Genomic DNA, 230686 nt, shown 5'->3' on the forward strand with positions numbered 1-230686 from the left:
GCGTCCGGGGACGGGCCCGTAGGCCGCGGTCCGGGAGTACCGGGTGCGGGGGCGGCCCACGCAATCGGCCGGTACCGCAAGGTCCGGTACCGCAACCGCCCGGGGTCCCCGCGCGTGCGGCCCCCGTACACGGCCGGTCCCGCACCGCCCGGCCGGTACCGCACGGTCCGGTACCGCACCCGTCCGGTTCCGAGAACCGTCCGGGACCCCGCGCGTGCGGCCCCGGAGTCTCCTACCGCGCTGCGCCGTTCTCGTCCTCGGCCTCCCACGGCGCGTTCCACGCGGGGTGGCGCGGGTCGTCGGCGCGGACCACCACGTCGGCTGCGCCGGACGGCGAGACCTCGTGCTCGTAGCGCTCGAAGGCCGGCAGCGTCCACAGCTCGCCGGGGTCTGTGCGGCGACGAAGGGCACCGGGCGACAGGCGCAGATGGACGGTCAGGTCGAAGGGGAACCAGTGCCCGAGGAGGAGCGGGCCGTGGAGCACCAGCACGCCGCCGGGCGGCAGTTCGGCGCGCGGGCTACGGGTCGAGCGGTCCGTGGCCGGGTCCCGGAGGTCCGGGAGCACCCGGCCCGAGCCGCCCGGCTCCAGCGGCCCGAACACCTCGCGCCAGAGCGCCCCGGTGTCGAACCAGCCGTCGTAGTAGCTGTCGGGATCCTCGCGACCGAGCTCGAACCGCAGCGAGGCGGGCCGCAGGAACCCGCCCGTGCCCACGACCTGCACCGCCCGGCCGCGCAGCCGCAGAGCCTCGGCGAGGGCGCCGGCCGTGCCCGCCGTGCCGGCGGCGGGGGCGCCGTCGACGGCGATGCGCAGCCAGGGGCTGCCGTCGTCGGCCCGGCTCGCCGTGACGCGCTCGGCGAGGGCCTCGGTCAGCCGTTCCCAGGTGATCGGTTCCAGTCGCACCGGTCCATCATGGCCGCCGGCCGCCGTCCCGCTCCTCTCCACCCCGCGACGGCGGGCCGCAGGACGCGTCGACGAGTTCGCCCGCGTCCCGGCGCGTGCCGCGCGGCTCCCCCACCGGCCCCGGATCCCCGGCCCACGCGACCGCCAGGGGCCCGCTGCCGGAGACGCGGATGCGTCCGTCCCGTACGGCCTCCTCGAGACCGAGGTCTCCTCGGCTGACGGCGAGGCAGGTCCCGCCGTCCAGCTCCAGCCGGGCGACCGGGACACCGGCGGGCGCCGGGCCGTCCCCGTAACCGGGCGCTCCGGACCCGTCCGGCGCCAGGCGCAGATGGAACTCCCCCTCCGGAAGCCGCACGTCGACCGTGCCCGTCACACCCGCCGCCTCCAGGCGGCGCAGCAGCGGGACGGCGAACCAGTGGGCCCTGACCGCGTCCGTCGGCCGCGGCCCGTCGAGCGCGGGCGCGCCCCACTCGGCCAGGGCTCCGACCAGCGGGAGCAACGCCCTTCCACGTTCGGTCAGTTCGTACACGTACGCCGAGACCGGAGCGGGCAGCCGGCGCCGGGCCGCCAGCCCGTCGCGTTCCATGTCCTTGAGCCGGGAGGCGAGGACGTCCGTGCTGACGCCGGGCAGATCGGCGTGGAGATCGGTGTACCGGCGGGGGCCTGCGAGCAGTTCCCGCACGATCAGCAGCGTCCAGCGGTCGCCGACGGAGTCGAGGGCGCGGGCGACGGCGCAGTACTGGTCGTAGCTTCGGCGGCGTGGAGGACGGGGCATGCGGGGCAGTCTAGACCGGTTGTTGGACTTTCCAAGCTCCTACTTGGTAAAACCAAGTGCCATCGCGTTCCACCGTCGCGCCAGTCCTGGGGAGGCCTCCGCATGGAGTTCCGGCAGTCGAGCAAGCTCAACGAGGTCTGCTACGAGATCCGCGGACCGGTGATCGAGCACGCCAACGCGCTGGAGGAGGCTGGCCACAGCGTGCTGCGGCTCAACACCGGCAATCCCGCGCTGTTCGGCTTCGAGGCGCCGGAGGAGATCGTCCAGGACATGATCCGGATGCTGCCGAAGGCCCACGGCTACACGGACTCCCGCGGCATCCTCTCCGCCCGGCGCGCCGTTGCCCAGCGCTACCAGGCCCTCGGACTCGCGGACGTCTCCGTCGACGACGTGTTCCTCGGAAACGGCGTCTCCGAACTCGTGTCCATGGCGGTGCAGGCGCTGCTCGAGGACGGCGACGAAGTGCTCGTTCCCGCGCCCGACTTCCCGCTGTGGACCGCCGTCACGACCCTCTCCGGCGGAAAGCCCGTCCACTATCTCTGCGACGAATCGGCGGACTGGTACCCGGACCTCGACGACATGGCGGCGAAGATCACCGACCGGACCAGGGCCGTGGTGATCATCAACCCCAACAACCCCACGGGGGCGGTGTATCCGCGGGAGATCGTCGAAGGGATCCTGGACCTCGCGCGCCGCCATCAGCTGATGGTCTTCGCCGACGAGATCTACGACCAGATCGTCTACGACGACGCCGTTCACCACACCGCGGCCGCCCTCGCCCCGGACCTGGTCGTCCTCACCTTCAGCGGTCTGTCCAAGACGTACCGGGTCGCGGGCTTCCGCTCCGGCTGGCTGGTCGTCACCGGCCCCAAGCAGCACGCGCGCAGCTATCTGGAGGGGCTCACGATGCTCGCGTCGATGCGGCTGTGCCCCAACGCGCCCGCTCAGTACGCCATTCAGGCGGCGCTCGGCGGACGCCAGTCGATCCGCGAACTCACCGCACCGGGCGGACGGCTGCGCGAACAGCGCGACCGGGCGTGGGAGCGGCTGAACGAGATCCCCGGTGTGTCGTGCGTGAAGCCCAAGGGGGCGCTGTACGCCTTCCCGCGCCTCGACCCCACGGTCCACCCGATCCACGACGACGAGAAGTTCGTGCTGGACCTGCTGCTGCGGGAGAAGATCCAGGTCGTGCAGGGCACCGGTTTCAGCTGGCCGCGGCCGGACCACTTCCGCATCCTGACCCTGCCGTACGCGGACGACCTCGACGCCGCGATCAGCCGGATCGGGCGCTTCCTGAGCGGGTACCGCCAGTGAGGGGCGCGGGGCCGTGGGGCGGAGGACGCCGCCGCGGGGCCCGAGGAACCGGACGCGGGAACCGGAGCATCGCAGACCGGAGGAGCCTGCGCGGCACGGGCCGGAGAGCCGGGACGCCGCTCGCCGGAGCACGTGGATCGGGAGCTCGAGGCCGCCGGAGCGTGCCCGGAAACGGAGCGGACCCGGAGGCGTAGCCGGCCTCCGGGCCCTGTTGATGCCGCTCACATCACACGCCGGCACGCTTGAGGACCCGGGTCAGTCGTCATTGCGCCGCGTCCTTCCTTTGGACCACCGCGGACCGAGCTCCGCGGGCCGGACTTGAACCGGCATTTCGACGCACCAGGGCCCGAGCCCGGTCGATCCGGCGATGAGCGGCGAATGCTGAGTCTGGAGCGAGAGTCTGAGATTCATCACGACCGGTCTCCTGCCGGCCGCGCGTTCACGACAAGCTTCAGCTTCAGCTTTGCGCTCCTCGCGCACCCCGGCCGTGGTGCGTGGTGGCCGGGGAGTTCATGGGGGGCCGCCCGGACGGGCGGCCGAACACGGTACTACCCGAAGAGGTAGCCGAACACCGCGTCGCCGACCCGCTGGTCGGTGACCTCCGCGCCGTTCGCCTCCTCACGGGCGAACTTCACCGCCTGCTGGAGCTTCTCCACCCGGTCCAGCAGTTCGTTGACCCGCCGGGCGGGCAGGGCACCGGAGAACTTCACGGTGGTCCAGTAGCCGACGGGGATGTCCTCGTAGTACACCTCGACCTGCGCGGGGTGCTTCTCGGTCGCCTCCGCCTTGACGTGGTTGCGGGGCACCTTCTTCGTACGGACCGTCTTGACCGGCTCCGTCTTCCACGAGTCGGTGGAGGGGTCCTGGGTCCAGGACTCGGCGGCGTCCAGCACGGGGAGCTTGCGCACGAAGGTGTTGATGTCCGTGAGCTGCTTCTCCAGGAAGAGCAGGTACGCGACCGGTACGTCGGCGACCAGGACCCGTCCGTCGACGGTGACGTCCGCGCGGGCCGTGCAGTTCGCCCAGTCCTTCGTGGCGGTCACGTCGAACAGCCGGGTCAGGGTCTTCGCGGTGTCGCGCAGCACGTCCTCGCCCTTGACCTGCACCAGCGTCGACTCGGGCGGAAGCTGCTCGCCCTCCTCGTCCTTGGGCTGGTAGGTACGGGCGATGCCGGCGAGCAGGGCCGGCTTCTGGAGGCCGTGATGAGCCGACGTCAGGTCCTGGTGCGCCTTGGACTTGACGCCTTTCTCCACTGCGATGATCTGATTGAGTTTCGCCACAACCGGGAAGTTAGCAAGACCAATGTCCTTTTCTCCAACGATTATCGGACGGTCGGCAGCTGTCGGTCGTGGCCACCCGCCGCGCCTAATCCCTGAGCCGTAGCCGTGAGCCGCAGTCCGTGAGCCGTTGCCGTGAGCCGCGGGACGTGTCGGGAGGGGGCGAGGAACGGTGGATCCGCTCGTGGTCGTCGAACCGCTGAAGCGGCGGCACTGCGCGGAATGCCGGCGGGGACCGCTGGAGCGGCTGGTGCTGGAGTTCAACGCACCGCGTTGCCTGGACTGCGCGGACCTGGGGCATCTGGTCTTCCTGCCGCGCGGCAACGCGGCGCTGACCAGGCGGGCGCGCGAGGCGAGTTCGCTGTGGGCCGTCGTCGTACGGCACAACCGGCAGCGCACGCGGTACGAACGGCAGGGCCTGCTGGTGGAGGAGGCGGCGCTGGCGAGCGCGGAGGAGGCGTGCCTCGCCGATGCGGAGGCCCGGGCACGCCGACGCGAGCGGGACGCGGCGCGGCGGGCGGCCGAGGACGTGCGTTTCACCGCCCGGCTCACCGCGGAGATCCTGCGGCTCTTTCCGTCCTGTCCGCTCGACCGTGCGCTGGACGTGGCGGCGCACACCTCGGTGCGGGGCAGCGGGCGGGTGGGGCGCACCGCGGCCGGCCGCGCCCTGGACGACGGCGCCGTCACGGCGGCGGTCCGGGCCTCGGTGCGCCATCTGGACACCCCGTACGACGCGTTGCTGATGCGGGGCGTCCCCCGCCACGAGGCGCGCCGCCGTGTCGCCGCGGTCATCGAGGCGACACTCACGGCCTGGCGGACGACGCCGCCGTGAGGGGTGGCGCCGTCCGGGCCGGGTGATCAGGGAACGGGGTACCGCCGGCGCGGGGGCTTCCCCACGGGGTACCGACGCGGCGAGGGCGATCCCGACCGCACGGCTCGGGGCCGGACGGGCGGAAGCGGGATCCGGCCCCGAGCACGGCCCGGACCGTACGGTCTACGCCGCGCGCCGGGCCCGGCGGTACAGCACGGCGCCACCCAGGACCAGGGCCGCGCCGGCAGGGAGGGTGAGGCCGAGCGGGGCCGGCGTGCCGGTCTCGGCCAGGTGGACCGGGCCCTGCTGGGGCTCCAGGTCACGCGTGGCGGGACGGACTTCCGACGGCGTGACCGTCTTGGGCGGGGTGACGGGGCGGGGCCGGGCCGGCGGGTTGGCGGCGTTCGAGGAGGAGTTGCCGACCGACGCGTTGCCGACACCGACGACGTTCACGGAGTTGCCGGTGACGTTCAGGGGGACGTCGACGGGCAGCTGGACCGCGTTCCCGGAGAGAACTCCCGGGGAGTCCTCCGCGCTGGTCCGGGCGACCGCTCCGCCGGCACCTTCGCCCGTGCCGTTTCCTTCGTTCTCGCAGCTGTTGCCGATCGCCGGGTTCAGCAGACCGACCACGTTCACGGTGTTGCCGCACACGTTCACCGGCACATGGACCGGGATCTGCACCGTGTTGCCGGACAACAGACCCGGTGATCCGGCCGCGCTCCCCTGCGCGCCCGAGTCGGCGTGAGCGGCCCCGGCGGCGGCGAGCGCACCGCCCGTGACCATCGCTGCGACCAGACCTGTTCGGCGCATCTGCCTCATGGATTCCTGCCTTCCGGTGGATGAACACGGGTGCTCACCCGCACCGAAAATAACGCCACGAAGCCGATCGGGTTATGGCCACGAATCGTTTCACCCCATCGGGTGGAGGGCGGCAGAACTGTTCAGCGCCGTCCGCGCGTTCAGCCCCCGGCGTCGTACCTCCCGGGTCCGGTGCCCGTGCACACGCCGGTCGGTTCGGGGAGCTCCGGGCGAGTGCGGTCGCGATGGCGTCCACGCCGAGCGTCAGCAGCCGGGGCGGAGTGGTGGTCGGAGCCGCGAAGGGGGCGGGGCGCGGTCACCACGTGCCCGGCGGGCATGGACCCGGGGGGTTCCGCGACTCGACGGCTCCACGACTCGACGGACTCCGCGACTCGACGAGCTCGACGGGCTGCACGGCTGCACGCGCTCCGTGACTCGCCGGCCCGGCCGTCGGGCCGCGCCCCCTTCGGTGGGCGGTCGGCGCGGCAAGGGCCCGGCGACCGGCCCGCCGGTGGTCAGCGGCCCAGCAGGGTGGTGAGCGCGCCCACCGGGTCCTCGTCAGGGACGCCCCGCGGCCACCAGTCGTCGCGGCCGGGGTCCGACTCGTATCCGTACCACCGTCCGTCCCGGCCCAGCCGGAGTTGGAGGGACGGGGTGGAGAGGCGATTGCGCCACGGCCGGAAGTGCGGGAAGTCCGCGGCGGCGAGGGCCGGGCGGGCCCGGTCGAAGGGACCGGCGGGCGGATCCCAGTCCTCCTCCAGGGCAGCGAGTCCGGCGAGCCCGCCCTGGCGCCAGGCCGCCACGGCGCGCGCGAGGTCGGTGGGGGTGCGGCCACCCGCGCGGGCCAGCGCGGTGTACAGCGCACGGGTGGAGGCGGTGAGCCCCGATCCGGGGTGGGCGGCCGCGAGCCGGACGGCGTCCTGCCAGAGGCTGAGCCCGCCGACCGGGTCCCGGCCGGTGTGCAGGGTGGCATGGGCGCGTGTCGCGGCCTCGGCGGCGAGGAGGTCGAGGGCGAGCGGGTCGGGCGCGCCGGCGGCCTGCGGGTACACGGGTGGGCGCCCGGGCTGCGGTGGCACGGGCAGCGGGGGCGGGAGCGGAGGGCGCGTCCGCGGGGCGAGGGCGTCGCGCGCGCGGACCGTCGCCAGGGCGGGGGCGGCGCCGCTGGCGCCGTCGGCCGCGTCCGGTCCCGTGCGGACCGCCGTACGCTCTGCCGCGCCGCGTTCGGCCGCCGAGCGGGCGGCGTTGCGCCGGGTGAGCTCGGCGAGGATCTCCTGCTCGCCGCGGCCGCGCATCAGGAAGAGCACGAAGGGGTCCTCGTCGAGGATCCGCGCGGTCTGGTAGCAGAGCGCGGCGGCGTGCTTGCAGGGGAATCCGTCGTCGGGGCACGAGCAGTCGGGGATCAGATCACCGGGCGCGGGCAGCAGGTCGGCGGCGGCCGCGAGGGCGTGCGGGACGTCCTTGTCGAGCAGGGCCGCGATGTGGTCCGGGCGGGCGGCCGCCGTGTCCAGCAGCCGCTCCCAGTCGTCCTCGCCGAGGGTGCGCAGCCTGATCTCGGCGCGGTAGGGGCGCGGGCGGGAGCCGTGGACGTAGGCGACGACCCTGCCCGGGGTCACCGTGATCGCGTCGACGTGGCCGCGTCCGGCGTACGCCCGGCCACGGGCGAGGCGGGCCGGGTCGAGAGCGGTGTCCTCCAGGGCGTCCACCCAGGCGTTGCCCCACCAGGAGGCGGCGAAGCCGTCCTCCTCGGACCGGGGGGCGAGGGCGGGGAACGTGCGCCGCCGCTCGTCCGGCCGGCCCGGGCTGTCCGGGCCGGACCTGCCGGTGCGGCGCCGCCCGGGCGGCCCGGTGCGGCCGGGGGTGGCGGGGCTCATGACGGCCTCCTCAGGGAGACGAGATCGGCCAGTTCCCGGTCGGTGAGCTCGGTCAGCGCGGCCTCGCCGGAACCGAGGACGGCGTCGGCCAGCGCCCGCTTGGACAGCAGCAGTTCGGCGATGCGGTCCTCGACCGTGCCCTCGGCGATCAGCCGGTGGACCTGGACGGGCTGGGTCTGTCCGATGCGGTAGGCACGGTCGGTGGCCTGGTCCTCCACCGCCGGGTTCCACCAGCGGTCGTAGTGGACGACGTGGCCCGCGCGGGTCAGGTTGAGGCCGGTCCCCGCCGCCTTGAGGGAGAGGACGAAGACGGGGATCTCGCCCGACTGGAAGCGGTCGACCATCCTCTCCCGCTCCGGTACGGGGGTGGAGCCGTGCAGCAGCTGGGACGGGATCGCGCGGGAGGCCAGATGGTCGGAGATGAGCCGGGCCATCGCCACGTACTGGGTGAAGACCAGGACGGACCCGTCCTCGGTGAGGATGGTGTCGAGCAGCTCGTCCAGCAGGGCGAGCTTGCCGGAACGCGCCGTGAGGCGGGGGCGGTCCTCCTTCAGGAACTGCGCGGGATGGTTGCAGATCTGTTTGAGCGAGGTGAGCAGCTTCATGATCAGACCACGGCGGGCGATGCCCTCGGCGGTCTCGATCCGGGCCATCGTCTCCCGCACGACCGCCTCGTAGAGCGACGCCTGTTCGCGGGTGAGCGGAACGGGATGGTCGGACTCCGTCTTCGGCGGCAGCTCGGGCACGATGCCGGGGTCGCTCTTCTTCCGGCGCAGCAGGAAGGGCCGGACGAGCCGGGAGAGGCGCTCGACCGCCTCCTCGTTGCCGACGTGCTCGTCGTTCTCGACCGCGCGGGCGTGGCGGGAGCGGAAGGACTTCAGCGGGCCGAGCAGTCCCGGTGTGGTCCAGTCGAGGAGGGACCACAGTTCGGAGAGATTGTTCTCGACGGGGGTGCCGGTCAGGGCGATCCGGGCCGGGGCGGGAATGGTGCGCAGGGCCTTGGCGGTCGCGGAGAACGGGTTCTTGACGTGCTGGGCCTCGTCGGCGACGACCATGCCCCACTCCCGGGCGGCGATCTCCCCGGCGCTGGTGCGCATCGTGCCGTACGTCGTGAGGACGAAGCCGCCGGGCCCGATGCCGAGGCTGCGCTCCTGGCCGTGGAAGCGCCGCACGGGCACTCCGGGGGCGAAGCGCGTGATCTCCCGCTGCCAGTTGCCGAGCAGGGACGCCGGGCAGACGACGAGCGTCGGCGCCGTGCGGGCCCGGTGCTCGGCCCGGTGCAGATGGAGCGCGATGACGGTCACGGTCTTGCCGAGGCCCATGTCGTCGGCGAGGCAGCCGCCGAGGCCCAGTGAGGTCATCAGGTCCAGCCAGGCGAGTCCGCGCAGCTGGTAGTCGCGCAGGGTGGCGGCGAGCGCGGTGGGCTGGGCGAGGGCGGCCGGGCCGTGGGTGAGCCGGTCCCTCAGGGCGGCGAGCGCACCCTCGGGGACGGCCTCGACGGTCTCCCCGTCGACCTCGGCGGTGCCGGTGAGCGCCACGGCCAGGGCGTCCACCGGTTCGAGGAGGCCGAGTTCCCGCTTGCGGGCCTTGCGCACGAGGTCCGGGTCGATCACCACCCACTGGTCGCGCAGCCGCACGACGGGCCGGTGGGACTCGGCGAGCGCGTCCATCTCCTGCTCGGTGAGCGGGTCGCCGTCCAGGGCCAGCCGCCAGTCGAACCGCAGGAGCTGCCCGCTCTCGAAGAACGGCGTCCCGTCCGTGGCGGAACCGGGTGCGGGCGCGCGGACGACGGCCGTGGCACTGAGGGTCCTGGCGAGCTCCCTGGGCCAGTGCACGGCGATCCCGGCGTCGGCGAGGCGGCCCGCGGCCCGGCCGAGCAGCTCGTACAGCTCGTCCTCCGTGACCGGCAGGACGTCGGGTACCTCGCGCTCGAGGAGCCGGCTCAGCGGCGGCCAGACGCGGGCCGCGCGGCGCAGGGCCAGCACGGCGTCGACGCGGGCGCGCGGGCCGAAGTGCTCGTCGCCCTCGCCCGCCCACAGCCGTGCGGCGTCGACCACCAGTGTCGGGTCGGCGAGGCTGTGCACCTGGACGAGGGCCGCCGCGGCCTGCCGGTCCGCTCCGCCGCCCTCGGACACGTCGAACAGTTCGTAGGAGGACAGGTCGAGGCGCAGGGAGATCCGCACCCCCGCGTCCATCCCGGCAGCGGCCTGGGCAGCCCAGTCCCGGGCGTACGGCAGGTGCTGCGGCGCCATCGCGGCGAACGGCCCGCCCACGGCGTGCTCGGCCGCCGGAGTGCGGGGCAGGCTGTCCGCGACCGCGTCGAGGAAGGCCCTGACCAGTGCCTCGGGCTCGGGCAGCCGGAGCGGCCGGAGCCCGGGGACCGGCGTGGCGTGCGCCTCGGGCGGCATGGCCGCGGCGACGGCCCGGAGCTGGGCGATGTCGTCCGCGTCCAAAGGCCCGGCGCGCCAGGCGTCGTGGTCCGACGCCGTCAGGCCGGGCAGCAGCCTGCCGCGCGCGACGAGGTGCAGGGCGTGCAGGGCGGCGGCGCCCCAGCAGGCCGTGGCGGGGTGGGCCGCCGTGTCGTGCCGGGCGCCGGCGAGCAGCGGCACGGCGTCGGCGACGGGCAGCAGCAGAGCGGGGACGGTACGGCTGCGGATCCCGGCGCCGTGGCCGCGGACGACGGTGATCTCGCCGGGGGTGCCGTGGCGGGCGTCCCCGGCGGCGTGGGGGGAGGGCTCCCCGCCGGGGCTCCAGAAGGCGACCCGCCCGTCGCGGGGCAGCTCCGCCGGGAGGAAGACGGCGGCAAGGGTGTGCAGCATGCCGGGTCGCCTCCCTTCCCCTGGGTCGTACGGAGGCGCGCCATGGGCCGCGCCTTGGATGAACGACCCTACGGGGAGGGTCTGACATCGATACCCGTAGCGGGTTCCGGTGGTCGTCGCCCAGGGTCTGACGGACGTCCTGCTGGACTGTGCTGCGACTGTGCCGTCCGCCTGCCGGGGCCCGTTCAGCGCCCCGGCCCGCGCCACGACCGGCTCCCGGCCGAAGGCCCACCGCGCCGCGCCCCGGCCAGGGCCACTGTCTCCCCCGGGGCGGGCGGCCGGTGTCTCACCTCGCTGCGCCTCCCAGGGACTCGTGCCCCCCGTGCGCCTGGTCCTCGAGGGCCGCGGGGCTCTCGGGCACGACCGGCATCGGGGGGTTCGGAGTGGCGGGCATCGCCGTGGAGTTCGTCACCGGCGTGTGCAGCGGCGGCTTCACGTCGCGTGCCTCGCGGTGGGGCTCCGCTTCCGGGGCGGGTGCCGAACCGCGTTCGAGGAACCGCAGGAGCTCTACCGGGATGGGGAGCACCAGCGTGGAGTTCTTCTCGGCGGCGACGGCCATGACGGTCTGCAGCAGCCGCAGTTGCAGGGCCGCCGGGGTCTCCGACATCTGGTGCGCCGCCTCGGCCAGCTTCTTCGACGCCTGGAGTTCGGCGTCCGCGTTGATGACGCGGGCCCGCCGCTCCCGGTCGGCCTCCGCCTGGCGAGCCATGGAGCGCTTCATCGTCTCGGGCAGCGACACGTCCTTGATCTCCACACGGTCGACGCTCACACCCCAGCCGAGTGCCGGACTGTCGATCATGAGTTCGAGGCCCTGGTTGAGTTTCTCGCGGTTGGACAGGAGGTCGTCCAGTTCGCTCTTGCCGATGATCGAGCGCAGCGACGTCTGGGCCATCTGGGAGACGGCGAAGCGGTAGTCCTCGACCTTCACGAGGGCCTCGGACGCGTCGACCACCTTGAAGTAGACGACGGCGTCCACCCTGACCGTGACGTTGTCCCGGGTGATGCCCTCCTGCGCGGGCACGGGCATCGTCACGATCTGCATGTTGACCTTGTGCAGCCGGTCGACGAACGGAACGATCATGGTGAATCCGGGTTCGCGGACCCGGTCGCGCAGCCGACCGAGGCGGAAGACCACGCCCCGCTCGTACTGCTTGACGACCTTGGCCGCGGCCACGACGTACGCGGTGCACGCGGCACCAGCCGCGACACCGATCGCCACGAGATCCAGAACCATCACGGCACCCCCTGCTGTTTCACGCGTCCGGGAGTCGGTCTGTGATTCAACGGTATTCCTGTCCGGTGCGGCGGTCGAGCGGCGTGCGGGCGCCGGTGTCCCCTGAGCGGGTGCGCCCGGCGTGCGGACCCCCGAGGACGTCCGGCAGGGTCTGAGCAGGAGTCCGCCCCACAGACGAGGACCAGTCATGGCCGATCACCGGCGCCTCGGCATCGCCACCGGCGCAGTGCTTCTGACCGCCGCCCTCACCGGATGTTCCGGCCTGGGCCGGACCGCCGTGGGCACCGTGACCTACGAGGCCGGCGCCGACCGCGTCGTCACGGTGTCCAACCCCGTGGTGACCGGCTGCCACAAGCTCCTGCCGGCCGGCGCGGTGCGCATCGAGAACGCGACGCTGATCGACCTCATCGCGTACCGGACACCGAACTGCACGGGCGGTGACACGGCGTACATCGCGACGACGCTGTTCGACAACATCGCTCCCGGTACGCAGCCCTGGCGCAGCTACAGCTGGGTCCACTGAGCACGCGCCGGGTCGCCGGGCGCATGCCGCCGCCGACCCGGGCGGGCGCCCGACTCACCGGCGCCGGCGCAGCAGCGCGACGAGCTCGGCGTTGCGGTGCCGGCGGACGCGGGCGACGACGGCGAGCGGCAGCGCCACCAGCACGGGTGTGAGGGCGTACTGCCCGTCGAAGACGGTCACCTGGGTCACGAACGCCCCGGCCATCAGGCCGATCAGTGCCAGCGCGGAGACACCGGCGAGGACGGGGATCAGCAGCGCCACCGCCCCGGCCAGCTCGAGCGCGCCGACGGTGTACATGAACCAGTCGCCGAATCCGATCCTGTCGAAGGACTCCGCGGCCGAGGAGTGCCCGATCAGCTTGGGAAGGGCGCCGGCACCGCCGAGGAACAGGGCGAGCAGCACCTGCAGCGTCAGGGCCGTCAGATGCGCGCGGCGGCCGGGGGCGTGAGACGCGGCGGGCGCGCCGGTCGGGGCGGAGGTGCGCGGGGCGGTGGCGGACATGGAGCTCTCCTCAGGGTGTGCCGTGCCGGCGATCGGTGCGGGCGCCTCGTGGCGCTCACACCGAGTCAGACCCTGGACACCCCGCGAACTCATCGCCCTCCGTGGTCCGCTCCCGCGGTTTCCGGGGGCCACCCCCGCCGTCGTCCCGCGGACGGCCGTCTGCCCGGAATCCGCGAGGACCCGGTCCGTTCCGCGCGGTCCGTTCCGCCCGATCCGTTCCACGCGCTCCGGGTGGATCCTGGAGGGGAAGAGGCGATGACCATGCGTACGGGAAACGAGCCTGTCACGGCGCGCAGTCCGCTGCGGATGCGGTTCTGGCTGAGTGTGTGGGGACTGCTGTGGGCGGTCGCGGGGACGGCCCTCTTCGCGCTCGTCGAGCGCCCCGGGTGGGCGATCGCCTGCGGGCTGCTGGGCCTCGTCGTCATGACCGACCTGATGATCGTGGTGCACCGGCTGCACCAGGGGCCGCACTACCAGCCGGGGCCCGGCATCCCGCCGTACGAGCCGGACCACGGGGACGGCCGACGGCGTCGGTAGGGCACGGGAGCCGGCGCTCCGGCGACGGGGGCCGGGAAGCGGCGCTCAGGAATCGAAGCGTGCGGCTTCCAGGTACTCGGGCTTGGGGTCGAGCGCGGCGGCGAGGCGGAAGTGCCGCTGGGCCTGGTCGGGGCGGCCGGAGCGCTGGAAGGTCCGGGCGAGCGCGAAGTGGGCGAAGGCGTTGTCGGGCTCGTGGTCGACTATGTGCTGGAACTCGCGCTCCGCCGCGCGCAGTTGGGCGGACGCGAAATAGGCGCGCGCCCGCAGCAGTCGGGCCGCCCGGCTCTCCGGGTGGGCGGCGATGACCGAGTCGAGGAGCTTGATCGCCCCGCGCGGGTCCCGCGAGGCGAGCAGTTGCTCGGCCGCGCGGAAGTCGATGACATGGGTCTCCGGGGTGGTCTCGGGCACGCTCGCATCCTTCCCTCCCCCCTCACGTATTCAACATCTGCGGCCGCGGGGGATTCCCGGAAGCGGTCACGAAGCGGCCGCGCGGGGCCGACGGCCGTAGGGCCTCGGCCGAGCAGCCGAGCGCTAACGCCGCGCGCGCTCGCGCAGCTCCGCCCAGACCTTGCGCACCTGGGGCTCCAGTGCCTCGCGCGGCCCGTCGTTGTCGATGAGCACGTCGGCGATGGCCCTGCGCTGCTCGCGCGTGGCCTGCGTGGCCATCCGGGCACGCGCCTCCGACTCGGTCATGCCGCGCTGCCGTACGAGCCGGTCGAGCTGGGTCTCGGGGGCCGCGTCCACGACGACGACCAGGTCGTACAGCGGGGCGAGGCCGTTCTCCGTCAGCAGCGGGACGTCGTGGACGACCACCGCGTCCGGGCCGGCTGCGGCCTCCAGTTCGGCCGACCGCGCCCCGACCAGCGGGTGCACGATGGCGTTGAGCCGTGCCAGCCGTTCGGCGTCCGCGAAGACGATCGCGCCGAGCCGGGGCCGGTCGAGGGTGCCCTCCGGAGTGAGGACGTCGGGGCCGAACGCCTCGACGACGGCCGCCAGTCCCGGCGTGCCGGGCTCGACGACCTCCCTGGCGATCTTGTCCGCGTCGATCAGCACCGCGCCGTACGACGCGAGGAGCCGTGACACTTCGCTCTTGCCGGCGCCGATACCGCCGGTCAGGCCCACCTTCAGCATGGGCGGAAGCTTAGGCGCGTGCCGGGTGCGGCACTCCGCCGGGCCCCGGGACCCGTCCCGCTGCCGTGTCCGACCCATCCCATCGGACCCGGCCTAGGACTCGCCCTCACGCTCGGCCAGGAACCGCTCGAACTGCCTGCCGATCTCGTCCGCGGAGGGCAGCTCCACCGGTTCGGCGACCAGACTGCCGCGCGTGTCGGCGCCGGCGATGGCGTCGTACTGGTGCTCGAGCCCTCGCACCAGGGACGTCAGATCCTCGTCGCCTTCGCCGATCTGGCGTTCGATCTCGGTCTGGGTCCGCTGGGCCTGGGTGCGCAGGGTGTGCGCGACGGTGGGGAGCACCAGACCGGTGGCCGCGGTGATGGCCTCGAGTGCGGTCAGCGCGGCGTCCGGGTAGGAGGAGCGGGCCACGTAGTGCGGCACATGGGCGGCGACGCCGAGGACGTCGTGACCCCACTGCGCGAGCCGGTACTCGACGAGGGACTCGGCGCTTCCCGGCACCTGGGCCTCCTCGAAGGGGCTGCGGTGACCGGGCATCAGGTCCGTACGGTTGCCGTGCGGGGTGATGCCCACGGGGCGGGTGTGCGGCACGCCCATGGGAATGCCGTGGAAGTTCACGGAGAGGCGCACGCCGAGCCGCTCGACGATCTCCCGGACGGCGGCGGCGAACAGTTCCCACTCGACGTCCGGCTCGGGTCCGGACAGCAGCAGGAACGGGGCGCCGGTGGCGTCCTGGACCAGCCGGACCTCCAGGGAGGGGGTCTCGAAACCGGTCCAGCGGTCGCGCCGGAAGGTCAGCAGCGGGCGGCGGGCGCGGTAGTCGACGAGCCGGTCGTGGTCGAAGCGGGCCACCACCTGGTGGGGCAGGGACGCGAGCAGGGTGTCGACGATCTGCTCGCCCGTCTCGCCCGCGTCGATGTACCCGTCGAAGTGGTACAGCATGACGAGCCCGGCCGACTCCTGCGCCAGTGCCACGTCGACGACCGCCAGGCCCTTCGGCTCCCACTCGTAAAGACTCTGCGGATCTCGCACCCTTACCGCCCCTTCTCCGTGTCTCCGGGGTCAACCCCACGGGCCGCGCGATCATTCCCGCCGGTCGGGGGCCGCCCCGAAGCGTCCGAAGAGTGCGGGCGGCGAAGCGTTCGGGGAAACGACGGAGGCCCGCCCCCCGAAAGGGGCGGGCCTCCGTGCCAGTTGCCTGGTGGCTAACGGGGAGCCTTTCAGCTCTGACCGCCGGCCAGCTTCTCGCGGAGCGCGGCGAGGGCCTCGTCCGACGCCAGGGCGCCGGAGTTGTCGTCCGACTCCGAGGAGTACGAACCGCCCTGCGGCGCGGCGGCCGGAGCGGCCTGGCCACCCTCGGCAGCGGCGGCCTCGTCGGCCTCGCGGGACTTGATGACCTGCGCCTGGTGCTGCTCGAAGCGCTGCTGCGCCTCGGCGTACTGGCGCTCCCACTCCTCGCGCTGCTTCTCGTAGCCCTCGAGCCAGTCGTTGGTCTCGGGGTCGAAGCCCTCGGGGTAGATGTAGTTGCCCTGGTCGTCGTAGGACGCGGCCATGCCGTACAGGGTCGGGTCGAACTCGACCGACGCCGGGTCGGCACCGAAGGACTCGTTGGCCTGCTTGAGGGACAGCGAGATCCGGCGACGCTCGAGGTCGATGTCGATGACCTTGACGAAGATCTCGTCGTTGACCTGGACGACCTGCTCCGGGATCTCCACGTGGCGCTCGGCCAGCTCGGAGATGTGGACCAGACCCTCGATGCCCTCGTCCACGCGGACGAACGCACCGAACGGCACCAGCTTGGTGACCTTGCCCGGGACGACCTGGCCGATCTGGTGGGTGCGGGCGAACTGCTGCCACGGGTCCTCCTGCGTCGCCTTCAGCGACAGGGAGACACGCTCGCGGTCCATGTCCACGTCGAGAACCTCGACGGTGACCTCCTGGCCGACCTCGACGACCTCGGACGGGTGGTCGATGTGCTTCCAGGACAGCTCGGAGACGTGGACCAGACCGTCGACGCCACCCAGGTCCACGAAGGCACCGAAGTTGACGATCGAGGAGACGACGCCGGAACGGACCTGACCCTTCTGCAGGGTGGTGAGGAACGTCTGGCGGACCTCGGACTGGGTCTGCTCCAGCCAGGCACGGCGGGACAGGACCACGTTGTTGCGGTTCTTGTCCAGCTCGATGATCTTGGCCTCGAGCTCCTTGCCGACGTACGGCTGGAGGTCGCGGACGCGGCGCATCTCGACCAGGGAGGCCGGGAGGAAGCCACGGAGGCCGATGTCGAGGATGAGACCACCCTTGACGACCTCGATGACGGTACCGGTGACGATGCCGTCCTCTTCCTTGATCTTCTCGATGGTGCCCCAGGCACGCTCGTACTGGGCGCGCTTCTTCGAGAGGATCAGGCGGCCTTCCTTGTCCTCCTTCTGGAGGACCAGGGCCTCGATCTCGTCACCGACGGCGACGACCTCGTTCGGGTCGACGTCGTGCTTGATCGAGAGCTCGCGGCTCGGGATGACACCTTCGGTCTTGTAACCGATGTCGAGCAGGACCTCGTCCCGGTCGACCTTCACGATGACGCCGTCGACGATGTCGCCGTCGTTGAAGTACTTGATCGTCTCGTCGATCGCGGCGAGGAAGGCTTCCTCGTTACCGATGTCGTTGACCGCAACCTGCGGGGTGGTGGCGGTGGTCTCGGTGCTGCTCGTCATGTGGGAAAGGGCTCCGGTACGGACATTGAAGTCGTAGGTACTGCTACGCCGTGAGCCCGTATCGCAGCTGAAGAAGCCGGACAGCCAAGGAAGCGCCAACCGCGGAGGAATGGCGCCTCGACAACCGAGGGGACATACAACAGATGCGAGCGCGGCCTGCTCCGTCTGAGGCGCGCAAGCCCGCAGCGCAACCTTTAGCATACGGGGGCGGCAGGGCACGGTCAATGCGCGAAGGCCCCCACCCGGGGCGGAACGCCGCATACCCGGCACAACTAAGGTTTGCCGAGGCCATGATGGCCTCGCCTCGCCCCTCCGCGACACGGCCGCAAGGGCTCTCGCGGTGCTTCCGGGCGAGGTACCAGCAACGTACAACGACGGGCGAGATGATCCAAGAGTACGAACCGGAGGCGACCCGGCGTGACGCCGGCGGCGCGGAGAGCAGCCGGGCGAACCGCGGCTGGTGGGACCGCAACGCCGACGAGTACCAGACCGAGCACGGCGCCTTCCTCGGCGACGACCGGTTCGTCTGGGGGCCCGAGGGACTGGACGAGGAGGAGGCCCGGCTGCTCGGGCCGGCGGAGTCCCTGCGGGGTGCCGCCGTGCTCGAGATCGGCGCCGGCGCGGCCCAGTGCTCCCGCTGGCTGCTGGCCCAGGGCGCGCGCCCGGTGGCCCTGGACCTCTCGCACCGCCAGCTCCAGCACGCCCTGCGGCTCGGCACCGGCTTCCCGCTGGTCGAGGCGGACGCGGGCGCGCTGCCCTTCGCCGACGGCTCCTTCGACCTGGCCTGCTCCGCGTACGGGGCCGTGCCGTTCGTGGCCGACCCGGTGAGCGTGTTCCGGGAGGTGCGGCGGGTACTGCGGCCGGGCGGGCGGTGGGTCTTCTCGGTCACCCACCCGATCCGCTGGGCGTTCCCCGACGAGCCCGGCCCCGAGGGGCTGAGCGTCGCCGCCTCCTACTTCGACCGCACCCCTTACGTGGAGCAGGACGAGGAGGGCCGCGCCGTCTACGTGGAGCACCACAGGACGATCGGCGACCGGGTCCGCGACGTGGTCGCGGGCGGATTCCGCCTGGTGGACCTGGTCGAGCCGGAGTGGCCGGCGTGGAACGGCCAGGAGTGGGCCGGCTGGTCCCCCCTGCGCGGGAACCTGATCCCCGGGACGGCGGTCTTCGTGTGCGAGCGGAGCGGGGCGGGCCCCCGGGCGGGGGACGAGTGACGTGATCCGCGAGGACGCCCTGGCCCGGCTTCCCGTGCGCACCGCGCTGCCCGCGCTGGAACGGGCCCTGGACGCGCACGGCGCCGCCGTGCTCTGCGCCCCGCCCGGCACGGGCAAGACGACGCTGGTGCCGATCGCGCTCGCCGGGCTCCTGGACGGCGGCGGCACGGGCACCCGCGGCCGGGTGGTGGTCGCCGAGCCGCGGCGGATCGCTGCGCGCGCCGCGGCCCGGCGGATGGCGTGGCTGCTGGGCGAGAAGGTGGGCGGCCGGGTCGGCTTCACGGTGCGCGGGGAGCGCGTCGTGGGGCCGGACACCGCGATCGAGGTCGTCACCACCGGTGTCCTGCTCCAGCGGCTCCAGCGCGACCAGGAGCTCGCCGGGGTCGGCGCCGTGATCCTGGACGAGTGCCACGAGCGGCATCTGGACGCGGACACGGTGGCGGCGTTCCTCCTCGACGTGCGCGCGACGCTGCGCCCCGAACTGCGCCTGGTGGCGGCGTCGGCCACGACGGACGCGGAGGGCTGGGCGGGCCTCCTCGGCGGCGCGCCGGTGGTCGAGGCCGAGGGCGTCGCCCATCCCGTCGAGGTGGTGTGGGCGCCGGCCGGCCGCCCGGTGCGTCCCCCGCACGGCATGCGGGTCGACCCGGCGCTGCTCGCCCATGTGGCCTCGGTGGTCCGCAGGGCTCTGGCCGAGCGGGACGGGGACGTGCTCTGTTTCCTGCCGGGGGCCGGGGAGATCGGGCGGGTCGCCGGACTCCTCGGGGACACCGGGGCCGAGGTGCTGCAGGTGCACGGGCGGGCACCGGCGGCCGTGCAGGACGCGGTGCTCTCCCCCGGCCGGCGGCGCAGGGTGGTGCTGGCGACGTCGGTCGCCGAGTCGTCGCTGACGGTCCCCGGCGTACGGGTCGTCGTGGACTCGGGGCTGGCCCGGGAACCGCGCACCGACCACGCCCGGGGCCTCGGCTCGCTGACGACGGTACGGGCCTCCGGGGCCGCGGCCCGGCAGCGGGCGGGCCGGGCGGGGCGGGAGGCGCCGGGCACGGTCTACCGCTGCTGGACCGAGGCGGAGGACGCCAGGCTGCCCCGCTTCCCTGCCCCGGAGATCCGGGTGGCGGACCTGACGGCGTTCGCCCTGCAGGCCGCGTGCTGGGGCGACCCGGACGCATCCGGGCTCGCCCTGCTGGACGCGCCGCCCGCGGGCGCGATGGCCGCGGCCCGCTCCGTCCTCGCCGCCGTGGGTGCGGTCGGCCCGGGGGGCCGGGCGACGGACCGGGGACGGCGGATGGCACGGCTGGGGCTGCATCCCCGGCTCGCGCGGGCCCTGGTCGACGGCGGTCCCGAGGTCGGGTCCCGCCGGGCCGCGGAGGTCGTGGCGCTGCTGAGCGAGGAGCCCCCGCGTGAGTACGGGGACGACCTGGCGGCCGCCTGGCGCACGGCCAGGCGAGGTGGCGACGCGTACGGAGCGCGCTGGCGCGCCGAGGCGGACCGGCTGACCCGCTCGCTCGGCGGCACCGGGGACGCCCCGGCCCGCCCGGCCGCCTCCGCCTCCGCCTCCGCCTCCGCCTCCGACGACACGGTCGCCGGGTTCGTGACCGCGCTCGCCTTCCCCGAGCGGGTGGCGCGGGCGCGGGGCGGGACGTCGTACCTGATGGTGTCCGGGACCGGCGCGGAGCTCGGCGAGGGGTCGCCGCTGCGGAGCGCGCCGTGGCTCGCGGTGGCGGTGGCCGACCGGCAGGCGCAGTCCGCGTCCGCGCGGGTGCGGCTCGCCGCCGTGGTGGACGAGGGGACCGCGCGCGCCGCCGCGGCGCATCTGCACGTCCGGGGCGAGGAGGTGCGCTGGGAGGACGGCGATGTGGTCGCCCGGCGGGTGGAGCGGCTGGGGGCGGTGGAGCTGTCCGTGCGGCCGTTGCCGGGACCGGCGGCCGGCCTGGTCCGGGACGCACTGCTGGAGGGGCTCCGCCGCGAGGGGCCGGGCCTGCTCGCGTGGTCGCGGGACGCCGTGGCGCTGCGGCAGCGGCTCGGCTTTCTGCACCGGGTGCTGGGCGCGCCCTGGCCCGACGTGTCGGACGGGGCCCTGCTGGATCGTGCCGGCGAGTGGCTGGAACCCGAGCTGTCCCGGGCGCGGCGCCGGGCCGACCTGGCGAGGATCGACGCCGGGCAGTGCCTGCCGCGGATCCTCCCGTGGGCGACGGGCGAGGCGGCCCGTCTCGACGAACTGGCCCCGGAGCGGATCGCGGTGCCGAGCGGGTCGCGGATCCGCGTGGACTACACGGGCGAGCAGCCCGTGCTGGCCGTGAAGCTCCAGGAGCTGTTCGGTCTCCACGAGACGCCGCGCCTCGCCGGAGTGCCCGTACTCGTCCATCTCCTGTCCCCGGCCGGACGCCCGGCCGCGGTGACCGCCGATCTGGCGTCGTTCTGGCGCGACGGGTACCGGGCGGTGCGTGCGGAGCTGCGCGGGCGCTATCCGAAGCACCCCTGGCCCGAGGATCCGGCGACGGCGGAGCCCACACGGGGTGTGAAGCGCTGACGGGCGGGCCGGTGCCGTCCGGCGGACGGCCGGGCCGCGGTCACACCCCGGCCGGTTCGGGTTCGCGCTCGGCCACGGCTTCGACGTCCGGCCGGCGCGAGCGCGCCTCGAGGAGGAGGGAGAGCGCGAGGAGGCCCGTACCGAGGGTCAGGAACGTCCACGGCAGGTAGGAGACCAGCAGGAGCACGAGCGTGCGGTTGGACGACACCAGGGCGACGGTGTGGTCCACGTAGTCCTCGCGCATTCTGACGTGCCCGGAGAAGGCGGTCACCTTGTCGCGGCCGCCGAGGAGCGACCCCCCGCGCAGTTCCTCGGTGTGGATCTCCTCGCCGTTGACGGGCGCCCCGGTGACGGGTTCGACCCAGAACATCCGCCTGGTGGTGTACCAGCGCGTGGTGCCGGTCTGCTTCTCCAGCGTCGTCGCGTCGACGCCGGGCATCGGCATCTTCTTCGGGTAGGGCACCTTGGTCCAGGGCACCGTCTGCTCGAAGTAGTAGACCTCCAGGCCACGGAACGTGCGGGTCCCCTTGTAGTGGATCGGGGCCGAGGTCCGGGTCTGGGCGTCGAAGTACGCGTAGTCGCGCTTCTCGGTGAGGAAGGGCCACTTGAACTCGATGCCCTCGCGCCGGACCGGGTCCCCGTCGACCGACTCCCCCGTGGCGTGCACGGGTGCCTGGGTGTGGGCGTCGAAGATGTACCGCTCGGGTATCTGGGAGACCGTTTTCCCGTCCGGCCCCTGGACGTAGGAGAGCGAGTCCCAGACCACCACGTCCCTGCCGGCGTCGCGCTCGATGCGCTCCGACTCCTCCACGTTGCCCTTGAGGGTCTGCACGATGGTGACCTTCTCGACCCGCTTCGCCTGCATGGTGTCGTACTGCAGCAGGGTCGCGGGCCTCGCCTCCAGCACCATCTCCTGGTACTGGCTCGGCGGGATCTTGGCCAACCGGGGGAAGGCGTACCAGCGCAGCACCGGCGCCAGCGCCGCGAGGAGGACCGCGAAGGACAGGAGCACGAGACTGGCTCTACGGCGCACGGCTGCTGCTCCTCCCGCTACTTCTTGGGGCCGGGGACGGTGGTGAGCAGCGGTCTGGGCGAGGTCTCCCCGGGCGGTACGTCGAGTACGGCGATGAGCAGCACGACGAGCAGCACAGGGGCCAGCCCGACGGCGGCGGCGACGAGGGCGCGCATGGTCGGCCTCCCGGGGTACGCGATCTGATGGAGCGTCAGAACAGCGGGCGGGGGCACCGTAGCAACGCGGCCCCGAGATGAGAACACGTCGCACCGCGGGATGCGCGCGCTTCCCACCGCACACGGCACCGCCCCTCCACGCGATACGCGCGGAGGGGCGGTGGTCCGGCGTGCGTCGCCGGCTCGGACGGGCGGGGCCCCGGGGACGGCTCAGGCGGGCGGGGCCTCCGGGGCGGCGACCTTCAGTTCGAGGGTCAGGGTGGCTCCACCCTCGGTCGTCAGACGCAGCAGGAACGTGCCGGACTGGTCGTCGGAGAAGATCTTCGGCAGCACGAGCATGCCGTCGGCGTCGGTCCTCAGTTCCGTGAGGGTGCGGACCGGCTTGCCCTCGGCGTCCTTGAAGTACGGGCCCTTGGTGTTCTCGGCCGGGTCGTCGGCGGAGGTGACCATCGTGGCGGTGACCGCCACGCGCGCGGCCGCCTCGCCCTTGAACGTGGCCTTGACCTCGACCGCGTCGGCGAACTCCGAGGCCGGCGCGGCCGTCAGCTCCTTGTCGCCGGTCCGCGCGAGCGCGTCGGCCTGGCGGGGGGTGACGGTCGCCGTGCAGTCGAGCCGGGGCAGGGCGCGCCCGCTGACGGTGACGCGGACGGTGAAGTCACCGGTCTTCTCACCGGCCTTCAGGGCGGGGGCGACGGCGATGCCGCCCGCGCCGGTGCGGACGACCGCGGTCGTGCGGTTGCCGGAGAACCGGGCGTCGGTCGCGCCGACGATCTCGAAGACGAGGTCGGCTCCGACGACCGACTGGCCCGAGCGGCTCTTCGCCCGGACCTTCGGGAGCACGGCGAAGTCCTGGCCGGCGATGGCGGTGGGGCGTCCGCCTCCGGCGTTCTCGATGCCGAACACCGTCGCGGCGGGCGGAGGGGTCGGCGTCGGTGCCGGGGTGGTCGGCGGCGACGGGTCCGGGGCGGGCGTGCCGGTCCCCGGGTTCGACGGGGGCGGCTTGGGGCTCCCGGTGGAACCGCCGGGGTTCGAGGGGGACGGCGACGGGCCGGGCGTGGCACCCGGCACGGCCGGCGCGGTGGTGCCCGTACCGGTGGAGCCGCCGTCGCTGCGGTCGACCGGCAGCACGCCCGAGCCGTCCGGGACCTCGTGCGTGCCGCGCTTGTAGTACTCGAACCAGGACAGGACCGTCCGCAGGTACTCCCGGGAGCGGTTGTAGCTGAGGATCGCCTTGTCGAGGTCGTCCTTGACGGACAGGTCGCGGCCGCCGGCGCAGAGGTACTTCGCGGCGGCGAGCGCCGCGTCGTAGATGTTGTTCGGGTCCTTGCGGCCGTCGCTGTTGGCGTCCTGGCCCCAGGTGGCCCAGGTCGACGGGATGAACTGCATCGGGCCGACGGCACGGTCGTGCGTGCGGTCGCCGTCGTAGGCACCGTTGTCGGTGTCGGAGATGTTGGCGAACCCCACGCCGTTCAGCACCGGACCGAGGATCGGGGAGAACGTCGTGCCGTTGGCGTCGACCCGTCCGCCGCGCGCCTGGCCGGATTCCACCTTGCCTATCGCGGCGAGCAACTGCCAGGGGACGCGGCAGCCGGGGTCGCTGGCGGCGACGGTCTGCTCGGCCTGCTTGTACGCGGCCAGCACCGTGGCGGGGATGCCGGCCTCCGCCGGGCCGACCTCGGGGAGCCGGGGCGAAGCGCCCGGCTTGTTGGGGCTGTTCAGCGGCGGCAGATCCGTGTAGTACGGGGAGTTCCCGGTCGCCGAGGAGCCCGACGGAGGGGTCGCTCCGGAGGACTGCGCGTCACCGCCGCCCGCGGCGGGTGCGACACCCGGGGCCTGCGACGCGGAGAGCGCGGCCACCGCCACCGCCGCCACCGCGGTCGTGGTCGCCCCCTTGCGCAGCCGGCGGCCGAATTGCGCTGCCATACCCCTGTTCCCTCCCCATAGGCGGCTGTTCGCGCTCCCCGCGCAATGTCCCGTGCGACACTACGGCAACTCACCGCGCCGCAACACAGGCACCCCGGCCGCTCCCGCCCACTGTTCACCCCGCGCGCACAGACGGCATGCGGGCCTCCGGATCGAGTGACGCACCGCCCGTTTACCGCATACTGGGCCGCATTGCCCGATCACGGTCTCACGGGGGCGGCACCATGCCATTCACGCTCAGCCACGCCGCGGCGGTCCTGCCCGGCATCCACAGGAACGGAACGGCGCGGGGGCCGCTCGTCGCATCGGCGCTCGTCGCGGGCTCGTTCGCGCCCGACACGACCTATTTCGCGGCGAGCGTGCTGCCCGGAGGGATGCGCTTCGGGGAGGTGACCCACGGGCCGCTGGGCGTGGTCACGGTCGACATCGTCATCGCTGCGGGGCTGGTGGGCGTCTGGCTGTTGGTGCGTGAACCGCTGCTCGCGCTGCTGCCGCAGCGTCTTCAGGGACGCGCCCACGCCGTCGTGCGCGGCGCGTCCGCGAAGGAGCGCACGCGGGCGTCGCTGGCGCTGTGGTTCTCCGTATCGGCGGCGATCGGCGCGGCGACGCACGTCGTGTGGGACGCGTTCACCCACTTCGACCGCTGGGGCACGCGGGTGCTGCCGGTGCTGGCGGACTCCGTCGCCGGATTCCCCCTCTACACGTACACGCAGTACGGGAGTTCGATGCTGGCGCTGGTGGCGCTGGGCTGGTTCGCCGGATCCGCCTGGAAGCGCGCACCGTTGCTCACCGGGCCGGTGCCCGTGCCGTCGATCGGCCGGCCCGGGCGGTGGGCCGCCGCGGCGCTGCTGACGCTGTGCGTCCTCGCGGGGACGGTGCACCGCTGCGTGCGCTGGTACCAGTACTGGGGCCGGATCGACACGCCCCTCGACATCATCCCCACCGCGTGCTTCGGGGCGGGGGCGGGGCTCGCGGTGGGCGTCGTGCTGTACGGCACCGCGGTCCGGCTCTGGTCACGCCGCGGCGCGCTCCCGGACGCGGAGCCCTCGCGGGAGCGTGCGGGCGTGTCCTGACGCGGGACCCCGGGTGCCGCTTCCGCGACGGGGGCACAGGGCACGGGGAACCGGGGCACGGGGCACGGACACACCGGCCCTGCGGCGGCCGGCGCAGGGGGGATCACCTGGACCGCGAAACCCCCCTGCCGCGACGACCGCGACACGACCACCGCGCCGCGCCGCGCCGACGGCCACAACCGCCGTGCCGCAGCGGCCGCGAGACGCGCTGAGCGGGGGCGGCGCGGCGCGGGCGCGCCACGGAGCGGGCACGGCACGGAGCGGGCACGGCACGGAGCGGGCACGGCACGGAGCGGGCACGGCACGGAGCGGGCACGGCACGGAGCGGGCACGGCACGGAGCGGGCACGGCACGGAGCGGGCGCGGCACGGGCGCGGCACAGTACGCGCGACACCGAACGAACACGGCACAGTACGCGCACACCGAACGAACACGGCACAGTACGGGCGGCACCGAACGGCCGCGACGCACGCACCTCGCAGCGCGCGCGGCACGCGCGGCATCGAACGGCCGCGGCGCACGCGCGCAGACGAACGGACGCGGGGCGCCCCGGCGAACCCGTGGCGCCCCGCTGCGGGAGTCAGTGCGCGGCGGACTCCCAGTCCGGGCCCACACCCACCGAGACGTCGAGCGGTGCGCGCAGTTCAGCCGCCGCCGACATCTCACGGCGCACGAGCTCCTCGACCCGCTCGCGCTCGCCCGGGGCGATCTCGAGAACGATTTCGTCGTGGACCTGGAGCAGCATCCGCGAGGTGAGGCCCGCCTCCCGCAGCGCTGCGTCCACCCGCAGCATCGCCATCTTGACGATGTCCGCAGCCGTGCCCTGGATCGGCGCGTTCAGCGCCATGCGCTCGGCCGCCTCGCGGCGCTGGCGGTTGTCGCTGTTGAGGTCCGGGAGGTAGCGCCGGCGGCCGAACATCGTCGCCGTGTACCCCGTGGCCCGCGCCTCGTCCACGACGCGGCGCAGATAGTCGCGGACGCCGCCGAACCGCTCGAAGTAGGTGTCCATCAGGGCCCGCGCCTCGGCGGCCTCGATGTTCAGCTGCTGGCTGAGGCCGAACGCGGAGAGGCCGTAGGCCAGTCCGTACGACATCGCCTTGATCTTGCGGCGCATCTCCGCGTCGACCGCGGACCGTTCCACGCCGAAGACCTGGGAGGCCACGGTCGTGTGCAGGTCCTCGCCCGAGGTGAACGCCTCGATGAGGCCCTCGTCCTCCGAGAGGTGGGCCATGACGCGCAGTTCGATCTGGCTGTAGTCGGCCGTCATCAGCGACTCGAAGCCCTCGCCGACGACGAAGCCGCGGCGGATCGCCCGGCCCTCGTCCGTGCGCACCGGCACGTTCTGCAGGTTCGGGTCGGTGGAGGAGAGCCGTCCGGTCGCGGCGACGGTCTGGCTGAAGGTGGTGTGGATCCGGCCGTCCGCGGCGATGGTCTTGATCAGGCCCTCGACGGTGGAGCGCAGCCTGGCCTGCTCGCGGTGGCGGAGCATGATGACGGGCAGCTCGTGGTCGGTCTGGTTCGCGAGCCAGGCCAGCGCGTCGGCGTCGGTCGTGTAACCGGTCTTGGTCTTCTTGGTCTTGGGCAGGTTGAGCTCGCCGAAGAAGACCTCCTGGAGCTGCTTGGGAGAGCCGAGGTTGAACTCGTGGCCCACGGAGGCGTGGGCCTCCTTCACGGCCTGCTGCACGGCTCCCGCGAACTGCTGCTCCATGGCCTCGAGGTGGGCCCGGTCGGCGGAGATGCCGGCCCGCTCCATCCTGGCCAGCAGCAGCGACGTGGGCAGTTCCATGTCGTGCAGCAGCTCGCCGGCGCCGACCTCCCCGAGCTTCCCGCCGAAGGCCTCGCCCAGGTCGAGGACCGCCCGGGCCTGCGCCATCAGCGCGTCGGCCTCGGCCTGCTCGTCCTCGGCGCCGAAGGCCAGCTGCCCGTCGGCGGCGGCGGGCGCCAGCTCGCGGTGGAGGTACTCGACGGAGAGGGCGTCCAGCGCGAAGGACCGGCGGCCGGGCTTCACCAGGTAGGCGGCCAGGGCCGTGTCCATCGTGATGCCCCGGATGTCCCAGCCGTGCTCGGGGAACACCCGCAGTGCCTCCTTGGCGCCGTGCACGACCTTGGGACGGTCCGGGTCGGAGATCCAGGAGGCGAAGGCACGCTCGTCGGCCTCGTCGAGCTGGGTCGTGTCGAACCAGGCGGCTTCTCCCCCGGCGGCCGCCAGCGCGATCTCGCTGACGCTGCCGACGCCCAGCGCCCAGGCGGCGACCGTGGCGACACCGAGGGGCTGGGCACCGTGCCGCTCCAGCCAGGGGGCCAGTTCACCCGCGCCGAGCACGCTGCCGTCGAGTTCCACGCCGGCGGCCGGGGCCGGGGGCTCGTCCTCGGCGGCGCCCGGGTCGACGGCGAGCAGGCGCTCGCGCAGGCTCGGGTTGCGGATCTCCAGGACCTCCAGGAAGCCCTTCAGCGCGGTCCTGTCGTAGGGCGCGCGCTCGAGGTCGCCGACGGACTTCGGCAGCTCCACGTCACGGACCAGTTCCGTCAGGTGACGGTTGAGCTTGACGGCCTCCAGATGGTCCCGGAGCGCCTGGCCGACCTTGCCCTTGACCTCGTCGGCGCGCTCCACGAGCTCCGCGAACGAGCCGAACTGGTTGATCCACTTCGTGGCGGTCTTCTCGCCGACCCCGGGGATGCCCGGGAGGTTGTCGGACGGGTCGCCCCGGAGGGCGGCGAAGTCCGGGTACTGGGAGGGGGTCAGGCCGTACTTCTCCTGGACCTTCTCCGGGGTGAAGCGGGTCAGCTCGGAGACGCCCTTGGTCGGGTAGAGCACGGTGACGTGGTCGGACACCAGCTGGAAGGAGTCCCGGTCGCCGGTGACGATCAGGACCTCGAATCCGGCGGCCTCGGCCCGGGTGGCGAGGGTCGCGATGATGTCGTCCGCCTCGAAGCCGTCCACGGCGAAGCGCACCGCGTTCATCGTGTCGAGCAGTTCGCCGATCAGCTCGACCTGGCCCTTGAACTCGTCCGGGGTCGAGGAACGGTTGGCCTTGTACTCGGGGAAGTCCTGGGAGCGCCAGGTCTTGCGGGACACGTCGAAGGCCACGGCGAAGTGCGTGGGCGCCTCGTCGCGGAGCGTGTTCGCCAGCATCGACGCGAAGCCGTAGATCGCGTTCGTCGTCTGGCCGCCGGCGGTCGTGAAGTTCTCCGCCGGCAGCGCGAAGAACGCCCGGTACGCCAGCGAGTGCCCGTCCATGAGGAGCAGGCGCGGACGGGTTTCCTCTGAGGTCTTCCTCGATGCTGTCTCAGCCACGGACACGATCCTGCCACGGACCACCGACAATGCCGCCCACGGCCGCCGGGGTCCGGCCACCGCGGACGCGTGACAGGATCGGTGGTGTACAGCACATCCTCCCGTCCGCGCTCGAAGGGGAGCACGATGGCCACCAAGCCGCCCGAAGGTGATCCGGTGCAGGACGCGCCCCGGGTCGAGGCACCCGCGCACGCCGCGGCCGGCCTTCCCGCGATCGGGCACACGCTCCGGGTCGCGCAGCGGCAGATGGGGCTGGCGCGCACCGCGCGGACCCTCCTCAGGGTGAACCAGAAGGACGGCTTCGACTGCCCGGGGTGCGCCTGGCCCGAGGGTGAGCGCCGTCATGTGGCGGAGTTCTGCGAGAACGGCGCGAAGGCGGTGGCGGAGGAGGCGACGCTGCGCCGGGTCACGCCGGACTTCTTCGCCGCGCACCCGGTGTCCGACCTGGCCTCGCGCAGCGGGTACTGGCTGGGCCAGCAGGGCCGTATCACGCAGCCCGTGTACCTGCCGGAGGGCGCGGACCGCTACGAGGCGGTGACCTGGGAGCGGGCCTTCGCGATCATCGCCGAGGAACTGGAGGCGCTCGGCTCCCCCGACGAGGCCCTGTTCTACACCTCGGGCCGCACCAGCAACGAGGCCGCCTTCCTGCTGCAGCTCTTCGCCCGCGAGTTCGGCACCAACAACCTGCCGGACTGCTCCAACATGTGCCACGAGTCCTCGGGCTCGGCGCTGACCGAGACGCTGGGCGTGGGCAAGGGCAGCGTCTCGCTGGAGGATCTGCACCAGGCAGACCTGATCATCGTCGCCGGGCAGAACCCGGGGACGAACCACCCGCGGATGCTGTCGGCGCTGGAGGAGGCCAAGCGGTCCGGAGCGAAGATCATTTCGGTGAATCCGCTGCCGGAGGCCGGGCTGGAGCGGTTCAAGAACCCGCAGACGGCGCGGGGCATGATCAAGGGCACTCCCCTCACCGACCTCTTCCTCCAGATCCGCATAGGCGGCGACCAGGCCCTCTTCCGGCTCCTCAACAAGCTGGTCCTGGAGGCGCCGGGCGGGGTCGACGAGGCGTTCGTACGGGAGCACACGCACGGTTACGAGGAGTTCGCCGCCGCGGCGCGCGCGGCGGACCCCGCGGAGACGCTCGCCGCGACCGGCCTCGACGCCGAGGACATCGAGCGCGCGGCCCGCATGGTCCTCGCCTCGGAGCGGACGATCGTCTGCTGGGCGATGGGCCTCACCCAGCACAAGCACGCCGTCGCGACCATCCGCGAGGTCGTCAACCTCCTGCTGCTGCGCGGCTGCGTCGGCCGGCCCGGCGCCGGTGTGTGCCCGGTGCGCGGCCACTCCAACGTGCAGGGCGACCGCACGATGGGCATCTTCGAACGGCCCACCGACGCGTTCCTCGACGCCCTGCAGAAGGAGTTCGGCTTCGCGCCGCCGCGGCACCACGGCCTCGACACCGTCCGGGCCATCAGGGCGCTGCGCGACGGCGAGGCGAAGGTGTTCTTCGCCATGGGCGGCAACTTCGTGGGCGCCACGCCCGACACCGACGTCACCGAGGCGGCGATGCGCCGCGCCCGGCTCACGGTGCACGTGTCGACGAAGCTCAACCGCTCGCACGCGGTGACCGGCACCCGGGCGCTGATCCTGCCCACGCTCGGCCGGACCGACCGGGACGAGCAGAGGAGCGGCCGCCAGTTCGTGACGGTCGAGGACTCCATGGGCATGGTGCACGCGTCCCGGGGCAACCTGCCGCCGGCGAGCCCGCACCTGCTGTCCGAGCCGGCGATCGTGGCCCGGCTGGCCCGCGCGGTGCTCGGCCCGGGGTCGAGGACGCCGTGGGAGGAGTTCGAGAAGGACTACGCCACGATCCGGGACCGGATCTCCCGGGTGGTGCCGGGCTTCGAGGACTTCAACACGAGGATCGCCCGCCCCGGCGGTTTCACCCTGCCCCACGCGCCGCGCGACGAGCGCCGCTTCCCCACGGCGACCGGCCGCGCGAACTTCACCGCGGCGCCCGTGGAGTACCCGGAGGTCCCCGAGGGCCGGCTGCTGCTGCAGACCCTGCGCTCCCACGACCAGTACAACACCACGATCTACGGACTCGACGACCGCTACCGCGGTGTCAGGGGCGGCCGCCGCGTCGTCCTCGTCCACCCCGAGGACGCGGCGGAGCTGGGGCTCGCGGACGGCGCGTACACCGATCTCGTCAGCGAGTGGAAGGACGGTGTGGAGCGGCGGGCGCGCGGCTTCCGCGTGGTGCACTACCCGACCGCCCGGGGTTGCGCCGCCGCGTACTACCCGGAGACCAACGTCCTGGTGCCGCTCGACGCCACCGCGGACACCAGCAACACCCCCGCCAGCAAGTCCGTGATCGTACGTCTGGAACAATCACCGCCCGACTGAGCGTTCGCTCAGGCGGCGGAAGCCCCAGGACACCACAGACGCACGACGATCGGAGCCGGCCCATGGGTGAGCAGACGACGGTGAAGTTCCCGCAGGAGGTCATCGCCGAGTACGCCGCACTCGGCGTCGACCTGCCCGCGCTGTTCTCGGCGGGCACCCTCGGCAACCGGATGGGCGTGCAGATCGTCGAGGCCTCGGCGGAGCGCGTCGTCGGCACGATGCCCGTCGAGGGCAACACCCAGCCGTACGGGCTGCTGCACGGCGGGGCGTCCGCGGTGCTGGCCGAGACCCTCGGGTCGGTCGGATCCATGCTGCACGGCGGCAGCTCGAAGATCGCCGTCGGGGTGGACCTCAACTGCACGCACCACCGGGGTGTGCGCTCCGGCCAGGTCACGGGCGTGGCCACCCCCGTGCACCGGGGCCGCTCCACCGCCACCTACGAGATCGTGATCACCGACGAGCAGGACAGGCGGGTCTGCACGGCCCGGCTGACCTGTCTGCTGCGGGACGTCCGTCCCCAGGACGCGGATCTCGTCCCGGGGACGGCGGGCTGACGCGAGGCGTCGCGCTACCGGGCGACCGGCAGGGTGACGCTGCTGATCCCGGCCCGGACGGCGAGTTCCGTCCCGGCCGGGTGGCGCAGCGTGTAGTCGTGGTCGGTCGAGATCAGGACGACCCCCAGCCGGTGCCCCTTCCTGAAGACGTGGTCCTGGGGCTGCATCGCCCACTCCAGCCGGTACTCGCGGCCCTCCACGACCGTGCTCTGCCGCTCCACCGACTCCCGGTTGCGGATGTCCAGCCAGCCCCGCGAGACGATCTTGAAGTCGGCCGTCTCGGTGCGATGGCGGGTGCGGTAGGCGCATCCGGTGTCCCCGGGGATGCCCTCGCCGTAACAGACCTGCTGCGTGGTGTCCGTGACGGTGCCGGCCGTCGCCCGGGTGTCGGTGCCGTAGTCGACCAGCAGCGCGGTCACGTACGGCGACGTACCGGAGAGCGAGGCCCGTACCGACAACTCCGGCACGCCGTTGACCCGCAGATCGGCCGCGAGCGGACGGGTCGTGTACACGAGCCGGTCGGGCCGTGCCGTGCCGGGGTCGGCGACCAGCTGCTCGGCGGGCACGGTGCGGCCCTGGTCGGTCGCCTTCTGCCGCACGGGCTTCCCGGGCAGCGGCGCGAGCCCGCCCCCGGTCAGCCACAGTCTGACGTCACGCGTGCCGGGCGCGGGCCAGTCGGACTGCCGCTTCCAGCTGAAGTCCGACTGCTCGACCTCGACGGGAGGTGCGGCGAGAGCGCCGTTGTCCAACCCGTACAACCAGTGGTCGAACCACTGGTGCAGCTGGTCGAGCCACTCCTCCATGCGCAGCGGCATCGGGTTGACGTGGCCCGCCTGATGGAGCCACAGCTTCCGCGGGACGCCGTGCTTCTTCAGCGCCTCCCACAACTGCCCGAAGTGCTGCGTCTTCACGTTCCAGTCGTTGCCGCCGTGGACGAGGAACACCCCGGCCTTGATCCTGCCGACGTCGCGGAGGTAGTCCCGCTCCTTCCAGAAGCTGGTGAAGTCGCCCGTCACCCTGTCCTGTTCGGCGGTGAGCCGGTCGATGACGGGCCGGCAGACCTGCCGGTCCGCACGGGTGTGCACGTACTCGGCCAGCACGTCGGCGTCCTCGCCCTGGTAGCCGCCGGGTGCCACCACCCCGCCGCCCGCGCGGTAGTAGTCGTACCAGGAGGAGATCCCGGAGATCGGCACGATGGCCTTGAGCCCCTCGACCCCCGTCGTGGCGACGGCCGTCGGCAGGGTGCCGTTGTACGAGATGCCCATCATCGCCGTGTCGCCCGTGGACCAGGCGGCGCCCACCGGCCTGCCCTCGGGGTCCCAGCCGCGGGCGCGGCCGTTCAGCCAGTCGACGGCGGCCTTCGCGCCGAGCGTCTCGTTGCGTCCGCCGGAGGTGGGGCAGCCCGTCGAGCCGCCCGTGCCGAGGCTGTCGACCTGGGCGACCGCGTAGCCGCGCGGGAGGAAGTAGTTGTCCGTGTAGCCGGACCAGGGGACCGACGAGGCGGACAGCCCGGCGGCCCCCTGGTCCTCGTACGGGGTCACCAGCCCGGGGACCCGCTCGTCCCCGGTGGACCTGCCGTGCGCGGGCAGGCCGTCCTCGTCCACGTCGACGTCGTGGTTCCGGACGTCGTTGCCGCCCGCCCAGTACGGGCTGGCCTCGACGATGGTGGCGACCTTCAGCCCCGCGTCGGTCTCCTTGGGGCGCAGGATCCTCATCCGCACCGTGTCGCGCCGGCCGTCTCCGTCGCTGTCCACCTCGGTCTCGACGTCGACCTGCTGGTGGATCGCGTCGGCACGGGAGAAGACGGGCTGGGTCCGGTTGTCCACGACGCTCAGCGCCGGGTCGTCCGCCTGCGCCGCCGGCGCCGGCAGTGCCGACAGCAACGACACCGCCAGCGCGGCCGTGCCCCATCGGTACGCCGTGCCTGCACGCGCCCTGCGGGCCGCGCCTGTTCGGGTGGATCTCGCCATTCGTGCCCTCCAGGGCCGGGGTTGGTGACGATCACGGTTGACGATCACGCGGGTGGTGCTGACACATTCCACCGTGTGCGCCCCGGCGGCACCAGACCCAACACGGCCGCCGCCAGGCCCTCTTGCACCGCCGGCGGAACCGCCGGCCCGGCTCCGCCCGCCCCGGAGGACCCCGACGGTGCCCGCGGCACCGGGACAGGTGGCCGCGACCGCCGGCGACCGCCCCGTTGCCACGGCGGACGGAGCGGGTCTAGCGTCGGCGCATGACCGACGGCGCACCGCCCCGCGCGCGGTCCGCCCGGCTGCGCACCATCGCCCGTTGCGTCGCCCTGGCGGTGGTACTGGCGGGCTGCGCGGGCCCCGGCCCCGGGACGGCCCCCCGGCCGTCCCCGTCCCCGTCCCCGCGCACGACGTCGCCACAGGAGCTGTGCACCCGCCTGGTCACCCACTGGGCCCACCGCCTCCTCGCCGACGCGGGCGGCGGCTACGGCGACTACCAGTCCATGGGCCTGTCCAACGGCCAGTACGAGATCCTGCGCACCGTACTCGACGCCGGACGCGCCGAGGAACGGAGCAACGGGGCTGTCTCCGCAAGGGAATTGATTAACCGTCAGGTAGAGCGGAGCTGTACGGAGCGCTACCGCGGGGAAGGTCCGACCGGAGGGCCGTGGCAGTGAGCGGCGTGGGTCCGGTGGAGCCCGGTGAGCACACGTACGCGGTGGAACCGTCCGTACCGCCGCGTCGCCGTCAACCGGCCGGCAGGTGGGCCGGGTTCGCCGTCCGGCATCGACGCGCGGCGGCCGTCGCCGTGACCGCCTTCGCGGTCGCGGCGGGTTCCGTCTTCCTCTGGGCCACCCGCCCTCGCCCCGACCCGGGGCCCTGGCCCGCCCAGGCGGTTTCGGTGGCGTACGGCGGCGCCGACCCGTCACCGGGCCGCCCCGCCGGGGCGCTCCGCTTCTCGCTGAGGATCCGGGTCGACACCGGACCGCCGGTGACGGTCGAGAGCGTCCGCCAGCCGTCCCCCGCGCTGGGCCTGACGACCTCCCCGAACCCGCCCGTCACGGTCGAAACCGGGGCCACCCGCACCGTAGTGATCACCGTTGCCGTGCGCGACTGCAAAAGGGCACCCCGAAATGCCGGACTGCCTTTCCTGGATGTAACGCTCCGTAATGCCCGCGCAAAACAGGACCAGAGTTTCATCCTCGGCGACCACTACGCCCGGGACCTGGCACGGGCCGTGGCCGACTACTGCGAGCGACCACCACGGCTGTCATGACCAAAATGGGGAAACAGTCATGCACTCGATGCCGCAAATCCGTTCGGGATAACAAGAGCGTCACAGCATCAGTCAGACCAGTGCTTAATTTCCATTTAGCCGCTTAGAGTCACCGCCAGTCACCGCGCCACCGGATTCCTTGCCAGTAAGGCTCCAGCGCTCGACTCGGCGCTCCACGGAGGAGCAGCCGTGCCAGGTGAAAGGACCAGATTCGTGCGTCAACGTTCGCTCATAGCCATAACCGCTGCTCTGGCTGCGGGGGCACTCACCCTTACCGCCTGTGGCTCGCGCGACGACAAGGGCGGAGACTCGGCGGCCGGTGGCGACACCACCGTGGTCATCGGTGTCGACGCGCCGCTGACCGGCGACCTCTCCGCGCTGGGTCTCGGCATCAAGAACTCCGTGGACCTCGCCGCCAAGCAGGCCAACGAGAAGAAGTACGTCAAGGGCGTCACCTTCAAGATCGAGGCGCTCGACGACCAGGCCCAGCCGTCGTCGGGTCAGCAGAACGCCACCAAGCTCGTCGCCGACAAGAACGTCCTCGGCGTCGTCGGCCCGCTGAACTCCTCCGTCGCCGAGTCGATGCAGAAGGTCTTCGACGACGCCAAGCTCGTCCAGGTCTCGCCGGCCAACACCAACCCGGCGCTCACCCAGGGCCCCGACTGGAACGGCGGCACCAAGAAGCGCCCGTTCAACTCGTACTTCCGCACCGCCACGACGGACGCCATCCAGGGCCCGTTCGCCGCGCAGTACCTGTTCAACGACGCCAAGAAGAAGAAGGTCTTCGTCGTCGACGACAAGAAGACCTACGGCGCCGGCCTCGCGGCCACCTTCAAGGCCGAGTTCACCAAGCTGGGCGGCAAGGTCGCCGGCGAGGACCACGTCAACCCCGAGACCAAGGACTTCTCCGCGGTCGTCACCAAGATCAAGAACTCGGGTGCGGACGTCGTCTACTACGGCGGCGAGTACCCGGCCGCCGGCCCGCTGAGCAAGCAGATCAAGAAGGCCGGTGCCAAGATCCCGCTCGTCGGCGGTGACGGCATCTACAGCGCCGACTTCATCAAGCTCTCCGGCAAGGAGGGTGAGGGCGACCTCGCCACCTCCGTCGGCGCGCCCGTCGAGACCCTCCCGTCCGCCAAGGAGTTCGTCGCGAACTACAAGGCCGGCGGCTACAAGGAGGCCTACGAGGCCTACGGCGGCTACTCCTACGACTCCGCCTGGTCGATCATCGAGGCCGTCAAGAAGGTCGTCGACGACAACGGCGGCAAGCTGCCCGAGGACGCTCGCAGCAAGGTCCTCGACGCCATGAAGGGCGTCTCCTTCGACGGCGTCACCGGCAAGGTCGCCTTCGACGAGTTCGGCGACGCCACCAACAAGCAGCTGACCGTCTACCAGTACAAGGGCGGCAACTGGGCGGCAGTCAAGTCGGGCACGTTCTCCGGCTGATCCTCACCGCAACACACTCACGGCCGCGCGGGGCGCAAGCAACAAGCGCCCCGCGCGGCGTCACATCCGGCGAAAGACTTCGGAGGACCTGCGGTGAACGAACTGCCGCAACAGCTGGTCAACGGCCTGCTACTCGGATCGATGTACGGGCTCGTCGCCATCGGCTACACGATGGTCTATGGCATTGTCCAGCTCATCAACTTCGCCCACGGCGAGATCTTCATGACCGGAGGCTTCGGTGCCCTCACGGTCTGGCTCATGCTCCCGTCGGGCACGACCATGTGGGTGGCGCTGCCGCTCATGATCATCGGCGCCATCGTGGTCGCCACCACCATCGCGGTCGGGGCGGAACGCTTCGCCTACCGCCCCCTGAGGGGCGCACCACGACTCGCGCCGCTCATCACCGCCATCGGACTCTCCCTCGCCCTCCAGCAGGCCGTATGGGCGTGGTACCCGGAGGCGAAGTCGTCCCGCACCTTCCCGGAGCTCCCGGGCGGCCCGTACCACCTCGGCAGCATCACCATCCAGCCCGGTGACATCTTCCTGCTGATCGCCGCCCCCGTCTCCATGGCCATCCTCGGGTACTTCGTCATGAAGACCCGCACCGGCCGCGGCATGCAGGCCACCGCGCAGGACCCCGACACCGCCAAGCTCATGGGCGTCAACACCGACCGCATCATCGTGATCGCGTTCGCCCTCGGAGCCGCGTTCGCCGCCATCGGAGCCGTCGCCTACGGCCTCAAGTACGGCGAGATCAACTTCAAGATGGGCTTCCTCCTCGGCCTCAAGGCCTTCACCGCCGCCGTCCTCGGCGGCATCGGCAACATCTACGGCGCCATGATCGGCGGTCTGGCCCTCGGCGTCGCCGAGACCATGGCCACCGCGTACATCAGCGACATCCCCGGTATGCAGCAGCTCGGCGGCCAGTCCTGGTCCGACGTCTGGGCGTTCGTACTCCTCATCCTCGTGCTGCTCTTCAGGCCCCAGGGTCTGCTGGGCGAGCGCGTCGCGGACAGGGCGTGATCAACATGACGACTCAGACCACCACCGCGGAGACCCCGCAGACCCCCGCGGCAACGGCGCCCACCGGACTCATCGCCCTCCCGCCGAACGTCGCCCGTGCCACCGCCACCGCAGGCGGCGTGCTCACCGTGCTCTCCGCCTTCACGGCCTGGACCTGGACCGCCGCCTTCCCCGGCGACCTCACCGTCTACGGCTACCCCGGCGGACTCCAGTGGCTCGTCCTCATCGGCGGCGCCCTCACCGCCCTGTTCGGCCTCGCGTCGTACGGCGTCAAGGGCCTGCGGTGGCTCGCCCCCGCCGGCGCCGACGCGGCGATCAAGCTGTCCGCGTTCGCCGCCTTCGCCACCGCCTGGTACACGGTCATCGCGATCAGCACCACGCTCGGCGGCCTCGTCAACCTCGAGCCCGGCGGCTTCGTCGCCGCCGTCGCCACCCTGGTGGCGCTCGTCGGTGCGCTCGCGCTGCCGTTCGACCGCCCCGAACTCGACCCCGCCGACCCGCTCGACACCGGCGCGGACCAGTTCAAGCACAACGCCGGCAACCAGTGGACGGTCTTCAAGGCCGCCTTCGCCGCCGGCACCCCCGCACCCGCCCGCAAGCTGCCCGCCTACGCCGAGATCCTCGTGCTCACCGGCGTCCTGGCACTCGGACTGCTCGTCTTCACCTACGGCATCGGCACCGAGTACGACGAGCTGTTCATCGGCTTCCTCATCACCGCCGGCTTCGGCTTCGCGGCCCTCAGCAAGGCCGGGCTCGCCGCCCGGGTCTCCGCCCTGGCGGCCCGGCACCGCAACGTCGCCATGGTCGGCGCCTTCGCCGCCGCCGCGGCCTTCCCCTTCACCCAGTCCGACGACCAGTACGCGACCATCGGCGTCAACATCCTGATCTTCGCCACCGTCGCCCTGGGCCTCAACATCGTCGTCGGCCTCACCGGCCTCCTCGACCTCGGTTACGTCGCCTTCCTCGGCGTCGGCGCCTACGCCGCGGCCATGGTGTCCGGATCCCCGTCGTCCCCGTTCGACATCCACCTGCCGTTCTGGGGCGCCATCATCGTCGGCGCCGTCGCGTCCATGATCTTCGGTGTGCTCATCGGCGCACCGACCCTGCGACTGCGCGGCGACTACCTCGCCATCGTGACGCTCGGCTTCGGTGAGATCTTCCGCATCGCCGTCATGAACATGGACGGCACCTCGGGCCCCGACATCACCAACGGCTCCAACGGCATCTCGTCCATCCCGAACCTCGTGATCCTCGGCTTCGACTTCGGCGCCGAGCACACCATCGCCGGGTTCACCATCGGCCGCTTCGCCAACTACTTCCTGCTGATGCTCCTCATCACGCTGGTCGTGGTCGTCGTCTTCCGGCGCAGCGCCGAGTCCCGCATCGGACGCGCCTGGATCGCGATCCGCGAGGACGAGACCGCCGCACTCGCCATGGGCATCAACGGCTTCCGCGTCAAGCTGATCGCCTTCGCGCTCGGCGCCGCGCTCGCCGGCCTCGCCGGCACCGTCCAGGCCCACGTCACCTACACCGTGACCCCCGAGCAGTACCAGTTCGCCCACGTCGTCCCGCCGAACTCGGCGTTCCTGCTCGCCGCGGTCGTCCTCGGCGGCATGGGCACCATCAGCGGCCCGCTCGTCGGCGGCGCACTGCTCTTCCTCATCCCCAACAAGCTGCAGTTCCTCGGCGAATACCAGCTGCTCGCCTTCGGTGTCGCGCTCGTCCTGCTGATGCGCTTCCGCCCCGAGGGCCTCATCCCCAACCGCCGCCGCCAGCTCGAGTTCCACGAGAACGAGGAAGCGCCCGCCACCCTCACCAAGGCAGGTGCCTGAACATGACCACCGACACGATCACGAAGGCCACCGCCGCCACGCCGACCGGTGAGCCGGTCCTCGACGCCCGCGGCGTCACCATGCGGTTCGGCGGCCTGACCGCCGTGCGCTCCGTCGACCTCACCGTCAGGAGCGGCGAGATCGTCGGTCTCATCGGCCCCAACGGAGCCGGCAAGACCACCTTCTTCAACTGCCTCACCGGCCTCTACATCCCCACCGAGGGAGAGGTCCGGTACAAGGGCACGGTCCTGCCGCCGAAGTCCTTCAAGGTCACCGCGGCCGGCATCGCCCGTACCTTCCAGAACATCCGTCTCTTCAACAACATGACGGTGCTGGAGAACGTCCTCGTCGGCCGGCACACCCGGACCAAGGAAGGCCTCTGGTCGGCCCTCCTGCGCGGCCCCGGCTTCCACAAGGCCGAAGCCGCCTCCCGGGAACGGGCCATGGAACTCCTCGAGTTCGTCGGCCTCGCCGGCAAGGCCGAGCACCTCGCCCGCAACCTGCCCTACGGCGAGCAGCGCAAGCTGGAGATCGCCCGGGCACTCGCCAGCGAGCCCGGACTGCTCCTCCTCGACGAGCCCACCGCCGGCATGAACCCGCAGGAGACCCGGGCCACCGAGGAACTCGTCTTCGCCATCCGCGACATGGGCATCGCCGTCCTCGTCATCGAGCACGACATGCGCTTCATCATGAACCTCTGCGACCGGGTCGCCGTGCTCGTCCAGGGCGAGAAGCTCATCGAGGGCGACAGCGCGACCGTGCAGAACGACGAGCGCGTCATCGCCGCCTACCTCGGCGAGCCCTTCGAGGGCGCCCCCGGCGCGGAGGAAGCGGCGGAGGTCGCCCAGGCCGAGGCCGCCGCCGAAGCCGCCACGACCGAGCCCGAGACCGAGCCGGAGACGGCCCGGGCCGAGACGACCGCGGACGAGACGACCGCGGACGAGACGGACGAGGCCACCGACGCACCCGCCGCGGAGGCCGGTGCCGACGAGACCGGTGCCGACGAGACCGAGACCGACGACGCCGGCGACGGCACCGACGGACCCGACGACGCACCGGCCGCACCCCGGGCCGACGCGCCGGAAGCAACCGACGACGGTGACGACGACACCGCCCAGGCCTCCGGCACCCGCAAGGAGAACGACTGATGACCGCACTTCTCGAGGTCGAGGACCTGCGCATCGCCTACGGCAAGATCGAGGCCGTCAAGGGCATCTCGTTCAAGGTCGAAGCGGGCGAGGTCGTCACCCTCATCGGCACCAACGGCGCCGGCAAGACCACCACCCTGCGCACCCTCTCCGGGCTCATCAAGCCCGTCGGCGGACAGATCAAGTTCATGGGCAGGTCCCTGCGCAAGGTCCCCGCCCACCAGATCGTCTCCCTCGGACTCGCCCACTCCCCCGAGGGCCGGCACATCTTCCCGCGCATGACGATCGAGGACAACCTCCTCCTCGGCGCCTTCCTCCGCAGCGACAAGGAAGGCATCGCCAAGGACGTCCAGCGCGCCTACGACCTCTTCCCCATCCTGGGCGAACGCAGGAAGCAGGCCGCCGGCACGCTCTCCGGCGGTGAGCAGCAGATGCTCGCCATGGGACGGGCCCTCATGTCCCAGCCCAAACTGCTCATGCTCGACGAGCCCTCCATGGGCCTCTCCCCGATCATGATGCAGAAGATCATGGCGACCATCGCCGAGCTCAAGGCCCAGGGCACCACCATCCTGCTCGTCGAGCAGAACGCCCAGGCCGCGCTCTCCCTGGCCGACCACGGCCACGTCATGGAGATCGGCAAGATCGTCCTCTCCGGCAGCGGACAGGACCTGCTCCACGACGAGTCCGTCCGCAAGGCCTACCTCGGCGAGGACTGACCGCACCCGGAAACACCGGAGGCCCGCACCCTCGGGGGGTGCGGGCCTCCTCCGTCCACGGCCGCCGCCCGCCGGCGCACACGCACCGCGACCGACCGCCGCCGGACTACTTCTCGTGCTGCCCCTTGGCGGCCTTCTTCTCCTCGGCGTCCTCGATGACCGCCTCCGCCACCTGCTGCATCGACAACCGCCGGTCCATCGACGTCTTCTGGATCCACCGGAACGCCGCCGGCTCCGTCAGTCCGTACTGCGTCTGCAGAATGCTCTTCGCCCGGTCCACCAGCTTGCGCGTCTCCAGCCGCTGGGCGAGATCCGCGACCTCCTGCTCCAGCGCCCGCAACTCCGCGAACCGCGACACCGCCATCTCGATGGCCGGCACCACGTCGCTCTTGCTGAACGGCTTCACCAGGTACGCCATCGCCCCGGCGTCCCGAGCACGCTCGACGAGATCACGCTGGGAGAACGCGGTCAGCATCAGGACCGGCGCGATGGACTCCTCCGCGATCTTCTCCGCGGCGGAGATCCCGTCGAGCACCGGCATCTTCACGTCCAGGATCACCAGATCCGGCCGCTGCTCCCGGGCGAGCTCCACGGCCTGCTGGCCGTCCCCGGCCTCTCCGACGACCGTGTAGCCCTCTTCCTCGAGCATCTCTTTCAGGTCGAGGCGGATGAGGGCCTCGTCCTCTGCGATGACGACGCGGGTCGTCATCGGGGGGACGTGCGACGCGTTGCCGTCGTCGGCGACGGGCTGGGGCGACTCGGGGGCGGTCACGGGAGCTCCTCGTTGCGGACACGTACTGCTGCCCATGAGCCTACCTAGCTGCGGTATGGTGGACGCGCAGAGGGTCGGGGGAAACCTTCGATTCCGCTGGCCCCGGTAGCCCAATTGGCAGCAGGCAATGGATTCAAAACCCATACAGTGTCGGTTCGAGTCCGACCCGGGGCACTTTTCCTTCATTTCCATGGTCGCCATCTGATTCCGGAAAATCACTCGACCTCGTGAAAATGGTCTGAGCCTTCACCTCCACTCGGCCGGACAAGCCAATCTCGCCCGCATGTACGACATCGGCGTGCGCGAGCATGCACTGGCGCTGATCGCCACCGGTCGCAGCCTGAACTCCGTCAGCAAGGAAACCGGCATCTCGCGAGCAGCGATCCGGGCCTGGCAGGTGCGGATCGAACCGCTCCCCCGTCTGCTCGGCCAGGCAGCCCCTTGTCCGCGGTGCCGTCCCCAGCCGACGGATCCCGAGGACACCGCCGCCTACGCCTACCTCCTGGGGCTGTACCTCGGCGACGGATGCATCAGCGCCCATCCGAAAGGCGGCCACCAGCTGCGGATCGCGTGCGCCGACGCCTGGCCCGGATTGATCGACGCCTGCCGCACGGCGATCACTTCCGTGCGGCCGGAGGACTCGGCCTACCTCCTGCAGAAGCAGGGGTGCGTCATGGTCACGAGCTACGGACGGCACTGGACATGCCTCTTTCCGCAGCACGGCCGGGGCAGGAAACACGAACGGCCGATCGTTCTCGAGGCCTGGCAGGCACGCATCGTCCACGCCCACCCGTGGGAGTTCGTACGAGGTCTGATCCACTCCGACGGCTGCCGTGTCACCAACTGGACCACCCGCGTCGTCCGGGGAGAGCGCAGGCGCTACGAGTACCCGCGCTACTTCTTCACCAACACGTCCACCGACATCGTGAGGCTGTTCACGGACACGCTCGACCGACTCGGTGTCGAGTGGAGGACGCTCCACCAGAAGCGCGCCGCCGTGACGGTGTCCGTCGCCCGGCGCGCGTCCGTCGCCCTCATGGACGCGCACATCGGGCCCAAGTACTGAGCGGGCCGATGTGCGCGTCCGAGGGTCGGGTCAGGCGTCGAGGAGCTGGTTGAAGAAGACCCGGTAGTGCTGAAGGGCGAGGCGGAGCTCCTCGGTCTGGGTGTCCTCGCCGCGGCTCCACTGGGACTCGAGGTCCTGCTTGTGGTCGGCGAACGTCGCCGCGAGGGACTGGATCACGTCGGCGACGAGGGAGTCGGCGGCGCGGACGGAGTCGCGGGGGTCGTCGACGAAGTTCGTCTGGATCTGCTGCCAGCGGTCCCGGTAGCTCTCGGCGTCCTCACCGGCGATCAGGGGCGTGCCGTGCTCGGACGCGGGTCGCCCCTCCGTGGCTGCGGGGGCGGCGGGTTCCGCGCCGGCTTCAGCCTCCGGTGCCGCTTGCATGTCCGGTGCGGCTTCCGTGTCCGGTGTGCGTTCGGTGTCGGGTGAGGGTTCCCGGTCCGTCGCGGCCCCGCGTCCGGCCGGCGCCTCGGCGCCGGAGGGTTCTGCCGGGCGGTCCCGGCGTTCCGGGGGCCTGTTGCCGGGCAGGTCCGTCGCCTCGCCGGGGAAGGTGGGCGGCGGGCGGTCGCCGGTGTCGTTCTCCTCTGGCGCGGCGCCGGTTCGGGGGTGTGCCAGGTCATCGGTGGTGAGGCCGCTCCTGGTCGTGTCGTGCGTGGTCCTGCGGTCTCGCATGTCAACTCACCTCGTACGTCGCGGTGTCAGGCGGCGTCGTGACGTCGTCGGGTGTCGGTGGCCGGGCCCTGGCTGCTGTGCGGGTCGCCGAGCAGCTCCTGGAAGAGGGCGCGGTAGTGCACCATGGCTCCGCGCAGTTCCTCGGTGGTCGCGCGGCCTTCCCTGTTGCGCAGACCGACGTCGTGGGCGGCGCGGTAGTGCTCCAGGGTGTTCCCGTGTTCGACGGAGAGGTCCCGGAGTTGCTGCTCGTAGCCTTCCGTGGGGTAGCCGCGGTCGCCCATGAGCCGGGTGACGAGCCGGTCGGCGTCGTCGACGCACCGCGAGGGCTCGTCGACGAAGCGTTCCTGGACGCCGTTCCATTCCGCGCTGTAGCGGTCCCTGGCTTCCGCGGGCAGTTCGCGGATGTCGAGGTCGCGGTGTCGTTGTTCCCTGGAGCGCAGTTCGCGCTCGGCGGCGCGTTTGCTGTCACCGGATTCGACGGTGCGGTCGTACTCGGGGCCGAAGCGCTCTTTGAGGTGGTGGCGTCGGCGTGTGACCAGCCATGCGCCCACCGCGATGAGGAGCAGGACGACCACGATCGTGACGATGATGGCGATGAGTGTTCCTGTGGACATCCGGACCTCCGCGTGTGTCCGTTGTCGGCGGGGGCCCTGTTGTCGGGGCCTCTTGTGGGGCCGACTGCCCAGGACCTGTCCGTACAAACACTCGGTCGTTCCCGTCCCGTCCCGTGCGCGTTCGCGGGCGGGTGCGCTCTCAGGGGCGTGGGGTGTCGTCCTCGCCGATGTGGTGGACGCGTACGAGGTTGGTGGATCCGGCGACTCCGGGCGGGGATCCGGCGGTGATGACGACGGTGTCGCCGCGCTCGCAGCGGCCGATGCGGAGGAGTTCCTCGTCGACCTGGGCGACCATCGCGTCGGTGGATTCGACGCGGGGGCCGAGGAAGGTCTCGACGCCCCAGGTGAGGTTGAGCTGGGAGCGGGTGGCGGGGTCGGGGGTGAAGGCGAGGAGGGGGATGGGTGAGCGGTAGCGGGAGAGGCGCCGGACGGTGTCGCCGGACTGGGTGAAGGCGACGAGGAACCGGGCGCCGAGGAAGTCGCCGATCTCGGCGGCGGCGCGGGCGACGGAACCGCCCTGGGTGCGGGGCTTGTTGCGTTCGGTGAGCGGCGGGAGGCCCTTGGCGAGGATCTCCTGTTCGGCGGCTTCGACGATGCGGCTCATGGTGCGGACGGTTTCGACGGGGTGTTTGCCGACGCTGGTCTCGCCGGAGAGCATGACGGCGTCGGTGCCGTCGATGACGGCGTTGGCGACGTCGGAGGCCTCGGCGCGGGTGGGCCGCGAGTTCTCGATCATCGAGTCGAGCATCTGGGTGGCGACGATGACGGGTTTGGCGTTGCGCCGGGCGAGTTTGATCGCGCGTTTCTGGACGAGGGGGACGTGTTCCAGGGGCATTTCGACGCCGAGGTCTCCGCGGGCGACCATGAGGCCGTCGAAGGCGGCGACGATGTCGTCGATGTTGTCGACGGCCTGGGGCTTCTCGATCTTCGCGATGACGGGGAGGCGGCGGCCTTCCTCGTCCATGATGCGGTGGACGTCCTCGATGTCCCGGGCGGTGCGGACGAAGGAGAGGGCGATGATGTCCGCGCCGGTTCTGATGGCCCAGCGGAGGTCGTCGACGTCCTTGTCGGAGAGGGCGGGGACGGAGACGGCGACTCCGGGGAGGTTGAGTCCCTTGTGGTCGGAGATCACGCCGCCTTCGACGACGGTGGTGCGGACGCGGGGGCCGTCGACGGCGGTCACTTCGAGGGAGACGCGGCCGTCGTCCACGAGGATGCGTTCTCCGGGGGTGACGTCGGAGGCGAGTCCGGCGTGGGTGGTGCCGCAGATGTCGCGGTCGCCTTCGACGGGTTCGACGGTGATGGTGAATTCGTCGCCGCGTTCAAGGAGTACGGGGCCTTCCTGGAAGCGGCCGAGGCGGATCTTCGGGCCTTGAAGGTCGGCGAGGACGCCGACGCTGCGGCCGGTCTCGTCGGAGGCCTTGCGGACGTGGTGGTAACGCTCCTCGTGGTCGGCGTAGGTGCCGTGGCTGAGGTTGAAGCGGGCGACGTCCATTCCGGCGTCCACGAGTGCCTTGATCTGCTCGTACGAGTCGGTGGAGGGCCCAAGTGTGCAGACGATCTTTGCTCGGCGCATGGTCCGAGCCTACGTCTTACCCACCGGTAGAGAATTGGCCGTGCGTGACTACTCAACAACCTTTCGATGAAGCCTTATTGACAAGTATTGAATTGTGCATGAGGGCGCTCTTCTGAGCATTTCGGCGTTCCGGGCGGGGTCAGAGCTCGGGGGGCGTCATCGTGAAGCGGGCATTGACCTGGGCGTACACCGTCTGCCGCTGGGGCTCGAGATCAAGGGCCGGGGCGGATTCGGGTGCGGCGGCGGCGAACGCGGCGGAGCGCAGTTCTCCGGCGCCCGGCGGCATTCCGTGGGATGCGGGGGTCTCGGCGCCGAGGTCGGCGAGTTCGACCAGCGCGGTGAGGTGTGCGCCGAGGGCGCCGGCGTATTCGCGGGCCCGCTGGACGGCTCCGAGGACGGCTTGGCGGCGGGCCTCGCCGTGGGCGGGTGAGTCGGGGCGCAGGGCCCACCAGGGGCCGTCGACGCGGGTGAGGTCGAGGTCCGCGAGGCGGGTGGTGAGTTCGCCGAGGGCGGTGAAGTCGGCGAGGACGGCGGTGATGTGGACGCGGCCGTGGTAGGCGCGGACGCGTTCGCCGCGGCCGTGCCGGGCCGGTTCGGGGCTGATGGAGAACGCGCCGGTCTCGATCTTCTCGACGGCGTCGCCGTAGGACTTGGCGAGTTCCAGGACCTGGGCGTTGCGGCGGGTGAGGTCGTCGAGGGCGCTGCGGCGGTCCGTGCCGCGTGCGCTGACGGTGATGCCGATCCTGGCGATCTCCGGGTCGACCTCCAACCGGGCCTCGCCGCGTACGGCGACCCTCGGTGTCTCGGGGGTGCCGAAGGGAGGGGGGACGGGTGTCGGTGCGTCGCTGGTCATGCGGGCTCCCTGGTCGATCGGTCTCCGACACTTTCGCACGGGGCCGCCCCTGCGCCAGACTCTACGCGCGTCGTTCCACGCGCGTAGTGTCACTTGAACGAGGGAGATCGCATGCCGCTCAATCGCAGGACGTTCCTGGGCCGTTCGGCCGCCGCGGGGGCCGGGGTCGCCGTCGCGGGCGGTGCCGCGGCCCCCGCCGCGGCCCACGGCGGTCGCGGGCGGGAGAAGCGGTACTCGTTCACCGTGATGGGCACGACCGACCTGCACGGGAACGTCTTCAACTGGGACTACTTCACCGACCGGGAGTTCGACGACAAGGCCCACAACGACGTGGGACTGGCGAAGATCTCCACCCTGGTCGAGCAGGTGCGCGAGGAGAAGGGGAGGCGCAACACGCTCCTCATCGACGCCGGTGACACGATCCAGGGCACCCAGTTGTCGTACTACTACGCCAAGGTCGACCCGATCACCGCGCGCCGCGGTCCGGTGCACCCCATGGCGCAGGCGATGAACGCCATCGGCTACGACGCCGCCGCGCTCGGCAACCACGAGTTCAACTACGGCATCCCGGTGCTGCGCAAGTTCCAGGAGCAGTGCGACTTCCCGCTGCTCGGTGCCAACGCGCTGGACGCGAGGACGCTGCTGCCCGCGTTCCCGCCGTACAGCATGCACCGGCTGTGCACGCCGCACGGGCGGGATGTGCGGGTGGCGGTGCTGGGGCTGACGAACCCGGGCATCGCGATCTGGGACAAGGCCAACGTCAGCGGGAGGATGGTGTTCCCGGGTCTGGAGGAGCAGGCGGCGAAGTGGGTGCCGAAGCTGCGCTCGATGGGTGCGGACGTGGTGATCGTGTCGGCGCACTCCGGGTCCAGTGGGACGTCCTCCTACGGCGACCAGCTGCCGTACATCGAGAACGCGGCGGCGCTGGTGGCCGAGCAGGTGCCGGGGATCGACGCGATCCTCGTGGGGCACGCGCACACCGAGATCGCCGAGTACACGGTCACCAACAAGGAGACGGGCCGGCCGGTCGTGCTGTCCGAGCCGCTGAAGTGGGGCCAGCGCCTGACCCTCTTCGACTTCGACCTCGTGTGGGAGCGGGGCCGGTGGGCGGTGGCGAAGGTGGGGGCGAAGGTCCTCAACTCCAACTCGGTCGCGGAGGACCCGGGGATCACGAAGCTGCTGGGGGACGAGCACGCGAAGGTCGTGGCGTACGTCAACCAGGTCATCGGCACGTCCACGGCGGCGATGGCCACGGCGGACGCGCCGTGGAAGGACGAGCCGATCATCGACCTGATCAACCACGTCCAGGCGGAGACGGTGAAGGCGGCGCTGGCGGGCGGGCAGTGGGCGGCGCTGCCGGTCCTGTCGCAGGCGTCGTGCTTCTCGCGCACGGCTGCGATCCCGGCGGGGCAGGTGACGATCCGGGACGCGGCCGGTCTGTACCCGTTCGAGAACACGCTGGAGGCGCGGCTGATGACCGGTGCCCAGCTGAAGGACTATCTGGAGTACTCGGCGCGGTACTACGTGCAGACGCCGGCCGGGGCGCCGGTGGACACGGCGAAGCTGACGAACGCCGACGGCATTCCGGACTACAACTACGACGCGGTGTCGGGTCTGACGTACGAGATCGACATCGCGAAGCCGGCCGGTGCGCGGATCGTGAACCTGGCGTTCGACGGCACGGCGCTGGACCCGGCGGCGCAGTTCGTGCTGGCGGTGAACAACTACCGGGCCAGCGGGGGCGGTGCGTTCCCGCACGTCGCCAAGGCCAGGCAGCTGTGGTCGAACTCGGACGAGATCCGCAACACGATCATCCAGTGGGTGCAGGCGAAGGGCACGGTGGACCCGGCGGCGTTCGCGTCGGTGGGCTGGAAGCTGACCCGGGACGGTGTTCCGGTCTTCTAGGCCGGCTCAGTGCCGTGACCGGTGCCGTTCCTCGAGCGGGGTGGCACGGGGCGCCTGGCCGGGAATGCCGGGCGCCTCGTGCCGTTCGAGGCCGAAGCTGGTGAAGGCGGTGCGCCGGGGCAGGGGGTAGGGCTCCTTGCCGGTGAGGGAGTTGAGGATGGTCGCGCTGCGCCAGGCGGCCAGTCCGAGGTCGGGTGCGCCGACTCCGTGGGTGTGCCGCTCGGCGTTCTGCACGTAGACGGAGCCGGTGACGGCCGGGTCGAGGACGAGCCGGAAGTGTTCGTCGACGCGGGGCCGGTGGGAGGCGTCGCGTCGCATGTACGGGTCGAGGCCGACGAGGAGCCGGTCGAGGGGGCGTTCGCGGTAGCCGGTGGCGAGGACGACGGCGTCGGTGGTGAGCCGGGAGCGGGTGCCCTGCTGGAGGTGTTCCAGGTGGAGTTCGACCTTGGTACTGGCGACGCGGCCGGCGGTGCGGACCCGCACTCCGGGGGTGAGGACGGCGTCGGGCCAGCCGGTGCGCAGGGTGCGCCGGTACAGCTCCTCGTGGATGGCCGCGATGGTGTCGGTGTCGATGCCCTTGTGGAGCTGCCACTGGCGGGGGACGAGGTCGTCCCGCACGGTCTCGGGCAGGGCGTGGAAGTAGCGGGTGTAGTCGGGGGTGAAGTGTTCCAGGCCGAGCTTGGAGTACTCCATGGGCGCGAACGCCTCGGTGCGGGCCAGCCAGTGGACCCGCTCGGTGCCGGCGGGGCGGGCGCGCAGTACGTCGAGGAAGATCTCGGCGCCGGACTGGCCGGAGCCGATGACGGTGATGTGTCCGGCGGCGAGGAGGCGTTCGCGGTGCTCCAGGTAGTCGGCGGAGTGGATCACGGGGACGCCGGGGGCGTCGACGAGGGGTCGCAGGGATTCGGGTACGTGGGGTTCCGTACCGATGCCGACGGCGAGGTGGCGGGCGTGGGCGCGGCCCAGTGACTCCGCTCCCCCGTGCTCGTCGAGCCGGGTGAAGTCGACCTCGAACAGGGAGCGTTCCGGGTTCCAGCGGACGGCGTCGACCTGGTGCCCGAAGTGGAGGCCGGGCAGCCGGTCGCTGACCCAGCGGCAGTAGGCGTCGTACTCGGCGCGCTCGATGTGGAACTTCTCGGCGAAGTAGAAGGGGAAGAGGCGGTCGCGGTCCTTGAGGTAGCCGAGGAAGGACCAGGGGCTGGCGGGGTCGGCGAGGGTGACGAGGTCGGCGAGGAACGGCACCTGGAGGGTGGTGCCGTCGATGAGCAGGCCGGCGTGCCAGTGGAACGAGGGGCGCTGGTCGTAGAAGGCGGTGGTGAGGCCGCCCGCGGTGTCCCCGGTCCGCAGCCCGTGGGCGAGGGCGGCGAGGGAGAGGTTGAAGGGCCCGATGCCGATGCCCACGAGGTCGTGCGGCCGGTCGGTCTGGGGGGCGCCATGGGCGGGCGTGCCGGTCATCGGGTGCTGCTGCCTTCCACGAGTGCGATGAGGGTGTCGAGGGCGTGCGCGGTGGTGTGGGGGTTGAGCAGGGTGGCCTTGAGCCAGAGCCTGCCGTCCGCGTGGGCGCGGCCGAGGACGGCGAGGCCGTCGTGCAGGAGCCGGCGGCGGAGGCCGGCGACGGCTGCGTCGTCGGCGCCGCGTGGGCGGAAGAGGACCGTGGTCAGCTCGGGCCTGCGGTGGAGTTCCAGGGCGGGGTGCTTCTCGATCAGGTCGGCGCACTCCCGGGCGGCGGCGCAGGTGCGGTCGACGAGGTCCGCGAGCCCGTCGCGGCCGAGGGCCCGCAGGGTCACGGCGATCTTGAGGATGTCGGGGCGGCGGGTCGTCCGCAGGGAGCGGCCGAGGAGGTCGGGCAGTCCGGCCTCGGTGTCGTCGTCCGGGTTGAGGTAGTCGGCGGTGTGGGCGAGCGGGGTGAGCCGGGCGCCGTCGCGGACGGCGAGGATGCCGGCGGCGACCGGCTGCCAGCCCAGTTTGTGCAGGTCGAGGGTGACGGAGTGGGCGCGGTCCAGGCCGCGCAGGAGGTCCCGGTGGCGGGAGCTGAACAGCAGCGGGCCGCCGTAGGCGGCGTCGACGTGCAGTTCGGCGCCGTGGCGTTCGCAGAGGTCGGCGATGCCGGGGAGCGGGTCGACGAGTCCGGCGTCGGTGGTGCCGGCGGTGGCCGTGACGAGCGCGGGGGTGCCGTGCAGGGCGGTGAGGGCGTCGTCGAGGGCGGCGAGGTCGGTGGTGCCGTCCGGGGCGGGGACGGTCACGGGCTCGGGCAGCCCGAGGAGCCAGGCGGATCGGCGCACCGAGTGGTGGGTGCCCGCCCCGCAGACGATCCGGACGGGTCCGTGGCGCTCGCGGGCGAGGAGGACGGCGAGTTGGTTGGCCTCGGTGCCCCCGGTGGTGACGAGGGCGTCGGGGTGAGCGGCTCGGGGGTACACCTCGGCGGCGAGGGCGCGGGTCACCTCGGCCTCCAGCGCGGAGGCGGCGGGGGCCTGGTCCCAGGAGTCCAGGGACGGGTTGAGCGCGGACGCGGCCAGGTCGGCGGCGACGGCGAGCGCGAGGGGCGGGGTGTGGAGGTGGGCGGCGCACCGGGGGTCGGCGGGGTCGGCGGCTCCGTACGCGACGGCCTCGACGAGGCTGCGGAGCGCTTCCTCGGCGCCGCGGCCGTGGTCGGGGATCACGGGGGCGACGGTCTCCGCCACGGCCGCGGTCAGGAGTTCGGGCCCGCCGGGCGGCAGCGGTCCGCCCCGCGCGACGGCCCCCGCGCGGAGCGCGTCCAGCACCACGCCGAGGAGGGGCCGCAGCGCGTCGGGCCCCTCGATCCCTCCGGCGAGCGGCGGGAGCCCGCCACCGGGGTTCGGGCTCGACGTCAGGCGCGGCGGCGTCGTCATGCGGGGTCCTTCGGGGGCGTCGGCGTTGGCCCTGCGGGGGCGCGGATGGGCCTCCCGCCAGGGTGTACGGGGTCGGGGTGGACTGCCCGCAGAGCTCAACGATCCGAACCCGAAAGTGGTACGCGTTTTCTGTCGTGGGCCGTTGGGGCCGTGGTGTGCCCGCACGGGGTCACGTGCGACGTACGGCGGTGCCCGCGCGGGGAGTTGCGGGACGGGGTGCGCGGCGCGGCCGCGGGGCTTGTGCCGTGGCGGGGCGGGGGGCTGCGGGACGGGGTGCGCGGCACGGCCGCGGGGCTTGTGCAGTGGCGGGACGAGGGGCTGCGGGACGAGGGCGCCCCGGCCGTGAGGCCCGTGCCGTCCCCGCACGCGGTCACGCTCGACCGTCCGGCCGTGGCTCGGCGGGGCGCTGCGGGACGAAGGGCTGCGGGACGAGGGCGCCCCGGGCCGGGTGGGACCGGTGCCGTGCCCGCGCGGGGGCGTCGACGTACAGCGGGGCCTGCGCGGGGCACTGCGGGACCGGGTGCGCGCCCCGGCCGTGAGGCCCGTGCCGTCCCCGCACGCGGTCACGCTCGACCGTCCGGCCGTGGCTCGGCGGGGCGCTGCGGGACGAAGGGCTGCGGGACGGGGGCGCCCCCGCGCGCGGTCACGCTCGACGTGCAGCGGTGCCCCGCAGGACCCCTGCCGTGCCGCCCGAGACCACGATCAACGCCCGGCCGTCCCCGCACAGGGCACGTACCGTGCCCCGGGACCCCGACCGCCGGGCCGCCGCGTCCGCGCGGGGGCGTTACGGGGACGGGCTGCGCGCGCCGGGCCGCAGGCCCCCGTGTCCGTACGCGGACTCCCGCGACGGGCCGGCGGGCGCACCTCCCACCCACGGCCCGGGTGGGTTCGGTGCGCCCGGGCCGTGTGCGGTGGGGCGTCCTACGCGCCACGCACTCCCAGTGCCCGACGCAGGTCGTCCAGTTGGTCGACGAGCTTGCGCCGCAGCAGCGGGATCATCGTCGCCTCGCGCAGGCACTCCTCGCCGAGGCGCAGGGTCTCCGCGTCCACGGCGTGGAGCGGGAAGGCGTGACGGCCCGCCGCCTCCGCGATCGCGGGCCCTCGCCGGTCCGCGAGGGCGACGGCGGCGGGGAAGAAGCGCGGCACGTACTCGCGGACGAGTTCGGCCTGTTCGGGCTGCCAGAAGCCCTGCGCGGTCGCGGCGAAGACGTAGTTGGAGAGGTCGTCGGTCTCGAACAGCCGGGACCATGCGGCGGCCTTGGCCTCCGGGGTGGGCAGTGCGGCGCGGCAGCGGGCCGCGCCTTCCTGCCCGGTGGCGCTGGGGTCGCGGTCGAGTTCCGCGGCGATCTGGGCCTCGTCGGTGGCGCCGAGGACGGCGAGCCGGCCGAGGACGCGCCAGCGGAGCTCGGCGTCGAGGCCGGGTCCGCCGGGGACGCTGCCGTCGGCGAGCCAGTCGTGGAGCCCGTTGGGGTGCGCGGCGGAGTCGATGAAGTGGCGTACGGCGGTGAGCCGCAGGTCGGGGTGGCTGCCGTCCTCGGTGCGGCGGATGAGGTCGCGGGTGAGGTCGGTGAGCAGGGCGAGCGCGGCGGGGCGGTCCCCGGGCGCGAGGAAGCGGTCGGCGATCTGGGCGCCGGCGAAGGCGAGGACGCCCTGGACGACGGCGAGGTCGCGTTCGTGCGGGAGGTGGGCGCGGGCGGTCTCCAGGTAGGCGGCGGGTGCGAGCTGGCCGTCGCGGACCATGTCGCGGAGGCTGTTCCAGACGACGGCGCGGGTGAGGGCGTCAGGCATGCCGGAGAGGCCGCGCAGCGCCGGTTCCTCGGAGGCGGCGTCGAGGCGGATCTTGGCGTAGGTGAGGTCGCCGTCGTTGAGGACGACGAGGTCGGGTCGGCGGCCGGTGCGGACGGTGCCGCTCTCGCCCTGGGGGACGTCGATCTCGAAGCGTTCGCGCAGGACGAGCGCGCGGCCGTCGACGGGGTCGCGGTCGTAGGCGCCGACGGCGATGCGGTGGGGGCGGCTGCCGTCCTGGTCGACGTCGAGGCGCCAGGTGCCGTTGTCCGCGGTGATCCGCGGGGTGAGGGTGTCGACGCCGGTGGTGCGCAGCCAGGCGGCGGCCCAGGTGTGCACGTCGCGGTCGGTGGCCTCGGCGAGGGAGTCGATGAAGTCGGCGAGGGTGGCGTTGCCGAAGCGGTGGCGTGCGAAGTGGATGTTGATGCCGGCGAGGAAGTCCTTCTCGCCGAGCCAGGCGACGAGCTGGCGGAGCGCGGAGGCGCCCTTCGCGTAGGAGATGCCGTCGAAGTTGAGGAGCGCGGAGGCGGTGTCGGGGACCTTGTCCGGGTCGGGGGCGACGGGGTGGGTGGAGGGGCGCTGGTCGGCGTCGTAGCCCCAGGACTTGCGGCCGATGCCGAAGTCCGTCCAGGTGTCGGTGAAGCGGGTGGCCTCGGTGAGGGTCTGGTAGCCCATGTACTCGGCGAAGGACTCGTTCAGCCAGATGTCGTCCCACCAGCGGAGGGTGACGAGGTCGCCGAACCACATGTGGGCCATCTCGTGGGCGATGACCATGGCCCGGGTCTGGCGTTCGGTGTCGGTGACGGCGGAGCGGTACACGAACTCGTCGCGGAAGGTGACGAGTCCGGGGTTCTCCATGGCGCCGGCGTTGAACTCGGGGACGAAGGCCTGGTCGTAGGAGTCGAAGGGGTACGGCTCCTCGAACTTCTCGTGGTAGCGGTCGTAGCACTGCCGTGTGATGTCGAGGATCTCGTCGGCGTCCTCGTCCAGGTGGGGGGCGAGGGAGCGGCGGCAGTGGATGCCGAAGGGGAGGCCGCGGTGCTCGGTGCGTACGGAGTGCCAGGGTCCGGCGGCGACGGCGACGAGGTAGGTGGAGATGCGGGGGGTGGGGGCGGCGGTCCAGCGGCCGTCGCCGTGGTCGGTGGTGACGCCGTTGGCGAGGACGCTCCAGCCCTCGGGTGCGGTCACCGACAGTTCGAAGACCGCCTTCAGGTCGGGCTGGTCGAAGGCGGCGAAGACGCGCTGCACGTCGTCGAGGAAGAGCTGGGTGTAGACGTACGTCTCGCCGTCGGCGGGGTCGGTGAAGCGGTGCATGCCCTCGCCGGTACGGGAGTAGTGCATGGTGGCTTCGACGCGCAGCTCGTGCTCGCCCTCGGTGAGCCCGGTGAGCGGGAGCCGGTTGTCGACGAGCTTCTCCGGGTCGAGGTGCCGTCCGTCGAGGGTAGCCGTGCGCAGGGTGGCGGGCTTCAGCTCGACGAAGGTGTCGCCGGCGGCGCGGGCGGTGAACCCGATCACGGTGCGTGACGTGAAGGTCTCGCTGTCGGTGAGGTCGAGGTCGACCGAGTAGCGGCGGACGTCCAGGAGCCGGGCTCGGGTCTGCGCTTCGTCGTGCGTGAGTACGGGCATGGGGCCATGCTGCCTGATGGCCCCGGTCCCGTACACGGGGTATGTGGGTTGATCAGCCTTTTCCGGTGGTGCCGGGGGCGTCGGCGATCTGTTCGTGGTGGCGGATGACCTCGGCGATGATGAAGTTGAGGAGTTTCTCGGCGAAGCCGGGGTCGAGTTTGGCGTTCTCGGCGAGCTGCCGCAGCCGGGCGATCTGGCGGGCCTCGCGGGCCGGGTCGGCGGGCGGGAGGTGGTGCTCGGCCTTGAGGTGGCCGACCTGCTGGGTGCATTTGAAGCGCTCGGCGAGCATGTGGACGACGGCGGCGTCGATGTTGTCGATGCTTTCGCGCAGCCTGGTGAGCTCGGCCAGGACGGAGTCGTCGGTGCCGCTCGTCTTGCTGGTGGTCATGGGGTGGGAGCTTACGTCGGGCGGGCGGGGATGGTCGGGGGGTGTTCGGGATCAGGGATGCGGTTGCTCCAGCCGCCGGGGACGGTGCGGCCCTGCTGTTCGCGGAAGCGGATCGGGGCGGTGCCGACACGGCGGGTGAACAGCCGGGAGAAGTAGGCGGGGTCGTCGTAGCCGACGCGGCGGGCGACGGCGGCGACGGGGAGGTCGGTGGCGGCCAGGAGTTCCTTGGCGCGGCCGAGCCGGATGCGCAGGAGGTAGTCCTTGGGGCTGCAGCCCGCGCCGCGGCGTACGGCGGTGCGCAGTTCGGCGGGGGTCATGCCGTGGCGGGCGGCGTGCTCGGCGACGGACAGCGCCTTGAAGGCGTCGCGGGCGAGGGCCTGGAGGACGGGGTCCCCGTCGGGGCCGATGTCGGCGCGGGCGCGGCGCAGGGCGACGAGGAGTTCGTGGACGGCGGCTCCGGTCTCGACCTCGAGGAGGGGGTTGCCGCGGCGGGCGGCGCGCGCTATGCGGCCGACGGCGGCCCGGGCGGGCGCGGCGTCGGAGAGGGGGACGACGGGCCGGTCGGGTTCGATGTAGCCGAGTTCGGTGTAGGTGGCGGTCGCCGGGCCGGCGAAGTCGACGAAGCTCTCGTCCCAGCCGGTGGCGGGGTCGGGGGCGTAGTGGTGGGGGACGCCGGGGGTGAGCCAGAGCACGGCGGGTGCCGTGACGGTGAGGCGTCTGCCGTCGGTGCCGCGGTACCAGCCGCCGCCGCCGCTGATCAGTACGGCGACGTGGTGGTCGAGGGTGCGGGGGCCGACGGTGGGGAGGGCGCCGTGCTGGAGTCCGACGCCGAGGCAGACGAGGCCGAGCCGGTGGTGGACGGGGCTGGGCGTGAAGTAGCGCATCCAGGTGTGGTACATCCGCCTGGCCTCCCGGTCCGGATCCCGTTTGTGTCCAAACAGCGCCGATCTTTGTCCATGGACCGTCGTACCGCCAGGGGCCATCGTGGCCGCGCGGGGTACGGGAGAGGGCGGCCGCGGTGCCGGCGCCCGGTGGGGCCGGTCTGTCGGCCGGGCGTGTGGAAGAGGGCGGGGCGTTGGATGGGTTCGCGGTCGGTGACGGGGATTTTCTGCTGGACGGGCGGCCGGTGCGGCTGTTGTCGGGGGCCCTGCACTACTTCCGGGTGCACGAGGAACAGTGGGGGCACCGGCTGGCGATGCTGCGGGCGATGGGGCTCGGCTGTGTGGAGACGTACGTCCCGTGGAATCTGCACGAGCCGGCTCAGGGCCGGTTCGTGGACGTCGGGGCCCTGGGCCGGTTCCTGGACGAGGTCGCGGCGGCCGGGATGCGGGCGCTCGTGCGGCCGGGCCCGTACATCTGCGCGGAGTGGGAGAACGGGGGCCTTCCGCACTGGGTGACGGGTCCGCTGGGGCGGCGGGTGCGGACGGACGACGCGGAGTTCCTGGGGCATGTGGAGCGCTGGTTCCGGCGGCTGCTGCCGCAGGTGGTGGCGCGTCAGGTCGACCGGGGCGGCCCGGTGGTCATGGTGCAGGCGGAGAACGAGTACGGGAGTTACGGCTCGGACGCGGTGTATCTGCGCCGTGTGGTGGAGCTGCTGCACGCCTGCGGGGTGACGGTGCCGTTGTTCACCTCGGACGGGCCGGAGGACCACATGCTGACGGGCGGTTCGGTGCCGGGGGTGCTCGCGACGGTCAACTTCGGGTCGGATGCGCGTGAGGCGTTCGCCGCGCTGCGGCGTCACCGGCCGTCGGGTCCGCTGATGTGCATGGAGTTCTGGTGCGGCTGGTTCCAGCACTGGGGTGCGGGGCGGGCGGTGCGGGAGCCGGGCGAGGCGGCGGAGGCGCTGCGGGAGGTCCTGGAGTGCGGGGCGTCGGTCAACCTCTACATGGCGCACGGGGGTTCGAACTTCGGTGGCTGGGCGGGCGCGAACCGTTCGGGCGAGCTGCACGACGGAGCGCTGCGCGGGACGGTGACGTCGTACGACTACGACGCGCCGGTGGACGAGGCGGGGTTGCCGACGGAGAAGTTCTGGCGGTTCCGCGAGGTGCTGGCGCGGTACGCGGAGGGGCCGCTGCCGGAGGTGCCGGCGCCGCCGGTGCGGATCGGGTGCCCGGTGGCCGCGGTGGTGGACGGGTGGGTTCCGCTGGCGGAGGTGCTGGAGGTCCTCGGGGACGAGGAGGTCACCGCGCCGGTTCCGCCGACGTTCGAGGAACTGGGCGTGGACCGGGGTCTGGTGCGGTACCGGGTGGACGTGCCGGGGCCGCGCCGGCCGTACCCGCTGTCGGTGAGCGGGCTGCGGGACGTGGCGGTGGTGACGGTGGACGGGGTCCGGGCGGGGGTGCTCGCGGCGGAGGAGGCCGTGCTGGCGGAGCCGGTCGCCGGGCCCGCGGCGGTGGAGCTGTGGGTGGAGTCGCTGGGCCGGGTCAACTACGGGCCTCGGCTGGCGGAGCCGAAGGGCATCACCGGCGGCGTGCGGCACGAGCGGCAGTATCTGCACGGCTTCCGGGCGCGGGGGCTGCGGCTGGACGCGATCGGTGAGGGCGGCGCGAAGGTCGCCTTCCGCCCTGTGGGGCGGGGGGCGGCGGACGCACCGGCGGGGGCCGGGGGCGCGGGCGGGACGGGGAGCGCGGGCGCGGTCGCGGGGGCCGAAGGCGCCGGTGCGGTGGGCCGCCCCAGGAGCACGGGGACCAGGAGCGCGGGGGCCGAAGGCGCCGGCGCGGTGGGGCCCGGCTGCGGGCCGGGCTCCGGGAGCGCGGGCGGTGGTGAGCCCGGGCTGTACCGGGCGGTGGCCGAGGTCGCCGCTCCGGGGGACGCGGCGCTCGAACTGCCGGGCTGGACACGGGGGTTCGTTTGGGTGAACGGCTTCTGCCTGGGCCGCTACTGGTCGGCGGGGCCGCAGGAGTCGCTGTTCGTACCGGGTCCGGTGCTTCGCGCGGGGGTGAACGAGGTGTGGGTGCTGGAGCTGGAACGCGGCGGGGAGGACGTACGCCTGGGGTGACGGGTCTCCCCCGCCGCGCTCAGGGGTTCAGTGCGCGGCCGGTGCGGCGCAAGGGCCGCCCGGCGGGGTCAGAGCGTCGCCGCGGCGGACTTGATCGCGGAGGCGAAGGTGGAGACCTCGGTGTAGACACCGGGGTAGTCGGGCCGCGCGCAGCCCTGGCCCCAGCTGACGATGCCGACCTGGATCCAGGCGCCGGCGTTGTCGCGGCGGAACATGGGGCCGCCGGAGTCGCCCTGGCAGGTGTCGACGCCGCCCTCGGTGAAGCCCGCGCAGATCTCCTCGCCCGCGATCAGGTTCGGGTAGGACTGGAGGCAGGAGGCGTCGGAGACGAAGGGGACCTGTGCTTTGAGCAGGTAGCGCTGCTGGGCGCCGCCCTCACGGGCCGCACCCCAGCCGGCGACGGTGAAGGTGCCGTTGTTGTACGCGGTCGTCTCGGCGATCTTCAGCGTCGGCAGGTTGATCGGCTGGGCGAGCTTGATCAGCGCCCAGTCCTTGCCGTCGCCGTTGTAGCCGGGGGCCCGAAGGACCTTGGTGGACCGGACCTTGATGGCGCTGGAGCTCCGGAGGTCCACGACACCGGCGGTGGCGGTGATGCTGGTGTTGTTGCCGGAGGATCCCACGCAGTGGGCGGCGGTGAGGACGATCTGCTGGGTGAGCAGCGACCCGCCACAGCCCATGGAGAGCCGGACCATGAAGGGGAACTCGCCCTGGGCGGCGCGGGTTCCGCCGACGACGGGCGGGGCGGCGGCGGTGGCGGAGGTGGGCTGGAGGCTGACGGCCGCGAGGACGACGGCACCGACGGCCGCGCATCTCTGAAGGGCGCGAACGAACTTGTTCAAGGGTCTGCCTTCTTTCGTGGGGGGTTGACGCGTGCGCGCGAGCGGGCCCCTGCCATGGGTAGTGACATGAGCCCGTCAAGGCGTGTTCGGATTATGGGGAGCGTCACATCTGCCCCACAAGGAGCACTTTTCGGCCAGACATGACCCCCCGACAGCGCCGCGGGCAACCGTCGAGGGGCCGTCGCGCGCCGTAGAGTCGGGAGGGTCCGGCCGCCCTTCCCGGCCGGTGGCGGACCGGGCGCGGACAGCACCCACAGGGGGTTCGGGCGTGGCGAACGGCAGCGAGGTGGAACACGGCTTCCCGCATCTCGACACCGTGCGGGAGGCGATCACGGCGCTGCACAGACGGCTCTCGTACGACGGCGTGCGCGCCTACGAGAGCAGCGTCCCGCCGGCCGACGTCGCCTTCGCCGACGACGACGATCTCCATCTGGGCGCACAGCGGGTGGCCCGTGCGCTGGTCCGTCAGCTGCGGCTGCCGGAGGCCCGGATGATCGTGAGCTTCCGGGAGATGCACCACGCGGCGAGCGTGGAACTCACCGCGGGCCCCGAGTACTTCATCGAGCTCAACGACCGGTTCCGCCGCCATCGACGCGACATCGGGGCGGCCCTCGCGCACGAGATCACGCACGTGCTGCTGCACCGGCTCGGGCTGGAGTTCCAGGGGACCCGGGACAACGAGATCCTCACGGACACGGTGACGACCTACCTCGGGGCGGGCTGGCTGCTGCTCGACGCCTATCGCGAGGACGAGGTTTCCAGCCAGAAACTGGGCTATCTGACGCCGGAGGAATTCGGTTACGTCCTGGCCAAACGCGCACTGGTCTTCGGCGAGGACCCGTCGGTCTGGTTCACCAGCCCGCAGGGGTACACCGCGTACACCAAGGGCCGGGACCGGGCGCTGCGCGACGGCCGGCAACCCCCGCTCTCGGCGGCCGGGTGGAACGGGCGGCGCCGCTACGCCAAGGACCGGCGGTACGCCGCGGACCATCCGGGCCCGGGGCCGGGGCAGGGCGCCCCGTACGCCTTCGAGCACGCGCCGGGCGGCGGGCTGCGCGTGTCGTTCCCCTGCCCCACCTGCCACCAGCGGATCCGGGTGCCGGTACGGGGCCGGGTGCGGGCGCGGTGCGGCCTGTGCCGGACGATTCTCGAATGCGACACCTGAGGGTGCTTCCGTAGGGTTTTGGTATGAGCACCAGGGAGACCGAGGACACCGGCAGACGGGTCCTGGATCCGGCCGAAGAGCTCTTCGAGGGGCTGTACGGCGGCGACGACGACGCGGTGGTGCGGGCGCTGCGGGCCGGGGTGCCGGCCGAGGCCTCCGACGAGGACGGGCAGACCGCGCTGTACCTGGCCGCGGCCCAGGACCGGCCGGTCATGGTGCGGCTGCTGCTGGCCGCCGGTGCCGACCCGGACCGGGCGAGCGGCACCGACGGGGCGGAGCTGCCGCTGTGCGGGGCCGCCGTGTGGGGGCGCACGGAGGTGATGCGGGCGCTGCTGTCGGCGGGGGCCCGCCCCGATCTTGAAGAGGCTGCCGGTGTCCGGGCCCTCACCTGGGCCTGCCGCCAGGGACGCGCGGAGGCCGTGGAACTGCTGCTCGCGCACGGGGCGGACCCGGACCGGCCGGGCCCCGGTGAGGAGCCCCCGCTGGTCACCGCCGCCCGGCGCGGCTCGCCGTCGAGCGTCCGGGCCCTGCTGCGGCACGGCGCGGTGGCGAGGGAGGACGCGCTCACGGAGGCACGGCGCTGGCTCGGCGTCGATGTGGAGGAGGAGCTGCGCCGCACCCTGACCGAGCGGCACCGCGAGGAGCACGGCGACGACTGCGCGACCTACGCGGAGACCGTCTCGCGCCGGGTGGAGGAGGACGGCGGCGTCACCGTCGTCGTCGAGCTGCACCACGACGGAGGCGGGGTCACGGGTGCCGAGCAGCAGACCGGGCACGCGGCCGTGGCGACGCTCCTCGAGGAGGACCTGGGACTGCGCACTCCCGCCGACACGCTGGCCGAGCGCGCCCTGCGCCGCGGGGACCCGGACCAGGACGACTGGACCGAGGCCGTCGCCGTCCTCCAGCGCCGCGGCGACGAGGACACCTTCCGCGCGGCCGCCGCGTGGTGCGGGACGGAGGACCCGCTGCGGCAGACGTTCGCGGCCGATGTGCTGGCCGGCCTCTCGGGCGACGGGATGCGGGCTCGGGCGGTGCCACTGCTCAGGGAACTGTCGCGGGAGGCCCGGGACCCCGAGGTGATCCGGGCGGCGGTGGCGGCGCTCGGGCAGCAGGCCGACCCGGCCGGGGTGACGGAGATCCTCCGGCACGCCGGGAACCCGGACCCCGAGGTGCGCTTCGGGGTGGCCGTGGCGCTGCACGGACTGCTGCCGGCGGGCCGCGCGGACGGGGTGGAGGCGGTCGTCGCGCTCAGCCGGGACCCGGACGACGGGGTCAGGGACTGGGCGACGACGGTCCTGGCCGATGTGGACGAGGACACGCCCGCGATCCGGGACGCCCTCGCCGACCGCCTCGACGACGCCGTGCCGGACATCGAGGCGGAGGCCGCACGCGGGCTGGCGATGCGTCAGGACACCCGGGCCGTCGAGGCCCTGGCGCGCATCCTGGAGAACGCGGACCCGGACGGCTACGCCTACTCCACGGCGGACCAGGCCGTGGACTACGTGGCGGACGAGCGGGTGCGGCGGCGCCTGGAGGCGACGGTACCGAGATCGCGGTGAGGCGGGCGCGGTCGGTCGGGGCGTGCCGAGGGCAGCGCGGAGCGGGGGTGACACGGTTGCCGGCGGTGCCCTCCCGGGCCGTGCGCGAGCGTGCCGCCGGCCGAGAGGGGCCGGCGGCACGCCCGGACGAGGACAGCGCCCGGCGGGACGAGGCGGGGCGCCCGAACCGCCGCAGCGCCCGGCCACCGTGCCGCGCGGCGACGAGGCCGGCACCCGGCGCCGCACGGGCCGACTGCGGAGAGGTGACCGCACCCTGCCACGACGGGCCCGGAGCCCCGAACCGCCGCAGCGCCCAGGGCCCCCTCGTGCCGCGCCCGCCCCGCGCGGCTACCGCGCCCCGTACGCCGGCTGCGGCGGTGTCCCCTCCGCGAGGAGCTTCAGGGTCGCCTCCCCCGCCTCCGCGGGCGTCCAGCGCGCGCCGCGGTCGGCCGTGGGGCCCCGGTGCCAGCCCTCCATGACCGTGATGCGGCCCGCCTCCGCCTCGAAGACCCGGCCGGTGACACCCGCCGAGGCCGCCGAGCCCAGCCACACCACCAGCGGCGACACGTTCTCCGGCGCCATCGCGTCGAAGGCTCCCGGATCCTCCGGCGGTGCCATCGTCCCGGCGAAGGTCCGTTCCGTCATGCGCGTCCGCGCCGCCGGGGCGATGGCGTTGACCTGGACGCCGTAGCGGGACAGTTCCGCCGCCGCGACGAGGGTCAGGCCCACGATGCCGGCCTTGGCCGCGCTGTAGCCGCTCTGGCCGACCGAGCCCAGCAGGCCCGCGCCGCTGGAGGTGTTGACGACGCGGGCCGACGGCTCGCGCCCGGCCCGGCCCTCGGCCCGCCAGTGGGCCGCCGCGTACCGCAGGGGCAGGAAGTGGCCCTTCAGATGGACCCGCACCACCGCGTCCCAGTCGTCCTCGTCGAGGTTGACCAGCATCCGGTCGCGCAGGAACCCCGCGTTGTTGACGAGCGTGTCGAGCCGTCCGAAGGAACCGAGGGCCGTCTCCACCAGTGAGGCGGCGCCCTCGACCGTGGCCACGTCGCCCGAGTGGGCCACGGCTTCGCCGCCCCGCGCGCGGATCTCCTCGACGACCCGGTCGGCCGGGCCGTCCTCGCCGGGCGTGCCGTCCGGCCCGACGCCCAGGTCGTTGACCACGACTCGCGCGCCCTCCGCGGCGAAGGCCAGCGCGTGCGCCCGCCCCAGCCCCCGGCCCGCTCCCGTCACGGCCACGACCCGGTCGCGGCAGATCCCGGCAACTGCGTTCATCTCAGCCCTCCTTGTCGTCGGTGGTCCTCGTGGGGGCGCCGGCCGGCGTCCCGGCGGAGCCGCCCGCACCGGCCCCGCCGGCCACCCCGGGCCCGTGGGCCGTCGGTTCCCCCGGGCCGACCGCGGGCCCGTTGACCGTCGCAGGCCCGTTGACCGTCGCGGCGTCGTTGACCGTCGCGGGCCCGTTGACCGTCGCGGCGTCGTTGACCGTCGCGGCGTCGAGGAACGCGGGGCGTTCCCCTCCCCCGTGGACCAGCAGGGACGCCCCGCTGATGTACGCGGCCCGGCCGGACGCGAGGAACACCGCCGCATCGCCGATCTCGTCCGGTTCGGCGAGCCGGCCCAGCGGTACGGTGCGGCCCACCGCCGCGATCCCCTGCGCGTCGCCGTAGTGCAGGTGCGACAGTTCCGTGCGGACCATTCCGGGCACGATCGTGTTCACCCGTACCTCCGGCGCCCACTCCACCGCCATGGACCGGGCGAGGTTCTCCAGCCCCGCCTTGGCCGCTCCGTAGGCGGCGGTCCCCGGCGACGGCCGGGTCGCGCTCACGCTGCCGACCATCACCACGCACCCGCGTGCGGCGTGCAGCAGTCCGTGCGCGGCGAGCGAGACCGTCAGCGGTGCCACCAGGTTCAGTTCCAGCACCCGCGCGTGCCGCACCGGGGCGCCGTCCCGCAGCAGCCGGTACGGCGCCCCGCCCGCGTTGTTGACCAGGACGTCGAGCCGGCCGTGGCGGCGGGCGATCTCGGCGAAGAAGTCCTCGACGGCCGCCGGGTCCCGGAGGTCCACGGGCAGGAACCGGGCCGTGCGGCCCGCGGAGGCGACCGGTGCGTCGGGTGGTCTGCGGGCGCAGACGACGACGTCCGCCCCGGCAGCCAGGAACGCCCGTGCGATGCCCGCGCCGACCCCGCGCGTTCCGCCGGTGACGACCGCGACCCTCCCGTCCAGCTCCATCGGCTGCTACCTTCCTGACGAGCAGTCACCTAACAAACGTTTGGTGGAAAGGTAGCTGATCCGCTGATGGGTGTCTCCACCACAGGCCCGGAGAAGGGCGTTTCCGTCGTGACGGTCGACTTCCCGCCCGTCAACGCCCTCCCCGTACACGCCTGGTACGCACTCGCCGACGCCGTGCGCCGCGCCGGCCGGGACCCGGAGGTCCGCTGTGTGGTCCTGGCCGCCGAGGGCCGCGGCTTCAACGCCGGCGTCGACATCAAGGAGTTGCAGCGCGACGCCGGGCACGACGCCCTGATCGGCGCCAACCGGGGCTGCCACGAGGCCTTCGGCGCCGTCTACGAGTGCGAGGTCCCCGTCGTCGCCGCCGTGCACGGCTTCTGCCTGGGCGGCGGGATCGGCCTCGTCGGGAACGCCGACGCGATCGTGGCGTCCGACGACGCCACCTTCGGGCTGCCGGAGCTGGACCGGGGGGCGCTCGGGGCCGCCACCCACCTCTCCCGGCTCGTCCCCCAGCATCTGATGCGCACGCTGTACTACACCTCCCGCACCGTGACGGCCGCCGAACTGCACGCCCACGGCTCCGTCTGGCGGGTCGTCCCGCGCGACGGGCTCCGTGCCGCGGCACGGGACCTGGCGCGCGAGATCGCCGCCAAGGACGGCCGTCTCGTCCGGCTGGCCAAGGCGGCCATCAACGGCATCGACCCCGTGGACGTGCACCGCAGCTACCGGTACGAGCAGGGCTTCACCTTCGAGGCCGACCTCGGTGGCATCGCCGGCCGCGTCCGGGACACCTTCGGCAAGGAGGCATGACCCATGGCCGACAAGACCATGACCGCCGACGACGTCGTGGGGCGGCTGCGCAGCGGCATGACCCTCGGCATCGGCGGCTGGGGCTCGCGCCGCAAGCCGATGGCCCTGGTGCGGGCGTTGCTGCGGTCCGGGGTCACCGACCTGACCGTCGTCTCGTACGGCGGCCCGGACGTGGGGATGCTGGCCGCGGCGGGCCGGGTCCGCCGGCTCGTCGCCCCGTTCGCGACGCTCGACTCCGTGCCGCTGGAGCCCCACTTCCGGGCGGCCCGCGAGGCGGGGACGATCGCGATGACGGAGCTCGACGAGGCGATGTTCATGTGGGGGCTGCACGCCGCCGCCAACCGGCTGCCCTTCATGCCCGTGCGGGCCGGTCTCGGTTCGGACGTCATGCGCGTCAACCCGGAGCTGCGCACGGTCCGTTCGCCCTACGCCGACGGCGAGGAGTTCGTCGCCGTCCCCGCGCTGCGTCTGGACGCGGCCCTCGTCCACCTCAATCGTGCCGACCGCCTCGGCAACGGCCAGTACCTGGGACCGGACCCCTACTTCGACGACCTCTTCTGCGAGGCGGCCGACGCGGCGTACCTGTCGTGCGAGCAGCTCGTGGAGACGGCCGAGCTGACCAAGGACGCCGCCCCGCAGACCCTGCTCGTCGGGCGGCACAGCGTCACGGGCGTCGTCGAGGCCCCGGACGGGGCGCACTTCACGTCCTGCGCCCCCGACCACGGCCGCGACGAGTCCTTCCAGAAGCTGTACGCGACCACGCCCTGGGCCGAGTTCGCGGAGCGCTTCCTGTCGGGTCCCGACGAGCACGCCTACCGGTCCGCCGTGCGGGCCTGGCACGAGGAGCAGCGGTGACCGTCGCGCAGGCCCATGTCCCCCCGCCGTCCCGGTCCGAGTACTGCGTGATCGCCTGTGCCGAGGCGTGGCGCGGCGACGGCGAGGTGCTGGCGAGCCCCATGGGGCTGATCCCCTCCCTCGGCGCGCGGCTCGCCCGGCGCACCTTCTCCCCCGACCTGCTGCTCACCGACGGCGAGGCGCTGCTCGTCGGCCCGGACGGGGAGGTGGAGGGCTGGCTTCCGTACCGGCGCCATCTCACGATGGTCACCGGCGGCAAGCGGCACGTCATGATGGGCGCGAGCCAGCTCGACCGGTACGGCAACCAGAACATCTCCTGCATCGGCGACTGGTCCCGGCCGGCGCGTCAGCTGCTCGGGGTGCGCGGGGCGCCGGTGAACACGCTCAACAACCCGGTCAGTTACTGGGTGCCCCGGCACTCGCGCCGGGTCTTCGTCGAGAAGGTCGACATGGTCAGCGGCGTCGGGTACGACCGCGCGGGCGGGGCGCGCTTCCACCGGATCCCGCGCGTCGTCACGAACCTGGGGGTCTTCGACTTCGAGACGCCGGACCGCTCGATGCGGCTCGCCTCCCTGCATCCGGGCGTCACCCCGGAGGAGGTCCGGGAGGCGACCGGCTTCCCGTTCGCCGTCGCGGGCGACGGGCCCGTCCCGTACACCCGCGAACCCGGCGCCGAGGAGCTGCGTCTCGTCCGTGAGGTCCTCGATCCGGACGGCCGGCGCGATCGCGAGATCGGGGCCCGGCCCCGATGAGGACGGCGCTCACCGAGCTCACCGGAGTGCGCCACCCCGTCGTCCAGACCGGTATGGGCTGGGTGGCGGGGCCACGGCTGGTCTCGGCGGCCGCGAACGCCGGCGCCCTGGGCGTCCTGGCCTCCGCGACGATGACGCCGGCCCGGCTGCGGCAGGCGGTCCGCGAGGTGAGGGCCCGCACGGAGGCGCCGTTCGGGGTCAATCTGCGGGCCGACGCCGGGGACGCCCGGGAACGGGTGCGGATCATCGTGGACGAAGGCGTACGGGTGGCGTCGTTCGCGCTGGCCCCGTCCCGGGAGCTGATCGCGGAGCTGAGGGACGCGGGCGTGGTGGTGATCCCGTCGGTGGGCGCCCGGCGCCACGCCGAGAAGGTGGCCGCGTGGGGCGCCGACGCCGTGATCGTGCAGGGCGGCGAGGGCGGCGGGCACACGGGGGACGTGGCGACGACCGTGCTGCTGCCGCAGGTGGTGGACGCGGTGGACATCCCGGTGGTCGCGGCGGGCGGTTTCCACGACGGGCGCGGCCTCGTGGCGGCGCTCGCGTACGGGGCGGCGGGCATCGCCATGGGAACCCGCTTCCTGCTCACGTCCGACTCGACGGTGCCGGACGCGGTGAAGGCCCGCTATCTGGCGGCGTCCGTCAGGGACGTCACCGTCACCACCGCCGTCGACGGACTTCCGCACCGCATGCTCCGCTCCGACCTCGTCGAGACCCTGGAACGTTCCGGTCGCGCCCGCGCCCTGCTGCACGCGCTGCGCAGGGCGGCGGGCTTCCGGAAGCTCTCCGGTCTGTCCTGGCCGGAGGTGGTCCGCGACGGCCTCGCGCTGCGGCACGGCAAGGATCTCTCCTGGAGCCAGGTCCTGCTCGCCGCCAACACCCCGATGCTGCTGCGTGCGGCGATGGTCGAGGGCCGCACCGACCTCGGGGTGATGGCGTCCGGCCAGGTCGCGGGCGTGATCGAGGACCTGCCGAGCTGCGCGGAGCTGGTCGGCCGGGTGATGGCGGAGGCGGAGAGGGCGCTGCGGGAGCTACGGGGGCTGCCGCCGGGGCAGGACTGACCGCAGCGGCCCGGGCCGAGGGCCGTCCACCGGGCGGCGGTCCACGGCGAGGCGCTCCCGGGCGCACCGGAGAACGCGTGCGGGCGCGCCCGTGCGCCGGCCTTTCGCGTCCGCAGTCCGGGCCGCCCACCGAGGGGCCCCAAGACGGTCAACCGGGCATCACGGTGCGACACGAAGGCCTTCGTGCGGTGAAGATTCGACACCTCCACCGCACACGGAGGCCTTCGCCACGAGAGACCCCCGCGTGTCGACGACGCTCGTGATCAGAACACCTAGCGGGCGGCCGTCCTGCCGCCCCTCCTGCCGCCCTGCTGAGCGCCCGCGGCCCGCCCGCGCGCCTGGTCGGCGCCGTCCCGAGCCCGGCCCCTCGCGCGGCCGTCTTCGGCACGTCCGCCGGCACCACCCTGCCCCGCGCGGCCGCCACCGTTACGTCCGCCGGCACCACCCTGCGCGGCGCGGCCGCCACCGGCGCGTCCGGTGTCGGCGGATCCGCGCTCCTTGCGGGCGCTGTCGGCGGGCGCGCCGGTCCTGCGGGCGCCGTCAGTCCGGGCGCCGTCGCCGCGGCCGTCCCGCGGGCGCTTGCGCCTCGGCCGGGACTTCGCCGCGGACGGCTGAGGAGCCTGGGGTGCCTCGACGGTCACGGCCACACCCGACGGCTCCCGGGCTCCGGTGAGCCGGGCCAGTTCCTCGTCGCCGGACCTGACCGCGGCGGTACGCGGGGTGATCCCGGCGTCCGACATCAGCCGGGTCATCTCACGCTTCTGGTCCGGCAGGACCAGGGTCACGACGCTCCCCGACTCGCCCGCCCGCGCGGTCCGGCCGCCCCGGTGCAGGTAGTCCTTGTGGTCCGTCGGCGGATCGACGTTCACGACGAGATCCAGATCGTCCACGTGGATGCCACGGGCGGCGACGTTGGTGGCCACCAGTGCCCTGACCTGGCCGGTCTTGAACTGCTCAAGGGTGCGGTTGCGCTGGGGCTGGCTCCGGCCGCCGTGCAGACCGGCTGCCCGTACCCCGCTGGCCAGCAGCCGCTTGACCAGGCGGTCCACGGAGCGCTTGGTGTCGAGGAAGAGGATGACGCGCCCGTCACGCGCCGCTATCCGCACGGTGACGGCCTTCTTGTCCGTCTCGTCGGCGACGTGGAGCACGTGGTGCTCCATGGTGGTGACGGCGCCGGCGGACGGGTCGACCGAGTGCACCACGGGGTCGCTGAGGAACCCCCGCACCAGGTTGTCCACGTTCCGGTCCAGGGTGGCCGAGAACAGCATGCGCTGCCCGCCGGGCTCCACCTGCTTCAGCAAGGCGGTGACCTGCGGGAGGAAGCCCATGTCGGCCATCTGGTCGGCCTCGTCCAGCACCGTGATCGCCACCTCGCCGAGACGGCAGTCGCCGCGCTCGACGAGGTCCTTCAGCCGCCCCGGGGTCGCCACGAGCACCTCGGCACCGCGCCGCAGCGTGCCGGCCTGCTTGCTGATCGACAGTCCGCCGACGACCGTCGCCAGGCGGAGGTTCACGGCGGTCGCGTAGGGCGCGAGGGCGTCGGTCACCTGCTGGGCCAGCTCCCGGGTGGGCACGAGCACCAGACCGAGCGGGGCCCCCGGCTCCGCCCGGCGCCCGGCGGTGCGGGCGAGCAGCGCCAGTCCGAAGGCGAGGGTCTTGCCGGAACCGGTCCGCCCGCGTCCCAGGACGTCACGGCCGGCGAGCGAGTTCGGCAGGGTCGCCGCCTGGATGGGGAACGGCGCGGTCACCCCCTGCGCCGCGAGGGTCTTCAGCAGCGCCTCCGGCAGGTCCTGCAGCTCTTCGAAGGCCCGGACGGCGGGCAGAGCCGGGACCCGTGGCTCGGGAACGGAGAACTCCTGCGGCGGCGCCGTGCGGCGCACACCGGCGGCCCCCTTGGGGGCCCGCTTCGCGGGGCGCTCGGCCGGCCGCCTGCGGGCGGGGCGTGCGGGGCGTGCGGGGCGTGCGGAACGAGTCATGCGGATTGCCTTCCTGGTGCTGAGCACAGCACAGGCCGGGGCCCGCACCGCGTGGGTGCGGGCCCCGGCCGCGTGGTACGCGTCCCGAGGGTCAGGCGGGGACGATGTTCTCCGCCTGCGGGCCCTTCGGGCCCTGCGTGACGTCGAAGGAGACCTTCTGGCCCTCCTGGAGCTCACGGAAGCCCTGGGTGGCGATGTTCGAGTAGTGGGCGAAGACGTCGGCGCCGCCGCCGTCCTGCGCGATGAAGCCGAAGCCCTTTTCCGAGTTGAACCACTTCACGGTGCCGGTGGCCATGTCATTCTCCTGATAGGTAAGAGGCCCCATCCGGAGATGCCGGAAAAACAATAAAGCGCCTGCGGATCATTCCCGTCAGGCGCGCATAAAGTTCATGGGTACCAAACTGCAACCGTTACAACCTAGCACGCTCCCCGCGGATCCCGGTCGCCGGGCAGGGCCGCCCCGGCGTGTCCCGGGAAAGGACCGGTCCGGCACGTACGCGACCGGGCCTGCCGGACGCGTACGGCGCGGGTGACACGGCGAGGCCCCCGGCGCTACATCCTTTCGATGACCGTCACGTTCGCCTGGCCGCCGCCCTCGCACATCGTCTGGAGCCCGAACCGCCCGCCCGTGCGCTCCAGTTCGTGCAGCAGCGTGGTCATCAGCCGCACGCCCGTGGCGCCCAGCGGGTGCCCGAGCGCGATGGCGCCGCCGTTGACGTTGACGCGTGCAGGATCGGCGCCCGTCTCCTTGAGCCAGGCGAGGACGACCGGCGCGAAGGCCTCGTTGATCTCGACCAGGTCGATGTCGTCGATGGTGAGGCCGGTCTTCTTCAGCGCGTGGGCCGTCGCCGGGATGGGCGCCGACAGCATGCGGATCGGGTCCTCGCCGCGCACCGAGAGGTGGTGCACGCGGGCACGCGGGGTCAGCCCGTGCTCCCGTACGGCGCGTTCGCTCGCGAGCAGCAGCGCCGCCGCGCCGTCCGACACCTGGGAGGAGCAGGCGGCGGTGATCGTGCCGCCCTCGACCACGGGCGGGAGGGCCGCCATCCGCTCCAGGGTGGTGTCGCGGCGCGGGCCCTCGTCCGCGGTGACGTCGCCGTACGCGACGGTCTCCCGCGCGAAGCGGCCCTCGTCGGTCGCACGCACGGCCCGGCGATGGGAGGACAGGGCGAACTCCTCCATGTCGCGGCGGGTGATGCCCCACTTCCGTGCGATGAGTTCGGCGCCGTGGAACTGGTCGACGGGTGCGTCGCCGTACCGTGCGCGCCAGCCCTCGCTGCCGGCGAACGGCCCCTCGGTGAGCCCCAGGGGCTCGCCCGCTCGCCGGGAGGCGAAGGCGATGGGTATCTGCGACATGTTCTGCACACCGCCGGCGACGACGAGGTCCTGGGTGCCCGACATCACACCCTGGGCGGCGAAGTGCACGGCCTGCTGCGACGAGCCGCACTGACGGTCGACGGTGACGCCGGGCACCTCCTCGGGCAGCCCGGCGGCCAGCCAGCTCGTCCGGGCGATGTCGCCCGCCTGGGGGCCGACCGTGTCGAGACAGCCGAAGACCACGTCGTCCACGGCCGCCGGGTCGATCCCGGCCCGGTCGACCAGGGCCCTCAGGACGTGCGCGCCCAGATCGGCGGGGTGCACGGCGGCGAGGCCGCCCCTGCGCCGGCCCACCGGGGTGCGGACCGCTTCGACGATGAAGGCCTCTGCCATGACTGCTCCTCGGGGTCGGCGACGTCCGGGGGTCGGCGGACGTGCGGGGTGCTCGGTGCGCGGTGGTCAGTGCCGTACGGCGATTCCGTCCAGGACCATCGACAGGTACTGCCGGGCGATCTCCTCGGGGCTGTGGTGCCCGCCCGGCCGGTACCACGACGCCGCGACCCACACCGTGTCGCGGACGAAGCGGTAGGTGAGCCGGACGTCCAGGTCGTCCCGGAAGGCGCCCGAGGCGACCCCGCGCTCCAGCGTCCCCAGCCACGCCTCCTCGAACTTCTCCTGGGAGTCGGCGAGATAGCGGAAGCGGGGCTGGGCGGAGAGGTGCCGGGACTCCTTCTGGTAGATGGCGACGGCCGCGCGGTGCCGGTCGATCTCGCGGAAGGACTCGGTGACGAGCGCCTCGATGGTCTCCCTCGGCCCGAGCCCGGCGGCGAGGACGGCGTCGTACCCCGCCCACAGCTCGTCGAGGAAGGTGGAGAGGATCTCGTCGAGGATCGACTCCTTGGAGTCGAAGTGGTAGTAGAGGCTGCCCGCGAGCATCCCCGCCTCGTCGGCGATCCTGCGGACGGTGGTGGCGTTGTAGCCGTGGGCGGCGAACACCTCGGCCGCGGTGCCGAGCAGTTCACGGCGCCGCTCGGGCGAGGCGCTCACCTGGGTCTTCTTCTTGTTCGTGGCCACACGTCCATTCTCGTCCCGCCCGGGTGCACGCTTGCCCGGCCCTGGCACGGCGGCCGGGCTGTCCGCAGCCGGCCCCGGGCCGATCCGGTCCCTGCCTGGTCCTGGTGATGTCGGGTCCACGTGGGGCCCTACGGATGCTGGGAGCTGACGGACACGGTCTCGCCGGTCATGTACGAGGAGTAGCCGCTGGCGAGGAAGACGATCACGTTGGCGACCTCCCACGGCTCGGCGTGCCGGCCGAAGGCCTCCCGGGCGGTGAGGTCCTCCAGCAGTTCGGCGGATGTGACCTTCACCAGGTGCGGATGCATGGCGAGGCTGGGCGCGACGGCGTTGACGCGGACTCCGAACTCCGCCGCCTCGACGGCGGCGCACCGGGTCAGGGCCATGACCCCGGCCTTGGCGGCCGCGTAGTGGGCCTGTCCGGCCTGGGCCCGCCAGCCGACGACGGAGGCGTTGTTGACGACGACGCCGCCGCGGCCCGAGTCACGGAAGGCGCGCAACGCGGCGCGCGTGCAGCGGAAGGTGCCGTTCAGGGTGACGTCGAGGACGCGGGACCACTGCGCGTCGGTCATGTCGACGAGCGGGGCGGTCCCGCCGAGGCCCGCATTGTTGACGACGACGTCGAGGCCGCCGTGCAGCCGTGCCGCCTCTCCGAAGAGGGCCCGCACCTGGGTCTCGTCGGTGACGTCGCAGACCAGTGAGGCGACGGCGTCCGGGCCGAACTCGTCCGCGAGCGCCTTCCCGGTCTCCTCGAGGCGGCGCGCGTGCGCGTCGCTGACCAGGACCCGGGCGCCCTCCTCCAGGAGGCGCCGGGCGGTGGCCCCGCCGATCCCGGCCCCGGCGGCGGCGGTGACGACGGCGGTCCTGCCGTCCAGCAGGGCGTGTCCGGGGACGTACGGGGGCTTGCCGTCCGTGGCCTTGTCGCCCAGGACCCTCTTGTCCGTCGCCCTGTCGTCCGCCGCCTTGTTGTCCGTCACACGGGCACGTTAACCTACCAAACACTTGTTAGGGAACGGGGTGCGCTGATGGACCTGACGCACACGGCGGACGAGGACGCGTTCCGCGCCGAGGCCCGCGCCTGGCTGCGCGCGCACGTCCCGGACCCGCCGCTGCCCTCGCTGGAGACCCGGGAGGGCTTCGCCGCACACCGGCGGTGGGAGGCGCGGCTGGCCGCCGACCGCTGGTCGGTGGTCTCGTGGCCGGAGCGGTACGGCGGCCGCGGCGCGGACGTCTTCCACTGGCTGGTGTTCGAGGAGGAGTACTACGCCGCGGGCGCCCCGGGCCGGGTCTCCCAGAACGGCATCAGCCTGCTCGCCCCGACCCTGTTCGACCACGGCACGGAGGAGCAGCGGGCCCGGATCCTGCCGTCCATGGCGAGCGGCGAGGTGGTCTGGGCCCAGGCCTGGTCGGAGCCGGAGGCGGGCTCGGACCTCGCGTCGCTGCGCTCCCGGGCGGTCCGGACGGCGGGCGGCTGGCTGCTGACGGGCCAGAAGACGTGGTCGTCGCGGGCGGCCTTCGCGGACCGGGCGTTCGGCCTCTTCCGCTCCGACCCGGACGCCGGCCCCCCGCACCGGGGGCTCACGTACCTGATGTTCGACCTGCGGGCTCCCGGGGTCACGGTCCGGCCGGTCCGCCGGCTGGACGGGAAGCCCGCGTTCGCAGAACTGTTCCTGGACGAGGTGTTCGTCCCGGACGAGGACGTGATCGGCGGACCCGGGCAGGGCTGGCGCATCGCCATGGCGACGACGGGCAACGAGCGCGGGCTCATGCTCCGCTCCCCCGGCCGCTATCTGGCCGCGGCCCGGCGCCTGGTGCGGCTGTGGGCCGCCACCGCCGACCCGGCCGACACGGCGTTGCGCGACCGTGTCGCGGACGCGGTGATCGGCGCGCGGGCGTACCAGCTCTTCACCTGCGCGGGTGCCTCGCGCTTCGCGGCCGGTTCGGTGATCGGCGCGGAGTCGAGCCTGAACAAGGTGTTCTGGTCCGAGTACGACATCGCCCTGCACGAGACGGCGCTCGACCTGCTCGGCGCGGAGGGGGAGCAGGCGGACGGGCCCGGTGGGTGGGCGGAGGGCCACGTGTTCGCCCTCGCCGGGCCGATCTACGCGGGCACGAACGAGATCCAGCGCGACATCATCGCCGAGCGGCTGCTCGGACTGCCGAAGGGACGCCGCTGACCATGCGTTTCCTGCCGACCGACGAACAGCGGTCGTTCGTGCGCTCGTTGGACGCGCTGCTGGCCGCCGCGGACACGCCCGCGGCGGCGCGCGCCTGGGCGGCGGGAGACTCCTCGCCCGGCCGGGCGCTGTGGTCCCGGCTCGCCGGCTCCGGCGTGTTCGCCCTGGCCGTGCCGGAGGCGTACGAGGGGGCCGGGGCGCTCTCCCTCGAACTGGTCCTCGCCTTCGTCGAGCTGGGCCGCCACGCGGTGCCGGGACCCCTGGTGGAGACGGTCGCGGGCGCGGTGCTCGTGGCCGCCCTGGACGAGCCCGTACTCGGCAAGCGGCTGCTGCCCGCCATCGCGTCGGGCGACCTGCTGGTCTCCCTGCACGCGCCGGGAGCGGGGCCGTACGCCCTGGACGCGGACGCGGCTGACCGGCTGCTCGTGGTCGACGCCGGCGACCCCACGGTGCTGCGGCTCGCCGCGGGGCACGGGCCCGTGCACGCCTCCGTCGATCCGGTGCGGCGGCTCGCCGTGCCCGGCGCGGGCGGGGAGGTGGTCTCCGCCGGACCCGCCGTCGCGACGGCGGCACGGCGCGCGGCGGACTGGGCACGGCTCGCGACGGCGGCGCAGGCGCTCGGCGTCGGGCTCGCGCTGCTGGAGCGGACCGTCGCGTACGCCGGGCAGCGCACCCAGTTCGGCGCGCCGATCGGTTCCTTCCAGGCGGTCAAGCACCGGCTGGCGGACACGCTGATCGCCCTGGAGTTCGCCCGCCCGCTCGTGCACGGCGCGGCGCTCACCCTGGCCTCGGCCGATGTCGCGGCGGCGAAGACGGCCGCGGGCGAGGCCGCGTACGCCGCCGCCCGCACCGCGCTCCAACTCCACGGCGCCGTCGGCTACACCGACGAGCTGGACCTGTCCCTGTGGCTGCGCAAGGCGCGCCCGCTGCGCGACGCGTGGGGCACTCCCTCCCAGTGCAGGGCGGCGGTGCTGGAGGGCTCTGCGCATGCCGGTTCGGCGGGGGCCGGTTCGGCGGGAGGCGGGCCCGGCGGCGACCGATCGGTGCGCTTCTCCCGGCTGTAACGGCGTCGCCGGCCCCCGGGTCGTCGGACCGCGGCCGGGACGGCGGCCGCTCGCGTAGGCTTCGCTCCACATGGACGCGGCGGGGGCGGGGCGGGTGACGGCCGACATGGCACAGAGGTGGGGTTCGACCCTCGATTCGGTGGTGGTGTACGCACGGGGCGCGCTCTGCCGCCGCCTGGCCAGGGGCACCGTGCCGCCGGACGGCCGGGTGCGGGTGACGGGACTGCCCCGCACCCTGGACGCGGGTTCCGTGCGGGCCCGGGTCCTGGGCGCCTCCGGTGTACGGGTCGTCGAGGCCCGGGTCGAGGTCGAGGCGGAGCCGGCCGCCCCCGAGAACTCCGACGCACTGTGGCGCGAGGTCGAACGGATGCGCGACGAACGCGCGGCGGCGGAGGGACGCAGGGACCGCCAGCTCGGCCTGATCGAGGAGATCGGGGCGTTGCGTCCGGTGCCACCCGGCCGTAAGCGCGAGGACCCTCACCGCCGCACGCCCGTCGACGCCTGGCTGGAACTCGCCGGATTCGTCGACGAGCGGCTGACGGTTCTCCACGCCCGGCTCGTCGAACTGGAGAAGGCCCTGCGCGACGTCGACCACGAGTTCGACGTCGCCGTGGCCAAGCTCGAACGCGCCTCCACCGACGCGCCGTCAGCGCATGTGGACACCACGGTCTCCGTGGTCCTGACACTCACCGGAACCGGGGCCGGGGCCGGGGCCGATACCGGAACGGACTCCGACGCCGGCGCGCCCGCCGAGTCCGGCTCCGGTCGGCGGCAGTCGGAGTCGGAGCCGGAGACGGACGCCGCGGAGGTCGAGGTGGAGCTCGAGTACGGGGTGCCCGGCGCCGTCTGGGTGCCCGCCTACCGGCTCACCCACCGTCAGGGCGACGGCAGCGGACGGCTGGTGCTGCGCGCCTCGGTCGCCCAGCGCACCGGCGAGGACTGGACGGGCGTACGCGTCGGCCTGTCCACCGCCGACCTGCGGCGGCGCACGGATCTGCCGAGGCTCCGCTCGGTCCGGATCGGGCGCCGTCAGCCCGACCCGGCACCCTCCGGCTGGCGCGAGCCCCCGGCAGGGCTCGCCGACCTGTTCACCGGTTACGACGCCGCGGGCCCGCGCCCCGTCGCCGGGGCCGGCTCCGCGCCCGTTCCCGTGGCCGCCGGCTCCGCGCCCGTTCCCCCACCGCCACCGCCACCGCCACCGGCTCCGCAGGGCTACGGCGCCCCGCCCGCCGCGCTCCCGGTTCCCGGCGGTCCGGCCGGCCCCGCCCCGGAAGCCTTCGGCGGCGCGGCGCCCGACCTCGCACGGCCGGCCGGGGCCCGACCGGGGGCCGGGCCACGCGCGCGGAGCGCGGCCTTCGCGGCCCGCGCCCCCATGGCGCCTGCCGCTCCCGGCAGTCCCGCGCCGCCGCCACCGCCGGAACCTGCGGCCGGTCCTCCACGGCCGAGCGGTGCCGAACTCGACTACGCCGCCCTCGTCCTGAGCGGCCCGGACGAGCAGCGCAGTCGCAGGGGGCGGCTCTTCCCCGCCGCCCCCGGCGACCCGGTGGCCGCCGAGTACCGCCGCCGGGCCGAAGCGGTGGCCGCGCTGCCGCTGCCCGGGCACGCCGTCCCGCCCCGCGAGTCGGCGGGCTCCTTCGACCACCGCTACGACGCCGCCGCCCGCGCCGACATCCCCTCGGACGGCACCTGGCACACCGTCACCGTCGCCGAGATGCCCGTGGGTCTGCGCACCGAGTACCTCTGCGTGCCGTCCGTGGAGGAGACGGTGTACGCGACGCTGGTGCTCTCCAACGCCACCGACCGGGCCCTCCTGGCCGGCCCGGTGGAGGTCACCGTCGACGACCGCTTCGTGCTGACCGCCGCACTGTCCACGCTCGCTCCCGGCGGCCTCCGCCGGGTGGGCCTCGGCCCGGCGGAGGCCATCCGGGTCACCCGCCGCACCGAGCTGCGCGAGTCCGCATCGGGGCTGCGCAACAACACCACCGTGCTCGACCACCGGATCCACGTGGAGCTCGCCAACCGGCTCGGGAGCCACGTCACCGTGGAGGTCCGCGAGCGCGTCCCGGTCACCTCGGAACCCGACGTGAGGATCGAGGAACGGGCCGACTGGACGACGCCCGTGGACGGTGAGGGACCCGAGCACCACGCGCCCGGGACCCGCATCTGGCGGGTGGACCTGCCCGCCGGCGGCACCGCCGCACTCGACGGCGGCTACGAGATCCGCATCCCGGCCGGCAAGGCCCTGGCCGGCGGCAACCGGAGGAGCTGAACGCCATGCCCACGGCCCCGCTGCCGATTCCCCTGCCCGTCACCGCCGTGACCTGCCTGGAGGACCGGGCCCAGGTGGAGCGCGTCACCGTGCTGGACCTGGAGGCCGGCGTCCGGCGGCTGCGCCTCGGTCCGGTCAGTGCGCTGGCCCTCGACCGCACCCTGCACGCCGAGCTGACGACCGATCACCCGGACCTTCCCGCGACCGTGCTCGATCTGCGGATCGTCCGTGCCTGGACGCCGAAGTGCCCGCAGCCGCCCACCGACGACGACTCGGCACTCCGCCACCGCGAGCACGACCTCGAGGAAGAGCAGCGCGCGCTGGAGCAGCGGCGCGACCGCGTCCGGGCCCGCCTCGACCTGCTCGGCCGGCTCGCCGCCGATCTGCTGCGGGACATCGGCGAGGGCGCCGGGGCCGGCGAGGCCGAACCGGAGCGCTGGGTCCGCGAACTGGACCGGGTGGACGCCGAGCGCGACGCGTACGGCGAGGAGCTCCGCACCGTGGAGGCCCGGCTGACCGCCGTCGCGGCCGGCCTCGGGGAGACCCGGCGGGCCCTGGGGCTCGCCGAGGAGGAGCCCGCGGAGCTGGTCGGCCACATCGAGCTGACCGTGGACGCGGCGGCGGCAGGACCGGCCCGGCTGCGGCTGAGCCATCTGACCCCGTGTGCGCTGTGGCGGCCCGCCTACCGGGCAGTGCTCGACGGCGGCACCCTGACGCTGGAGACCGACGCGATGGTCTGGCAGCGCACCGGCGAGGACTGGTCGGACGTGCGGCTGACGTTCTCGACGGCCCGTTCGGCGCTGGCCACCGACCCGCCGAGGCTCGGCGAGGATCGGCTGTCGCTCCGGGACCGCTCCGCCGCCGAGCGCCGTACGGTCGACGTCGAACTGCGCGAGGAGGAGATCGGGGACCTCGGCCCGGCCCCGGTGGTCGGCCTGCCCGGCGTGGACGACGGCGGCGAGGTACGGGTGCTGGAGTCGCCTGCTCCGGTCTCGGTGGCCGGCGACGGCCGCGCCCACCGCGTTCCCGTCTCCGCCTTCACCTCGGCCGCGCGCAGCGAGTACGCCTGCTCACCCGAGCTGTCTCCGCTGGTCACGCAGGTCGTGCGGGGCGACAACCGGTCCGGTCACGCGCTGCTCGCCGGGCCCGTGGACCTGATCCGCGACAGCGGCTTCACCGGCCGCGGCACGCTGGGCTTCACGGCCCCCGGGGCTCCCCTCGAGCTGGCCTTCGGCAGTTCCGACGACCACCGCGTGGTGCGGGAGACGGAGGAGACCCGCGGCACCGCCGGCATCACGCAGCGGACCGTGGTCACCCGTACGGTCCGGCTGCACCTGTCCCGGTTCTCCGCACCCGGGGAGCACGGCGAACGGCTGGTCGCCCTCCGGGAACGGATCCCGGTCTCCGAGGTCTCGGCCGTGGAGGTCTCCCTGCGCAAGGAAGCCTGCTCGCCGCCGCCCGACGTGCTCGACGCCGACGGCATCGCCCGCTGGGACATCGCCCTCCCCCCGGGAGGCCACCGCACGGTGACGCTGGTCTACGAACTGTCGGCGAGCGCCAAGGTGGCCGGGCTCTGAGCTTCCGCTCGGCACGCCACTCGCCGCGCTGTCGGAGTCGTCCGAGTACGCCCGGCGGGAGGATGACCCTCCGCCTTGCGAGGGCACGCGCCGGACGCCCGCGAGCCCCGCCCTGCGGGCGGACGGCGCCCTGTGTCGCACACGGCGCTAGCGGCGCCGCACCGTCCGCAGGCCGCGACCCGGTTGCCAGCCGCTGACGACCAGTTCGTCGCCCTCGACCCCGATCCGCACGACCTCCGCCAGCTCCACCCGGAAGAGGTGGAACGGCTCCGGCGCCTCGGTCGCCGACTGGAACGGGGCCTTCGCCTCCGGATCGGTCACCTCGACGGCCCGTCCGCCGATGCGGGCGTCCCCGTCGGCCATGGAGTCGTCCGCGCCCGGGTTGGCGTGGATCGCGAACCGCGGGTCGCGCAGGAGGTCCAGCGCCTTGCGGGAGTCCGGCATCATCCCGAGCCACAGCTCCCCGGAGCGGAAGGTCACCTCCAGCCCGGTGAGCCGTGGTGATCCGTCCTTGCGCAGGGTCGCGAGGACATGGTGCCTGTACTTCTCGAAGCGCTCCCGCACCACCGTGGCGAAGTCCGGCTCCGCCGCCTGAAAGTCTGCCCAGCTGTTGCCCATGGGCCCAGGAAACCGCGAATACCGGACATCTGCTGTCGGGTATCCGGAGCGGGCCGCCGTGACGGCCACCACGTCACTCCGACGGCGGCCGCTTCGACCGCGGCCCGGTCGACGTCCGACCGGCGGCCACCTCGTACCGCCGCCCGGTCGAGGTCCGACGGAGACCCGGCGTCAGGCGCGCACGATCCCCGAGGCCCGCGCGTTCGCCAGCCACACCGGGAACTCGGACACCAGGCGGTCGTACAGTTCCTCGTCACGGAGACGCCGCGGGTCCTGCCCCGCGTGGAAGAAACCCGCGTTGTCGACGGGGCGCTTCGCGGGGACCGCCAGGTCGTCGAGTCTGCGCAGGAAGTCGAACTGCCGGCTGCCCGGGTCGCCGAAGCCGATGAACTGCCAGAACATCGGCAGCTTCGCCGCCTTGCACAGATACCGTTCCGCGGCGAGCTTGTTGATCGGTCCGCCGTCGGTCTGGAAGACGACGAGCGCGGGCGCCGTGGAACCGCTGTCCAGATAGTGGTCGATGACCGCGTCCATCGCGACGTGGTAGCTGGTCCTGCCCATGTGGCCGAGCCCGGCGACGATGCGGTCTATCCGGCCCTCGTGGTCGGCGAGTTCGATGTCGGCCTCGGCGTCGATGTCCGTGGAGAAGAAGACGACGGGCACGCGCCCGTCGTCGTCCAGATGGGCCGACAGCCCGAGGACCCGGTCCGCGAGCGCCTGGACGCTGCCGTCCCTGTAGTAGGGCTTCATGGAGCCGGAGTAGTCGACCACCAGGTACACCGCCGCGCGCCGGTCGCTCAGCCCGTGCTTCGCCAGCGACACCCCGGCGGTCTTGTAGAGGCTGACGAGGGCGGGCGCGGTCTCCTCGATCTTGCGCAGGCTGATGGCCGCCATGGGCGTGTCTCCGTTCGCTGGGCATCCGCGGGTCCTGTGCGGGCCGGCACCCGTGCCGTGAGACTACGCCGGAGGGCGGACACACGCGGACCGCGATGCTACGCACGCGTACCGTCACCCCGGAAGATGCCGCGGCGCCCGCCCATCATCCGGTCGGGGACGGGGGCAGGCGCCGCGTCTGTTCCGTACGCCTTTGTACGGGACGTATGTGAGGGACCGTCAGCACACGGTCCGGGTGGGGATGCCCGTCAGACCGTCAGGGCGCGGTCCGTCGGGCGGATCGGGGCGGGCAGTTCGCTCGCACCCGTGAGATAGCGGTCCACCCCGCGCGCCGCGGAGCGGCCCTCGGCGATGGCCCAGACGATGAGGGACTGGCCGCGGCCCGCGTCGCCGGCGACGTAGACGCCGTCGACGTTGGTGGCGAAGTCCGCGTCGCGGGCGATGTTGCCGCGCTCGTCCAGCGCCAGGCCGAACTGGGAGACCAGGCCGTTCTCGACGTCGGTGCCGGTGAAGCCCATGGCGAGGGTGACCAGCTGGGCCGGGATGGCACGCTCGGTGCCCGGCTTCCGGGTCAGCTTGCCGTCGACGAACTCGACCTCGACGAGGTGCAGGGACTGGACGTTGCCGTCCGCGTCGCCCTCGAAGTGGGTGGTGGAGACGGAGTAGACCCGCTCGCCGCCCTCCTCGTGCGCCGACGTCACCTTGTAGAGCATCGGGAACGTCGGCCAGGGCTGGTTGGCGTTCCGCTCGTCGCCCGGCCGGGGCATGATCTCCAGCTGGGTGACGGACGCCGCACCCTGGCGGTGGGCCGTGCCGACGCAGTCGGCGCCGGTGTCGCCGCCGCCGATGACGACGACGTGCTTGCCCTCCGCGGTGATCGGCGGCGCCACGAAGTCGCCCTCGACGACCTTGTTGGAGAGCGGCAGGTACTCCATCGCCTGGTGGATGCCGTTCAGTTCGCGGCCCGGCACCGGCAGCTCGCGTGCGGTGGTGGCACCGGCGGCGATGACGACCGCGTCGAACCGCTTGCGCAGGTCCGTCGCCGTCAGGTCGCGGCCGATCTCGATGCCGGTACGGAACTTGGTGCCCTCCGCGCGCATCTGCTCGATACGGCGGTTGACGTGCCGCTTCTCCATCTTGAACTCGGGGATGCCGTAGCGGAGCAGACCGCCGATGCGGTCGGCGCGCTCGTACACGACCACGGTGTGGCCGGCCCGCGTCAGCTGCTGGGCGGCGGCGAGACCCGCCGGGCCCGAGCCGATGACCGCGGCCGTCTTGCCGGACAGCCGCTCGGGCGGCTGCGGCTTGACGTCACCCGTGTCCCACGCCTTGTCGATGATCGAGACCTCGACGTTCTTGATGGTGACGGCGGGCTGGCTGATGCCGAGGACGCACGCCGACTCGCACGGGGCGGGGCACAGCCGCCCGGTGAACTCCGGGAAGTTGTTCGTGGCGTGCAGTCGCTCGCTGGCCGCCTGCCAGTTCTCGCGGTACGCGTAGTCGTTCCACTCCGGGATGAGGTTCCCGAGCGGGCAGCCGTTGTGACAGAACGGGATGCCGCAGTCCATGCAGCGCCCGGCCTGCTTGCTGATGATCGGCAGCAGGGAGCCGGGGACGTAGACCTCGTTCCAGTCCTTGACGCGCTCGGCGACGGGGCGGGTCTCCGCGACCTCGCGCCCGGTGGTCAGGAAGCCCTTGGGGTCAGCCATGGGTCGCCGCCTCCATCATCTTCTCGGTGGTCTCCCGCTCGGAGAGACCGGCGAGCTCAGCGGCGTCCTTGGCGGCGAGCACGGCCTTGTACGTGGTCGGGATGATCTTGCTGAACCGGTCCGCGGCAGCGGGCCAGTCGGCGAGGAGCTTCTCGGCCACGGTGGAACCCGTCTCCTCGTGGTGGCGGCGCACGACGTCGTGCAGCCATTCCCTGTCGGTGTCGCTCGGGGTCTCGACGGCGTCCGCGTTGCCGGCGTTGACGTTGTCCTTGTCGAGGTCGATGACGTACGCGACACCGCCGGACATGCCGGCGGCGAAGTTCCGCCCCGTCTCGCCGAGGACGACGGCGTGACCGCCGGTCATGTACTCGCAGCCGTGGTCGCCCACGCCCTCGGAGACCACCAGCGCACCGGAGTTGCGGACGCAGAAGCGCTCGCCGGTGCGGCCGCGCAGGAACAGCTCGCCGCCGGTGGCGCCGTAGGCGATGGTGTTGCCCGCGATCGTCGAGTACTCGGCGAGGTGGTCGGCGCCCCGGTCCGGGCGGACGATCACCCGGCCGCCGGAGAGGCCCTTGCCGACGTAGTCGTTGGCGTCGCCCTCCAGGCGCAGCGTGACGCCGCGCGGCACGAAGGCGCCGAAGGACTGGCCCGCGGAGCCGGTGAAGGTGATGTCGATGGTGTCGTCGGGCAGGCCCGCACCGCCGAACTTCTTGGTCACCTCGTGGCCCAGCATCGTGCCGACGGTCCGGTTGATGTTCCGGATCGCGACCCGGGCGCGGACCGGCTGGGCCTCCTCGGCGGAGGCCGCGGCCAGTGCGTCCGCGGACAGCTTGATCAGCTCGTTGTCCAGGGCCTTCTCCAGGCCGTGGTCCTGCTCGACCAGCTGGTGGCGGACGGCACCCTCGGGCAGCTCGGGCACGTGGAACAGCGGTGCCAGTTCGAGGCCCTGGGCCTTCCAGTGGTTGACGGCCCGGGTGGTGTCCAGGAGTTCGGCGTGGCCGACGGCCTCGTCCAGCGTGCGGAAGCCCAGCTCGGCGAGCAGTTCGCGGACCTCCTCGGCGATGAACTCGAAGAAGTTGACGACGAATTCGGCCTTGCCGGCGAAGCGCTCGCGCAGGACCGGGTTCTGCGTGGCGATGCCGACCGGGCAGGTGTCCAGGTGGCAGACGCGCATCATGATGCAGCCGGAGACGACGAGCGGCGCGGTCGCGAAACCGAACTCCTCGGCGCCGAGGAGCGCGGCGATGACGACGTCGCGGCCGGTCTTCAGCTGGCCGTCGGTCTGCACGACGATCCGGTCGCGGAGCCCGTTGAGCAGCAGCGTCTGCTGGGTCTCGGCGAGGCCGAGCTCCCAGGGGCCGCCCGCGTGCTTCAGCGAGGTGAGCGGCGAGGCGCCGGTGCCGCCGTCGTGGCCGGAGATGAGGACCACGTCCGCGTGGGCCTTGGAGACGCCCGCGGCGACCGTGCCGACGCCGACCTCGGACACCAGCTTGACGTGGATGCGGGCGGCCGGGTTGGCGTTCTTGAGGTCGTGGATCAGCTGAGCCAGGTCCTCGATGGAGTAGATGTCGTGGTGCGGCGGCGGGGAGATCAGACCGACGCCCGGGGTGGAGTGCCGGGTCTTGGCGACCCACGGGTACACCTTGGGGCCGGGCAGCTGGCCGCCCTCGCCGGGCTTGGCGCCCTGGGCCATCTTGATCTGGATGTCGTCCGCGTTGACCAGGTACTCGGAGGTCACACCGAAACGGCCGGAGGCGACCTGCTTGATGCTGGAGCGGCGCGCCGGGTCGTAGAGGCGGTCCGGGTCCTCGCCGCCCTCGCCGGTGTTGGACTTGCCGCCCAACTGGTTCATGGCGATGGCGAGGGTCTCGTGCGCCTCCTTGGAGATGGAGCCGTACGACATGGCGCCGGTGGAGAAGCGCTTGACGATCTCGGAGACCGGCTCGACCTCGTCGACGGGGATCGACGGGCGGTCGGACTTGAAGCCGAACAGGCCGCGGAGCGTCATCAGGCGCTCGGACTGCTCGTTCACCCGGCTCGTGTACTTCTTGAAGATGTCGTACCGCTTGGTGCGCGTGGCGTGCTGCAGGCGGAAGACGGTCTCCGGGTCGAACAGGTGCGGCTCGCCCTCGCGGCGCCACTGGTACTCGCCGCCGATGTCCAGCGCGCGGTGCGCCGGGGCGATGCCGCTGGCCGGGTACGCCTTGGCGTGCCGGGCGGCGACCTCCTTGGCGACGACGTCGAGGCCGGCACCGCCGATCTTCGTGGCGGTGCCGTCGAAGTACTTGGCGACGAAGGCGTCGTCGAGACCGACGGCCTCGAAGACCTGGGCGCCTCGGTAGGAGGCGACGGTGGAGATGCCCATCTTGGACATGACCTTGAGGACGCCCTTGCCGAGGGCCTTGATCAGGTTGCGGATCGCCTGCTCGGGCTCCATGCCCTCGATGAACGTACCGGCGCGCAGGAGGTCCTCCACGGACTCCATCGCCAGGTACGGGTTGACCGCGGCGGCGCCGTAGCCGATGAGCAGCGCGACGTGGTGCACCTCGCGGACGTCACCGGCCTCGACCAGCAGGCCCACGTGGGTGCGCTGCTTGGTGCGGATGAGGTGGTGGTGGACCGCGGCGGTGAGCAGCAGCGACGGGATCGGCGCGTGCTCGGCGTCGGAGTGCCGGTCGGACAGCACGATGAGCCTGGCGCCGCCCTCGATGGCGGCGTCGGCCTCGGCACAGATCTCGTCCAGCCGGGCGGCGAGGGCGTCGCCGCCGCCGGAGACCCGGAAGAGACCGGCCAGCGTGACGGCCTTCATGCCCGGCATGTCGCCGTCGGCGTTGATGTGGATGAGCTTGGCCAGCTCGTCGTTGTCGATCACCGGGAACGGCAGGGTGACCGAGCGGCAGGACGCCGCGGTCGGCTCCAGCAGGTTGCCCTGCGGTCCGAGCGAGGAGATCAGCGAGGTGACGAGCTCCTCGCGGATGGCGTCCAGCGGCGGGTTGGTGACCTGCGCGAACAGCTGGGTGAAGTAGTCGAACAGCAGCCGCGGACGCTCGGAGAGGGCCGCGATCGGCGAGTCGGTGCCCATGGAGCCGATCGGCTCGGCGCCGGTGCGGGCCATCGGCGCGAGCAGGACGCGCAGCTCTTCCTCGGTGTAGCCGAAGGTCTGCTGGCGGCGGGTGACCGAGGCGTGGGTGTGGACGATGTGCTCGCGCTCGGGCAGGTCGCCGAGCTCGATGATCCCGGCCTCCAGCCACTCCTGGTAGGGGTGCTCGGCGGCCAGCGCGGCCTTGATCTCGTCGTCCTCGATGATGCGGTGCTCGGCGGTGTCGACGAGGAACATCCGGCCCGGCTGGAGCCGGCCCTTGCGGACGACCTTGGCGGGGTCGATGTCCAGGACGCCGACCTCGGAGGAGAGCACGACCAGGCCGTCGTCGGTGACCCAGTAGCGGCCGGGGCGCAGGCCGTTGCGGTCGAGGACCGCGCCGACCTGGGTGCCGTCGGTGAAGGTGACGCAGGCCGGGCCGTCCCAGGGCTCCATCATCGTGGAGTGGTACTGGTAGAAGGCGCGCCGGGCCGGGTCCATGGAGTCGTGGTTCTCCCACGCCTCGGGGACCATCATCAGCACACTGTGCGGCAGCGAGCGGCCGCCGAGGTGGAGCAGCTCCAGGACCTCGTCGAAGGAGGCGGAGTCGGAGGCGTCCGGCGTGCAGAGAGGGAAGATGCGGTCCAGGTTCCCGTCCCCGAACAGCTCGCTGACCAGCTGCGACTCACGGGCCCGCATCCAGTTGCGGTTGCCCTTGACGGTGTTGATCTCACCGTTGTGCGCCACGAAGCGGTACGGGTGGGCGAGCGGCCAGCTCGGGAAGGTGTTCGTGGAGAACCGCGAGTGGACCAGGGCCACGGCGGTCGCGAGTCGGCGGTCCGAGAGGTCGGGGAAGAAGGGCTCGAGCTGGCCGGTGGTCAGCATGCCCTTGTAGACGATGGTGCGGGCCGAGAGCGACGGGAAGTACACGCCGGCCTCGCGCTCGGCGCGCTTGCGCAGCACGAACGCCTTGCGGTCGAGGGCGATGCCGCTGATCGCGCCGCCCTCGGGGCCTTCGGCCGCGGAGCCCGCGCTCACGAAGAGCTGACGGAAGGAGGGCATCGTCGAACGGGCCGTTGCGCCCAGCAGCTCGGGGGCGACGGGGACGTCGCGCCAGCCGAGGACGTCGAGGCCCTCCTCGGCGGCGATCGTCTCGATGCGTGAGACGGCCTCGTCCTCGGTGCCCTGGGGGACGAAGGCGATGCCGACGGCGTAGGAACCGGCCTCGGGGAGCTCGAATCCGGCGACGTCGCGCAGGAAGGCGTCGGGCACCTGGAGCAGGATGCCGGCCCCGTCGCCGGAGTCGGGCTCGGAGCCGGTGGCGCCGCGGTGCTCGAGGTTGCGCAGAACGGTCAACGCCTGCTCGACCAGCTCATGGCTGGCAACACCGGTGAGGGTGGCCACGAACCCGACACCGCAGGCGTCGTGTTCGTTACGGGGGTCGTACATCCCCTGCGGGGCGGGGCGACCGTCCATGGGCGACCAGGCGTCGGAACGCATCGGCTCTCCCGTCGTCGTCGTGGCATGTGGCGGTGCCGAGGGACGACGTTGGCCCTCCGCTGAAATTTCGTGCAGGTTACATGATGGAGTGGTTCTCGGGAAGCGGATACCCCATTCCAACATGCGGACACCGCGCTATGGGGATGTGATAGCGGCGCAGGTGGGGGCGGGTGCGGACAGATCGGCTTGGGATCGGCGTCCACGGACCCGGGATGCAGAGCAGGCTTCGTTGCCCACAGCGCTTGTGGCTCATGCCCGGCGGTCATGGATTCGAAACCGCCCGGTAACGGCTCTTGGTGTGAGGCCAAGAACCAGTGTCGCACCTCACGGCCGGATAGGGCAGCAGGACATAGGTCACAGCCTCCGGAAGCGGCTTCCGGAGGCTGTGACCGTGCAGGTGGCGAGGCTAGACGGCAGCCCCGACCAGGCTTCCGATCCCGTACGTCACGGCCGCCGCGGCACCGCCCAGCGCCAGCTGCCGCAGCCCGCTGAACCACCAGCCGCGCACGGTCACCTTGGACACCAGCGCGCCGCAGGCGAACAGCCCCACGAGCGCCAGCAGCACCGCGGGCCACAGCGTGGTGGCGCCCAGGAGGTACGGCAGGACCGGCAGCAGCGCGCCGAGGGCGAACGATCCGAAGGACGAGACGGCGGCGACCGTCGGCGAGGGCAGCTCGTCCGGGTCGATGCCGAGCTCCTCGCGGGCGTGGATCTCCAGCGCCTGCTCGGGGTCCCGGGAAAGCTGCATGGCCACCTCGCGGGCGAGGCGGGGCTCCACCCCGCGGGCCACGTACAGCGCGGCCAGCTCCTCCATCTCGTCGACCGGGTGCTTGCGCAGCTCACGGCGCTCGACGTCCAGTTCCGCCTGGACGAGCTCGCGCTGCGAGGCCACCGAGGTGTACTCGCCTGCGGCCATCGAGAAGGCGCCCGCGGCCAGGCCTGCGAGACCCGTGATCACGATGGTCTGCGGGGAGACGGATCCGCCCGCGACACCCGTCATCAGGGCGAGGTTGGACACGAGACCGTCCATCGCGCCGAACACCGCGGGACGCAGCCAGCCGCCGTTGACGTCGCGGTGCGTGTGGTTGTCGCGGTGCGCCTCGTGAAGCGTCGCCTCGGTCTCGATGATGGACACAGCTCTCCCCTCGTTCCCGGAGCGGTCCGCGTCCGCGTCCCGCCCCGTTTCTCGCTCTCGAAAGTACGCGCGATGTAAGGGGCGCGCTAGCAAGGCAGGCTTTACTTACCTGGTCTGGGCGCTGCGCTCCGCCCTTGAGCCGGACGTGTGAACCGGGGTTTCCCACGCCTCCACCTCGTCCCCCGCGGGGGACAGATCGAGGAACAGGCACAAGGGGGTGCGAAGGAGTGGCGCGGTGGACTGGATTGCATGCGATCGGGCCCGCGGCGCGCTCCTGGGACTGGCCGTGGGCGACGCCCTCGGCGCACCGGCGGAGAACATGCGGCCGTCCGAGATCCGCCGCCGCTGGGGCCGCATCGAGGGCTTCGTGACCGACAGCCCCGCCGGCACGGACGACACCGAGTACGCGATCTTCTCCGGGCTGCTGCTGGCCCGGCACGGGTCGGCGCTGACCGTGGCGCACGTCGAGAAGGCGTGGCACCACTGGATCGCGGACCTCGACGAGGGGCCGTTCCGGGGCGCGGGCTTCAGCGAGCGCGGCACGCTGGAGAACCTGCGCCGGGGGCTGGCGGCACCCATCACCGCGCAGCACCGGCACGCCTGGAGCGACGGGCTCGCGATGCGGGCGGCACCGTTCGGGGTGTTCGCCGCGGGCTCCCCCGACGAGGCGGCGCGGCTGGTGGCCATCGACGGCTGCGTGAGCCACGACGGCGAGGGCATCTACGGCGGGCAGGCGGTGGCTGCGGGGGTGGCAGCGGCGATGGCGGGCGCCGGCCCGGCGGGGGTGATCGGGGCGGCCCTGTCCGTCGTCCCCCTGGACTCGTGGACCTCGCGCTCCCTGCGCCGGGCGGTCGTCGCGGCGGAACGCGCCGGGACGGACCCGCTCGGCCGCGAACGGACGGTCCGCTCGGCGGTCGTCATCGGCGGCTACCCGTGGACGGACCTGGCGCCCGAGGCGGTGGGCCTCGCCTTCGGGGCGTTCGCGGCGGCCCGCGGCGACTTCCGTACGTCGGTGCTGACCGCGGTGAACATGGGCCGCGACGCCGACACCACCGCGGCGGTCGCGGGCGCGCTGGCCGGCGCGATGTCGGGCGCCTCCGCCATCCCGCCGGACTGGGCCGCCGCGATCGGCCCCGTCCGGGGCAGCTGCCTCCCCTCGATGCGCGGCTACCACGTCCTGGACATCGCCGACCTGCTCACTCCGTACGACGACACCGAGGCCCTCTCATGACCCCCCGCCCCCTCGACTCCACGACCCCGGACCAGCCCGCCCCCGGCACCCCGGACTCCCCTCCGGACCTGACGGCGGACGCGGCGGACGCGTCCGATGCGGCGGGTGCACCGGACGAGGGTCCGGGTGAACGCGCCCCGGCCCCGGACCGCGGGCCGGGGCCGGTCCGGGACGGGGAGGGCGACCGTCGGGGGGAGGCCCGGCACGGCGAGGACGGGCACGGCGAGGAGCGGGCGGACCGGCACGACGACGGCGACCGGCGGGCGGAGGCCCGGCACGGCGAGGACGGGCACGGCGAGGAGCGAAAGGCACCGGCGGCGGACACCGGTCCGGCGAGCAGCGACGCGCGGCCGCAGGAGCCGCGCCCGACGCCCGCTTCCTCGACCCGTGCCGCGAGCGCGGACCACAAGACGCGGGAGCACCCGAGGACGCCGGAACACCCGGGAAAGCCGGACCACGCCCGCCCGACAGCACGACCAGGGCACGGGACGGACCCGATGCGGCCGCACACCGCGCCGAGCAGCAGGTCGCGCGGCCCGGAACGCGAGGCATCTGCGGACACCGGTCCGACAGGCAACGCAGCGCCGCCCCACGCCCCCCGCCCGGTGCCCGCGTCCCCGCCCGGGGACGCGAGCGCAGGCCACACCAAGCGAGAGCGCCCGAGGACGCCGGAACACCCGGGAAAGCCGGACCACGCCCGCCCGACAGCACGACCAGGGCACGGGACGGACCCGATGCGGCCGCACACCGCGCCGAGCAGCAGGTCGCGCGGCCCGGAACGCGAGGCATCTGCGGACACCGGTCCGACAGGCAACGCAGCGCCGCCCCACGCCCCCCGCCCGGTGCCCGCGTCCCCGCCCGGGGACGCGAGCGCAGGCCACACCAAGCGAGAGCGCCCGAGGACGCCGGAACACCCGGGAAAGCCGGACCACGCCCGCCCGACAGCACGACCAGGGCAGGGGACGGACCGGAACGGCGAGGAAGGCGAGGCACCCGACCACGCCCGCCCGGCAGGGCGACCGGGGCACGGAACGGACCCGATGCGGCCGCACACCGCGCCGAGCAGCAGGTCGCGCGGCCCGGACGGCGGGCGGGCGCGGCCGCAGGACACCCGCGGAGCCGGGACCGGAGCAGGCGGCCCCGTCTCAGGGTGGGGCTACTCCCCCTGGCTGCACCGGACCGCGGTCCGGCCCGGCGAGGCCCCCGCCTCCCAGGGCCGCACCGTTCCCCCCGCTCCCGCTCACGGCGTGTACCGTGCGCGGATCGAGGGGCTGCTGCTCGGGCTGGCCGCCGGTGACGCCGCCGGCTGGCCCGCCGCGCGGCACCGGGCCGCGCGGATGCCGGAGTGGACCCGGCGTCTCACCCGTGAGCTCGACACGTTCGCCGAGCAGAACGCCACGACCACGCTCCCGGTCCCGATCGCCCTCAACCAGCCCCCGGAGCCGCTGCGCCTGGGCCCGTCCGACGACGCCGAGTGGGCCGCGTTCGCCGCCGAGACGGTGCTCGCCTCCGCGGGTGAGCGGTTCGACGGGCTCGACCCCGGCCGCCGTGTGCGCGCCGCCGTCGATCTCGCCTGGAACGCGCTGGCCGGGAAGATCGCCGCGGCGGAGGCCCGCGCCCCCGAGGTCGAGGCGGCCGTGCCTCCCCTCCGTGCCCGGATCTCCGTACGCGCGGGCCTCGGCAATCTCGCCACCGGGCTGCGTCCGCCCGCCACCGGCCACGACAACCCGCACTACTTCGACGACGCCGCCTGTGTGCGGGCCGCCGTGCTCGCCGTCATCCACCCGGGCGATCCGGGGGGTGCCGCCGACCTCGCCGAGTTCGACGCCCGCTACACCCAGGACGGCGACGGGGTGCACGGCGCCCGCGCCATGGCGGCCGCCGTCGCCGCGGCGCTCGGCGGTGCACGCGTGGACGCGGCCGTCGACGCCGCCCTCGCCGAACTCCCCGAGGCCACCGAGATCGGCCGCAACGCCCGGCACGCCCTGGCGCTCGCCCGCGACGCCGAGGACGCCTTCTCCCTCGTGCCCCTGCTGGAGCACCAGATCGTCGACCACGTCTACAGCTACGGCATCGCCGCCGCCGAGACCGTGCCCGTCGCCCTCGCCCTGGTCACGGCGGCACGCGGCCGGATGGGCGGGGCCCTCCCCGCCGCCGCGTGCCTGTCCCGCGTCGCCGACTCGGCGCCCGCCCTCGCCGGAGCGCTGACCGGGGCCCTCGGCGGCGGCACGACCGTGCCCGCGGCGTGGCGCGACGCCTGCCGCACCCTGGCCGGCTGCGTCCTCCCCCGCCTCGCGGGAACCGACCTCGTCGAACTCGCGGGCCAGCTCGCCCACATGATCCGACCGCCCGCGGGTTCCCCCGTGACTCCGGACGCCCCGACGAGCACCGCACAGCCGGTGGCGGCGGCTCGCCCGTCCTCCCCCGCGGCCACCCCCGCGCGGGGCGCCGGCCGCGCCACGGGCCCGTAACTCGCCTCTCCCGGGCGCGAATCCCCGACGCGGCCTGCCTCACCCGCGCCCACCCCGGGTGGACAATTCCGACATGACACTCTCAGCGCACCCGGTCGCCTCACTCGACGACCGGATCACGGGCTCCCTCGTCGGCGCCGCGGTGGGCGACGCGCTCGGCGGGCCGGTCGAGGGATACACGCCGGAGCAGATCGCGGAACGCCACGGCGGCCGCGTCCAGGGCATCGTCGGCCCCTGGCACGGCGAGGACTGGCGCACCGCCCGCCCCATCGCGCCGTACCACAAGGGCGACGGGCACGTCACCGACGACACCCTGATGACGCACGCCCTCGTCCGCGTCTACGGCACCGTCCGGGACCATCTCGACGCGTACGCCGTCGCCGACCACCTCGTACCGGACCTCGTCTCCACACCCCGCTGGATCCCCGAGCTGGAGGCCGAGGCGCTGCCCCTGCAGCGGGTGTTCCTCGCCGAGAAGTGGCTCGCCGCGCGGCTGCACTACGGCCATGTCGACCCGCGCGAGGCCGGGACCGGGAACATCGTCAACTGCGGTGCGGCCATGTACATGGCTCCCGTCGGCCTGGTCAACGCCGCCAACCCGGCCGCCGCCTACGCGGAGGCCCTGGACGTGGCGGGCGCCCACCAGTCCTCGTACGGGCGGGAGGCCGCGGGCGTCCTCGCCGCCGCGGTCGCCGCGGCCTGCTCACCCGGCGCGAGCCCGGAGTCCGTCGTCGAGACCTGCCTGTCGCTCGCCAAGGACGGCACCCGCTCGGCGATCGAGGCGGTGGCCGAAGCCGCCTCCCGGCACAGCGACTTCGAGTCCGCGCTCCGCCCCCTCCGTGAGGCGGTCGCGCCCTTCGACACCGTGGGCCCCGACTACCGCGCACCGTCACTGGCCGCCCGCCGCCCCTCACGGCTGCACTCCATCGAGGAACTCCCCATCGCGCTGGGCATGCTGCTCATCGGCGACGGCGACTACCGCAGGACCGTGCTGGGCTCCGTGAACTACGGCCGGGACTGCGACTCGATCGCCACGATGTCCGGGGCGCTCGCGGGCGCGCTGTACGGCGAGGAACCGGTGCCGACCGACTGGGTGAAGACCGTCGCCGAGGCCAGCCGTCTGGACCTGCACGCCCCTGCGCGCACCCTCACGGAGGTCGCCTACGAGGTCTTCGCCCGTGACACCCGGCGCCGGCGGGTGCACGAGGCGGCCTTCGCCCGGCTGACGGACGCCCGGTGAACCTCCGGCTGACCTGGGTCCAGCCCGAGGACCTGGTGGGCCACGAGCTCCGCCAGGCCACCGAGGACGGCCGCGACGCCTCGGCGGTCGCGCACCGCTGGCGTACGGCGGGCGGCACACCGGCCCCGACGGCCGCCGGCGCCTCGCCCCGGCCCGCCGGTCCCCGGCTGAGGACGCTGGCGATCCGGCTGCTGGACGAACTGGACGCGCTCCCCGTCCCGTTCGCCGACCGCGAGCCGACGGACCTGGCGGCCATCCGCGCGGCGTGCCCCGACTGGCCCGCCTCCCGTTCGCCGGAGGGGCCGCGGGCCAGGACGGACGGCCGGCAGGAATGGGCACCCGCCGGCGGGCCGGACGACCGGCCGGAGGGGGCATCCTCCGACGGGCACGACGAGCCGGTGCTGCGGCGGTTGCACGCCGCCTGGCTCGGCCGGGCCGCCGGATGCCTGCTCGGCAAGCCCGTGGAGAAGCTCCCCCTGCACGCCATCCGCGCACTCGCCCGCGCCACCGGCAACTGGCCGCTCTCGCACTGGTTCACCGCCAAGGGCGTGCCTCCCGGACTGCTGGCGGCCCACCCGTGGAACCGCCGGTCCGCCCCCACCTCGCTCGCCGAGAACATCGACGGCATGCCCGAGGACGACGACCTCAACTACCCGCTGCTGAACCTGCTCCTCCTCCAGCGGTACGGACGGGGCTTCGCCACCGCCGACGTCGCCCGGCTCTGGCTGGACGAACTCCCCGCGGGCCGCACCTTCACCGCCGAGCGGGTCGCCTACCGCAATCTCCTCCACGGCCTGGAACCGCCGGAGACCGCGACCCGGCACAACCCCTTCCGGGAGTGGATCGGCGCCGCGATCCGCGCCGACGTGCACGGCTGGACCCACCCGGGGGACCCGGCCGCCGCGGCCGAACAGGCCCACCGGGACGCGGTGCTCACCCACACCGCGAACGGCGTGTACGGGGCCATGTTCATCGCGGCCGCGCTCGCCGTCGCGGCCGGCGGCGGCGCCGACGTGCACATGTGCCTGCGTGAGGGGCTCCGTGTCGTACCGCCCCGGTCACGGCTCGCGGAGGCCGTGCGCCACGGTGTCGCCACGGCCGCCGCGCACGACGACTTCGACACCGTCGTGGACCGGCTGCACGACGCGCACGGCGCCTACCACTGGGTGCACGTCGTCCCCAACGCCGCCCTGCTCGCCGCCGCGCTCACCCACGCGGACGGCGACTTCACCGGCGCCGTCTGCCGTGCCGTGTCGGGCGGCTGGGACACGGACTCCAACGGCGCCACCGCCGGTTCGCTGACGGGGCTGCTCGCCGGCCGCCCCGACCGCCTGCCCGAGCGCTGGACCGCCCCGCTCAAGAACCGTCTCACCACTACGGTCGCAGGGTTCGACGGCATCGGCTTCGACTCGCTCGCCCGCCTCACGTGCGACCGCATCACTCTCCGGGAGGACCCGCACCCATGACCGGCATCGTCGTGCTCGGCAGCACCAACATGGACCTCGTCGCCTACGTCCCCAGGGCCCCGCGGCGCGGGGAGACCGTGACGGGACGGGAGTTCCGCACCGTCCCCGGCGGCAAGGGCGCCAACCAGGCCGTGGCCGCGGCACGGGCCGGCGGTGAGGTGGCGATGATCGGCGCCATCGGCACGGACGACTTCGGCGTCGTGCTGCGGGAGACGCTCGAGCACTCGGCGGTCGACACCGATCTGCTGCGCACCGCGGAGGGGCCGTCGGGAACCGCGCACATCGTGGTGGACGACGAGGGCGGCAACGCCATCGTCGTCATCCCCGGCGCCAACGGGACCGTGGACCACCTCACCCCCGGCGACGAGACCGTCATCGGCGCCGCGGACGCGCTGCTGCTCCAGCTCGAACTCCCCCTCGCCGGGGTGGTCGCCGGTGCCGAGGCCGCCCGCCGGCACGGAGTACGGACCGTCCTCACCCCCGCGCCCGCGCAGCCCCTGCCGCCCGAACTGCTCGCGGTCACCGACCTGCTGGTGCCGAACGAGCACGAGGCCGCCCTCCTCACCGGAATCACCGACCCGCGGGCGGCGGCCGAGGCGCTGCTCCGCCAGGTGCCGCAGGTGGTGATCACGCTCGGCGCGGCGGGCAGCCTGTACGTGGCCCGTGACACCGAACCGGTCGCCGTCCCGGCACCCCGGGTACGGGCCGTCGACACGACGGCCGCCGGGGACACCTTCGTCGGCGCGCTCAGCGTGGCCCTCGTCGAGGGCCGGCCGATGGCCGAGGCGATGGCCTGGGCGTCCACCGCGGCGGCGCTGTCCGTGCAGCGCCCCGGCGCCTCGTCCTCGATGCCGTACCGCCCCGAGATCGACGCCGGCCGGCTGGAGGGCGTCACGGACGGCTGAGCCCGGCGCGGTCCGTCCGCCGAGGCCCCGCACGGCCCGGTCCCCGCGGCGGGGTGCCGGCCCCGGACCCGGCGCCCCGGGCCCGCCGTCCCACACCCGGGCCAGGCGAGCGCCTTCGCGGAGGGCCGCAGCCGCACGACCCGCACACGCCTCACCCGCACACCCCCGCCGACCCCGCCCGCACGCCCACGCACCCCGACCCGAGATCACCCATCGCACGACCGCACCCCGCCCCGGGACCCGCACACGCCTCACGCGCACACCTCCCGCCGAGCGCGGCCCGACCCCCACGCACCGCACCCACCGCACGAGCCCCGACGAGCCGTACCGCACGTCCCGTCGTCGCCGCACGCACACCGCAGGAGACTCGCAAGGAGCCCCCATGCACGACCCCGACGCCGATGGTGTCGCCGCCCGCCAGACCGACCCGGCCGGCGCGCCCACCACGGGCGGACCGCTCGCCGGGCTGCGCGTCCTCGACATCGCCACCCTCTTCGCCGGGCCGCTGGCCGCGACGATGCTCGGCGACTTCGGCGCCGATGTGATCAAGGTCGAGCACCCCCGCAGACCCGACCCGTCACGCGGCCACGGCCCCGGCAAGGACGGCGTCGGGCTGTGGTGGAAGCTGCTCGGCCGCAACAAGCGGACCATCACTCTCGACCTCTCCACGCCCGGTGGCCGCGAGACCCTCCTGCGGCTCGCCGCCACCGCGGACGTCGTCGTCGAGAACTTCCGCCCCGGCACGCTGGAGCGGTGGCAGCTCGGCTGGGACGAGCTCAGCGCCGCCAATCCCCGGGTGGTGCTGGCCCGCGTCACCGGCTTCGGCCAGTTCGGCCCGTACTCCCACCGGCCCGGCTTCGGCACCCTCGCCGAGGCCATGAGCGGCTTCGCCGCGATCACCGGCGAGCCGGACGGCCCGCCCACGCTGCCGCCTTTCGGCCTCGCGGACTCCATCGCGGCGCTCGCCACCGCCTACGCCGTCATGACCGCGCTCACCGCCCGTGCCTCCACCGGCCGCGGCCAGGTCGTCGACATGGCCATCATCGAGCCCATCCTCACCGTGCTCGGGCCGCAGCCCATCTGGTACGACCAGCTCGGCTACGTCCAACCGCGCACCGGCAACCGGTCCCGCAACAACGCCCCCCGCAACACCTACCGGGCGGCCGACGGCTCCTGGCTCGCCGTCTCCACGTCCGCGCAGTCCGTGGCCGAACGCGTGATGCGGCTCGTGGGGCGTCCGGAGCTCACCTCCGAGCCGTGGTTCGCGTCGGGCAGCGGACGGGCCGAGCACGCGGACGTGCTCGACGAGGCCGTGGGCGCCTGGATCGCCCGCCACACGCGGGACGAGGTCGTCGCCGCCTTCGACAAGGCCGAGGCAGCGGTCGCCCCCGTCCACGACGTACGGGACGTCATGGAGGATCCCCAGTACCGGGCGCTGGACAGCGTCACCGAGGTCCCCGATCCGGAACTCGGCCCGATCCGTATGCAGAACATCCTCTTCCGCCTCTCCGAGACCCCTGGTGGCATCCGCTGGGCCGGTCGGCCGCACGGCGCGGACACCGACGCCGTGCTGGGCGAACTCGGGCTCACCCCCGGCAGGATCGCCGCCCTGCGCAGCGAAGGCGTGCTATGACCCCGCTCACCTGGTTGTACGCCCCCGGGGACCGCCCCGAGGTGGTCCGGAAGGCCCTCTCCTCGGGTGCAGACATCGTGATCGTCGACCTCGAGGACGCGGTCGCCCCGCACCGCAAGGCGTACGCCCTCGCCGCCACCGTCGAACTGCTGTCATCCCCCCAGCCCGTGCCGGTCCACGTCCGCATCCACGCGGAACGGGACATCGCCCCGCTGGCCCCCCTGCCGGGCCTTGCGGCGCTGCGCATCCCCAAGGTGACACACGCCACCGACATCCGGGTCCCGGCGAAGCTGGCCCCCGGGAAGGGGCTGTACGCGCTGCTGGAATCCGCGGGCGGGGTGGAGCACGCCTACGCGATCGCGACGGCCGACCCCGCGGTGCGCGGCATCGCGCTCGGCGAGGCGGACCTCCGGGCCGACCTGGGCGTGCGGAACGACACCGGACTGGACTGGCCGCGCAGCCGTGTGGTCGTCGCCGCCCGTGCGGCGGGTCTGCCCCCGCCGACGCAGTCGGTGTTCCCGGACATCCGCGACCTGGACGGACTGGCGGCGTCCTGCGCCCACGGCCGCTCCCTGGGCTTCCTCGGCCGGGCCGCCATCCATCCCCGGCAGCTCCCGGTGATCGAGCGCGCCTATCTGCCCAGCCCCGAGGAGGTGGAGGCGGCGGAGGAGATCGTCAAGGCGGCGGCGACGGACGCGGGCGCCCTGGCACTGCCCGACGGCCGCTTCGTGGACGCGGCCGTCGTCGCCGCGGCCCACCGCACGCTCTCCCTCACGGGCCGCGACGGCGCGTGACGGGCCGTCGCGGTAGAGCGGCCGGCCGGGGGCCGGGCGCGGAACGCCCTGTGCGGAGCCCCGGCTCCGGTCAGCTTCTGTTCGCGGACCCGGAGTCGGCCGGGTCGCCCTCGGCGTCCTTGTCGAGCGACGGGGCCCCGGAGGCGGAGTCCGCCGCCTTGCCCTGCTGCACCGCGGCGGGCTCGACGATCTCCTCGCGGCCCGGACGGACGCGGGCGGAGACCACGATGTAGACCACCGCCAGGACGAAGACCACGATCGCGGTCCAGACGTTCAGCCGGAGGCCGAGGACGTGGTGCGCCTCGTCGACCCGCATGTACTCGATCCAGGCCCGGCCGGCGCAGTACGCGGCGACGTACAGCGCGAAGGCGCGTCCGTGTCCGAGCCGGAAGCGGCGGTCGGCCCAGATCACCAGCAGTGCGACACCGACGCACCACAGCGACTCGTAGAGGAACGTCGGGTGGTAGAGGCCGGCCTCCCGATTCGCGCCCTCGCTGATCTCGAGGGCCCACGGAAGGTCGGTGGGCTTCCCGTACAGCTCCTGGTTGAACCAGTTGCCCCAGCGGCCGATCGCCTGCGCGAAGGCGATGCCGGGTGCGATGGCGTCCGCGTACGCGGGCAGCGGGATGCCCCGGCGGCGGCAGCCGATCCACGCGCCGACCGCGCCGAGCGCGATGGCGCCCCAGATGCCGAGGCCGCCCTCCCAGATCTTGAACGCGTCGACCCAGTTCTCACCCTCGCCGAAGTACAGCTGGTAGTCGGTGATCACGTGGTACAGACGGCCGCCGACGAGACCGAAGGGGACGGCCCACACGGCGATGTCGGCCACCGTGCCGGCTTTGCCGCCGCGGGCGATCCAGCGCTTGTTGCCGTACCAGACGGCCACGAAGACACCGATGATGATGCAGAAGGCGTAGCCGCGCAGCGGAAGCGGTCCGAGGTGGACGACACCCGTGGACGGGCTGGGAATGTAGGCAAGGTCCATGGCAGGTCCGACGCTACCTTGCCGGGCCCCGGGCACGGCAAGCGACCGCGCAACGTCTGCATAACGAGCCCCTGGTCCGCGGCCCCGGTCCGGTGGCACGTCCGCCCGGAGGGGGCCCGGCCCGTCCGCAGGGGCGACACCCCGCGCGGGGTGGGGCGGACGGCGTACGGCGCGGACACGCGGGCATGGCGGACCGGACGTACGGCGCGGACACGTACGCGCACCCACGCGGACCCGTTCCGGCACCGGGACACCCCGACACGCCGGTGGGCGTCCCCCGGCCGTGCCGCGGACCGCCCATCCGGGAGCGTCTGCCGTCAGGAAGCGGCCGGGCTCGGCTGCCCCGTGGCCGGCTTCTTGCCCTTGTTGGCCTCGGCGACCCACTTCCGCAGGTTCTCCGGGCTGATCTGCTCCTTGCCCTTCTGCGGGAAGACGGACTCGCCGTTGAGCAGCACCGTGGGGGTGCCCCGGAAGTTCTGCTCCTGGAAGGCCTGACCGGACTTGTCCACCCAGCCGTCGTGCTTGCCGGACTCCACGCAATCCGTGAAAGCGGGGGTGACGAGACCGGGCACCTTGCCCGCGAGCTCGATCAGCCGCTTGTTCTCGCCGAAGGCGTCCTCGGTCTCCGGCGGCTGGTTCTGGTAGAGCACGTCGTGGTACTCGACGAACTTCCCGGCGTCCTGCGCGCACGCGGCCGCGTTCGCCGCGCGGTGCGAGCCGTTGCCGCCCATGCCGCCGTCGATGATCGTCGCGAGGTGGTACTCGACCCTGAGCTGACCCGAGGCGGTCAGGTCGTGGATCGTGTCCCTCATCACGTTCTCGAACTGGGCGCAGGCCGGGCAGCGGAAGTCCTCCCAGACCGTGAGCGTCGACGGCGCGTCGTCGGCGCCCGCCGGGAGGGCGAGCGCGTCCTCGCCCTGTGCGCCGCTCGGGGCCACCACCGGACCGTCGGCGGCCGAGCCCTCGTCCTTGCCCCCGCCGCCCGCCGCGATCACGCCGACGACCGCGGCCAGGCCCAGGACGCCGACCACGGCGGCGGACACGATCAACAGGCGCCGTCGCTTCTCGCGGGCCTTCTGCAGCTCGCGATCGCGCATGAGCCGCTCGCGCGCGGCCCGCCTTCCGTCTTGGTTGTTCTCGCTCACGACCACAGCAACGAACCGGGGAGGCGCTCATGCGCCTCCCCGGTCCCATGTCCACCCGGACGGGTGAGCCGGTCCGATCAGATCCTTCGTTCCACGACCGGACGGCCCCCGTCGGTCACCGCTTGCGGACGCCCTCCGCGAGCTCGGCCGCCAGCGCCCGCACCGCCGCGATTCCGGCGGCGTGGTCGTCGGCGTCGAGCAGCCGCTTGACGAACGCCGAGCCGACGATCACCCCGTCGGCGAAGCCCGCGACCTCGGCGGCCTGCTCGGCGTCGGAGACGCCCAGGCCGACGCACACGGGCATGTCGGTGGTGGCGCGGGTGCGTCCCACCAGGTCCTGGGCCTGGGCGCCGACGGACGCACGAGTGCCGGTGACGCCCATCAGCGAGGCGGCGTAGACGAAGCCCGAGCCCGCGGCCGTGATCTCGGCGAGCCGCCCGTCCCTGCTGCTGGGCGCGACGACGAAGACCGTGGCGAGCCCGTGCTTCTCGGCGTGCTCGCGCCACAGGGCGGACTCCTGGACCGGCAGGTCCGGCAGGATGCAGCCCGCGCCGCCCGCCTCGGCGAGCTCGGCGGTGAAGCGCTCGACGCCGTACCGGTCGATGGGGTTCCAGTACGTCATCACCAGCACCGGCTTGCCCGTGGCCTGGTGGGCCTCGCGGACGGTGCGCATCACGTCGGCGATCCTGACGCCGCCGCGCAGGGCGATGTCGTCGGCGGTCTGGATGACCGGTCCGTCCAGCACGGGGTCGCTGTGCGGCAGGCCCACCTCGACGATGTCGGCGCCGCCGTCGAAGACGGCCTTGATCGCCTCGATGCCGCCGTCGACGGTCGGGAAGCCGGCCGGGAGGTAGGCGACGAGGGCGGCCCGGTCCTCGGACTTCGCCCGCGCCAGGGTGTCGCTCAGCAGTCGGATGTTGCCGCTCACTTGGCGTCCCCCTCGATCTCCGCGACCTCGCCCGTGGCGTCCGCCTCGACGACGGCGTCCGTGCCGGCGGCGCCGTCCTTGTCGTACAGCCCGAAGTAGCGGGCGGCGGTGTCCATGTCCTTGTCGCCCCGGCCGGACAGGTTGACCAGGACCAGTCCGTCCTTGCCGAGCTCCCTGCCGAGTTCGAGGGCGCCGGCCAGCGCGTGCGCGGACTCGATGGCCGGGATGATGCCCTCCGTGCGGGAGAGCAGCCGCAGCGCCTGCATGGCGGCGTCGTCGGTCACCGCCCGGTACTCGCCGCGGCCGGTGTCCTTGAGGTACGAGTGCTCCGGGCCGATGCCCGGGTAGTCCAGGCCGGCCGAGATCGAGTACGGCTCGGTGATCTGTCCCTCGTCGTCCTGGAGGACGTAGCTGCGCGAGCCGTGCAGGATGCCCGGCTCGCCCGCGGTCAGGGTGGCCGCGTGCTCACCGGTCTCCACGCCGTGGCCCGCGGGCTCGCAGCCCACCAGGCGCACGCCCTCGTCCGGGATGAAGGCGTGGAAGAGGCCGATGGCGTTGGAGCCTCCGCCGACACAGGCGACGGCGGCGTCCGGGAGACGGCCCGTGCGCTCCAGGATCTGGCGCCGGGCCTCGACGCCGATGACCCGGTGGAAGTCGCGGACCATCGCCGGGAAGGGGTGCGGGCCCGCGACCGTGCCGAAGAGGTAGTGGGTGCGGTCGACGTTGGCGACCCAGTCGCGGAACGCCTCGTTGATGGCGTCCTTCAGGGTGCGGCTGCCGGACTTCACCGGCACCACCTCGGCGCCGAGCATGCGCATGCGGGCGACGTTCAGGGCCTGGCGCTGTGTGTCGATCTCGCCCATGTAGATCGTGCAGTCGAGGCCGAAGAGGGCGCAGGCGGTGGCGGTGGCCACGCCGTGCTGGCCGGCGCCGGTCTCGGCGATGACCCGGGTCTTGCCCATGCGCCGGGTGAGCAGCGCCTGCCCCAGCACGTTGTTGATCTTGTGCGAGCCGGTGTGGTTGAGGTCCTCGCGCTTGAGGAAGACCCGCGCGCCGCCCGCGTGTTCGGCGAAGCGGGGCACCTCTGTCAGGGCGCTGGGGCGGCCGGTGTAGTGGACGAGCAGCTCGTCGAGTTCGGCGGCGAAGGCCGGGTCGGACTTGGCCTTGTCGTACTCGACCGCCACCTCGTCGACCGCGGCGACGAGCGCCTCGGGGATGAACTTGCCGCCGAAGTCGCCGAAGTAGCCGGCGGCGTTCGGCACCTGACCCTCGGGGTCGGGAACGAAGTATTGACTGGGCATGCCAGAACTCCTCGTGTGGGTGAGCCGAAGAGAAATGAGTGATGACGTCCGGTGCTGAGCGTTGCGCTCAGCGACGCCATCGCATGCCGTTGACCTGGCCGGGCTCGTCCCCGATGACGTACCTGACCCGTCGTCCGTGCACCCGCCGGGCCGGGGCGCGGCAGCCGCGCGGGCGGCAGCCGCGTGCCAGTGGTGCGTGCGGCACACGCGTCCCGCTCGGGCGAGGGCGACTGAGCCGAAGGGGCACGTGGGCGTCGAAAGGGAGAACGCGCGGAGACCCCGAGGCACGAGGGACCGAGCACGACCGACCGTCGAGGCACACCGAGGCGCCCCGGAGGCGAACCGAGCCCGAACAAGCCACGGGAGGTCAGTCCCTCCCCTGCCGCAGCGCCGGGTGGGCGCCCGCGGCGACCAGATCGGCCACGGCGGCCTTCGGGTCCCGGCCGGTGACCAGGGACTCCCCGACCAGCACCGCGTCAGCGCCGGCGTTGGCGTACGCGATCAGGTCGTGGGGCCCGCGGATGCCGGACTCGGCGACCTTGACGATTCCTGCGGGAACCTCGGGGACGACCCGTTCGAAGGTGGAACGGTCGACCTTGAGCGTCCTGAGGTCACGCGCGTTGACACCGATGATCTTGGCTCCGGCGTCCACGGCCCGCTCGACCTCGTCCTCGTCATGGACCTCGACGAGCGGGGTGAGCCCGATCGACTCGGCGCGCTCGATCAGGGAGACGAGGGCCTCCTGGTCGAGGGCGGCGACGATCAGCAGGGCCAGGTCGGCGCCGTACGCACGGGCCTCCCACAGCTGGTACGACGTGACGATGAAGTCCTTGCGGAGCACGGGGATGTCCACCCGGGCCCGCACGGCTTCCAGGTCCTCGAGCGAGCCGCCGAAGCGGCGCTGTTCGGTGAGGACGGAGATGACGGCCGCACCGCCCGCCTCGTAGTCGGCGGCCAGTCCGGCGGGGTCGGCGATCGCGGCGAGCGCGCCCTTGGAGGGGCTGGAGCGCTTCACCTCGCAGATGACCTTCACGCCGTCTCCGCGCAGCGCGGCGACGCCGTCCTTGGCCTGGGGCGCCTTGGCGGCACGCTCCTTGAGCTCGTCGAGGCTGACCCGCGCCTGCCGCTCTGCGAGGTCGGCGCGCACGCCTTCGATGATCTCGTCGAGCACACTCACGCGAGCGGCCCCCTTCCGGGAGGTTGGATGATGGATCACTGTCGGCAATCCCGATGGTATCCGGATGCGGGCGATGGCTCCGCATCCGGTTGACCACCCGTCCCACTACCTGGGATTTCTTCCCCGGATCAGGGCGCGAGTCCCGAGCCGAACGGCAGGTTCCGGACAACGGTGAACACGGCGAGGAGCGCGCCGAGACCCCACCACCAGGCGGGCCCGAGCGTGATCCGGACCGGTTTCGCCCCGGCCGCGCGGACGATCCACCCGGCCCAGAGCACGGCGAAGAGCAGGTACCCGGCGACGGCGAGGGCGTTGGCGCCGAAGGCGGTCCCCAGGTCTCCGTGGATGAAGGCATGGGCGCTGCGCAGCCCGCCGCAGCCCGGGCAGTAGATCCCGGTGAACCTCAGCAGGGGGCAGACGGGGTAGTGACCGGGCTCGTTCGGGTCGACGGCGCCGACGTAGGCGAAGGCCCCGGCCACGACGGCCATCGTGGCCAGAGGAGCGGCGAGGCGGCGGCGCAGCGGCGGGGGTGCCGGTGGCGGCCCCTGGCGGTGGTACGGGGGCACGGGCGCCGGTACGGGCTCGGGCCCCGGCACGACAGGCGGCCCCGACACGGCGGACGCTCCCGGTGCGGGGGTGGCGGCAGGCATGGCTTCCACTCCGCGATTGTCCCCGGTCATGCGCAGAGGCGCAGCCCGGGCTCGCCGGGCCGCGCCTCTGGCGGGGACGTCTGCGGTCAGGAGGCCGTCGCCTCGGCCGCCACCGGCTGCGCGGCCGGGGTGCGGGCCGGGACGGGCACGGCGGACTCCTTCTGTCCGAGGCCCGCGGCCTTCATCGCAACACCGACGACACCGCCGAGGAGTACCACGCCCATGCCGGCCCAGAACCCGAGCGGGTTTGCGGCCACCATGAAGACTCCCGAGATGCAGAAGCCGATGAAGGAGATGGTGACGCCGGTCCAGGCGGCCGGGGTGTGTCCGTGGCTGCTGCCCGCCATGAAGTGCTCCTCGTTGGTGTTGCGCTGGGGGGTGAGTCGGATGCTCTCGTCCCATTGTCCCGTACCCGTGGGGCTGCCGGGACGTGGGGGTCGTCACTGATCGCGGAGGGAGGTCTCAGCGGTCGCCGGTGGGGTCCTCGCCCCGGTCCAGGGCCTTCCACAGTTCCTCGGGCCGGTCCGGGTCGGCGTCCGGGCGGCCTCCGCGCGGGGCGCCGCCCTCGCGCTCGTAGCGGCCGGACATCGCCGGCCAGGAGGAGCCGTACCGCAGGGCCAGCAGCCCGGCCGCGAGGATCAGCAGTCCCGCGGCGGCGGTCACGTACGGCCAGGCCGTGTGGGTGAGGCCGTCGATGGCCGCGGCCGTGTCGCCCGTGGTCTGCCGGGCCTTCTCGTCGAGCGCCGTGGAGTCCGAGGCACCGAGGAAGGCGGCGGCCGCGGCCCCGGCCCCGCTCAGCGCGAGCAGGGCGGAGACGATCACACGGCCCGCCCGGCGGACCGCGAAGACGGCGACGAGGGCGGCCAGGCCGACGACGGCGAGGGCGGCCGGGAGCCCGGTGACGTCGCGGCCGTCCGCTTCCAGCGGCACGCTGCCGGCCCCGACCGCCGCCGTGCCCCCGGCCCAGGTCTGCCCGGAGGCGAGGAGCACCGCCGCGGCGCCGACGGCGCCGAGGAACAGGGCCGCGGCGAGGCTGCGCCGGCCGCTCGCGGCCGCACGGGCCGCCCGCTCGGGCTCGGCACCGGAATGGGGTACGGGTACAGCAGTCACGTCCCCCACTATTCCTTACGCGTCCGCCCGCCGTTCAACCGGTTCGCGGTGTGCACGGCACGCAGCACCGCGGCCGCCTTGTTGCGGCACTCGGCGTCCTCGGCGTACGGGTCCGAGTCGGCGACGATCCCCGCCCCGGCCTGGACGTGGGCGGTCCCGTCGCGGAGCAGCGCCGTGCGGATGGCGATGGCGGTGTCGGAGTCGCCCGCGAAGTCGAGATAGCCGACGGCGCCGCCGTACAGTCCCCGGCGCGAGGGCTCCAGTTCCTCGATGATCTGCATCGCGCGGGGCTTGGGGGCTCCGGAGAGGGTGCCTGCGGGGAAGCAGGCGGTGAGCACGTCGAAGGCGGTACGGCCCTCGGCGACCCGGCCCGTCACCGTCGAGACGATGTGCATGACGTGCGAGTACCGCTCGATCGACATGAAGTCGACGACCTCGACGGAGCCGGGCTCGCAGACCCGGCCCAGGTCGTTGCGGCCGAGGTCGACGAGCATGAGGTGCTCGGCGCGCTCCTTGGGGTCGGCGAGCAGTTCGTCGGCGAGCGCCTGGTCCTCCTGCGGGGTCGCGCCGCGCGGGCGCGTACCGGCGATGGGGTGCACCATGGCGCGCCCGTCCTCGACCTTGACCAGTGCCTCCGGGCTGGAGCCGACGACGTCGAAGCCGCCGTCCTCGTGGGGGAGGCGCAGCAGGTACATGTACGGACTGGGGTTGGTGGCCCGGAGCACCCGGTAGACGTCGAGGGCGCTCGCCTCGCACGGGGTCTCGAACCGCTGGGAGGGCACGACCTGGAAGGCCTCGCCCGCCCGGATGCGCTCCTTGACGTCCTCGACGGCGGCCCGGAAGTCCTCGCCGCTCCACATCGACCCGGTGTACGGGGGCAGCTCGGAGGGCGGGAGCGCGAGCGGCGGGCTCTCGACCGGCCGGGCCAGGTCGGCCTCCATGGCGTCGAGGCGGGCGACGGCGTCCGCGTAGGCCTCGTCGACGCCGGTGTCGAGGTCGTTGTGGTTGATCGCGTTGGCGATCAGCAGCACGGAGCCGTCCCAGTGGTCGAGGACGGCCAGGTCGGAGGTGAGCAGCATGGTCAGCTCGGGGAGCCGCAGGTCGTCCCGGCCGTGGTCCCCGATCCGCTCCAGCCGGCGGACGATGTCGTAGCCGAGGTAGCCGACCATGCCTCCGGTGAACGGCGGCATGCCCTCGTCGAGGTCCTGCCGCGGGGTGTGGAGGGTCTCGACGGTCGCCCGGAGGGCCTTCAGCGGGTCGCCCGCCGTGGGGACGCCGACGGGCGGGGTGCCGAGCCAGTGCGCCTGCCCGTCGCGGACGGTGAGGGTCGCGGCGGACCGTACGCCGATGAAGGAGTACCGGGACCACGACCCCCCGCCCCCGCCCCCGACGGTGTGGGAGGTGCCCCCTTCGGCGGACTCGAGGAGGAAGGTGCCGGGGCGCTCGCCCGCGAGCTTGCGGTAGAGGCCAACCGGGGTGTCGCCGTCCGCGAGGAGGCGCCGGCTGACGGGGATGACGCGGCGGTCCGCCGCCAGCTTGCGGAAGGTCTCGGGATCCATGGCGTACGACCCTACTGGCCCAGGGGGAGCACGTCAGCGTCGAAGCAGGTGCGGTCGCCGGTGTGGCAGGCGGCACCGATCTGGTCGACCTTCACGAGGACGGTGTCGGCGTCGCAGTCGAGGGCGACGGACTTCACGTGCTGGACGTGACCGGAGGTGTCGCCCTTGACCCAGTACTCCCGGCGGCTGCGGGACCAGTAGGTGGCGCGTCCGGTGGTGAGGGTGCGGTGCAGCGCCTCGTCGTCCATCCAGCCGAGCATCAGCACCTCACCGGTGTCGTACTGCTGGGCGATGGCCGGGACCAGGCCGTCGGCGCTGCGCTTGAGGCGGGCGGCGATGGCGGGGGCGAGTGCGCTGGGAGTGCTGCTCATGCCGCCATTGTGCCGCGCCGGCGGGGTCGTTACGGGTGTCCGTCCACTGGGCGGACCCGGCGGGCCGGTCGTAGGCTGGCGGCCATGTCGACCCATGCGAAGCGTGAACGACTTCTGCTCGCCGACCTGCTGGAGGCGGCGGGCCCGGACGCCCCGACGCTGTGCGAGGGGTGGAACACGCGGGACCTCGCGGCCCATGTCGTGGTGCGCGAACGGCGCCCTGAGGCCGCGGGGCTGGTGGTGGGGCCCCTGAGGAGCAGGCTGGACCGGGTGCAGGCGGAGTTCGCGGAGAGGCCGTACGAGGAGCTGATCCGGCTGATCCGCACGGGCCCGCCGCGGCTCTCGCCGTTCGCGATCAAGCCGCTGGACGAGGCGTCCAACACGGTCGAGTTCTATGTGCACGCCGAGGACGTGCGGCGGGCGCAGTCCGACTGGACGCCCCGGGAGCTGGACCCGGTGTTCGCGGACGCGCTCTGGTCCCGGCTGGAGAGGTCGGCCCGGCTGCTGGGCCGGAAGGCGCCGGTGGGGCTGGTGCTGCGGCGCCCGAACGGCCAGACGGCGGTGGCGCACCGCGGTGCCCCGGTGGTGACGGTGACCGGTGAGCCGGGTGAGCTGACCATGTACGCCTTCGGCCGGCAGGACGCCGCGCACGTGGACGTCGAGGGCGACAAGGAGGCGGTCGACCGGGTCGGCAGGACCCAGCTGGGCATGGGCTGACCCGGGGGCGGGCCGTCGGGCCGTGCGGGGTCGAGCCGGGGCTGCCGCCCCGCCGCAGTCGCGCCGTGGGGTCGGGGGAGCGGACCGCCGTCACCACCGACGGGAAGTCCGCCACCGCCGCAGCGGTCGCCGTCGTCTGCCGGCGCGCCGTCTCCTCGGCCTGCGCGCGTCCGTCGTCAGTGGCCGCCGGGGGCGGGGTGTCCGGGAGCGAGGGCCCCGGCGATCCCGTTCATGATCGTCTGTGCGGTGTTGCCGTCCGGGGTGTCGTTGCCCTTGGTCGTGGCGACGGCGATGGCGAGCCGTTCGGCGGGGAGGTAGGCCTGGACGGCCGCGTATCCGGAGAACGAGGGGTTCGTCAGGATCCAGTCGTTCATGACCAGGACGCCGAGCCCGAAGTGCTCGGCCGCGGTGTTCTTCAGGCACACCGTGGCGGGGCAGGTCTTCGTCGCGCCGCCGAGCCCGACCGTGCCCGGGTCGAGCTGGGTCCGGAACGCGGCGGGTGACAGCAGTTCGCCGGTGCCGACCGCCTCCGCCGAGCGGGCCAGGTCGCAGATGTGGGTGGTGAGGACGGCGCCGGGTGCCGTGGTCCAGGACGGGTTCCAGAAGGTGGACTCCTCGTAGGGGCCGCGCTCCTTGGTGAAGGCGTGCAGCACCGGCGGCTGGATCTCCGGGGTGAAGGCGTTGCGGGTGTCGGCGAGTCCGAGCGGGCCCATGACGCGCTGCCGGAGCAGCTTGTCGAGCGGTGTGCCGCTGATCTTCTCCAGGGCGGCGCCGAGCAGCACGAAGTTGGCGTGCGAGTAGCTCCAGCCGGTACCGGGCTCGTACCGGAGAGGGTGGGCGGCCGGGTAGGCGACCAGTTCCTGCGGCGTCCAGTGCCGGAACGGGGCCGCCTCCAGTGCGGCGAGGAACTCCGGGTCGGTGACGTAGTCGTGGAGGCCCGAGGTGGAGCTGCCGAGCATGCGCAGGGTGATCTCGTCGGCGTGCGGGGCGTCGGGCAGCCAGCGGGACAGGGGGTCGTCGAGGCCGGCCTTCTTCTCGTCCACCAGCTGGAGGAGGACGATGCCCATGTGGACGATGGCGACGGAGCCCGCGCGGAAGTGCATACCGGGCCGGGCGGGAACGCCGGTCATCGACTCGCCGAGGCCGGCCGTGAGGACCTCCTTGCCGTCCCTGGTGACGCGCACCAGCACGGAGTTGAGGTGCTGCCCGGTCTTGACCCGGTGGGCGATGTCCAGCGCCTCGCGCGCCTCCCCGCCCCTGGGCGGCGGCGACGCGACGCACGGTCGCGCGGTGCCGGTGGCGCGTCCGGGGTCGGCGGCTGCCGTGGCCGGACTCGCGGCGACGAGCGCCCCCGCGAGAAGCAGCATCGCCGGACGGGACGGCCTCATAACGGCACTATGCGCGCGAATACGCCGCGACGCCCGGTGGGGCGGGAAGCCGCTGCCCACCCTTCGGACAGGCTGCCCGAAGGGTGGAACCGAGGCGATCAGCGGACGGGGTGGCCCGCCTCGCGCAGCGACTGCTTGACCTGGGAGATCCGCAGATCACCGAAGTGGAAGACGGACGCAGCGAGCACCGCGTCCGCCCCGGCCGCGATGGCGGGGGCGAAGTCACCGAGCCTGCCCGCGCCGCCGGAGGCGATGACCGGGACCGTGACGTGCTTGCGTACGGCCTCGATCATCCGGGTGTCGTAGCCGTCCTTGGTGCCGTCCGCGTCCATCGAGTTGAGCAGGATCTCGCCCGCGCCCAGCTCGGCCGCGCGGTGGGCCCATTCGACGGCGTCGATTCCGGTGCCGCGTCGGCCGCCGTGGGTGGTGACCTCGTAGCCGGAGGGGGTGACGGTGCCCTCCGGGGTGCGGCGGGCGTCGACGGACAGCACCAGCACCTGGCGGCCGAAGCGCTCGGCGATCTCGCGGATCAGCTCGGGCCGGGCGATGGCCGCGGTGTTGACGCCCACCTTGTCGGCGCCGGCCCGCAGCAGCTTGTCGACGTCGTCCGCGGAACGGACCCCGCCGCCGACCGTGAGCGGGATGAACACCTGCTCGGCGGTGCGGCGCACGACGTCGTACGTGGTCTCCCGGTTGCCGGACGAGGCCGTGATGTCCAGGAAGGTCAGCTCGTCGGCCCCCTCCGCGTCGTACAGCTTGGCCATCTCGACGGGGTCGCCGGCGTCGCGCAGGTTCCGGAAGTTGACGCCCTTGACGACCCGGCCGTTGTCCACGTCGAGGCAGGGGATGACGCGTACGGCGAGGGTCATGCCGTCTCTCCTCGGTACGCCTCGACCTCGACCTCGACGACCAGCCGCGGGTCGACGAAGCCGGAGACGATCAGCATCGACGCGGCCGGGCGCACGGCGCCGAACAGCTCCTTGTGGGCCCGCCCGACCTCGTCGACGTCCCGGGCGTGCGTGAGGTACATCCGGGTGCGCACGACGTGCTCGCTGCCGAGGCCGAGCTCCTTCAGCGCGGCCAGCGCCGCGTTGAAGGCGTTGACGGCCTGGTCGTACGGACCGCCGTCGACGACCGAGCCGTCCACGACCGACGTGCAGCCGGACACCAGCACCAGGCCGTTCGGCAGTTCGACCGCGCGGGAGTACCCGAAGGCGTCCTCCCAGGGGCCGGCGGAACCGACGCGTCGAATGTCGTCACTCACCGGACACCGCCTCCAGGGCCTCTTCCAGGGTGAACGCCTCGGCGTACAGCGCCTTGCCGACGATGGCGCCCTCCACACCGATCGGGACGAGACCCGCGAGCGCGCGCAGGTCGTCGAGGGAGGACACGCCACCGGAGGCGACGACCGGCTTGTCGGTGGCGGCGCAGACGTTGCGCAGCAGCTCCAGGTTGGGGCCCTGGAGAGTGCCGTCCTTGGCGATGTCGGTCACGACGTACCGCGCGCAGCCCTCGGAGTCGAGCCGGGCCAGGGTCTCGTAGAGGTCGCCGCCGTCACGGGTCCAGCCGCGGCCGCGGAGGGTCGTGCCCCGTACGTCCAGGCCGACCGCGATCTTGTCGCCGTACTCGGCGATGACCTTGGCGACCCACTCGGGGGTCTCCAGGGCGGCGGTGCCGAGGTTGACCCGGGTGCAGCCGGTGGCGAGGGCGGCGGCGAGGGACGCGTCGTCGCGGATGCCGCCGGACAGCTCGACCTTGAGGTCCATGGCCCCGGCCACCTCGGCGATCAGCTCCCGGTTGTCGCCGGTGCCGAAGGCGGCGTCCAGGTCGACCAGATGCAGCCACTCGACGCCCGCGCGCTGCCAGGTGAGGGCGGCCTCCAGCGGGGATCCGTAGGAGGTCTCGGTGCCGGACTCGCCGTGGACGAGACGGACGGCCTGGCCGTCGCGGACGTCGACGGCGGGGAGGAGTTCAAGCTTCTGAGCCATGATCAGAGGGTCTCGATCCAGTTGGTGAGCAGCTGGGCGCCGGCGTCGCCGGACTTCTCGGGGTGGAACTGGGTGGCCCACAGCGCGCCGTTCTCGACGGCCGCGACGAACGGCTCGCCGTGGGTCGCCCAGGTGACCTTCGGAACCGCCATGGCCGTGCTGGTCACCTCGAAGTCCCACTCGCGCACGGCGTAGGAGTGCACGAAGTAGAAGCGGGCGTCCTCGTCCAGGCCGGTGAACATCTCCGAGTCCTCGGGGGCCTTGACGGTGTTCCAGCCCATGTGCGGCACGACCGGGGCGTTCAGCGGGCCGACGACACCGGGCCACTCGTCGAGCCCTTCGGTCTCGACGCCGTGCTCGATTCCGCGCTCGAACAGGATCTGCATGCCCACGCAGATGCCCATGACGGGCCGCCCGCCGGAGAGCCGGCGGTCGACGACCCAGTGGCCGCGGGCCTCCCGCAGCCCCGCCATACAGGCGGAGAAGGCGCCGACGCCGGGCACGAGCAGCCCGTCGGCGTTCATGGCCCTGTCGAAGTCGCGGGTGATCTCGACGTCGGCGCCGACGCGGGCGAGGGCGCGCTCGGCGGAGCGGACGTTGCCGAAGCCGTAGTCGAAGACGACGACGTTCTTCCGTTCGCTCATGACCACACGTCCAGTCGCAGGACGCCGGCGGCGAGGCACATCGCGGCGCCGACCGACAGCAGCGCGATCAGGCCCTTGGGCATCTGCTGCTTGGCGAAGGAGATGATGCCGCCGATCAGGAAGAGACCGACGACGATCAGAACCGTGGAGAGACCGTTCACGACTAGAGGGCACCCTTCGTGGACGGCAGGATCCCGGCCGCGCGCGGATCGCGCTCCGAGGCGTAACGCAGCGCCCGCGCCAGCGCCTTGAACTGGCACTCCACGATGTGGTGGGCGTTGCGTCCGTACGGCACGTGGACGTGCAGCGCGATCTGTGCCTGGGCCACGAAGGACTCCAGGATGTGCCGGGTCATCGTGGTGTCGTACGCGCCGATCATCGGCGCCATGTTCTCCGGCTCGGTGTGCACGAGGTACGGGCGGCCGGAGAGGTCGACGGTCACCTGGGCCAGCGACTCGTCCAGCGGCACGGTGCAGTTTCCGAAGCGGTAGATCCCGACCTTGTCGCCGAGGGCCTGCTTGAAGGCGGCACCCAGCGCGAGGGCGGTGTCCTCGATGGTGTGGTGGCTGTCGATGTGCAGATCGCCGTCGGTCTTGACGGTGAGGTCGAAAAGACCGTGGCGGCCGAGCTGGTCGAGCATGTGGTCGTAGAAGCCGACCCCGGTCGCCACATCGACCTTCCCGGTGCCGTCGAGATCGATCTCCACGACGACGGACGTCTCCTTGGTGGTGCGCTCGACGCGTCCTACCCGGCTCATCGCTTCTGCTCCTTCGGGGGTGTGGGGATGTCCCCCACGGAACTGTTCAGTGCGCGCACCGCATCCAGGAACGCGTCGTTCTCTTCGGGGGTGCCGGCGGTCACCCGCAGCCGGCCCGGTACGCCGTTGTCACGGACCAGGACGCCCCGGTCGAGGATCTGCTGCCACGCGGCGTGGGCGCCGCCCTCGCCGTCGAACCGACCGAACTGGACGAAGTTGGCGTCGGAGTCGGTCACCTCGTAGCCGATGGCGCGCAGCCCGTCGACCAGCCGGTCCCGCTCGTCCTTGAGCTGCTCGACGTACTTCAGCAGCGTATCGGTGTGCTCCAGGGCCGCCAGCGCGGTGGCCTGGGTGACGGCGGAGAGGTGGTACGGGAGCCTCACCAGCTGCAGGGCGTCGACCACGGCGCGGTGCGCCGCGAGATAGCCGAGGCGCAGTCCGGCGGCGCCGAACGCCTTGGACATGGTCCGCGAGACGACGAGGTTCGGCCTGCCCTCGAGCAGCGGGAGCAGCGAGGGCCGGTGGCTGAACTCGACGTACGCCTCGTCGACGACGACCAGCGCCCCCGCCGCGTCCGCCCTGGCCCGCTGGGCGGCCTCGTACAGCGCGAGGACCGTCTCCGGCGCGACGGCCGTGCCGGTGGGGTTGTTGGGCGAGGTGATGAACACGACGTCGGGCCGGTGCTCGGCGATCGCGTCCGCCGCCGCCTTCTCGTCGATGGTGAAGTCGTCGTTGCGCGGACCGGAGATCCAGCCGGTGCCGGTGCCCCGCGCGATGAGCGCATGCATCGAGTACGACGGCTCGAAGCCGATGGCGGTGCGTCCCGGGCCGCCGAAGGTCTGCAGCAGCTGCTGGATGACCTCGTTGGAGCCGTTGGCCGCCCACACGTTCTCCAGGGCGACCGGGTGCTTCCCGGTGCGGGTGAGGTACCGGGCGAGTTCGGTGCGCAGCTCGACCGCGTCCCGGTCGGGGTAGCGGTTGAGGCCGCGCGCGGCCTCGCGCACCCGCTCGGCGATCCTCTCGACGAGCGCCTCGGGAAGCGGGTACGGGTTCTCGTTGGTGTTCAGCTGCACGGGCACGTCGAGCTGCGGCGCGCCGTACGGCGACTTGCCGCGCAGCTCTTCGCGGATGGGCAGGTCGTCGATGCCGATGTCGGTCGTGCTCACTTGCTCGGGGGCACCTTCCAGTCACTGTGCTTGTCCGGTTCGCCTCCGGCAACGTGCTCGCCCGGTTCGCCTCCGGCAAACCGTGCCTTCACGGCGGCGCCGTGCGCCGGGAGGTCCTCCGCGTTCGCGAGGGTCACCACGTGGTGGGCGACGTCGGCGAGCGCCTCGCGCGTGTAGTCGACGATGTGGACGCCGCGCAGGAAGGACTGGACGGAGAGGCCGGAGGAGTGGCAGGCGCAGCCGCCGGTGGGCAGCACGTGGTTGGACCCGGCGCAGTAGTCGCCGAGGGAGACCGGCGACCAGGGGCCGACGAAGATCGCACCCGCGTTGCGCACCCGGTCGGCCACGGCGGCCGCGTCGGCGGTCTGGATCTCCAGGTGCTCGGCTCCGTACGCGTCGACGACGCGCAGGCCCTCATCGACGCTGTCGACGAGGACGATCGCGGACTGCTTCCCGGACAGCGCCGGGAGGATCCGGTCCTCGACGTGCTTGGTCGCGGCGATCTGCGGGACCAGCTCGCGCTCGACCGCGTCGGCGAGCTCGGGCGAGTCGGTGACCAGCACGGCCGCGGCCAGCGGGTCGTGCTCGGCCTGGCTGATCAGGTCGGCCGCGACATGTGCCGGGTCGGCGGTGGAGTCGGCGAGGACCGCGATCTCGGTGGGGCCGGCCTCGGTGTCGATGCCGATGCGGCCGGTGAAGTAGCGCTTGGCGGCGGCGACCCAGACGTTGCCGGGACCGGTCACCATGTTCGCGGGCGCACATCCGTCGGGCCCCGAGGTGCCGTACGCGAACATCGCGACGGCCTGGGCGCCGCCCACGGCGTACACCTCGTCGACGCCGAGCAGCGCGCAGGCGGCGAGGATCGTCGGGTGCGGCAGCCCGCCGAACTCCTTCTGCGGCGGGGAGGCGAGCGCGACGGACTCGACGCCGGCCTCCTGCGCCGGCACGGCGTTCATGATCACGGACGAGGGGTAGACCGAACGGCCGCCCGGCGCGTACAGCCCGACACGCTCGACCGGAACCCACTTCTCGGTCACGGTGCCGCCCGGCACCACCCGGGTGGTGTGGGTCTCGCGGCGCTGGGCGCGGTGGACGGTCCTGGCCCGGCGGACGGACTCCTCCAGGGCGGCCCTGACCTCGGGGTCGAGCTGCTCGAGCGCCTCCACGAGGGCCTTCTCGGGCACGCGGACCCGGTCCAGGGTCACGCCGTCGAACCTCTCCGCGTACTCGATCAGCGCCGCCGTCCCGCGATGATGCACGTCCTCGCAGATGGGCCGCACCTTCTCCAGGGCGGCTTCCACGTCGAACTCGGCACGGGGCAGCAGGTCGCGCAGCGCGGCACCCTCGGGGAGGGCGTCGCCGCGGAGGTCGATACGAGAGATCACGGGTCAATTCTCTCAGACGGGATCCGTGTACCGGCCTTCCGTATCACTGGCTGATACACGCCCACCCGTCGGACGGTCACGGGACGTGAACGGCGTCCACCCCGTGCGACCCCGGGGCCCCCGGCGGCCGGACCGCCCCTCACGGCACTGATGTCGGTCATGACCACTCGTGTTCAGTCCGTTACCCAGCGGGAAGAACGGCAGTACGAGACCGGGTAGGCGGACCGGGGGAAAGCGAGGGAGCGGCATTGACCGAGCCGCAGGGTGTCGACATGCCCAACGATCTCACCACGGCGGAACGCACGATGTGGACCTCGTTCGAGTACGGAATGGCGTGCGATCTTCGCGACGGCAATCCGCTGCTGAACGATCCCTTCTCCGACCTGGAGTGGGGACCCGGGCGGAGCGTGCGCGCCGATGTGATCGCACTGCTGCTGCTCAGCGGCCCTCCGGCGCGTCCGGGCCGGGTCTGCGCGCTGAAGCTGCTGGGCGCGTACGTGACGGGGAAGCTCACGCTGGCGGGCGGCTCGATCGGCCCGTACGTCGAGCTGACCGGCTGTCGTTTCGAGAGCGAGCTGACGCTGCCGGAGTCGCGGTTCACCACGCTGCGGCTGGTGGGGTGCGCGATACCGCGGCTGGAGGCCGCCCGGCTGCACACCGAGGGCGATCTGCATCTGCCGCGCTGCCGCGTCGAGCACGGGATACGCCTCACGGACGCCCAGATAGGCACGGATCTGCTGATCAACCAGATCCGGGTGCGGCCGGACCGGCTCGGCCGGGCCATCACGGCGGACGGCCTGTCCGTGGGACAGGATCTGCAGGCCGAGCTGATCGAGACGTACGGCGAGTTCAGTCTGCGCGGTGCGAAGGTCGGCGTGTCGCTGAGCCTGCGCGGCAGCCGGCTGCGGGCGGTCGAGGGCCGGCGCGCGCTCAACGCCCCCCAGCTGACGGTGGAGCGCACGCTGTACCTGACCAGGGCATGGGTCGACGGTGCCGGTGACCAGGGCGCCACTCCCCCGTTCGGCCTCTCCTACGACGCCCCGGGGCGCGGGACCGGCGCGCGGGAGCAGCGCTTCGAGTGCCACGGCGGGGTGCGGCTGGACGACGGCCGCTTCGGTGACGCCGTCGACTTCCACCACGCCCGGTTCGTGCTGTCGGAGGCACGCCGGGAGGAGCTGTCGCTGCGCCGGATCGCCACGCCGGAGCTGCGCTTCAACGGGGAACGGCCGGAACAGGGCCGCGTGGTGCTGAACGGCGCGAAGGTCGTCACGCTCATCGACCACTCCACGAGCTGGCCGGGTCCGGGCGGGCTGGCGATGGGCGGATTCGTGTACGAGAACCTGGTGCCCTACAGCCGCTTCCCGCTCTCGCGCCGGCTGGAGTGGGTCGCGGCGGCCACCCCCGAGTACCAGCCGGAGCCGTACGAACGGCTGGCGACCGTGCTGCGCAACAGCGGCGAGGACGCGGACGCCCGCGAGGTGCTCCTCGCCAAGCAGCGCCGCCGCCGGGAGAGCCTGCCGCTCGCCGCGAAGCTCTGGGGCTACGTCCAGGACTGGACGGTGGCGTACGGCTACCGCCCCGGCCGGGCGGCGCTGTGGATGGCGGTGCTCTGGGCGGCCGGCGCGGTGGCGTTCTCCCGCTACGCCCCGGACGCGATGAAGCCGAACGAGCATCCGGAGTGGAACCCTTCGCTCTACGCCCTCGATCTGCTCCTGCCGGTGATCAATCTCGGTCAGGACGGCTACTGGCGGCTCGAAGGCCACTGGCAGTGGGTGGCCGCGGCCCTGGTGCTCCTGGGCTGGATACTCGCGACGACCGTGGCGGCGGGGGCCTCCCGGCTGCTCAGACGCAGTTGAGCGGGCCTCGCCGCCGGAGCACGGGGGCGTGCCCCGGGAGCGCGCCGAGCGCCCCTCGTGCGCCGTGAGTGCGCGCTCCTTTGCGCTTTCTTGACCTGAGTCAGGACAACCATTCCACCTGCTACCAAAACTTCACAGATGCCCTCTGGCGCGGCCCCGACCTGCGGCTTTCAATGGTCCGCACCATGTCTCTGCTGCGCGCCCTGATCAGCACCGCCCGCATGGTCCGGCACACCCCGCGGCTCGCCGACGGACTGCCCCCGGACGATGCGGTACTGCTCGACGCCCCGGACGGGGAGCTCGGGCCCGCGCTCGTGGCCGCCGCGGTGGGCGACCACGAACCGGCCGCCAAGCTGCTGGCCACCACGCGGGGCGCGGCCGAGTGGGAGAACCGCGACCGGTACGTGATGCGGCTCGCGGCGTTCGCGTACAGCCGCCCCGACTGGCTCGCCGGCTGGCTCGCCGCCTCGCCGCGCGACCCCGACGCCCTGCTCGTGAAGGCCGAACTCGAGGTCCGCAGGGCGTGGGAGTCGCCCGCGAGCGTCGAGCGGCTGCGCGAGGTCGGCCCGCTGGTCCACGCCGCGGCCGAGGCCGATCCGCGTGATCCCGTGCCCTGGCGGCTCGCCCTGGACCACGCGCGCGGCACGCACGCCACGCACACCGCGTTCGAGGCGCTGTGGGAGCAGGCGGTCCGCCGTTCCTCGCACCACTACGGCTGCCATGTCGCCGCCCTCCGGTACCTGTCGGCGGTCTGGCACGGCTCGCACCGGGAGTGCTTCGACTTCGCCGAGCGCGCGGCCGAGGACTCCCTGCCCGGCTCGCTGGTGCAGGCCCTGCCGGTGCGCGCGGCCCTGACGCTGCTGCTCGCGGGGGCCGCCACCGGCGTGCAGGGGGACCGGATCGACGCGGCCGCGGACCGCGCCGCGGAGCTGTCCGCCCGGTACCGCAGCGGCGATCCCTGGCCCGCCGAGGTGCGCAATCTCCTGGTGTACGTGCTGATCGCGCGCGGCCGCTGGAACGAGGCCCTGGAGCAGTTCCGCGCGATCGGCCCGTACGCCACGTCGTTCCCGTGGAACCGGGTGACGGACGATCCGCTCGGCCAGTTCCTGGAGGCACGGGACGGGGTCCGCATCGAGGTGGCGTCCTCGACGCCGCTCCGCGGGGGCCGCCGGATCCGCGCCGCCGGCCCGGCCGGTGCCGGCCAGGGACGGGCGGCCGGACGCGCCCTGCCCGGCGACCACTACGCTTGACCGCTGTGACCACCGCTCGCCTGCCTCTCTTTCCGCTCAACGCGGTGCTTTTCCCCGGCCTCGTGCTGCCGCTGAACGTCTTCGAGGAGCGTTATCGCGCCATGATGCGCGAGCTGCTGAAGACCGACGAGTCCGAGCCCCGCCGGTTCGCCGTGGTCGCCATCCGCGACGGCCGCGAGGTCGCGCCGACCGCACCCGGGATGCCGGACCAGACCGCCCGGCCGGAGAAGGGTCCGGCCGCCGGCTTCGGCCCGGACCCGATCCAGGCGTTCCACCGCGTCGGCTGCATCGCCGACGCCGCGACGATCCGCGAGCGCGCCGACGGCAGCTTCGAGGTGCTGGCCACCGGCACGACCCGGGTGAAACTCCTGTCGGTCGACGCGAGCGGACCGTTCCTGACGGCCGAACTCGAGGAGATCCCGGAGGAGTCCGGCGAGGGCGCGGGCACGCTGGCCGAGGGCGTGCTGCGGGCGTTCCGCAGCTACCAGAAGCGCCTGGCCGGCGCCCGGGAACGCTCGCTGTCGACGGCCGCGGAGCTTCCGGACGAGCCCTCGGTGGTCTCGTACCTGGTCGCCGCGGCGGCCGTGCTCGACACGCCGGCGAAGCAGAAACTCCTGCAGGCACCCGACACGGCGACCCGGCTGCGCGAGGAGCTGAAGCTGCTGCGGGCCGAGACCGCGGTGATACGTCATCTGCCGTCGCTGCCCGCGGTCGACCTGACCCGCTCGCCGACGAGCCCGAACTGAGCCGGACCGACCAGGGCGAGGGAGCAGGACCATGGCGAAGAAGGCCAGGAAGCAGCAGGGCGGCACGCCGGCGACGGTGGCGCTGACGGCCGCGGGCACGACGTTCACCGTGCACGCGTACGAGCACGACCCCGCGTCCCCGTCGTACGGGGAGGAGGCGGCGCGGGCCCTGGGCGTGGCGCCGGAGCGGGTCTTCAAGACGCTGGTCGCGGACGTGGACGGCGAGCTGACGGTCGCCGTGGTGCCCGTCGCGGGGCAACTCGACCTGAAGGCGCTGGCCACGGCGGTCGGCGGCAAGCGGGCGTCGATGGCCGACCCGGCGGCGGCTGAACGCACCACGGGCTACGTCCGGGGCGGCATCTCTCCGCTGGGCCAGCGCAAGCGCCTGCGCACGGTGCTGGACTCCTCGGCGTCCGCGTACCCGACGATCTGCGTCTCTGCGGGCCGGCGCGGGCTCGAGGTGGAACTGTCCCCCACGGACCTGGCCTCACTGACGCACGCGGTCCTGGCGCCGATCGGGCGCGTCTAGCACCGTGTGGGGCCTCTCGGCGTCCGCGTACCCGACGAGCTGCCTCCCCACAGGCCGACCCAGGCCCGAAGCCACCCCCACGAACCCGGGCCCGGGCCCCGCTCAACGCCCCGACGCCGACCGGACGCACACAGCGCGTGAAACGCCTCCGCGTGCGCGGCCCGCACGCCCTCTCGACGGCCGGCCCGTCCTCGGCTACGACCGAAGGACGTGCCGACCCGAGGGGGTATCCGTGTCCAAGCGCACGCGCAAGCGGAAGTGGCGGCTGAAGAAGCGCCGGGCGAACCACGGCCGCCGACCGGCCTGACGCACGTGCGCCGCCGCCCTGCCGCCCCTTCCGGGTAACGGTGCGGCGGCGGCTCACCGCGCGGATGCCGGTCCCGCGCCTCGATCACGCGGGCGTGGGAGCGTCGACCGGCGGCCGTGGACGCCGCGGTTCCACGTGTGGCGCCGCTCCACGGCGGCACGCTCGGCGGCCGCGGCGACGCGTACGGAGTCCTCGCGCGGGCGGACCGGCCGCCTGCCACGCCCGACCTGCCCGTTGCCGTCTCCCCCTGCCCTCCGGGCGACGAGCACGAGGCGTGCGGAGGGCGCCCCGGCCACCGGGGCTGTGTGAGAGCGCGAGCCTGCGGCGAAGCCGCGGTGCGCGGCGGCCGCGCGTGAGGACCGTGAGCGCACGGCCGGTGGCCCCGGAGGCCCCGCCCGTCGACGAGCCCGACTGTGTCCGTCCCCGCCCGCAGGACGCGCAGCCTGATCCACCCGAACCCAGCGGCCGCGTCGGAGGCCATGACCGCTCGGCCGTTCGTTCCGGAGACTCAGCCCTCCGGCAGAGCGCCCGTGCCCCGCCCGCCGGACGCTCAGCCCTGGTGCTCCGGGCCCAGCGGGGGCCACTCCGGCTCGGGGTCACGCGGGGCGAACAGAGCGGTCAGGGCCAGATGCATGACCATCGCGGCGATGGGCCAGGCCAGCAGCGCGCCCTTGGCGCGCAGGCGCAGCGGCGCGTCGAAGACGACGCCCTGGCCGACCGCCCGGGCGTGGGCGACGACGTCCTGTTCGGGGCCGAACACATAGCCCGTGCCCCAGGCGAGCGCGGACGCGAGGATGCCGCCGAGGGCCAGTGCGGCGACGATCACGATGCCCCCGCGGCGGTTGAACCAGAAGGTGACCGCGGCGCTGAGCACGCCGAAACCGAGCGCCAGCAGGACGAAGGTACCGTCCGCGCCCGCCGCCTCCTCGCCCTCGGTGTCCGCGAAGAAGACCGCCTTGTCGGTCGAGATCAGCGGCACCTTCGGGGCCAGCCACAGCCACAGCAGGCCGAGCGCGATCCCGGCGAGCGTCACGGCCACCAGGACGACGGCCGCCCGGCGCAGTTCGCTCCTCATCTCCAGCCCTTCTCCGTCCGGGTGCGGCGCGGGGTACGGGTGGTTCCAGGACGTGTCGTGCGGGGCGGGCCGGTGGGGCGGCGTCAGGGGTGCTGTCACCCTGACATCGTGCCAAACGTCCCTGTGGCCCGCCTCACCGGCCGCGATCTCAGCGGACCGCGGCCCGCCGGTACGCCCAGGTCGCGACGGCCAGCGAGACCACGCCCACCGCCGCGCAGACGGCGAGATCCAGCGCGACCGTCGGCCAGTGCGGATGAGCATCGAACGTACGAGTGAACGCCTCCACTCCGTACGTGGACGGCAGCAGGTCCCGCGCGAACGCGATCGGCCCGGGCAGCCGCCCCGCCGGGAGCACGCCCAGCAGCAGCGCCGCCGACATGCCCAACTGGCCGAGGAGCGTCGCCAGTTCCTGGCGCGGCGCGAGCAGGCCGAGCGCCGCGCCCAGCCCGGCCAGCGCGGCGCCGGCGAGCGGGATGACCGCCGCCAGCACCCAGAGGTGGGTGAGCGGCAGCCCGAACAGCGCCGAGCCGACGACCGCCGTCACCACCGTCCCCGGCACGGTGAACGAGGCGTAGGCCCCCGCCGCCCCGAGCACCACCGCCGCCGGCGGCACCGGCAGCGTCGCATAGTGGTCCAGACCACCGGAAGCGCGGAGCTGGCCGAAGTACTGGGCCAGCAGATTGAGCGCGACGAAGGCCACGACCAGGACGGACGACCCGGCGACCACCGCCCGCGCCTCCGCCCCGCCGTCCACGACCCCGCGCATCAGCACCATGATTCCGACGGACTGGAACGTGGCGACGAAGAGCAGTGGTATCCGGGCGACACGGGCCCGGGACAGCTGGGCGCGGTACACCGCCGCGAGCGCCGGCAGCAGCCGGGCGCGCGGGGCGAGCGGCGCGGCACCCCCGTCGTTCCCGCCGAGGGCGTCGTACGCCCCCCGCACACGCGCGGACACGGCCTCCGCAGGCACGATGCTCACCTGGTGCAGCTCCTGTTCGGTACGGACGGCGTCGGTACGGGTGACGGCTCACGGCTCACGCCTTCACCAGCCCCTTCGTCGCGTGGCCGCCGAGCGAGAGGTACACGTCCTCCAGGCTCGGCGTGGCCAGGGTGAAGTCGTCGAGGGCCGAGAACGCCTCGCCACCGGTCACCGCGGCGACCGCCGCGCGGGCCTCGTCCGGGGCGAGCCGGAGGATCCAGCGGCGCCCGGACTCCTCGGCGGACGGCCGGAGCGCGGCGACCTCGGGCACGTCGAGGGGGGCCCGCTCGCGCCAGACGAGTTCCACCCGGACCTCCCCGGCGACGCGCTCCTTGAGCCCGGCGGGCGTGTCACAGGCGATGACCTTGCCCCGCTCCAGCACGGCGACCCGGTCGAGGACGGTCTCCGCCTCGATGACGTTGTGGGTGACGAGGAGGACGGTCACCTCGTGCTCGGCTCGCCGGCGGTCGACCGCGGCCCAGACCGCCCGTCGGGCGACCGGGTCCATCCCGGTGGTGGGCTCGTCCAGCACCAGTACCGGCCGCTCCCCCACCAGGGTGGCGGCGAAACAGGCGAGCCGCCGCTGGCCCCCGGAGAGCTTCTTCAGCGGCCGCCCGGCGAGGCCGGTCAGGCCGAGCTCCTCCAGGACCGTGTCGCGTTCGGCGCGCGCCTGCCGCGCCCCGAGGCCCCGCAGCCGGCCCGTCGTCTCGGCGGCGAGCGCGACGGTCAGCTCGTCGAGGGCGGTGGACTCCTGGCCGAGGTAGCCGATGAGCCGGGACGCCCGCTCGGGGTGGCGTACGAGATCGTGGCCGAGCACCTCGACGGTGCCGGAGTCCGGGCGCATCAGACCGGTCAGCTGGCGGACCAGGGTCGACTTGCCCGCCCCGTTGGGGCCGAGCAGACCGAAGATCTCCCCGCGCCGCACGCCGAGGCCGATCCCGTCGTTGGCACGCACCTCGGGGGTCGCGGGAACCCCCCGCCGGGCACGCGCGGCGGGGTACGTCTTGACCAGATCCCGCACCACGCACACCGTACTCACGAGGGACGAGCCTAAGGGGTAGCCCGGCCTAGTCCCCGGCCGGGGCGCGTTCCGTGGCCGCTCGGACATCGATCTCCCGCCAGAATCCGGCCCTGATGGCATAGCGGTCGTGCTCGTCGATCTGGTCGTCCTTGTGCGCGAGCAGCCCGAAACGGGCCGCGTACCGCAGCAGTTCGCCGTCGATGCGGTGCGGGACGCGCGGGTACATGCCGGACAGCTTCTCCACGTGCGCCGGGTCCGGCAGCCGCTCCATCCAGCGCCGGGCGAAGACCTGGCCGACCTCGAAGGGGTCGCCGCCGACGGTGGTGATGTCCTCCTCGCGGTCCGCCCAGCGCTGTTCGGCGCTGGTGAGCTGGGCGAGGGTGGGCAGGGACGCCGCCTCCGGGGACTCGGCGGGCGCGCCGCCGCCCGGGCGCTCGATCCAGCCCTTGTCGGAGGACCAGCGCAGGGTCGCCCCGGCGGCCGGATGACGTTCGGCCTGGCCGGACGGGCCGCGCAGGCCCGCCAGGTCCTTGGGGGTGGGGACGCCCTTGGTGTGGTGGTGGGCGGCGGGAGCGCCGAGGCCGTCCTCCGTGCCGCTCACGGCGGCCGGGGCCGCGGGTGCCGCGCCGTTGCCGCCCGCCACCGGGGTGCCCGTCTCCTCCTGGCGCTCCGTCGCCGGGAGTGCCGACTCGGGCAGCGGGGCGGAGAGGATGGCCGCGATCTCGGGCCGGGGCACGGGCGGCGGGGCGCAGACGCCGGTGAGCTCCTTGGCGCGCACCGCCTGGGTGATCCAGGCGCGGTCGAGGACGCGCCGCTCGTCGGCCTCGGCGACCAGGTCCTCGGACTGGTTGTAGTCGCCGTCGGCGGCCTGGACGGCCCAGAGGTGGACGGCGACGCCGTGCTCCTTCGCCGACATCAGTCCGGGGAGCAGATCACCGTCCCCGGTCACCAGGACCACGTCCGAGCAGGCCCGGTTCCTTGCGAGTTCGGTGAGCTCGGCGTGCATGGCGGCGTCGACGCCCTTCTGCGCCCAACGGCCGTCGCTGCGGGTGAGCGCGCCGAGCCGTACGGTGACGCGGGGCATGACGCGCAGGCGGCGGTGCTCGGGCTGGGGCACCCGGTCCGGGGCGCCGTCGAACCAGTAGATGCGCAGCAACGGGCGTTCGGTGTCCGCCTCCGCGCGCTCGCGCAGGGCCTGGATGAGGGCGGCGTGGTCGACGGTGATGCGGGAACGGGCCGGTTCCCCGGCGAGGAGGCTCGCGGCGGCTCCCAGCAGATAGCCGGCGTCCACCAGGACGACGCAGCGGTCCACGCGTTCCACCCTCTTTCGGGAACCTCGGGATCGGAGTTGCTTCGGGTTTCCTTCGAGTCTGCCCGAACGCCGGAAGGTTGACCGCCGGAACTCGATCATCGGCGTGGCGGGGAGTGAGGCCGCACCGTAACAGCAGCTTGTTACTCACTGCAATCATCCGAAATGCGCAGAGTATTCGGCTATGTGACGCTGAGGACGGCCCTGGCCCCTACATCCCACGGGAGGCATCACCATGGCCAAGAACAAGAACCGAGAACGCAAGGCCCAGAGCGGCTCCACCGCCGAGCGCGGCGCCCAGGAGGCCCGTACCACGGAGGCTCAGGCGGACGCGCCGATCGCGACGAGCATCGCCCACAAGGGACGGCAGAAGCGCTTCGGCCACAACTGACGTTTCACTCCCGGCATACGGATCCCGTGTGACGTATGTGTGAGGGGCGCGCCCGGAGACCGGGCGCGCCCCTCATGTGCAGCCCGTGCGCCACGTGCGGGCCCCGCGCCCGGAGCCGGGGGCATGCGCCGCGGGCCCCGGCCGCCGACGGTCCGCCCGGGCACACCGCGGGGGCCCGGGCGTCGCAAGGGTCCCGGTCCTCAGCCCGCCAGGCAGGACGGGCCGAGCAGCACCTTGAGGTCGCCGAACAGCGCGGGATCGGCCTGGACCCGGTGCCGGTCGAGACGCAGCACGGTGGTCTTGCGGGCGCCCTGGAGCTTGATCCGCACCTCCGTGTTGCCCTTGTGGTGACCGAGGATCTCGCCGAGCCGGCTGACCATGGGCGGGGTGACCTTCACCGTCGGAATGGTGATCACCACGGGCGCGTTGGTGCCCGCAGAGGACAGGTCCGGGACCATCAGCTCCATGGCGACGAGCCGCGGGACGTCCTCGCGCTTGTCGAGGCGGCCCTTCACGAAGACGACCGTGTCCTCGACGAGCTGGGTGGACACCAGCTGGTACGTCGCCGGGAAGAACATGCACTCGATGGAGCCGGCCAGGTCCTCCACGGTGGCGATCGCCCAGGCGTTGCCCTGCTTCGTCATCTTCCGCTGGAGGCCCGAGATGATGCCGCCGATGGTGACGACCGCGCCGTCCGAGTGCTCCCCGCCGGTCAGCTGCGCGATGGCGGCGTCGGTCTTGTCGCTCAGTACGTGCTCGATACCGAAGAGCGGGTGGTCGGAGACGTACAGTCCGAGCATCTCGCGCTCCTGCGCGAGCAGGTACGACTTCTCCCACTCCACGTCGGAGAACTCGACGTCGAGCCCGAAGCCCGGCTCGCTGCTCGTCTCGTCGCCCATGCCCCCGAAGAGGTCGAACTGGCCCTCGGCCTCCTTGCGCTTGACCGCGACCACGTTGTCGATCATCGGTTCGTGCTGGGCGACCAGGCCCTTGCGGGTGTGGCCCATCTCGTCGAAGGCACCGGCCTTGATGAGCGACTCGATGGTCCGCTTGTTGCAGACGACCGCCTCGACCTTGTCCAGGAAGTCCGGGAACGACGTGTACTTCCCCTTGGCCTTGCGGGACTTGATGATCGATTCCACGACGTTCTGCCCGACGTTCCGGACGGCCGTGAGGCCGAAGAGGATCACGTCGTCGCCCTGGGCCGCGAAGTTCGGCTCCGACTCGTTCACATTGGGCGGCAGGACCTTGATGCCCATGCGGCGGCACTCGTTCAGATAGACGGCGGACTTGTCCTTGTCGTCCTTGACCGAGGTGAGCAGCGCCGCCATGTACTCGGCGGGGTGGTTGGCCTTGAGGTAGGCCGTCCAGTACGAGACGAGGCCGTAGGCGGCGGAGTGCGCCTTGTTGAAGGCGTATCCGGCGAAGGGGACCAGCACGTCCCACAGGGCCTGGATGGCCTGGTCGCTGTAGCCGTTCTTCCGCGCGCCCGCCTGGAAGATCGTGAAGTTCTTGGCCAGTTCCTCGGGCTTCTTCTTGCCCATCACACGGCGGAGGATGTCGGCCTCGCCGAGGGAGTAGCCGGCGATGATCTGGGCGGCCTTCTGCACCTGCTCCTGGTAGACGATCAGGCCGTAGGTGACGTCCAGGACCTCCTTGAGCGGCTCCTCCAGCTCCGGGTGGATCGGGGTGATCTCCTGCTGGCCGTTCTTGCGGAGGGCGTAGTTCGTGTGCGAGTTCATGCCCATCGGGCCCGGCCGGTAGAGGGCCGACACGGCGGAGATGTCCTCGAAGTTGTCGGGCTTCATCAGCCGCAGCAGCGAGCGCATGGGACCGCCGTCGAACTGGAACACTCCGAGGGTGTCGCCGCGCTGCAGCAGCTCGAACGTCGTGGGGTCGTCGAGCGGCAGGCTCAGGAGATCGATGTCGATCCCCTTGTTGGCCTTCACCATCTTGACGGCGTCGTCCATGATCGTGAGGTTGCGCAGGCCCAGGAAGTCCATCTTCAGCAGGCCGAGCGACTCACAGCTCGGGTAGTCCCACTGGGTGATGGTCACCCCGTCGGTGTGCCTCACCCACACGGGGACGTGCTCGGTGATGGTCTCGCTGGACATGATCACGCCGGCGGCGTGGACGCCCATCTGCCGGACCAGGCCCTCCACACCGCGGGCGGTGTCGATGACCTTCTTCACGTCCGGCTCGTTCTCGTACATCCCGCGGATCTCGCCGGCCTCGCTGTAGCGCGGGTGCTGGGGGTCGAGGATGCCGGAGAGCGGGATGCCCTTGCCGAGGACGTCGGCGGGCATGGCCTTGGTGAGCCGGTCGCCCATCGCGTACGGGTAGCCGAGCACGCGGGCGGAGTCCTTGATCGCGTTCTTGGCCTTGATGGTGCCGTACGTGCCGATCATGGCGACCTTGTCGGCGCCGTACTTCTCCGTCACGTACCTGATCACCTCGACGCGCCTGCGCTCGTCGAAGTCGATGTCGACGTCGGGCATCGAGATGCGCTCGGGGTTGAGGAAGCGCTCGAAGATCAGACCGTGCGGGATCGGGTCCAGGTCCGTGATGCCCAGGGCGTAGGCCACGATCGAGCCGGCCGCGGAGCCTCGGCCGGGGCCCACCGCGATGCCCTGCTTCTTGGCCCACATGATGAAGTCGGCGACGACGAGGAAGTACCCGGGGAAGCCCATCGAGATGATGGTGTCCATCTCGTACTCGACCTGCTTGAGGCGGTCCTCGGGGATGCCGCCGGGGAAGCGGCGCTCCATGCCGCGCATGGTCTCCTCGCGGAACCAGGAGACCTCCGTGTACCCCTCGGGGATGTCGAACTTCGGCATCAGGTCGCGCTTCTCGAACATCCCGGTCGTGTCGACCTGCTCGGCGACCAGCAGCGTGTTGCGGCAGCCCTCCTGCCAGGCGTCCGACGAGTCGATGGCGTACATCTCGTCGGTCGACTTCAGGTAGTAGCCGGTGCCGTCGAACTTGAAGCGGTCCGGGTCCGAGAGGTTCTTTCCGGTCTGGATGCACAGCAGCGCGTCGTGGGCGCCGGCCTCGTGGGAGTACGTGTAGTGCGAGTCGTTGGTCACCAGCGGCGGGATGCCGAGCTTCCTGCCGATCTCCAGCAGCCCGTCGCGGACGCGGCGCTCGATCTCGATGCCGTGGTCCATCAGCTCCAGGAAGTACCGGTCCTTGCCGAAGATGTCCTGGTACTCGGACGCCGACTTCAGGGCCTCGTCGAACTGACCGAGGCGCAGCCGGGTCTGGAGCTCCCCCGAGGGGCAGCCCGTGGAGGCGATCAGGCCCTCGGACCACTTGGAGATGGTCTCCTTGTCCATCCGGGGCCACTTCTGGAGCCAGCCCTCGGCGTACGCGTCCGAGGAGAGACGGAAGAGGTTGTGCAGTCCCGTCGCGTTCGCCGCCCAGATCGTCTTGTGGGTGTAACCGCCGGAACCGGAGACGTCGTCCCGCTTCTGGTGCGGCTGGCCCCACAGGATCTTCCGCTTGTTCCGCCGGGACTCCGGGGCGACATAGGCCTCGATGCCGATGATCGGGGTGACTCCGGCCTTCTGCGCGGAGTGGAAGAAGTCGTACGCGCCGTGGAGGTTGCCGTGATCGCTCATGGCGATGTGCGTCATGCCCATCTCGTTGCAGGCATTGAACATGTCCTTGAGCCGCGCGGCACCGTCCAGCAGCGAGTACTGGGTGTGGACGTGAAGGTGCGTGAAGGGCGGCTTGGTCACGGCGGGAGGCCTCCAGGACGGTCTGGGTGGACAGCGTGGAAGTCTATGCCTCCGCACCGACAGAAGAGGGCCCGGCACCACGACCCGGCGGGGAGTGGCAGGTGGGCGCCCCGGGCACTCCGCACTACCGTCGTGCGTTGAGCGTGACGGAACACCCGTCCCCCACCTCATGCACCAGGAGGCACCCAGCGATGTCGGTCCACCAGCCCACGGCCGGCGAGCGCGGCGAGGAGATCCTCTCCGTGTTCGGCACCGCCTTCGGCGAGCTCCTGGCCGCCGACCCGGCCGCGTTCCGGGTGAAGTTCCGCAAGATGGCGGCCTCGGCCTTCGCCTTCTACCGGGGCTCGGCGAGCCTGTTCTACGCCGACCTGGAGCGTGAGCAGAACTCCGGACCGTATCTGGACGAGCGCACGAGCCGGGTGTGGATCCACGGCGACCTCCACGCCGAGAACTTCGGCACGTACATGGACTCGAACGGCCGGCTCATCTTCAACGTCAACGACTTCGACGAGGCGTACGTGGGCCCCTTCACCTGGGACCTCAAGCGGCTCTCCGCCTCCCTGGCCCTGATCGGCTACACGAAGGCGCTGGGTGACGACCAGATCACCGAGCTGGTGCGGATCTTCGCCGCCGCCTACCGCGAGCGCGTCCACGCCCTGGCCACCGGCGCGAAGAACGACGAGGTGCCGCCCTTCACCCTGGACACCGCGGAGGGCCCCCTGCTGGAGGCCCTGCGCAGCGCCCGCTCGCTGACCCGATTCGCACTGCTGGACTCGATGACCGAGATCCGGGACTTCGAGCGGCGCTTCGCCGGGGGCGGCGGGGCGATCGAGCTGGACGCCGCCACCCGGTACAAGGTGCTGGCGGCGTTCGACGGCTATCTGGAGACCCTGCCCGAGTCGAGCCTCACCCGGCCCGACTCGTACCGGGTGAAGGACGTGGTCGGACGGCGCGGCATCGGCATCGGCTCGGCCGGCCTGCCCTCGTACAACATCCTGCTGGAGGGCAACAGCGACGCCCTCGAGAACGACGTCGTGATCTACATGAAGCAGGCGCAGACGCCGGCGGTGTCCCGGCACATCACGGACGAGCGGGTGCGGGGGTACTTCCAGCACGAGGGGCACCGCACGGTGATCTCGCAGCGCGCCCTGCAGGCGCACGCCGACCCGTGGCTGGGCTGGACGGAGCTCGACAACACGGGCCAGCTGGTCGCGGAGGTCTCCCCGTACGCGGTGGACCTGGACTGGTCGGACATCGACGACCCGGAGGAGATCGCCGCCGTCGTCGCCGACCTCGGCCGCGCGACGGCGACCATGCACGCGGCGGCGGACGACGAGAGCGGCCACTCACTGGTGCCCTTCTCCACCGAGCGGGCCATCGACGCGGCGATCGCGGCGGACGAGGACGGCTTCGGGGACCTGCTGGTGGACTTCGCGCACGACTACGGCGCCCGGGCCCGCGCCGACCACCAGATCTTCGTGGACCTGTTCCGCAACGGCCGGATCCCCGGGCTGTAGCCGACGGGAGCGTGCGGAAGGGCCGGACCCGGGGACGGTCCGGCCCTGGGTGGCGTTGATCACGCGGTACCCCGGCGCGCGGCTGCCCGCGCGGCCGAGGAGGCCGGATCCTTAGCGGTCCCTTACCGGACGGCATGGCACACTCCAGACGATGCCGGATTCTCCTCCGCGGGCGCTCGCGGGGAGCCGGCAGTTCGGACGTCCACCAGTCAGGAGCCCCGTGCACATGGGCGAGACCCGGCTCAGGGGGCTGCGGGCGGCGGTTTTCACGGCATTCGTCGTGACGCTGTCCGTGGCCTCCCACGTGCTGCTCTCCCGGGTGCCGCTGCCGCTGCCCACCGTCGCGGCGGTCGCCGGCGGAGTGTTCCTGGTCACGTACGCGCTGGCCGGCCGGGAGCGGGGGTACGGGCCGATCGCGGCCGCGCTGGTGCCCCTGGAGCTGGCCGCTGACACGGTCTTCACCGCCGGTCAGCACGTCTGTTACGGCGCCGCGGGCGGACCGGTCGCCGGTTCCCTCCGCGCTGTCGGGGTGGATGTGCTGTGCGCGGGAAGCACCGGGGCGCAGCTGCCCGGTGTGGCCGCGGCCGACGGCCGGCTCGCGGCCCTGGTCGACTCCCCGGATCCGTACGTGCCCTGGCTGCTGCTCGCGGCACACGTCTCGGTCGGGCTGCTCGCCGCGGCGTGGCTGCGCCACGGCGAGTCGGCCCTCGCGGGCCTGCTCCGCACGGCGGCCCTGGCCGCGTTCCGGCCCCTGCTGGTCGCCGTCGCCGTCGTCCACCGCAGGGCGGCCGCCGCCCACGCCTCGGCGCGGGTGCCGGCCCGCCCGCACACCGCCCGCACCCGTCACTTCGTGCACTCCGTGCGACGGAGGGGACCACCGCTGCTCGCTCCGGCTCACGCCTGAGCCCGGCACGTCCCCGACCGACCTCTTCCCCACCCTTTTCCCACGGAGCAAACGATCATGAGTGCACGCAACAGCCGCGCCAACAAGGCCGCCGCCCGCGAGCGTCTGCGTCTGGAGCGCGAGCGCCAGGCCAGGAAGGACAAGATCAGGCGGCAGCTCGTCGTCGCCGTCTCGACGGTCGCGGTCCTGGCTGCCGCCGGCGGCATCGGCTACGCCGTCATGCAGGCCAACAAGCCCACGGCCTGGGAGGCGGCCAAGGACGCGAAGGTCGTCAAGCCCAAGAACACCCAGGGCGAGAACGGCACCACCGTCGTCATCGGCAAGCCGGCGGCGAAGAAGACCCTCGAGGTCTACGAGGACTCGCGCTGCCCGATCTGCGCGACGTTCGAGCAGGCGGTCGGCGAGACCGTGAAGAAGGACGTGGACGCGGGCAAGTACAAGCTGAAGTACATCGGCGCGACGTTCATCGACAACAGCGACAACGGCGAGGGGTCGAAGAACGCCCTCTCCGCCCTCGGCGCCGCGCTCGACGTGAGCCCCGAGGCCTTCATGGACTACAAGGCGGCCCTCTACTCCGCGAACTTCCACCCGCAGGAGAGCGACGACAAGTTCGCCGAGGACGCGTACCTGCTGGAGGTCGCCGGCTCCGTGGACGCCCTCAAGAACAACGCCGAATTCAAGAAGAACGTCGAGAACGGCACCTTCGACCCCTGGGCGCTGAAGATGTCGAAGACCTTCGACGACAGCGGGGTGAGCGGCACGCCGACGCTGAAGATGGACGGCAAGAAGGTCGTCGCGGAGGGCAGTGACAACGCCCCGATGACGGTGGAGCAGTTCAACGCCGCGGTCGACAAGGCGCTCAAGGGCTGAGACCCGGGGCCGCCGGCTCACCGAGCCGGTCCCCGAAGTGGGCCGTGCGCCGGGAGTCCCCCGGCGGACGGCCCACTCGCCGTTTCCGGCCCCGGTGCCGGCCGCCGGAGGCCGGCGTGCCGCGAGAGGTTCCGCGGCACCGGGGGCGGTGTCGCCCGACCCCGTCGCTTCCCGCGGGGAGCCCGCCGCCCCGCCGTGACTGACATGGCGTCAGGCAACAGCGGGCGGACAATCGAAAACGCGCAGACGAACTTCCTGAATTCGCCTGCCCGTTCGCCTTACCGGTCAGTAGTCTGACCGGCCGTGACCAGTAGACTCACCTCAACTCCCAGCCGCCGCTCGGTCGTCAAAGCCGCTGCCGCCACCGCTGTCGCCACCGCCGCCGCCGCACCCGCGCTCGCGGCCGCGTCTCCCGCCGTCGCCGCCGAACAGGGCACGGCCTTCCTCCACGGGATCGCCTCGGGCGATCCCCTCCCCGATGGCGTCCTGCTGTGGACCCGGGTCACCCCGGCCCCCGACGCACTGCCCGGCTCCGGCAAGGGGCCCGCCACCGAGGTGGGTTGGGAGATCGCCGAGGACAAGGACTTCACCAAGGTCGTCGCCGGCGGGCTGACCACCGCCACCGCGGCCACCGACCACACCGTCAAGGTCGACGTCCGGGGGCTGCGCCCGGCCACCGCCTACTTCTTCCGCTTCGCCTCCGGCGGCACCGTGTCGGCCACCGGCCGCACCCGCACCGCGCCCGCCGCCGACGCCGCCGCGCCCGGGGTGCGCTTCGGCGTGGTGTCCTGCGCCAACTGGGAGTCCGGGTACTTCGCCGCGTACCGCCATCTCGCGGCCCGCGCCGACCTGGACGCGATCCTGCACCTCGGCGACTACATCTACGAGTACGGCACCGGCGGCTACCCGGCCGACGAGTACGTCGTGCGCCGGCACGAACCCGCGCACGAGATCACGACGCTCGCCGACTACCGGACCCGGCACGGCAAGTACAAGACCGACGCCGACCTGCAGGCACTGCACGCCGCCCATCCGCTCGTCGCGATCTGGGACGACCACGAGATCGCCAACGACGCCTGGGCGGGGGGCGCGGAGAACCACACCCCCGGCACCGAGGGCGACTACGCGGCCCGCGCCGCGGCCGCCAAGCGGGCCTACTTCGAGTGGATGCCCGTGCGCACCTCCACGGAGGGCACGGTCTACCGCCGGCTGCGCTTCGGCAAACTGGCCGATCTCCATCTGCTGGACCTGCGCTCGTTCCGTTCCGAGCAGGCGTCCGTGGGCAGCGGCAAGGTCGACGACCCGGAGCGCACGATCACGGGCCGCGCCCAGCTCGACTGGCTCAAGTCCGGCCTGGCGTCCTCGGACGCGACGTGGAAGCTCGTCGGCACCTCGGTGATGATCTCGCCGGTGGCCTTCGGTTCCGTACCCGCCCATCTGCTGGGGCCGATCGCCGAGCTGCTCGGCCTGCCCAAGGAGGGGCTCGCCGTCAACGTGGACCAGTGGGACGGCTACACGGACGACCGCAAGGAGCTGCTGAAGCACCTGACGGACCGGGGGATCAGGAACACCGTCTTCCTCACCGGCGACATCCACATGGCGTGGGCCAACGACGTGCCGGTGAAGGCGGCGACGTACCCGCTGTCGCAGTCGGCCGCGACCGAGTTCGTGGTCACGTCGGTGAGTTCCGACAACCTGGACGACCTCCTGCACGTCGCCCCCGGCACGCTGTCCGTGGTCGCGGCCACCGCCGTCAAGGCCGCGAACCGCCATGTGAAATGGCTCGACATGGACCACCACGGCTACGGCGTCCTCGACGTGACCGCCGAACGGTCGCAGATGGACTACTACACCCTCTCCGACAAGACACGTCCGGACGCGACCGCCTCCTGGGCGCGCTCGTACCGGACGCTGAACGGAACGCAGAAGGTCGAGCGCGTCAACCAGCCGGTGCGCTGAGGCCCCACCCCACGAGACGGTTCCTCTAACCTGGCGCCATGAATGCGCCGGGGGAACTGGTCGACGGGCGGTTCGAGCTGATCGAACGGCTCGGCAGCGGAGGCATGGGCACGGTGTGGCGGGCCCGCGACACCGTGCTCCACCGGGAAGTCGCCCTGAAGGCGGTCAGACCCGACGCCTCCGCTTCCGAGGCCGTGCGCGAGCGTGTGCTGCGCGAGGCCCGCGCGCTCGCCCGGCTCAGCCACCCCCACGTGGTGACGGTCCATCACATCGTCGACGCGGAGCCGCATCCGTGGATCGTGATGGAGCTGGTGCCCGGGGGCTCGCTCCAGGACAGGCTCGCCCGGGGGCCGCTTACCCCGCCGGAGGCGGCCCGCATCGGCCGCCAGGTGCTCTCCGCGCTGATCGCCGCGCACGCCGCCGGCATCCAGCACCGGGACGTCAAGCCCGCCAACGTCCTGCTGCGGCCCGACGGTTCGGCCGGCCCCGGCGGTGCCGCCGCCGTGCTCACCGACTTCGGGATCGCGGCGCTCCAGGGCTCGACCTCGCTGACCGCCACGGGCGAACTGATCGGCTCGCCCGAGTACATGGCGCCCGAACGCGTCCGCGGCCGCGACGACGACCCGGCGTCCGACCTGTGGTCGCTGGGGCTGGTGCTGTACGTGGGCGTGGAGGGTGTCAGCCCGCTGCGGCGGCCGACGACCCTGGCCACACTGGCGGCCGTGCTCGACGAACCGGTGCCGCCGCCCGTGCGTTCCGGGCCGCTCGCACCCGTGCTCCAGGCCCTGCTCGTACGGGATCCGGCGGCCCGGCCCGACGCGGCGCGGCTGGACGCGATGCTGGCGCAGGTCGAGGCGGGCAGGGCCCCGTACTGGGCGCAGCCCACGATGACCACGGCGGCACCGCCGCCGGCGCCCGGACCGGTTCCGCCGGTGCCGACCCTGCTGGACAGCCCGCGGCCGACCGCGCCCCAGCCGCCCCCGCGGCTCCCGGAGAGCCGGCGGGCGAACCGTACGCCCCTCGTCGTCGCCGTGATCGCGGTGGCCGTCGCGCTCACGGCCGCCACCGCCGTCGCGCTGGCGCTGCGGGACCCCGGAGGACGGACCACGGACGGCGCGAAGGGCTCCGGCGGGCCGTCGGGCCCTGCGGTCTCGGCCTCCGCGACGGCCGTGTCCAGCCCTGCGCCGGATCCGGGCACGACCCCGGCGGCCACGGTGACCGTCACCGCGTCGGCGACCCCCGGCACTCCGGCCGATCCCCCCGCGCCCCCGCCGTCGTCGGGCCGCTGGATCGCTCAGCTCTTCTCCGAGCCCGTCGGCTCCGGCACCGAGGCCCGCGACGTCCGGCTCGCCCGGATCCGCCAGACGGTCCCCGAGGCCCGGTTCCTGCGCAGCGACGACCACGCGTCGCTGCGCCCCGGCTACTGGGTCATCTACGCCGACGGGCCGTTCGACGACGGGCGGGCCGCGCTCAGGTTCTGCGCCGAACGCGGCCGCACGACGGCCAACAGCTGCTTCGGCCGCTATCTGAGCGGGCGCGCGGCGGACTCGGCGCTGCAGTGCCGTCCTCCTGCGGACAACCCGTCGGGGCGCTGCCGTCGCGGCTAGGCGTGTGGCGAAAGTCACTCCCGGCACGCGACGTCGGGCACGCACGCTCGCTGCGTTGTCGGAGTCGTCCACGTACGTCCGGTACGAGGAGGATCCTCCGCCGTGCGATCACACACCGGACGCCGAAGGCCCCGCCCTGCGGGCGGACGGAGCTACTTGCGCAACCCGCCCCGGGCCGCGTCCCCTCCCGGTCGCGGCTGGTCCGCGTCCCCGTCCTCCCCGAGCGTGTCGAGGAAGCCGAGGGCGACACGCCACGTCTGCCCGGCCGCCTCCTCGTCCCAGTCGGGGAGTTCGGGGTCCGTGAACAGGTGCCCCGCGCCGGGGTAGCGGTGGACCTCGACGTCCGCTCCCGCCCTGCCCATCTGCAGGTACCAGGCGGTGAGCCAGTCGTGCGGCTCGAAGGGGTCGGGGTCGGCGACGTGGAGCTGCACGGGCAGGTCCTCGGCCCGCGCGTTCTCCGCGATGTCCGAGGTGCCGTGCAGCAGCAGGAGGCCGCGTGCCTTCTCGTCACCGAGCGCCAGGTTCTGGGCGACGGCCGCACCCAGGGAGAACCCCGCGTAGACGAGCCCGCGCTCCGAGTGCGGTGCGGCGGCCGCGATCGCCCGCTTCAGCAGCTCGTCCACTCCGACCTCGTCCTTGTACGCCCTGCCCTCCTCCACGGAGTCGTACACCCGGCCGTCGAACAGGTCCGGGGTCCACACCGTGTGGCCTGCCGCTCGCAGCCGCTCCGCGGCGGCGAGAACGGCGGGGCGCAGGCCGTGTACCGAATGGAAAAGCATGATGTCCATGCGGTCAGGTTACGTTCGAAGGCATGGAGAACGTGCTGCGTCCGTTGATCGTCCTCGTCGGCTCGGTCCTGCTCACGCTGCTGCTGGGGTGGCTCGCCGATCTGCTGCTCCGCCGCGCGGACGCCCGCCACAGCGAGACCCCGCTGTGGGGGCTGCTGCGCCGCTGCCGGGTGCCGTTGCAGGTGGTGGTGCTCACCGCGCTGCTGCGGGGGACCTACACGGAGACCGCCATCGCGGTCGTCGAACGGAACGAGGCCCTCATCGGCCATGTCCTGACACTCGTCCTCATCGCCGCATCGGCCTGGCTGGTGGTGCGGATCGCCGCGGCGGTCGTGGAGGCCTCGTACTCCCGCTTCGCGGCCACCTCCCGGGACCTCGCGCGGGTCCGCCGCGTCCGCACCCAGGTCGCGCTGGTCCAGCGGATCGTCACCGCCCTCGTCGCCGTGGTGGCCTTCGCGTCGATGCTGCTGACCTTCCCGGGGATGGACAAGCTGGGGGCCTCTCTGCTGGCCTCCGCCGGTGTCCTCGGCATCGTCGCCGGTGTCGCGGCCCAGTCCACGCTGGGCAATCTGTTCGCAGGCTTCCAGATCGCCTTCGGCGACATGGTCCGCATCGGGGACACCGTCGTCGTGGACGGCGAGTGGGGCACGGTGGAGGAGGTGACACTCACCTTCCTCGCGGTGCGGACGTGGGACGAACGGCGCATCACGATGCCGGTGTCGTACTTCACCAGCAAGCCGTTCGAGAACTGGTCCCGCGGCGGCGTGCAGATGACCGGGACCGTCTTCTTCCATCTCGACCACACGGCGCCGGTCCACGAGATGCGCGAGAAGGTCCACGACATCCTGCGCGAGTGCCCGGCCTGGGACGGCCGCGACTGGTCGCTCGCGGTCACGGACACCACGCCCAGCACGATGGTGGTCCGCGCCGTCGTCACCGCGAAGGACGCGGACGACATCTGGACGGTGCGGTGCGCGGTGCGGGAGCAGCTGATCGCCTGGCTGTGCGACCACCACCCGCACGCGCTCCCGAGGATCGCCACGTCCCAGGCGGTCCCTCCGCCCGCCAGGCACACCCAGCCGGACACCCCGGCCCAGCGGACCGGCCGCGGCTGACCGGGGCTCCGCCCGGGATGTGTCGGACACGGCCTAGTGGCCGCGCTCCGCACCGCCGTTGACCTGGATGACCTGGGACGTGATGTGGGCCGCCGCGTGGGAGGCGAGCCAGCGGAGGGTCTGGGCCACGTCACCGGGGTGGCCCGCCCGGCCCGTGGACGTCTCGGCGACGAGCTGGCGGCGGCGGTCCTCCCCGATCCCGTCGCCGAAGAAGCCGGTCTCCTCGACGTATCCGGGCGCCACCACGTTCACGGTGATGCCGCGCGGCCCGAGGCGGCGGGCCAGGTCGTGCGCGTACGGGTGCAGGGCGGCCTTGGCTGCCGCGTACGCACCCGAGCCGGATCCCCGGTACGCCGCGATGGAGCTGAGGAAGAGCACGCGGCCGCCGGGCGTCGCCAGATGGTCCTCCAGGGCCTCGGTGAGGAGCACCGCAGTGAGGGTGTTGAGACGGAAGTTGAGGGTCCAGTCGTGGGCGACCGCCTCCAGCGGGTCCTCGAACCCGGGCGGGCTCTCCAGCCGGCCGTTGCCGCCCGCGCTGTGGACGAGCACGTCCACGGTGCCGTACTCCCGCGCCGCGAACTCCGCGGCCCGGCGGGCGCCTTGGGGTTCGCCCAGGTCCACCGCGCAGTAGCGTGCGCCGGGAATCCGCTCGGCCGCCCGTGCGAGCACCTCCTCGCGCCGACCGAGCAGCAGTACCTGCTCGCCGTCCGCGGCGAACACCTCCGCCGTCGCGAGCCCGATTCCCGTACCCCCGCCACTGATCACCACGGTGCGCGCCATGCGGCGATCCTACGACCGCCCACCCGCCCGGAGCCGGTCCGAAACCGCCCCGCGCGCCCCGCTTCGGGACACCGCGCCACGCGCGGACCCTCAGCGCAGACTGCGGACGTCCAGGTGCAGCAGGACGCGGTCGACGACCTCGGGATCCGTGCCCGGCTCGCTGCGCGCGGCGAGCACCTCGTGCCGGGCGGCCGACAGCATCTCGCGCTGCACCCGCTGGAGCGTCCGCTGCCGGCCCGCCCGCCGGGCGAACCAGTCCCGGCGCTCCTCGTCGACGATGTCCGGACTGATCCGGGTGCCGATGTCGTACGCCGCGCGCTGCAACCGTTCCGCGAGGTCCTCCGGCAGCTCCTCGACCTGTTCGATCTCCTTCAGCCGGTGCTTGGCCGCCTTGGCCGCGCGCAGCGCGAGGTCGCGTTCCAGGGCCCGTTCGGCGTCGGTGTCGGCCCGTACGCCGAGCCGCTTCACAAGCCAGGGCAGGGTGAGTCCCTGGAGGACCAGGGTCGCCATGATCACCGCGAAGGCGATGAAGATGATCACGTCCCGACCCGGGAACGGCGCCCCGTCCGCCGTGCGCAGCGGGATCGCCAGGGCCAGCGCGACCGAGGCGACCCCCCGCATCCCGGACCACCACATGACCACGGTCTCGCGCCAGCCGACCGGGATCTCCTCGTCGTAGTCGCGCCGTTTGTGGAGCCGCTTGGTCAGCCAGGTGGCGGGGAGCAGATACAGCAGCCGTACGCCGATGACGGTGGCGACGACGAGGCCGGACCACATCACCAGCAGGCCGCCCCGGCCGTCGGCGGTGCCGAAGACGTGGTGGAGTTCCAGCCCGATGAGGCCGAAGGCGACACCGGTCACGAGGGTGTCCACGACCTGCCAGAAGGTGTTGCCCGCGAGCCGCCAGAGGACGTCGTCGGCGTCGACGGCGTGCTCGGCGAGGTACAGGGCGGTGACCAGCACGGCGAGCACGCCGGAGCCGAGCAGGTCCTCGGCGAGCACATAACTGACGAACGGCACGAGCAGGGTGAGCCCGATCTGCAGGGTCGGATCGCCGAGCAGGCCCATCAGCCGCTTGGACAGCCAGCCGAGCGCGAGTCCGACCGCCACGGCGACGACGGCGGAGAGCACGAGTTCACGGGCGGCCCGGGGCCACGAGAACGTGCCGCTGACGACCGCTCCGATCGCCACGTGGTACAGCACGATCGCGGTCACGTCGTTGAACAGCCCCTCGCCCTCCAGGATCGACACGAGCCTGCGGGGCAGACCGAGGGAGCCCGCCACGGCGGTCGCGGCGACCGGGTCCGGCGGGGCCACGAGTGCGCCCAGGACCACCGCCGCGGCGATCGGCAGGCCGGGGACGACCGCGTGCGCGACGGCCGCGACGGCCGCGGTCGTGACGAAGACGAGGGCGACGGCGAGCAGGAAGATCGGCCGGACGTTGGCGGTGAACTGCCGCCAGGACGTGCGCTGCACGGCGGCGTACAGCAGGGGCGGGAGCAGCAACGGAAGGATGAGCTCGGGCGGGAGGGTGACGTTCGGCACGAAGGGCAGCAGGGCCAGGACGCCACCGACGAGCGTCATCAGCACCGGCGCGGGCAGCCCGAGCCGCTCCCCGAGCGGCACGGTGATCACGGCCCCCAGCAACAGCACGAACAGCAGCGCCAGTTGGTCCACGAGCACCCCTAGCCGGTCGACGGTCCGACGATCACCGCGTCCAGCGTGCCATGTGCTTCTCCCGATTCATTCGCACAGGCCCGCGTGACCGGCCTGCTGAACACCCGTCGGAAGCGCCGGCACACCGGGCACGGGGGCGTCCGGGGCGGACTGCGCCGACGGCCGCGGGCGCGGCGCCGGGGGCGGGGGCGGGCTGCAGCAACGACCGGCGGGCGCGGCGCAGCTACGCACGCGGCTCGCGCCCGTCAGACGGGCCGGATCTCCGCGGGCGACCCGGAAGTCCGGGCCAGTCGGCGCGGGCACGGCCGGGCACCTCCCGAGCGGCGCGGGCACGGCCGGACACCTCCCGAGCGGCGCGGAGACGGCCGGGCACGGCCCGAGCGGCGCGGAGACGGCCGGACACCTCCCGAGCGGCGCGGGCACGGCCGGACACCTCCCGAGCGGCGCGGGCACGGCCGGACACCTCCCGAGCGGCGCCGCTCGGGACGTGCGCGTCGTGCGGCGCCCGGGCAGTGTCCGCCGGACAGGGTGCGCGTCCCGCGGTATGGCGGCGGCATGACCGCGGGACGGCCGTCGGTCGGCCGTCTGTCAGCCGTCGGTCAGAGCGCCCGGCGCATCGCGCGGTGGGGGATGCCCGCGTCCGGGAATTCGGGGCCGTAGGCCTCGTATCCCAGGCGCTCGTAGAACGGGAGCGCGTGGGTCTGCGCGTGCAGGTCGACCGCGGTGAGGCCGCGCCCACGGGCCGCGGACTCGATCGCGCGGACGAGCGCCGCCCCGACGCCTCGGCCGCGCGCGGCACGGGTCACCGCGAGACGCCCCAGGGAGCCGACCGACGGGTCGCCGCCGGTCTTGCCCGCCGCCGCGGGGCCGTACAGCAGACGGCCGGTGCCCAGCGGGCCCTCCGGGCCGACGGCCAGCACGTGGATCGTGTCCGCGCCCTCGGCGTCGTACGCGTCGTACTCGATCTCCTGCGGCACCTGCTGCTCGACGACGAAGACCTCCTTGCGCACCGTGAAGCACGCCTCACGGTCCGCGGGATCCGTCGCCTCGCGGACGACGTAGCCGTCCGGGGCGACGTCGTCCAGCGGGCGCTCCGCGTGCCCGCTCACGCGCTCTCCGCCGCGATCCGGTCCAGCGCCGCCTGCAGGTCGTCGGGATAGTCGCTGGCGAACTCGACCCACTGACCGTCCGCGGGGTGCTCGAAGCCCAGGCGCACCGCGTGCAGCCACTGCCGGGTCAGCCCCAGCCGCCGCGCCATCGTCGGGTCGGCGCCGTACGTGAGGTCACCGACGCAGGGGTGCCGATGGGCGGACATGTGCACCCGGATCTGGTGCGTACGGCCCGTCTCCAGCTTGATGTCCAGCAGCGACGCGGCGCGGAACGCCTCCATCAGGTCGTAGTGCGTGACGGAGGGCTTGCCCTCCGCGGTCACGGCCCACTTGTAGTCGTGCTGCGGGTGGCGGCCGATGGGCGCGTCGATCGTGCCGCTCAGCGGGTCCGGGTGGCCCTGCACCAGGGCGTGGTACCGCTTGTCGACCGTGCGCTCCCGGAACTGCTGCTTCAGCAGGGAGTAGGCACGCTCCGACTTGGCGACCACCATCAGCCCGGACGTGCCGACGTCCAGCCGGTGGACGATGCCCTGCCGCTCCGCGGCGCCCGACGTCGAGATCCGGTACCCGGCCGCGGCCAGTCCGCCGATCACCGTCGGCCCGGTCCAGCCGGGGCTCGGGTGGGCAGCGACGCCGACCGGCTTCACGATCACGACGATGTCGTCGTCGTCGTGCACGATCTCCATGCCCTCGACCGGCTCGGCGACGACCTGCACCGGAGCGGGCGCCTGCGGCATCTCGACCTCGAGCCAGGCCCCGCCCCGCACGCGCTCGGACTTCCCCACGACCGAGCCGTCGACCTGGACCTTGCCCGCGGCCGCGAGCTCGGCGGCCTTCGTCCGGGAGAAGCCGAACATGCGCGATATGGCGGCGTCGACGCGCTCGCCCTCGAGGCCGTCGGGTACGGGCAGGGTGCGGGTTTCGGGAATCGTGCTCACCCGTCGAGTATGCCTTGTCGGTACCTGTGACCGGGCCCGCCTGTGGACGACCGGTCCCGGGGCCCGTCCGCCGGGGTTCGCGCCCCGGGTCGTTGCCCGCCCGTGCCGCGGCCGTGGCGGCCCCGCCCGGACGCTCGCCGGGCCCCGGGCCGGCCGGACCGGCTCAGTCCTTGTGGACGGTGCCGTCCGGGTCCAGGCCCTTGAAGGACAGGATCACGATCAGGATGCCGCCGCACACGATCGCCGAGTCCGCCAGGTTGAACACGGCGAAGTGCTTCGGCGCGATGAAGTCGACGACCGCGCCCTCGAAGACCCCCGGCGCACGGAAGATCCGGTCCGTGAGGTTGCCGAGCGCCCCGCCCAGCAGCATGCCGAGCGCGATGGCCCACGGCAGGCTGTAGAGCTTGCGGGCGAGCCGTGCGATCACCACGATCACCGCGGCCGCGATGATCGTGAAGATGATCGTGAACGCCTCGCCGAAGCCGAAGGCGGCACCCGGGTTGCGGACCGCCTCGAACCTCAGCCAGTCGCCGATGACCTGGATCGGTTCCCGGTGCTCGAGCTTCGCGACGACCAGCATCTTGCTGGCGAGGTCCAGCACGTAGGCCACCGCGGCCACGGCGAACAGGGCGAAGATCCGGCGACTGCCCCTGGGCCGCTCGGCGGGAGCCGCGGCCTCGTCGTCTACGTCCGGCGTACCGATGATGCGCTCCGCCTCTGCCACGTGAGTCCCTCAACCTAGGTGCTGACTGGTCACGAGGGTACGGCACACCCGTGCGGGCCCGGCTCCGGACACCGCTGCCCGGAGCCGGTGCCGCGGGGTCAGCCCCGGCGCTCCTGCTTCTGCTTGTCCTCCACGCACAGGGTCGCCCGGGGGAACGCCTGCATCCGGGCCTTCCCGATCGGGTTCCCGCACACCTCGCAGAGGCCGTAGGTACCGGCGTCCAGACGGTGCAGGGCCCGCTCGGTCTGCTCGACCATCTCGCGGGAGTTGGCGGCCAGCGCCATCTCGTGCTCCCGGGTGATGTTCTTGGTGCCGGTGTCGGCCTGGTCGTCCCCCGCGCCGTCCCCGGAGTCCCGCATCAGACCGGTCAGCGCCTCCTCGGAGTGGCTGATCTCGGCCTGCAGCCGGGCCAGCTCGCTCTCCAGCTCGGCGCGGGCCTCGGCGACCTCCTCCGGCGTCCAGGGGTCCTCCCCCGGCCGGACGGCGAGGTCTCCCGGTGCTGCGGCGACACGGGCCTGCGGCACCGGCGAGGCGGTGTCCTTCGTGGCCGTACCGGACCCGCCCGCGCTCTTCTTGGCTGCCACCGTCCTGGCTCCCGTCTGCTCCGCGGCCTCGACCGCTCCCTTGGCCGCCCTGGCGGCCTTCCCGGCGCCTGCCTTCGCAGCCGCCTTCCTGCCCGGCGCCTTCGCGGCAGCCGCCGCCGAGCGCCCCGCCGCCTCCTTGCCGGCCGCGGACTTCCTCGCGGCCGCGCTCTTCTTCGAGGCAGCGGCGGTCTTCCTGCCGTCGGTGGTCCTGCCTGCGCCCGTTCCCCCGCCCGCGGTCCTGCCCGCGTCCTTGGCCCCCGAGCGGGCGTCCGGCGCCGTCGCCCCCGCGTCCGGGGCCGTCGCGGTGCCTGCGGCCGCCGTCGCGGCGGCGGCCCGGGCCGTCGCCTTCCTCGCGGCCTTCCGGGCCGGCTCCTTCGCCGGCTCACCGGACGCGCCGCCGGTCCGCTCGGCCGGCTCCTCCGCCGGGTGATCCCGAGCACGGCCCTTCGGGCTCCGCGCCGCCGCGGTCCTCCCCGTGCCGGCCGACCGGGCCGTGGCGGACCGCTTGGCCGCGGCCGCCGTGCTCCTCCGCGCGGCCTTCCGCGCGGGCTCCGCGGCCCTGGTCCCGTCCGCGTCGTGCGCGTTCGCGCCGGAGGCGACGGTCTTCGTCACCCTCCTGGTGGTCTTCTTCGCGACGACGCTCTTCTTCCCGTTCGTCTGCTTGGCCGCCGCCCCCGCAGCGGCGGTGGACCTCGCTGACGCCGTCTTCTTCACGGCGGTCTTCTTCGCCACCATGGCCGCGGCCCCTTCACATATTGTGATCTTGCTCGCGAATCGTGCTGGGACGATAAATCGACCCCAGCGCCGCGGCAACGGGGCACGCCGCCTGTCCGGCCCGCCCCGCGCCTTCCCCAACGCGAGCCTGCATCCGTTGTGCCCAGCTCCCCGCCCCCTAATCCGCCGGGCGGGCGCCGCCGGGACCCACCCGCCCCCGTGTGGCCATTCGGGTCATGCGCGGCCCGGTCGCAGGCCCGGTCGCCGACCGTGCGGCGGCGGGGAAATCCGGTCGGCCGCCACACGCCCGGGCCCGTACACTGGGCGAAGCGAAAGGCGTGGATGGGGACGAGTAGCGTCGTACGCAGCCATGAGCGACCCGGGGACGGTGAGAGCCCGGGGGCGAGCGCGGTGCGAAGGATCACCCCGGAGCCGCCGGAAGAACGCCCACGGGCAACCCAGGGCCAGTAGAACCGGCATCGCGACCCCAATGAGGGGGCTCCCCGGCCGTGCGCCGGAGGGCCAAGGAGGGTGGTACCGCGGGAGCGCGCATCGGCTCTCGTCCCTCCGACGGAAGAGACACACTCCGTTGGAGGAGCCCGTACATGACGCCGCCGCAGTACCGCCAGGTGCCCGCCCAGGTCGACCTGCCCGCGCTCGAGCACGCCGTGCTCGACTTCTGGCGCGAGAACAAGGTCTTCGCGAAGAGCCTCGAGCAGTCCGAGGGCCGCCCCGAGTGGGTCTTCTACGAGGGCCCGCCCACCGCCAACGGCATGCCCGGCGCCCACCACATCGAGGCCCGCGTCTTCAAGGACGTCTTCCCGCGCTTCCGGACCATGCGGGGCTACCACGTGGCCCGCAAGGCCGGCTGGGACTGCCACGGTCTGCCGGTCGAGCTCGCCGTCGAGAAGGAGCTCGGCTTCAACGGCAAGAAGGACATCGAGGCGTACGGCATCGCGGAGTTCAACGCGAAGTGCCGCGAGTCCGTGACGCGCCACACCGACGCCTTCGCCGAGCTCACGACCCGCATGGGCTACTGGGTCGACCTCGACGAGGCGTACCGGACCATGGACCCCGAGTACATCGAGTCCGTGTGGTGGTCCCTGAAGGAGATCTTCGGCAAGGGCCTGCTGGTCCAGGACCACCGTGTCGCGCCCTGGTGCCCGCGCTGCGGCACCGGACTGTCCGACCACGAGCTGGCGCAGGGCTACGAGACCGTCGTCGACCCCTCCGTCTTCGTCCGCTTCCCCCTGACCTCCGGCCCGCTCGCGGGAGAGGCCTCGCTGCTGGTGTGGACGACGACCCCGTGGACCCTGGTGTCCAACACCGCGGTGGCCGCGCACCCCGGGGTCACCTACGTGGTGGCCTCGAACGGCGAGGAGAAGCTCGTCGTCGCCGAGCCGCTGCTGGAGAAGGCCCTCGGCGAAGGCTGGGAGGCCACCGGGCAGACCTTCTCGGGCGCCGAGATGGAGCGCTGGGGCTACCGCCGGCCGTTCGAGCTCGTCGAGTTCCCGGCCCCTGCGCACTTCGTGGTCAACGCCGAGTACGTGACGACGGAGGACGGCACGGGTCTCGTCCACCAGTCCCCCGCCTTCGGTGAGGACGACCTCAAGGTCTGCCGCGCGTACGGGCTCCCCGTGGTGAACCCGGTCCGCCCCGACGGCACCTTCGAGGAGGACGTGCCGCTGGTCGGCGGTGTCTTCTTCAAGAAGGCCGACGAGGCGCTCACCCAGGACCTGGACGCCCGCGGACTGCTCTTCCGGCACGTCCCGTACGAGCACAGCTACCCGCACTGCTGGCGCTGCCACACGGCGCTGCTCTACTACGCGCAGCCGTCGTGGTACATCCGCACCACCGCGATCAAGGACCGCCTCCTCGAGGAGAACGAGAAGACCAACTGGTTCCCCGACTCGGTCAAGAACGGCCGGTACGGCGACTGGCTCAACAACAACATCGACTGGGCGCTGTCGCGGAACCGCTACTGGGGCACCCCACTGCCCATCTGGCGGTGCGAGGAGGACCACCTCACCGTCGTCGGCTCGCTCGCCGAACTGGGCGAGCTGACCGGCGAGGACCAGTCGGGCCTGGACCCGCACCGCCCGTTCATCGACGCGGTCACCTTCGCCTGCCCGCAGTGCTCCTCGACGGCGACGCGGGTCCCCGAGGTCATCGACGCCTGGTACGACTCGGGCTCCATGCCGTTCGCGCAGTGGGGCTACCCGTACCGGAACAAGGAGATCTTCGAGAAGCGCTACCCGGCGCAGTTCATCTCCGAGGCGATCGACCAGACCCGCGGCTGGTTCTACACGCTGATGGCCGTCGGCACGCTGGTCTTCGACAGGTCGTCGTACGAGAACGTGGTCTGCCTGGGCCACATCCTCGCCGAGGACGGCCGCAAGATGTCCAAGCACCTGGGCAACATCCTGCAGCCGATCCCGCTCATGGACCAGCACGGCGCCGACGCCGTGCGCTGGTTCATGGCTGCCGGCGGCTCGCCGTGGGCGGCGCGCCGGGTGGGGCACGGCACGATCCAGGAGGTCGTGCGCAAGACGCTGCTCACCTACTGGAACACGGTGGCCTTCCAGGCGCTGTACGCCCGCACCTCGGGCTGGGCGCCGTCGGCCTCCGACCCCGCGCCGGCGGACCGCACGGTGCTCGACCGCTGGCTGCTCTCGGAGCTGCACGCGCTGGTCGACCAGGTGACGCAGGCGCTGGAGGCGTACGACACCCAGCGCGCCGGCAAGCTGATCTCGTCCTTCGTGGACGATCTGTCGAACTGGTACGTCCGCCGCTCGCGCCGCCGGTTCTGGCAGGGCGACGCGGCCGCGCTGCGCACGCTCCACGACGTGATCGAGACCGTCACCCGGCTGATGGCCCCGCTGACCCCGTTCATCACGGAGCGCGTGTGGCAGGACCTGGTGGTCCCGGTCACGCCGGAGGCCCCCGAGTCCGTGCACCTCACGACCTGGCCGGAGGCCGACCTCTCCGCCGTCGACCCGGAGCTGTCCCAGCAGATGGCGCTGGTCCGCCGGCTGGTGGAGCTGGGCCGTGCGACCCGCGCGGAGTCGGGCGTGAAGACGCGCCAGCCGCTGTCGCGGGCGCTCGTCGCGGCGTCGGGCTTCGAGTCCCTGTCGCCCGAGCTGCACGCGCAGATCACCGAGGAGCTCAACGTCTCCTCCGTGGCGTCGCTGTCCGAGGTCGGTGGATCGCTGGTCGACACGACGGCGAAGGCGAACTTCCGGGCGCTGGGCAAGCGTTTCGGCAAGGGTGTGCAGGACGTCGCGAAGGCCGTGGCCGCGGCGGACGCGGCCGCCCTGTCACTGGCGCTGAGGTCCGGCTCGGCCGTGATCGAGGTCAACGGCGAGGAGGTGACCCTCTCCCCGGACGAGGTCATCATCACCGAGACCCCGCGCGAGGGCTGGTCGGTCGCCTCCGACCAGGGCGCCACGGTCGCGCTCGATCTGGAGATCACCCCGGAGCTGCGGCGGGCGGGGCTCGCGCGTGACGCGATCCGGCTGATCCAGGAGGCGCGCAAGAACAGCGGCCTGGACGTCGCGGACCGCATCGCGCTGCGCTGGTCGTCCTCGGACGCGGAGGTCGCCTCGGCGCTCACGGACCACTCCGGGCTGATCGCGGACGAGGTGCTCGCGACGGACTTCGCGACGGGCGAGGGCGACGACGCGTACGGCTCCCCGTTCACGGACGAGGGCCTGTCCCTGACGTTCCGGCTCCGCAAGGCGTAACCCCCGCACCGCGGGACACGTCGTGGGCCCGGCCCCTTCGGGGGCTGGGCCCTTGCGCGTTGACCGCCGGTGCCACCGGGACGGCGGGCACGGACGACACCTCCGTACGGCGCTCCCGCGGCACTCCGGTGCACGGCGCGAACGGCGCAGACGGCGCGGACCGCTCGGGTGTCCGCGCCGTGGAACGCGACTTCCCACCGTCGGCACGGCGCGCGCAGGCAAACGGGCCGGGCCCGGGACATCGTCCCGGGCCCGGCCCGTTTGCCTGCCGACGGCTAAGCGCGCTCCGCGCCGTGGCCCGCCGTCAGTTGTCGTCCTCGTCGATGAGGAAACCGCGCATCGGCGAGGGCGCCTGCTGCATCGGCTGCGGACCGCCCTGCGGCCGCACCGGTGCCATCGGCTGGGTCATCGCCGGGGACATCTGCTGCTGGCCGCCGTACGACGGGCCGCCGCCCATGCCCTGGTTGCCGCCCATCGTCTGGTTGCCGCCGAAGGACGGCGCACCGGCGCCGGCCGGGGCCATCGACGGGGACGGCGGCAGCGACGCGGCCGCCGGGGTACGCGGCGGGGCCAGCGAGTCGTCGGCCTGGGTCTCCAGCTGGCGCAGCTGGCTCTCCAGGTACGACTTCAGACGCGTGCGGTACTCGCGCTCGAAGCCGCGCAGGTCCTCGACCTTGCGCTCCAGCGTGGCGCGGGCGGACTCCAGCGAGCCCATCGCGACGCGGTGCTTCTCCTGCGCGTCCCGCTCCAGCGCGTCGGCCTTGGCGCGGGCGTCCCGCTCCAGGCCCTCGGCGCGGGACCGGGCCTCACCGACGATCTTGTTGGCCTCGGAACGGGCCTCCGCGATCGCCTGGTCGGCGGTCTGCTGGGCCAGCGACAGCACGCGCGCGGCGCTGTCACCGCCAGGGCCCTGACCCGGGAGCGGCGGGCCGCCGTGACCGCCCATGGGGCCGCCCATCGGACCGCCCATGGGGCCGCCCTGCATCGGACCGGGGCCCATCGGACCACCCTGCGGGTGACCCTGGGGACCGTGACCACCGGGACCGGCCGGCAGCTGAGGAGCTCCACCGGGCAGCTGGGGGGGACCCATCTGCGGGGGCTGCTGCTGGACCGGGGGTCCGGATATGGCGGCGGGCACGGGAGCACCGGGACCGCGGCCGTCCTGCGGCTCCGGCGGCTTGCGCATGCCCTGCTGCTGCTGGTTCTGCGCGGCCGCACGGGTCGCCGCCGCCAGCTTTGCGCGCAGGTCCTCGTTCTCTCGGAGGAGGCGCGTCAGCTCGGCTTCGACCTCATCGAGAAAGGCATCGACCTCGTCCTCGTCATAGCCTTCTCGGAGGCGGACGGTCGTGAACTGCTTGTTCCGCACGTCCTCGGGGGTCAGCGGCATCTCTACTTCACCTCTACGTAGTCGTCGGCAGTCGGCAAGACCGTATCGTTCACATCCCTCTCCCCGCGCTGCTCACCACGGAGATCAGGATGTAGACGATGATCATCAGAACGAAGAAGGACAGATCGAGTGCCACGCCCCCGAGACGCAGCGGCGGGATGAACCGCCGCAGAAGCTTGAGCGGTGGATCGGTGACAGTGTAGGTGGCCTCCAGGACGACCACCATCGCCTTCCCCGGTTGCCACGAGCGGGCGAACTGGAAGACGTAGTCCATGACCAGCCGGAAAATCAGCACGATGAGGAAGCACATCAGAGCGATGTAGATCACCTGCAGTGCGACGCTCATCCCGCGCTTCCCTCTCCCCTGGCTCTCGTTGTCCGGCCTTGCGGCCGGGTCGTTCCCTCGGTCGTGTTCTGGCTCGTTCTAGCTCTGGTTGAAGAACCCGCCCTCTGCGATGCGGGCCTTGTCCTCCGCCGTGACATCGACGTTAGCAGGCGAGAGGAGGAAGACTTTCTGAGTCACCCGCTCAATGCTGCCATGGAGACCGAAGACGAGTCCCGCGGCAAAGTCGACAAGTCGCTTCGCATCGGTGTCGTCCATCTCGGTCAGGTTCATGATCACCGGGGTGCCCTCACGGAAGTGTTCCCCGATGGTACGGGCCTCGTTGTAGGTCCGCGGGTGCAGAGTTGTGATGCGGTAGGGCTCCCGCTCGGACACAACCTTGGGCATGATCACCGGTGCGTTCTTCTCCAGACTGGGACGTTCAGGTGTGATGGATGCCACGGGGGCGATTCGCGCCGGACGTCCCGATTCCGCGGGGAGCGAAGCAGCCAGGGGCGCGGACAGCGGCGCGGACCCGTGGGCCGATCGCGGCGCGGACTCGCGCGGCGCCGGGGGCTGGACCACGCGCACCGGCTCCTCCCGTTCCACCTGATGCGGGGGCTGGTGCCGTCGACGGTCCCGCTCGGGCTCCGGCTCCATTTCGGGTTCGAAGTCGTCGTCGGGGTCGAATCCCCGGCCGTCGTACCCATCGTCCTCCACGAGGCCGAGGTAGACCGCCATCTTGCGCATCGCGCCGGCCATTCTCTGAGTCCTCCGCTCTGTGGTGGATCGGCTTCGTTCGGCTACGTCACCAAGTGCCCGCGATCCACTCGGTCTGTCCGCCTTTCGACGGAAATGACCATATTTTCTGCTGTGGTCCGACTTGCTTCGCGACGTTACCCGAGCCGGGGTCGGACTCCGAGTACCGCCGTACCGACGCGCACGTGTGTCGCTCCCGCCGCCACGGCCTGCTCGAGGTCCGCACTCATCCCTGCTGACACCATGCTCGCAGCCGGACGGTCCGCGCGCAGGCGGGATGAGAATTCCATCAGCCGCTCGAAAGCGGCCTGTTGACGCCCGGCGTACGGGCCCGACAGCGGGGCGACCGTCATCAGTCCGTCGAGCCGGAGCCCCGGGGCCTCGTCCACCGCGGCGGCCAACTCCCCGATGCCGTCCGGCGCGACGCCGCCCCGGTCGCCCTGCCGGCCCGACTCCGCGTCGAGGGCGACCTGGACGAGACAGCCCAGCTCGCGTTCGGCACGGACCGCCGCCGCGGACAGGGCGCGCACCAGCTTCAGCCGGTCGACCGACTGCACGATATCGGCATAACCGGCAACAGAGCGGGCCTTATTGGTCTGAAGCTGACCGACGAAATGCCAGGTGAACGACAGATCCGAGCAGGCGGCCGCCTTCGGGGCCGCTTCCTGGTCCTTGTTCTCGGCGACGTGCCGCACACCGAGTTCGTGCAGCAGACGGACGTCGCTCGCGGGGTAGGTCTTGGTGACCACGATCAGGGTCACCTCCTCCCGCTTGCGTCCGGCCGCGGCACAGGCGGAGGCGATACGTTCCTCCACTCGCGCCAGGTTCTCGGCGAGTTCGGTCCTGCGGTCGGTCATGCGTCGTCTCTTTCGCGGTCCAGCCAGACATATCCGGCGAGCCGCCCGGTGGTGCGGTCGCGTCGGTAGGAGAAATGGTCTCCCGACTCCAGTGTGCAGACCGGCGACGCGCTCCGGTCGCGCACGCCGAGCGCTTCGAGCTGCGCGTGGACCCCGGCGGTGACGTCCACGGCCGGGGTTCCCCAGCTGGTCTCGGCCCACGCGGCAGGCTCGGCCGCGGCGACCTCCGCACGCATCGCCTCGGGCACTTCGTAGCACCGCCCGCAGACCGCGGGTCCGGTACGGGCGGTGATACGGGACGGATCGGCGCCGAGGCCGACCATCGCCTCGACCGTGGCGGGCACCACGCCGGCGACCATCCCGGGACGACCGGCGTGGGCCGCGCCCACCACTCCGGCGACCGGGTCGGCCAGCAGGACCGGGGTGCAGTCGGCGGTGAGGACCGCGAGCGCGAGTCCGCGCCTGGCGGTGACCACCGCGTCCACGGCGGGGACGTCCGCACCGGTCCAGGGTCCGTCGACGACGGCGACGTCCCGGCCGTGCACCTGGTTCATCCAGACCACGAGACCCGGGTCGAGGCCCAGCCGCCCGGCCGCGAGCTCCCGGTTCGTACGGACGGCGACGGGGTCGTCACCGACCGCGCCGCCGAGATTGAGCTCGTCGTACGGAGCGGCGCTCACCCCGCCCCACCGGTCGGTGAAGGCGAAGTGGGCGCCGCTCACTCTGTTGTGCTCCCCTATCACTTCAAGATCACTTCAGGAAGTCCGGGACGTCCAGTTCCTCCGCCGAGCTGTCGTACGGACGGGCCGGCGGCACCTGCGGCGACGGGGTCTGCGGGTGGGAGGTCTCGCTCGCCGCAGTGGCCGGCTCGGCCGGGGCGGACTCCTCGCGCGGCGGCACGGTGCCGAGTCCGCCGAGGGAGCGGGGCGGCTCCGGCCGGGTCGCCGGGGCGGGCTCCTCTCGCTTGGCGGAGGAGGAGCCGATCACGTTGTCGCGGCGGGCGGGGGGCTGGCCGCCGTCGAAGCCTGCCGCGATGACGGTGACCCGCACCTCGTCGCCCAGCGCGTCGTCGATCACGGCACCGAAGATGATGTTGGCCTCGGGGTGGGCGGCCTCGCTCACCAGCTGGGCGGCCTCGTTGATCTCGAACAGGCCGAGGTCGGAACCACCGGAGATCGAGAGCAGTACGCCGCGGGCGCCGTCGATGGACGCCTCCAGCAGCGGCGAGGAGATCGCCATCTCGGCCGCGGCCACCGCGCGGTCGTCGCCGCGGGCCGAACCGATGCCCATGAGGGCGGAGCCGGCCTCGGACATCACGGACTTGACGTCGGCGAAGTCGAGGTTGATGAGACCGGGCGTGGTGATGAGGTCGGTGATGCCCTGGACACCGGACAGCAGCACCTGGTCCGCGGACTTGAACGCGTCGAGCACGCTGACCTGGCGGTCCGAGATGGACAGCAGCCGGTCGTTCGGGATGACGATGAGGGTGTCGACCTCTTCGCGGAGCTCGGCGATGCCGTCCTCCGCCTGGTTGGCGCGGCGGCGGCCCTCGAAGGTGAAGGGCCGGGTGACCACGCCGATGGTGAGGGCACCGAGCGAACGCGCGATGTTGGCCACGACGGGTGCGCCGCCGGTGCCGGTGCCGCCGCCTTCGCCGGCGGTGACGAAGACCATGTCGGCCCCCTTGAGGACCTCCTCGATCTCCTCCCGGTGGTCCTCTGCCGCCTTGCGGCCGACTGCCGGGTTGGCCCCGGCCCCGAGGCCGCGAGTGAGTTCACGGCCGACGTCGAGCTTGACGTCGGCGTCGCTCATCAACAGGGCTTGCGCGTCGGTGTTGATCGCGATGAACTCGACGCCCTTGAGGCCGACCTCGATCATTCGGTTGATGGCATTGACACCACCGCCGCCGACACCGATGACCTTGATGACTGCGAGGTAGTTCTGCGGTGCTGCCACGTCGAAGGCCTCTCGCCTCGAGTTACGAGTCGCCGCTACGCGGTGGTGGCCGCGCCGCGACGACGGATGCCGATTGGGACGGTCCGAAACGCCGACCCAAACCCTAACGTTGAAGTTTAGGGTTACCAGTGTCTCTGCTTCCTGGACTCTCTCGAACGAGACACTAAGTCGACAAGTGGCGTGCGTTCAACGAACACGCCGAACCTCCCGTTTTTCTTTTCACCCTATGTGATCAGCCGTTGCGCTGACCAACCAGGGTGCTGGCCTGCGCATTTGTGCGTCAACTCGCCGATGCCGCAGGGGCGGTGGGGGCGCTCACGTCGAAGTGCCGGGCGCGAGGGGCGGCTTTCATCAGTGCGGCGAGCGTACGGGCCTTGACCTCGCCGTCCTCGCTGCTGCCCCACATCACCTCACGGTCACGCGTCAACTTCAGAATGAGGGAATCGTACGAAATGACTTGTACGCTCCGAAGGTCCTTGACGATGCGGTCCGGGAGTTGGGACACGACCAGGGCCGCCCCCTTCAGCAGCCGCTGCCCCCCGAAGCGCCGGGAGCTCGGTGACTGATGAGCCGTCAACTCCACGAGCGGTACCGCTCTGGGCGCTTTGTCCACCGTGGCGAACCGTACGCCCTTCGCGTCGACTTCGACGAACCCGGCGCCCTTGCGCATCAGGAGGACAGGCTTCCGCTCCACCACCCGGATCTCGACCCCGTGCGGCCACGAGCGCTCGGCCTCGACCGAGTCGATGCGGGCGAGCCGGTCTCGCAGTCGGCCCTCGATGACGTCCAGGTCGAGGGAGACCAGCGGCGTTCCGAGCGGCACACCGGCAGCGGCCTCGACCTCACGGGGCGTCAGCACCCTCGTTCCGGACACCTCGACCCGCTCGGCCCGGACCCAGGACGAGCCGTACAGCACCCAGAGGCCGCCGCCGACGAGGACGACGGCGGCGACCAGGGAGAGCAGGAGCCGGGGGGCGGGGAGCCGGGGGCGGCGCGGAGCCGGGCCCCTGCGGACCCGGCCGGGCGACGACGGTCCGTTCGGCTTGCGGGTGCCGCGTTCGGCGGTCGTCGGTCCGGCCATGCTCCCTGCCCTTCGCCGTGCCTATCGGCGTGAGGCGATCGCCTCGTACACCATTCCGACAAGCAGATCGTCTGCGTCCCGGCGCCCGAACTCGGCCGCGGCGCGGGACATCTCGTACAGCCGGTGCGGATCGGCGAGCACCGGGAGCACCTGGCCCTGGACCCACTCGGGGGTCAGCTCCGCGTCGTCGACCAGCAGTCCCCCGCCGGCCTTCACCACGGGCTGCGCGTTGAGCCGCTGTTCGCCGTTGCCGATCGGCAGCGGTACGTACGCGGCGGGCAGGCCCACGGCGGAGAGTTCGGCGACGGTCATGGCGCCCGCGCGGCACAGCATCATGTCGGCGGCGGCGTACGCGAGATCCATCCGGTCCACGTACGGTACCGGGATGTACGGCGGCATTCCCGGCATGTTGTCCACGTGCGGCAGTTCGTTCTTCGGTCCGACCGCGTGCAGGATCTGGATGCCGGACCGCTGGAGCAGCGGAGCGACCTGCTGGACCACCTCGTTGAGACGGCGGGCGCCCTGCGAGCCGCCGGACACGAGCAGCGTCGGCAGGCTGGGGTCCAGGCCGAAGGCGGCACGCGCCTCGGGCCGGACGCGGGCCCGGTCGAGGGTGGCGATGGAGCGGCGCAGCGGGATCCCGACGTAGCGGGCGTTGCGCAGCTTGCTGTCGGGGGTCGACACGGCGACCGCGGCGGCGTACCGCGAACCGATCTTGTTGGCCAGGCCCGGGCGGGCGTTGGCCTCGTGGACGACGATAGGCACGCCGAGCCGCTTGGCGGCGAGGTATCCGGGCAGGGCGACATACCCGCCGAAGCCCACGACGGCGTCGGCCTTCGTGCGCTCCAGGATCTGCTCGGCGGCCTTGATCGTGCCGCGCAGCCGGCCCGGGACGGTGATCAGCTCCGGCGTCGGCTTGCGCGGCAGCGGCACGGCGGGGATCAGCCCCAGCTCGTAGCCCCGCTCTGGGACGAGCCGGGTCTCCAGGCCGCGCTCGGTACCGAGGGCCGTGATGCCCACCGTCGGATCCTGCCTCCGCAGGGCGTCCGCGAGGGCGAGCGCGGGCTCGATGTGGCCGGCGGTCCCCCCGCCGGCGAGTACGACATGCACCGAAATTCACCGCTCTCCGGACGGACGTTCCTTGACGCGCCGTCTCATCGTCTTCCATCTCATCCCGGGCCGCACGGCCAGGGCCGCCTTCGCCGCGGGATCCTCCCGCGCGAAGGCGATCAGCAGTCCGACCGCGAACATGGTCGGCAGCAGGGCGGAGCCTCCGTAGGAGAACAGCGGGAGGGGGACACCGGCGATCGGCAGCAGGCCGAGCACCGCACCGATGTTGACCACGGCCTGGGCCGTGATCCAGGTGGTCACACCTCCCGCGGCGTACCTCACGAAGGGGTCCTCCGTTCGTCCGGCCACGCGGATACCCGCATAGCCTAGAGCCGCGAAGAGGGCGAGCACCGACAGTGTCCCCGCCAGGCCCAGTTCCTCCCCGGTGATGGCGAAGATGAAGTCGGTGTGCGCTTCGGGGAGTTGACCCCATTTTTCCACACTTGCCCCGATGCCCGAACCGAACCATCCGCCCGAGGCCAGGGCGTAGATGCCGTGCACGGCCTGCCAGCAGCTGTCGTCCGGGCCGGGGTCGGTGGCGCCGACGCACTGGAAGCGGGCCATCCGGTTCGCGTTGGTCTTGATCAGGACCGCCCCGATCACCGTGGCGACGGACAGTACGCCCACGAACAGCCTGGTCGGGGCGCCGGCCAGCCAGAGCAGCCCGAAGAGGATCGCGGTCAGGATGATGGCGGTGCCCATGTCACCACCGAGCATGATCAGCCCCAGCAGTATGAAGGCCACCGGGACCAGTGGGACGAGCAGGTGCTTCCACTGCGTGAGCAGCCGTTTGTCCTGCTTGCGGGCGAGCAGGTCGGCGCCCCAGAGGATCAGGGCCAGCTTGCCGAACTCGCTGGGCTGGAGCTGGAACGGCCCGCCGAGCGAGATCCAGTTCTGGTTGCCGTTGACCGACTGCCCTATCCCGGGGACCTGCACCAGGACCATCAGACAGGCGCTGACGACGAGGATCGGGTAGGCGAGGGCGCGGTGCAGCCGGATCGGCATGCGGGAGGCGACCAGGAGCAGTCCGGTGCCGATGACGGCGGCGAGGAACTGCTTGCGGAAGAAGTACGAGGAGGGCAGGGAGTACTTCAGCGCCGTGATCATGGAGGCGGAGTAGACCATCACGAGGCCGAGCACGGTGATCAGCAGGCCGGCGCCGAGGATCACGTAGTAGGCGGTCAGGGGCCGGTCCCAGGCCCGGCGGGCCTGCTCGTACAGCCCGCGCAGTCCGCCGCCGCGAGGCGGGCGGGAACGGCCGCCACTGCCCCCGCCCCAGCGGTACGCGGGCCGCGGCGCGGACTTGGCGGTCCTGCCGCGCAGCACGACGCCGGGCAGCCCGGCGAAGGCAGGTTCGGGCACCAGGCCCCGGCCGAGCGCACGCACCCGCTCGACGAGCGGTTCCCGCCGGGCGCCCCGCGCGCGGGCCGGCCGCGAGGCCCCGCCGTGACGCACGACGCGGGCCGCCGCGGCGGCCGACGCGTCCGTGCGCACTGCGGAGTTGGGGCGTACGAGCCGATCGGCTGCTTCGGTCCGCGCGGCCCGGTGGGGGCCGGACGAGGAACCGGTCGCGTCCGCTTCGACGACCCGGTGGGGGCCGGACGAGGAACCGGACGCGTCCGCGTGGGCGGCCCCGGCGTGCGGCCCAGGGTGGCGCTCCGGGGCCGGGGCGGGGTGGCCGGTGGCCTGCGGTGCGCCGGGGGTGCCGGCGGGCCCCGACGGGGGCGTGGCGCCGGGGCGGCGGGGGTCGGGCGTCGTGGTCGCGTCGGGTGGCATGTCGCTGTCCCCTCCAGGTCGTGGCCCACGCCGCCGGGTCGTGACGGCGGGGCCAGGGCCGGTCAGGCGCGCTCGGCGGCGAGGGCGCGGACCGCGTCCGCGAACGCCTCGCCTCGCTTGTTGTAGTTGGCGAACATGTCCATCGAGGCGCAGGCGGGGGCCAGCAGGACCGTGTCCCCGGGCCGCGCGAGCCGTGCCGCTTCGCGGACCGCCGCCGACATCGCCCCAGTGTCGGTCCGGTCGAGGTCGACCACCGGGACCTCGGGCGCGTGTCGCGCCAGGGCTTCGGCGATCAGCGCCCGGTCCGCGCCCATCAGCACCGCGCCGCGCAGCCTCTTCGCGGACTTCTCGACGAGTTCGTCGAACGTCGCGCCCTTGGCGAGACCGCCCGCGATCCAGACGATCGGGTCGTACGCCGCCAAGGAGGCTTCCGTGGCATGGGTGTTGGTGGCCTTGGAGTCGTCCACGTAGGCGACGCCGTCGACCTCGGCCACGTACTCGATGCGGTGCGCGTCGGGCCGGAAGGCGCGCAGCCCGTCCCGCACCGCGGACGCCGAGACGCCGAAGGCGCGCGCCAGGGCGGACGCGGCGAGGGCGTTGGCGATGTTGTGCGGGGCCGGCGGGTTGATGTCGGAGACCTCGGCGAGCTCCTGCGCCTGCTTCTGCCGGTTCTCGACGAAGGCGCGGTCGACGAGGATGCCGTCCACGACACCGAGCTGCGAGGGACCGGGCGTGCCGAGGGTGAAGCCGATGGCGCGGCAGCCCTCGACGACGTCCGCGTCCCGCACCAGGGCCTCGGTGGCGGGGTCGGCCGCGTTGTAGACGCAGGCGACCGTGTTCCCTTCGTAGACACGGCCCTTGTCGGCGGCGTACGCCTCCATGGAGCCGTGCCAGTCGAGGTGGTCCGGGGCGAGGTTGAGGACGGTGGCGGAGTGGGCGCGCAGCGACGGGGCCCAGTGCAGCTGGTAGCTGGAGAGCTCGACGGCGAGCACGTCGTACGTCTCGTCGCCGAGCACCGCGTCGAGGAGGGAGACCCCGATGTTGCCGACGGCCGCGGTCCTCAGCCCGGCCGCCTCCAGGATCGCGGCGAGCATCCGCACGGTCGTGGTCTTGCCGTTGGTACCGGTGACCGCGAGCCAGGGCGCTGCCTCCCTGCCGTCCAGGCCGCGCAGCCGCCAGGCGAGTTCGACGTCGCCCCAGACCTCGACGCCCGCCTCGGCGGCCGCCGTGAAGAGGGGCTTGTCGGGCTTCCAGCCGGGCGCCGTGACGACCAGCTCGGTGCCCTCCGGCAGGGTGGCGCCGTCACCGAGGCGGACGGTGATTCCCTCCGCCTCCAGCTCCGCCGCCTGGGCCCGCGCGCGCTCGTCGTCACCGTCGTTGACGACGGTGACGACCGCGCCGAGGCCGTGCAGGACGCGGGCGGCCGGAATGCCGCTCACGCCCAGCCCGGCGACGGTGACGCGCTTGCCCTGCCAGTCCTGCGTGCTCACTTGTCGGCCGCCCAGCCCGCGTAGAAGATGCCCAGTCCCACGATGACGCACATGCCCTGAATGATCCAGAAACGGACCACGACCAGGACCTCGGACCACCCCTTGAGTTCGAAGTGGTGCTGCAGCGGGGCCATCCGGAACACGCGCTTCCCGGTGAGCCGGAAGGAGCCGACCTGGATGATCACGGACAGGGTGATCAGCACGAAGAGGCCGCCGAGCAGCGCCAGGAGCAGCTCCGTGCGGGAGCAGATCGCCAGACCGGCGAGCGCGCCGCCGAGCGCGAGGGAGCCGGTGTCGCCCATGAAGATCTTCGCCGGCGAGGTGTTCCACCACAGGAAGCCGAAGCAGGCACCCATCAGCGCGGCGGCGACGACCGCGAGGTCGAGGGGATCCCGTACCTCGAAGCAGGCGGCCGGGTTGGTCAGGGTCGTCGCGTTGGCGCAGGACTCCTGGAACTGCCACAGGCCGATGAAGGTGTAGGCGCCGAAGACCATCACCGAGGCACCGGTGGCCAGACCGTCCAGGCCGTCGGTGAGGTTCACGCCGTTCGACATCGCGAGGATCATGAACAGCGCCCAGACGACGAACAGCACCGGGCCGATCGTCCAGCCGAAGTCGGTGACGAACGACAGCTTCGTGGACGCGGGCGTGTTCCCGCGGTCGTCGGGGAACTGCAGCGCCAGTACCGCGAAGGCGATGCCGACGATCAGCTGGCCGGCCATCTTCGCCTTGGCCCGCAGGCCCAGCGACCGCTGCTTGACGATCTTGATGTAGTCGTCGAGGAAGCCGACCAGTCCCATGCCCGCCATCAGGAACAGCACCAGCAGACCCGGGATGGTCGGGTCCTCGCCGGTGATCACCTTGGTGAGGGCGTACGCGATCAGCGTGGCCAGGATGAAGGCGATGCCGCCCATGGTGGGCGTGCCCTTCTTGCTGCCGTGGCTGCGCGGGCCGTCGTCGCGGATGAACTGTCCGTAGCCCTTGCGGGCCAGCAGCTTGATCAGCAGCGGCGTACCGATGAGCGTCAGGAAGAGCCCGATGGCTCCCGCGAAGAGGATCTGCCTCATCGGCCGGCGACCTGCCCCTCGGTCGAACCGGTGTCGGCGAGCAGCGCCTCGGCGATCCGCTCGAGCCCGGCCGACCTGGAAGCCTTCACCAGCACGACGTCTCCCGGGCGCAGCTCTCTGCGCAACAGGTCGACCGCCGCCTGCGCGTCGGACACGTGCACCGACTCCTCACCCCACGAACCCTCGTTATATGCGCCCAGTTGCAGCCAGGACGCTTCCCTGCCCCCGACCGCGACGAGCTTGCTGACGTTGAGCCGGACGGCGAGCCGTCCGACCGCGTCGTGCTCCGCCAGCGCCTCGCCGCCGAGCTCGGCCATCGGACCGAGCACCGCCCACGTGCGCCCCCCGGCGGCCTGGGCGGCCGCGCCCATGGCCGCGAGCGCGCGCAGCGCGGCTCGCATGGACTCGGGGTTCGCGTTGTAGGCGTCGTTGACGACCGTCACGCCGTCCGGACGCTCGGTGACCTCCATACGCCAGCGGGAGAGGGTGCCCGCCTCCGAGAGCGCGGTGGCGATCTCGTCGACGGACATGCCCAGCTCATGGGCGACGGCGGCCGCGGCGAGCGCGTTCGACACGTGGTGCTCACCGTACAGCCGCAAGGTCACGTCGCTGCACCCGGAGGGTGTGCGAAGGAGGAATGCGGGCTGTCCGCCGGGCATGAGGCGGACGTTCTCGGCGCGTACGTCCGCTTCGTCCGACTCACCGAACAGCACGACGCGCGCCTCGGTGCGGGCGGACATGGCGCGGACGAGAGGGTCGTCGGCGTTGAGGACGGCGATTCCGCCCTCGGCGGCGGGAGGCAGCGTCTCGACGAGCTCGCCCTTGGCCTCGGCGATCTGCTCGCGGCCGCCGAACTCGCCGATGTGGGCGGTGCCGACGTTCAGCACGACGCCGATGCGGGGCGGGGTGAGTTCGGTGAGGTAGCGGATGTGGCCGATGCCGCGGGCACCCATCTCGAGGACCAGGAACCCGGTTTCGTCGGTGGCGCTGAGCGCGGTCAGCGGCAGGCCGATCTCGTTGTTGAGGGAGCCGGGGGTGAAGACGGTCGGCGCCTTGCGGCCCAGCACCTGGGCGATGAGGTCCTTGGTGCTCGTCTTGCCGGCGGAGCCGGTGAGCGCCACGAGGGTGGCGCCGAGGCGTTTCACCACGGCGCGGGCCAGCGCGCCGAGGGCCTTCTGGACGTCGTCCACGACGATCGCGGGGACGCCGACGGGCCGCGAGGCCAGTACGGCGGCCGCGCCGGCGGCGACCACGTCCGCGGCGTAGTCGTGGCCGTCGACGCGGGCGCCGACGAAGGCGACGAAGAGGCTGCCGGGCACGACCTCACGGGAGTCGCGGACGACGGGCCCGGTGACGCGTACGGACGGATCCGGTATGTCGTACGGCTGCCCGCCGACGATTTCGGCGATCTCGGCGAGGGAGAGGGCGATCACGGTTCACCCCTCACTGTTCTCGTGGCGGTGCTCGCCACTGTCCTTGTGGCGGTGCTCGATCGCCTCGCGCAGCACCTGGCGGTCGTCGAAGGGCCGGATCACCCCGGCGACGTCCTGCCCCTGCTCGTGGCCCTTGCCGGCGATCAGCACGGTGTCGCCGGGCGCGGCGCGGGCGACGGCAGCGGCGATGGCGGCGGCCCGGTCCGCCTCCACGAGCACGTCGCCGCGCTCGTGGGCGGGCACCTCGGCGGCGCCGGCGAGCATCGCGGCGAGGATCGCGAGGGGGTCCTCGGAGCGGGGGTTGTCGGAGGTGAGGACGGCGGTGTCGGCGTACCGGGCAGCGGCGGCGCCCATCGGGCCGCGCTTGGTCCGGTCGCGGTCGCCGCCGCAGCCGAGGACGATGTGCAGCCTGCCCTCGGTGACCTTGCGCAGGGAGCGCAGGACCGATTCGACCGCGTCCGTCTTGTGCGCGTAGTCGACCACCGCGAGGTACGGCTGGCCGGCGTCGACGCGCTCCAGCCGGCCGGGGACACCCGGTACCGCGGCGACGCCGTCGGCGGCCGTCCGCGGGTCGACGCCGGCGACGGCGAGGGTGACGATCGCGGCGAGCGTGTTGGCGACGTTGAAGGGGCCCGGCAGCGGGGCCTGCGCGGGCACCCGCTCGCCCTGCGGTCCGACGACCGTGAACGTGGAGCCCAGCGGACCCACTTCGACGTCGTCGGCGCGCCAGTCGGCGTCGGGGTGGCCCTCGGCGGAGAACGTGACGACGGGGATCGCGGACTCCGTCACCAGCCGCTGCCCGTACTCGTCGTCGAGGTTGACGACGCCCCGCCGGGCACGGGCCGGGGTGAACAGCTGGGCCTTGGCCTGGAAGTAGTCCTCCATGCCGGAGTGGAACTCCATGTGCTCCGGCGAGAGGTTGTTGAAGACGGCGACGTCGAAGACGCAGCCGTCGACGCGGCCGAGCACCAGGGCGTGGCTGGACACCTCCATGGCGACCGAGTCGACGCCGCGTTCGCGCATCACGGCGAACAGGGCCTGCAGATCGGTGGCTTCCGGCGTGGTGCGCTCCGACTTGATGCGCTCCTCGTCGATGCGCATCTCGACCGTGCCGATCAGGCCGGTGCGGCGGCCGGCGCCGCGCAGACCGCCCTCGACGAGGTACGCCGTGGTGGTCTTGCCGGAGGTGCCGGTGATGCCGATCTGCAGCAGCGCCTCCCCCGGGCGTCCGTAGATCTCGGCGGCGAGTTCGCCCATTCTGCCGCGCGGGTCCCCGGTGACCAGGACGGGCAGCCCCGTCGCGGCGGCCCGGTCGGCGCCCGTCGGGTCGGTGAGGATCGCGGCCGCGCCGAGATCCCTGGCCTGGGCGACGTAGTCGGCGCCGTGCAGCCGGGCGCCGGGCAGTGCGGCGTACACGTCACCCGGGCGCACCGCGCGGGAGTCGTGCGTGATGCCGGTGACCGCGCCGGAGCCCGGGGGCTCGACCCCCAGCCGGGCGGCCAGCTCTGCGAGGTCGATCGGGCGGACCTCGGCCGGACGGGGAGGGGCGGTTCGGTACTGATCAGCTTGTGGCACGGCGGTGAGCGTACCGGCAGTACCGGGACCGGCGCTAAATGAGGGGCCTCCCCGGGGGCCGCGGCCGCCAGGGAACGGGGTTCCGGCGGGTGGGGGCGTGGCGGACCCCGGGGAGCGGTTCCCGGGGTCCGGCGTGATGGTTCTCACTGGCTGTTCCTCCCGGGTCACGCGCCGGGGTCGAAAGTGACCGGCAGCCGCGCGGGAGCGGCGCCGGTCGGCGCGACCTGCTGGGTCTTGAGCGCGAACTCCATGACCTTCTTGTAGATGGGTCCGCAGATCTGGCCGCCGAAGTAGCTGCCCCGGGTCGGGTTCTGGATCGCGCAGTAGACGGTGATCTGCGGCTTGTCGGCGGGCGCGAAGCCCGCGAAGGAGGCGGTGTAGCCCCGGTAGCGGCCCAGCTCGGGATCGACCCGGTTCGCGGTACCGGTCTTGCCGGCGACCCGGTAGCCGGGGATCCGGGCCTTGGTACCGGTGCCCTCCTCGTTCCCCACCACCGATTCGAGCATGGTGGCGAGGGTCTTCGCGGTCTTCTCGCTGACCACGCGGGTCTTCTCCGGCGCCTCCGCCGGGTTGAAGCGCCCGTCGGGGCCGCGGGTGCCGCGCACCAGGGTGGGTTCGACGCGGACGCCGCCGTTGGCGATGGTCGAGTAGACGGAGGCGGCCTGCATGGCGTTGATCGACAGGCCCTGGCCGAAGGGAATCGTGTACTGCTGCGAGGTCGACCAGTCCTGCGGCTTGGCGAGGATGCCGGGGGTCTCGCCCGGGTAGCCGAGGCCGGTCGGACTCCCGATGCCGAACTTCCGCAGGTACGAGTAGAGGACGCGGTTGGCCTGGCTCTGGGTCTTCCCGAGCTGTCCGGTCGCCAGGATGGTCCCGATGTTGCTGGACTTGGCGAGGACGCCGTTGAGCGTCAGGTACCACGTGGGGTGGTCGACGTCGTCCTTGAAGAGCCGGTCGCCGCGGTGGAGCCGGTTGGGGACGGTGACATGGGTCCCCGGTGTGGCGGCCTGCTCCTCCAGCACTGCGGCCATGGACATGACCTTGCTGGTGGAGCCGGGCTCGTAGACGTCCTGGAGGGCCGCGTTGCCCATGGTGGCGGCCTTGGCCCGAGCGAGGTCGTTGGGGTTGAAGCCCGGCGCGTTGGCCATCGCCAGGACCTCTCCGGTCCTGGCGTTCTGGACGACCACGTAACCGCGGTCGGCCTTGGACTTCGTCACCTGCTCGCTGATCGCGCGCTGCGCGGCCCACTGGATGTCGCGGTCGATCGTCAGCTCGATGTCGGAGCCGGGGACGGCCGGCTTCTCCCGGGTCCCGGCGGTGGGCACCCGGCGGCCGCCGGACTGCGCGTACGTGATGCTGCCGTCCTTGCCCGCCAGCTCCTTGTCGAGCATGGACTCCAGGCCGCCCGCGCCGCGGCCCTCGGCGTTGACCCAGCCCAGTATCCCGGCCGCGAGATCGCCGTTGGGGTAGACGCGTCGGCTGCTGGTCTCCTGGAAGACGCCGGCGAGGACGTTGGCGCCGGGCCCGCCCTTGGCCTTGTCGGCTGCGGCCTTCTCGGCGAAGACGCCCTTGAGGTCCTTGATCTGCTTCCAGACCTGCGGGGTCTGGCGGCGGGCGAGGACGGTGTACCGGGACTTCGGCGCCTTGAGCTTGTTCGCGAGCTCCGCCGGGTCGGCGCCGAGGATCGGCGCGAGCAGCGCGGCGGCCTGTTCCGGCGCGTCCGCAGCCTTGCTCTCCTCGGGGGTGAACATCTTCGGGTCGGCGGTGATGTCGTGCGCGTCGACGGTGGTGGCGAGCGCGATCCCGGCGCGGTCCGTGATCCGGCCGCGCTCGGCCGCCAGTTTGTGGCTCATGTAGCGGTTCTTCTCCGCCATGGCGGCGTACGTGCCGGCGTCGACGGCCTGCACCTGCAGCAGCCGGATCACGAACGTCAGCATGACGAGCGTGAGGGCGAGGCTGACGAGCCGCAGCCGGGGGCGGGGGTTGCCGAGCCGGATCCTGCCGGGGGCCGCCGTCCGCCGGGGTGGCGCGGTCCGGCGCGGGCGGCGTGGCGCGGGACGGCCGCGGTCGGCCGGTCCGCCGCGGCGCGCGGGGCCCGGCACACGGCGCCGCGGTGGTTCCTGGGGTGGCACTGCGTCACCTGCCGGGGGTCGTGGGGGGCGGCTTCGGCGCACCGGACGCGGGGGGCTGCGACGGCGCGGACGGTGCTGCGGGCGACGCGGGCGCGCCGGCGGCCGACGACCCCGGCGCCGGGGAAGGCGACGCGGGCGCACCGGACGCGGACGGCTGCGCGGGTACGGGGGGCCCGACCGGCCGCGGCGGCGGCTCCGGGCTGCGGACGGCCGAGGGGTCGGCCGTCGCGCGCTTCGGGACGCCGCGGACCGTGCCGTCGGGGCCGAGGAAGGCGGGGTTGCCGCCCGGCACCATGCCGAGCTCGCGGGCCCGGCGCTCCAGGGCGTCGGGGGCGGAGCGCTCGTCCACGTCCCGCTGCAGCGCCTGTTCCTGGTCGGTCAGTTCGGTGGTCTTCTTCCGGAGCTCGCTCAGCCTGAACGATCCCTCGTTGAGAGAGGTGTTGAGCAGCAGCAGGGTGATCAGTCCGCCGCCGAGCAGCACGACGACCAGCAGGACGAAGGGGGTACGGGCCGCGGTGCTCGGCCCGGACGGCATGAGCCGGGCGAGCCGCGCGGCGCGCCCCTTGAGCTGTCCGGCGGCCTTCCTCACCCCTCGCCCTCCCTCACCGCGGCTGTCGTCACCGGTCGCGCTCCCTCGGCGCGGCCGCCGTCACCGCACGTCCTCGCGGATGCGCTCGGCGCCGCGCAGCCGCGCGGGCGCCGCCCGGCGGTTCTCCGCGACCTCTTCCTCGGAAGGGAGTTCGGCGCCGCGGGTGAGGAGCTTGAGCCGCGGCTGGTAGCGCTCGGGGACGACGGGCAGTCCGGGCGGTGCCGTACTGGCGGCGCCCTCCGCGAGGACCTGCTTGACCAGCCGGTCCTCCAGCGAGTGGTACGAGAGGACCGCGATCCGGCCGCCGACGGCGAGGGTCTTCACCGCGGCCGGGATCGCCCGCTCCAGCACGGTCAGCTCGCCGTTGACCTCGATGCGCAGGGCCTGGAACGTGCGCTTGGCCGGATTGCCGCCCGTGCGCTTGGCCGCCTGCGGGAGCGCGTCGCGGATCAGCTCGACGAGCCGGGCGCTGTTGGAGAAGGGCTCCTTCTCCCGCTCCCGCACGATCGCGGCCACGATCCGCTTGGCCTGCTTCTCCTCGCCGTACGCGCGCAGGATCCGGACCAGCTCGCCTGGCGGGTAGGTGTTGAGGACCTCGGCGGCGCTGACGCCCGTCGTCTGGTCCATCCGCATGTCGAGCGGGGCGTCCTGGGCGTAGGCGAAGCCGCGGTCGGCCTCGTCGAGCTGCATGGAGGAGACGCCGAGGTCGAAGAGGACGCCCTGGACGGCGGGGATGCCGAGCCGGTCGAGGACGTCGGGCAGCTCGTCGTAGACGGCGTGCACGAGGGTGGCGCGGTCGCCGAACGGGGCGAGCCGCTCGCCGGAGAGCCGCAGCGCTTCCTTGTCCCGGTCGAGCGCGACGAGCCGGGCCGCGGGGAAGCGGGTCAGCAGCGCCTCGCTGTGCCCGCCGAGGCCGAGGGTGCAGTCGACGACCACGGGGCCCGGGCCGTCGGCGGGTCCGGCGTCACCGGGACGCTCCAGAGCGGGGGCCAGCAGGTCCAGGCACCGCTGGAGCATCACCGGGACGTGTCGCTGGCTCAATGCGCCCTCTCAGGTCCGGCGCGGACGGTGGCCGGGCCGTACGTTTGCCGCACCCGCGGGGAAAACGCGGAAATGTGCTGGATGTGTCCGTGAACTGCGCGTCACTTTAGTCCACTGCTCGTGCCGGTCAATCAACCGGCTGGCGCGTCGCAGCGGCGGCCGCCGAGGGGTCCGGGGACGTGGCGGCTCACCCGAACGGGCACGGCCCGCTCCTTCCTGTGGGTTAGCTCACAACAAGCCACGTTGACGTTCTTTGTCCGCTCTCACAGCGAGCTGCACGGGCTCGTGACCATTACCGTCGGAGACATGTCGACTTCCGCGCACCTCCCCGCAGAGACCGCCGTCGCGAGCGGCACGGTCACCGACCGGCTCGTCGAAGCCAACCAGCGCTACGCCTCGGGCTTCACCGACCCCGGCATGGACGCCCGGCCGGTCCTCCAGGTCGCCGTGGTGGCCTGCATGGACGCCCGCCTCGACCTCCACGCGGCGCTGGGCCTGGAGCTCGGCGACTGCCACACGATCCGCAACGCGGGCGGAGTGGTCACCGACGACGTGATCCGCTCCCTGACCATCAGCCAGCGCGCGCTGGGCACCCGCAGCGTCATCCTCATCCACCACACCGGCTGCGGCCTGGAGAGCCTGACGGAGGACTTCCGGCACGAGCTGGAGGACGAGGTGGGCCAGCGGCCGCCGTGGGCCGTCGAGGCGTTCCGCGACGTGGACCAGGACGTGCGCCAGTCGATGCAGCGGGTGCGGACCTCGCCGTTCCTGCTGCACAGCGACGACGTGCGCGGGTTCGTCTTCGACGTCACGTCGGGCCTGCTGCGGGAGATCGACCCCACCGGCTGAGACCCGACCGACGGCGCCGCGCGAGCCCGCAGCGCGGCGCCGTCGGACTGTCCGCCCTGTCCGTCCGTCCGCGTGTCCGTCCGTGCGTGTGGGGCCCGCGTGGGACGGATCACAGCGCTGCGTGAGCGGTCAAACGCGGCAACCCCAGACATATGACGCCCACTTGTCCACAGGCGAGTGACACGACGCGGCAACGGCAACAAGAATGCGGGTGTGGCACCTTCGCGGAACCGACCGGAGAAGGTGTCCGTGTTTCGGGGTGGGCCGTGCCGTAAGCAGTGCACCGGCCCATGGAACGGGCCGAGGAGGGCCGGGTGACGACCTATGACGATCGAGCGAGCCTCACGGATCTGACCACCACAGCGGAGCGCGTCCGCAGGTCGGTGGAGGGTGTGATCGAGGGCAAGCCTGAGGTCGTACGGCTCTCGCTGACAGTGCTGCTCGCCGAGGGGCATCTCCTCATCGAGGACGTGCCGGGCGTGGGCAAGACGATGCTGGCGAAGGCACTGGCGCGGTCGATCGACTGCTCGGTCCGGCGCATCCAGTTCACGCCGGACCTGCTGCCGTCGGACATCACCGGTGTGTCGATCTACGACCAGCAGAGACGGGACTTCGAGTTCAAGCCCGGCGCGATCTTCGCTCAGATAGTGATCGGCGACGAGATCAACCGGGCCTCGCCGAAGACGCAGTCCGCCCTGCTCGAGTCCATGGAGGAGCGGCAGGTCACCATCGACGGGCAGACGTACGAACTGCCCACCCCCTTCATGGTGGTGGCCACGCAGAACCCGGTGGAGATGGAGGGCACGTACCCGCTGCCCGAGGCGCAGCGGGACCGCTTCATGGCCCGGGTGTCGATGGGCTACCCGACGCCGGAGGCCGAGCTGCAGATGCTCGACGTGCACGGCGCGGTGTCCCCGCTCGAGGACCTCCAGCCGGCGGCGCACGCCCATGACATCGTGAAGCTGATCGACGCGGTGCGGACGGTCCATGTCGCCGACTCCGTGCGGAGGTACGCGGTGGAGCTGGTCGCCGCGACCCGCAACCACCCCGATCTCCGGCTGGGCGCCTCGCCGCGCGCCACCCTGCACCTGCTGCGTGCCGCCAAGGCGTCCGCGGCGCTGAGCGGCCGGGACTACGCGCTGCCGGACGACGTCCAGGCCCTCGCGGTGCCGGTGCTCGCGCACCGCCTGCTGCCGACGGCCCAGGCACAGCTGAACCGCCGTACCGCCGAGCAGGTGGTGCTGGAGATCCTCCAGCGCACGCCGGTGCCGACCTCCGGCAACGACACCGCGTACGGGACCGGCGCCCGCCAGGTACCCGGCGGCCCGGTCTACGGCCAGCCGCGGCCCGGCGTCCGGCGGGTCTGATGACGGCCGGGAGCCCTGCCGCCGGCGACGAGGAGAAGGGCGGTCTGCGGTCGGCTCTCGGCGGGCTGACCACACGCGGCCGCTCGTTCCTGGCGGCCGGGGTGGCCGCGGCGGTGTGCGCGGTGGTGCTCGGGCAGAGCGATCTGCTCCGGGTCGGACTGCTGCTCGCCGCGCTGCCCCTGATCTGCGTGGCCGTGCTGTACCGCACCCGCTACCGGGTGGCGGGCAGCCGGAGACTGTTCCCCTCCCGGGTGCCCGCCGGGTCCGAGGCGCGCGTGCATCTGCGCCTGGACAACGTCTCCCGGCTGCCCACGGGCCTGCTGATGCTCCAGGACCACGTGCCCTACGTCCTGGGGCCGCGGCCCCGGTTCGTGCTGGACCGGGTGGAGCCGGGCGGGCGGCGCGAGGTGTCGTACCGGGTCCGGTCGGACCTGCGCGGACGCTATCCGCTCGGACCGCTGCAGCTGCGGCTGAACGACCCGTTCGGCATGTGCGAGCTGACCCGTTCCTTCAGCTCCTCCGACACCCTCACGGTGATCCCCCGCACCGAGCCGCTGCCGCCGGTGCGGCTCTCGGGCGATGCCACGGGGTACGGCGACGGACGGCTCCGCACGCTGGCCCTGGCCGGGGACGACGACATCATCCCCCGGACCTACCGGCACGGGGACGATCTGCGCCGGGTGCACTGGCGTTCCACGGCCCGCTACGGCGAGCTGATGGTGCGCCGCGAGGAGCAGCCGCAGCGGGCCAGGTGCACGGTGCTGCTGGACACCCGGGGCGCGGCCTACCGGGGCGCGGGACCCGACTCTGCCTTCGAGTGGGCGGTGTCCGGCGCGGCCTCCGCCCTGGTGCACATGCTGGAGCGGGGCTTCTCGGTCCGGCTGCTCACGGACACGGGCACCTCGGTGCCCGGCGACGGCGGGGACGGTGTCGCCGGCTCGCTCCAGGAGTCCGCGGAGTCGGCCGGGCTGATGCTGGACGCGCTCGCCGTCGTGGACCACTCGGACGGTGCGGGGTTGTCGCGCGCGTACGACGTGCTGCGCGGCGGCGGGGAGGGTCTGCTGGTCGCCTTCCTCGGCGACCTGGACGAGGAACAGGCGGCGGTGGCGGCCCGGATGCGGCAGAGAAGCGGAAGTGCGGTCGCGTTCGTGCTGGACAGCGGCCTCTGGACGGCGGACGGAACGATGGACGACGCCGTGGCGGCACGGCTGCGCGAGGCCGGTTGGACGGTGGTCCCCGTCGGGCCGGGCGCGGCACTGCCCGAGCTGTGGCGGCAGGCGGCGCGCGAGCGGGCGGCCGCCCCGGCCGGTACGACGGGTCTTTCTGGGGGATGGACATGAGCGGCCGTGGAAGGCTCGCGCTGTGCGCCTACGCCGCCACGCTGATGGCGGCGGCCGCGATGACGCCGCTGGTCGATCCGTGGACGTGGCTGCTGCAGGCCGCGTTCCTGTCGGCACTGGTCAGCGGGGCGGGCGCCGCGGCCCGGCGGGTACCGCTGGCGCGGCCGCTGACCGTGGCCGCCCAGGCCCTCCTGGCGCTGCTGATGCTCACGCTGGTCTTCGCCCGTGAGGAGGCCGTGCTCGGCCTGATCCCCGGGCCGGACGCCCTCACCACGCTCGGCGAGCTGCTGTCCGCCGGCGCGCAGGACGTCGGCCGGTACGCGATCCCGGCACCGGCGACCGACGGCATCAAGCTGATGCTGATCGGCGGGGTGCTGCTGATCGGCCTGATCGTGGACGCGCTGGCCGTGACGTACCGCAGCGCCGCCCCCGCGGGTCTGCCGCTGCTGGCCCTCTTCTCGGTGGCCGCCGGTCTCTCCGGGGGCGGGGCGGGCTGGTGGTGGTTCCTGCTGGCGGCCTCGGGTTATCTGATGCTGCTGCTGGCGGAGGGCCGGGACCGGCTGTCCCAGTGGGGCCGGGTCTTCGGTGGCGCACCGCCCCGCGGCAGGGCGGGGTTCGACCGCGGGGACGGGGCCGCCCACGCACCGGTGCGCACCGGCCGGCGGATCGGGGTGGCCGCGCTCGGGGTCGCCCTGGTCGTCCACTGGTCGCTCCCGGCACTCGGGGGCGGGCTGATCGGCCAGAACGGCGGCGGTGCGGGCACGGGCCCGGGCGGCGGCACCATCAACGCGGTGAACCCGGTGGTGACGCTGCAGGACAGCCTGAACCAGCCCGAGAGCCGGGAATGGCTCAAGTACAAGACGAACGCGAACGCCACCGGTGACATGTATCTGCGGATCATGGCACTGGACCAGTTCGACGGCGGGGCATGGAAGTTCTCGGTCCGCAAGGTCACCGACATCCCCGCCGAGCTGCCGCGCCCTGAGGGCCTGGGCAGTGGGGTCGGCACGACGGAGATCAGGACGAACATCTCCGCCGCCGGTGCCTACAAGCAGGGCTGGCTGCCCATGCCGTACCCCGCCACCAAGGTGGCCGTGGACGGCAAGTGGCGCTTCGACCCCGCCCGGCGCACGATCGTCGGCGACCGGGGGCAGACGACCGGCGGGCTGCAGTACTCCGTCACCAGCCTCCAGGTGAGGCCCTCCGCGCAGCAGCTCGCGGAGGCGCCGAAGGCCCCGGCGGCGCTGCTGGAGGAGTACACCAAGGTCCCGGACGCGCTGCCGGCCGACGTGGGGTCCACGGCGCTGCGGGTGACACGCGGCGCCGCGAACGACTACGAGCGGGCGGTCGCGCTCCAGGACTGGTTCGCCGCGGACGGCGGCTTCACCTACGACACCCAGGTGGATTCGGGCGGCGGCGTCCAGGCGATCTCCCGCTTCCTGAAGAACAAGGAAGGGTTCTGCATCCACTTCTCGTTCTCCATGGCCGCGATGGCGCGGACGCTGGGGATACCGGCCCGGGTAGCGGTGGGCTTCACCCCCGGCACGCCTGCGGCCGACGGAGCGATGTCGGTGAGCAACCAGGACGCCCACGCCTGGCCCGAGCTGTACTTCGAGGGCGTGGGGTGGACCCGGTTCGAACCGACGCCGACGCGGGGCAACGCGCCCGACTACACGCGTGCGGCCACCCCGTCCGGCGGGCCGAGCAGCCCTGCGTCGCCGGAGGCCGACGCGTCGCAGGCGGTGCCCGCCGCCCCGTCGCAGTCGTCCGACTGCTCCCCGCAGGAGCGGCGGCTCGGCGAGTGCGGCGCCACGGCGCCGCAGGACGTCTCGGTGTCGGAGGACGAGGGCCCGTCGCTCGCGACGGTCCTGATGTGGACCGGGGCGATCGCCGCCGTGCTGCTGCTCCCGCTGCTGCCGATGCTCTGGCGGACGAGACTGCGCAGGTCCCGGCTCGGCTCCGAGGGACGTACGGCCGAGGAGGCCGCGGCGCGGACGCTGCTGGTCTGGCAGGAGATCGCCGACACCGCCTGGGACCACGGCATCACGCCGGACGAGTCCCTGTCCCCGAGGAAGGCAGCCGCCCGCATCGTCCGGCTCGGCGGGTTGGAGGGCGCAGCCGCTGACTCGGTCCACCGGGTGGCCCATGCGGTGGAGCAGGTGCTGTACGCGCCGAGGCCCGTCCCGGGAACGGGGCTGGCCGAGGACGCCGGCCGGGTGCGGGCGGGTCTCGCGGAGCGGGCCGGCCGCGTCGACGGCCTGCGGGCGCTGTTGCTGCCACGCTCCGCCGCCCGTGTCGTCTGGGCCTGCTCGGAGCGCTGGAACGTCCTCACGGACCGCGCGGCCACCACCCGCCGCCGGCTCCTGGACCGCGCGATGGCCCAGCTGCGCAGACCGCTGCGGCAGCGCGGCTGACGCCGGCACGACGACCGGGCCCGGCGGGAGCATGTCCCACCGGGCCCGGCCGATGTCCGGGACGGGGAGGGCCGGGCCCTCGTGCGGTGGCGGACGGACGGACCGTGCGGCGCCGGACGAACGGACCCGTGCGGCGGCGGACGAACGGGCGCGGGGTCGCCTGAAGCGGTACGGACCGCCCAGGCCGGACGCGCCGGAGGCGTACGGGGCCACCGGGCCTGCCCTCGCGCAGACGGGTGGAGACTTCGTTCAGCATCACCGGAGGCGTACGGGGCCACCGGAAGCGAGCGTGTGCGGGGCCGGAGCCGGACGGGAAGACGCGTGAGGGGTGACCGCAGTGCGGTCACCCCTCAGTCATGTCGGAGTGCGTGGACGGGGACGTCACACGGGGCTCAGTGCCCCTGCTCGTCGCGGCGGCGCTGCCACCGCTGCTCGATCCGGTCCATCATCGACCGGCGCTGCCTGGGCTGTCGGCGCGTGGCCTCGGCCCCGGGGCCGCTTTGCTCACCCGGCTTGGGCGCCTTGCGCCAGCCGGTGACCGCCAGGACCGCACAGCCGAGCATGACGAGAAAACCCACCACGCTGATCCAGATCTGCTGGGCGACCATTCCGGCCATGAGGAGCGCGATACCCACCAGGAAGCCGGCGACCGCTTGGTAGACCCGTCGTCGGGTGTACGTACGCAGCCCGCTTCCCTCAAGCGCTGTCGCGAACTTGGGATCTTCGGCGTACAGCGCTCGCTCCATCTGCTCGAGCATTCGCTGCTCGTGCTCCGAGAGCGGCACGGAGTCCTCCTAGTCGTCGGTCGCGGGGGGCGACCGGTATGCGGCCCTTTCAGGATAGGCAGGGAATCGCCCCCGTGAAACCCGCCGAGTGCCCGATTGCCCTTCGGGGCCTGCCATGCCGGATCGACTGCTGAGGCGTTGATTCCCCAACCGCCTGTCCGTCATGCCGGATCGTGTCCCCCGATCATACGGGGCGAACGCCTCGATCGGGGGGCCTGTGGCGTACTCCATCTGCAGCTGCGTGGCTGATCAGCGGCGGGCCCGCCGCTCCGGGGGCCGGTGATCAGCCGTGCTTCTCGCCGAGGACGTGGAGCTGGCCGGCGACGGCGTGGAACGCGGGCGACTCGGCGGCGGCCTCCTCCAGTTTGAGCAGGGCTTCCAGCGCCCCCGGCTCGGTGTCCACGAGCACGCCCGGGACCAGGTCGGCGAAGACCCGGACACCGTGCACGGAACGGATCTCCAGTCCCGAGTCGCCGACGAGTTGCGTCAGCTGCTCGACCGTGAACCGGTGCGGCGTCGGGTCGCCCTCGCCCCAGCGCCCCGCCGGGTCGCCGAGGGCCCGCCGGGCCTCGGTGAAGTGCCCCGCCAGGGCCCTGGCCAGCACGGCGCCGCCGAGCCCCGCGGCGAGCAGGCTCAGGGCGCCGCCGGGGCGCAGCGCCTCCACCGCGTTCCGCACGCCTTCGGCCGGGTCCTCGACGTACTCGAGCACGCCGTGGAACAGCACGGCGTCGAAGCCGCCGCGCTCCACCACGTCGAACAGCCCGTGCACATCGCCCTGGACCCCGCGCACCTGGTCGGCCACCCCGGCCTCGGCCGCCCGGCGCTCCAGCGCGAACAGCGCGTTCGGACTGGGGTCGACCACGGTGACGCGGTGGCCGAGGCGGGCCGCGGGCACGGCGAAGTTGCCGGAGCCGCCGCCGGTGTCGAGGACGTCCAGGGCGTCCCGTCCGGTCGCCTTGACCCGTCGGTCCAGTGCGTCCCTGAGCACCTCCCAGACCACGGCCGTGCGAAGGGACGCGCGGGACGGGGTCTCCCCGCGGCGAGGCCGAACGGGGGGCATCTGGTCCGACACGGCAGTTGACTCCTCGGCGCGGGTGCCGCCCCTGCTGACGGGGCGTGAACGGTGCAGGCTGGCTCCACCCTATTGCCTCGGCCGGGCGCCCCGGTCATCCCACGGCGTCCCCGGCCTCTCCCCCGGCCCCGCCGTCACCGGCCCGGTCCTCCCCGGCCGCCCAGTTCGGTCACCCCACGGCGCCCCCCGGCCGTGCGCCCGTGCCCCCGGAGCCCGTCGGCTCGGGCCTGGCCTGCGGAAGCACCGGCTGGAGCACCAGCATCCGCTCCACCAGCCTCACGAACATGGCCACGTCGCGGAGCAGGTCGTCGGCGTCGCGGCTGCCGGCGGCACCGGGGATGCCCGCCTCGGCGCGGGCCCGGCGCTCGGCACCGGAGGCGAAGAGCGCACTCCACTCCGTGAGCTCCGGGGCGATCTCCGGCAGGACCTCCCACGCGGAGCGTATGCGGGCCCGGCGGCGCGGGCTGGTCTCGGGCCGTCCGCGGGCGGCGAGGACGGCCGCGGCGGTGCGCAGCGCGGCGAGATGGGCCGTGGCATACCGCTCGTTGGGCGTCTCGAGGCGCGCGGCCTCGTCCAGGCCCGCACGCGCCTGGGCGAGCAGGTCGAGTGCGGCGGGGGGTGCGGACGAGCGCCGCAGCACGGGGTGGACGTCGGTCGCGGGTCCGGTCGGTGAGGGGGCAGGGCCGCCTGCGCGGAGCCGGCGTGCGGCAGCGGCGTACGAGCTGGCCATGACGAGCCTCCTGTCGTCGGGTGACGGCACTCCGGGCCGTCCGGGAACCATGGTGGGGGCCACCACTGACAATTCGCCCTGACCTGGGCTTGTCCCGGGCGAAGCGGGTACGGGACTCCGTGGTCCGGCCCACTCGCGGTGGTGAGGTGGCCGGGCGGCCGCCGGGCTAAGGTGATTCGAGGAGCACGGCGGAGCATGTGGGACATCCCGGAGCGGTCATGCGGGAACGACGCAGTGACCCGCCCGACAGTGCGCAGGCCCTCCTCCTCACCCTCGGGCGTCTCGTGGACCAGGCCCTGGAGCGGATCAGGCTCCAGCAGGCCCGTGTCGAGCTGGCCATGGCCATGCAGCGCCACATGCTCCCCCCGGACCTCCCGGAGCTTCCCGGCCTGCGGGTCGCGGCCCGTTACGCGCCCGCCAGGGACGGGCTGGAGGTGGGCGGCGACTGGTACGACGCCTTCATGATGCTGGACGGCTCGCTCGGGCTGGCGATCGGCGACGTGCAGGGCCACGACATGGAGGCGGTCGCCTTCATGGGACAGGTCCGCACGAGTCTGCGGGCGCTCGCCGAGATGACGAGCGACCCCCGCGAGGTCCTGGGCCGCGCCAACGACCTGCTCATCTCCATGGGCTGCGGACTGTTCGCCACCTGCTGCTTCCTGCGGTTCGACCCGGCGACCCGCGACCTCCAGGTGTCCCGGGCGGGCCATGTGCCGATGGTGTGGGCCACCGCCGGCGGCGGCTACGGCGTCGCGCTGGACCGCGGCGGTCCACCTCTCGGGATCCTCGCCGGCGAGCGCTACCCGGTGACGCACCGCAGGCTGACGGAGCCCGGGGTGCTCGTCCTGCTCACCGACGGGGTGGTGGAGGGGCCGGCGTACCCCATGGAGGCCGGGCTGGCCGAGGTCGCCAAGCTGGTGCGGACCGGTTTCGACGCGGACCCCGACGTCCTCGCGTCCGCGGTGATCGAAGTGGCCGACCTGACCGGCCACCGGGACGACGCCGCCGTGCTCGTCGCCCGTTACGACGGGCCGGCGGCCCCCTCCGCCGGCCCGGTCTGACGCCGCTTCCACGGACCTCGGAGGGGGCCGACTCGCCGCCCCGTCACCGGCGAAGGAAACTGCTGTCGTGCGCAATGAGGAGATCCGGCGTTACGGCTCGTCGGCGCTGCGGATCCTCGCTGTGGCCGCGGTCTACTACGGCTCCGCCAGGCTCGGGCTGATCCAGCAGCTGGTGCGCGGGCAGGTCACCCCGCTGTGGCCGCCGACGGGGGTGGCGCTGGCCGGTCTGCTGTTCTTCGGACTGCGGGTCTGGCCCGGCATCGCGCTCGGGGCGTTCCTGGTCAACTTCTCCATCGGCCCGACCCCCTTCGCGGTGCTCGCCATCGCCGCCGGCAACACCGCGGCGCCGGTCTGCGCATACCTGCTGCTGCGCCGGGCGCGGTTCCGCCAGGAGCTGGACCGGCTGCGGGACGTGCTGGCGCTCGTCTTCCTCGGGGCGCTGGGCGGCATGCTGGTCAGCTCGACCGTCGGCACCGCGACCCTCGTCCAGGCCGGGGCGCTGGATCCGGACCGCTTCTGGCCCGCGTGGTCGGTGTGGTGGACGGGCGACGCGATGGGCGTGCTGGTGGTGACGCCGTTCCTGCTCGTGCTGCGCCGGGCGCGGTGGCCCGTCCCGGCCGGTCCGGCCCGCTGGGCGGAGGCGACGGCGCTCGGGCTCTGCACGCTCGGCGTCACCCTGCTGGCGACCTCGACCCGGAACTCGTCGCTGCTGTTCCTGGTCTTCCCGTGCCTGATCTGGGCGGCCTTCCGGTTCCAGCTCGCGGGGGCGGCGCCCTGCGCGCTCCTGGTCTCGACGCTCGCGATCACGGCGGCGGCCCGGCAGCTGGGACCGTTCGCCGGGCACGACCTGTTCGCGAACATGGTCACGCTGCAGGCCTTCAACGGCGCCACGGCGCTGACGGCGCTGCTGATGGCGGCCGTGATCACCGAGCGGAACCAGACCCACGAGGAGATCAAACGCGTCTGCGCCCGGCTCGCCGAGATCGTGGCGGGCGCAGAGCCGCGCGACCGCTGAACTCCCCACCCGTTTTGCTTCGTTCCCGGGTTCGGAGTAGCTTTTGCACTGACCAGTCAGTTCAAAAGGGGGAGGCCGCGTGGACAGCCCACACGGGGCAGCCGTACGAGCCGAGGGCTTCGGCCTCAAGGGGCCGCGCGGCTGGGCGTTCCGGAAGGTGGACGTCGAGGCCGGTCCGGGCTCGCTCATCGCGATCGAGGGCCCGTCCGGTTCGGGACGCACCTGCCTGCTGCTCGCGCTCACCGGACGCATGAAGCCGGCGGAGGGACACGCGGAGGTGGGCGGGCTGCGGCTGCCGCGCAGGATGGCGGCCGTCCGCCACATCAGCGCGCTGGGGCCGGTGCCGGGGGTGAGCGACCTCGACCCGGCGCTCACCGTCACCGAGCATCTGCGGGAGCGGGCTCTGATGCAGCGGCGCTTCGACGGTTCGCTCCGGGCGCTGCTGCGGCCGCCGGGGGAACGGGCCGCGGCGGCCCGGGCGCGGATCGACGAGGCGCTGGGCAGCGTCGGGCTCGACGTGGAGGCCCTGCCGAAGGCGGGGCGCACGGCCGTACGGGATCTCGAACGGCTGGAGGCGCTCCGGCTCTCCGTGGCCCTCGCCCTCGTCGGCCGTCCGCGGCTCCTGGCCGTCGACGACGCGGACCTCAAGCTCTCCGAGGCCGAACGTGCGGAGGCGTGGGAGCTCCTCCGGGGCATCGCGGCCCGGGGCACGACCGTGCTCATGGTCTGCACCGAGGCTCCGGAGGACGCCGTGGTGGTCCGTACGGTCACGGGGACGGCCACACCGGCCGCGGCCGACGTACCGGACGACGGGACGGCGGACGGCGACGCGCGCGTCACCGGGAGCGGGGACGGCGCGGAGGACGCGGACCGCGACGGCGCGCCGCAGCCGTCGGCGACCGGGAAGAGCACCTCGCCGGAGACCGCCGACGGGGCCGACGGGGCCGACGGGGAGACGGTCCCGTGCGCCGAGGGGGCCGGGACCACCGCCGGGGCCGGGCCGGCCGCGTCGGGGGACGCCTCGAAGCACACCGGCACCGGCACGGCCCCGGACGTCGACAAGAACGCCCGCGCCCGCACCCGCACTGCCGTGGACACCGGCGCCGGGACCCGCGCTCACGACATCGAGACCAAGAACGAGACCGAGGAGGGGGCGGCCGATGCGCTCGCCGAAACTGGCCGCGCTTGAGCTGAGGCGATTCGGCAGGGGCAAGCTGCCGCGGGCCGCGCTCGTCGCGATCCTGCTGCTTCCACTGCTCTACGGCGCCCTGTACCTGTGGTCGTTCTGGGACCCGTACAGCCGCCTCGACCGGATCCCCGTCGCGCTCGTCAACGACGACAGGGGCGCGACCGCCGCCGGGAAGAAGATCGCCGCGGGCGACGAGATCACCGAGGGCCTGCGGGAGAGCGACGTCTTCGACTGGCACGAGGTGAGTTCCCGGGAGGCCCGCAAGGGCGTCGAGGACGGTACGTACTACCTGTCCCTGACCATGCCCGCCGACTTCAGCAAGCGCATCGCCTCCGCGTCCGGTGACGCTCCGGAGACCGGGGCGCTGCAGGTACGGACGAACGACGCGAACAACTACATCGTCGGGCAGATATCCCGCACGGTCTTCGCCGAGGTGCGCAAGTCCGCGTCCAAGAACGCCTCCCGCTCCTTCCTCGACAAGATCTTCATCTCGTTCTCCGACATCCACGACGCGACCGAGAAGGCCGCGAAGGGCGCCGACAAGCTCAAGGGCGGCATCGGCAAGGCGAAGGAGGGCTCGAAGGAGCTCGCCGACGGCCTGAAGGACGCCAAGGACGGCAGCGGCAGACTCGCGGGCGGTATCACCCGCCTCGACAACGGCGCGGGCAGACTGGAGAGCGGCGCCCGCGAGGTCGCCGCCGGCACCCAGCGGCTGGCCGACAAGGTCAACGGGATCGCGGCCGACGTCCGGCCGTACCTCAAGGACAACGGTGCGGCGATCGGCGAGCACGCGCGGTTCGTGGAGCACGGCGCCCGCGCCGCACGCAGCCACCTCGACCTGCTCGTGACGACCGCCCCCGCCGCGGCCACCAAGGCGCACGAGGCCGCCGACAAGGCGGCCGCGCTGCACAAGTCCCGCTGCGAGGACGCCGTTCTGCCCGACCCCGCCGTCTGCTCCGTGCTGGAGCAGGCCAAGACCGCGACGGCCGACTCCGCGGCGGTCGCCGACGACGTCAGCAAGCTGGTGCGGGACAACAGCGGCGAACTCAAGCAGCTCGACGCCCGTCTCGCCAAGATCCAGAAGATGGCCAAGGACCTCGCCGACCGCTCCCCCACCCTCGACGACGACGTCGAGAAGGCCGTGGCGGACGTCAACCGGCTCAACTCCGGCGCCCACAAGGTCGCCAAGGGCGCCGGCGACCTCCACAAGGGGCTGGGCAGCGCACGCACCGGATCCACCGACCTCGACACCGGCGTCGGCAGGCTCAAGAACGGGGCGCACGACCTCGACGGCGGCATGTTCAAGCTCGTCGACGGCTCGGGCGAGCTGGCCGGCGGCCTCAACGACGGCGTCGGCAGGATCCCCGACTACGACAAGCAGGAGCGCGACCGCCGCACGGACGTGATGGCCGACCCGGTGCAGCTCGCGTCCCAGTCCCTGCACAAGGCGGACAACTACGGCACGGGCTTCGCCCCGTACTTCATCCCGCTCTCCCTCTGGGTCGGCGCCATGGTGGCGTACATGCTGATCCAGCCGCTCAACCGGCGCGCCCTCGCCGCCGGCGCCTCGGCCTGGCGGATCGCCCTCGCCGGCTGGCTGCCGGTGGCCGCGATCGGGCTGCTCCAGGTCGGCGCGCTGATGGCGGTGCTCCACTGGGGTCTCGGGCTGCAGATGGCCCGCGCCGCAGGGACGGTCGGCTTCCTGGCCCTGGTCGTGTGCTGCTTCGCCGCGATCATCCAGTGGCTCAACGCCCGCTTCGGCGCGGCCGGCCGGATCCTCGTGCTCGCGCTGCTGATGCTGCAGCTGACCTCGGCGGGCGGCACGTACCCCGTCCAGACCAGCCCGTCGTTCTTCAACGCCGTCCACCCCTTCCTGCCGATGACCTACGTGGTCGAGGCGCTGCGCCGGCTCATCACGGGCGGCGGCGCCGGACCGGTGTGGCAGGCCGCGGCCGTCCTCGTCGCGTTCACCGCCGGGGCGCTCGCGCTGACCGCGGTATCGGCACGGCGCAAGCAGGTGTGGACGTTCGACCGTCTTCACCCCGAGCTGAGCCTGTGAGGCGGGCGGACCTGTGAGAATCGGCACCATGAACAGCAGCAGCACCCGGAGACAGGCCACACGCGCCAAGCTCTACGAGGCGGCGGTGACCCTCATCGCCGAACAGGGCTTCTCCGCCACCACGGTGGACGAGATCGCCGAGCGGGCCGGCGTCGCCAAGGGCACGGTCTACTACAACTTCAAGAGCAAGACCGAACTCTTCGAGGAGCTGCTGCGGTTCGGGGTCGGCCTGCTGACCGCCTCGCTGCAGGAGGCCGCCGACGAGGCGGAGCGGCGGGGCGGCACCAAGATCGAGGCGCTGGACGGGATGATCCGGGCCGGTCTGGTCTTCATCGACCGCTACCCGGCCTTCACCCAGCTGTACGTCGCGGAGCTGTGGCGCACCAACCGGGCCTGGCAGTCCACGCTGATGGTGGTCCGACAGCAGGCCGTCGCCGTCGTCGAGACGGTGCTCCGGGAGGGCGTCGAGCGGGGCGAGCTGAGCGAGGAGATCGACATTCCGCTGACCGCCGCCGCGCTGGTCGGAATGGTGCTGGTGGCGGCGCTCGACTGGCAGGCGTTCCAGCGGGAGCGGTCGCTCGACGATGTGCACGCGGCCCTGTCCCGGCTGCTGCACGGGCGCGTCGGCGGCTGCTGACGCCCGCCGGGCCCGGTGCCCGCGGGGGCCGGTGAACGCGGGGGCCGGTGAACGCACCGTCCGCCCGCCGGGGGAGCCGTCCGCGCGGACGACGCGTGCCGGTGCGGTGAAGCTCGATCCCCCCGAGCTTCGCCGCACCGGCGTTTCCCCCGTCGTTCCCCCGCTCCCCCGTTGCCCTGTACCGCTGTTCCCCCGGGTCCGGGCAACCCCCGTTCGGCAGGTGCGCCGCGCCGTTCCGCCGCCCCGTGTCGGCGGTGCCGGCGCCGCGCCCCCTCCGTGGCCTCCACTCTTCCGTCCGCGCAGGCCGGCCCCCATCCGCGCGCCTACTCATCTCCCGCACTAGGTACGGATACTCAGAGGCCCGTGCTCATCCCCACCCGCTCCGAGTGCGGGCTGGTTACGATCGCGTCCGTGTCCGTACTCCCCCTGGTGTTCACGAGCGGCTGGGCCAGCGGCATCAACGCGTACGCGGTGGTCCTGCTGCTCGGTCTGTTCGGCGCCGCCGGGCTCACCGACGAGGTGCCCGAGTCGCTGCAGCGCACCGACGTCCTGGTCGCGGCCGGGGTGCTGTTCCTGTGCGAGGCGGTGGCGGACAAGATCCCGTACGTCGACTCCGCCTGGGACTCCGTCCACACGGTGATCCGGCCGGTGGCAGGGGCGGTGGTGGCCGCGCTGCTGGCCGGGGAGAGCGGGTCCCTGCCGGAGCTCGCGGCGGGCGCGGTGGGCGGTACCACGGCGCTGATGAGCCATCTGGTGAAAGCCGGCACCAGGATGGCGGTCAACACCTCCCCGGAGCCGTTCAGCAACATCGCCGTGAGCACGGCGGAGGACCTCGGGGTAGCCGGGATCGTCACGTTCGCGATCTTCCACCCCGTGCCGGCGGCGATCATCGCGGCGACACTGCTCGTGCTGGGGCTGGTGATACTGGCCTTCCTCGCCTCGCGGATCCGCCGCTTCCTGCGCCGCCGCGCCCAGCGCCGGGAGGAGAAGCGCGTCGCCGCGGGGCTGCAGGGCCCACCGCCCCGATGACTGTCGGAGTCGGCCGATACAGTCCCTGACATGGCACGGATTGTGGTGATCGGCGCCGGGATGGGCGCCATGGCGGCCGCTGCCCGGCTGGCCGTGGCGGGCCACCGGGTGACGGTGTACGAGCGGGCGGACACGTACGGCGGCGCGGTGCGCCGGTTCGAGCGTGACGGCTTCGCCTTCGACACCGGGCCCGGCCTGCTCCATCTGCCCGCCGTCTGGCGGGACTTCTTCGTGAAGACCGGCAAGGAGCCGCTGGAGAAGTGCGTGGAGCTGGTCCAGGTGGATCCGGCGAGCCGTCATGTCTTCCCCGACGGCACGGCCGTGACGCTGCCGAACGCCTCGCGGGCGGGGATCGTCTCGGCGCTGGACGGAGCGCTGGGTGCCGGGGCCGGCGAGCGCTGGGGCGAGTTCCTGGTGCGTGCGCGGGACGCCTGGGACCGTTCACGGCGGCCGCTGCTGGAGGAGCCGCTGCCCGCGGACACCTCCTCCCTCGCGCGGGACCCGTATCCGGCGCTCAAGGGCGGGCTGTTGCGCCGCCCGGCGCGCACCCTCGCCGAGGTGGGCCGGCGTGAGCTGCGCGATCCGCGGCTGGCGGCACTGCTGGAGAGCCACGCCCTGGCGTACGGCTTCGATCCCGCCACCGCTCCCGCGTCCGCCGCCGTCCTGCCGTACATGGAGCAGACCTTCGGCAGCTGGTACGTGCGGGGCGGGATACGGGCCCTCGCGGAGGCCGTGCACGAGCGGTGCCTCGCGCGGAAGGTGGAGTTCGTCCTCGGCGCCGAGGTGACGGACGTACGGATCGAGGACGGCCGGGCGGTCGGCGTGGAACTGGCGGACGGCCGCACGGCCGAGGCCGATCTTGTGGTCGCGGGCGCTCCCGTGCCCGCGCTGTACCGGGACCACGTCCTGCCGTGGGGTTCCCAGGACGAGTGGCCGCACCACCAGTCCGTGGTGCGGACGGGGCGGGTCACGCTCTGCCTGGCGCTGAGCGGCACCCGGGAGGCGGGCGCGGCGCACCGCACGGTGGTGCACTCGCCCGACCGGTCCGGGGAGTCGGCGGCGCTGGCCGCCGGGCGGTTGTGCGACCGGCCGACGGTCGTGGTGCTGCGGCCGGACGACGAGCGCCTGCGGCCCGGCGGCCACGAGGCCGTCACGGTGACCGCGACCGTCACCGCCGCCGTCGGCGGCCCGTCGTCGGACCGTCCGCCGGGCGGGGACGACGCGGGCGTGGAGGCGTTCGCGGACCGGATGGCGGCCGCCGCGGAGGCGGCGGTTCCGGGTCTGCGCGAGCGGCTCCTGTGGCGCGAGGTGCGCACACCCGCCGACACCTTCCGGGAGACGGGCACCCCTCAGGTGCCCGGACCGGCCCTGGCCGGGGCGGGCGGCGCGCTGCTGCCGGCGGCGAACGTCTCACCGGTGCCCGGGGTGTACTTCGCGGGCGGCTGGTCGCATCCCGGCGGCGGGCTCGCGCACAGCGGCATGTCGGGTGCGCTGGTGGCCGGCCTCATCGTGGAGGGCGCGGACTTCCGCGGCTCGCAGTGACCTGACCCGAGGGGCGGTCCGGCCCCGGGCGCGGCAGCCACTCCCGAGGCGTCCGAACGCCGAAAGGCACGGAAGTGCGGCGCCCTCACTGTCCGGGCGCGGCGGGGCGGGGAACGTACGGCGCCTTCTTCCGCGGGCCGCTGGGGCACGCGGCCGCTTTCCGCGCCGGACGTGCGGCACCCCGTCCTGGCCTGCGGGCTCGTGCATCACGGCGCCCTCCGCGGCCCGACCTCGGCCGTGCGGTCCCGTTCCGCAGCCTCGGCCCCTCGGGCACGCCTTCCGCGCCCGCGCGTTCGGACGGCCGGGGTGCGCGAACCCGCCCCGCCGTCCCGCGCTGCAAGCGCTCGGTCGCGCGGGTGTGCCGCCGGGGAGCGGGCGCCTCAGTAGCGGTAGGGCCGGCCGTTGGGGTCGTTCTGGTAGCCCTGCTCGTAGCCGTACGGGGCGGGCTGGTCCGGCGGCGGCGGGACCTGGTCGCCGTCGCGCTGCAGCGGCACCCACACGCCGCCCGGCGGCGTCTCGTGGTAGCCCTGCGCCGCGTAGGGGTCGGTGTACTGCTGCTGGCCGCCGTAGCTCTCGTACGCGCCGTAGCCCTGAGCGGCGCTGTCGGCGTACGGGTCGGAGTAGGCGGCGTACTGCTGCTGCCCGGTGCCGTAGTCGTACGACCCGGCGTAGGCGTCATGGGTGCCGGCCGGCTGCTGGTAGCCGTGGCCCTGGGAGTAGGTGTCGGCGTATCCGGTGGAGTAGCCGCCGTAGGCGGCGTCCTCGCCGCCCTGGGGGTGGTTCGCCGCGTAGGCCCCGTCCGTGTAGATGCCGTACTGCCCGGTGTCGTCCGGGAGCGGCTGCGGCTCGTAGACGGTGGTGCTCGCGGCGGCCGCGGGATCGTCCGTGTCGGGGCCGGACGGACCGGGGCGGCCCGCGTCGTCGTGGGCGTCCTCGTAGGCGTCCGCGTAGTCGATGCCCGTGACCTCGAGCACGGGATCGCGGTCGACGGGGGCGGCGCCGGACCTGCGGCGGCGGCTGGAACCAGGGCTGCCGCCCAGCGCCCAGCCGGTGGAGAAGCCGCGCCGGAAGGAGAGCGTGACGTACGTCTGGCCGACCGCGAAGGCGGCCGCACCAATGCCGATCACGATGATGTTCGGCATCAGCACACCGACGACCACGCCGAGGAAGCCGACGAACGCGACCAGCCGCCAGCGCAGCCGCGCCTTGTACTGCAACAGCACCTCGCCGAGCAGCCACAGCGCGACAATGCCGAACGCGATGTAGAGCACCGTCCAGCCCATGCCCGCCCCTCTCCTGCGGCCTCCCGCCCGGGGTGCGGCGGGGTGCGGCCGTTCACGACTGCTGGTGCAGTCCGAGATTCTCGTAGATTTCGAGCGTCGCGGTGGAGTTGTTCAGCGTGATGAAGTGAAGCCCGGGGACGCCCTCGGAGAGCAGCCGCGCGCAGAACTCCGTCGCGAACTCGATACCGATGGAGCGTACAGCGGCGGGGTCGTCCGCGACGGCGCGGATCCTCTGTTCGAGCTCGGCCGGGAACGACGCGTTGCTGAGCTGGGCGAACCGCTCGATCTGCTTGACGCTGGTGACGGGCATGATCTCGGGGATGATCGGGGTCTCGCAGCCCGCAGCCGCGACGCTGTCCCGCAGCCGCAGATAGTCCTCGACGCGGAAGAACATCTGTGTGATCGCATAGTCCGCACCGGCGCGGCACTTGTCCACGAAGTGCTCGATGTCCGTTTCCCAGTCGCTGGAGCGGGGGTGCATCTCCGGGAAAGCCGCGACGCCGACACAGAAGTCGCCCGACTCCTTGATGAGCCGGACGAGCTCCGCCGCGTACCGCACACCCTCCGGATGCTCCACCCACTCGCCCATCGGGTCGCCGGGCGGGTCGCCCCGGACGGCCAGGATGTTCCTGATCCCGGCGTCCGCGTACTGGCCGATCATGTTGCGCAGTTCCGCGATGGAGTGGTTGACCGCGGTGAGGTGCGCGACCGGGGTGAGCGTGGTGTCGGCGGCGATCTGCTGGGTGGCCTTGACCGTGCCCGCGCGGGTGGATCCCCCGGCCCCGTACGTCACCGAGACGAAGTTCGGCTGCACCGCCTCGACGCGGCGGAGCGCGTTCCAGAGGTTCCGCTCGCCCTTCTCGGTCTTGGGCGCCCAGAACTCGAAGGAGTACGAGGTCTTGTCGCCGGCGAGCAGCTCGCGCACCGTGCGTGCGCGATCCGTCCGGGTGGAAGCTGTGCCGAGGGCCATAGTCGCAGGTTATCCACGGGGCAGCGGTCTCCCAACCGCATTCCACCCATCGGACATGGATCGCTCATGAATCGGCCTACTGCGCGTAGGCCCGTATCCGCTTGGCGAGACGGGCGGACGCCTCGGCCGGATCGTCGGCCTCCGTGATCGCACGGACGACGACGACACGGCGGGCACCCGCCGCCAGGACCTCGTCGAGGTTGCCGGCGTCGATCCCGCCGATCGCGAACCAGGGGCGGTCCTGGCCGAGCGAGGCCGTGTAACGGACCAGGTCGAGGCCCGGTGCGGGGCGGCCCGGCTTGGTCGGGGTGGGCCAGCAGGGGCCGGTGCAGAAGTAGTCGACGCCGGGCTCGGCGGCCGCCGCGTCGACCTCCTCGCGGGCGTGGGTGGAGCGCCCGACCAGCACCCCGGAGCCGAGGATCGCCCGCGCGGCCGGCACGGGCAGGTCGCCCTGGCCGAGGTGCAGCACGTCGGAGCCGACGGCGTGCGCGACGTCGGCCCGGTCGTTGACCGCGAGCAGCTTCCCGTGGCGGCGGCAGGCGTCGGCGAACACGGCGAGGTGCTCCAGCTCCTCGCCGGCCTCCATGCCCTTGTCACGCAGCTGCACGATGTCCACCCCCGAGGAGAGGACGGCGTCCAGGAACTCCGGGAGGTCGCCCTGGCGCTTGCGGGCGTCCGTGCAGAGGTAGAGCCGGGCGTCGGACAGCGCCGCGCGGGATGCGGACATGGGTGGTACCCCCCGGGGTGGGTCGGCGGTGCGCGCACCGGGTGCCGGACCGTCCGGCCCGGTGCGCGCACCGCATCGAGATGGGTGTGTCAGGACGCCGGCGACGTACTCGGGACGTCGTCAGACGGCGAGCGCCTGGGCCCGGCGCTTCACCTCCGTGCCGCGATTCTCGCTGAGCGCCTCCGCGGGGGTCCCCGGCAGGGTGGGGTCCGGTGTGAAGAGCCACTCCAGCATCTCTTCGTCGGTGAAGCCGTCGTCCCTCAGGAGCGTCAGGGTGCCGGAGAGGCCCTTGACCACCTTGCCGCCCTTGATGAAGGCGGCAGGCACCTGGAGCGTCCGGTTCTCACCGCGGCGCACGGCGATCAGCTGACCCTCCTTGACCAGCTGCCGTACGCGCGTCACCTCGACGTCGAGCTTTTCCGCGACGTCGGGCAGGTGGAGCCAGGCGGGGACGAGAGCATCGATCTTTGCGTCAATCTCGGTCACGGGACCAAGCGTGCCATCCCGGACTGACAGTCGGTAGCGGGGCCCGGTCGAGCTGCGGCCTTCAGAGGGACAAGCGACACCCCACCGCCGTCTCCGGCCCTCCTCCGAACCCCGGGCACGCCGCTCCGGACGACCGCCGCCGGGCCGTTCCCCCCGCCCGGGCAGGGCGGGGTGGCCCCGCGGCGGCTCCGGGCACGCCCGACGGCTCAGAGCACCGCGTTCTTCAGGGGGACGGCCGGGTCGGCGGCGCGTTCGGCGTCGATCCTGGCGCCGACCTCGATGAGCCTGCGCCCCTGGGCCAGGTCCCGGGGCCTGCCGACCGCCAGCAGGGCGACCAGGGCCCCGTCCCGCAGCCACAGCACCGACCAGGAGGCGTCGTCCGGGCCACCCCGGCGCACGAGCGCGTCGGCCGCGCCGTGGTGGCCTGCGTACTGCACGAACCGCCCGAACTGCTCCGACCAGAAGTACGGCACCGGGTCGTAGATCTCGCCCGGCTCGCTCCCCTGGCCCGTGTCCGCGCCGACGACGTTGGCCGCGACCGTACGGGGCCCCTGGAGCGCGTTGTCCCAGTGGTGGACGAGCAGGCGCCGCCCGTAGCGGCCCGAGGGGAAGGAGGCGCAGTCCCCGACCGCGTACACGTCGGGGAGCGAGGTCCGCAGCCGCTCGTCCGCGGTGACCGAGCCGTCGGGGCCCAGGTCGATGCCCGAGCCGGCGAGCCAGCGGGTGGCGGGCCGGGCGCCGATGCCGACGACGACGGCGTCCGCGGGGAGCCGCCGGCCTCCTTCGAGGACCACGGCGCCCGGTTCGACGGCGGCGACGCGGGCGCCGGTGACGAGCTCCGCGCCGGCCTGGGCGTACCACTCCGCCATCGGGGCGGCGACCTCGGCCGGCAGGGCCCCCGGCAGCGGGCGGTCGGCGGCCTCGACGACGGTGACCTCGCAGTCCGCCTCGCGGGCGGCGGTGGCGAACTCGGCGCCGATCCAGCCCGCGCCGACGACCACGATGTGGTGGCGGCGCTCCAGCACCGGGCGCAGCCGCTCCGCGTCGTCGAGGGTGCGCAGCAGATGCACCCCGGGGACGCCCTCGGTGCCGGGGAGGGTGACCGGCTCCGCTCCCGTGGCGATGACGAGCACGTCGTACGGGACGGGCCCGGCCGGTGTGTCGAGCTCGTGGTCCCCGGGGCGCAGGCCCGTGACCTCGAGGCCGAGCCGGAGGTCGACGTCGAGCGCGTCGAAGTCGACGTCGAAGGCGGAGTCCTCCGCCTTCCCGAGCAGGACGGCCTTGGACAGCGGGGGCCGGTCGTAGGGCTGGTGCGGCTCGGCTCCGACGAGGCCGATGCCGCCGGTGAAGCCCTGTTCGCGCAGGGCCACGGCGGTCTGCACGCCCGCCATCCCCGCCCCGACGATGACGACACGGCGGCTCGGCGCCGTCTGCTCGCTCTCACTCACCGGGCCACCCTAACCACCTGACGACACGTCAGGAAGGGACCTGCTCCACGACGCTCGTGCCGGACCCCTGCCGCGACTCCCACTCCCAGGTCTCGTCCAGCCGCACCCGTCCGTCGGGAAGCTCGACCACGGTGGAGACGCAGTGCCCGGAGGCCGTCGTCCCGTCCTGCTTCAACTGGACGTAGCGGAAGTCCAGCCGGTCCCCCTCACGGGTGCCGACGAGATGGCCGCGGACCACGTCGCCGCCGGCGTACTCGGCCCAGATCCGGCCCCCGTCCTCGTGGTACGTGAACCGGGTGCGGGTGCCGACCTGGCCGGGCGCCTGGTCGGCGACCGGGGCGAGGACGAGTCCGTCGAGCGAGCGGGCCACGGCAACGGCTCCCTTACTGGCGGTTGGCGACGAGGGTTAGGCTGGCCACCGTACTGCTACTCGCGGGAGCCCGGAGCACCGGGCTGAGAGGGAGGCTGAGGCGGCCTCCGACCGTACGAACCTGATCCGGGTCATGCCGGCGAAGGGAGGGTCCGGACGCCCATGCATCCAGGACATTCACCACGACGTTCCCCAGGACACTCACCGGGACGGTCCGCGGACGTCCTCGTCGTCGGGGGCGGCGTCATCGGCCTCGTCACCGCCTGGCGGGCGGCTCAGCGCGGACTGCGGACCGCGCTCGCCGATCCCGCCCCGGGCGGCGGGGCGGCGCAGGTCGCGGCCGGCATGCTGGCGGCCGTCACGGAACTCCACTACGGCGAGGAGACGCTGCTCGGGCTGAACCTCGCCTCCGCCGACCGCTATCCGCGGTTCGTGGCGGAGCTCGAGGAGGCGACCGGGCAGGAGACCGGGTACCGCGCCTGCGGGACGCTCGCCGTGGCGCTCGACGCGGACGACCGTGCGCATCTGCGCGAACTGCACGCGCTGCAGCGGCGCTTCGGGCTGGCGTCCGAGTGGCTCACCGGCCGGGAGTGCCGGCGGCTGGAGCCCATGCTGGCACCGGGCGTGCGCGGCGGGCTCCGGGTGGACGGCGACCACCAGATCGATCCCCGGCGGCTGGCCGGGGCCCTGGTCGTGGCGTGTGAACGGGCCGGGGTGGTGTTCCACCGGCGGTGGGTGGAGCGGCTGTCGGTGGTACGGGACCGGGCTGCCGGAGCCGTGCTGGCCGGCGGCGAGGCGATCCCGGCCGGCCAGGTCGTGCTCGCCGCGGGCAGTCTCAGCGGCCGGCTGGAGGGCGTGCCCGCGGAGGCGCTGCCCCCGGTGCGCCCGGTCAAGGGGCAGGTGCTGCGGCTGACGGTGCCGCCCGCCTACGCGCCGTTCCTGTCGCGGACGGTCCGGGCCGTGGTGCGCGGCAGCCACGTCTATCTCGTGCCGCGCCAGAGCGGCGAGCTGGTCGTCGGCGCGACCAGCGAGGAACTCGGCTGGGACACCACGGTCACGGCGGGCGGGGTGTACCAGCTGCTGCGCGACGCACACGAACTGATGCCCGGCATCACCGAACTCCCACTGACCGAGACCCGGGCGGGGCTGCGCCCCGGTTCCCCGGACAACGCCCCGCTGCTGGGCCCCGCGGAGCTGCCCGGTCTGCTGCTGGCCACCGGCCACTACCGCAACGGCGTCCTGCTCACCCCGGTGACCGGTGACGTCATGGCGCACGTCCTGGCCACCGGTGAACTGCCGGACGAGGCCCGCGCCTTCACCCCACGTCGCTTCTCCCCCGCCCAGCAGGAGGTGTCCGCATGACCGCGTCCACGCACACCGTGTCCGTCAACGGGCAGCCGCGCGCCGTCGCGGCCGGCACCACGCTCGACGCACTGGTGGCCACGCTCACCGCCGCGCCCTCCGGGGTCGCGGCCGCCCTCAACGAGACCGTCGTGCCCCGTGGCGAGTGGCCGGGGACGCTGCTCGGCGAGGGCGACCGCGTCGAGGTGCTCACCGCGGTGCAGGGAGGCTGAGCGGCGTGGCGGACGATCGTCTCGTACTGGCCGGGACCGAGTTCTCGTCCCGGCTGATCATGGGGACGGGCGGGGCGCCCAGCCTCGACGTCCTGGAACGCGCGCTGGTGGCCAGCGGTACGGAACTGACCACGGTCGCGATGCGGCGCCTCGATCCGACCGTGCAGGGCTCGGTGCTCTCCGTGCTGGACCGCCTGGGCATCCGGGTCCTGCCGAACACGGCGGGGTGCTTCACCGCCGGTGAGGCCGTGCTCACCGCGCGGCTGGCCCGGGAGGCGCTCGGGACCTGCTGGATCAAGCTGGAGGTGGTGGCGGACGAGCGGACGCTGCTGCCGGATCCGGTCGAGCTGCTGGACGCGGCGGAGGTGCTGGTGGACGACGGCTTCATCGTGCTGCCGTACACCAACGACGACCCGGTCCTGGCGCGGCGGCTGGAGGACGTGGGCTGTGCCGCGATCATGCCGCTCGGCTCCCCGATCGGCTCGGGCCTCGGCATCCGCAACCCGCACAACTTCCAGCTGATCACCGAGCGGGCCGGGGTCCCGGTGATCCTCGACGCGGGCGCCGGCACGGCCTCGGACGCGGCGCTGGCGATGGAGCTGGGGTGCTCCGCGGTGATGCTGGCCTCCGCGGTCACCCGTGCGCAGGAACCGGTCGTGATGGCCGAGGCCATGCGGCACGCGGTCGAGGCGGGGCGGCTGGCCCACCGGGCGGGCCGCATCCCGCGCCGTCACTTCGCCGAGGCGTCGTCCCCCGTCGAGGGGCGGGCGGCACTGGACCCGGAGCGCCCCGCCTTCGGGTGACGGCACCCGGCCTCCCAGGACGGTCCCGGTCCCGATGACGCACGTCACAGGTCCGCTGCAGCCCCGGCCGGGGGGCCGGGGCCGGGTGTCCGGGCTCGTAGACTCGCCTGCGTGGATACGACCCTTCAGGACCCCCTCGTCGGGCAGGTGCTCGACGGCCGCTACCGCGTCGACGCGCGTATCGCCGTCGGCGGGATGGCCACGGTCTACCGGGCCGTGGACACCCGGCTCGACCGGGTGCTCGCCCTCAAGGTGATGCACCCGGCGCTCGCGGCGGACGCCTCCTTCGTCGAGCGCTTCATCCGCGAGGCGAAGTCCGTGGCCCGGCTCTCCCACCCGAACGTGGTGGGCGTGTACGACCAGGGAGCCGAGGGCGCTTACGTCTATCTGGCGATGGAGTACGTGGCCGGATGCACGCTCCGCGACGTGCTGCGGGAGCGGGGCGCGCTCCGGCCGCGGGCGGCTCTGGACATCCTGGAGCCCGTGCTGGCGGCGCTCGGCGCCGCGCACCGGGCCGGCTTCGTCCACCGGGACATGAAGCCCGAGAACGTACTGATCGGGGACGACGGACGGGTCAAGGTCGCCGACTTCGGGCTGGTCCGGGCCGTGGGCTCGGTGACGAGCACCACGGGATCGCTGCTCGGGACCGTCTCCTACCTGGCGCCGGAGCAGATCGAGTCCGGCACGGCCGACACCCGCGCCGACGTCTACGCCTGCGGTGTCGTGCTCTACGAGATGCTCACCGGCGGCAAGCCGCACTCCGGCGACACCCCGGCCCAGGTGCTGTACCGGCACCTCAACGAGGACGTGCCGCCACCGTCCGCCGCCGTGCCCGGGCTCGCCCCGGAGCTGGACGGCCTGGTGGCGGCCGCCACGGCCCGCGACCCCGAGTCGCGCCCCGACGACGCCGTCGCCCTGCTCGGTCGGACCCGCGAGGCCCGCGCGGGACTCGGTGACGACCAGCTCGACGCCGTACCGCCGCAGGCCCGGACGCCGGGCGCGGAGTCGTCCGCCGGTCCCGAGGACCGTACGAGCGTGATCGCGCGGCCGCTGCCCACGGCGGGCGGGGCCGTCGACCGGACGAGCCGGCTGGAGATGCCGCCGACCGGTCCCCCGCCGTCCCGTCCGGGGGGCCGCCGGCTGCCGGCACCGCGCCGCGGGGTCCTCGCCGCCGTCGTCGCCGTGCTGCTGGTCCTCGGCGGAGGTGCCGGCGTCTGGTACATCAACTCCGGGCAGTTCATCCGGGTGCCGACCGTCCTCGGCCAGACCGAGGCCGCGGCGAAGCAGCGGCTCTCCGCCGCCGGCCTGGACGTCGAGGCCGTGCGGAAGGGCTTCAGCGACGCCTACGACCGGGGCACCGTCATGGACGTGAACCCCGACCCCGGGCAGCGCATCCGCCACAACGGCTCGGTCACGCTCGTCATCTCGCGCGGGCCCGAGATCGTCAAGGTTCCGGAGCTCGAGGGACTGAAGCTCGCCGACGCCAGGAACACCCTGCGCAAGGCCGGGCTGGCCCCGGGCGTGATCACCAGGGAGTTCAGTGACGATGCCGCGCAGGGCACGGTGATCGGCTCCGACCCGGCCGCCGGCACCGAGCGCCGCCCGGACTCCGCGATCGCTCTCGTCGTCAGCAAGGGCTCCCCGGTCGACGTCCCGGACGTCACCGGCGAGTCCGTCGAGGACGCCACGGGCACCCTCGAGGACGCCGGGCTGAAGGTGAAGGTCGCGCCGGAACAGGTCCACTCCCCCGAGGACGCCGGGACCGTCGCCCGGCAGTCCCCCGGGGAGGGCGGGCAGGCCGCCAAGGGCGACACGATCACCCTCACGGTCTCCAAGGGTCCCCGGATGGTCGAGGTCCCGGACGTCACCGGGGACTCGCTGAGCGACGCCAGGCGCGAGCTGGAGGAGGCGGGCTTCGAGGTCAAGGTCGAGCGGGCCTTCCCGTTCCTCGGGGACACCGTCGAGAGCCAGTCCGTCGAGGGCGGCGGGCAGGCCGCCGAGGGCAGCACGATCACGATCAGGACCAAGGGGCTCTAGCACCGTGCACAACCCTGTCGGCGCCCATGTGCCCGTGGCCGGCGGCCTGGCCCGGACGGGTCTGGCCTACGCCCGGGAGATCGAGGCCGAGGCCGTCCAGGTCTTCGTCGCCAATCCGCGGGGCTGGGCCACCCCGGCGGGCAACCCCGCGCAGGACGAGCTGTTCCGTACCGGGAGCGCGACCGCCGGCATACCGGCGTACGTGCACGCCCCGTACCTGATCAACTTCGGCTCCCACAGCGCGGTCACCGCCGAGCGGTCCGTGGAGTCGCTGCGCCACTCACTGCGCCGGGGCCGGGACATCGGCGCGGCGGGTGTGGTGGTGCACACGGGATCGGCGACCGGGGGCAGGACCCGGGAGACGGCCCTCGCGCAGGTGCGGGAGCTGGTGCTGCCGCTGCTGGACGAGCTGACGCACGACGACGACCCGTTCCTGCTGCTGGAGCCGACGGCCGGGCAGGGGTTCTCCCTCTGCTCGCTGGTCGAGGACCTCGGCCCGTACTTCGAGGCCCTGGACGCCCACCCCCGGCTGGGCGTCTGCCTGGACACCTGCCACGCGTTCGCCGCCGGTCACGACCTCGCCGCACCGGGCGGAGCCGGACGGATGCTGGACGTGCTCGTCGCCACGGTCGGCCCGGGCCGGCTGCGACTGTTCCACGCCAACGACTCCAAGGACGTCGTCGGGGCGCGCAAGGACCGTCACGAGAACATCGGCGCCGGCCACATCGGCGAGGACGCGTTCCGCGAGCTGATGCTGCACCCCGCGGCGGAAGGTGTGCCGCTGATCATCGAGACCCCCGGCGGCCGGCACGGCAAGGAGACGTACGCGGCCGACGTGGCACTGCTGAAGAAGCTGCGCGACGGCTGAGCCCCGGGCCCGTACGGCCTAGAACTCGGGCCCGTCCCCCGGCTCCTCCTGGTACGAGTAGCGCTGCTCACGCCACGGGTCGCCGACGTTGTGGTACCCCCGCTCCTCCCAGAAGCCCCTGCGGTCGGCCGTCATGTACTCCACGCCGCGGACCCACTTCGGGCCCTTCCAGGCGTAGAGGTGCGGGACGATCAGCCGCAGCGGGAATCCGTGCTCGGCGGTGAGCAGCTCGCCGTCCTTGTGGGTGGCGAAGATCGTGCGCTCGGAGAGGAAGTCGGAGAGGCGCAGGTTGGCGCTGAAGCCGTACTCGGCCCAGACCATGACATGGGTGACCGCCGGTGCCGGCGGAGCGAGGTCGACGATCGTCGAGGCCGGGACTCCGCCCCATTCGGCCCCGAGCATGCTGAATTTCGTCACGCAGTGGAGGTCCGCGACGACCGTCGAGAACGGCAGCGCCGAGAACTCCTCGTGGTTCCAGCAGCGCTTGTCGCCGTCGGCGGTGGCGCCGAAGACGCGGAACTCCCAGCGGTCAGGCTTGAACTTGGGAACGGGCCCGTAGTGGGTGACCGGCCAGCCGCGCTGCAGACGCTGTCCCGGGGGTAGCTCGGACTGTTCTGACGCCCGGTGTTCCCGGCTCTCCGGCTGACCCATGCCTTCAATGGTGACAGACCAGGAGGGGTGGTCATGACCAGGTCTGGCCCGATTCGGGCAACTCCGACTAAGGAGGCACTTACTGGACGCCCTTGGATCACGGTGCGAGGATGCGCGCATCCTGCCCGAGTCACATGTGCGGAAGGAGCCTCTGCGATGCAGGGCGATCCCGAGGTCATCGAGTTCCTCAATGAGCAGTTGACTGCCGAGCTGACCGCGATCAACCAGTACTTCCTGCACGCCAAGATGCAGGAGAACTTCGGCTGGACGAAGCTCGCCAAGTACACCCGGGCCGAGTCGTTCGACGAGATGAAGCACGCCGAGGTACTCACCGACCGCATCCTGTTCCTGGAAGGGCTGCCGAACTACCAGCGGCTGTTCCATGTGCGGATCGGACAGACGGTCACCGAGATGTTCCAGGCGGACCGGCAGGTCGAGGTCGAGGCGATCGACCGGCTGCGGCGCGGCATCGAGGTCATGCGCGCCAAGGGCGACATCACGTCCGCGAACATCTTCGAGTCGATCCTCGCGGACGAGGAGCACCACATCGACTATCTCGACACCCAGCTGGAACTGGTCGAGAAGCTGGGAGAACCGCTCTACATCGCCCAGGTGATCGAGCAGCCGGAGTCCTAGAGCCCCGTCCCCACCCGGAGACCCGTGCCGCTAGGCCGCTTCGCGCAGCCGGCCGCGCGAGACCGTCTCGGTGCCCACCGGGGTCATGTCCTCGGACAGCACGGCGGCGCCGTCGCCCTGCTCCAGCAGCTCGCGGCGCGGGCACGCGCCACGGCCCAGGATTCCCTGGATGCGACGTACACAGGACCCGCAGTCGGTGCCGGCCTTGGACACCGAGGCGATCTGGCGGGGGGTGCAGGCACCGGCCTCCGCGTGTTCCTTGACCTGCTTCTCCGTGATGCCGAAGCACGAGCACACGTACACGCGGTTCACCTCCCGGCGGGATCGAGGTCGACTGTGGTGCCCGTCCCGAAGATCGGTGAGGCAAACCTAACCTTACCCGCCGCCCGCCGGTCGCAAAAGCCCCGGGTGCGCCGGTGGGGCGTGGATCACACGGATCCACGCCCCACCGTCGTACCGGCCGGATCACTGGTCGCGGTACATCTCCGCGACCAGGAAGGCGAGGTCCAGCGACTGGCTGCGGTTCAGCCGGGGGTCGCACGCCGTCTCGTAGCGCTGGTGCAGATCGTCGACGAAGATCTCGTCGCCGCCGCCCACGCACTCGGTGACGTCGTCACCGGTGAGCTCGACGTGGATGCCGCCCGGGTGGGTGCCCAGCGCCTTGTGGACCTCGAAGAACCCCTTGACCTCGTCGAGCACGTCGTCGAAGCGGCGCGTCTTGTGGCCGGAGGCCGCCTCGAAGGTGTTGCCGTGCATCGGGTCGGTCACCCAGGCCACGGTGGCACCGGAGGCGGTGACCTTCTCGACCAGCTCGGGGAGCCGGTCCCGGACCTTGTCGGCGCCCATGCGCACGATGAAGGTCAGCCGGCCGGGCTCGCGCTCCGGGTCCAGCCTCTCGACGTACTGCAGGGCCTCGTCGACGGTCGTCGTCGGGCCGAGCTTCACCCCGATGGGGTTGCGGATCTTGGACGCGAACTCGATGTGCGCGCCGTCCAGCTGGCGGGTGCGCTCACCGATCCAGACCATGTGGCCCGAGACGTCGTACAGCTCGCCCGTGCGCGAGTCGACCCGGGTGAGGGCCGACTCGTAGTCCATGAGCAGGGCCTCGTGGGAGGCGTAGAACTCGACGGTGCGGAACTCCGCCGGGTCCGTGCCGCAGGCCTTCATGAAGTTCAGCGCGTTGTCGATCTCGCGCGCGAGCTGCTCGTAGCGCTGTCCGGACGGGGACGACCTCACGAAGTCCTGGTTCCAGGCGTGCACCTGGCGCAGGTCGGCGTAGCCACCGGTGGTGAAGGCGCGCACGAGGTTCAGCGTCGACGCGGAGGCGTGGTACATCCGCTTCAGCCGCTCGGGGTCCGGGACCCGGGCCGCCTCGGTGAACTCGAAGCCGTTGACCGAGTCGCCCCGGTAGGTCGGCAGCGTCACCCCGTCACGGGTCTCCGTCGACTTGGAACGCGGCTTGGAGTACTGGCCGGCGATCCGGCCGACCTTCACGACCGGCACGGACGCGGCGTACGTGAGCACCGCACCCATCTGGAGCAGGGTCTTCAGCTTGTTGCGGATGTGGTCGGCGGACACCGCGTCGAAGGCCTCGGCGCAGTCGCCGCCCTGGAGCAGGAACGCCTCGCCCTTGGCGACGGCTCCCATCCGGGCGCGCAGCTGGTCGCACTCGCCCGCGAAGACGAGCGGCGGATACGACTCGAGGTCCGCGATCACATCGCGCAGAGCCTCGGCATCGGGGTACTCGGGCTGCTGCGCCGCGGGCAGGTTTCGCCAGGTGTTGCCACCGGTTGCGGTGGACTTAGCGTTCACGGTCACCCCGACAACATTACGTGGTGAAGCGGTCGGTCCACGCCGTGGCCCAGAAAGTGAGACGGCGGCCTCCGGCGGGCGGGACGCGAGTGGGGTAGGGTTCCGGGCATGTTCGCGCAGACGACCCAGAACTGGTGGTGGACCGCTCATCCGGCGGCCCACTGATCCGATCGCGCGCACAGAGTTCCGCGAAGGCCGCCCGAGGGGCGGCCTTTCCCGTTTCCGCGGGCCGTTCCTCCCACCACGGAAGGAACCCCACCATGCACATCCTCGACCGGCTGCTGAACCCCGGCGCCCCTCCCTTCGCCCTGCTGCGGCGGCGCACCCCGGGCCGCGACCACGACACCGTCGAGGTGCTGACCGGCCCGGTCCTCGAGGTCGAGCGGCTCGCCGACATCCCGGTCGGCGAGCGCCCTTCGCTGGCGCTCGTGCCGTTCCGGCAGATCCGCGAGCGGGGCTTCGACGTGCACGACGACGGCACACCGCTCTCCGTGCTGGTCGCCGAGGAGTCCTGCGAGCTGCCGCTCGACGAGGTGCTGAACCGGCTGCCGGCGCACGAGGTGGGCGTGGAGGGCGGCGGCTTCGACGTCGGCGACGAGGAGTACGCGGAGATCGTCCGGCGCGTGGTGGAGGACGAGATCGGGCGCGGCGAGGGAGCGAACTTCGTCATCCGGCGCACGTTCACCGGGTGCGTCCCCGGCTTCGGCAGAGCGGACGCCCTGGCGCTGTTCCGGCGGCTGCTCGCCGGAGAGCGCGGTGCGTACTGGACGTACGTCGTCCACACCGGGGACGCGGAACCCGCGCCGGAGGGGCGGGGCCGCCGTACGGGCGGGCGCACGCTCGTCGGGGCGAGCCCGGAGGTGCACGTGCGGATGTCCGGGGGCACGGTCGTGATGAATCCGATCAGCGGGACGTACCGCTACCCGGCCGGCGGGCCGACCGTCGACGGACTGCTGGACTTCCTCTCCGACCGCAAGGAGACCGACGAGCTCTCCATGGTCGTCGACGAGGAGCTCAAGATGATGTGCACGGTCGGCGACATGGGCGGTGTGGTGGTCGGGCCCCGTCTCAAGGAGATGTCCCATCTCGCGCACACGGAGTACGAGCTGCGCGGACGCTCCTCGCTCGACGTCCGCGAGGTGCTGCGCGAGACGATGTTCGCGGCCACGGTGACCGGCTCGCCGGTGCAGAACGCCTGCCGCGTCATCGAGCGCCACGAGCCCGCCGGCCGGGACGGCCGAGGGCGCGGGTACTACGCCGGCGCGCTGGCGCTGCTGGGCACCGACGCGGGCGGTGCGCAGACCCTCGACTCGCCGATCCTGATCCGTACCGCCGACATCTCCGCGTCGGGCGAGGTGCGGGTGCCGGTCGGGGCGACGCTGGTCCGCCACTCGGACCCGGCGTCCGAGGTGGCGGAGACGCACGCGAAGGCGGCGGGGGTGCTGGCCGCGCTGGGGGTCCGCCCGGGGCGGGCCCGGGCGGAGGCGGCGCGGCCGCGCCTGGCCGACGACCCGCGGGTACGGGCGGCCCTGGACGCCCGGCGGGCGGACCTGGCGCCGTTCTGGCTGCGGATGCAGTCCCGGCCGGAGCGGGTCTCGGGGCATGCGCTGGTGGTGGACGGCGAGGACACGTTCACGGCGATGCTGGCGCATCTGCTGCGGGGAGCGGGGCTGGACGTGACCGTTCGCCGCTACGACGAGCCGGGTGTGCGGGAGGCGGTGCTCGCCCATGCCGGGCCGGTCGTGCTCGGCCCGGGGCCGGGCGACCCGTCGGACGCGGCCGACCCGAAGATGCGCTTCCTGCGCTCGCTCACCGCGGAGCTGCTGCGCGGCCACCGCGGCGGGCTGCTGGGGGTGTGCCTCGGTCATGAACTGATCGCCGCCGAGCTGGGGCTGGACATCGCCCGCAAGGAGACGCCGTTCCAGGGCGCGCAACTGCGGATCGGACTGTTCGGCACGGAGGAGACGGTCGGCTTCTACAACAGTTTCACGGCCGTCTGCGACGACGAGGCGGCGCGGGAGCTGGCCCTGCGCGGCGTCGAGGTGAGCCGCGCCCCGTCGGGAGAGGTCCACGCGCTGCGCGGGGCGGGATTCGCTGGCATCCAGTTCCACCCGGAGTCGGTGCTGACGCTGCGCGGGGGCGAGATCGTCCGCATGCTCCTCGACGCGGTGGTCCCGGAGCGGGCGCCCTGACGGATGCCGGGCCGGACCGGCGGGCCGGACCGGCGGGCACGGACCGGGCGGACACGGGGACCCGGTCCGTGCCCTCCGGGCTCCGAGTCCGTGCCGTCCGGGGTGGCGATCCGTGCCCTCCGGGCTCCCGTTCCTGGCCTCCCGGGCTCCCGGACCGTGCCCTGTCCGGGCCTCCGGGGCGGCCCGGCGGGGACGGCAGGGGTCGCGCGGCGGGATCTCAGAAGGGGCGCACGACGCGCGGCTCCTGCTGTACGGCTCGGTGCCGGCGTCCAGTACCGACAGCGCACCCGGGATCCGCCGTCGTCGGCCCGTCGGGAGTCCTGGGCTGGACGCGAACCGGCGCCTGCCGTGCTGATCAAGCGGAGGGGCGATGATCAGGGCGGACCGCGCGTCGGCGACGTCCGCCCCGCTCGCCTCGGGCGGACCGTGCCGCGCCCGGAGCATCCACCGGCCCGGGCCCGGCGCGCCGCCGTCCGGCGGGGGCGGTTCCGGTCACCGCCCCGGCCGGCCGGCGGTCAGCCGAAGAAGACGCCGACCTCCTCGTAGAGGGCCGGGTCGACCGTCTTCAGCTTCGCCGTCGCCTCGGCGATCGGTACGCGGACGATGTCCGTACCGCGCAGGGCGACCATCTTGCCGTAGTCGCCGTCGCGCACCGCATCGATGGCGTGCAGGCCGAAGCGGGTCGCCAGCCAGCGGTCGAAGGCGCTCGGGGTGCCGCCGCGCTGGACATGACCGAGGACGGTCGTCCTGGCCTCCTTGCCGGTCCGCTTCTCGATCTCCTTGGCCAGCCACTCGCCGACGCCCGAGAGCCGGACGTGCCCGAAGGAGTCGAGCGTCCCGTCCTTGAGGACCATGTCGCCGTCCTTCGGCATGGCGCCCTCTGCGACCACGACGATCGGCGCGTACGAGGCCCGGAACCGCGAGGTGACCCAGGCGCAGACCTGGTCCATGTCGAACCGCTGCTCCGGGATGAGGATGACGTTCGCCCCGCCCGCCAGCCCCGAGTGAAGGGCGATCCAGCCTGCGTGACGGCCCATCACCTCGACCACGAGGACCCGCATGTGGGACTCCGCCGTGGTGTGCAGCCGGTCGATGGCCTCGGTGGCGATGCCGACGGCCGTGTCGAAGCCGAAGGTGTAGTCGGTGGCGGACAGATCGTTGTCGATGGTCTTCGGCACGCCGACGCACTTGACGCCGTACTCGTCGGAGAGCCGCGCCGCGACCCCGAGGGTGTCCTCGCCGCCGATCGCGATCAGCGCCTCCACCTCGTGCTTGGCGAGGTTCTCCTTGATCCGGCGGATCCCGTTCTCCGCCTTGAGGGGATTGGTCCGCGAGGAACCGAGGACGGTGCCCCCGCGCGGCAGGATGCCGCGCACGGAGGGGATGTCGAGGCGTACGGTGTCGCCCTCCAGCGGCCCGCGCCAGCCGTCCCGGTAGCCGGTGAACTCGTATCCGTACTCCTGCACGCCCTTGCGGACGATGCCGCGGATGACCGCGTTGAGGCCGGGGCAGTCGCCGCCCCCGGTCAGTACTCCGACCCGCATGGAAGGTCCCTTCGCCGTCGTGGCCATATTCGTCAGCCACGCTAGTAGTGACCCAGGTCACTTCGGGACGGTACGAAAGGTGAATTCCGGCTAAGGATACGGCAGTTGACGTCCTGCGGTTCACCCCATCGAGTGGATCGGACACCGAAGCCGGGCCGGCTGCCCGGGCGGGGTCAGGCGTCGTCGAGTCCGCGCTCGATCGCGTATCGCACGAGCTCGACCCGGTTGTGCAGCTGGAGCTTGCCGAGGGTGTTCTGCACATGGTTCTGCACCGTGCGGTGCGAGATGACGAGCCGCTCGGCGATCTGCTTGTACGAGAGGCCCTTGGCGACCAGCCGCAGCACCTCCGTCTCCCGCTCGGTGAGCTGCGGCGCCTTCGGCTCGTCTGGCCCCGCGGCCGGCGCGGGCTCGGCCGCCAGCCGCCGGTACTCCCCCAGCACCAGTCCCGCCAGGCCCGGGGTGAAAACCGGGTCGCCCACCGCGGTGCGGCGCACGGCGTCGATCAGCTCCTCCGTGCTGGCCGACTTCAGCAGATAGCCGGTCGCGCCCGACTTCACGGCCTCCAGCACGTCGGCGTGCTCCCCGCTGGCGGAGAGCACCAGGACCCGCAGCGCGGGGTTCGCCCCGACGAGCTCCTTGCAGACCCTGACGCCCGGCATGCCCGGAAGATTGAGGTCGAGCACCAGGACGTCCGGCCCCACGGCCGTGGCGCGACGCACCGCCTGCGGTCCGTCGCCCGCGGTCGCCACCACCTCGTACCCGGCCGCGGCCAGATCGCGGGCGACCGCGTCCCGCCACATCGGGTGGTCGTCCACGACCATGACCCGGACGGGCCGCTCCGCCGCCCCGCTCGTCTCCGTCATCGTTCCGCCTTCCCCCGGGTCCCCCGCGGGACCTTCAACTCGACTTCCGTACCCTGCCCCGGCACCGAGATCAGCTCGGCGGTGCCACCGATGTCCCGCAGCCGGCCCCGGATCGAGAGCGCGACCCCGAGCCGTCCCTCGCCCTCGGCCTGGGCGAGCCGCCCCTCCGGGATGCCCGGTCCGTCGTCCCGGACCGTCACGATCACCTCGTCCGGCCAGTCCTCGACCAGGATCCACGCCCGCGCGTCCGCACCGGCGTGCCTGCGGACATTGTCCAGGGCGGCACCGACGGCGGACGCGAGCTCCTTCGCCGCGTGCGCCTCCAGCGGCACCGGGGCACCCGGCTCGGAGAGGGTGACCCGGCGGCCGGCCCGCGGCGCCAGCAGCGTGCGCAGGTCCACCGGTCCCTCGTCCCCGGCACTGACGACATCCGGCTCGTCCACGACCCGCACGACCGCGCCCTGGGTCTCGTCCTCCGACACCCGGGACGCCGGCACCAGCCCGCCGGCCACCAGGGTGCGCAGGGCGACCTCCTGCTCGCCCGCCATCCTGCCGAGCTCCGCAGCCTCGCCCCCGAGCGCCGTGCCGCGCCGCTGCACCATGGCCAGCACCTGCAGCACCCCGTCGTGGATGTCGCGGGCCAGCCGTTCCCGTTCGCGGGTCGCGGCCTCGATCTCCAGGGCCCGGGCCAGGGTGCGCTCGGAGGCGCGGGCGACCTCGACGACGTACCCGATGGCGATGGACGCGACCCACACCAGCAGCACGTTGTGGAAGGTGTCCCGGCTGGGCTCGCCGCGCTCGATGATGTTGGCGACGGCCACCAGGGAGGACGCGAAGCCCGCCCAGCGCCAGCCGCCCTTGAGCGCGAAGGCCAGCACCGAACCCGCCGTCCAGATCGACGGCAGCGTCGGGCCGTCGATCTGCTGCGCCTGCGCGTCGGCGAGCGGGGTGAGCAGGATGCCCGTGAGGGCGACCGTGAGGTCGGCACCGAGGAAGCGCTTGGTGCAGGCGGCGGCGTTCGCCACCCTCGGGAGCGTCGCGAACGTCCAGAGGACCATCACGGCGAGGAAGCCGACCGCCACCCAGGGGCGCTCGTACTTGTCGCCGGCGAAGACGAGGAGGAGGACCGCGTAGCCCGTCGTCAGCACGCGGTACGCGGTCAGCGCACGCCACAGGGGCAGCTCGACCGACATGCGTACGACCCGTTCACGCCTGGCCATGCCCGTGCCCCCCAAAAAAACCGTCCGGCGGACGGGTGACGCTACCGGTCGCCGCTCCGCTCCGTCCCGCCGTCCTGCTTGGCGGTCCGCTCCGCCTCCTTGGCGGCCTCCTTCGCCGCCTTCTCCGCGTCCGCGATCTGCCGCTTGGCGGCCGTGGCGTAGATGTCCACGTACTCCTGGCCGGAGAGCTTCATGATCTCGTACATGACCTCGTCGGTCACCGAGCGCAGGATGAAGCGGTCGTGCTCCATGCCGTGGTAGCGGCTGAAGTCGAGCGGCTTGCCGATCCTGATCCCCGGGCTCATCAGCTTGGGGACGACCTTGCCGGGCGGCTGGATCTTCTCGGTGTCGATCATCGCGACGGGGATGACGGGCGCGCCGGTGGCGAGCGCCACCCGCGCCAGGCCGCCCGGCTTGCCGCGGTACAGCCGGCCGTCCGGGGAGCGGGTGCCCTCCGGGTAGATGCCGAACAGCTCGCCGCGCTCGATGACCTCTATGCCGCTCCTGATGGCCGCCTCGCCGGCGCCGCGCGCCCCGGAGCGGTCCACCGGCAGCTGGCCGACGCCCTTGAAGAAGGCCGCGGTGAGCTTGCCCTTCACACCCGGCGACGTGAAGTACTCGGCCTTGGCGATGAACGTGACCTTGCGGTCCAGGACCGCGGGCAGGAAGAACGAGTCCGAGAAGGACAGGTGGTTGCTCGCGAGGATCGCCGGCCCCTCGGCGGGGATGTACTCGAGGCCCTCCACCCAAGGCCTGAAGGCGAGCTTGAGCGCCCCGCCGATGGAGAACTTCATTGCGCCGTAGATCAACTCGAGTGCCTTCCTGGGATCCGTCGAAAAGACCTTAACCCGTGGCGGGACCGCGCTCGCGTCCGTGGTCCCGTGCCGGGCGGCCTCAGCCCTGGTCGGTGTCGGTCCCGTCGCGTACGGTGAGTCTGCCCACCGGGGGACGCCCCCGGGCGCCCCGAAAGGAGACCCCGGTGCCGGTCCTTCCTGGAGCCGAGCCGTACCGCCACGAGGGTGGCGAGGTCGGCGTCCTTCTCTGTCACGGCTTCACCGGTTCCCCCCAGTCGCTGCGCCCGTGGGCGGAGTACCTCGCGGAGCGCGGACTGACCGTCTCGCTGCCGCTGCTGCCCGGCCACGGCACCCGCTGGCAGGACATGGCGGTGACCGGCTGGCAGGACTGGTACGCGGAGGTGGACCGGGAGCTCCGGGCGCTGCGCGAGGAGTGCGAGCAGGTCTTCGTCTTCGGGCTCTCGATGGGCGGCGCGCTGGCCCTGCGGCTCGCCGCCAAGCACGGCGACGAGATCAGCGGCATCGTGGTGGTGAACCCGGCCAACAAGGTGCACGGTGCGGCGGCGCACGCCCTGCCGGTGGCCCGCCATCTCGTCCGCACGACCAGGGGCCTGGCCAACGACATCGCGAAGGAGGGCATGGACGAGGTCGCCTACGACCGGGTCCCGCTGCACGCGGCGCACTCGCTGCGGAACTTCCTCCGGCTCCTCGACGGCGAGCTGCCGCAGGTCACGCAGCCGTTGCTGCTGCTGCACAGCCCGCAGGACCATGTGGTGCCGCCCGCGGACTCGGCCCGGATCCTCGGCCGGGTGTCGTCGACGGACGTCCGGGAGGTCCTGCTGGAACAGAGCTACCACGTGGCGACGTTGGACCATGACGCGGAGCGGATTTTCGAGGAGAGCCACACGTTCATCGGCCGCCTCGCTCCGAGTGTCGGCAAGAAGGGAAGCACCACCGGTGGCTGAGCAGCACGACGCGGACCGGGACCGGGAGCCGCAGCCCATCGACGAGGAGGCCGCCTGGGCGGCCATCGTCGCCGGGTACGGGGAGGAGCCCGCGGACCCGCCGGGGGCGAAGCCGTTCAAGTCGGTGGAGGACCTCGCGGGTCTGGAGAAGGTCGTCCGGAACGACGGTCCGGATTCCGAGGGGGGCGACCGCGGCCGTGACCGTGACCCCGGGCACGAAGGCGGGATCCAGGGCACGGGCGACGACGAGGACGGGGACGAGGCCCCGCGGCCGGACACGCCGCTGGGCAGCTCCGTCGTGTTCGCGCCCGGAGTGGGCGGCGGGCCCCGCGACTACGCGGTCGCCGAGGCCGACGACGACGACCTGGACGAGTCCGACGAGGGCCATTTCGTGCCGCCGGAGCCGCCGCCGCTGCCGGAGGCCGACACGACCGCGAAGTTCGCCTGGCTGGCGGTGATCGGCGGGCCCGTGCTGCTGCTGCTCGCCGTGGTCCTGCGGTGGGACATGACGTGGTGGCTGACCACCCTCTGCGTGGGCGGCTTCCTCGGCGGCTTCGTCACGCTGGTGGCGCGGATGTCGCACGGGGACGACGAGGACGACGACGACCCGGGCCGCGGCGCGGTCGTCTAGGCCGTGTCGCGAAAGTAGCTCCGTCCGCCCGCAGGGCGGCGTCCGGTGCGTGCGATCGCAAGGCGGAGGATCATCCTCTTACTGGACGTAGCTGGACGACTCCGGCAACGCGGCGAGCGTGCGTCCGGGACGGCTCCGGCTTCAGGGGTCGGCGCGGGCCGCCTCTGCGCGGCCGCTGCCGGGCCCGGTCCGGTCCGGTCCCCGCGTGGTGGCGTGCCCCTGGCCGTGCTGCGAAAGTCCCTCGGCCCGCGACGCCTGGCACGCGGAACCCGTCGCTGTGGCCGGAGACGTCCGTAAGCCGGACCCCGCTCTCGGGGCCGGACCCGACCCGCATGCGACCCTCAGGCCGGAGCCGTCCCGGACCGCACCCGGACCCGGACCCGACGCCGGGGCACGAACCCCTGGCCGGAGCCGTCCCGGACACCGGACGCGACTCCCAGGCCGGACCCGACGCCCGCCGCAACCCGACTCCGGACGCGCCCCTAGGCAGGAGCCGTCCCGGGCGCCGAGGCCGTGGCGGCGGGCACGCGCAGGGCGGCCAGGACCGGGAGGTGGTCCGTGGCGGCCTTCAGATCGGCCTCGCTGACCCCCGGCAGCCCCACGGGTACTCCGCAGCCGAGGACCTCGATGCCGGGAGTCACGAAGATCGCGTCGATCCGCTGGTGCGGGTCCGCCGGGGTCCAGGTGCACTCCCCGCCCCAGGGGCTGACCGCCCACGCGTCCCGGAGCCCGGCGGCGAGACGCCGGAAGCTGCGCCCGCCGGGGCGCTCGTTGATGTCGCCCGCGGCGATCGCATGCGGCACGTCCATCGCGGCGAGCCGGTCGAGCAGCATTCCGGCCTGGGCGTAGCGCTCGTCGGCCTGCAGGCTCAGATGGCAGCTCAGCAGCCCGAGCCGCGCGCCACCGACACGCACCACGGCGGTGGCGAAGCCGCGCCGGTGCAGACCCGGGGTGAGCGGCAGCAGAACGTCCTCGGTGCGCTCGACGGTCGCCCGCAGCGAGCACAGCAGCAGCGGTCCCGCAGCGGTCGCGCCTCCGCTGAGCACGACCAGTTCGCTCTTGGCCGCGAGACGGGCGGCGTGCTTGCGCCATCGGAAGAAGCGGGGGGCCTCCTGGACGAAGACGAGATCGGGCCGGCAGCCGCGGATGACGCGGGCGAGCGCGTCCTCGTCGTCGCGCAGGGAGCGGATGTTGTAGCTGAGGACCCGGATCACGGCCGAACCGTCGGGTTCGGTACGGGAGTTGGGCAGCGGTCGCGTCGCGGACGTCACCATGCGCCTCAAGATAACGGGCCCCGCCCGCGTTGCCCCGGCCCCCGCGCACGGCGTGCCGCGCGCGGCGTGCCGCGCGCGATCGGGGTGAGTGCGCCGGCGCCTGCCGCCCCGGGAGGGGCGGCAGGCGCCGGAAGGGTGTGGGGGTGGGGGTGTCAGCCCTGGCGGGCCAGGTCCGCCGCGCCCACGAGGCCCGCCTTGTTGCCGAGTTGGGCCGCGAGAACCTGCGCGTGCGGGCGCCACTGCCCGCCGATCAGCCACCGTCGGAACGACTTGCGGATCGGGTCGAGGACCAGCTCGCCCTCGTCCGAGACCCCGCCGCCGACGATGAACGCCGAGGGGTCGAACAGCGACGCCAGGTCGGCCAGGCCCGCACCGGCCCACCGGGCCAGCTCGCGGAAGGAGTCGACGGCGACCTTGTCCCCCTGGCGCGCCGCCTCGCTGACGTGTCTGCCCTCGATGCCCTCGGGGGTGCCGTCGCCGAGGGCGAGCAGGATCGCCGCGTTCTCGGGGGACGCCGCCGCGCGCTGGCGCGCGTAGCGGACGAGTGCGCGGCCGGACGCGTACTGCTCCCAGCAGCCCTGGCTGCCGCAGCCGCACAGCAGGCCGTCGGGGACGACCCGGATGTGGCCGAACTCCGCCGCGACGCCGAAGCGACCGCGGCGCAGCTTGTTGCCGATGATGATGCCGCCGCCGAGGCCGGTGCCGAGCGTGATGCAGATGACGTCGCTGTGGCCCTGGCCCGCGCCGAAACGGTACTCGCCCCAGGCCGCCGCGTTGGCGTCGTTCTCCACGACGACCGGGAGGCCGACGCGCTGCTCCACCTTGTCCTTCAGCGGCTCGTGCCGCCACTGGATGTTCGGTGCGAAGAGGACGGTGGCACGCTTGTCGTCGACGTAGCCGGCGGCGCCGATGCCGACCGCCTCGATGTCGTGCCCCTTACCGGCTCCGGTGACGGCCGAGCAGATCGCGTCCACGATGCCCTCGGCGGTCGGCGGAGTGGGCACCGTGTGCGTCTCAAGGATGGTGCCCTCTTCGTCGACCACGCCGGCCGCGATCTTGGTGCCGCCGATGTCGACGCCGATGGTGAGTCCCATGTGTCCCTCAGTTTTCGGTCGAGCCCCGCTAAGGCCAACCGTACCGGAGGGAGCCCCGGCCTCAGTCCAGGTCGATCTTCTCGCTGGGGCCGGGGCCCTCGTCCCGCCGGTCCGGACGGTCCGTGCCGTCGGTGCCGCCGGACGGCTCGTTCCGGGTCCAGCGGCGCTCATGGCCTTCCACGGCGGAGCGGTACGCCGCCAGCAGTTCGTTGCCCGCGGCCGCGAGATGGTCGAAGACCTGCGGGTTCCGCTCGATGACCGGTTCGACGGCCGACTTCGCCTGACTGATCAGCTGCTGCACGGCCCCCTGCCCGGCGAGGCCGAGCAGCGGGTTCTGCAGCGTCGACACCTTCTCGGCGACCGCGTCCAGCAGCCTGCGCAGCTCCTCGCCCGCGGTACCGGTGCCGTGCTGCCCGTACCGCTCGCTGCGGCGGGCGCGCTCCTCCGCCAGGTCCTCGGCGCACGCCGTCGCCCAGGCGTCGGCGTCGACGGCGGGACGTTCGGTGGCATCGCTCATGGCGTACTCCTCGGAAAGTGCCTCGTACGTCGACGGTACCCGAACGGCAGGCGGCCGTTCAGCGACTCCGCGGCCAGAGCCCGGGGTCGGGCTCGAAGCGGATGCGGAGCTCGCCGTCCCGGAGGGCGGCACCGCTGACGGTGCAGCGGCGCAGCACGGACGGCAGCAGCAGGATGCGGCGGAAGGGGCCCACGGTCAGGAAGAGTTCGTCGTCCCTGCGGACCAGCTGCAGCCGGTCCTTGACGGCTCCCGGCAGCGGCAGACGCCAGACGAGCACACCGTCCTCGGCGCGGCGGTCCTCCACGGTCCAGGCGGTCCCGGGGAGTGGTTCCGCGGCGCTGCCGGCGGGCCCGTCGAGCAGTTCGGCGAGTTCGCCGGGCCGCCGGGGGTCACGGCCGGTGTGCGGCACCTCGCGGACCGGTACGGGACCGAACTCCTCGCGCCAGCCCTTGAGCGCGACCTGCTGCCGCCCCGAGAGGTCCGCGAGGAAGGGGTCTGGGGAGCCGGTGGGGACGACGCGGTTGGCGATCACCATGTCCGGGGCCGGCCCGTGCAGGGCGAGGCCGAGCCGGGCGGTGCGCAGGGCGCGGTCGGCGGCCTCCGGACCGGGTTCCGCGACCAGGCGGACCGACGTGCCGGGGTTCTCGACCAGGGCCTGGACGACGGCCAGCTCCTCGTCCCAGCGGGCGGCCGTCTCGTAGAGCCACTGCGCGGGCATCGGCACGCCCGCGAGCTGGGCGAGCACGGGGCGCAGGGAACGGGCGGCCTGGCGCTCGGCCGGCAGCAGCCGGCTCAGGTAGCGGCGCAGTTGCTCGGGCAGGGCGAGCAGGGCGACGGCCTGGCGCACGGGCGGAAGATCGACGACCAGGAGGTCGTGGCCACTCCCGGCCGCGTGCCTGAGGGCGCGCAGCAGCGCGAACTGCTCACTGCCAGGGAGTTCCGTGAGCTCCCCGTCCTCGAAGGGCACGGCCCCGAGCAGGTCGAGCGCGGCCCCGGCCCGCTCCTGGAACGTGAGGAACTCGTGGCGGAAGTCGGCGCCGCTGTCGACGCCGACGACGGTGGGGCGGGGCCCAGGGGCGTCCGTCCCGCCCCGTCCGGCTGTCCCGGCCGCCCTGTCGTACGCGGACCCGGTGTCCCTCAGTGCCCCGGCCGGATCGTCGGAGAGCAGCAGGACACGTTCGCCCCGGCGTGCTCCGGCCAGGGCGAGGGCGGCCGCGACGGTGCTCCGGCCGGCCCCGCCGGTGCCGGTGACGAAAACGGTGCGCATGGAGAGGCGGCTTCAGACCTTCGGACCGGACTCGACGCGCTTCTTCAGACCGGCCAGGGCGCGGTCGATGATGACCTTCTCCGCCTTGCGCTTGATCATCCCGAGCATGGGGATCTTGACGTCGACGGTCAGCTGGTACGTGACCTCGGTGCGCTCGCCGCCGGCGACCGGCTTCAGCGCGTACGAGCCGTCCAGGGCGCGCAGCATCTGGGACTTGACCAGGGTCCAGGAGACCTTGTCGTCCCCGGTCCAGGTGTAGGCCAGGACGTGGTCGTCCTTGATCGCGCCGGCGTCGAGGACCAGCCGGACCTGCAGTGCGCGGCCCTGGTCGTCCCTCTCCAGGACCTCGGTCTCCTTCACCTCTCCGGTCCACTCCGGGTAGCGCGCGAAGTCGGAGATCACCCCCATCACATCGGCCGGTGCCGCGTCGATGGTGATGCTCGAGCTGGTGTGTTCGGCCATCGCCGTGGCTCCTCCAGTGAACGCCGGACGGGGTTGCGGTGTGCAATCTATCGCGCTCCGGCCGGTCACCATTCCAGGGCCCACGGCCGCCCCGTCGCCGCGAAGTGCCCGACGTTCACGCACTCGGTCCCGCCGATCCGCATGCGCCGCGCCAGTGGCTGGTGCACGTGCCCGAAGAGGGAGTACCGGGGCCGGGTCCGGTGGATGGCGTCGAGCAGGGCCGGGCTGCCGCGCTCGAAGCGGCGCGCGACCGTGTCGTACGTCAGCTCCGGGACCTCCGGCGGGATGTGCGAGCAGAGGACGTCGACCGCGCCGAGCGCCTCGACCTTGGCCGCGTACTCCTCGTCGGAGATCTCGAACGGGGTGCGCATCGGGGACCGCAGACCGCCGCCGACGAAGCCGAACACAAGCCCGTCCAGCTCGATCCGCTCGCCGTCGAGGACGGTGGTGCCCGGGCGCGCGTACTCCGGCCAGAGGGCCGGGACGTCGACGTTGCCGTAGGTGGCGTACGTCGGAGTGGGGAACGCGGGGAACAGCTCGCTGTACTGCTTGCGCACCGCGCCGAGGATCGCGGTGTCGCGGTCGAGGCCGATGCCCGCCCAGAGGCTGCGGCCGAACTCGCGGGCCTCCTCGAAGCGCCGGGCGGTGCGCAGCTCGACGATCCGGTCCGCGTTCTCGACCCCGAAGAGATCGGGGAAGATGCCGCGTGAGTGGTCGGCGTAGTCGAGGAAGAGCACCAGGTCGCCGAGGCAGATCAGCGCGTCGGCCCCGTCTCCGGCCCTGGCCAGATCCGTTGCGTTTCCGTGCACGTCACTGACCACATGAACTCGCATGCCGATCACCCTAGAGTGGTCGCCCGATTCCTAGTAGAGGGGCACCGGACCTGCGATTACTTCCGAGTCGTCCGGCTGGTGGAATAGTGTTCGGGATGGTGCGGCACACAGGTGTGACGCAGGGAACATCTGGCCGGGACCCCCTATCCGGAACTGAGTACTGATGGGTAACGTCCGGGCAGTCCCCGGTGCGTTCACACAGAGCCGTGGCGCCGGCGCCCGATGAGGAGCAGCAGTCTTGCGTGAGTTCAGCCTTCCGGCCCTGTACGAGGTCCCGACGGACGGCAATCTGACGGATCTCATCCGCCGCAACGCGACGCAGCACCCCGACGTCGCGGTCATGGGCAGAAAGGTCGCCGGGGCCTGGACGGACGTCACCGCCACCCAGTTCCTCGCCGAGGTGCGGGCCGCCGCGAAGGGCCTGATCGCCGCCGGCGTGCAGCCCGGGGACCGGGTCGCCCTGATGTCGCGCACCCGCTACGAGTGGGTGCAGCTCGACTTCGCGATCTGGAGCGCCGGCGGTGTCACCGTCCCGGTGTACGAGACGAGCTCGCCGGAGCAGGTGCAGTGGATCCTCGGTGACTCCGGGGCCGTCGCGGTGATCGTCGAGAGCGAGGCGCACGCCGCCGCGATCGAGTCCGTGCGCGCCACCCTGCCGGCGCTGCGGCACGTCTGGCAGATCGAGGCCGGCGCGGTCGCGCAGCTCACCGAGGCCGGGGCCGCTGTCCCCGACGGGACGGTCGACGAGCGCAGTGCCTCCGCCAAGGCCGACGACCCGGCGACCATCGTCTACACCTCGGGCACCACGGGCCGCCCCAAGGGCTGTGTGCTGACGCACCGGGCCTTCTTCGCGGAGTGCGGCAACCTGGTGGAGCGCCTGAAGCCGCTGTTCCGTACCGGCGACAGCTCGGTCCTGCTCTTCCTCCCCGCCGCGCACGTCTTCGGGCGCATGGTCGAGGTCGCCTCGGTGATGGCGCCCATCAAGCTCGGCTGCGTACCGGACATCAAGAACCTCACCGACGAGCTCGCCTCGTTCCGCCCGACGCTGATCCTCGGTGTGCCGCGCGTGTTCGAGAAGGTCTACAACTCGGCTCGGGCCAAGGCACAGGCGGACGGCAAGGGCAAGATCTTCGACAAGGCCGCGACGACGGCGATCGAGTACAGCCGCGCGATCGGCACGCCGGAAGGCGCTCCGCTCGGGCTGAAGATCAAGCACAAGGTGTTCGACAAGCTCGTCTTCAGCAAGCTGCGTGCGGTGCTCGGCGGGCGCGGCGAGTTCGCGGTCTCCGGCGGCGCCCCGCTGGGCGAGCGGCTCGGCCACTTCTTCCGCGGCATCGGCTTCACGGTGCTGGAGGGCTACGGCCTCACGGAGACCTGCGCGGCGACGGCGTTCAACCCCTGGGACCGGCAGAAGATCGGCACGGTCGGACAGCCGCTGCCGGGTTCGGTGGTGCGGATCGCCGACGACGGCGAGGTGCTGCTGCACGGCGAGCACATCTTCACGGGCTACTGGAACAACGAGGCCGCGACGGCTGAGGCCCTGGCCGACGGCTGGTTCCACACCGGTGACATCGGCACCCTGGACGAGGACGGCTACCTCGCGATCACGGGCCGGAAGAAGGAGATCCTGGTGACGGCGGGCGGCAAGAACGTCGCCCCCGCGGTCATCGAGGACCGCATCCGTGCGCACGCGCTGGTCGCGGAGTGCATGGTGGTGGGCGACGGCCGGCCGTTCGTGGGCGCGCTGGTCACCATCGACGAGGAGTTCCTGGCCCGCTGGGTCTCCGACAACGGCAAGCCGGCCGGTTCGACGGCTGCCTCGCTGCGCGAGGACGCGGAGCTGCTGGCGGAGATCCAGCGGGCGGTGGACGAGGGCAATGCCGCGGTTTCCAAGGCTGAATCGGTGCGGAAATTCAGGGTTCTCAGCTCCCAGTTCACCGAGGAGGCCGGTCACATCACGCCGTCGCTGAAGCTCAAGCGGAACGTGGTGGCCAAGGACTTCGCGGACGAGATCGAGGCGATCTACCGGGCGTAGTCCTCGGCGAGGACCCGCTCGATGTTGCGCTCGGCGAGCGCGGTGATCGTGAGGAACGGATTGACACCGACGGAGCCCGGCACGAGGGCTCCGTCGGTGACGTACACCCCGGGGGCGCCCCGGACCCGGCCGTAGTCGTCGGTGGCCCGGCCGAGCACACAGCCGCCGAGCGGGTGGTACGTGAAGTCGTCGGCGAAGGCCTTGTTGCCGCCGAACAGGTCGTGGCGGTAGATCGTGGCGTTCCTGAGGTTGATGCGGTCGAAGAGCTTCCTGGCCGAGTCCACCGACACCTTGCTCTGCGCCGGGGTCCAGCGCAGCCGCACGGCGTCGGTGGCGGCGTCGTGGACGAGCGTGCCGCGTTCCGGGTTCCTGGTGATCGCCAGGTAGAGGCTGATCCAGTGCTCGAAGCCCATCGGCAGCGGGGCGATCTCGGCGAAGACGGGGTTGGCCGTGTTGGACCAGTCGTCGATGCCCATCACCGGCATGGTCGCCTGGTGGGCGCCGACGGTGTCCCAGAGGTGGTTGGCCCGCGCCGTCATGACGTTGCCGTTGGTGCCCCAGCCCGTGCCGAGGTGCTCGCTGAGATCGGGCAGGGCACCGGACTCGCGGGCGCGCAGCAGGAGTTCGGTGGAGCCGAGGCTGCCTGCGCCCAGGAACAGCCGGGTGCAGCCGATGTCGCGGGTGGCGACGACCTTGCCCGTGGTGTCGATGCGGTCGGCGGTGACGACGTACGTGCCGTCCGGCTGTCTGCGCAGCGCACGGGCCCGGTGCATGGTGTCGATCGTGACGTTGCCGGTGCCGAGCGCGGCGGCGAGATAGGTCTTGTCGAGGCTCCGCTTGCCGTGGTTGTTGCCGTAGATGACCTCTCCGGCGAGCGCGGACCGTACGGCCTGGCCCGCCGCCTCGCGCCGCATGTACCCGAAGTCGTAGACGTTGGGCACGAAGACGGTCCGCAGGCCGGCGTTGGCGGCGTGCTTCCGGGAGATCCGCGAGAAGCGGTACCACTCGGTGGACTCGAACCACGCCGGGTCCACGGTGTTGACGCCCAGCATCCGCCGGGCCAGCGGGAAGTACCGGTCGTACATGGCCGCGGCGTCGACGTTCGGCATCATCTCGGAGAAGTACGCGCGCTGCGGGACGACGGCCATGCCGCCGTTCACGAGCGACCCGCCGCCGACGCCGCGGCCCACGTACACCGACATGCTCTCGAAGCGCACGCGGTCGAGCACTCCGGGGTAGGGGCTGATGTCCTTGTTGACGACGTCGAGCCAGAGGAACTGGGCGAGCGGGGCCTCGGTGCGGGTGCGGAACCACATGGAGCGGTGGTCGGGGGCGGCGGTGGTGCAGAAGACCTTCCCGTCGGGGCCCGGGCTGTCCCAGAGCCGGCCCATCTCCAGTACGAGGGTGGGGATTCCGGCCTCCCCGAGACGCAGTGCGGTGACGGCTGCGCCGTAGCCGGAGCCGATGACGAGGGCGGGGGATTGGTCGGCGCCTCCGGTCCGGCCGGGCGCGGCGGAGGTCGCCGCGTGGGCCGTGGACGCGGGGCCGACACGGGTGAGGCCGAGAACGGCCGCTGTCTGGAGGGCGCCGAGCCCCAGGAGGTGACGGCGCGTCAGATTTGGTGTCATGTTGCGCAGCATGTGCGGATTTTCCGGTTCCGCCTATCCGCTGCGCGGGGCCTTCTTCCGCGGAGCGCAAGAGGGCGGTTCGCGCCGGGGCCGGCCGGGTGGGTGGGCACTCGGGCCGTACGCGTGTGGTCCTCGGGCGGTCGCGCGTGGTCCGCGGGCCGGGAGGAGTCGTACGGGCGCTCCGGCCCGGCGGGGCGGGGGCGGACCGCGGCACGGCACCGGGCGCGAAGTGCGTGCGACGGGCGACCGGCGACCGGCGTACGCGGGTCCCCACGCGGACGGGCCCGTCCGTACGGACGCTCCGGCCCGGCGGGGAGGGGGGCGGGGCGGGGGACCTGAGGCACGGCACCGGGCGCGAAGTGCGTGCGACGGGCGACCGGCGACGGGCCTACGCGGGTCCCCACGCCGACGGGCCCGTCCGTACGGACGCTCCGGCCCGGCGGGGCGGGCGGCGGACCGCGTCCTGCGGCACGGCACCGGGCAGCCGGGCGGGACGTGCGTGCGACCGGCGACCGGCGACCGGCGTACGCGGGTCCCCACGCCGACGGGCCCGTCCGTACGGACGCTCCGGCCCGGCGGGGCGGGCGGCGGACCGCGTCCTGCGGCACGGCACCGGGCAGCCGGGCGGGACGTGCGTGCGACCGGCGTACGCGGGTCCCCACGCGGACGGGCCCCGTCCGTACGGACGCTCCGGCCGAACGCAGAACCCGGGGACGCGGACTGCAGGGTGGGCAGCACCGGGCACGCAGTGCGTGCGGGACGGACGTGCGTCGGCACACGGCGGCCGGCGGGGCCGAGGTCAGCGCGGAAGCCGCCGGGGCAGCCGGCGCGGACGCGGCCGGCGCGGACGCGGCCGGCGCGGACGCGGCCGGCGCGGACGCGGCCGGCGTGACCGTCGGCCCGCCCGCTCCCCGGCGCCACCGCCACCCGGCCCGTTTCCGGGCCGAGGTGACGAACCCGGGTTACAGCAAGGCGCGGAGGCGGTCCGCCAGGAGGTCCCAGCGCCAGCGCTCCTCGACCCAGTCGCGGCCCCGCTCACCCATGCGGCGGCGCAGGTCGGGGTCCTGGAGGAGGGTGACGATGCGGTCCGCGGACTCCTCCGGGGAGCCGCCGCGGACGACCCAGCCCGTCTCGCCGTCCAGCACCGCGTCCGGCGCGCCGCCGGAGTCGCCCGCGACGACCGGGAGGCCCGTCGCCGACGCCTCCAGGTAGACGATGCCGAGGCCCTCGACGTCCAGCCCGCCGCGACGCGTGCGGCACGGCATCGCGAAGACGTCGCCGGCACCGTAGTGCGCGGGCAGTTCCTCCCACGGGACCGCTCCGGTGAAGCGGACGGACGCCGCCACCCCCGTGGTCTCGGCGAGCTTCCGCAGGTCCTTCCCGTAGGGTCCGCCGCCGACGATCAGCAGCACCGTGTCCGGCACCTTCGCGAGGATCGCGGGCATGGCCCGGATCAGGGTGTCCTGGCCCTTGCGCGGTACGAGCCGGGACACGCAGACGACCACCGGGCGGTCGGTGAGCCCGAGCCGTTCGCGCACAGCCTCCCCACCCGAGCCCGGATGGAAGGTCTTCTCGTCGACGCCCGGCGGCAGTTGCACCATCCGCCCGGCCGCCCCGGGCGTCAGCGCGGCGGCGATCCGCGAGCGCGTGTACTCGCCGAGGTAGGTGATCGTGTCCGTGCCCTCGCCGATCCGGCGCAGGAGCTGACGGGACCCGGGCAGCTGGGCCCATCCCGCCTCGTGTCCGTGCGTCGTGGCCACGAGGCGCCGCGCACCGGCCCGGCGCAGCGCGGGCGCCATCAGCCCGAGCGGGGCGGCCGCCCCGAACCACACCGACGTACAGCCGTGCTCCCGGAGCAGTCCCACCGCGCGCCGGGTGACGCGCGGGGTGGGCAGCAGCATGGTCGTACGGTCGCGTACCACCGTGAACGGCTGCTCGGCGTCGAACGCGGCCGTCGCCTCGGCGCCCTCGCGACCGCGCTTCCAGGTGGAGGCGTAGACGACGATATGTTCGGGGTCCAGGCGCAGCGCCATGTTGTGGAGGAAGGCCTGGATGCCGCCGGGGCGCGGCGGGAAGTCGTTGGTCACGATCAGGGTCTTGTCCATCGCCGCCGACAGTACCAACGGCGGCCACGCCTCATCGCGGGCGTACGGGCGTGACCGGCATCATGACAGCCTGGCCGACCATGGCAGCCGGGGCGGCGCGCAGGGCACGGGACCGATCGAACGGCACGGGGTGATCATGAAAGGCACAGGGCGTTCCGCCGCGGCGGGGAGCGCGGCGAGACCTTCCACGGGCGGGGCCTCGGTGGCCGGGGTCCCCGTCGCCGCGGCCGTCGCCGCGTTCGCCCTCACCAGGGCCCTGCTCCTGCTCTGGGTCCTCAAGGTCCTCCCCGTCCGCGGCCCCGATGTGACCAGCGACGTCGCCGTGATCTACCAGGGCTGGTACGAGGTGCTGAGGACCGGCACGTACCCGCTGGACGACGTCACCTGGCAGTACCCGCCCGCCGCCGCCCTCGCGATCCTCTCCCCCGGCGCGCTGCCGTTCCTGGACTACGTCCGCGCCTTCTTCGTCCTGGCGCTGATCTGCGACGCCGCGGTCCTGGCACTGCTGCTGTACGCGGGGCGGCGGCCCGGGAAGTCGACGAGGGGGATGTGGTTCTGGATCGCGGGGGTGCCGCTGCTGGGCCCCACGGCGTACGCCCGCTACGACCTGATGGTGACGGCGGTCGCGGTGGCCGCGCTCTTCGCCGCCGCCCGCCGGCCCGCGGTCGCCGGGGCGCTGGCCGGGTTCGGCGCGATGCTGAAGGTGTGGCCGGTGCTGCTGCTGGCCGGGCTACGGGGCCGACGCGCCTGGGGCGCAGCGGCGATCACCGGTGCGTCCCTGCTGCTGGTCCTCACGGCGTCGATGCCCGGGGCGCTGGCGTTCCTCGGCTTCCAGCGGGACCGGGGCACGGAGGTCGAGTCGCTGGGCGCGCTGGTCTTCCACGTGGCGCGGCACTTCGGCTGGGAGGGGCAGGTCCTGCTGAACTACGGGTCGGTCGAGTTCCTCGGCCCGTACGTCCCCCTGGTCAGCGGCTTGGCGCTCGGTCTCACCGCCGCGGCTTTCGCCTGGCTGGCGGTGTGGCGGCTGCGGGCGTCGGAGTTCTCCGCCGCCACCCCGGCGGACGCGGCGTTCGCGGCCGTGCTGCTCTTCACGACCACGAGCCGCGTGATCAGCCCCCAGTACATGGTCTGGCTGCTCGGGCTGGCCGCGGTCTGTCTCGCCTTCCGGTCGAGCCGGATGGGCCTGCCCGCCCTGCTGGTGCTGGTCGCCACCGGGCTCACCTTCCTGGAATTCCCCGTCTGGTTCGACAAGGTGGTCGCGAGCGACCCCCAGGGCATCGCGGTCCTGGCGGGCCGCAACGGCCTCCTCGTCACCGCCACGGTGCTGGCGTGCCGCCGCCTCTGGACGAGCACGGTCGCCCCGCGAGGGCGCAGGGGCCGACGGGCGCTTCCGGCCCGGTCCGACCGCGGGAGGGCCTCGGTCGGGTCCTGACGCGGCGCGGGCAGTCCCGGCGGGGCGGATCGGTACGGCCCGACGAGGTCGGGACCGGGCCCCGTCGGTTCCGGACGCCCTTGCAGTGCCCGGAGCTGCGCTCCGGACGCCCTGCCGGGACCCGTCCGCCTCCGCCGCCGCGACTCCGCGTGCCGCACACCTCACCCCAGCCGCGCGCCCACGTACTCCCGCCAGTCCGCCGTGAAGCGTTCCGGGTCCGTCCCGAGCACGCCGTCGAGCGCGGACTCCACCGCGCCGTCGCGCGACGGCGCCGCGCCGACCGCCCGGTAGAACGCGCGCAGCCGGTCCTCGCCCCAGCGGTCGGCGATCAGTTCGCAGGCCAGCCGGCCGCCCTCGTACGCGCGGCCCAGCGCCCCGGAGTCGCCGCCGAAGCGGAAGTCGGCGTCGGTGGGCAGGCCGGCGGGGATGTCGCCGCGGAGGACCGCGCGGCGGAGCTCCGGGGCCGCCTGGCGGAGGTCCTGGCCGGTGCCGCGGTAGGCGGCCCAGTCGGCGAAGCCCTCGGAGAGCCAGAGCGGTGTCGCGGCCGACGTGTGAGCGCGGGTCGCCACGTGCGCGGTCTCGTGGGTGAGGACGACGCGCCGGCCGAGGTCGCCGAGCACGCCGTACGCCTCGGGGTTGACGGTCACCCGGTCCGCGGGGGCCGGGGAGCCCTTCCCGGGTGCGGGCGCCCTGCCCGTGGTGACCGCGGCGATGCCCCGGTACTGCGCGGCGGGGGCGCCCAGAAGACGTCCCATGGCGTCCAGCGACGCGGGCACCATGACCACCACCCGCCCGGCCCAGGTTCCGCCCCACGCAGCCGAGACGGCGGGGACGGCCCGGTCGGCTTCGGCCGCGATCCTCCGCAGCCGCGCCGGCTCCTGACCGACACCGAGCACCATGCTGTGCGTGCCGCGCACGACCTCGACGTCGCCCTGCTGCCACAGCTGCTGCCCGCCGTCGCGTCCGGGGCGATCGGCGGTGATGTACCAGCGGCCGTCCCGCTCGGCCAGCTCCAGACGCCGCTCGACGGTCACCGGCGAGGTGTCGTACCCGTCGATCCGGTAGCGCAGCTCGGCGTCGGCCGTGGCCCGGTCGTCGGAGCGCCGTACGTCGGTGAGCCGGTACTCCCAGGAGCTCAGCGGCACATCGGCGAGGTTCGCGAACTCCGCGCGGCCCACCGCCGCCAGCTGCGGCGTCGAGGGGTCGAGGGCCGCCAGATAGCCCGCCTCGTCGTGGCGGAGCACCGCGGCGGCACGGGCGTCGAGCGTGCGCTGGACCTCGCGGCCGGTGGTGTCCGGCCCGTCGGCGCAGCCGCCCGTCAGCAGGGACCCGGTCAGGACGAGCCCGGCGAGGACCGTCCCACGCCGCCGTCCCGCCGTCCACCCGAAGAACCCCTGACCAGCCACCCTGCCGATCGTAGGCGAGCCGACGGGCGCCCGGCCCCGGCGGACGCCATCGGGCCGGACCCGGGCCGGCAGGCACCGGCTCGGCCCAACCACCGCCGTGCCCCGCCTCCCCGCCGGCCGCACCCGGCCCCGGAGCCGGGCCCCGCACCGATCCGATCCGGCTGAGCTGAGCTGAGCTGAGCTGAGCTGAGCTGATCAGAACAGATCAGGGCCGGGTCACCGAGGCGATCGGCATCATCCCCACCGGGTCGTAGCGCACCGCCGCCCCCGGGTAGGGTGCGTGGACGACCTGGCCGTTGCCGACGTACATGGCCACGTGACTGGCGTCGGAGCGGTACGTGACCAGGTCACCGGGCCTCGCCTGGGACAGCGGCACCTGCTGTCCGGCGTACCGCTGCGCCTGGGAAGTACGGGGCAGCCCCACGCCGGCCTGGGCGTAGGACCACTGGGTGAGACCGGAACAGTCGAAGCCGCTCGGCCCGTTGGCGCCCCAGACGTACGGCTTGCCGACGGCGCTCTGAGCCGCTGCCACGGCCGCTGCCGCACGCGCGGACGAGGGGCCCGCCCCGCCCGACAGGTCGGGGACGCCGCGGCCGGAGCGCGACGCCCGGTCGTACGCCGCCCGTTCCGCCGCGGGCAGGGAGGCCAGCAGCCGCTCGGCCGTCGCGAGCTTGGCCTCGACGGTCCGCTTGTGCCGGGCCAGGGCGGTCCTGGTGTGTTCCAGTTCGGCGAGTTTCCGGGCGGCCTCGGAGCGCTCCTGGCCGAGCCGCCGCTGGACCCGCCCCAGGTCCCGCAGGACGGTCGCCTCCCGGTCGCCGAGCCGGTCCAGCACCGCCGCCCGCTCGAGGTACGTGTCGGGATCGCCGGAGAGCAGCAGGGCGAGCGCCGGGTCCACCCCGCCGGAGCGGTACTGGGCACCGGCCACGGAACCGAGCGTGTCGCGCATGCGGTTGACGGCCTCCTGGCCCCGGGCCGCGCGGTCCTGCGCCCGGTCCACCTGCGCGCGCAGTTCGTCGGCGCGCTCCCCCGCCTCGTTGTACTGCTCGGTCGCCTTCTCGGCCTGCTCGTAGAGCCGGTCGACCTTGGCGCGGGTGGCGGCGGGGCCGGCGGACGGGTCGGCTCCGGCGGGTGCGGTACCGAGCGCGGCCGCAGCGGTGGCCGCCGCGGCCGAGAGGAGGGTGACCCGAGCACCCCGGTTGAAACCGGACGCTGAGGGTCGGCGATGGGACGCCACAGGAGCCGTACTCCCTTCCGCTGGACGCAGCCTGAGCGGCTGCTGCGCGGCAGACAGTAACGGCGCGGGAAGGGGGCGGCCAAAAGCGGCATCGGGTACGTACAGTGACGCCCCGCCGGAGACCACAGGTCACCGGCGGGGCGCACCGTCAGCGGCGTATGCCGTAATTCGCCCGAATGGGCGCCAGTTGGAGGGGCGTCAGATGCGGACGCCGAACTGGAAGGTGCCCATGTAGTCCATGGACTCGTAGCGGACCACGGCACCGGGCTTCGGGGCGTGCAGGATCTGGTTGTTGCCCGCGTACAGACCCACGTGCGAAAGGCCGTTGAAGAAGACCAGGTCGCCCGGCTTGAGCTGGCTGCGGCCGATCTTCACGCCGTCGTTCTGCTGGGTGTAGGTGGTCCGCGAGATGCCGACGCCGGCCTGGCGGTACGACCACTGCGTCAGTCCGGAGCAGTCGTAGGAGTTGGGGCCCTCGGCGCCGGAGACGTACGGCTTGCCGAGCTGGGTGGCGGCGGCGTTCAGCGCGGCGGCACCGCGCTGGGAGGCCGGCACCTCGTTGCCGAGGTTCACGCGCTCACCCGCGGCGCGACTGGCGCGCTGCTCCTCCTCCTGCATCTTCGCCCGCTCGGCGGCGGTCAGGGTGTTGAGGAGCTTCTGGGCCTCGGAGAGCTTGCCCTGGATCTTGGCCTTCTTCTCGCCGAGCGTCTTGCGGACGTCCTGGAGGTCACCGAGCTTGCGGGTGGCCTCGGCGCGCTGCTGGGCGAGGTCGCGCTGCTTCGACTGGATGTCCTCGAGCGCGGTGGCCTGCTTGGCCCCGAGCTGGTCCATCGCCGACGCCTTGTCCAGGTACGTGTCCGGGTCACCGGAGAGGAAGAGCTGGACGGACGGGTCTATGCCACCGGAGCGGTACTGGGCGCTGGCCACCGAACCCAGCTTGTCCCGCATGGTGTTGAGCTCGTCCTGGCCCCGGGCGACGCGGTCCTGGATCGCGTCGATCTCCTTCTGGAGCTTGGTCTGCTGCTCCTTGGCCAGGCTGTGGTCCTCGGTCGCCTTCTCCGCCTCGTGGTAGAGGGCGTCGACCTTGGCCTTGACCTCGTCCTTGCTCGGCTTGGCCGGAGCGGCCTGGGCGGCCTGCGAGGTGAGGGCGACAGCCGCGGCGGCGGTCGCGGTGAGCACGGTCACACGGGTGCGGCTCGGCTGCTTGGGACGACGGTGGGACGCCACGAAGGCGAGCTCCTTCTTCCTCGAGCCGCCTGCCGGGCCGTGGGGGTGGTTTCCCCGGCTCCGCGCACACTCAGCTCCCCCGCGAAAAACGGGGCTGAACTGCGCGAAATCGGCGGTTCCTTCGCTGTCATCCCGGATGGACGATCAACCGCGCGAAGGTTCGAGGCCTGACCCTAGTGACCTTCCTGTGATCAGTTCAAATCCTCATGAGAAAAATCTGGCCCACGAAGCGCATTCTTTACACGCACCACACGCGCAGTAGCGGCGACTTGACGGTACGTTCCGCGAAATCGGGCATTAAGCCCAGGAGTTACGAGTCGCACTAGACGCGCGAAAGCCGCTTCAGCAACATCGCGGACGCGACCGGCCTCGCCCCGGCCTTCGCCACCCCGTCGGCGACTTCGCGGTCCGTCGACACGACGACGACCGGCCGGCCCGGGGGCTCGGCCCGGACGAGCTGGCGGATCAGCTCGTCCGCCGTCACCCCGGGCTTGGAGAACAGGACCCGCACTCCGCGCGGGGGTGCCAGCAGCACGGGCGCGGCGAGTTCGGCGCCGTCGAAGACACAGGTGATCTCGGCCCCGGTCTGCGCGGCCAGCATCGCGAGGCCGCCGAGCAGCCGCAGCCGCTGCTTCTCCAGCGGCATCGTCGGATAGCCGGTCTTCGTGACGTTGTAGCCGTCCACGAGCAGATGCACCTGGGGCAGCGCGAGCAGCTGGTCCAGCATCGCCGGGTCGGTCTCGGACAGCGCGCGCGCCGCGATGTCCTTGGGGGTCATCCGCCCCGGCTCCACCGCGTCGACGGTGTCCGCCGGGTGCAGGGAAGCGGGGGGCAGGGCCAGTTCACGGCGCAGTCCGGAGGCCGCGTCCAGCACGGTGTCCAGCAGCAGCCGCACGCGCATGTCCTCGATCGACCGGCCCTCGCGGGCGGCCCTGCGGCTCGCCTCGACCGCGGCCTCCGCCTCGGCCAGCCTGGCCTTGAGCCGCCGCGCCTCGCTCTCGGCCGCGGACACCTGGGCGTGCGCCTCGGCCCTGGCGCCCTCGTTCTCGGCGTTGCCGCGGCGCACGGCGGCCTCGGCGCGCTTGACGTCGCTCTGCGCGCTGCGCAGCTTGCGGTGCAGCGCGTCGGACTCCTTGCGGGCCGCGTCCAGCTCGGTGCGCAGCCGTTCGGTCTCGGCCTTGTGCTGCGCCTTCAGCCGGTCCAGTTCCTCGCGGAGCCGTTCCAGCTCGCGCCTGCTCTCCTCGTCCGCGCGCTCGGCGTCCGCGCGCAGCGCCTCCTCGCCGGCGGCGGCCACGAGCTTGACCCAGCCGACCGGCCGCAGCACATAGGCGGCCGCCGCCACGTCGACGGGATCGGCGGCCGCCGGCGGCGCCCCGGACGCCAGCGCGGCGGCCAGCTCGGGCTGGGCGTCACGGAGCCGTTCACCGACGCGCTGCCGGAAGGCGGGGTCGCCCTCGAGGGCCGCGGCCATGGCGTTGCCCGCGTACTTCGCCCGGCGGGTCGGGGTGAACCGGGCGTACTGCCTCAACTGGGCGGGAAGTTCGTTGACGGTCAGCCCGCCGAAGGCGTCCGAGACCAGCGCGACGACCCGTCGCCGCACGCCCTCCGGCAGCGGGCGGTCGAGCGCCTCGGCGGCGTCGCCGGCACCGGCCGGCCCGGCGCCGCTCTCAGGCTGCTCCACGATCCGTCACCCCACTGTCTTCCCGCGGGTCCGCGCGCCTCCGTCAGGAGCCGCTGCCCGGCCTGTCCACCAGCTCGATCCGGTCCACGGCGTTGCACCAGCGGCAGCGGACCGACTCGATGGTCTCACTCACCACCTCGCGCTCCTCCACCTTGGGCTCCCCGGCGAGATCCAGATGGACGTACTCGACGACCTTGGACGACCGGGTCACGTCGAAGCGGGTGAGGTTGCCGCACAGGGTGCAGCGCCACCGGGTGGTGTCCGTCGGCAGGGGTACCGTCGTCATGGGCCGTCCTCGTCTCCTCGTGCGTACTGCCCGTAACCCTACGACCTCACGGGTCCGCCGTGACACGGCGAGGCGGTCTGCCCGGTTCGGTCCCGGTACGCCATGCTCTGGGCATGATCGATCGGTGGACGACGGTACGGGGCGGGGCGACCGGCCCGGTGGTGACCTACGGAGCGATCGGTCTGTGCTGCCTCCTGTTCGTCCTCGGTCCGGTCTCCGGGCTCAACCCGTCCTACGGCACCGGGGACACCCTCCTCACCGCCCAGACCCTCCACTTCGAGCGCTGGGGCGTGATCCCGAGCGAACTGCTGCAGGGTTCCCCGAGGGCGCTGCTCACCCCGCTGACCGCGCTGTTCGTCCACGGCAGCTGGCTGCATCTGCTCGGCAACATGCTCTTCCTCCACGTCTTCGGCGCGATGGTCGAGGAACGCATGGGGCACGTGGAGTTCGCGCTCTTCTATCTGGGCTGCGGCTATCTGGCGCTCCTGGCGTACGCGGCGGCCAACGCGGAGTCGGACCACACGCTCGTCGGGGCGTCCGGAGCCATCTCGGGCGTGCTGGGCGCCTTTCTCTGCCTCTTCCCGAGGACGCGCGTGACAAGCCTCTACCCCTTCCTGTTCTTCCTGCCGCTGCGCTTCCCCGCCTGGATCGTGCTGATCTTCTGGTTCGCGCTGCAGTGGCTGGCGGAGGCACAGAGTTCGTCCACGGGCCCGGGAGTGGCGTACCTGGCGCATCTGGTGGGGTTCGGGATCGGGTTCCTCTACGCATGGGGCCGCTTCCGGCAGGCCGCTAGAGTGAAAGCCCAAGCAGGGGCCACCGAGGGAGAAAGACAGCCGTGATCACCGCGATCGTGCTCATCAAGACCAGCGTGGACCGCATCCCCGAGATCGCCGAATCGATCGCCGCGCTGGACAGCGTCAGCGAGGTCTTCTCGGTCACCGGCACGTACGACCTGATCGCGATGGTCCGGGTCGCGAAGCACGACGACCTGGCCGACGTGATCCCGGGCCGGATCAGCAAGATCCCCGGTGTCGAGGCGACCGACACCCATGTCGCGTTCCGCACGTACTCCCAGCACGACCTGGAGGCCGCGTTCGCGATCGGGCTCGACGCCTGACTCCACCGCGACGGCGGGCAGCCACGGCGGGGGCATCGGGCCCGGCATCACGGCCACCGCGCCCCGGGCCCGGGCGTACGCCGGCACCACGGTGGGCGGCCGCGCTCCGGACCGGGACGCCCCGGCCCCGCCAGGGCCCATGGACTCCACGGCCCCGGCCCGCTCCTCCCCGGACGGGCACGGCTCGCACCGGGCCGTCCCGGTCGGTCACGGTCCGTCCGGTCGTGGCCCGGCACGGCAGGCGCCGCCCGGACCCGCACAAGGCCCAGGCGGCCCCGACGGGCAGGGCGCACCGGCCCGGCACGCAGGGCACGGCCCGGCCCGGCCCGATACGGCACCGCGGGCACGGCCCTTCGGGCACGGACGGACACCGTCTCGCCCCGGACCACCCGGTCAGCCCACCCCGCTCGGCCCTCTCAGCCGGCCGGTCCGCTCGAGCCGCTCACACGGCAGGCACGCAACGTCCGTCCTCGGTGCGGTAGTTCCACTGCGCACCGTTGCGCACCAGCTCCTTGACCGCCCGTACGAACCGCTCCACGTGCTCGTCCGGCGTACCCGCCCCGAAGCTGACCCGGATCGCGTTCAGCGACCTCTCCCGGCCCTCGGCCACCGCGCTTCGCTCGCCCGTTTCGGCCTCCGGGGCACCGCACTCGCCGACCTCCTGCGGGTCGCCGCCCAGCAGGGTGCGCACCAGCGGGTGGGCGCAGAACAGGCCGTCGCGCACGCCGATGCCGTACTCGGCGGACAGCGCGGCGGCGAAGTGGGAACTGTTCCAGCCCGCCACGACGAAGGAGACGACACCGACCCTGGAGCTCTCCCCGGCGGAGCCGGGATCGTCGTCGCCGAACAGCGACAGCACCCTGACCTCGGGCACCTCGGCGAGTCCCGCAGTGACGCGGGCGACGAGGTGCCGCTCGCGTTCGACGAGGGCGTCGAACCCGGCCTCGGTGAGCGCCTTGCAGGCGGAGGCGATCGCGTAGACGCCGATGACGTTCGGCGAACCCGCCTCGTGGCGCGCGGCGGTGGTGTGCCACTCGACGTCCACGCCCCCGTCGGTCCGGCGCGAGACCTTCCGCGAGGCGCCGCCGCCCGCGAGGTACGGATCGGCCTCCTGCAGCCAGTCCGCGCGCCCGGCGAGCACGCCCGAGCCGAACGGCGCGTACAGCTTGTGCCCGGAGAAGGCGACCCAGTCGACGTCCAGGTCCCGTACGGAGACCGGGTGGTGCGGTGCGAGCTGTGCGGCGTCCAGGACGATGCGCGCGCCGTGGGCGTGCGCCGTGGCCGCCAGTTCCCGTACGGGCCACACCTCACCGGTGACGTTGGAGGCGCCGGTGACACAGACCAGGGCGGGGCCGTGGGGGTCGCGGCCGGCGAGGGCCGTCTCCAGCGTCCGCACCGCTTCGCCCCGGGTGCGCGGGGCGTTCAGGTACGTCACGCGCGCGTTCGCCCACGGCAGCAGGGAGGCGTGGTGCTCGGTCTCGAAGACGAAGACCTCGCAGCCGTCGGGCAGCGCACCGGCCAGCAGGTTCAGCGAGTCGGTCGTCGACCGGGTGAACACGACCTGGTCGTCGGCGCGGCAGTCCAGGAACGCGTGGACCGTGGCCCGGCTGTTCTCGAACAGATCGGTGGACAGCTGCGAGAGGTAACCGGCGCCGCGGTGGACGCTGCCGTAGTACGGGGCGTACGCGGACACGTCGTCCCACACGCGCTGCAGGGCCGGCGCGCTGGCCGCGTAGTCGAGGGCGGCGTAGGTGACTTCGCCACCGGTGACGAGCGGCACGGTGACGTCCCGGCCGAGCACCGGCAACGGGGCGGCACAGCAGGGGTCGTTGTCGACGGGGGCGTTGGCGGCGGGGACGGCGGCGATGACGGTTTCGACGGCGTGCGGGCGCACGGACATGGCGGTATCTCCCGGCAGGTAAGGGCGAAGGGGCGTGACCGGCCCGTACCGCGGTACGACGGCCCACAACGGCCGCTCCGCGTACGGGTGTTGCCTCGACGCACGGCGCAACGGCGCTCGTGCGGAGGTGGAAAAGGGGCCGACGGGCCCTAACGCATTCGCTTGCTCACGGGACAGCTCCCTCGAGGACCAGGACCCCAGGGCTGCGACATTCACCGATGTCCGCGGGGTCCGCGCTTGCCGCGGACCTCGCTGCCCACGGCCTGGTCTTCACCCGGGGCACCCCGCCACGGACGGAGGGTTGCCGGACAGCGGGCCGGGGCCGTAGTCGCTGTCACTCATGACCTTGGGAAGCATCCTGCCACACGTCCCACGGCACGCAAGGCGCAGTCCGCCATCCGGACTGCGCCTCGCGTCACCTCACGCGTTGCTCGCGGCCACCCAGCGGTCGAGCGCCCGCTTCGCCGCGCCCGAGTCGATGGACTCCGCGGCCTGCGCCATCCCGGCCCTGAGCTGCTCCACGAGAGCCCCCTCGCCCTTCCCGAGCGCGGCCAGCGCCGCGGCCGAGTTCAGCAGCACCGCGTCCCGCACGGGGCCGGTCTCCCCCGCGAGCAGCCGGCGGGCGACGTCCGCGTTGTACGAGGCGTCCGCGCCGCGCAGCGCCTCGACCGGGACCCGCTGGATGCCCACGTCCCCGGGGTCGAAGGCCTCCTCGCGCACGGCGCCGTTCCGGACCACCCACACCCGGGAGCCCGCGGTCGTGGTCAGCTCGTCCAGGCCGTCGTCGCCGCGGAAGACCAGCGCGCTGGAGCCGCGCGCGGCCAGCACTCCGGCCATGATCGGGGCCATCCGGGCGTCCGCGACCCCCGTGGCCTGGGCCCTCACCCGCGCGGGGTTGGTCAGCGGACCCAGGAAGTTGAACGTCGTACGGATACCGAGTTCCTTGCGGGCCGCCGCCACGTGCCGCAGCGCCGGGTGGAACTTCACCGCGAAGCAGAAGGTGATCCCCGCCTCCTCGGCGACGGCCGCGACCCGCTCGGGCGTCAGCTCCAGATTGACGCCGAGCTTCTCCAGGACGTCCGAGGCACCGCTCGCGCTCGACGCGGCACGGTTGCCGTGCTTGACCACCTTGGCACCGGTCCCGGCCACCACGATCGCGGACATGGTGGAGATGTTGACGGTCTTGGCGCCGTCGCCACCCGTGCCCACGATGTCGACCGTGTCGCCGGGCACCTCGATCGTCCGGGCGTGCTCGTACATCGTCCGCACGAGCCCGGAGATCTCCTCGACGGTCTCGCCCTTGGCCCGCAGCGCCACGGCGAATCCCGCGATCTGCGCGTCGGTGGCCTCGCCCCGCAGGATCCGGTCCATGGCCCAGGCGGTCGCCTCCGCGCTCTGGTCACGTCCGTACAGCAGGGAGTCCAGCACCTCGGGCCAGGAAAGGCCCGCCGCGGTAGAACCTCCTGCGGGGGTCACAGCGCTCATGGTCGCTCCTGGGTCCGTCCGGATGGGAATGGCTCCCACCCTATCGATCCCCGGGACGGCGAAGAGCCCCGTCCAGCGGATGGACGGGGCTCTCGCCGTGGCGGTCGCTGCGATCAGCGGTGGGGATCAGTGGTGGCCGTGGCCGCTCGTGATCTCCGTGTACTCCTCGACGGTCGGCTTCGCGACCTGGTTGTCCTTGCCGTAGTAGGCCTTGCTGAGCCGCGCCCGGAGCCTCTCGGTGCGCGGCACCTTCCGCTCCACACCGTTCTCGTCGACCGTCGGGCCGATCTCGTGCGGCGTGTACTGCTGGTGGGCGGTGAGCGTGTGCAGGGCCTCCTGCGTCAGCGGCTCGTGGACCTCGACGAACTCACCGTGCGGCAGGCGCTTGATGATGCCGGACTCGCGCCCGTGCAGCACCTTGTCCTTGTCGCGCCGCTGCAGACCCATGCAGATCCGCTTGGTGATGATGAAGGCCAGGACCGGTCCGGCGAAGAAGAAGATCCGGACGAACCAGGTGATCGAGTTGATCGACAGGTGGAAGTGGGTCGCCCAGAGGTCGTTTCCACCACCGATCAGGAGCACGAAGTACCAGGTCAGCCAGGCCACACCGAACGCCGTACGGGTCGGGGCGTTGCGCGGGCGGTCCAGGATGTGGTGCTCGCGCTTGTCCCCGGTGACCCAGGACTCGATGAACGGGTAGACCGCGATGGTCGCCAGCACCAGCGGGAAGATCACCAGCGGGATGAAGACGCCCAGGACCAGGGTGTGGCCCCAGAGGTTGATCTCCCAGCCGGGCATCACACGGATCAGACCCTCGGAGAAGCCCATGTACCAGTCGGGCTGGGCGCCCGTGGACACCTGGTCCGGCCGGTACGGGCCGAGCGCCCAGATCGGGTTGATCGTGGCGATCGCCGAGATGACCGAGATGACACCGAAGACCAGGAAGAAGAAGCCGCCGGCCTTGGCCATGTAGATCGGCAGCAGGGGCATGCCGACCACGTTGTTGTTCGTCCGGCCGGGACCCGCGAACTGCGTGTGCTTGTGGTAGAAGACCAGGATCAGGTGCGCCACCAGCAGCCCGAGCATGATGCCCGGCAGCAGCAGGATGTGGATCGAGTAGAACCGGGCCACGATGTCGCCGCCGGGGAACTCGCCGCCGAACAGGAACATCGACAGGTACGTGCCGACGACCGGGACGGACAGGATCGCGCCCTGCATGAAGCGGACACCGGTGCCGGAGAGCAGGTCGTCCGGGAGCGAGTAGCCGGTGAAGCCGGTGAACATGCCCAGGACGAACAGCAGGAAGCCGAACAGCCAGTTGATCTCGCGCGGCTTGCGGAACGCGCCCGTGAAGAAGACGCGCATCATGTGGACCATCATGGCCGCGAGGAAGATCAGCGCCGCCCAGTGGTGGATCTGCCGGATGAGCAGACCGCCGCGGACGTCGAAGCTGATCTCCAGGGTCGAGGCGTACGCCTCCGACATCAGCACGCCCTGCATCGGGACGTACGAGCCGTGGTACTCCACCTCGTTCATCGACGGGTGGAAGAACAGCGTCAGGTACACACCCGTGAGGATGATGATGATGAAGCTGTAGAGCGCGACCTCACCCAGCATGAAGGACCAGTGGTCCGGGAAGATCTTGCGCATGTTGGCCTTGGCGAGGGAGTAGATCCCCAGCCGGCCGTCGGCCCAGTCGGCGACGCGCTCGCCGGCCGGAGCCTTCCTCTTGTCAGTTGCAGTGCTCATCCGCGCTCCCAGAAGGCAGGACCGACGGGCTCGTCGAAGTCGCCGAGCGCTTCGAGGAAGCCTTCGTCATTCACACCGATCCGCAGCTGCGGAAGGGCGTGACCGGCCGGGCCGAAGATGACGCGGGCGCCGTCGGAGAGGTCGAAGGTGGACTGGTGGCACGGGCAGAGCACGTGGTGCGTCTGCTGCTCGTACAGGGAGATCGGGCAGCCCACGTGGGTGCAGATCTTCGAGAACGCGACGATGCCCTCGTGGGACCACTCGAGCTCGCGCTTGTCCTTGATGTCCTCCGGCTGGATCCGGACGATCATCAGGGCGGCCTTGGCGATCTCGGTCTGGAAGCTGTGGTCGTGCTCGCTGAGGCCCTCGGGCATGGCGAAGGTCAGCGAACCCACGGTCACGTCCTCGGGACGCAGCGGCTCGTGCGTGTTCATGTTGATGAGCTGCTTGCCCTTGGCCCACAGCGTGTGGCGGAGCTTGTCCTCCGGCAGCGGACCGAGGTCGCGCAGCAGCACCACTCCGGACAGCGGCACCATGGCCAGCGCACCGAAGAGGGTGTTGCGGATCAGCTTGCGCCGGCCGAAGCCGGACTCCTCCGCACCCGCGGCGAAGTCGGCCAGAACCTTGGCCTTGACCTCCGGCGGGGCCTCGATCGGGTGACGCTCGTCCACCAGCTCCTGGTCGGACATCAGGGTGCGGGCCCAGTGGACCGCGCCCGCGCCGATGCAGAACAGGGCCACACCGAGGGTCACGCCCAGCGCGAAGTTCAGCGCGCTGACGTGACCGAACGGCCAGATGTAGACGATCTTGTCGACCGGGAAGATCACGTACGCCGCGATGAACGCGACCGTCGACAGCATCGACACGGTGAACAGCAGGGCGACCGTGCGCTCGGACCGCTTGGCGGCCCGCTCGTCGATGTCCTGGATCCGCGGCCGGTGGGCCGGGAGGCCCGGGTCGGCGAAGGGGTCCTTCGTCGCCACGGCGCCGTGCGCGTGGTCCTGCTCGGAGGGCAGGGTCTCTTCGGGAATGTCTTGGCTACTCATGACTTCTTGGCCTTAGCGGTGTGGGCCGCGACCCAGATGGCAGTGGCGATCAGCGCACCCAGACCGAACACCCAGGCGAACAGTCCCTCGCTGACGGGACCGAGCCCACCGAGGCTCAGTCCGCCCGGGGTCTCCGCCTCGCCGCTGTTCACCGTCTGGATGTACGCGATGATGTCGCGCTTCTCCTGCTCCGGCATCGTCGTGTCGGGGAAGGACGGCATGTTCTGCGGGCCGGTCTGCATGGCCTCGTAGATGTGCTTCGGGCTCACGCCCTCGAGGTTCGGGGCGTACTTGCCGTTCGTCAGCGCACCGCCCTCACCCGTGAAGTTGTGGCACTGGGCGCAGTTGGTGCGGAAGAGGTCACCGCCGCGGGCGATGTTGGCACCCTCGGGGTTGTACTGCTTCTCGGTCGGCGTGACCGGACCCGGGCCCAGGGAGGAGATGTACGCCGCGAGCTGGTCGATCTCGGCCTGCGAGTAGATGTTCTTCTTCTTCGGCACCTGGGCGCCCGGCTGCTGGGCGGGCATACGGCCGGTGCCGACCTGGAAGTCCACAGCGGCAGAACCCACGCC

195 protein-coding genes, 1 tRNA gene, 1 pseudogene and 2 riboswitches (1 of these 199 only partly in view) are annotated in these 230686 nt (G+C 72.9%); of the genes and pseudogenes, 75 read left to right on the plus strand and 122 right to left on the minus strand.

All coding sequences use genetic code 11. The features are described from left to right. Nucleotides 1-232: 232 nt before the first annotated feature. The gene (locus QRN89_RS08010) at nt 233-901 is read right to left on the minus strand and encodes a nucleoside/nucleotide kinase family protein (protein WP_290348649.1); all 669 of its coding nucleotides are present in this window, start codon (nt 899-901) and stop codon (nt 233-235) included. Between the two features lie 7 nt (nt 902-908). After that, nucleotides 909-1676 (minus strand): winged helix-turn-helix transcriptional regulator, encoded by a 768-nt coding sequence (locus tag QRN89_RS08015; RefSeq protein WP_290348650.1) that lies wholly within the window; start codon nt 1674-1676, stop codon nt 909-911. Between the two features lie 102 nt (nt 1677-1778). Between QRN89_RS08015 and QRN89_RS08020 the strand changes: the two genes are divergently transcribed. Next, a complete protein-coding gene (locus tag QRN89_RS08020) occupies nt 1779-2990 on the plus strand; it encodes a pyridoxal phosphate-dependent aminotransferase (RefSeq protein WP_290348651.1) in 1212 nt (403 codons plus the stop codon). A 548-nt stretch (nt 2991-3538) separates the two neighbouring features. Here the strand turns inward: QRN89_RS08020 and QRN89_RS08025 are convergent. Continuing rightward, the gene (locus tag QRN89_RS08025; protein WP_290348652.1) at nt 3539-4270 is read right to left on the minus strand and encodes a DUF7873 family protein; all 732 of its coding nucleotides are present in this window, start codon (nt 4268-4270) and stop codon (nt 3539-3541) included. A gap of 169 nt (nt 4271-4439) precedes the next feature. Here QRN89_RS08025 and QRN89_RS08030 point away from each other — a divergent pair, with 169 nt between their 5' ends. Then, complete coding sequence (locus QRN89_RS08030) at nt 4440-5099, plus strand: DUF2293 domain-containing protein (protein WP_290348653.1); 660 nt, start codon at nt 4440-4442, stop codon at nt 5097-5099. A gap of 162 nt (nt 5100-5261) precedes the next feature. Here the strand turns inward: QRN89_RS08030 and QRN89_RS08035 are convergent, their stop codons facing one another. The 4 genes from QRN89_RS08035 to QRN89_RS08050 form a co-directional block, all read right to left on the minus strand. Next, nucleotides 5262-5897: a chaplin gene (locus QRN89_RS08035; protein ID WP_290348654.1), complete on the minus strand. Its 636-nt coding sequence runs from the start codon at nt 5895-5897 to the stop codon at nt 5262-5264. A 494-nt stretch (nt 5898-6391) separates the two neighbouring features. Then, nucleotides 6392-7747 (minus strand): SWIM zinc finger family protein, encoded by a 1356-nt coding sequence (locus QRN89_RS08040; RefSeq protein WP_290348655.1) that lies wholly within the window; start codon nt 7745-7747, stop codon nt 6392-6394. After that, a complete protein-coding gene (locus QRN89_RS08045; RefSeq protein WP_290348656.1) occupies nt 7744-10566 on the minus strand; it encodes an SCO1167/SCO6262 family helicase in 2823 nt (940 codons plus the stop codon). Before QRN89_RS08045 ends, QRN89_RS08040 begins: the two co-directional genes overlap by 4 nt. A gap of 286 nt (nt 10567-10852) precedes the next feature. Beyond that, a complete protein-coding gene (locus QRN89_RS08050; protein WP_290348657.1) occupies nt 10853-11800 on the minus strand; it encodes a slipin family protein in 948 nt (315 codons plus the stop codon). 187 nt (nt 11801-11987) lie between these two features. On the opposite strand from QRN89_RS08050, the gene QRN89_RS08055 reads away from it, so the two are divergent. Then, complete coding sequence (locus QRN89_RS08055; protein ID WP_290348658.1) at nt 11988-12323, plus strand: hypothetical protein; 336 nt, start codon at nt 11988-11990, stop codon at nt 12321-12323. A gap of 54 nt (nt 12324-12377) precedes the next feature. On the opposite strand, the gene QRN89_RS08060 is transcribed toward QRN89_RS08055, so the two are convergent. Continuing rightward, nucleotides 12378-12824 (minus strand): DoxX family protein, encoded by a 447-nt coding sequence (locus QRN89_RS08060; protein ID WP_290348659.1) that lies wholly within the window; start codon nt 12822-12824, stop codon nt 12378-12380. Nucleotides 12825-13085: 261 nt separating this feature from the next. Between QRN89_RS08060 and QRN89_RS08065 the strand changes: the two genes are divergently transcribed. Next, entirely contained in the window at nt 13086-13361 is a 276-nt protein-coding gene (locus tag QRN89_RS08065) for a DUF6343 family protein (RefSeq protein ID WP_290353619.1), read from the plus strand. Nucleotides 13362-13406: 45 nt separating this feature from the next. On the opposite strand, the gene QRN89_RS08070 is transcribed toward QRN89_RS08065, so the two are convergent. The 4 genes from QRN89_RS08070 to rpsA all read right to left on the minus strand — a co-directional run bounded on the left by QRN89_RS08070 (nt 13407) and on the right by rpsA (nt 17206). Next, nucleotides 13407-13769 carry a tetratricopeptide repeat protein gene (locus QRN89_RS08070; protein ID WP_290348660.1) on the minus strand — a complete coding sequence of 121 codons (363 nt, stop codon included), beginning with the start codon at nt 13767-13769 and terminating at the stop codon, nt 13407-13409. A 123-nt stretch (nt 13770-13892) separates the two neighbouring features. Next, a complete protein-coding gene (coaE, locus tag QRN89_RS08075; RefSeq protein ID WP_290348661.1) occupies nt 13893-14492 on the minus strand; it encodes a dephospho-CoA kinase in 600 nt (199 codons plus the stop codon). Nucleotides 14493-14585: 93 nt separating this feature from the next. Continuing rightward, the gene (locus QRN89_RS08080) at nt 14586-15524 is read right to left on the minus strand and encodes a PAC2 family protein (protein WP_290348662.1); all 939 of its coding nucleotides are present in this window, start codon (nt 15522-15524) and stop codon (nt 14586-14588) included. Between the two features lie 188 nt (nt 15525-15712). Beyond that, on the minus strand, nt 15713-17206 hold the full coding sequence (gene rpsA / locus QRN89_RS08085) for a 30S ribosomal protein S1 (RefSeq protein WP_017947549.1): 1494 nt from the start codon (nt 17204-17206) through the stop codon (nt 15713-15715). A gap of 383 nt (nt 17207-17589) precedes the next feature. On the opposite strand from rpsA, the gene QRN89_RS08090 reads away from it, so the two are divergent. Both QRN89_RS08090 and hrpB read left to right on the plus strand, forming a co-directional pair. Beyond that, nucleotides 17590-18420: a class I SAM-dependent methyltransferase gene (locus QRN89_RS08090; RefSeq protein ID WP_290348663.1), complete on the plus strand. Its 831-nt coding sequence runs from the start codon at nt 17590-17592 to the stop codon at nt 18418-18420. Nucleotide 18421: 1 nt separating this feature from the next. Further along, the gene (hrpB, locus tag QRN89_RS08095; protein WP_290348664.1) at nt 18422-20947 is read left to right on the plus strand and encodes an ATP-dependent helicase HrpB; all 2526 of its coding nucleotides are present in this window, start codon (nt 18422-18424) and stop codon (nt 20945-20947) included. 40 nt (nt 20948-20987) lie between these two features. Here hrpB and pgfA read toward each other — a convergent pair whose 3' ends face one another. From pgfA to QRN89_RS08110, 3 genes are all read right to left on the minus strand, one after another. Continuing rightward, on the minus strand, nt 20988-21980 hold the full coding sequence (gene pgfA / locus QRN89_RS08100) for a cell envelope lipid trafficking protein PgfA (RefSeq protein WP_290348665.1): 993 nt from the start codon (nt 21978-21980) through the stop codon (nt 20988-20990). A gap of 17 nt (nt 21981-21997) precedes the next feature. Further along, the gene (locus QRN89_RS08105) at nt 21998-22135 is read right to left on the minus strand and encodes an SPW_0924 family protein (protein WP_290348666.1); all 138 of its coding nucleotides are present in this window, start codon (nt 22133-22135) and stop codon (nt 21998-22000) included. A 210-nt stretch (nt 22136-22345) separates the two neighbouring features. Then, nucleotides 22346-24058, minus strand: coding sequence for a lytic transglycosylase domain-containing protein (locus tag QRN89_RS08110; protein WP_290348667.1), 1713 nt, complete (start codon nt 24056-24058; stop codon nt 22346-22348). Nucleotides 24059-24282: 224 nt separating this feature from the next. Between QRN89_RS08110 and QRN89_RS08115 the strand changes: the two genes are divergently transcribed. Beyond that, on the plus strand, nt 24283-25131 hold the full coding sequence (locus tag QRN89_RS08115) for a DUF4184 family protein (RefSeq protein WP_290348668.1): 849 nt from the start codon (nt 24283-24285) through the stop codon (nt 25129-25131). A 580-nt stretch (nt 25132-25711) separates the two neighbouring features. On the opposite strand, the gene polA is transcribed toward QRN89_RS08115, so the two are convergent. After that, nucleotides 25712-28369, minus strand: a complete 2658-nt coding sequence (gene polA, locus QRN89_RS08120; RefSeq protein WP_290353620.1) for a DNA polymerase I — start codon at nt 28367-28369, stop codon at nt 25712-25714. Between the two features lie 183 nt (nt 28370-28552). Here polA and QRN89_RS08125 point away from each other — a divergent pair, with 183 nt between their 5' ends. Further along, nucleotides 28553-30832: an FdhF/YdeP family oxidoreductase gene (locus QRN89_RS08125; RefSeq protein ID WP_290348669.1), complete on the plus strand. Its 2280-nt coding sequence runs from the start codon at nt 28553-28555 to the stop codon at nt 30830-30832. Nucleotides 30833-30894: 62 nt separating this feature from the next. Then, nucleotides 30895-31386, plus strand: a complete 492-nt coding sequence (locus QRN89_RS08130) for a PaaI family thioesterase (protein WP_290348670.1) — start codon at nt 30895-30897, stop codon at nt 31384-31386. Nucleotides 31387-31400: 14 nt separating this feature from the next. On the opposite strand, the gene QRN89_RS08135 is transcribed toward QRN89_RS08130, so the two are convergent. Further along, complete coding sequence (locus tag QRN89_RS08135; protein WP_290348671.1) at nt 31401-33356, minus strand: Xaa-Pro dipeptidyl-peptidase; 1956 nt, start codon at nt 33354-33356, stop codon at nt 31401-31403. Between the two features lie 263 nt (nt 33357-33619). On the opposite strand from QRN89_RS08135, the gene QRN89_RS08140 reads away from it, so the two are divergent. From QRN89_RS08140 to QRN89_RS08170, 7 genes are all read left to right on the plus strand, one after another. Beyond that, nucleotides 33620-34033: a hypothetical protein gene (locus QRN89_RS08140; RefSeq protein ID WP_290348672.1), complete on the plus strand. Its 414-nt coding sequence runs from the start codon at nt 33620-33622 to the stop codon at nt 34031-34033. A gap of 131 nt (nt 34034-34164) precedes the next feature. Beyond that, on the plus strand, nt 34165-34632 hold the full coding sequence (locus QRN89_RS08145) for a Tat pathway signal sequence domain protein (protein ID WP_290348673.1): 468 nt from the start codon (nt 34165-34167) through the stop codon (nt 34630-34632). A gap of 213 nt (nt 34633-34845) precedes the next feature. Then, nucleotides 34846-36078 (plus strand): branched-chain amino acid ABC transporter substrate-binding protein, encoded by a 1233-nt coding sequence (locus QRN89_RS08150; RefSeq protein ID WP_290348674.1) that lies wholly within the window; start codon nt 34846-34848, stop codon nt 36076-36078. A 93-nt stretch (nt 36079-36171) separates the two neighbouring features. After that, nucleotides 36172-37101 (plus strand): branched-chain amino acid ABC transporter permease, encoded by a 930-nt coding sequence (locus QRN89_RS08155; RefSeq protein ID WP_290348675.1) that lies wholly within the window; start codon nt 36172-36174, stop codon nt 37099-37101. A 5-nt stretch (nt 37102-37106) separates the two neighbouring features. After that, on the plus strand, nt 37107-38933 hold the full coding sequence (locus QRN89_RS08160; RefSeq protein ID WP_290348676.1) for a branched-chain amino acid ABC transporter permease: 1827 nt from the start codon (nt 37107-37109) through the stop codon (nt 38931-38933). Nucleotides 38934-38935: 2 nt separating this feature from the next. Continuing rightward, nucleotides 38936-40081: an ABC transporter ATP-binding protein gene (locus QRN89_RS08165; protein ID WP_290348677.1), complete on the plus strand. Its 1146-nt coding sequence runs from the start codon at nt 38936-38938 to the stop codon at nt 40079-40081. Continuing rightward, nucleotides 40081-40797, plus strand: coding sequence for an ABC transporter ATP-binding protein (locus tag QRN89_RS08170; protein WP_290348678.1), 717 nt, complete (start codon nt 40081-40083; stop codon nt 40795-40797). Before QRN89_RS08165 ends, QRN89_RS08170 begins: the two co-directional genes overlap by 1 nt. 106 nt (nt 40798-40903) lie before the next feature. Here QRN89_RS08170 and QRN89_RS08175 read toward each other — a convergent pair whose 3' ends face one another. After that, on the minus strand, nt 40904-41569 hold the full coding sequence (locus QRN89_RS08175) for an ANTAR domain-containing response regulator (protein ID WP_290348679.1): 666 nt from the start codon (nt 41567-41569) through the stop codon (nt 40904-40906). Nucleotides 41570-41668: 99 nt separating this feature from the next. Between QRN89_RS08175 and QRN89_RS08180 the strand changes: the two genes are divergently transcribed. Both QRN89_RS08180 and QRN89_RS08185 read left to right on the plus strand, forming a co-directional pair. Then, a tRNA-Leu gene (locus tag QRN89_RS08180) sits at nt 41669-41743 on the plus strand. A 109-nt stretch (nt 41744-41852) separates the two neighbouring features. Beyond that, complete coding sequence (locus tag QRN89_RS08185) at nt 41853-42635, plus strand: transcriptional regulator (protein WP_290348680.1); 783 nt, start codon at nt 41853-41855, stop codon at nt 42633-42635. A 30-nt stretch (nt 42636-42665) separates the two neighbouring features. Here the strand turns inward: QRN89_RS08185 and QRN89_RS08190 are convergent, their stop codons facing one another. The 4 genes from QRN89_RS08190 to QRN89_RS08205 all read right to left on the minus strand — a co-directional run bounded on the left by QRN89_RS08190 (nt 42666) and on the right by QRN89_RS08205 (nt 46347). Further along, nucleotides 42666-43304, minus strand: coding sequence for a hypothetical protein (locus tag QRN89_RS08190; RefSeq protein ID WP_290348681.1), 639 nt, complete (start codon nt 43302-43304; stop codon nt 42666-42668). A 26-nt stretch (nt 43305-43330) separates the two neighbouring features. Further along, nucleotides 43331-43918 (minus strand): hypothetical protein, encoded by a 588-nt coding sequence (locus QRN89_RS08195; RefSeq protein ID WP_290348682.1) that lies wholly within the window; start codon nt 43916-43918, stop codon nt 43331-43333. A gap of 139 nt (nt 43919-44057) precedes the next feature. After that, nucleotides 44058-45494, minus strand: a complete 1437-nt coding sequence (gene pyk, locus QRN89_RS08200; RefSeq protein WP_290348683.1) for a pyruvate kinase — start codon at nt 45492-45494, stop codon at nt 44058-44060. 139 nt (nt 45495-45633) lie between these two features. Further along, the gene (locus tag QRN89_RS08205; RefSeq protein ID WP_290348684.1) at nt 45634-46347 is read right to left on the minus strand and encodes an SIMPL domain-containing protein; all 714 of its coding nucleotides are present in this window, start codon (nt 46345-46347) and stop codon (nt 45634-45636) included. A gap of 111 nt (nt 46348-46458) precedes the next feature. Here QRN89_RS08205 and QRN89_RS08210 point away from each other — a divergent pair, with 111 nt between their 5' ends. Further along, complete coding sequence (locus QRN89_RS08210) at nt 46459-48252, plus strand: bifunctional metallophosphatase/5'-nucleotidase (protein ID WP_290348685.1); 1794 nt, start codon at nt 46459-46461, stop codon at nt 48250-48252. A 6-nt stretch (nt 48253-48258) separates the two neighbouring features. Here QRN89_RS08210 and QRN89_RS08215 read toward each other — a convergent pair whose 3' ends face one another. The 5 genes from QRN89_RS08215 to QRN89_RS08235 all read right to left on the minus strand — a co-directional run bounded on the left by QRN89_RS08215 (nt 48259) and on the right by QRN89_RS08235 (nt 55820). Further along, a complete protein-coding gene (locus tag QRN89_RS08215; RefSeq protein WP_290348686.1) occupies nt 48259-49707 on the minus strand; it encodes a lysine N(6)-hydroxylase/L-ornithine N(5)-oxygenase family protein in 1449 nt (482 codons plus the stop codon). Then, on the minus strand, nt 49704-51122 hold the full coding sequence (locus QRN89_RS08220) for a pyridoxal phosphate-dependent decarboxylase family protein (protein ID WP_290348687.1): 1419 nt from the start codon (nt 51120-51122) through the stop codon (nt 49704-49706). The genes QRN89_RS08215 and QRN89_RS08220 overlap by 4 nt, the downstream gene beginning before the upstream one ends. Nucleotides 51123-52043: 921 nt before the next feature. Next, complete coding sequence (pepN, locus tag QRN89_RS08225) at nt 52044-54533, minus strand: aminopeptidase N (RefSeq protein ID WP_290348688.1); 2490 nt, start codon at nt 54531-54533, stop codon at nt 52044-52046. Nucleotides 54534-54585: 52 nt separating this feature from the next. Then, nucleotides 54586-54921 (minus strand): chorismate mutase, encoded by a 336-nt coding sequence (locus QRN89_RS08230; RefSeq protein ID WP_290348689.1) that lies wholly within the window; start codon nt 54919-54921, stop codon nt 54586-54588. A gap of 11 nt (nt 54922-54932) precedes the next feature. Then, nucleotides 54933-55820: a helix-turn-helix domain-containing protein gene (locus QRN89_RS08235; protein WP_290348690.1), complete on the minus strand. Its 888-nt coding sequence runs from the start codon at nt 55818-55820 to the stop codon at nt 54933-54935. A gap of 176 nt (nt 55821-55996) precedes the next feature. On the opposite strand from QRN89_RS08235, the gene QRN89_RS08240 reads away from it, so the two are divergent. Beyond that, nucleotides 55997-57919, plus strand: a complete 1923-nt coding sequence (locus QRN89_RS08240; RefSeq protein ID WP_290348691.1) for a glycoside hydrolase family 35 protein — start codon at nt 55997-55999, stop codon at nt 57917-57919. A gap of 68 nt (nt 57920-57987) precedes the next feature. Here the strand turns inward: QRN89_RS08240 and QRN89_RS08245 are convergent, their stop codons facing one another. Then, nucleotides 57988-58758 carry a S1 family peptidase gene (locus QRN89_RS08245; RefSeq protein WP_290348692.1) on the minus strand — a complete coding sequence of 257 codons (771 nt, stop codon included), beginning with the start codon at nt 58756-58758 and terminating at the stop codon, nt 57988-57990. Nucleotides 58759-59026: 268 nt separating this feature from the next. Between QRN89_RS08245 and QRN89_RS08250 the strand changes: the two genes are divergently transcribed. Both QRN89_RS08250 and QRN89_RS08255 read left to right on the plus strand, forming a co-directional pair. After that, nucleotides 59027-59923 carry a hypothetical protein gene (locus QRN89_RS08250; RefSeq protein WP_290348693.1) on the plus strand — a complete coding sequence of 299 codons (897 nt, stop codon included), beginning with the start codon at nt 59027-59029 and terminating at the stop codon, nt 59921-59923. A gap of 23 nt (nt 59924-59946) precedes the next feature. Beyond that, nucleotides 59947-61482: an ankyrin repeat domain-containing protein gene (locus tag QRN89_RS08255; protein WP_290348694.1), complete on the plus strand. Its 1536-nt coding sequence runs from the start codon at nt 59947-59949 to the stop codon at nt 61480-61482. A gap of 327 nt (nt 61483-61809) precedes the next feature. On the opposite strand, the gene QRN89_RS08260 is transcribed toward QRN89_RS08255, so the two are convergent. Further along, nucleotides 61810-62733, minus strand: coding sequence for an SDR family oxidoreductase (locus tag QRN89_RS08260; RefSeq protein WP_290348695.1), 924 nt, complete (start codon nt 62731-62733; stop codon nt 61810-61812). A gap of 202 nt (nt 62734-62935) precedes the next feature. Continuing rightward, nucleotides 62936-63688, minus strand: a pseudogene (locus QRN89_RS08265) (SDR family oxidoreductase); the annotation flags it as partial. Between the two features lie 66 nt (nt 63689-63754). Between QRN89_RS08265 and QRN89_RS08270 the strand changes: the two are divergent. From QRN89_RS08270 to QRN89_RS08285, 4 genes are read left to right on the plus strand one after another with little or no spacing between them, the layout of a single operon-like run. Beyond that, the gene (locus QRN89_RS08270) at nt 63755-64498 is read left to right on the plus strand and encodes an enoyl-CoA hydratase family protein (RefSeq protein WP_290348697.1); all 744 of its coding nucleotides are present in this window, start codon (nt 63755-63757) and stop codon (nt 64496-64498) included. 3 nt (nt 64499-64501) lie between these two features. Continuing rightward, nucleotides 64502-65353, plus strand: a complete 852-nt coding sequence (locus tag QRN89_RS08275; RefSeq protein ID WP_290348698.1) for a CoA transferase subunit A — start codon at nt 64502-64504, stop codon at nt 65351-65353. Beyond that, the gene (locus QRN89_RS08280) at nt 65350-66105 is read left to right on the plus strand and encodes a CoA-transferase subunit beta (RefSeq protein WP_290348699.1); all 756 of its coding nucleotides are present in this window, start codon (nt 65350-65352) and stop codon (nt 66103-66105) included. The genes QRN89_RS08275 and QRN89_RS08280 overlap by 4 nt, the downstream gene beginning before the upstream one ends. Beyond that, nucleotides 66102-67163 (plus strand): NAD(P)H-dependent flavin oxidoreductase, encoded by a 1062-nt coding sequence (locus QRN89_RS08285; protein ID WP_290348700.1) that lies wholly within the window; start codon nt 66102-66104, stop codon nt 67161-67163. The genes QRN89_RS08280 and QRN89_RS08285 overlap by 4 nt, the downstream gene beginning before the upstream one ends. Before the next feature lie 272 nt (nt 67164-67435). Here QRN89_RS08285 and QRN89_RS08290 read toward each other — a convergent pair whose 3' ends face one another. The 5 genes from QRN89_RS08290 to QRN89_RS08310 all read right to left on the minus strand — a co-directional run bounded on the left by QRN89_RS08290 (nt 67436) and on the right by QRN89_RS08310 (nt 72459). After that, nucleotides 67436-69139 carry a DEAD/DEAH box helicase gene (locus QRN89_RS08290; protein WP_290348701.1) on the minus strand — a complete coding sequence of 568 codons (1704 nt, stop codon included), beginning with the start codon at nt 69137-69139 and terminating at the stop codon, nt 67436-67438. Nucleotides 69140-69230: 91 nt separating this feature from the next. After that, on the minus strand, nt 69231-69434 hold the full coding sequence (locus QRN89_RS08295; RefSeq protein ID WP_093653209.1) for a cold-shock protein: 204 nt from the start codon (nt 69432-69434) through the stop codon (nt 69231-69233). A gap of 257 nt (nt 69435-69691) precedes the next feature. Beyond that, on the minus strand, nt 69692-70849 hold the full coding sequence (locus QRN89_RS08300) for an acetyl-CoA C-acetyltransferase (RefSeq protein ID WP_290348702.1): 1158 nt from the start codon (nt 70847-70849) through the stop codon (nt 69692-69694). 66 nt (nt 70850-70915) lie between these two features. Then, nucleotides 70916-71530 carry a TetR/AcrR family transcriptional regulator gene (locus QRN89_RS08305; RefSeq protein ID WP_290348703.1) on the minus strand — a complete coding sequence of 205 codons (615 nt, stop codon included), beginning with the start codon at nt 71528-71530 and terminating at the stop codon, nt 70916-70918. A 128-nt stretch (nt 71531-71658) separates the two neighbouring features. Beyond that, on the minus strand, nt 71659-72459 hold the full coding sequence (locus QRN89_RS08310) for an SDR family oxidoreductase (RefSeq protein ID WP_290353621.1): 801 nt from the start codon (nt 72457-72459) through the stop codon (nt 71659-71661). A 96-nt stretch (nt 72460-72555) separates the two neighbouring features. On the opposite strand from QRN89_RS08310, the gene QRN89_RS08315 reads away from it, so the two are divergent. From QRN89_RS08315 to QRN89_RS08330, 4 genes are all read left to right on the plus strand, one after another. Next, nucleotides 72556-73707: an acyl-CoA dehydrogenase family protein gene (locus QRN89_RS08315; RefSeq protein WP_290348704.1), complete on the plus strand. Its 1152-nt coding sequence runs from the start codon at nt 72556-72558 to the stop codon at nt 73705-73707. 2 nt (nt 73708-73709) lie between these two features. Continuing rightward, nucleotides 73710-74771 (plus strand): acyl-CoA dehydrogenase family protein, encoded by a 1062-nt coding sequence (locus tag QRN89_RS08320; protein ID WP_290348705.1) that lies wholly within the window; start codon nt 73710-73712, stop codon nt 74769-74771. A gap of 106 nt (nt 74772-74877) precedes the next feature. After that, nucleotides 74878-77040, plus strand: coding sequence for a DUF4139 domain-containing protein (locus QRN89_RS08325; protein WP_290348706.1), 2163 nt, complete (start codon nt 74878-74880; stop codon nt 77038-77040). 5 nt (nt 77041-77045) lie between these two features. Beyond that, entirely contained in the window at nt 77046-78617 is a 1572-nt protein-coding gene (locus QRN89_RS08330; RefSeq protein WP_290348707.1) for a DUF4139 domain-containing protein, read from the plus strand. A 147-nt stretch (nt 78618-78764) separates the two neighbouring features. On the opposite strand, the gene QRN89_RS08335 is transcribed toward QRN89_RS08330, so the two are convergent. From QRN89_RS08335 to QRN89_RS08355, 5 genes are all read right to left on the minus strand, one after another. Then, nucleotides 78765-79235, minus strand: coding sequence for a pyridoxamine 5'-phosphate oxidase family protein (locus tag QRN89_RS08335; protein ID WP_290348708.1), 471 nt, complete (start codon nt 79233-79235; stop codon nt 78765-78767). A 171-nt stretch (nt 79236-79406) separates the two neighbouring features. Beyond that, complete coding sequence (locus QRN89_RS08340; protein WP_290348709.1) at nt 79407-80129, minus strand: vWA domain-containing protein; 723 nt, start codon at nt 80127-80129, stop codon at nt 79407-79409. A gap of 248 nt (nt 80130-80377) precedes the next feature. Then, the gene (locus QRN89_RS08345) at nt 80378-81838 is read right to left on the minus strand and encodes a glutamate synthase subunit beta (RefSeq protein WP_290348710.1); all 1461 of its coding nucleotides are present in this window, start codon (nt 81836-81838) and stop codon (nt 80378-80380) included. After that, nucleotides 81831-86417 carry a glutamate synthase large subunit gene (gltB, locus tag QRN89_RS08350; RefSeq protein WP_290348711.1) on the minus strand — a complete coding sequence of 1529 codons (4587 nt, stop codon included), beginning with the start codon at nt 86415-86417 and terminating at the stop codon, nt 81831-81833. Before gltB ends, QRN89_RS08345 begins: the two co-directional genes overlap by 8 nt. A gap of 406 nt (nt 86418-86823) precedes the next feature. Beyond that, nucleotides 86824-87552, minus strand: a complete 729-nt coding sequence (locus tag QRN89_RS08355) for a VIT1/CCC1 transporter family protein (protein WP_290348712.1) — start codon at nt 87550-87552, stop codon at nt 86824-86826. 235 nt (nt 87553-87787) lie between these two features. Here QRN89_RS08355 and QRN89_RS08360 point away from each other — a divergent pair, with 235 nt between their 5' ends. From QRN89_RS08360 to QRN89_RS08390, 7 genes are all read left to right on the plus strand, one after another. Next, the gene (locus QRN89_RS08360) at nt 87788-88783 is read left to right on the plus strand and encodes an ADP-ribosylglycohydrolase family protein (RefSeq protein WP_290348713.1); all 996 of its coding nucleotides are present in this window, start codon (nt 87788-87790) and stop codon (nt 88781-88783) included. 1040 nt (nt 88784-89823) lie between these two features. Continuing rightward, nucleotides 89824-91254, plus strand: coding sequence for an ADP-ribosylglycohydrolase family protein (locus QRN89_RS08365; protein WP_290348714.1), 1431 nt, complete (start codon nt 89824-89826; stop codon nt 91252-91254). Between the two features lie 73 nt (nt 91255-91327). Continuing rightward, complete coding sequence (locus tag QRN89_RS08370; protein ID WP_290348715.1) at nt 91328-92494, plus strand: ADP-ribosylglycohydrolase family protein; 1167 nt, start codon at nt 91328-91330, stop codon at nt 92492-92494. Continuing rightward, nucleotides 92491-93960, plus strand: a complete 1470-nt coding sequence (locus tag QRN89_RS08375; RefSeq protein WP_290348716.1) for an ADP-ribosylglycohydrolase family protein — start codon at nt 92491-92493, stop codon at nt 93958-93960. The genes QRN89_RS08370 and QRN89_RS08375 overlap by 4 nt, the downstream gene beginning before the upstream one ends. After that, the gene (gene rbsK / locus QRN89_RS08380; RefSeq protein ID WP_290348717.1) at nt 93957-94865 is read left to right on the plus strand and encodes a ribokinase; all 909 of its coding nucleotides are present in this window, start codon (nt 93957-93959) and stop codon (nt 94863-94865) included. Before QRN89_RS08375 ends, rbsK begins: the two co-directional genes overlap by 4 nt. A gap of 382 nt (nt 94866-95247) precedes the next feature. Beyond that, on the plus strand, nt 95248-96498 hold the full coding sequence (locus tag QRN89_RS08385) for a CaiB/BaiF CoA transferase family protein (protein WP_290348718.1): 1251 nt from the start codon (nt 95248-95250) through the stop codon (nt 96496-96498). Continuing rightward, a complete protein-coding gene (locus QRN89_RS08390; protein ID WP_290348719.1) occupies nt 96495-97292 on the plus strand; it encodes an HpcH/HpaI aldolase/citrate lyase family protein in 798 nt (265 codons plus the stop codon). The genes QRN89_RS08385 and QRN89_RS08390 overlap by 4 nt, the downstream gene beginning before the upstream one ends. 70 nt (nt 97293-97362) lie before the next feature. On the opposite strand, the gene lgt is transcribed toward QRN89_RS08390, so the two are convergent. From lgt to hisI, 11 genes are all read right to left on the minus strand, one after another. Further along, nucleotides 97363-98277 carry a prolipoprotein diacylglyceryl transferase gene (gene lgt / locus QRN89_RS08395; RefSeq protein ID WP_290348720.1) on the minus strand — a complete coding sequence of 305 codons (915 nt, stop codon included), beginning with the start codon at nt 98275-98277 and terminating at the stop codon, nt 97363-97365. Nucleotides 98278-98594: 317 nt separating this feature from the next. Continuing rightward, on the minus strand, nt 98595-99422 hold the full coding sequence (locus tag QRN89_RS08400) for a DsbA family protein (RefSeq protein ID WP_290348721.1): 828 nt from the start codon (nt 99420-99422) through the stop codon (nt 98595-98597). 115 nt (nt 99423-99537) lie between these two features. Beyond that, entirely contained in the window at nt 99538-100350 is an 813-nt protein-coding gene (gene trpA, locus QRN89_RS08405; RefSeq protein ID WP_290348722.1) for a tryptophan synthase subunit alpha, read from the minus strand. Further along, nucleotides 100347-101651, minus strand: coding sequence for a tryptophan synthase subunit beta (gene trpB, locus QRN89_RS08410; protein ID WP_290348723.1), 1305 nt, complete (start codon nt 101649-101651; stop codon nt 100347-100349). The genes trpA and trpB overlap by 4 nt, the downstream gene beginning before the upstream one ends. A gap of 67 nt (nt 101652-101718) precedes the next feature. Beyond that, nucleotides 101719-101898 carry a tryptophan biosynthesis modulator TrpM gene (trpM, locus tag QRN89_RS35790; protein WP_399010096.1) on the minus strand — a complete coding sequence of 60 codons (180 nt, stop codon included), beginning with the start codon at nt 101896-101898 and terminating at the stop codon, nt 101719-101721. Nucleotides 101899-102018: 120 nt separating this feature from the next. Then, nucleotides 102019-102828, minus strand: coding sequence for an indole-3-glycerol phosphate synthase TrpC (gene trpC, locus QRN89_RS08415; protein WP_138055880.1), 810 nt, complete (start codon nt 102826-102828; stop codon nt 102019-102021). A 128-nt stretch (nt 102829-102956) separates the two neighbouring features. After that, a complete protein-coding gene (locus QRN89_RS08420; RefSeq protein WP_290353622.1) occupies nt 102957-103478 on the minus strand; it encodes a DUF2752 domain-containing protein in 522 nt (173 codons plus the stop codon). A gap of 86 nt (nt 103479-103564) precedes the next feature. After that, on the minus strand, nt 103565-103825 hold the full coding sequence (locus QRN89_RS08425; protein WP_290348724.1) for an HGxxPAAW family protein: 261 nt from the start codon (nt 103823-103825) through the stop codon (nt 103565-103567). A 115-nt stretch (nt 103826-103940) separates the two neighbouring features. Further along, the gene (locus QRN89_RS08430; protein ID WP_290348725.1) at nt 103941-104597 is read right to left on the minus strand and encodes a TIGR02234 family membrane protein; all 657 of its coding nucleotides are present in this window, start codon (nt 104595-104597) and stop codon (nt 103941-103943) included. Next, nucleotides 104597-106147, minus strand: coding sequence for an anthranilate synthase component I (locus QRN89_RS08435; RefSeq protein WP_290348726.1), 1551 nt, complete (start codon nt 106145-106147; stop codon nt 104597-104599). Before QRN89_RS08435 ends, QRN89_RS08430 begins: the two co-directional genes overlap by 1 nt. A gap of 11 nt (nt 106148-106158) precedes the next feature. Then, nucleotides 106159-106518 carry a phosphoribosyl-AMP cyclohydrolase gene (gene hisI / locus QRN89_RS08440; RefSeq protein ID WP_290348727.1) on the minus strand — a complete coding sequence of 120 codons (360 nt, stop codon included), beginning with the start codon at nt 106516-106518 and terminating at the stop codon, nt 106159-106161. 84 nt (nt 106519-106602) lie between these two features. On the opposite strand from hisI, the gene QRN89_RS08445 reads away from it, so the two are divergent. Further along, nucleotides 106603-107235 (plus strand): TIGR03085 family metal-binding protein, encoded by a 633-nt coding sequence (locus tag QRN89_RS08445; RefSeq protein WP_290348728.1) that lies wholly within the window; start codon nt 106603-106605, stop codon nt 107233-107235. Between the two features lie 176 nt (nt 107236-107411). Here the strand turns inward: QRN89_RS08445 and QRN89_RS08450 are convergent, their stop codons facing one another. From QRN89_RS08450 to hisD, 9 genes are all read right to left on the minus strand, one after another. Next, a complete protein-coding gene (locus QRN89_RS08450; RefSeq protein WP_290348729.1) occupies nt 107412-108602 on the minus strand; it encodes a serine hydrolase domain-containing protein in 1191 nt (396 codons plus the stop codon). A 119-nt stretch (nt 108603-108721) separates the two neighbouring features. Further along, the gene (gene hisF, locus QRN89_RS08455; RefSeq protein WP_290348730.1) at nt 108722-109492 is read right to left on the minus strand and encodes an imidazole glycerol phosphate synthase subunit HisF; all 771 of its coding nucleotides are present in this window, start codon (nt 109490-109492) and stop codon (nt 108722-108724) included. Beyond that, entirely contained in the window at nt 109489-109887 is a 399-nt protein-coding gene (locus QRN89_RS08460; RefSeq protein WP_290348731.1) for a Rid family hydrolase, read from the minus strand. Before QRN89_RS08460 ends, hisF begins: the two co-directional genes overlap by 4 nt. Next, nucleotides 109880-110611: a bifunctional 1-(5-phosphoribosyl)-5-((5-phosphoribosylamino)methylideneamino)imidazole-4-carboxamide isomerase/phosphoribosylanthranilate isomerase PriA gene (priA, locus tag QRN89_RS08465; protein ID WP_290348732.1), complete on the minus strand. Its 732-nt coding sequence runs from the start codon at nt 110609-110611 to the stop codon at nt 109880-109882. Before priA ends, QRN89_RS08460 begins: the two co-directional genes overlap by 8 nt. A 2-nt stretch (nt 110612-110613) precedes the next feature. Beyond that, nucleotides 110614-111255: an imidazole glycerol phosphate synthase subunit HisH gene (hisH, locus tag QRN89_RS08470; protein ID WP_290348733.1), complete on the minus strand. Its 642-nt coding sequence runs from the start codon at nt 111253-111255 to the stop codon at nt 110614-110616. Beyond that, the gene (locus QRN89_RS08475) at nt 111252-111416 is read right to left on the minus strand and encodes a CG2302 family histidine operon protein (protein ID WP_269730958.1); all 165 of its coding nucleotides are present in this window, start codon (nt 111414-111416) and stop codon (nt 111252-111254) included. The genes hisH and QRN89_RS08475 overlap by 4 nt, the downstream gene beginning before the upstream one ends. Nucleotides 111417-111418: 2 nt before the next feature. Beyond that, nucleotides 111419-112012: an imidazoleglycerol-phosphate dehydratase HisB gene (gene hisB / locus QRN89_RS08480; RefSeq protein WP_138055870.1), complete on the minus strand. Its 594-nt coding sequence runs from the start codon at nt 112010-112012 to the stop codon at nt 111419-111421. Then, nucleotides 112009-113178, minus strand: coding sequence for a histidinol-phosphate transaminase (locus QRN89_RS08485; RefSeq protein WP_290348734.1), 1170 nt, complete (start codon nt 113176-113178; stop codon nt 112009-112011). Before QRN89_RS08485 ends, hisB begins: the two co-directional genes overlap by 4 nt. Then, nucleotides 113175-114563 carry a histidinol dehydrogenase gene (gene hisD / locus QRN89_RS08490; RefSeq protein WP_290348735.1) on the minus strand — a complete coding sequence of 463 codons (1389 nt, stop codon included), beginning with the start codon at nt 114561-114563 and terminating at the stop codon, nt 113175-113177. Before hisD ends, QRN89_RS08485 begins: the two co-directional genes overlap by 4 nt. Before the next feature lie 248 nt (nt 114564-114811). On the opposite strand from hisD, the gene QRN89_RS08495 reads away from it, so the two are divergent. From QRN89_RS08495 to ybaK, 4 genes are all read left to right on the plus strand, one after another. Then, nucleotides 114812-116419: an oxidoreductase gene (locus tag QRN89_RS08495; protein WP_290348736.1), complete on the plus strand. Its 1608-nt coding sequence runs from the start codon at nt 114812-114814 to the stop codon at nt 116417-116419. Between the two features lie 173 nt (nt 116420-116592). Next, nucleotides 116593-117669, plus strand: coding sequence for a hypothetical protein (locus QRN89_RS08500; protein WP_290348737.1), 1077 nt, complete (start codon nt 116593-116595; stop codon nt 117667-117669). A gap of 5 nt (nt 117670-117674) precedes the next feature. Continuing rightward, nucleotides 117675-118415 carry an LON peptidase substrate-binding domain-containing protein gene (locus QRN89_RS08505; protein WP_290348738.1) on the plus strand — a complete coding sequence of 247 codons (741 nt, stop codon included), beginning with the start codon at nt 117675-117677 and terminating at the stop codon, nt 118413-118415. Between the two features lie 31 nt (nt 118416-118446). Beyond that, nucleotides 118447-118944 (plus strand): Cys-tRNA(Pro) deacylase, encoded by a 498-nt coding sequence (gene ybaK / locus QRN89_RS08510; protein WP_290348739.1) that lies wholly within the window; start codon nt 118447-118449, stop codon nt 118942-118944. A gap of 857 nt (nt 118945-119801) precedes the next feature. Here the strand turns inward: ybaK and QRN89_RS08515 are convergent. From QRN89_RS08515 to QRN89_RS08530, 4 genes are read right to left on the minus strand one after another with little or no spacing between them, the layout of a single operon-like run. Further along, nucleotides 119802-120425, minus strand: a complete 624-nt coding sequence (locus tag QRN89_RS08515; RefSeq protein ID WP_290348740.1) for an ABC transporter permease — start codon at nt 120423-120425, stop codon at nt 119802-119804. 49 nt (nt 120426-120474) lie between these two features. Continuing rightward, nucleotides 120475-121308 (minus strand): ABC transporter permease, encoded by an 834-nt coding sequence (locus QRN89_RS08520; RefSeq protein WP_290348741.1) that lies wholly within the window; start codon nt 121306-121308, stop codon nt 120475-120477. A 55-nt stretch (nt 121309-121363) separates the two neighbouring features. After that, nucleotides 121364-122338, minus strand: coding sequence for an ABC transporter ATP-binding protein (locus QRN89_RS08525; RefSeq protein ID WP_290353623.1), 975 nt, complete (start codon nt 122336-122338; stop codon nt 121364-121366). Nucleotides 122339-122375: 37 nt separating this feature from the next. Continuing rightward, complete coding sequence (locus QRN89_RS08530) at nt 122376-123650, minus strand: NYN domain-containing protein (RefSeq protein WP_290348742.1); 1275 nt, start codon at nt 123648-123650, stop codon at nt 122376-122378. Between the two features lie 223 nt (nt 123651-123873). Between QRN89_RS08530 and QRN89_RS08535 the strand changes: the two genes are divergently transcribed. Continuing rightward, entirely contained in the window at nt 123874-124029 is a 156-nt protein-coding gene (locus tag QRN89_RS08535; protein ID WP_290348743.1) for a hypothetical protein, read from the plus strand. A gap of 200 nt (nt 124030-124229) precedes the next feature. On the opposite strand, the gene dnaE is transcribed toward QRN89_RS08535, so the two are convergent. Continuing rightward, entirely contained in the window at nt 124230-127769 is a 3540-nt protein-coding gene (gene dnaE, locus QRN89_RS08540) for a DNA polymerase III subunit alpha (RefSeq protein WP_290348744.1), read from the minus strand. 191 nt (nt 127770-127960) lie between these two features. On the opposite strand from dnaE, the gene QRN89_RS08545 reads away from it, so the two are divergent. The 5 genes from QRN89_RS08545 to QRN89_RS08565 all read left to right on the plus strand — a co-directional run bounded on the left by QRN89_RS08545 (nt 127961) and on the right by QRN89_RS08565 (nt 134626). Continuing rightward, on the plus strand, nt 127961-129286 hold the full coding sequence (locus QRN89_RS08545) for a DUF2252 domain-containing protein (RefSeq protein WP_290348745.1): 1326 nt from the start codon (nt 127961-127963) through the stop codon (nt 129284-129286). A gap of 220 nt (nt 129287-129506) precedes the next feature. Further along, nucleotides 129507-130190, plus strand: a complete 684-nt coding sequence (locus QRN89_RS08550) for a hypothetical protein (RefSeq protein WP_290348746.1) — start codon at nt 129507-129509, stop codon at nt 130188-130190. 57 nt (nt 130191-130247) lie between these two features. Continuing rightward, entirely contained in the window at nt 130248-131060 is an 813-nt protein-coding gene (locus QRN89_RS08555) for a DsbA family protein (RefSeq protein WP_290348747.1), read from the plus strand. 303 nt (nt 131061-131363) lie between these two features. Next, entirely contained in the window at nt 131364-133019 is a 1656-nt protein-coding gene (locus QRN89_RS08560; protein ID WP_290348748.1) for an alkaline phosphatase D family protein, read from the plus strand. A 38-nt stretch (nt 133020-133057) separates the two neighbouring features. Further along, on the plus strand, nt 133058-134626 hold the full coding sequence (locus tag QRN89_RS08565) for a serine/threonine-protein kinase (RefSeq protein ID WP_290348749.1): 1569 nt from the start codon (nt 133058-133060) through the stop codon (nt 134624-134626). Between the two features lie 152 nt (nt 134627-134778). On the opposite strand, the gene QRN89_RS08570 is transcribed toward QRN89_RS08565, so the two are convergent. Then, a complete protein-coding gene (locus QRN89_RS08570; protein ID WP_290348750.1) occupies nt 134779-135414 on the minus strand; it encodes a dienelactone hydrolase family protein in 636 nt (211 codons plus the stop codon). A gap of 23 nt (nt 135415-135437) precedes the next feature. On the opposite strand from QRN89_RS08570, the gene QRN89_RS08575 reads away from it, so the two are divergent. Next, nucleotides 135438-136529 (plus strand): mechanosensitive ion channel family protein, encoded by a 1092-nt coding sequence (locus QRN89_RS08575; protein ID WP_290348751.1) that lies wholly within the window; start codon nt 135438-135440, stop codon nt 136527-136529. A gap of 33 nt (nt 136530-136562) precedes the next feature. On the opposite strand, the gene QRN89_RS08580 is transcribed toward QRN89_RS08575, so the two are convergent. The 6 genes from QRN89_RS08580 to QRN89_RS08605 all read right to left on the minus strand — a co-directional run bounded on the left by QRN89_RS08580 (nt 136563) and on the right by QRN89_RS08605 (nt 143076). Next, complete coding sequence (locus QRN89_RS08580) at nt 136563-137309, minus strand: SDR family NAD(P)-dependent oxidoreductase (RefSeq protein ID WP_290348752.1); 747 nt, start codon at nt 137307-137309, stop codon at nt 136563-136565. A 90-nt stretch (nt 137310-137399) separates the two neighbouring features. Then, nucleotides 137400-138986 (minus strand): Na+/H+ antiporter, encoded by a 1587-nt coding sequence (locus tag QRN89_RS08585; RefSeq protein ID WP_290348753.1) that lies wholly within the window; start codon nt 138984-138986, stop codon nt 137400-137402. A 599-nt stretch (nt 138987-139585) separates the two neighbouring features. Further along, a complete protein-coding gene (locus tag QRN89_RS08590; RefSeq protein WP_390701987.1) occupies nt 139586-140095 on the minus strand; it encodes a GNAT family N-acetyltransferase in 510 nt (169 codons plus the stop codon). Next, on the minus strand, nt 140092-141033 hold the full coding sequence (locus QRN89_RS08595; RefSeq protein WP_290348754.1) for an RluA family pseudouridine synthase: 942 nt from the start codon (nt 141031-141033) through the stop codon (nt 140092-140094). The genes QRN89_RS08590 and QRN89_RS08595 overlap by 4 nt, the downstream gene beginning before the upstream one ends. Nucleotides 141034-141196: 163 nt before the next feature. Next, nucleotides 141197-141757 carry a signal peptidase II gene (gene lspA, locus QRN89_RS08600; RefSeq protein WP_290348755.1) on the minus strand — a complete coding sequence of 187 codons (561 nt, stop codon included), beginning with the start codon at nt 141755-141757 and terminating at the stop codon, nt 141197-141199. A gap of 98 nt (nt 141758-141855) precedes the next feature. Then, nucleotides 141856-143076, minus strand: coding sequence for a TraR/DksA family transcriptional regulator (locus QRN89_RS08605; protein ID WP_290348756.1), 1221 nt, complete (start codon nt 143074-143076; stop codon nt 141856-141858). 584 nt (nt 143077-143660) lie between these two features. Between QRN89_RS08605 and ileS the strand changes: the two genes are divergently transcribed. Then, a complete protein-coding gene (ileS, locus tag QRN89_RS08610) occupies nt 143661-146798 on the plus strand; it encodes an isoleucine--tRNA ligase (protein ID WP_290348757.1) in 3138 nt (1045 codons plus the stop codon). 304 nt (nt 146799-147102) lie between these two features. Here the strand turns inward: ileS and QRN89_RS08615 are convergent, their stop codons facing one another. The 16 genes from QRN89_RS08615 to rsmH form a co-directional block, all read right to left on the minus strand. Then, the gene (locus QRN89_RS08615; protein WP_290348758.1) at nt 147103-148185 is read right to left on the minus strand and encodes a DivIVA domain-containing protein; all 1083 of its coding nucleotides are present in this window, start codon (nt 148183-148185) and stop codon (nt 147103-147105) included. Nucleotides 148186-148234: 49 nt separating this feature from the next. Continuing rightward, nucleotides 148235-148531 carry a YggT family protein gene (locus QRN89_RS08620; protein WP_290348759.1) on the minus strand — a complete coding sequence of 99 codons (297 nt, stop codon included), beginning with the start codon at nt 148529-148531 and terminating at the stop codon, nt 148235-148237. Between the two features lie 78 nt (nt 148532-148609). Further along, nucleotides 148610-149269, minus strand: a complete 660-nt coding sequence (locus tag QRN89_RS08625; RefSeq protein WP_290348760.1) for a cell division protein SepF — start codon at nt 149267-149269, stop codon at nt 148610-148612. A 134-nt stretch (nt 149270-149403) separates the two neighbouring features. After that, nucleotides 149404-150123 carry a YggS family pyridoxal phosphate-dependent enzyme gene (locus QRN89_RS08630; RefSeq protein WP_290348761.1) on the minus strand — a complete coding sequence of 240 codons (720 nt, stop codon included), beginning with the start codon at nt 150121-150123 and terminating at the stop codon, nt 149404-149406. Continuing rightward, complete coding sequence (gene pgeF / locus QRN89_RS08635) at nt 150120-150845, minus strand: peptidoglycan editing factor PgeF (RefSeq protein WP_390701991.1); 726 nt, start codon at nt 150843-150845, stop codon at nt 150120-150122. Before pgeF ends, QRN89_RS08630 begins: the two co-directional genes overlap by 4 nt. Before the next feature lie 28 nt (nt 150846-150873). After that, on the minus strand, nt 150874-152079 hold the full coding sequence (ftsZ, locus tag QRN89_RS08640; protein WP_290348763.1) for a cell division protein FtsZ: 1206 nt from the start codon (nt 152077-152079) through the stop codon (nt 150874-150876). Between the two features lie 280 nt (nt 152080-152359). Then, nucleotides 152360-153160, minus strand: a complete 801-nt coding sequence (locus QRN89_RS08645) for a cell division protein FtsQ/DivIB (protein WP_290348764.1) — start codon at nt 153158-153160, stop codon at nt 152360-152362. A 21-nt stretch (nt 153161-153181) separates the two neighbouring features. Beyond that, nucleotides 153182-154270: an undecaprenyldiphospho-muramoylpentapeptide beta-N-acetylglucosaminyltransferase gene (murG, locus tag QRN89_RS08650; protein WP_290348765.1), complete on the minus strand. Its 1089-nt coding sequence runs from the start codon at nt 154268-154270 to the stop codon at nt 153182-153184. 6 nt (nt 154271-154276) lie between these two features. After that, complete coding sequence (gene ftsW, locus QRN89_RS08655; RefSeq protein ID WP_390702015.1) at nt 154277-155635, minus strand: putative lipid II flippase FtsW; 1359 nt, start codon at nt 155633-155635, stop codon at nt 154277-154279. A gap of 473 nt (nt 155636-156108) precedes the next feature. Further along, nucleotides 156109-157536 (minus strand): UDP-N-acetylmuramoyl-L-alanine--D-glutamate ligase, encoded by a 1428-nt coding sequence (gene murD / locus QRN89_RS08660; RefSeq protein ID WP_290348766.1) that lies wholly within the window; start codon nt 157534-157536, stop codon nt 156109-156111. Then, nucleotides 157533-158603, minus strand: coding sequence for a phospho-N-acetylmuramoyl-pentapeptide-transferase (gene mraY, locus QRN89_RS08665; protein WP_093653275.1), 1071 nt, complete (start codon nt 158601-158603; stop codon nt 157533-157535). The genes murD and mraY overlap by 4 nt, the downstream gene beginning before the upstream one ends. Further along, nucleotides 158600-160036, minus strand: coding sequence for a UDP-N-acetylmuramoyl-tripeptide--D-alanyl-D-alanine ligase (locus QRN89_RS08670; RefSeq protein WP_290348767.1), 1437 nt, complete (start codon nt 160034-160036; stop codon nt 158600-158602). The genes mraY and QRN89_RS08670 overlap by 4 nt, the downstream gene beginning before the upstream one ends. A gap of 3 nt (nt 160037-160039) precedes the next feature. Then, nucleotides 160040-161758 carry a UDP-N-acetylmuramoyl-L-alanyl-D-glutamate--2,6-diaminopimelate ligase gene (locus QRN89_RS08675; protein WP_390701993.1) on the minus strand — a complete coding sequence of 573 codons (1719 nt, stop codon included), beginning with the start codon at nt 161756-161758 and terminating at the stop codon, nt 160040-160042. Nucleotides 161759-161775: 17 nt separating this feature from the next. Beyond that, complete coding sequence (locus QRN89_RS08680; protein ID WP_290348769.1) at nt 161776-163743, minus strand: peptidoglycan D,D-transpeptidase FtsI family protein; 1968 nt, start codon at nt 163741-163743, stop codon at nt 161776-161778. Between the two features lie 4 nt (nt 163744-163747). Beyond that, nucleotides 163748-164332 (minus strand): cell division protein FtsL, encoded by a 585-nt coding sequence (gene ftsL / locus QRN89_RS08685; RefSeq protein WP_399010068.1) that lies wholly within the window; start codon nt 164330-164332, stop codon nt 163748-163750. A 60-nt stretch (nt 164333-164392) separates the two neighbouring features. Then, the gene (rsmH, locus tag QRN89_RS08690; RefSeq protein ID WP_290348770.1) at nt 164393-165373 is read right to left on the minus strand and encodes a 16S rRNA (cytosine(1402)-N(4))-methyltransferase RsmH; all 981 of its coding nucleotides are present in this window, start codon (nt 165371-165373) and stop codon (nt 164393-164395) included. Between the two features lie 306 nt (nt 165374-165679). On the opposite strand from rsmH, the gene QRN89_RS08695 reads away from it, so the two are divergent. The 4 genes from QRN89_RS08695 to QRN89_RS08710 all read left to right on the plus strand — a co-directional run bounded on the left by QRN89_RS08695 (nt 165680) and on the right by QRN89_RS08710 (nt 171343). Further along, complete coding sequence (locus QRN89_RS08695; RefSeq protein WP_290348771.1) at nt 165680-166222, plus strand: beta-class carbonic anhydrase; 543 nt, start codon at nt 165680-165682, stop codon at nt 166220-166222. Between the two features lie 314 nt (nt 166223-166536). Next, nucleotides 166537-167589: an AAA family ATPase gene (locus QRN89_RS08700; protein ID WP_290348772.1), complete on the plus strand. Its 1053-nt coding sequence runs from the start codon at nt 166537-166539 to the stop codon at nt 167587-167589. Further along, complete coding sequence (locus tag QRN89_RS08705) at nt 167589-168929, plus strand: DUF58 domain-containing protein (protein ID WP_290348773.1); 1341 nt, start codon at nt 167589-167591, stop codon at nt 168927-168929. Before QRN89_RS08700 ends, QRN89_RS08705 begins: the two co-directional genes overlap by 1 nt. Next, a complete protein-coding gene (locus QRN89_RS08710) occupies nt 168926-171343 on the plus strand; it encodes a transglutaminase TgpA family protein (protein ID WP_290348774.1) in 2418 nt (805 codons plus the stop codon). The genes QRN89_RS08705 and QRN89_RS08710 overlap by 4 nt, the downstream gene beginning before the upstream one ends. Before the next feature lie 392 nt (nt 171344-171735). Here the strand turns inward: QRN89_RS08710 and QRN89_RS08715 are convergent, their stop codons facing one another. From QRN89_RS08715 to QRN89_RS08725, 3 genes are all read right to left on the minus strand, one after another. Further along, entirely contained in the window at nt 171736-172128 is a 393-nt protein-coding gene (locus QRN89_RS08715) for an SCO2097 family morphological protein (protein ID WP_138055830.1), read from the minus strand. A gap of 283 nt (nt 172129-172411) precedes the next feature. Continuing rightward, entirely contained in the window at nt 172412-173188 is a 777-nt protein-coding gene (locus QRN89_RS08720) for a methyltransferase (RefSeq protein WP_290353627.1), read from the minus strand. Nucleotides 173189-173369: 181 nt separating this feature from the next. Further along, nucleotides 173370-173930, minus strand: coding sequence for an SAV_6107 family HEPN domain-containing protein (locus tag QRN89_RS08725; protein ID WP_290348775.1), 561 nt, complete (start codon nt 173928-173930; stop codon nt 173370-173372). A gap of 218 nt (nt 173931-174148) precedes the next feature. Between QRN89_RS08725 and QRN89_RS08730 the strand changes: the two genes are divergently transcribed. The 7 genes from QRN89_RS08730 to QRN89_RS08760 all read left to right on the plus strand — a co-directional run bounded on the left by QRN89_RS08730 (nt 174149) and on the right by QRN89_RS08760 (nt 182462). Continuing rightward, complete coding sequence (locus tag QRN89_RS08730) at nt 174149-174991, plus strand: PP2C family protein-serine/threonine phosphatase (protein WP_290348776.1); 843 nt, start codon at nt 174149-174151, stop codon at nt 174989-174991. Nucleotides 174992-175058: 67 nt separating this feature from the next. Continuing rightward, on the plus strand, nt 175059-176006 hold the full coding sequence (locus tag QRN89_RS08735; protein WP_290348777.1) for an MASE1 domain-containing protein: 948 nt from the start codon (nt 175059-175061) through the stop codon (nt 176004-176006). Nucleotides 176007-176085: 79 nt separating this feature from the next. Continuing rightward, nucleotides 176086-177195, plus strand: a complete 1110-nt coding sequence (locus QRN89_RS35795; protein ID WP_435833243.1) for an ATP-binding cassette domain-containing protein — start codon at nt 176086-176088, stop codon at nt 177193-177195. Further along, a complete protein-coding gene (locus QRN89_RS08745; RefSeq protein ID WP_290348778.1) occupies nt 177167-179254 on the plus strand; it encodes a YhgE/Pip family protein in 2088 nt (695 codons plus the stop codon). The genes QRN89_RS35795 and QRN89_RS08745 overlap by 29 nt, the downstream gene beginning before the upstream one ends. Nucleotides 179255-179282: 28 nt before the next feature. Continuing rightward, on the plus strand, nt 179283-179891 hold the full coding sequence (locus tag QRN89_RS08750; protein WP_093653289.1) for a TetR/AcrR family transcriptional regulator: 609 nt from the start codon (nt 179283-179285) through the stop codon (nt 179889-179891). 411 nt (nt 179892-180302) lie between these two features. Further along, complete coding sequence (locus QRN89_RS08755; RefSeq protein ID WP_290348779.1) at nt 180303-180920, plus strand: DUF4126 domain-containing protein; 618 nt, start codon at nt 180303-180305, stop codon at nt 180918-180920. Nucleotides 180921-180950: 30 nt separating this feature from the next. Then, nucleotides 180951-182462, plus strand: coding sequence for a phytoene desaturase family protein (locus QRN89_RS08760; RefSeq protein ID WP_290348780.1), 1512 nt, complete (start codon nt 180951-180953; stop codon nt 182460-182462). 380 nt (nt 182463-182842) lie between these two features. Here the strand turns inward: QRN89_RS08760 and QRN89_RS08765 are convergent, their stop codons facing one another. The 6 genes from QRN89_RS08765 to QRN89_RS08790 all read right to left on the minus strand — a co-directional run bounded on the left by QRN89_RS08765 (nt 182843) and on the right by QRN89_RS08790 (nt 187746). Then, the gene (locus QRN89_RS08765; RefSeq protein WP_290348781.1) at nt 182843-183745 is read right to left on the minus strand and encodes a hypothetical protein; all 903 of its coding nucleotides are present in this window, start codon (nt 183743-183745) and stop codon (nt 182843-182845) included. Nucleotides 183746-183797: 52 nt separating this feature from the next. Next, nucleotides 183798-184715 (minus strand): methylenetetrahydrofolate reductase [NAD(P)H], encoded by a 918-nt coding sequence (metF, locus tag QRN89_RS08770; RefSeq protein WP_290348782.1) that lies wholly within the window; start codon nt 184713-184715, stop codon nt 183798-183800. Between the two features lie 76 nt (nt 184716-184791). Then, nucleotides 184792-185442, minus strand: coding sequence for a thiamine phosphate synthase (gene thiE, locus QRN89_RS08775; protein WP_290348783.1), 651 nt, complete (start codon nt 185440-185442; stop codon nt 184792-184794). 120 nt (nt 185443-185562) lie between these two features. After that, complete coding sequence (locus QRN89_RS08780) at nt 185563-185928, minus strand: Rv2175c family DNA-binding protein (RefSeq protein ID WP_290348784.1); 366 nt, start codon at nt 185926-185928, stop codon at nt 185563-185565. Nucleotides 185929-186134: 206 nt separating this feature from the next. Further along, the gene (locus QRN89_RS08785; RefSeq protein ID WP_290353628.1) at nt 186135-187319 is read right to left on the minus strand and encodes an NAD(P)/FAD-dependent oxidoreductase; all 1185 of its coding nucleotides are present in this window, start codon (nt 187317-187319) and stop codon (nt 186135-186137) included. Between the two features lie 85 nt (nt 187320-187404). Next, complete coding sequence (locus tag QRN89_RS08790; RefSeq protein WP_290348785.1) at nt 187405-187746, minus strand: avidin-fold protein; 342 nt, start codon at nt 187744-187746, stop codon at nt 187405-187407. 52 nt (nt 187747-187798) lie between these two features. Beyond that, nucleotides 187799-187911, plus strand: a riboswitch (TPP riboswitch). On the opposite strand from QRN89_RS08790, the gene thiO reads away from it, so the two are divergent. From thiO to QRN89_RS08815, 5 genes are all read left to right on the plus strand, one after another. Continuing rightward, nucleotides 187909-189108: a glycine oxidase ThiO gene (thiO, locus tag QRN89_RS08795; protein ID WP_290348786.1), complete on the plus strand. Its 1200-nt coding sequence runs from the start codon at nt 187909-187911 to the stop codon at nt 189106-189108. It overlaps the preceding riboswitch by 3 nt. After that, nucleotides 189105-189320, plus strand: a complete 216-nt coding sequence (gene thiS / locus QRN89_RS08800) for a sulfur carrier protein ThiS (RefSeq protein ID WP_290348787.1) — start codon at nt 189105-189107, stop codon at nt 189318-189320. Before thiO ends, thiS begins: the two co-directional genes overlap by 4 nt. A 5-nt stretch (nt 189321-189325) precedes the next feature. Beyond that, nucleotides 189326-190123, plus strand: coding sequence for a thiazole synthase (locus tag QRN89_RS08805; protein WP_290348788.1), 798 nt, complete (start codon nt 189326-189328; stop codon nt 190121-190123). A 111-nt stretch (nt 190124-190234) separates the two neighbouring features. After that, nucleotides 190235-192160 (plus strand): Stk1 family PASTA domain-containing Ser/Thr kinase, encoded by a 1926-nt coding sequence (pknB, locus tag QRN89_RS08810; RefSeq protein WP_290348789.1) that lies wholly within the window; start codon nt 190235-190237, stop codon nt 192158-192160. 4 nt (nt 192161-192164) lie between these two features. Continuing rightward, nucleotides 192165-193028, plus strand: coding sequence for a deoxyribonuclease IV (locus QRN89_RS08815; protein WP_290348790.1), 864 nt, complete (start codon nt 192165-192167; stop codon nt 193026-193028). Nucleotides 193029-193046: 18 nt separating this feature from the next. On the opposite strand, the gene QRN89_RS08820 is transcribed toward QRN89_RS08815, so the two are convergent. Further along, complete coding sequence (locus QRN89_RS08820; RefSeq protein ID WP_290348791.1) at nt 193047-193679, minus strand: sulfite oxidase-like oxidoreductase; 633 nt, start codon at nt 193677-193679, stop codon at nt 193047-193049. 156 nt (nt 193680-193835) lie between these two features. On the opposite strand from QRN89_RS08820, the gene bfr reads away from it, so the two are divergent. After that, the gene (bfr, locus tag QRN89_RS08825; protein ID WP_290348792.1) at nt 193836-194315 is read left to right on the plus strand and encodes a bacterioferritin; all 480 of its coding nucleotides are present in this window, start codon (nt 193836-193838) and stop codon (nt 194313-194315) included. Between the two features lie 30 nt (nt 194316-194345). Here the strand turns inward: bfr and QRN89_RS08830 are convergent, their stop codons facing one another. Together QRN89_RS08830 and QRN89_RS08835 are read right to left on the minus strand one after the other, a co-directional pair. Next, complete coding sequence (locus QRN89_RS08830; RefSeq protein ID WP_390702001.1) at nt 194346-194618, minus strand: (2Fe-2S)-binding protein; 273 nt, start codon at nt 194616-194618, stop codon at nt 194346-194348. 162 nt (nt 194619-194780) lie between these two features. Continuing rightward, entirely contained in the window at nt 194781-196133 is a 1353-nt protein-coding gene (locus tag QRN89_RS08835) for a class II 3-deoxy-7-phosphoheptulonate synthase (protein ID WP_290348794.1), read from the minus strand. 102 nt (nt 196134-196235) lie between these two features. Here QRN89_RS08835 and QRN89_RS35550 point away from each other — a divergent pair, with 102 nt between their 5' ends. Together QRN89_RS35550 and QRN89_RS08840 are read left to right on the plus strand one after the other, a co-directional pair. Continuing rightward, nucleotides 196236-196292: a trp operon leader peptide gene (locus QRN89_RS35550; protein WP_078513512.1), complete on the plus strand. Its 57-nt coding sequence runs from the start codon at nt 196236-196238 to the stop codon at nt 196290-196292. 95 nt (nt 196293-196387) lie between these two features. Further along, complete coding sequence (locus QRN89_RS08840; RefSeq protein ID WP_290348795.1) at nt 196388-198319, plus strand: anthranilate synthase family protein; 1932 nt, start codon at nt 196388-196390, stop codon at nt 198317-198319. A gap of 515 nt (nt 198320-198834) precedes the next feature. Here QRN89_RS08840 and QRN89_RS08845 read toward each other — a convergent pair. The 4 genes from QRN89_RS08845 to QRN89_RS08860 all read right to left on the minus strand — a co-directional run bounded on the left by QRN89_RS08845 (nt 198835) and on the right by QRN89_RS08860 (nt 202740). Then, the gene (locus QRN89_RS08845; RefSeq protein ID WP_290348796.1) at nt 198835-199863 is read right to left on the minus strand and encodes a 6-phosphofructokinase; all 1029 of its coding nucleotides are present in this window, start codon (nt 199861-199863) and stop codon (nt 198835-198837) included. 173 nt (nt 199864-200036) lie between these two features. Then, the gene (locus QRN89_RS08850) at nt 200037-200726 is read right to left on the minus strand and encodes a response regulator (RefSeq protein WP_290348797.1); all 690 of its coding nucleotides are present in this window, start codon (nt 200724-200726) and stop codon (nt 200037-200039) included. Next, nucleotides 200723-201946: a MacS family sensor histidine kinase gene (macS, locus tag QRN89_RS08855; RefSeq protein WP_290348798.1), complete on the minus strand. Its 1224-nt coding sequence runs from the start codon at nt 201944-201946 to the stop codon at nt 200723-200725. Before macS ends, QRN89_RS08850 begins: the two co-directional genes overlap by 4 nt. Nucleotides 201947-201987: 41 nt before the next feature. Beyond that, nucleotides 201988-202740 carry a lysophospholipid acyltransferase family protein gene (locus QRN89_RS08860; RefSeq protein WP_290353629.1) on the minus strand — a complete coding sequence of 251 codons (753 nt, stop codon included), beginning with the start codon at nt 202738-202740 and terminating at the stop codon, nt 201988-201990. A 185-nt stretch (nt 202741-202925) separates the two neighbouring features. Here QRN89_RS08860 and QRN89_RS08865 point away from each other — a divergent pair, with 185 nt between their 5' ends. Both QRN89_RS08865 and QRN89_RS08870 read left to right on the plus strand, forming a co-directional pair. Continuing rightward, nucleotides 202926-203705, plus strand: a complete 780-nt coding sequence (locus QRN89_RS08865; RefSeq protein ID WP_290348799.1) for an alpha/beta hydrolase — start codon at nt 202926-202928, stop codon at nt 203703-203705. Then, nucleotides 203698-204336, plus strand: coding sequence for a hypothetical protein (locus QRN89_RS08870; protein ID WP_290348800.1), 639 nt, complete (start codon nt 203698-203700; stop codon nt 204334-204336). Before QRN89_RS08865 ends, QRN89_RS08870 begins: the two co-directional genes overlap by 8 nt. 482 nt (nt 204337-204818) lie before the next feature. On the opposite strand, the gene QRN89_RS08875 is transcribed toward QRN89_RS08870, so the two are convergent. The 6 genes from QRN89_RS08875 to QRN89_RS08900 all read right to left on the minus strand — a co-directional run bounded on the left by QRN89_RS08875 (nt 204819) and on the right by QRN89_RS08900 (nt 209783). Then, entirely contained in the window at nt 204819-205610 is a 792-nt protein-coding gene (locus QRN89_RS08875) for an endonuclease/exonuclease/phosphatase family protein (RefSeq protein WP_290348801.1), read from the minus strand. Nucleotides 205611-205762: 152 nt separating this feature from the next. Beyond that, on the minus strand, nt 205763-206704 hold the full coding sequence (locus tag QRN89_RS08880; RefSeq protein WP_290348802.1) for an ROK family glucokinase: 942 nt from the start codon (nt 206702-206704) through the stop codon (nt 205763-205765). A 61-nt stretch (nt 206705-206765) separates the two neighbouring features. After that, entirely contained in the window at nt 206766-207221 is a 456-nt protein-coding gene (locus tag QRN89_RS08885; RefSeq protein ID WP_290348803.1) for a DUF5304 domain-containing protein, read from the minus strand. 58 nt (nt 207222-207279) lie between these two features. Next, the gene (locus tag QRN89_RS08890) at nt 207280-208488 is read right to left on the minus strand and encodes an ArsA family ATPase (protein ID WP_290348804.1); all 1209 of its coding nucleotides are present in this window, start codon (nt 208486-208488) and stop codon (nt 207280-207282) included. Between the two features lie 12 nt (nt 208489-208500). Next, a complete protein-coding gene (locus QRN89_RS08895) occupies nt 208501-208950 on the minus strand; it encodes an SRPBCC family protein (RefSeq protein WP_290348805.1) in 450 nt (149 codons plus the stop codon). Nucleotides 208951-209015: 65 nt separating this feature from the next. Further along, entirely contained in the window at nt 209016-209783 is a 768-nt protein-coding gene (locus QRN89_RS08900; protein WP_290348806.1) for a metallophosphoesterase family protein, read from the minus strand. A 238-nt stretch (nt 209784-210021) separates the two neighbouring features. Here QRN89_RS08900 and QRN89_RS08905 point away from each other — a divergent pair, with 238 nt between their 5' ends. After that, on the plus strand, nt 210022-211818 hold the full coding sequence (locus QRN89_RS08905) for an AMP-dependent synthetase/ligase (RefSeq protein ID WP_290348807.1): 1797 nt from the start codon (nt 210022-210024) through the stop codon (nt 211816-211818). Here QRN89_RS08905 and QRN89_RS08910 read toward each other — a convergent pair. Further along, nucleotides 211806-213446, minus strand: a complete 1641-nt coding sequence (locus QRN89_RS08910) for a GMC oxidoreductase (RefSeq protein ID WP_490236673.1) — start codon at nt 213444-213446, stop codon at nt 211806-211808. The two genes, QRN89_RS08905 and QRN89_RS08910, sit on opposite strands and share 13 nt — an antisense overlap. 962 nt (nt 213447-214408) lie before the next feature. Continuing rightward, the gene (locus tag QRN89_RS08915; RefSeq protein WP_290348809.1) at nt 214409-215551 is read right to left on the minus strand and encodes a glycosyltransferase family 4 protein; all 1143 of its coding nucleotides are present in this window, start codon (nt 215549-215551) and stop codon (nt 214409-214411) included. A gap of 136 nt (nt 215552-215687) precedes the next feature. Here QRN89_RS08915 and QRN89_RS08920 point away from each other — a divergent pair, with 136 nt between their 5' ends. Then, nucleotides 215688-216983: a glycosyltransferase family 87 protein gene (locus QRN89_RS08920; protein ID WP_290348810.1), complete on the plus strand. Its 1296-nt coding sequence runs from the start codon at nt 215688-215690 to the stop codon at nt 216981-216983. Between the two features lie 161 nt (nt 216984-217144). On the opposite strand, the gene QRN89_RS08925 is transcribed toward QRN89_RS08920, so the two are convergent. The 5 genes from QRN89_RS08925 to QRN89_RS08945 form a co-directional block, all read right to left on the minus strand. Further along, a complete protein-coding gene (locus tag QRN89_RS08925) occupies nt 217145-218389 on the minus strand; it encodes a gluzincin family metallopeptidase (RefSeq protein ID WP_390702009.1) in 1245 nt (414 codons plus the stop codon). A 205-nt stretch (nt 218390-218594) separates the two neighbouring features. After that, entirely contained in the window at nt 218595-219623 is a 1029-nt protein-coding gene (locus QRN89_RS08930; RefSeq protein WP_290348811.1) for a C40 family peptidase, read from the minus strand. A gap of 198 nt (nt 219624-219821) precedes the next feature. Beyond that, nucleotides 219822-220850, minus strand: a complete 1029-nt coding sequence (locus tag QRN89_RS08935) for a C40 family peptidase (RefSeq protein ID WP_290348812.1) — start codon at nt 220848-220850, stop codon at nt 219822-219824. Between the two features lie 322 nt (nt 220851-221172). Then, nucleotides 221173-222531: an NYN domain-containing protein gene (locus QRN89_RS08940; protein ID WP_290348813.1), complete on the minus strand. Its 1359-nt coding sequence runs from the start codon at nt 222529-222531 to the stop codon at nt 221173-221175. 43 nt (nt 222532-222574) lie between these two features. Then, nucleotides 222575-222817 (minus strand): hypothetical protein, encoded by a 243-nt coding sequence (locus tag QRN89_RS08945; RefSeq protein ID WP_290348814.1) that lies wholly within the window; start codon nt 222815-222817, stop codon nt 222575-222577. A 113-nt stretch (nt 222818-222930) separates the two neighbouring features. Here QRN89_RS08945 and QRN89_RS08950 point away from each other — a divergent pair, with 113 nt between their 5' ends. Together QRN89_RS08950 and QRN89_RS08955 are read left to right on the plus strand one after the other, a co-directional pair. Then, nucleotides 222931-223656: a rhomboid family intramembrane serine protease gene (locus QRN89_RS08950; RefSeq protein ID WP_290348815.1), complete on the plus strand. Its 726-nt coding sequence runs from the start codon at nt 222931-222933 to the stop codon at nt 223654-223656. Beyond that, nucleotides 223653-223934: an Lrp/AsnC family transcriptional regulator gene (locus tag QRN89_RS08955; RefSeq protein ID WP_031069742.1), complete on the plus strand. Its 282-nt coding sequence runs from the start codon at nt 223653-223655 to the stop codon at nt 223932-223934. The genes QRN89_RS08950 and QRN89_RS08955 overlap by 4 nt, the downstream gene beginning before the upstream one ends. 442 nt (nt 223935-224376) lie before the next feature. Here QRN89_RS08955 and QRN89_RS08960 read toward each other — a convergent pair whose 3' ends face one another. The 5 genes from QRN89_RS08960 to qcrC all read right to left on the minus strand — a co-directional run. Continuing rightward, on the minus strand, nt 224377-225834 hold the full coding sequence (locus QRN89_RS08960; protein WP_290348816.1) for an aminotransferase class V-fold PLP-dependent enzyme: 1458 nt from the start codon (nt 225832-225834) through the stop codon (nt 224377-224379). A gap of 228 nt (nt 225835-226062) precedes the next feature. Beyond that, nucleotides 226063-226180: riboswitch (SAM riboswitch) on the minus strand. Between the two features lie 74 nt (nt 226181-226254). Then, nucleotides 226255-227319: an anthranilate phosphoribosyltransferase gene (gene trpD, locus QRN89_RS08965; protein WP_290348817.1), complete on the minus strand. Its 1065-nt coding sequence runs from the start codon at nt 227317-227319 to the stop codon at nt 226255-226257. A gap of 126 nt (nt 227320-227445) precedes the next feature. Further along, nucleotides 227446-229068 (minus strand): cytochrome bc1 complex cytochrome b subunit, encoded by a 1623-nt coding sequence (qcrB, locus tag QRN89_RS08970; protein WP_290348818.1) that lies wholly within the window; start codon nt 229066-229068, stop codon nt 227446-227448. Continuing rightward, nucleotides 229065-230114, minus strand: coding sequence for a cytochrome bc1 complex Rieske iron-sulfur subunit (gene qcrA / locus QRN89_RS08975; protein ID WP_290348819.1), 1050 nt, complete (start codon nt 230112-230114; stop codon nt 229065-229067). Before qcrA ends, qcrB begins: the two co-directional genes overlap by 4 nt. Beyond that, nucleotides 230111-230686: the 3' portion of a cytochrome bc1 complex diheme cytochrome c subunit gene (qcrC, locus tag QRN89_RS08980; RefSeq protein ID WP_290348820.1), read on the minus strand. 234 nt of this gene lie beyond the right edge of the window; the window shows 576 of its 810 coding nt (coding positions 235-810); its start codon lies off the right edge, out of view; the stop codon is at nt 230111-230113. Before qcrC ends, qcrA begins: the two co-directional genes overlap by 4 nt.

Source organism: Streptomyces sp. HUAS CB01, assembly GCF_030406905.1.
GTDB lineage: Bacteria > Actinomycetota > Actinomycetes > Streptomycetales > Streptomycetaceae > Streptomyces > Streptomyces chengbuensis.

Coding starts and splice junctions, on each gene's coding strand:
- QRN89_RS08165 (WP_290348677.1), top strand. CDS start 38,936: ATGACCACCGACACGATCACGAAGGCCACCGCCGCCACGCCGACCGGT.
- QRN89_RS08545 (WP_290348745.1), top strand. CDS start 127,961: ATGTCGGTCCACCAGCCCACGGCCGGCGAGCGCGGCGAGGAGATCCTC.
- QRN89_RS08575 (WP_290348751.1), top strand. CDS start 135,438: ATGGAGAACGTGCTGCGTCCGTTGATCGTCCTCGTCGGCTCGGTCCTG.
- QRN89_RS08185 (WP_290348680.1), top strand. CDS start 41,853: ATGTACGACATCGGCGTGCGCGAGCATGCACTGGCGCTGATCGCCACC.
- QRN89_RS08365 (WP_290348714.1), top strand. CDS start 89,824: ATGCGGCCGCACACCGCGCCGAGCAGCAGGTCGCGCGGCCCGGACGGC.
- QRN89_RS08570 (WP_290348750.1), bottom strand. CDS start 135,414: ATGGACATCATGCTTTTCCATTCGGTACACGGCCTGCGCCCCGCCGTT.
- QRN89_RS08960 (WP_290348816.1), bottom strand. CDS start 225,834: ATGTCCGTGCGCCCGCACGCCGTCGAAACCGTCATCGCCGCCGTCCCC.
- QRN89_RS08130 (WP_290348670.1), top strand. CDS start 30,895: ATGGGTGAGCAGACGACGGTGAAGTTCCCGCAGGAGGTCATCGCCGAG.
- QRN89_RS08895 (WP_290348805.1), bottom strand. CDS start 208,950: ATGGCCGAACACACCAGCTCGAGCATCACCATCGACGCGGCACCGGCC.
- priA (WP_290348732.1), bottom strand. CDS start 110,611: ATGGCTCAGAAGCTTGAACTCCTCCCCGCCGTCGACGTCCGCGACGGC.
- QRN89_RS08215 (WP_290348686.1), bottom strand. CDS start 49,707: ATGACCGGCACGCCCGCCCATGGCGCCCCCCAGACCGACCGGCCGCAC.
- QRN89_RS08445 (WP_290348728.1), top strand. CDS start 106,603: ATGTCGACCCATGCGAAGCGTGAACGACTTCTGCTCGCCGACCTGCTG.
- QRN89_RS08270 (WP_290348697.1), top strand. CDS start 63,755: ATGGGTGTCTCCACCACAGGCCCGGAGAAGGGCGTTTCCGTCGTGACG.
- QRN89_RS08275 (WP_290348698.1), top strand. CDS start 64,502: ATGGCCGACAAGACCATGACCGCCGACGACGTCGTGGGGCGGCTGCGC.
- pepN (WP_290348688.1), bottom strand. CDS start 54,533: ATGCCCGTACTCACGCACGACGAAGCGCAGACCCGAGCCCGGCTCCTG.
- QRN89_RS08110 (WP_290348667.1), bottom strand. CDS start 24,058: ATGGCAGCGCAATTCGGCCGCCGGCTGCGCAAGGGGGCGACCACGACC.
- macS (WP_290348798.1), bottom strand. CDS start 201,946: ATGGCCAGGCGTGAACGGGTCGTACGCATGTCGGTCGAGCTGCCCCTG.
- QRN89_RS08065 (WP_290353619.1), top strand. CDS start 13,086: ATGCGTACGGGAAACGAGCCTGTCACGGCGCGCAGTCCGCTGCGGATG.
- QRN89_RS08890 (WP_290348804.1), bottom strand. CDS start 208,488: ATGCGCACCGTTTTCGTCACCGGCACCGGCGGGGCCGGCCGGAGCACC.
- QRN89_RS08170 (WP_290348678.1), top strand. CDS start 40,081: ATGACCGCACTTCTCGAGGTCGAGGACCTGCGCATCGCCTACGGCAAG.
- QRN89_RS08765 (WP_290348781.1), bottom strand. CDS start 183,745: ATGGGCTGGACGGTGCTCTACATCGCGTTCGGCATTGTCGCGCTGTGG.
- qcrB (WP_290348818.1), bottom strand. CDS start 229,068: ATGAGCACTGCAACTGACAAGAGGAAGGCTCCGGCCGGCGAGCGCGTC.
- metF (WP_290348782.1), bottom strand. CDS start 184,715: ATGGCCCTCGGCACAGCTTCCACCCGGACGGATCGCGCACGCACGGTG.
- QRN89_RS08390 (WP_290348719.1), top strand. CDS start 96,495: ATGACCCCGCTCACCTGGTTGTACGCCCCCGGGGACCGCCCCGAGGTG.
- coaE (WP_290348661.1), bottom strand. CDS start 14,492: ATGCTGAAGGTGGGCCTGACCGGCGGTATCGGCGCCGGCAAGAGCGAA.
- QRN89_RS08195 (WP_290348682.1), bottom strand. CDS start 43,918: ATGTCCACAGGAACACTCATCGCCATCATCGTCACGATCGTGGTCGTC.
- QRN89_RS08875 (WP_290348801.1), bottom strand. CDS start 205,610: ATGGTGACGTCCGCGACGCGACCGCTGCCCAACTCCCGTACCGAACCC.
- rbsK (WP_290348717.1), top strand. CDS start 93,957: ATGACCGGCATCGTCGTGCTCGGCAGCACCAACATGGACCTCGTCGCC.
- QRN89_RS08290 (WP_290348701.1), bottom strand. CDS start 69,139: ATGACTCGTTCCGCACGCCCCGCACGCCCCGCACGCCCCGCCCGCAGG.
- QRN89_RS08625 (WP_290348760.1), bottom strand. CDS start 149,269: ATGGCCGGCGCGATGCGCAAGATGGCGGTCTACCTCGGCCTCGTGGAG.
- QRN89_RS08315 (WP_290348704.1), top strand. CDS start 72,556: ATGGACCTGACGCACACGGCGGACGAGGACGCGTTCCGCGCCGAGGCC.
- QRN89_RS08900 (WP_290348806.1), bottom strand. CDS start 209,783: ATGCGAGTTCATGTGGTCAGTGACGTGCACGGAAACGCAACGGATCTG.
- QRN89_RS08115 (WP_290348668.1), top strand. CDS start 24,283: ATGCCATTCACGCTCAGCCACGCCGCGGCGGTCCTGCCCGGCATCCAC.
- QRN89_RS08050 (WP_290348657.1), bottom strand. CDS start 11,800: ATGGTTCTGGATCTCGTGGCGATCGGTGTCGCGGCTGGTGCCGCGTGC.
- QRN89_RS08060 (WP_290348659.1), bottom strand. CDS start 12,824: ATGTCCGCCACCGCCCCGCGCACCTCCGCCCCGACCGGCGCGCCCGCC.
- QRN89_RS08710 (WP_290348774.1), top strand. CDS start 168,926: ATGAGCGGCCGTGGAAGGCTCGCGCTGTGCGCCTACGCCGCCACGCTG.
- QRN89_RS08450 (WP_290348729.1), bottom strand. CDS start 108,602: ATGCTGCTTCTCGCGGGGGCGCTCGTCGCCGCGAGTCCGGCCACGGCA.
- QRN89_RS08325 (WP_290348706.1), top strand. CDS start 74,878: ATGGCACAGAGGTGGGGTTCGACCCTCGATTCGGTGGTGGTGTACGCA.
- QRN89_RS08760 (WP_290348780.1), top strand. CDS start 180,951: ATGGCACGGATTGTGGTGATCGGCGCCGGGATGGGCGCCATGGCGGCC.
- QRN89_RS08720 (WP_290353627.1), bottom strand. CDS start 173,188: ATGCCCCCCGTTCGGCCTCGCCGCGGGGAGACCCCGTCCCGCGCGTCC.
- QRN89_RS08885 (WP_290348803.1), bottom strand. CDS start 207,221: ATGAGCGATGCCACCGAACGTCCCGCCGTCGACGCCGACGCCTGGGCG.
- QRN89_RS08820 (WP_290348791.1), bottom strand. CDS start 193,679: ATGGGTCAGCCGGAGAGCCGGGAACACCGGGCGTCAGAACAGTCCGAG.
- ybaK (WP_290348739.1), top strand. CDS start 118,447: ATGGCGAAGAAGGCCAGGAAGCAGCAGGGCGGCACGCCGGCGACGGTG.
- qcrA (WP_290348819.1), bottom strand. CDS start 230,114: ATGAGTAGCCAAGACATTCCCGAAGAGACCCTGCCCTCCGAGCAGGAC.
- QRN89_RS08335 (WP_290348708.1), bottom strand. CDS start 79,235: ATGGGCAACAGCTGGGCAGACTTTCAGGCGGCGGAGCCGGACTTCGCC.
- QRN89_RS08385 (WP_290348718.1), top strand. CDS start 95,248: ATGCACGACCCCGACGCCGATGGTGTCGCCGCCCGCCAGACCGACCCG.
- QRN89_RS08040 (WP_290348655.1), bottom strand. CDS start 7,747: ATGAGCCCCGCCACCCCCGGCCGCACCGGGCCGCCCGGGCGGCGCCGC.
- QRN89_RS08565 (WP_290348749.1), top strand. CDS start 133,058: ATGAATGCGCCGGGGGAACTGGTCGACGGGCGGTTCGAGCTGATCGAA.
- QRN89_RS08235 (WP_290348690.1), bottom strand. CDS start 55,820: ATGTACCACACCTGGATGCGCTACTTCACGCCCAGCCCCGTCCACCAC.
- bfr (WP_290348792.1), top strand. CDS start 193,836: ATGCAGGGCGATCCCGAGGTCATCGAGTTCCTCAATGAGCAGTTGACT.
- lgt (WP_290348720.1), bottom strand. CDS start 98,277: ATGGACCTTGCCTACATTCCCAGCCCGTCCACGGGTGTCGTCCACCTC.
- QRN89_RS08615 (WP_290348758.1), bottom strand. CDS start 148,185: ATGCCGCTGACCCCCGAGGACGTGCGGAACAAGCAGTTCACGACCGTC.
- QRN89_RS08320 (WP_290348705.1), top strand. CDS start 73,710: ATGCGTTTCCTGCCGACCGACGAACAGCGGTCGTTCGTGCGCTCGTTG.
- polA (WP_290353620.1), bottom strand. CDS start 28,369: ATGGACGGGCACTCGCTGGCGTACCGGGCGTTCTTCGCGCTGCCGGCG.
- QRN89_RS08915 (WP_290348809.1), bottom strand. CDS start 215,551: ATGGACAAGACCCTGATCGTGACCAACGACTTCCCGCCGCGCCCCGGC.
- QRN89_RS08140 (WP_290348672.1), top strand. CDS start 33,620: ATGACCGACGGCGCACCGCCCCGCGCGCGGTCCGCCCGGCTGCGCACC.
- QRN89_RS08190 (WP_290348681.1), bottom strand. CDS start 43,304: ATGCGAGACCGCAGGACCACGCACGACACGACCAGGAGCGGCCTCACC.
- thiE (WP_290348783.1), bottom strand. CDS start 185,442: ATGTCCGCATCCCGCGCGGCGCTGTCCGACGCCCGGCTCTACCTCTGC.
- QRN89_RS08785 (WP_290353628.1), bottom strand. CDS start 187,319: ATGGCGGGCGTGCAGACCGCCGTGGCCCTGCGCGAACAGGGCTTCACC.
- QRN89_RS08370 (WP_290348715.1), top strand. CDS start 91,328: ATGACACTCTCAGCGCACCCGGTCGCCTCACTCGACGACCGGATCACG.
- QRN89_RS08705 (WP_290348773.1), top strand. CDS start 167,589: ATGACGGCCGGGAGCCCTGCCGCCGGCGACGAGGAGAAGGGCGGTCTG.
- QRN89_RS08920 (WP_290348810.1), top strand. CDS start 215,688: ATGAAAGGCACAGGGCGTTCCGCCGCGGCGGGGAGCGCGGCGAGACCT.
- QRN89_RS08285 (WP_290348700.1), top strand. CDS start 66,102: ATGAGGACGGCGCTCACCGAGCTCACCGGAGTGCGCCACCCCGTCGTC.
- gltB (WP_290348711.1), bottom strand. CDS start 86,417: ATGCGTTCCGACGCCTGGTCGCCCATGGACGGTCGCCCCGCCCCGCAG.
- QRN89_RS08535 (WP_290348743.1), top strand. CDS start 123,874: ATGGCCAAGAACAAGAACCGAGAACGCAAGGCCCAGAGCGGCTCCACC.
- QRN89_RS08745 (WP_290348778.1), top strand. CDS start 177,167: ATGCGCTCGCCGAAACTGGCCGCGCTTGAGCTGAGGCGATTCGGCAGG.
- trpD (WP_290348817.1), bottom strand. CDS start 227,319: ATGAGCGCTGTGACCCCCGCAGGAGGTTCTACCGCGGCGGGCCTTTCC.
- QRN89_RS08850 (WP_290348797.1), bottom strand. CDS start 200,726: ATGACGGAGACGAGCGGGGCGGCGGAGCGGCCCGTCCGGGTCATGGTC.
- QRN89_RS08295 (WP_093653209.1), bottom strand. CDS start 69,434: ATGGCCACCGGCACCGTGAAGTGGTTCAACTCGGAAAAGGGCTTCGGC.
- QRN89_RS08860 (WP_290353629.1), bottom strand. CDS start 202,740: ATGAAGTTCTCCATCGGCGGGGCGCTCAAGCTCGCCTTCAGGCCTTGG.
- QRN89_RS08840 (WP_290348795.1), top strand. CDS start 196,388: ATGCACATCCTCGACCGGCTGCTGAACCCCGGCGCCCCTCCCTTCGCC.
- thiS (WP_290348787.1), top strand. CDS start 189,105: ATGACCGCGTCCACGCACACCGTGTCCGTCAACGGGCAGCCGCGCGCC.
- QRN89_RS08090 (WP_290348663.1), top strand. CDS start 17,590: ATGATCCAAGAGTACGAACCGGAGGCGACCCGGCGTGACGCCGGCGGC.
- QRN89_RS08330 (WP_290348707.1), top strand. CDS start 77,046: ATGCCCACGGCCCCGCTGCCGATTCCCCTGCCCGTCACCGCCGTGACC.
- hisF (WP_290348730.1), bottom strand. CDS start 109,492: ATGACCCTCGCCGTACGCGTCATCCCCTGCCTCGACGTGGACAACGGC.
- QRN89_RS08620 (WP_290348759.1), bottom strand. CDS start 148,531: ATGAGCGTCGCACTGCAGGTGATCTACATCGCTCTGATGTGCTTCCTC.
- rpsA (WP_017947549.1), bottom strand. CDS start 17,206: ATGACGAGCAGCACCGAGACCACCGCCACCACCCCGCAGGTTGCGGTC.
- QRN89_RS08210 (WP_290348685.1), top strand. CDS start 46,459: ATGCCGCTCAATCGCAGGACGTTCCTGGGCCGTTCGGCCGCCGCGGGG.
- QRN89_RS08135 (WP_290348671.1), bottom strand. CDS start 33,356: ATGGCGAGATCCACCCGAACAGGCGCGGCCCGCAGGGCGCGTGCAGGC.
- QRN89_RS08160 (WP_290348676.1), top strand. CDS start 37,107: ATGACGACTCAGACCACCACCGCGGAGACCCCGCAGACCCCCGCGGCA.
- QRN89_RS08205 (WP_290348684.1), bottom strand. CDS start 46,347: ATGACCAGCGACGCACCGACACCCGTCCCCCCTCCCTTCGGCACCCCC.
- hisB (WP_138055870.1), bottom strand. CDS start 112,012: ATGAGCCGGGTAGGACGCGTCGAGCGCACCACCAAGGAGACGTCCGTC.
- QRN89_RS08260 (WP_290348695.1), bottom strand. CDS start 62,733: ATGAACGCAGTTGCCGGGATCTGCCGCGACCGGGTCGTGGCCGTGACG.
- QRN89_RS08645 (WP_290348764.1), bottom strand. CDS start 153,160: ATGGCCGGACCGACGACCGCCGAACGCGGCACCCGCAAGCCGAACGGA.
- QRN89_RS08725 (WP_290348775.1), bottom strand. CDS start 173,930: ATGGCCAGCTCGTACGCCGCTGCCGCACGCCGGCTCCGCGCAGGCGGC.
- QRN89_RS08630 (WP_290348761.1), bottom strand. CDS start 150,123: ATGACCGACCGCAGGACCGAACTCGCCGAGAACCTGGCGCGAGTGGAG.
- QRN89_RS08730 (WP_290348776.1), top strand. CDS start 174,149: ATGCGGGAACGACGCAGTGACCCGCCCGACAGTGCGCAGGCCCTCCTC.
- pyk (WP_290348683.1), bottom strand. CDS start 45,494: ATGCGCCGAGCAAAGATCGTCTGCACACTTGGGCCCTCCACCGACTCG.
- QRN89_RS08420 (WP_290353622.1), bottom strand. CDS start 103,478: ATGCCTGCCGCCACCCCCGCACCGGGAGCGTCCGCCGTGTCGGGGCCG.
- QRN89_RS08035 (WP_290348654.1), bottom strand. CDS start 5,897: ATGAGGCAGATGCGCCGAACAGGTCTGGTCGCAGCGATGGTCACGGGC.
- QRN89_RS08255 (WP_290348694.1), top strand. CDS start 59,947: ATGAGCACCAGGGAGACCGAGGACACCGGCAGACGGGTCCTGGATCCG.
- hisI (WP_290348727.1), bottom strand. CDS start 106,518: ATGAGCAGCACTCCCAGCGCACTCGCCCCCGCCATCGCCGCCCGCCTC.
- QRN89_RS08750 (WP_093653289.1), top strand. CDS start 179,283: ATGAACAGCAGCAGCACCCGGAGACAGGCCACACGCGCCAAGCTCTAC.
- QRN89_RS08015 (WP_290348650.1), bottom strand. CDS start 1,676: ATGCCCCGTCCTCCACGCCGCCGAAGCTACGACCAGTACTGCGCCGTC.
- QRN89_RS08425 (WP_290348724.1), bottom strand. CDS start 103,825: ATGGCGGGCAGCAGCCACGGACACACCCCGGCCGCCTGGACCGGCGTC.
- ileS (WP_290348757.1), top strand. CDS start 143,661: ATGACGCCGCCGCAGTACCGCCAGGTGCCCGCCCAGGTCGACCTGCCC.
- trpB (WP_290348723.1), bottom strand. CDS start 101,651: ATGCCCAGTCAATACTTCGTTCCCGACCCCGAGGGTCAGGTGCCGAAC.
- QRN89_RS08845 (WP_290348796.1), bottom strand. CDS start 199,863: ATGCGGGTCGGAGTACTGACCGGGGGCGGCGACTGCCCCGGCCTCAAC.
- mraY (WP_093653275.1), bottom strand. CDS start 158,603: ATGAGGCAGATCCTCTTCGCGGGAGCCATCGGGCTCTTCCTGACGCTC.
- hisH (WP_290348733.1), bottom strand. CDS start 111,255: ATGAGCGAACGGAAGAACGTCGTCGTCTTCGACTACGGCTTCGGCAAC.
- QRN89_RS08910 (WP_490236673.1), bottom strand. CDS start 213,446: ATGACACCAAATCTGACGCGCCGTCACCTCCTGGGGCTCGGCGCCCTC.
- QRN89_RS08340 (WP_290348709.1), bottom strand. CDS start 80,129: ATGGCGGCCATCAGCCTGCGCAAGATCGAGGAGACCGCGCCCGCCCTC.
- QRN89_RS08105 (WP_290348666.1), bottom strand. CDS start 22,135: ATGCGCGCCCTCGTCGCCGCCGCCGTCGGGCTGGCCCCTGTGCTGCTC.
- QRN89_RS08950 (WP_290348815.1), top strand. CDS start 222,931: ATGATCGATCGGTGGACGACGGTACGGGGCGGGGCGACCGGCCCGGTG.
- QRN89_RS08695 (WP_290348771.1), top strand. CDS start 165,680: ATGTCGACTTCCGCGCACCTCCCCGCAGAGACCGCCGTCGCGAGCGGC.
- QRN89_RS08020 (WP_290348651.1), top strand. CDS start 1,779: ATGGAGTTCCGGCAGTCGAGCAAGCTCAACGAGGTCTGCTACGAGATC.
- QRN89_RS08435 (WP_290348726.1), bottom strand. CDS start 106,147: ATGGATCCCGAGACCTTCCGCAAGCTGGCGGCGGACCGCCGCGTCATC.
- QRN89_RS08500 (WP_290348737.1), top strand. CDS start 116,593: ATGGTCCGCACCATGTCTCTGCTGCGCGCCCTGATCAGCACCGCCCGC.
- QRN89_RS08045 (WP_290348656.1), bottom strand. CDS start 10,566: ATGCTGCACACCCTTGCCGCCGTCTTCCTCCCGGCGGAGCTGCCCCGC.
- QRN89_RS08055 (WP_290348658.1), top strand. CDS start 11,988: ATGGCCGATCACCGGCGCCTCGGCATCGCCACCGGCGCAGTGCTTCTG.
- QRN89_RS08345 (WP_290348710.1), bottom strand. CDS start 81,838: ATGGCTGACCCCAAGGGCTTCCTGACCACCGGGCGCGAGGTCGCGGAG.
- QRN89_RS08555 (WP_290348747.1), top strand. CDS start 130,248: ATGAGTGCACGCAACAGCCGCGCCAACAAGGCCGCCGCCCGCGAGCGT.
- QRN89_RS08880 (WP_290348802.1), bottom strand. CDS start 206,704: ATGGGACTCACCATCGGCGTCGACATCGGCGGCACCAAGATCGCGGCC.
- QRN89_RS08125 (WP_290348669.1), top strand. CDS start 28,553: ATGGCCACCAAGCCGCCCGAAGGTGATCCGGTGCAGGACGCGCCCCGG.
- QRN89_RS08945 (WP_290348814.1), bottom strand. CDS start 222,817: ATGACGACGGTACCCCTGCCGACGGACACCACCCGGTGGCGCTGCACC.
- thiO (WP_290348786.1), top strand. CDS start 187,909: ATGCATCCAGGACATTCACCACGACGTTCCCCAGGACACTCACCGGGA.
- QRN89_RS08605 (WP_290348756.1), bottom strand. CDS start 143,076: ATGGTGGCGAAGAAGACCGCCGTGAAGAAGACGGCGTCAGCGAGGTCC.
- QRN89_RS08300 (WP_290348702.1), bottom strand. CDS start 70,849: ATGGCAGAGGCCTTCATCGTCGAAGCGGTCCGCACCCCGGTGGGCCGG.
- QRN89_RS08220 (WP_290348687.1), bottom strand. CDS start 51,122: ATGACGACGCCGCCGCGCCTGACGTCGAGCCCGAACCCCGGTGGCGGG.
- QRN89_RS08230 (WP_290348689.1), bottom strand. CDS start 54,921: ATGACCACCAGCAAGACGAGCGGCACCGACGACTCCGTCCTGGCCGAG.
- QRN89_RS08580 (WP_290348752.1), bottom strand. CDS start 137,309: ATGGCGCGCACCGTGGTGATCAGTGGCGGGGGTACGGGAATCGGGCTC.